The organism is Brenneria uluponensis, assembly GCF_032395385.1.
Lineage (GTDB): Bacteria > Pseudomonadota > Gammaproteobacteria > Enterobacterales > Enterobacteriaceae > Prodigiosinella > Prodigiosinella aquatilis.
In genome coordinates, this window is record NZ_CP135917.1 from 2,071,799 (window position 1) to 2,302,484 (window position 230,686).

The 230,686-nt window shown below is 49.2% G+C and carries 188 protein-coding genes, 2 tRNA genes, 1 other RNA gene and 6 pseudogenes (2 of these 197 cut by a window edge); 121 read left to right on the plus strand and 76 right to left on the minus strand.

Annotated features, from left to right (window positions below; all coding sequences use genetic code 11):
* Positions 1 to 2,112: the 5' portion of a transcription-repair coupling factor gene (gene mfd / locus RS889_RS09510; RefSeq protein WP_315710432.1), read on the minus strand. Its footprint begins 1,338 nt before the window's first position; only the first 2,112 of its 3,450 coding nucleotides appear in the window; its start codon is at positions 2,110 to 2,112; its stop codon lies off the left edge, out of view.
* A gap of 137 nt (positions 2,113 to 2,249) precedes the next feature.
* Between mfd and lolC the strand changes: the two genes are divergently transcribed.
* From lolC to RS889_RS09585, 15 genes are all read left to right on the plus strand, one after another.
* Positions 2,250 to 3,452 (plus strand): lipoprotein-releasing ABC transporter permease subunit LolC, encoded by a 1,203-nt coding sequence (lolC, locus tag RS889_RS09515; protein ID WP_315710434.1) that lies wholly within the window; start codon positions 2,250 to 2,252, stop codon positions 3,450 to 3,452.
* Positions 3,445 to 4,140, plus strand: a complete 696-nt coding sequence (gene lolD / locus RS889_RS09520) for a lipoprotein-releasing ABC transporter ATP-binding protein LolD (RefSeq protein WP_021016353.1) — start codon at positions 3,445 to 3,447, stop codon at positions 4,138 to 4,140. Before lolC ends, lolD begins: the two co-directional genes overlap by 8 nt.
* Complete coding sequence (lolE, locus tag RS889_RS09525; protein ID WP_021016352.1) at positions 4,137 to 5,384, plus strand: lipoprotein-releasing ABC transporter permease subunit LolE; 1,248 nt, start codon at positions 4,137 to 4,139, stop codon at positions 5,382 to 5,384. Before lolD ends, lolE begins: the two co-directional genes overlap by 4 nt.
* Positions 5,385 to 5,424: 40 nt before the next feature.
* Positions 5,425 to 6,339: an N-acetylglucosamine kinase gene (nagK, locus tag RS889_RS09530; RefSeq protein WP_315710436.1), complete on the plus strand. Its 915-nt coding sequence runs from the start codon at positions 5,425 to 5,427 to the stop codon at positions 6,337 to 6,339.
* A 13-nt stretch (positions 6,340 to 6,352) separates the two neighbouring features.
* Positions 6,353 to 7,183: a Sir2 family NAD+-dependent deacetylase gene (gene cobB / locus RS889_RS09535; protein WP_315710438.1), complete on the plus strand. Its 831-nt coding sequence runs from the start codon at positions 6,353 to 6,355 to the stop codon at positions 7,181 to 7,183.
* Positions 7,184 to 7,773: 590 nt separating this feature from the next.
* Entirely contained in the window at positions 7,774 to 8,775 is a 1,002-nt protein-coding gene (btuC, locus tag RS889_RS09540; protein ID WP_021016348.1) for a vitamin B12 ABC transporter permease BtuC, read from the plus strand.
* Between the two features lie 88 nt (positions 8,776 to 8,863).
* Positions 8,864 to 9,415: a glutathione peroxidase gene (locus RS889_RS09545; protein ID WP_315710439.1), complete on the plus strand. Its 552-nt coding sequence runs from the start codon at positions 8,864 to 8,866 to the stop codon at positions 9,413 to 9,415.
* A 2-nt stretch (positions 9,416 to 9,417) separates the two neighbouring features.
* A complete protein-coding gene (gene btuD / locus RS889_RS09550) occupies positions 9,418 to 10,188 on the plus strand; it encodes a vitamin B12 ABC transporter ATP-binding protein BtuD (protein ID WP_315710440.1) in 771 nt (256 codons plus the stop codon).
* Between the two features lie 165 nt (positions 10,189 to 10,353).
* A complete protein-coding gene (locus tag RS889_RS09555) occupies positions 10,354 to 10,827 on the plus strand; it encodes an NlpC/P60 family protein (RefSeq protein WP_021016345.1) in 474 nt (157 codons plus the stop codon).
* Between the two features lie 39 nt (positions 10,828 to 10,866).
* Complete coding sequence (gene lplA, locus RS889_RS09560) at positions 10,867 to 11,883, plus strand: lipoate--protein ligase (RefSeq protein WP_315710441.1); 1,017 nt, start codon at positions 10,867 to 10,869, stop codon at positions 11,881 to 11,883.
* Positions 11,884 to 12,193: 310 nt separating this feature from the next.
* Positions 12,194 to 12,928, plus strand: coding sequence for an EAL domain-containing protein (locus RS889_RS09565; protein WP_315710443.1), 735 nt, complete (start codon positions 12,194 to 12,196; stop codon positions 12,926 to 12,928).
* A gap of 236 nt (positions 12,929 to 13,164) precedes the next feature.
* Complete coding sequence (locus RS889_RS09570) at positions 13,165 to 14,616, plus strand: protein adenylyltransferase SelO (protein ID WP_315710445.1); 1,452 nt, start codon at positions 13,165 to 13,167, stop codon at positions 14,614 to 14,616.
* A 437-nt stretch (positions 14,617 to 15,053) separates the two neighbouring features.
* Positions 15,054 to 16,754 (plus strand): L,D-transpeptidase, encoded by a 1,701-nt coding sequence (gene ldtD / locus RS889_RS09575; protein WP_315710446.1) that lies wholly within the window; start codon positions 15,054 to 15,056, stop codon positions 16,752 to 16,754.
* Positions 16,755 to 16,946: 192 nt separating this feature from the next.
* Positions 16,947 to 17,495 carry a peptidoglycan L,D-endopeptidase MepK gene (mepK, locus tag RS889_RS09580; protein ID WP_315710447.1) on the plus strand — a complete coding sequence of 183 codons (549 nt, stop codon included), beginning with the start codon at positions 16,947 to 16,949 and terminating at the stop codon, positions 17,493 to 17,495.
* A gap of 68 nt (positions 17,496 to 17,563) precedes the next feature.
* A complete protein-coding gene (locus tag RS889_RS09585; RefSeq protein ID WP_021016338.1) occupies positions 17,564 to 18,211 on the plus strand; it encodes an MBL fold metallo-hydrolase in 648 nt (215 codons plus the stop codon).
* Positions 18,212 to 18,409: 198 nt separating this feature from the next.
* Here RS889_RS09585 and RS889_RS09590 read toward each other — a convergent pair whose 3' ends face one another.
* From RS889_RS09590 to pncB, 5 genes are all read right to left on the minus strand, one after another.
* A complete protein-coding gene (locus RS889_RS09590) occupies positions 18,410 to 19,600 on the minus strand; it encodes an amino acid aminotransferase (protein WP_315710450.1) in 1,191 nt (396 codons plus the stop codon).
* A 222-nt stretch (positions 19,601 to 19,822) separates the two neighbouring features.
* A complete protein-coding gene (locus RS889_RS09595) occupies positions 19,823 to 20,902 on the minus strand; it encodes a porin (protein ID WP_315710452.1) in 1,080 nt (359 codons plus the stop codon).
* 763 nt (positions 20,903 to 21,665) lie between these two features.
* Positions 21,666 to 22,730: a porin gene (locus RS889_RS09600; RefSeq protein WP_315710454.1), complete on the minus strand. Its 1,065-nt coding sequence runs from the start codon at positions 22,728 to 22,730 to the stop codon at positions 21,666 to 21,668.
* A gap of 295 nt (positions 22,731 to 23,025) precedes the next feature.
* Entirely contained in the window at positions 23,026 to 24,426 is a 1,401-nt protein-coding gene (gene asnS / locus RS889_RS09605) for an asparagine--tRNA ligase (RefSeq protein WP_021016334.1), read from the minus strand.
* Positions 24,427 to 24,609: 183 nt separating this feature from the next.
* A complete protein-coding gene (gene pncB / locus RS889_RS09610) occupies positions 24,610 to 25,815 on the minus strand; it encodes a nicotinate phosphoribosyltransferase (protein ID WP_315710455.1) in 1,206 nt (401 codons plus the stop codon).
* 590 nt (positions 25,816 to 26,405) lie between these two features.
* Between pncB and pepN the strand changes: the two genes are divergently transcribed.
* Positions 26,406 to 29,021 (plus strand): aminopeptidase N, encoded by a 2,616-nt coding sequence (pepN, locus tag RS889_RS09615; protein WP_315710456.1) that lies wholly within the window; start codon positions 26,406 to 26,408, stop codon positions 29,019 to 29,021.
* Between the two features lie 79 nt (positions 29,022 to 29,100).
* Here the strand turns inward: pepN and RS889_RS09620 are convergent.
* Positions 29,101 to 29,387: pseudogene (locus RS889_RS09620) on the minus strand (ABC transporter permease subunit); the annotation flags it as partial.
* A gap of 279 nt (positions 29,388 to 29,666) precedes the next feature.
* On the opposite strand from RS889_RS09620, the gene pyrD reads away from it, so the two are divergent.
* Together pyrD and RS889_RS09630 are read left to right on the plus strand one after the other, a co-directional pair.
* A complete protein-coding gene (pyrD, locus tag RS889_RS09625; protein ID WP_315710458.1) occupies positions 29,667 to 30,674 on the plus strand; it encodes a quinone-dependent dihydroorotate dehydrogenase in 1,008 nt (335 codons plus the stop codon).
* Positions 30,675 to 30,835: 161 nt separating this feature from the next.
* A complete protein-coding gene (locus RS889_RS09630) occupies positions 30,836 to 31,399 on the plus strand; it encodes a cell division protein ZapC (RefSeq protein WP_315710459.1) in 564 nt (187 codons plus the stop codon).
* Here RS889_RS09630 and RS889_RS09635 read toward each other — a convergent pair.
* The gene (locus RS889_RS09635; RefSeq protein ID WP_315710461.1) at positions 31,396 to 32,505 is read right to left on the minus strand and encodes a YcbX family protein; all 1,110 of its coding nucleotides are present in this window, start codon (positions 32,503 to 32,505) and stop codon (positions 31,396 to 31,398) included. The two genes, RS889_RS09630 and RS889_RS09635, sit on opposite strands and share 4 nt — an antisense overlap.
* Positions 32,506 to 32,601: 96 nt before the next feature.
* On the opposite strand from RS889_RS09635, the gene rlmKL reads away from it, so the two are divergent.
* The 6 genes from rlmKL (at position 32,602) to rmf (ending at position 40,591) form a co-directional block, all read left to right on the plus strand.
* Positions 32,602 to 34,719, plus strand: coding sequence for a bifunctional 23S rRNA (guanine(2069)-N(7))-methyltransferase RlmK/23S rRNA (guanine(2445)-N(2))-methyltransferase RlmL (gene rlmKL, locus RS889_RS09640; protein ID WP_315710462.1), 2,118 nt, complete (start codon positions 32,602 to 32,604; stop codon positions 34,717 to 34,719).
* Between the two features lie 5 nt (positions 34,720 to 34,724).
* The gene (locus RS889_RS09645; RefSeq protein WP_315710463.1) at positions 34,725 to 36,644 is read left to right on the plus strand and encodes an ABC transporter ATP-binding protein; all 1,920 of its coding nucleotides are present in this window, start codon (positions 34,725 to 34,727) and stop codon (positions 36,642 to 36,644) included.
* 94 nt (positions 36,645 to 36,738) lie between these two features.
* A complete protein-coding gene (gene pqiA, locus RS889_RS09650; protein ID WP_315710968.1) occupies positions 36,739 to 37,974 on the plus strand; it encodes a membrane integrity-associated transporter subunit PqiA in 1,236 nt (411 codons plus the stop codon).
* Positions 37,961 to 39,607, plus strand: a complete 1,647-nt coding sequence (gene pqiB / locus RS889_RS09655) for an intermembrane transport protein PqiB (RefSeq protein ID WP_315710464.1) — start codon at positions 37,961 to 37,963, stop codon at positions 39,605 to 39,607. The genes pqiA and pqiB overlap by 14 nt, the downstream gene beginning before the upstream one ends.
* A complete protein-coding gene (pqiC, locus tag RS889_RS09660) occupies positions 39,604 to 40,167 on the plus strand; it encodes a membrane integrity-associated transporter subunit PqiC (protein WP_315710465.1) in 564 nt (187 codons plus the stop codon). The genes pqiB and pqiC overlap by 4 nt, the downstream gene beginning before the upstream one ends.
* Before the next feature lie 256 nt (positions 40,168 to 40,423).
* Positions 40,424 to 40,591, plus strand: a complete 168-nt coding sequence (rmf, locus tag RS889_RS09665; protein ID WP_021016323.1) for a ribosome modulation factor — start codon at positions 40,424 to 40,426, stop codon at positions 40,589 to 40,591.
* 96 nt (positions 40,592 to 40,687) lie between these two features.
* Here the strand turns inward: rmf and RS889_RS09670 are convergent, their stop codons facing one another.
* On the minus strand, positions 40,688 to 41,734 hold the full coding sequence (locus tag RS889_RS09670; RefSeq protein ID WP_315710467.1) for a 3-deoxy-7-phosphoheptulonate synthase: 1,047 nt from the start codon (positions 41,732 to 41,734) through the stop codon (positions 40,688 to 40,690).
* A 100-nt stretch (positions 41,735 to 41,834) separates the two neighbouring features.
* Complete coding sequence (ppsR, locus tag RS889_RS09675) at positions 41,835 to 42,656, minus strand: posphoenolpyruvate synthetase regulatory kinase/phosphorylase PpsR (RefSeq protein ID WP_021016321.1); 822 nt, start codon at positions 42,654 to 42,656, stop codon at positions 41,835 to 41,837.
* Between the two features lie 300 nt (positions 42,657 to 42,956).
* Between ppsR and ppsA the strand changes: the two genes are divergently transcribed.
* Positions 42,957 to 45,335: a phosphoenolpyruvate synthase gene (gene ppsA, locus RS889_RS09680; RefSeq protein ID WP_315710470.1), complete on the plus strand. Its 2,379-nt coding sequence runs from the start codon at positions 42,957 to 42,959 to the stop codon at positions 45,333 to 45,335.
* Between the two features lie 126 nt (positions 45,336 to 45,461).
* Here the strand turns inward: ppsA and rprA are convergent.
* Positions 45,462 to 45,566, minus strand: an RNA gene (rprA, locus tag RS889_RS09685) — antisense sRNA RprA.
* 265 nt (positions 45,567 to 45,831) lie between these two features.
* Positions 45,832 to 46,935: an AI-2E family transporter YdiK gene (gene ydiK, locus RS889_RS09690; protein ID WP_315710472.1), complete on the minus strand. Its 1,104-nt coding sequence runs from the start codon at positions 46,933 to 46,935 to the stop codon at positions 45,832 to 45,834.
* Between the two features lie 289 nt (positions 46,936 to 47,224).
* Here ydiK and ydiJ point away from each other — a divergent pair, with 289 nt between their 5' ends.
* The 9 genes from ydiJ (at position 47,225) to RS889_RS09735 (ending at position 58,488) form a co-directional block, all read left to right on the plus strand.
* Positions 47,225 to 50,278, plus strand: a complete 3,054-nt coding sequence (gene ydiJ / locus RS889_RS09695; RefSeq protein WP_315710474.1) for a D-2-hydroxyglutarate dehydrogenase YdiJ — start codon at positions 47,225 to 47,227, stop codon at positions 50,276 to 50,278.
* On the plus strand, positions 50,278 to 50,700 hold the full coding sequence (locus RS889_RS09700) for a hotdog fold thioesterase (protein ID WP_315710475.1): 423 nt from the start codon (positions 50,278 to 50,280) through the stop codon (positions 50,698 to 50,700). The genes ydiJ and RS889_RS09700 overlap by 1 nt, the downstream gene beginning before the upstream one ends.
* Before the next feature lie 734 nt (positions 50,701 to 51,434).
* On the plus strand, positions 51,435 to 51,809 hold the full coding sequence (gene sufA, locus RS889_RS09705) for a Fe-S cluster assembly scaffold SufA (protein WP_021016314.1): 375 nt from the start codon (positions 51,435 to 51,437) through the stop codon (positions 51,807 to 51,809).
* A 14-nt stretch (positions 51,810 to 51,823) separates the two neighbouring features.
* On the plus strand, positions 51,824 to 53,338 hold the full coding sequence (gene sufB / locus RS889_RS09710; protein ID WP_315710477.1) for a Fe-S cluster assembly protein SufB: 1,515 nt from the start codon (positions 51,824 to 51,826) through the stop codon (positions 53,336 to 53,338).
* Positions 53,339 to 53,429: 91 nt separating this feature from the next.
* On the plus strand, positions 53,430 to 54,176 hold the full coding sequence (sufC, locus tag RS889_RS09715) for a Fe-S cluster assembly ATPase SufC (protein ID WP_315710478.1): 747 nt from the start codon (positions 53,430 to 53,432) through the stop codon (positions 54,174 to 54,176).
* Positions 54,151 to 55,449 carry a Fe-S cluster assembly protein SufD gene (gene sufD / locus RS889_RS09720; RefSeq protein WP_315710480.1) on the plus strand — a complete coding sequence of 433 codons (1,299 nt, stop codon included), beginning with the start codon at positions 54,151 to 54,153 and terminating at the stop codon, positions 55,447 to 55,449. The genes sufC and sufD overlap by 26 nt, the downstream gene beginning before the upstream one ends.
* Positions 55,446 to 56,669, plus strand: a complete 1,224-nt coding sequence (gene sufS / locus RS889_RS09725; RefSeq protein WP_315710482.1) for a cysteine desulfurase SufS — start codon at positions 55,446 to 55,448, stop codon at positions 56,667 to 56,669. Before sufD ends, sufS begins: the two co-directional genes overlap by 4 nt.
* Before the next feature lie 24 nt (positions 56,670 to 56,693).
* The gene (sufE, locus tag RS889_RS09730; protein WP_021016309.1) at positions 56,694 to 57,110 is read left to right on the plus strand and encodes a cysteine desulfuration protein SufE; all 417 of its coding nucleotides are present in this window, start codon (positions 56,694 to 56,696) and stop codon (positions 57,108 to 57,110) included.
* Positions 57,111 to 57,489: 379 nt separating this feature from the next.
* Entirely contained in the window at positions 57,490 to 58,488 is a 999-nt protein-coding gene (locus tag RS889_RS09735; protein WP_021016307.1) for a L,D-transpeptidase family protein, read from the plus strand.
* Between the two features lie 56 nt (positions 58,489 to 58,544).
* Here the strand turns inward: RS889_RS09735 and RS889_RS09740 are convergent, their stop codons facing one another.
* Positions 58,545 to 58,781 (minus strand): major outer membrane lipoprotein, encoded by a 237-nt coding sequence (locus RS889_RS09740; protein ID WP_021016306.1) that lies wholly within the window; start codon positions 58,779 to 58,781, stop codon positions 58,545 to 58,547.
* Positions 58,782 to 59,100: 319 nt separating this feature from the next.
* Positions 59,101 to 60,513 carry a pyruvate kinase PykF gene (gene pykF / locus RS889_RS09745; RefSeq protein WP_021016305.1) on the minus strand — a complete coding sequence of 471 codons (1,413 nt, stop codon included), beginning with the start codon at positions 60,511 to 60,513 and terminating at the stop codon, positions 59,101 to 59,103.
* 624 nt (positions 60,514 to 61,137) lie between these two features.
* On the opposite strand from pykF, the gene licT reads away from it, so the two are divergent.
* The 5 genes from licT (at position 61,138) to RS889_RS09770 (ending at position 68,729) form a co-directional block, all read left to right on the plus strand.
* Entirely contained in the window at positions 61,138 to 61,983 is an 846-nt protein-coding gene (gene licT, locus RS889_RS09750) for a BglG family transcription antiterminator LicT (protein WP_021016304.1), read from the plus strand.
* A 278-nt stretch (positions 61,984 to 62,261) separates the two neighbouring features.
* Positions 62,262 to 64,211: a PTS beta-glucoside transporter subunit IIABC gene (gene bglF, locus RS889_RS09755; RefSeq protein ID WP_315710486.1), complete on the plus strand. Its 1,950-nt coding sequence runs from the start codon at positions 62,262 to 62,264 to the stop codon at positions 64,209 to 64,211.
* The gene (locus RS889_RS09760; protein ID WP_315710487.1) at positions 64,211 to 65,608 is read left to right on the plus strand and encodes a glycoside hydrolase family 1 protein; all 1,398 of its coding nucleotides are present in this window, start codon (positions 64,211 to 64,213) and stop codon (positions 65,606 to 65,608) included. Before bglF ends, RS889_RS09760 begins: the two co-directional genes overlap by 1 nt.
* A 143-nt stretch (positions 65,609 to 65,751) precedes the next feature.
* A complete protein-coding gene (locus RS889_RS09765; protein ID WP_315710488.1) occupies positions 65,752 to 67,359 on the plus strand; it encodes a carbohydrate porin in 1,608 nt (535 codons plus the stop codon).
* A 185-nt stretch (positions 67,360 to 67,544) separates the two neighbouring features.
* Positions 67,545 to 68,729: an alpha/beta hydrolase gene (locus RS889_RS09770; RefSeq protein WP_315710490.1), complete on the plus strand. Its 1,185-nt coding sequence runs from the start codon at positions 67,545 to 67,547 to the stop codon at positions 68,727 to 68,729.
* Positions 68,730 to 68,860: 131 nt separating this feature from the next.
* Here RS889_RS09770 and RS889_RS09775 read toward each other — a convergent pair.
* Positions 68,861 to 69,266, minus strand: a pseudogene (locus RS889_RS09775) (transposase); the annotation flags it as partial.
* Positions 69,267 to 69,584: 318 nt separating this feature from the next.
* Between RS889_RS09775 and RS889_RS09780 the strand changes: the two are divergent.
* The 5 genes and pseudogenes from RS889_RS09780 to RS889_RS09800 all read left to right on the plus strand — a co-directional run bounded on the left by RS889_RS09780 (position 69,585) and on the right by RS889_RS09800 (position 71,736).
* The gene (locus RS889_RS09780; protein ID WP_315710492.1) at positions 69,585 to 70,091 is read left to right on the plus strand and encodes a GNAT family N-acetyltransferase; all 507 of its coding nucleotides are present in this window, start codon (positions 69,585 to 69,587) and stop codon (positions 70,089 to 70,091) included.
* Positions 70,072 to 70,245 (plus strand): hypothetical protein, encoded by a 174-nt coding sequence (locus tag RS889_RS09785; RefSeq protein ID WP_315710494.1) that lies wholly within the window; start codon positions 70,072 to 70,074, stop codon positions 70,243 to 70,245. The genes RS889_RS09780 and RS889_RS09785 overlap by 20 nt, the downstream gene beginning before the upstream one ends.
* 44 nt (positions 70,246 to 70,289) lie before the next feature.
* Positions 70,290 to 70,880 (plus strand): annotated as a pseudogene (locus RS889_RS09790) (pyridoxal-phosphate dependent enzyme); the annotation flags it as partial.
* 132 nt (positions 70,881 to 71,012) lie between these two features.
* A pseudogene (locus RS889_RS09795) lies at positions 71,013 to 71,261 on the plus strand (IS5/IS1182 family transposase); the annotation flags it as partial.
* Positions 71,248 to 71,736 (plus strand): thioesterase II family protein, encoded by a 489-nt coding sequence (locus RS889_RS09800; protein WP_315710496.1) that lies wholly within the window; start codon positions 71,248 to 71,250, stop codon positions 71,734 to 71,736. The pseudogene RS889_RS09795 and the gene RS889_RS09800, both read left to right, overlap by 14 nt.
* A gap of 36 nt (positions 71,737 to 71,772) precedes the next feature.
* Here RS889_RS09800 and RS889_RS09805 read toward each other — a convergent pair.
* The 3 genes from RS889_RS09805 to RS889_RS09815 all read right to left on the minus strand — a co-directional run bounded on the left by RS889_RS09805 (position 71,773) and on the right by RS889_RS09815 (position 73,464).
* A tRNA-Val gene (locus tag RS889_RS09805) sits at positions 71,773 to 71,849 on the minus strand.
* Between the two features lie 10 nt (positions 71,850 to 71,859).
* A tRNA-Val gene (locus tag RS889_RS09810) sits at positions 71,860 to 71,936 on the minus strand.
* A gap of 154 nt (positions 71,937 to 72,090) precedes the next feature.
* Positions 72,091 to 73,464, minus strand: coding sequence for an MATE family efflux transporter (locus RS889_RS09815; protein WP_315710497.1), 1,374 nt, complete (start codon positions 73,462 to 73,464; stop codon positions 72,091 to 72,093).
* Positions 73,465 to 73,781: 317 nt separating this feature from the next.
* On the opposite strand from RS889_RS09815, the gene RS889_RS09820 reads away from it, so the two are divergent.
* A complete protein-coding gene (locus RS889_RS09820) occupies positions 73,782 to 74,429 on the plus strand; it encodes a riboflavin synthase subunit alpha (RefSeq protein ID WP_315710499.1) in 648 nt (215 codons plus the stop codon).
* Between the two features lie 44 nt (positions 74,430 to 74,473).
* Here RS889_RS09820 and cfa read toward each other — a convergent pair whose 3' ends face one another.
* The gene (gene cfa / locus RS889_RS09825; RefSeq protein ID WP_021016287.1) at positions 74,474 to 75,625 is read right to left on the minus strand and encodes a cyclopropane fatty acyl phospholipid synthase; all 1,152 of its coding nucleotides are present in this window, start codon (positions 75,623 to 75,625) and stop codon (positions 74,474 to 74,476) included.
* Positions 75,626 to 75,975: 350 nt separating this feature from the next.
* The gene (gene purR, locus RS889_RS09830) at positions 75,976 to 77,001 is read right to left on the minus strand and encodes an HTH-type transcriptional repressor PurR (protein WP_021016286.1); all 1,026 of its coding nucleotides are present in this window, start codon (positions 76,999 to 77,001) and stop codon (positions 75,976 to 75,978) included.
* Positions 77,002 to 77,383: 382 nt separating this feature from the next.
* On the opposite strand from purR, the gene cydH reads away from it, so the two are divergent.
* Positions 77,384 to 77,473 (plus strand): cytochrome bd-I oxidase subunit CydH, encoded by a 90-nt coding sequence (cydH, locus tag RS889_RS09835; RefSeq protein ID WP_157831371.1) that lies wholly within the window; start codon positions 77,384 to 77,386, stop codon positions 77,471 to 77,473.
* A 149-nt stretch (positions 77,474 to 77,622) separates the two neighbouring features.
* Here cydH and RS889_RS09840 read toward each other — a convergent pair whose 3' ends face one another.
* A complete protein-coding gene (locus RS889_RS09840; RefSeq protein WP_315710501.1) occupies positions 77,623 to 78,507 on the minus strand; it encodes a C40 family peptidase in 885 nt (294 codons plus the stop codon).
* A 342-nt stretch (positions 78,508 to 78,849) separates the two neighbouring features.
* Here RS889_RS09840 and RS889_RS09845 point away from each other — a divergent pair, with 342 nt between their 5' ends.
* Positions 78,850 to 79,203, plus strand: coding sequence for a Grx4 family monothiol glutaredoxin (locus RS889_RS09845; RefSeq protein ID WP_021016284.1), 354 nt, complete (start codon positions 78,850 to 78,852; stop codon positions 79,201 to 79,203).
* A 60-nt stretch (positions 79,204 to 79,263) separates the two neighbouring features.
* On the opposite strand, the gene rnt is transcribed toward RS889_RS09845, so the two are convergent.
* Positions 79,264 to 79,938: a ribonuclease T gene (rnt, locus tag RS889_RS09850; protein WP_037382065.1), complete on the minus strand. Its 675-nt coding sequence runs from the start codon at positions 79,936 to 79,938 to the stop codon at positions 79,264 to 79,266.
* A gap of 114 nt (positions 79,939 to 80,052) precedes the next feature.
* Positions 80,053 to 80,460: a lactoylglutathione lyase gene (gene gloA / locus RS889_RS09855; protein WP_021016282.1), complete on the minus strand. Its 408-nt coding sequence runs from the start codon at positions 80,458 to 80,460 to the stop codon at positions 80,053 to 80,055.
* Positions 80,461 to 80,781: 321 nt separating this feature from the next.
* Here gloA and RS889_RS09860 point away from each other — a divergent pair, with 321 nt between their 5' ends.
* Positions 80,782 to 81,021, plus strand: coding sequence for a DUF1289 domain-containing protein (locus RS889_RS09860; protein WP_021016280.1), 240 nt, complete (start codon positions 80,782 to 80,784; stop codon positions 81,019 to 81,021).
* 188 nt (positions 81,022 to 81,209) lie between these two features.
* Entirely contained in the window at positions 81,210 to 81,647 is a 438-nt protein-coding gene (gene slyA / locus RS889_RS09865) for a transcriptional regulator SlyA (RefSeq protein ID WP_021016279.1), read from the plus strand.
* 144 nt (positions 81,648 to 81,791) lie between these two features.
* Here the strand turns inward: slyA and RS889_RS09870 are convergent, their stop codons facing one another.
* The gene (locus RS889_RS09870) at positions 81,792 to 82,259 is read right to left on the minus strand and encodes an outer membrane lipoprotein (RefSeq protein ID WP_315710504.1); all 468 of its coding nucleotides are present in this window, start codon (positions 82,257 to 82,259) and stop codon (positions 81,792 to 81,794) included.
* A gap of 344 nt (positions 82,260 to 82,603) precedes the next feature.
* Between RS889_RS09870 and anmK the strand changes: the two genes are divergently transcribed.
* From anmK to pdxY, 5 genes are all read left to right on the plus strand, one after another.
* The gene (anmK, locus tag RS889_RS09875) at positions 82,604 to 83,716 is read left to right on the plus strand and encodes an anhydro-N-acetylmuramic acid kinase (protein ID WP_315710505.1); all 1,113 of its coding nucleotides are present in this window, start codon (positions 82,604 to 82,606) and stop codon (positions 83,714 to 83,716) included.
* A gap of 121 nt (positions 83,717 to 83,837) precedes the next feature.
* Positions 83,838 to 84,143, plus strand: coding sequence for an MliC family protein (locus tag RS889_RS09880; protein WP_315710507.1), 306 nt, complete (start codon positions 83,838 to 83,840; stop codon positions 84,141 to 84,143).
* Positions 84,144 to 84,246: 103 nt separating this feature from the next.
* On the plus strand, positions 84,247 to 84,939 hold the full coding sequence (gene pdxH, locus RS889_RS09885) for a pyridoxamine 5'-phosphate oxidase (RefSeq protein WP_315710973.1): 693 nt from the start codon (positions 84,247 to 84,249) through the stop codon (positions 84,937 to 84,939).
* A gap of 231 nt (positions 84,940 to 85,170) precedes the next feature.
* Positions 85,171 to 86,448 carry a tyrosine--tRNA ligase gene (tyrS, locus tag RS889_RS09890; protein ID WP_315710509.1) on the plus strand — a complete coding sequence of 426 codons (1,278 nt, stop codon included), beginning with the start codon at positions 85,171 to 85,173 and terminating at the stop codon, positions 86,446 to 86,448.
* 211 nt (positions 86,449 to 86,659) lie between these two features.
* Positions 86,660 to 87,523, plus strand: coding sequence for a pyridoxal kinase PdxY (pdxY, locus tag RS889_RS09895; protein ID WP_021016273.1), 864 nt, complete (start codon positions 86,660 to 86,662; stop codon positions 87,521 to 87,523).
* Positions 87,524 to 87,563: 40 nt separating this feature from the next.
* On the opposite strand, the gene gstA is transcribed toward pdxY, so the two are convergent.
* Positions 87,564 to 88,175 (minus strand): glutathione transferase GstA, encoded by a 612-nt coding sequence (gstA, locus tag RS889_RS09900; RefSeq protein ID WP_021016272.1) that lies wholly within the window; start codon positions 88,173 to 88,175, stop codon positions 87,564 to 87,566.
* A gap of 477 nt (positions 88,176 to 88,652) precedes the next feature.
* Between gstA and acnA the strand changes: the two genes are divergently transcribed.
* On the plus strand, positions 88,653 to 91,322 hold the full coding sequence (gene acnA, locus RS889_RS09905; RefSeq protein WP_315710510.1) for an aconitate hydratase AcnA: 2,670 nt from the start codon (positions 88,653 to 88,655) through the stop codon (positions 91,320 to 91,322).
* A gap of 137 nt (positions 91,323 to 91,459) precedes the next feature.
* Here the strand turns inward: acnA and ribA are convergent, their stop codons facing one another.
* Positions 91,460 to 92,053: a GTP cyclohydrolase II gene (gene ribA, locus RS889_RS09910; protein ID WP_021016270.1), complete on the minus strand. Its 594-nt coding sequence runs from the start codon at positions 92,051 to 92,053 to the stop codon at positions 91,460 to 91,462.
* 258 nt (positions 92,054 to 92,311) lie between these two features.
* Here ribA and pgpB point away from each other — a divergent pair, with 258 nt between their 5' ends.
* The 5 genes from pgpB (at position 92,312) to yciH (ending at position 96,179) form a co-directional block, all read left to right on the plus strand.
* A complete protein-coding gene (gene pgpB / locus RS889_RS09915) occupies positions 92,312 to 93,049 on the plus strand; it encodes a phosphatidylglycerophosphatase B (protein WP_315710975.1) in 738 nt (245 codons plus the stop codon).
* A gap of 380 nt (positions 93,050 to 93,429) precedes the next feature.
* Positions 93,430 to 93,738, plus strand: a complete 309-nt coding sequence (locus RS889_RS09920; RefSeq protein WP_290179246.1) for a LapA family protein — start codon at positions 93,430 to 93,432, stop codon at positions 93,736 to 93,738.
* Between the two features lie 13 nt (positions 93,739 to 93,751).
* Positions 93,752 to 94,921, plus strand: a complete 1,170-nt coding sequence (gene lapB, locus RS889_RS09925) for a lipopolysaccharide assembly protein LapB (protein ID WP_021016267.1) — start codon at positions 93,752 to 93,754, stop codon at positions 94,919 to 94,921.
* A gap of 194 nt (positions 94,922 to 95,115) precedes the next feature.
* Positions 95,116 to 95,850, plus strand: coding sequence for an orotidine-5'-phosphate decarboxylase (gene pyrF, locus RS889_RS09930; protein WP_315710512.1), 735 nt, complete (start codon positions 95,116 to 95,118; stop codon positions 95,848 to 95,850).
* A gap of 2 nt (positions 95,851 to 95,852) precedes the next feature.
* A complete protein-coding gene (gene yciH / locus RS889_RS09935) occupies positions 95,853 to 96,179 on the plus strand; it encodes a stress response translation initiation inhibitor YciH (RefSeq protein ID WP_315710977.1) in 327 nt (108 codons plus the stop codon).
* 70 nt (positions 96,180 to 96,249) lie between these two features.
* On the opposite strand, the gene osmB is transcribed toward yciH, so the two are convergent.
* Entirely contained in the window at positions 96,250 to 96,465 is a 216-nt protein-coding gene (gene osmB, locus RS889_RS09940; RefSeq protein ID WP_315710514.1) for an osmotically-inducible lipoprotein OsmB, read from the minus strand.
* Between the two features lie 352 nt (positions 96,466 to 96,817).
* On the opposite strand from osmB, the gene araD reads away from it, so the two are divergent.
* Complete coding sequence (gene araD, locus RS889_RS09945; protein WP_021016263.1) at positions 96,818 to 97,513, plus strand: L-ribulose-5-phosphate 4-epimerase; 696 nt, start codon at positions 96,818 to 96,820, stop codon at positions 97,511 to 97,513.
* Positions 97,514 to 97,649: 136 nt separating this feature from the next.
* Here araD and RS889_RS09950 read toward each other — a convergent pair whose 3' ends face one another.
* The 3 genes from RS889_RS09950 to RS889_RS09960 all read right to left on the minus strand — a co-directional run bounded on the left by RS889_RS09950 (position 97,650) and on the right by RS889_RS09960 (position 103,015).
* Positions 97,650 to 98,567: an aldo/keto reductase gene (locus tag RS889_RS09950; RefSeq protein WP_315710516.1), complete on the minus strand. Its 918-nt coding sequence runs from the start codon at positions 98,565 to 98,567 to the stop codon at positions 97,650 to 97,652.
* A 65-nt stretch (positions 98,568 to 98,632) separates the two neighbouring features.
* A complete protein-coding gene (locus tag RS889_RS09955) occupies positions 98,633 to 100,564 on the minus strand; it encodes an exoribonuclease II (RefSeq protein WP_315710518.1) in 1,932 nt (643 codons plus the stop codon).
* 144 nt (positions 100,565 to 100,708) lie between these two features.
* Complete coding sequence (locus tag RS889_RS09960) at positions 100,709 to 103,015, minus strand: FdhF/YdeP family oxidoreductase (protein ID WP_315710519.1); 2,307 nt, start codon at positions 103,013 to 103,015, stop codon at positions 100,709 to 100,711.
* A gap of 198 nt (positions 103,016 to 103,213) precedes the next feature.
* Between RS889_RS09960 and RS889_RS09965 the strand changes: the two genes are divergently transcribed.
* Entirely contained in the window at positions 103,214 to 104,119 is a 906-nt protein-coding gene (locus RS889_RS09965; protein WP_315710521.1) for a LysR family transcriptional regulator, read from the plus strand.
* Positions 104,120 to 104,367: 248 nt separating this feature from the next.
* On the opposite strand, the gene fabI is transcribed toward RS889_RS09965, so the two are convergent.
* From fabI to sapA, 6 genes are all read right to left on the minus strand, one after another.
* Complete coding sequence (gene fabI, locus RS889_RS09970; RefSeq protein ID WP_021016258.1) at positions 104,368 to 105,159, minus strand: enoyl-ACP reductase FabI; 792 nt, start codon at positions 105,157 to 105,159, stop codon at positions 104,368 to 104,370.
* A gap of 182 nt (positions 105,160 to 105,341) precedes the next feature.
* The gene (gene sapF / locus RS889_RS09975; RefSeq protein ID WP_290179238.1) at positions 105,342 to 106,157 is read right to left on the minus strand and encodes a putrescine export ABC transporter ATP-binding protein SapF; all 816 of its coding nucleotides are present in this window, start codon (positions 106,155 to 106,157) and stop codon (positions 105,342 to 105,344) included.
* A complete protein-coding gene (sapD, locus tag RS889_RS09980) occupies positions 106,157 to 107,149 on the minus strand; it encodes a putrescine export ABC transporter ATP-binding protein SapD (RefSeq protein ID WP_021016256.1) in 993 nt (330 codons plus the stop codon). Before sapD ends, sapF begins: the two co-directional genes overlap by 1 nt.
* 15 nt (positions 107,150 to 107,164) lie before the next feature.
* Positions 107,165 to 108,055, minus strand: coding sequence for a putrescine export ABC transporter permease SapC (gene sapC, locus RS889_RS09985; RefSeq protein WP_021016255.1), 891 nt, complete (start codon positions 108,053 to 108,055; stop codon positions 107,165 to 107,167).
* The gene (gene sapB / locus RS889_RS09990) at positions 108,042 to 109,007 is read right to left on the minus strand and encodes a putrescine export ABC transporter permease SapB (RefSeq protein ID WP_021016254.1); all 966 of its coding nucleotides are present in this window, start codon (positions 109,005 to 109,007) and stop codon (positions 108,042 to 108,044) included. Before sapB ends, sapC begins: the two co-directional genes overlap by 14 nt.
* Entirely contained in the window at positions 109,004 to 110,713 is a 1,710-nt protein-coding gene (sapA, locus tag RS889_RS09995) for an ABC transporter substrate-binding protein SapA (protein ID WP_315710523.1), read from the minus strand. Before sapA ends, sapB begins: the two co-directional genes overlap by 4 nt.
* Positions 110,714 to 111,066: 353 nt before the next feature.
* On the opposite strand from sapA, the gene zigA reads away from it, so the two are divergent.
* The gene (zigA, locus tag RS889_RS10000) at positions 111,067 to 112,257 is read left to right on the plus strand and encodes a zinc metallochaperone GTPase ZigA (RefSeq protein WP_315710525.1); all 1,191 of its coding nucleotides are present in this window, start codon (positions 111,067 to 111,069) and stop codon (positions 112,255 to 112,257) included.
* 17 nt (positions 112,258 to 112,274) lie between these two features.
* Here the strand turns inward: zigA and pspF are convergent, their stop codons facing one another.
* Positions 112,275 to 113,270: a phage shock protein operon transcriptional activator gene (pspF, locus tag RS889_RS10005; protein WP_315710526.1), complete on the minus strand. Its 996-nt coding sequence runs from the start codon at positions 113,268 to 113,270 to the stop codon at positions 112,275 to 112,277.
* 230 nt (positions 113,271 to 113,500) lie between these two features.
* On the opposite strand from pspF, the gene pspA reads away from it, so the two are divergent.
* The 7 genes from pspA (at position 113,501) to tyrR (ending at position 120,868) form a co-directional block, all read left to right on the plus strand.
* The gene (gene pspA / locus RS889_RS10010; RefSeq protein ID WP_021016250.1) at positions 113,501 to 114,166 is read left to right on the plus strand and encodes a phage shock protein PspA; all 666 of its coding nucleotides are present in this window, start codon (positions 113,501 to 113,503) and stop codon (positions 114,164 to 114,166) included.
* 66 nt (positions 114,167 to 114,232) lie between these two features.
* A complete protein-coding gene (gene pspB / locus RS889_RS10015; RefSeq protein WP_021016249.1) occupies positions 114,233 to 114,460 on the plus strand; it encodes an envelope stress response membrane protein PspB in 228 nt (75 codons plus the stop codon).
* Positions 114,460 to 114,819: an envelope stress response membrane protein PspC gene (gene pspC / locus RS889_RS10020; RefSeq protein WP_315710527.1), complete on the plus strand. Its 360-nt coding sequence runs from the start codon at positions 114,460 to 114,462 to the stop codon at positions 114,817 to 114,819. Before pspB ends, pspC begins: the two co-directional genes overlap by 1 nt.
* 124 nt (positions 114,820 to 114,943) lie before the next feature.
* Positions 114,944 to 116,353, plus strand: a complete 1,410-nt coding sequence (locus tag RS889_RS10025; RefSeq protein ID WP_315710529.1) for a YcjX family GTP-binding protein — start codon at positions 114,944 to 114,946, stop codon at positions 116,351 to 116,353.
* Positions 116,350 to 117,393 carry a TIGR01620 family protein gene (locus RS889_RS10030; RefSeq protein WP_315710530.1) on the plus strand — a complete coding sequence of 348 codons (1,044 nt, stop codon included), beginning with the start codon at positions 116,350 to 116,352 and terminating at the stop codon, positions 117,391 to 117,393. Before RS889_RS10025 ends, RS889_RS10030 begins: the two co-directional genes overlap by 4 nt.
* A gap of 188 nt (positions 117,394 to 117,581) precedes the next feature.
* Entirely contained in the window at positions 117,582 to 119,126 is a 1,545-nt protein-coding gene (locus RS889_RS10035) for a peptidase dimerization domain-containing protein (protein ID WP_315710531.1), read from the plus strand.
* Between the two features lie 173 nt (positions 119,127 to 119,299).
* Positions 119,300 to 120,868 (plus strand): transcriptional regulator TyrR, encoded by a 1,569-nt coding sequence (tyrR, locus tag RS889_RS10040; RefSeq protein ID WP_315710532.1) that lies wholly within the window; start codon positions 119,300 to 119,302, stop codon positions 120,866 to 120,868.
* Between the two features lie 13 nt (positions 120,869 to 120,881).
* Here tyrR and RS889_RS10045 read toward each other — a convergent pair whose 3' ends face one another.
* Positions 120,882 to 121,460 (minus strand): GNAT family N-acetyltransferase, encoded by a 579-nt coding sequence (locus RS889_RS10045; RefSeq protein WP_315710533.1) that lies wholly within the window; start codon positions 121,458 to 121,460, stop codon positions 120,882 to 120,884.
* A complete protein-coding gene (locus RS889_RS10050; protein ID WP_021016242.1) occupies positions 121,457 to 122,356 on the minus strand; it encodes a helix-turn-helix transcriptional regulator in 900 nt (299 codons plus the stop codon). Before RS889_RS10050 ends, RS889_RS10045 begins: the two co-directional genes overlap by 4 nt.
* A 118-nt stretch (positions 122,357 to 122,474) precedes the next feature.
* On the opposite strand from RS889_RS10050, the gene RS889_RS10055 reads away from it, so the two are divergent.
* Complete coding sequence (locus RS889_RS10055) at positions 122,475 to 123,944, plus strand: MFS transporter (RefSeq protein WP_084297640.1); 1,470 nt, start codon at positions 122,475 to 122,477, stop codon at positions 123,942 to 123,944.
* A 64-nt stretch (positions 123,945 to 124,008) separates the two neighbouring features.
* Here the strand turns inward: RS889_RS10055 and tpx are convergent, their stop codons facing one another.
* Together tpx and mpaA are read right to left on the minus strand one after the other, a co-directional pair.
* Positions 124,009 to 124,512 carry a thiol peroxidase gene (gene tpx, locus RS889_RS10060; protein WP_021016240.1) on the minus strand — a complete coding sequence of 168 codons (504 nt, stop codon included), beginning with the start codon at positions 124,510 to 124,512 and terminating at the stop codon, positions 124,009 to 124,011.
* 55 nt (positions 124,513 to 124,567) lie between these two features.
* Complete coding sequence (gene mpaA, locus RS889_RS10065; RefSeq protein ID WP_021016239.1) at positions 124,568 to 125,299, minus strand: murein tripeptide amidase MpaA; 732 nt, start codon at positions 125,297 to 125,299, stop codon at positions 124,568 to 124,570.
* 169 nt (positions 125,300 to 125,468) lie between these two features.
* On the opposite strand from mpaA, the gene RS889_RS10070 reads away from it, so the two are divergent.
* The 3 genes from RS889_RS10070 (at position 125,469) to zntB (ending at position 128,465) form a co-directional block, all read left to right on the plus strand.
* Positions 125,469 to 125,720, plus strand: a complete 252-nt coding sequence (locus RS889_RS10070; protein ID WP_315710537.1) for a hypothetical protein — start codon at positions 125,469 to 125,471, stop codon at positions 125,718 to 125,720.
* A 72-nt stretch (positions 125,721 to 125,792) separates the two neighbouring features.
* Entirely contained in the window at positions 125,793 to 127,409 is a 1,617-nt protein-coding gene (locus tag RS889_RS10075; RefSeq protein ID WP_425475122.1) for a peptide ABC transporter substrate-binding protein, read from the plus strand.
* 72 nt (positions 127,410 to 127,481) lie between these two features.
* Positions 127,482 to 128,465 carry a zinc transporter ZntB gene (gene zntB, locus RS889_RS10080; RefSeq protein WP_315710538.1) on the plus strand — a complete coding sequence of 328 codons (984 nt, stop codon included), beginning with the start codon at positions 127,482 to 127,484 and terminating at the stop codon, positions 128,463 to 128,465.
* A 330-nt stretch (positions 128,466 to 128,795) separates the two neighbouring features.
* Here the strand turns inward: zntB and ttcA are convergent, their stop codons facing one another.
* From ttcA to RS889_RS10095, 3 genes and pseudogenes are all read right to left on the minus strand, one after another.
* The gene (gene ttcA / locus RS889_RS10085) at positions 128,796 to 129,734 is read right to left on the minus strand and encodes a tRNA 2-thiocytidine(32) synthetase TtcA (RefSeq protein ID WP_315710540.1); all 939 of its coding nucleotides are present in this window, start codon (positions 129,732 to 129,734) and stop codon (positions 128,796 to 128,798) included.
* Positions 129,735 to 129,778: 44 nt separating this feature from the next.
* Positions 129,779 to 130,068: pseudogene (locus RS889_RS10090) on the minus strand (site-specific integrase); the annotation flags it as partial.
* A gap of 96 nt (positions 130,069 to 130,164) precedes the next feature.
* Positions 130,165 to 130,809: an NADPH-dependent F420 reductase gene (locus RS889_RS10095; RefSeq protein WP_315710981.1), complete on the minus strand. Its 645-nt coding sequence runs from the start codon at positions 130,807 to 130,809 to the stop codon at positions 130,165 to 130,167.
* Positions 130,810 to 130,914: 105 nt separating this feature from the next.
* Here RS889_RS10095 and RS889_RS10100 point away from each other — a divergent pair, with 105 nt between their 5' ends.
* Positions 130,915 to 131,811 (plus strand): LysR family transcriptional regulator, encoded by an 897-nt coding sequence (locus RS889_RS10100; protein WP_315710541.1) that lies wholly within the window; start codon positions 130,915 to 130,917, stop codon positions 131,809 to 131,811.
* A gap of 214 nt (positions 131,812 to 132,025) precedes the next feature.
* Positions 132,026 to 132,313 (plus strand): putative hemolysin, encoded by a 288-nt coding sequence (locus tag RS889_RS10105; protein ID WP_315710542.1) that lies wholly within the window; start codon positions 132,026 to 132,028, stop codon positions 132,311 to 132,313.
* 44 nt (positions 132,314 to 132,357) lie between these two features.
* On the opposite strand, the gene RS889_RS10110 is transcribed toward RS889_RS10105, so the two are convergent.
* The 3 genes from RS889_RS10110 to RS889_RS10120 all read right to left on the minus strand — a co-directional run bounded on the left by RS889_RS10110 (position 132,358) and on the right by RS889_RS10120 (position 136,996).
* Positions 132,358 to 133,350, minus strand: coding sequence for a 2-hydroxyacid dehydrogenase (locus RS889_RS10110; protein ID WP_315710543.1), 993 nt, complete (start codon positions 133,348 to 133,350; stop codon positions 132,358 to 132,360).
* Positions 133,351 to 133,476: 126 nt separating this feature from the next.
* The gene (locus RS889_RS10115; protein WP_315710545.1) at positions 133,477 to 135,030 is read right to left on the minus strand and encodes a methyl-accepting chemotaxis protein; all 1,554 of its coding nucleotides are present in this window, start codon (positions 135,028 to 135,030) and stop codon (positions 133,477 to 133,479) included.
* Positions 135,031 to 135,442: 412 nt separating this feature from the next.
* Positions 135,443 to 136,996 carry a methyl-accepting chemotaxis protein gene (locus RS889_RS10120; protein ID WP_021016229.1) on the minus strand — a complete coding sequence of 518 codons (1,554 nt, stop codon included), beginning with the start codon at positions 136,994 to 136,996 and terminating at the stop codon, positions 135,443 to 135,445.
* 337 nt (positions 136,997 to 137,333) lie between these two features.
* Between RS889_RS10120 and RS889_RS10125 the strand changes: the two genes are divergently transcribed.
* Positions 137,334 to 139,922 (plus strand): YdbH family protein, encoded by a 2,589-nt coding sequence (locus tag RS889_RS10125; RefSeq protein WP_315710548.1) that lies wholly within the window; start codon positions 137,334 to 137,336, stop codon positions 139,920 to 139,922.
* A gap of 18 nt (positions 139,923 to 139,940) precedes the next feature.
* Entirely contained in the window at positions 139,941 to 140,171 is a 231-nt protein-coding gene (locus RS889_RS10130; protein WP_315710549.1) for a YnbE family lipoprotein, read from the plus strand.
* Positions 140,172 to 140,216: 45 nt separating this feature from the next.
* On the opposite strand, the gene RS889_RS10135 is transcribed toward RS889_RS10130, so the two are convergent.
* Positions 140,217 to 140,822, minus strand: a complete 606-nt coding sequence (locus RS889_RS10135; RefSeq protein ID WP_021016226.1) for an FMN-dependent NADH-azoreductase — start codon at positions 140,820 to 140,822, stop codon at positions 140,217 to 140,219.
* A 230-nt stretch (positions 140,823 to 141,052) separates the two neighbouring features.
* On the opposite strand from RS889_RS10135, the gene hrpA reads away from it, so the two are divergent.
* A complete protein-coding gene (gene hrpA / locus RS889_RS10140) occupies positions 141,053 to 144,940 on the plus strand; it encodes an ATP-dependent RNA helicase HrpA (RefSeq protein WP_315710551.1) in 3,888 nt (1,295 codons plus the stop codon).
* Between the two features lie 127 nt (positions 144,941 to 145,067).
* On the opposite strand, the gene RS889_RS10145 is transcribed toward hrpA, so the two are convergent.
* From RS889_RS10145 to folM, 5 genes are all read right to left on the minus strand, one after another.
* Positions 145,068 to 145,886 carry a trypsin-like serine peptidase gene (locus RS889_RS10145; protein ID WP_315710552.1) on the minus strand — a complete coding sequence of 273 codons (819 nt, stop codon included), beginning with the start codon at positions 145,884 to 145,886 and terminating at the stop codon, positions 145,068 to 145,070.
* A 348-nt stretch (positions 145,887 to 146,234) separates the two neighbouring features.
* Positions 146,235 to 146,570 carry an acid resistance repetitive basic protein Asr gene (gene asr, locus RS889_RS10150; protein WP_425475123.1) on the minus strand — a complete coding sequence of 112 codons (336 nt, stop codon included), beginning with the start codon at positions 146,568 to 146,570 and terminating at the stop codon, positions 146,235 to 146,237.
* Between the two features lie 73 nt (positions 146,571 to 146,643).
* Positions 146,644 to 147,996, minus strand: coding sequence for a two-component system sensor histidine kinase RstB (rstB, locus tag RS889_RS10155; protein WP_315710554.1), 1,353 nt, complete (start codon positions 147,994 to 147,996; stop codon positions 146,644 to 146,646).
* On the minus strand, positions 147,993 to 148,724 hold the full coding sequence (rstA, locus tag RS889_RS10160; RefSeq protein WP_021016221.1) for a two-component system response regulator RstA: 732 nt from the start codon (positions 148,722 to 148,724) through the stop codon (positions 147,993 to 147,995). The genes rstB and rstA overlap by 4 nt, the downstream gene beginning before the upstream one ends.
* An 88-nt stretch (positions 148,725 to 148,812) precedes the next feature.
* Positions 148,813 to 149,535, minus strand: a complete 723-nt coding sequence (gene folM, locus RS889_RS10165) for a dihydromonapterin reductase (protein ID WP_315710555.1) — start codon at positions 149,533 to 149,535, stop codon at positions 148,813 to 148,815.
* 133 nt (positions 149,536 to 149,668) lie between these two features.
* On the opposite strand from folM, the gene RS889_RS10170 reads away from it, so the two are divergent.
* The gene (locus tag RS889_RS10170) at positions 149,669 to 150,097 is read left to right on the plus strand and encodes a hypothetical protein (protein WP_315710557.1); all 429 of its coding nucleotides are present in this window, start codon (positions 149,669 to 149,671) and stop codon (positions 150,095 to 150,097) included.
* Positions 150,098 to 150,132: 35 nt separating this feature from the next.
* Here the strand turns inward: RS889_RS10170 and dauA are convergent, their stop codons facing one another.
* Positions 150,133 to 151,848, minus strand: a complete 1,716-nt coding sequence (dauA, locus tag RS889_RS10175) for a C4-dicarboxylic acid transporter DauA (protein WP_315710558.1) — start codon at positions 151,846 to 151,848, stop codon at positions 150,133 to 150,135.
* Positions 151,849 to 152,448: 600 nt separating this feature from the next.
* Between dauA and RS889_RS10180 the strand changes: the two genes are divergently transcribed.
* Positions 152,449 to 153,111, plus strand: a complete 663-nt coding sequence (locus tag RS889_RS10180) for a gamma-glutamylcyclotransferase (RefSeq protein ID WP_021016217.1) — start codon at positions 152,449 to 152,451, stop codon at positions 153,109 to 153,111.
* Positions 153,112 to 153,269: 158 nt separating this feature from the next.
* Here RS889_RS10180 and RS889_RS10185 read toward each other — a convergent pair whose 3' ends face one another.
* From RS889_RS10185 to narX, 4 genes are all read right to left on the minus strand, one after another.
* The gene (locus RS889_RS10185; protein ID WP_315710560.1) at positions 153,270 to 154,319 is read right to left on the minus strand and encodes a DUF481 domain-containing protein; all 1,050 of its coding nucleotides are present in this window, start codon (positions 154,317 to 154,319) and stop codon (positions 153,270 to 153,272) included.
* Between the two features lie 234 nt (positions 154,320 to 154,553).
* Complete coding sequence (locus RS889_RS10190) at positions 154,554 to 155,831, minus strand: acyltransferase family protein (RefSeq protein WP_315710562.1); 1,278 nt, start codon at positions 155,829 to 155,831, stop codon at positions 154,554 to 154,556.
* 248 nt (positions 155,832 to 156,079) lie between these two features.
* Complete coding sequence (gene narL / locus RS889_RS10195; protein ID WP_315710564.1) at positions 156,080 to 156,730, minus strand: two-component system response regulator NarL; 651 nt, start codon at positions 156,728 to 156,730, stop codon at positions 156,080 to 156,082.
* Positions 156,723 to 158,531 (minus strand): nitrate/nitrite two-component system sensor histidine kinase NarX, encoded by a 1,809-nt coding sequence (gene narX / locus RS889_RS10200; protein ID WP_315710565.1) that lies wholly within the window; start codon positions 158,529 to 158,531, stop codon positions 156,723 to 156,725. Before narX ends, narL begins: the two co-directional genes overlap by 8 nt.
* Before the next feature lie 336 nt (positions 158,532 to 158,867).
* Between narX and RS889_RS10205 the strand changes: the two genes are divergently transcribed.
* The 13 genes from RS889_RS10205 to mdcH all read left to right on the plus strand — a co-directional run bounded on the left by RS889_RS10205 (position 158,868) and on the right by mdcH (position 175,134).
* The gene (locus RS889_RS10205; RefSeq protein WP_315710566.1) at positions 158,868 to 160,259 is read left to right on the plus strand and encodes a NarK family nitrate/nitrite MFS transporter; all 1,392 of its coding nucleotides are present in this window, start codon (positions 158,868 to 158,870) and stop codon (positions 160,257 to 160,259) included.
* Positions 160,260 to 160,870: 611 nt separating this feature from the next.
* Entirely contained in the window at positions 160,871 to 164,647 is a 3,777-nt protein-coding gene (locus RS889_RS10210; RefSeq protein WP_315710567.1) for a nitrate reductase subunit alpha, read from the plus strand.
* Positions 164,647 to 166,212 carry a nitrate reductase subunit beta gene (gene narH, locus RS889_RS10215; RefSeq protein ID WP_315710569.1) on the plus strand — a complete coding sequence of 522 codons (1,566 nt, stop codon included), beginning with the start codon at positions 164,647 to 164,649 and terminating at the stop codon, positions 166,210 to 166,212. Before RS889_RS10210 ends, narH begins: the two co-directional genes overlap by 1 nt.
* Positions 166,205 to 166,924: a nitrate reductase molybdenum cofactor assembly chaperone gene (gene narJ, locus RS889_RS10220; RefSeq protein WP_315710570.1), complete on the plus strand. Its 720-nt coding sequence runs from the start codon at positions 166,205 to 166,207 to the stop codon at positions 166,922 to 166,924. The genes narH and narJ overlap by 8 nt, the downstream gene beginning before the upstream one ends.
* A complete protein-coding gene (narI, locus tag RS889_RS10225; protein ID WP_315710571.1) occupies positions 166,924 to 167,601 on the plus strand; it encodes a respiratory nitrate reductase subunit gamma in 678 nt (225 codons plus the stop codon). Before narJ ends, narI begins: the two co-directional genes overlap by 1 nt.
* 366 nt (positions 167,602 to 167,967) lie before the next feature.
* Positions 167,968 to 169,629: a malonate decarboxylase subunit alpha gene (gene mdcA, locus RS889_RS10230; protein ID WP_021016207.1), complete on the plus strand. Its 1,662-nt coding sequence runs from the start codon at positions 167,968 to 167,970 to the stop codon at positions 169,627 to 169,629.
* Complete coding sequence (locus tag RS889_RS10235) at positions 169,623 to 170,495, plus strand: triphosphoribosyl-dephospho-CoA synthase (RefSeq protein WP_425475147.1); 873 nt, start codon at positions 169,623 to 169,625, stop codon at positions 170,493 to 170,495. The genes mdcA and RS889_RS10235 overlap by 7 nt, the downstream gene beginning before the upstream one ends.
* A 9-nt stretch (positions 170,496 to 170,504) precedes the next feature.
* The gene (locus tag RS889_RS10240) at positions 170,505 to 170,804 is read left to right on the plus strand and encodes a malonate decarboxylase subunit delta (RefSeq protein ID WP_021016205.1); all 300 of its coding nucleotides are present in this window, start codon (positions 170,505 to 170,507) and stop codon (positions 170,802 to 170,804) included.
* Positions 170,797 to 171,633, plus strand: coding sequence for a biotin-independent malonate decarboxylase subunit beta (locus RS889_RS10245; RefSeq protein ID WP_315710573.1), 837 nt, complete (start codon positions 170,797 to 170,799; stop codon positions 171,631 to 171,633). Before RS889_RS10240 ends, RS889_RS10245 begins: the two co-directional genes overlap by 8 nt.
* Positions 171,630 to 172,436: a biotin-independent malonate decarboxylase subunit gamma gene (gene mdcE / locus RS889_RS10250; RefSeq protein ID WP_315710575.1), complete on the plus strand. Its 807-nt coding sequence runs from the start codon at positions 171,630 to 171,632 to the stop codon at positions 172,434 to 172,436. Before RS889_RS10245 ends, mdcE begins: the two co-directional genes overlap by 4 nt.
* Before the next feature lie 166 nt (positions 172,437 to 172,602).
* On the plus strand, positions 172,603 to 173,562 hold the full coding sequence (locus RS889_RS10255; RefSeq protein ID WP_021016202.1) for an AEC family transporter: 960 nt from the start codon (positions 172,603 to 172,605) through the stop codon (positions 173,560 to 173,562).
* A 13-nt stretch (positions 173,563 to 173,575) separates the two neighbouring features.
* Positions 173,576 to 174,202, plus strand: coding sequence for a malonate decarboxylase holo-ACP synthase (locus tag RS889_RS10260; RefSeq protein ID WP_315710577.1), 627 nt, complete (start codon positions 173,576 to 173,578; stop codon positions 174,200 to 174,202).
* On the plus strand, positions 174,199 to 175,134 hold the full coding sequence (gene mdcH, locus RS889_RS10265) for a malonate decarboxylase subunit epsilon (RefSeq protein ID WP_315710579.1): 936 nt from the start codon (positions 174,199 to 174,201) through the stop codon (positions 175,132 to 175,134). The genes RS889_RS10260 and mdcH overlap by 4 nt, the downstream gene beginning before the upstream one ends.
* A gap of 3 nt (positions 175,135 to 175,137) precedes the next feature.
* Here mdcH and RS889_RS10270 read toward each other — a convergent pair whose 3' ends face one another.
* Positions 175,138 to 176,058 (minus strand): LysR family transcriptional regulator, encoded by a 921-nt coding sequence (locus RS889_RS10270; RefSeq protein ID WP_315710984.1) that lies wholly within the window; start codon positions 176,056 to 176,058, stop codon positions 175,138 to 175,140.
* Between the two features lie 275 nt (positions 176,059 to 176,333).
* Here RS889_RS10270 and RS889_RS10275 point away from each other — a divergent pair, with 275 nt between their 5' ends.
* Complete coding sequence (locus RS889_RS10275) at positions 176,334 to 176,582, plus strand: GlsB/YeaQ/YmgE family stress response membrane protein (protein WP_021016197.1); 249 nt, start codon at positions 176,334 to 176,336, stop codon at positions 176,580 to 176,582.
* A 365-nt stretch (positions 176,583 to 176,947) separates the two neighbouring features.
* On the opposite strand, the gene RS889_RS10280 is transcribed toward RS889_RS10275, so the two are convergent.
* Both RS889_RS10280 and pdxR read right to left on the minus strand, forming a co-directional pair.
* Complete coding sequence (locus tag RS889_RS10280; protein ID WP_315710582.1) at positions 176,948 to 178,042, minus strand: ABC transporter ATP-binding protein; 1,095 nt, start codon at positions 178,040 to 178,042, stop codon at positions 176,948 to 176,950.
* 275 nt (positions 178,043 to 178,317) lie between these two features.
* Complete coding sequence (gene pdxR, locus RS889_RS10285; protein ID WP_021016195.1) at positions 178,318 to 179,811, minus strand: MocR-like pyridoxine biosynthesis transcription factor PdxR; 1,494 nt, start codon at positions 179,809 to 179,811, stop codon at positions 178,318 to 178,320.
* A gap of 127 nt (positions 179,812 to 179,938) precedes the next feature.
* Here pdxR and RS889_RS10290 point away from each other — a divergent pair, with 127 nt between their 5' ends.
* The 5 genes from RS889_RS10290 (at position 179,939) to RS889_RS10310 (ending at position 186,139) form a co-directional block, all read left to right on the plus strand.
* Positions 179,939 to 181,204, plus strand: coding sequence for a 4-aminobutyrate--2-oxoglutarate transaminase (locus RS889_RS10290; RefSeq protein ID WP_021016194.1), 1,266 nt, complete (start codon positions 179,939 to 179,941; stop codon positions 181,202 to 181,204).
* A 10-nt stretch (positions 181,205 to 181,214) separates the two neighbouring features.
* Positions 181,215 to 182,675, plus strand: coding sequence for an NAD-dependent succinate-semialdehyde dehydrogenase (locus tag RS889_RS10295; RefSeq protein WP_315710584.1), 1,461 nt, complete (start codon positions 181,215 to 181,217; stop codon positions 182,673 to 182,675).
* A 292-nt stretch (positions 182,676 to 182,967) separates the two neighbouring features.
* Positions 182,968 to 183,996, plus strand: coding sequence for an ABC transporter substrate-binding protein (locus RS889_RS10300; protein ID WP_315710585.1), 1,029 nt, complete (start codon positions 182,968 to 182,970; stop codon positions 183,994 to 183,996).
* 37 nt (positions 183,997 to 184,033) lie between these two features.
* Positions 184,034 to 185,305: an ABC transporter permease gene (locus RS889_RS10305; protein WP_315710587.1), complete on the plus strand. Its 1,272-nt coding sequence runs from the start codon at positions 184,034 to 184,036 to the stop codon at positions 185,303 to 185,305.
* 15 nt (positions 185,306 to 185,320) lie between these two features.
* Positions 185,321 to 186,139: an ABC transporter permease gene (locus RS889_RS10310; RefSeq protein WP_315710588.1), complete on the plus strand. Its 819-nt coding sequence runs from the start codon at positions 185,321 to 185,323 to the stop codon at positions 186,137 to 186,139.
* A 322-nt stretch (positions 186,140 to 186,461) separates the two neighbouring features.
* On the opposite strand, the gene RS889_RS10315 is transcribed toward RS889_RS10310, so the two are convergent.
* The 3 genes from RS889_RS10315 to RS889_RS10325 form a co-directional block, all read right to left on the minus strand.
* On the minus strand, positions 186,462 to 186,848 hold the full coding sequence (locus RS889_RS10315) for a hypothetical protein (protein WP_315710589.1): 387 nt from the start codon (positions 186,846 to 186,848) through the stop codon (positions 186,462 to 186,464).
* 212 nt (positions 186,849 to 187,060) lie between these two features.
* The gene (locus RS889_RS10320) at positions 187,061 to 187,729 is read right to left on the minus strand and encodes a hypothetical protein (protein WP_315710591.1); all 669 of its coding nucleotides are present in this window, start codon (positions 187,727 to 187,729) and stop codon (positions 187,061 to 187,063) included.
* Between the two features lie 217 nt (positions 187,730 to 187,946).
* Positions 187,947 to 188,582, minus strand: a complete 636-nt coding sequence (locus RS889_RS10325) for a hypothetical protein (RefSeq protein WP_315710592.1) — start codon at positions 188,580 to 188,582, stop codon at positions 187,947 to 187,949.
* Between the two features lie 828 nt (positions 188,583 to 189,410).
* Between RS889_RS10325 and RS889_RS10330 the strand changes: the two are divergent.
* Positions 189,411 to 189,570: pseudogene (locus RS889_RS10330) on the plus strand (ABC transporter permease); the annotation flags it as partial.
* A gap of 455 nt (positions 189,571 to 190,025) precedes the next feature.
* Complete coding sequence (locus RS889_RS10335) at positions 190,026 to 191,105, plus strand: TQO small subunit DoxD (protein WP_315710594.1); 1,080 nt, start codon at positions 190,026 to 190,028, stop codon at positions 191,103 to 191,105.
* Between the two features lie 104 nt (positions 191,106 to 191,209).
* On the opposite strand, the gene sbmA is transcribed toward RS889_RS10335, so the two are convergent.
* The 12 genes from sbmA to sctW form a co-directional block, all read right to left on the minus strand.
* The gene (gene sbmA / locus RS889_RS10340; RefSeq protein ID WP_315710596.1) at positions 191,210 to 192,466 is read right to left on the minus strand and encodes a peptide antibiotic transporter SbmA; all 1,257 of its coding nucleotides are present in this window, start codon (positions 192,464 to 192,466) and stop codon (positions 191,210 to 191,212) included.
* Positions 192,467 to 192,804: 338 nt separating this feature from the next.
* The gene (gene sctU, locus RS889_RS10345; protein ID WP_315710598.1) at positions 192,805 to 193,887 is read right to left on the minus strand and encodes a type III secretion system export apparatus subunit SctU; all 1,083 of its coding nucleotides are present in this window, start codon (positions 193,885 to 193,887) and stop codon (positions 192,805 to 192,807) included.
* A 21-nt stretch (positions 193,888 to 193,908) separates the two neighbouring features.
* Positions 193,909 to 194,706, minus strand: a complete 798-nt coding sequence (gene sctT / locus RS889_RS10350; RefSeq protein ID WP_315710599.1) for a type III secretion system export apparatus subunit SctT — start codon at positions 194,704 to 194,706, stop codon at positions 193,909 to 193,911.
* 7 nt (positions 194,707 to 194,713) lie between these two features.
* On the minus strand, positions 194,714 to 194,974 hold the full coding sequence (gene sctS, locus RS889_RS10355; RefSeq protein ID WP_315710600.1) for a type III secretion system export apparatus subunit SctS: 261 nt from the start codon (positions 194,972 to 194,974) through the stop codon (positions 194,714 to 194,716).
* A 7-nt stretch (positions 194,975 to 194,981) separates the two neighbouring features.
* Complete coding sequence (gene sctR, locus RS889_RS10360; RefSeq protein WP_315710601.1) at positions 194,982 to 195,635, minus strand: type III secretion system export apparatus subunit SctR; 654 nt, start codon at positions 195,633 to 195,635, stop codon at positions 194,982 to 194,984.
* Positions 195,632 to 196,714 carry a FliM/FliN family flagellar motor switch protein gene (locus tag RS889_RS10365; RefSeq protein ID WP_315710603.1) on the minus strand — a complete coding sequence of 361 codons (1,083 nt, stop codon included), beginning with the start codon at positions 196,712 to 196,714 and terminating at the stop codon, positions 195,632 to 195,634. Before RS889_RS10365 ends, sctR begins: the two co-directional genes overlap by 4 nt.
* Positions 196,711 to 197,232 (minus strand): type III secretion system HrpP C-terminal domain-containing protein, encoded by a 522-nt coding sequence (locus RS889_RS10370; protein ID WP_315710605.1) that lies wholly within the window; start codon positions 197,230 to 197,232, stop codon positions 196,711 to 196,713. The genes RS889_RS10365 and RS889_RS10370 overlap by 4 nt, the downstream gene beginning before the upstream one ends.
* Entirely contained in the window at positions 197,229 to 197,690 is a 462-nt protein-coding gene (locus tag RS889_RS10375) for a type III secretion protein (RefSeq protein WP_315710607.1), read from the minus strand. The genes RS889_RS10370 and RS889_RS10375 overlap by 4 nt, the downstream gene beginning before the upstream one ends.
* Entirely contained in the window at positions 197,677 to 199,056 is a 1,380-nt protein-coding gene (sctN, locus tag RS889_RS10380; protein ID WP_315710986.1) for a type III secretion system ATPase SctN, read from the minus strand. Before sctN ends, RS889_RS10375 begins: the two co-directional genes overlap by 14 nt.
* A 3-nt stretch (positions 199,057 to 199,059) precedes the next feature.
* Positions 199,060 to 199,989 carry an FHA domain-containing protein gene (locus RS889_RS10385; RefSeq protein ID WP_315710609.1) on the minus strand — a complete coding sequence of 310 codons (930 nt, stop codon included), beginning with the start codon at positions 199,987 to 199,989 and terminating at the stop codon, positions 199,060 to 199,062.
* Between the two features lie 11 nt (positions 199,990 to 200,000).
* On the minus strand, positions 200,001 to 202,106 hold the full coding sequence (gene sctV, locus RS889_RS10390; RefSeq protein WP_315710611.1) for a type III secretion system export apparatus subunit SctV: 2,106 nt from the start codon (positions 202,104 to 202,106) through the stop codon (positions 200,001 to 200,003).
* A 9-nt stretch (positions 202,107 to 202,115) separates the two neighbouring features.
* A complete protein-coding gene (gene sctW / locus RS889_RS10395) occupies positions 202,116 to 203,258 on the minus strand; it encodes a type III secretion system gatekeeper subunit SctW (protein WP_315710612.1) in 1,143 nt (380 codons plus the stop codon).
* A gap of 325 nt (positions 203,259 to 203,583) precedes the next feature.
* Between sctW and RS889_RS10400 the strand changes: the two genes are divergently transcribed.
* From RS889_RS10400 to RS889_RS10490, 19 genes are all read left to right on the plus strand, one after another.
* Positions 203,584 to 204,129: an RNA polymerase sigma factor gene (locus RS889_RS10400; RefSeq protein WP_315710613.1), complete on the plus strand. Its 546-nt coding sequence runs from the start codon at positions 203,584 to 203,586 to the stop codon at positions 204,127 to 204,129.
* 165 nt (positions 204,130 to 204,294) lie between these two features.
* Positions 204,295 to 205,767 (plus strand): PAS domain-containing sensor histidine kinase, encoded by a 1,473-nt coding sequence (locus RS889_RS10405; RefSeq protein ID WP_315710614.1) that lies wholly within the window; start codon positions 204,295 to 204,297, stop codon positions 205,765 to 205,767.
* 35 nt (positions 205,768 to 205,802) lie between these two features.
* A complete protein-coding gene (locus tag RS889_RS10410; protein WP_315710616.1) occupies positions 205,803 to 206,444 on the plus strand; it encodes a response regulator in 642 nt (213 codons plus the stop codon).
* Positions 206,445 to 206,714: 270 nt separating this feature from the next.
* Positions 206,715 to 207,722: a sigma 54-interacting transcriptional regulator gene (locus RS889_RS10415; protein ID WP_315710617.1), complete on the plus strand. Its 1,008-nt coding sequence runs from the start codon at positions 206,715 to 206,717 to the stop codon at positions 207,720 to 207,722.
* 119 nt (positions 207,723 to 207,841) lie between these two features.
* A complete protein-coding gene (locus RS889_RS10420) occupies positions 207,842 to 208,048 on the plus strand; it encodes a type III secretion system major pilin HrpA (RefSeq protein WP_315710987.1) in 207 nt (68 codons plus the stop codon).
* Positions 208,049 to 208,127: 79 nt separating this feature from the next.
* Positions 208,128 to 208,493: an EscI/YscI/HrpB family type III secretion system inner rod protein gene (locus RS889_RS10425; protein WP_315710618.1), complete on the plus strand. Its 366-nt coding sequence runs from the start codon at positions 208,128 to 208,130 to the stop codon at positions 208,491 to 208,493.
* Between the two features lie 9 nt (positions 208,494 to 208,502).
* Positions 208,503 to 209,282: a type III secretion system inner membrane ring lipoprotein SctJ gene (gene sctJ, locus RS889_RS10430; protein ID WP_315710619.1), complete on the plus strand. Its 780-nt coding sequence runs from the start codon at positions 208,503 to 208,505 to the stop codon at positions 209,280 to 209,282.
* Positions 209,283 to 209,286: 4 nt separating this feature from the next.
* Entirely contained in the window at positions 209,287 to 209,898 is a 612-nt protein-coding gene (locus RS889_RS10435) for a serine kinase (protein ID WP_315710988.1), read from the plus strand.
* A gap of 67 nt (positions 209,899 to 209,965) precedes the next feature.
* A complete protein-coding gene (gene sctL / locus RS889_RS10440) occupies positions 209,966 to 210,571 on the plus strand; it encodes a type III secretion system stator protein SctL (protein WP_315710621.1) in 606 nt (201 codons plus the stop codon).
* Positions 210,572 to 210,803: 232 nt separating this feature from the next.
* Positions 210,804 to 211,031, plus strand: coding sequence for a type III secretion protein HrpF (locus tag RS889_RS10445; RefSeq protein WP_037382042.1), 228 nt, complete (start codon positions 210,804 to 210,806; stop codon positions 211,029 to 211,031).
* The gene (locus tag RS889_RS10450) at positions 211,018 to 211,455 is read left to right on the plus strand and encodes a type III secretion system chaperone (protein ID WP_315710623.1); all 438 of its coding nucleotides are present in this window, start codon (positions 211,018 to 211,020) and stop codon (positions 211,453 to 211,455) included. Before RS889_RS10445 ends, RS889_RS10450 begins: the two co-directional genes overlap by 14 nt.
* Positions 211,445 to 213,517 carry a type III secretion system outer membrane ring subunit SctC gene (sctC, locus tag RS889_RS10455; protein ID WP_315710625.1) on the plus strand — a complete coding sequence of 691 codons (2,073 nt, stop codon included), beginning with the start codon at positions 211,445 to 211,447 and terminating at the stop codon, positions 213,515 to 213,517. Before RS889_RS10450 ends, sctC begins: the two co-directional genes overlap by 11 nt.
* A gap of 19 nt (positions 213,518 to 213,536) precedes the next feature.
* Positions 213,537 to 213,725 carry an HrpT family type III secretion system protein gene (gene hrpT / locus RS889_RS10460; RefSeq protein ID WP_315710626.1) on the plus strand — a complete coding sequence of 63 codons (189 nt, stop codon included), beginning with the start codon at positions 213,537 to 213,539 and terminating at the stop codon, positions 213,723 to 213,725.
* Positions 213,722 to 214,072 (plus strand): HrpV family type III secretion system protein, encoded by a 351-nt coding sequence (hrpV, locus tag RS889_RS10465; protein ID WP_315710628.1) that lies wholly within the window; start codon positions 213,722 to 213,724, stop codon positions 214,070 to 214,072. The genes hrpT and hrpV overlap by 4 nt, the downstream gene beginning before the upstream one ends.
* A gap of 174 nt (positions 214,073 to 214,246) precedes the next feature.
* Complete coding sequence (locus RS889_RS10470) at positions 214,247 to 215,308, plus strand: type III secretion protein HrpN (protein ID WP_315710991.1); 1,062 nt, start codon at positions 214,247 to 214,249, stop codon at positions 215,306 to 215,308.
* Positions 215,309 to 215,577: 269 nt separating this feature from the next.
* A complete protein-coding gene (locus RS889_RS10475; protein WP_315710629.1) occupies positions 215,578 to 217,254 on the plus strand; it encodes a ShlB/FhaC/HecB family hemolysin secretion/activation protein in 1,677 nt (558 codons plus the stop codon).
* 35 nt (positions 217,255 to 217,289) lie between these two features.
* Positions 217,290 to 228,167: a hemagglutinin repeat-containing protein gene (locus RS889_RS10480; RefSeq protein ID WP_315710631.1), complete on the plus strand. Its 10,878-nt coding sequence runs from the start codon at positions 217,290 to 217,292 to the stop codon at positions 228,165 to 228,167.
* Between the two features lie 2 nt (positions 228,168 to 228,169).
* Positions 228,170 to 228,724, plus strand: coding sequence for an immunity 42 family protein (locus RS889_RS10485; protein ID WP_315710993.1), 555 nt, complete (start codon positions 228,170 to 228,172; stop codon positions 228,722 to 228,724).
* Positions 228,725 to 229,254: 530 nt separating this feature from the next.
* On the plus strand, positions 229,255 to 230,686 hold the 5' portion of the coding sequence (locus RS889_RS10490; RefSeq protein ID WP_315710633.1) for a VENN motif pre-toxin domain-containing protein. 134 nt of this gene lie beyond the right edge of the window; the window shows 1,432 of its 1,566 coding nt (coding positions 1–1,432); the start codon lies at positions 229,255 to 229,257; its stop codon lies beyond the right edge, outside the window.

The following is a 230,686-nucleotide window of genomic DNA, read 5'->3' on the forward strand; positions in this document are numbered from 1 at the left end:
AACTTTCCCGTCCAGTGTCTGTTCCAGTATCTTGGCTTGTTCACGTTGGCTGCGGAAACGTGAGAGCATCTCGATTTTTACCGGCCAGTTGGCAAAGCGATCGAGGAAATTATCATAGTGCTGCTGAGCCAGCAGTGTCGTAGGTACCAGCACCGCAACTTGTTTATGGTTTTCTATGGCCAGAAACGCGGCACGCATAGCCACTTCGGTTTTACCGAATCCCACATCACCGCACACTAGACGGTCCATCGCCAGTGGACGGCACATATCACTCAATACCGCGTTGATGGCTTGTTCCTGATCGGGTGTGGTTTCAAACGGAAATCCCTGACAGAACAACTGATACTGCTGTTTATCATGCTTAAAGGCAAAACCGCTCTTGGCGGCGCGCTGTGCATAGATATCCAGCAGCTCGGCCGCGACATCGCGTACTTTTTCTGCTGCTTTCTGTCGGGCGCGCACCCAGGCGTCGCCGCCCAGCTTGTGCAGTGGCGCACTGTCGTCGGCACCGCCAGCATAACGACTGATCAGATGCAGGGAGGATACCGGAACATAGAGTTTGTCCGCTCCGGCGTAATTCAGAATCAGATATTCAGCTTTGATGCCACCCGTTTCCAACGTAGTCAGACCAGCATAGCGTCCAACACCATGCTCCAGATGAACTACCGGCTGACCAGGACGTAACTCGGCCAGATTACGGATCAGTGTATCGGCATTGATGGTACGTCGATTATCTTGACGCCGACGGCTGACGCGTTCGCCCAGCATATCGCTTTCGCAGATCAGCGCTCGTTGACGTAGCGTGTCAATAAAACCGTGTTCGCTGGCTCCAATCAGTAGATAAGGGCCTTTGGTTTTAGCCTGTTCCAAACGGGTAATAGGAGAGGGTGCCAGCTTGATGCGGGACAGCAGTTCTTGCAAGGTTTCACGGCGGCCTTCGCTTTCTACGGAGAAGATAATCTGACCAGTAAACTGTTCCACAAAGCGGCGCAACGCATCCAGCGGGGCCTTGAGCTGATGCTGGACTGCGAGATCGGGCAGAGACTGGTAGCCCAGATTCACGTTAGCGGTTTTGTGTGGCAGTGTATCGGTACGCAGTTGTATGCGTGGCCAGTTTTTCAACTCCCCGAACAATGCGTCAACCGGTAGCCATAATACGTCGGGCGACAACAAAGGACGCATGGGGTCAATGCGGCGGTTTTCAAAGCGCTGCTGGATATCCAGCCAGAAACGTTCCGCACTTTGTTGGATATCGCCACTGTTTACGATCAGCGAGTTATTCGGAAGATAGCTGAACAACGAGGGTAAGGGCTGGTTGAAAAACAGGGGTTGCCAGTACTCAATGCCCGCCGGCCAGCTATTTTTACTGACTTGCTGGTAGATATGTTCTGCATCACGGCGGACATCAAACTGTTCACGCCACTGACTACGGAACAGCTCAATTGCTGTTTTGTCAGTCGGAAATTCATGTGCGGGCAGCAGGTTAATATGGTTGACTTCACTCAGTGTGCGCTGGGTATCGATATCAAACAGACGCAGACTATCGATTTCGTCGTCGAAAAAATCGATGCGGAAGGGTTCTTCACTTCCCATCGGAAACAAGTCCAGCAAGGCTCCCCGGGTGGCAAACTCACCATGTTCCATCACTTGGTCGACACTGCGATAACCCGCTTGCTCCAGTTGTGACCGTAACTTGTCCCGTGACAGGCGTTGTCCTTGTTTCAAGACCAGCGCATGACCATGCAGGAACGAATGTGGGCATACTTTCTGCATCAGGGTGTTGATCGGCAGAATCAGTACGCCGCGTTCCAATGTTGGTAACTGATACAGTGTGGATAAACGACTCGAGATAATTTCCTGATGAGGAGAGAAGCTATCGTAAGGAAGCGTTTCCCAGTCAGGCAGTGTGATGACCGGATGTTCGGTAAATTGCTGAACTTCATCCCGTAACCGCAAGGCATTTTGCATATCAGGGGCGATGAGCACGACCAACCCGGTATGGCGTTCAATGATTTCGGCACATTCTACGGCGCAGGCAGCGCCAGTCAGTTGTCCCAGCAGGCGTTGCTCACCCATTTTGCATGGCAACGTATAACGATATTGTTCAGGCATAATCTGATTATCAGGTCTCAGCCTCAGTATCCGTCAAGAAAAAGCCGGAGAGAGAGGTAGTTAGGGTTCCATAAAGCGGTGCTACCCTTTATTATCCTTGATCACTTTGCTTTAGCAACCTCATCCAGACGGATTTCATGTATCAACCTGTCGCTTTATTTATTGGCTTGCGCTACATGCGTGGGCGGGCCTCGGATCGTTTCGGGCGTTTTGTTTCCTGGCTGTCAGCTATTGGCATCACGCTGGGGGTAATGGCGTTAGTCACCGTGTTATCCGTTATGAACGGATTCGAGCGAGAGCTGGAGAACAATATCCTGGGGCTGATGCCGCAGGCGCTTATCACCACTCCCCAGGGGTCACTTGACCCGAAAACACTACCTGCTTCCTCGCTTGACAGTCTGAAGGGGATAAAACGTATTGCTCCTTTGACCACCGGTGAAGTGGTTTTGCAGAGTGCCCGCAGTGTGGCGGTCGGCGTGATGCTGGGTATTAATCCTGATGAACCGGACCCGTTGTCTTCTTATCTGGTTAATACCCGGCAGCAACAATTACAGCCAGGGAGTTATCAAGTGATTCTTGGCGAGAAGTTGGCGAGCCAACTAGGGGTGAAGCGAGGCGATCAACTGCGTCTGATGGTGACCAGTGCCAGCCAACTGACACCGATGGGGCGTATCCCGAGTCAGCGTTTGTTCACTGTCGCGGGTACCTTCGCCGCCAATAGTGAGGTAGACGGTTATGAACTGTTGGTTAATCAACAGGATGCTTCACGTCTGATGCTCTACCCGCTGGGCAATATTACCGGCTGGCGTCTGTGGCTTCAGCAACCATTGAGTGTCGATACGCTCAGTCGGCAGACACTGCCGCCTGGGACGGTGTGGAAAGATTGGCGGGAACGCAAGGGCGAATTATTTCAGGCGGTAGGAATGGAGAAAAACATGATGGGACTGTTGCTCAGCCTAATCATCGCCGTTGCCGCTTTTAATATCATTACTTCACTGGGGTTACTGGTGATGGAAAAACAGGGCGAGGTTGCCATCCTGCAAACGCAGGGGCTGACCCGAGGTCAGATTATGGCGGTATTTATGGTGCAGGGTGGTAGTGCCGGGATTATTGGCTCACTATTGGGGGCGTTGTTAGGCATGTTGCTGGCCAGCCAGCTTAATGCATTGATGCCAATGTTGGGGTTGTTGATTGATGGTGGTGCACTGCCGGTCATGATCATGCCGGAACAGGTGGCGGTTATTGCGTTGATCTCAATGCTGATTGCGCTGCTTTCCACGCTTTATCCTTCCTGGCGCGCGGCCGCCGTACCTCCTGCTGAGGCTTTACGTTATGAATAATTCATTTTTATTGCAGTGTAACCGCCTGTGCAAACGCTATCAGGATGGAAAACTGTCTACCGATGTGCTGCGCGATGTCTCTTTTGAGATGCGCGGCGGGGAAATGATGGCTATCGTCGGCAGTTCTGGTTCTGGTAAAAGTACGCTGCTGCATTTGCTGGGAGGATTGGATTCTCCCACTTCGGGAGACGTTATTTTCAAGGGTAAAGCACTGGATAAACTCTCTTCTGCCGCCAAAGCTGGGCTTCGTAACCGGGAATTGGGATTTATTTATCAGTTTCATCACCTGTTGCCGGATTTTTCTGCGCTGGAGAATGTTGCCATGCCGTTACTAATCGGCAAGGTTGCCCCTGGGGAGGCGAAAGAAAAGGCCCTTGAAATGTTGGCAGCGGTAGGTCTGGAAAAACGGAGTCAACATCGTTCTTCCGAGCTTTCCGGTGGCGAACGCCAGCGGGTTGCCATTGCTCGTGCACTGGTTAACAATCCGTCGTTAGTGCTGGCAGATGAACCGACCGGCAACCTTGATCAGCATACTGCGGATACCATTTTTGAGTTATTGGGTGAACTGAATGTGCGTCAGGGGACGGCATTCCTGGTCGTGACCCATGACTTGCATCTTGCCGGTCGTCTGGGCCGTCAACTGGAGATGCGTGATGGTCAGTTGCAGTTGATGGGAGCGCAACAATGACGTTTCCTCCGCTCTCCCTGCTGGTTGGTTTGCGCTTTAGTCGTGGCAGACGGCGTAGCGGCATGGTGTCACTGATTTCGGTGATTTCCACCATCGGTATTGCTCTGGGGGTCGCCGTCCTGATAGTGGGGCTGAGTGCGATGAATGGCTTTGAGCGCGAATTGAACAATCGCGTTCTGGCAGTGGTGCCTCATGGGGAGATTGAGCCAGTTAATCCACCTTTTCTCGGGTGGCAGGCACTATTGCCGAAAATTGAGCAGGTGCCGGGGATTGTAGCTGCGGCACCTTACATCAATTTTACCGGTTTGCTGGAAAATGGCGCTAATTTGCGGGCCATTCAGATGAAAGGCGTCGATCCCCAGCAGGAAAAACGTCTCAGTGCGTTGCCGAATTTTGTCTTGAATAACGCCTGGTCACGATTTCATTCCGGTGAACAGCAGGTCATCCTGGGTAAAGGCGTTGCTGATTCGCTACATGTTAAAGCGGGCGATTGGGTGACGGTCATGATTCCCAATAGCGATCCACAGATGAAGCTGCTGCAACCCAAACGTATTCGTTTACACGTCAGTGGTATCTTGCAATTGAGTGGGCAGTTGGATCACAGCCTGGCGCTGGTGCCACTGGCAGACGCGCAACAGTATCTGGAGATGGGGGATAATGTTACTGGTATTGCGATTAAGGTCAAAGATGTGTTTGCCGCTAACAAGCTGGTGCGGGATGCTGGTAAAGCCACCAATGATTACGTCTATATTCGCAGTTGGATCGGTACCTATGGCTATATGTACCGTGATATTCAGATGATCCGCACTATTATGTATCTGGCGATGGTGCTGGTGATCGGTGTGGCCTGCTTTAACATCGTTTCAACGCTGGTCATGGCCGTGAAGGATAAAAGTAGTGATATCGCGGTGTTGCGTACGTTGGGTGCCGGAGATGGACTGATTCGTGCCATTTTCGTCTGGTATGGTTTGCTGGCGGGATTGCTGGGCAGTGTTGTCGGTGCGGTTATCGGCGTTATCGTCACGTTGCGGCTAACCGCGATTATCCGCGGTATTGAAGCATTGATCGGGCATCGTTTTTTATCTGGTGATATCTATTTTATTGATTTCTTGCCGTCTGAACTGCACATGACTGATGTGGTGAGTGTGCTGGTAACCGCGCTGCTTTTGAGCCTGATCGCCAGTTGGTATCCGGCTCGCCGGGCCAGCCGTATTGATCCTGCCCGGGTATTAAGCGGACAATAATCATCGCAGCAGCAGGCAACCGTGTTGGAGGGGGGCAGTAATGTATTACGGTTTCGACATGGGTGGCACTAAAATAGAGATGGGCGTGTTTGATGCCAACTTGCAACGTCTATGGCAACGACGGGTGCCAACCCCGCGAGACAGTTATGAAGAACTGTTGCAGACGGTTATCACGCTGACGAAAGAAGCTGATGCTGAGATAGGCAGCCCCGGCAAGGTCGGCATCGGTGTGCCCGGTATTCAGGCTGGCGGAAACGGCGCGTTATTTACTGCCAATCTACCTGCCGCCATGGGGCGCCCGCTACAGGCTGACTTGAGTCAACGGTTGCAGCGTGATGTCAGAATCAGTAATGATGCCAACTGTTTTGTCCTCTCCGAAGCCTGGGATGAAGAGTTTCGGTGTTATCCGGTGGTGCTGGGTATTATTCTTGGCACGGGGATGGGGGGCGGACTGGTAATTAATGGCAGATTAGTTAATGGTTATAACGGTATCACGGGTGAGTTTGGCCATTTCCGCCTGCCATGTGATGCGCTGGATGTTCTTGGCGTTGACATCCCGCGTCAGCCCTGTGGTTGCGGACAGACCGGATGCGTAGAGAATTATATCTCTGGCCGCGGTTTTGAGTGGCTATACGCGCATTTTTACCGGCAACCGCTGTCAGCCCCGGTGATTATCCAGAATTATCGCAACGGTGAGACTCAGGCGATATCGCATGTGGCGCGCTTCATGAATCTACTGGCGGTTTGTCTGGGTAACCTATTGACTATCTTCGACCCACATCTACTGGTGTTGGGTGGCGGATTATCCAATTTTGAGGAGATTTACCGGCAATTGCCGGAGCAGCTTCCTTCCCACCTGATGCCGATAGCGCGTTTGCCACGGATTGAAAAGGCGCGCTACGGCGATGCTGGTGGGGTTCGCGGAGCAGCCTTGCTACACCTAGTGGGGGAATAATGAAGGAGCTTTTATGCATACGCGTAAGCGATTAAACCGTTTTCATCAAGGGAAACGTATGCGCCAACAGCGTTTGCGTGCCCGTATTTTCCATATTGATTATCTGGCGAGTAATGATGTGAAAAAACCACGCGTTGTCGTGCTCACCGGCGCCGGGATCTCTGCCGAGTCAGGTATTCGCACTTTTCGCGCGGTGGATGGCCTATGGGAGAACCACCGGGTTGAGGATGTGGCGACACCGGAAGGTTTTCAGCGTGATCCGCAACAGGTTCAGAATTTTTATAATGAACGCCGGCGTCAGTTACAACAGCCGGAGGTGATGCCTAACGCGGCCCATCTGGCGCTGGCTAATCTGGAAGCCATGCTGGGTGATAACTTCCTGTTGGTGACGCAGAATATTGATAACCTGCATGAACGCGCTGGTAGTAAGCGAGTGATCCATATGCATGGTGAATTGCTTAAGGTGCGTTGCAGTCAAAGTGGTCAGGTCTTCGACTGGACGGGTGATTTATCCGTCGAGGAGCGTTGCCACTGTTGTCAGTTTCCAGCACCACTACGTCCGCATGTGGTCTGGTTTGGCGAGATGCCGCTAGAAATGGACCATATCTATCACGCATTGGCGAAGGCTGACTATTTCGTCGCTATTGGCACGTCCGGACATGTTTATCCGGCAGCTGGCTTTGTGCATGAAGCCCACTCTCACGGTGCTTATACCATTGAAATGAATCTGGAACCCAGTCAGGTAGAAAGTCAGTTTGATGAGAAGATTTATGGTCCGGCCAGTCAGATAGTGCCGGAATTTGTCGGTGCCTGGCTCAGCCGGCGTAAGCGTATCGTATTCTGAGCTATCTCTATCTGTTCAAAATGGAACCCGAGGTTTAATGCTGGTCAGTGATGGCCTGTCGATAACCCGGGTTCCTTGTTTATATCCCGGTCCAGTAACAGAAAACAACATCGCGAGCCTTAACATCTCAGTGTTCGCTTTTGCCCGGTTGCTCAGGTAACTGCCGACATTCACAGGTCTGGTCAAAAGGAAGGTTACCCGCGTGATTGTAGAAGCAGAATTCGCATTCTCCACAGTCTGGCGTTTTCTTTACCATTGATGGCTTCGGCTCAGTTTTTCCCCGCAGGCGGCGGAAAGTTTGAATCAGAAATGTCAGCATAATGCGACCTCACTGACTTTAGTCATCATACCCGAATAAGAGATCCGTTGATGGAGTCTCTCCCATACCAATAAGGGTAGCCGATATTTCAGGATGCCTACTGCATCCGCTATCAAATCAGGACAACAAGCGCCATTTTGAGGGCTGAAAGGAAAAAACTTCGCCTAATTGATGATGCAATATAGATGAGTTGCATGCCATTATCTTGATTCATATGTAGATATACGCATGATTACGGTAATACTCCTAATTTTTAGGGCCATAATAAATTATGCACTCCGCTGGCAGGTGTTATACCCAACTGAAACAGCAGCAACAGATTCGTGCTCGTTGGCAGATAGCCGGGCTGTTGTTGTTCATGTTGGTTGTGTTGATGGTGAGTTTGTGTGCGGGTGACCGGTGGATCTGGCCATCGCACTGGCTTGATGATGGGCAATCATTGTTTGTCTGGCAACTGCGGTTACCCCGCACGCTGGCCGTGATGCTCGTGGGCGCTAGTCTGGCGATGAGCGGTACGGTGATGCAGGCCATTTTTGACAATCCACTGGCGGAGCCCGGATTACTGGGTGTTTCTAACGGTGCTGGCGTGGCGTTAGTGCTAGCTGTGTTACTGGGGCAAGGTCAGTTACCCGTCTGGATACTTAGTCTGTGTGCAATAGCCGGCGCACTGCTGGTGACGTTTTTGTTGCTGAATTTTGCCAGAAAGCGGGTATCCAACGCTCGTTTGCTGTTGATCGGGGTGGCGCTGGGGATCATTTGCAGCGCCATCATGACCTGGGCGGTTTATTTCAGTACCAGCCTGGATTTGCGCCAGCTCATGTATTGGATGATGGGAGGGTTCAGTGGCATTGACTGGCGTTATGGCTGGTTGATGCTGGTGCTGGTACCGCCGATCATCTGGCTGGCGAGGCGTGGGATGGTGCTGAATCAATTGGCATTGGGGGAGATTCAAGCCAGGCAGCTTGGTGTGTCTGTATATCGCTGGCGTAATGTTATGGTTCTGGTGATCGGTGCCCTGGTAGGACTCAGTGTCGCGTTGGCGGGGGTGATCGGGTTTATTGGTCTGGTGATTCCGCATATTTTGCGCTTGTGTGGTCTGACGGATCAGCGTTATTTATTGACCGGATGTGCATTGGCTGGTGGGAGTGTTCTGATGTTGTCGGACACGGTAGCCCGGGTTGTGCTCATCTCCGCTGAACTGCCCGTTGGGGTTGTGACGGCAACGCTCGGTGCACCGTGGTTTATCTGGTTGTTATTACGCAACAAGGCGTGATGGTTTTCAGCCCGTCAGTTAGAAACATTGGTTTAATAATACACCGGTATTAGCAATACACCGGTTCAACAATAAACAGGAATAGATAATGAGCAACGATTTATATTCGATTCCCCTGCGAACTATTGATGGTCGTGAGACGACGCTGGCAGATTGGCAAAACAGCGTGATTCTGGTGGTGAATGTGGCTTCCCAGTGTGGGTTGACGAAACAGTATGAAGGACTGGAAGCGTTGTATGAAACCTATAAAGCCCGCGGATTTGTGGTGCTAGGTTTCCCTTCCAATGAATTCGCCGGGCAGGAGCCAGGCAGCGACGAAGAGATTCAGACGTTCTGCCGTGGCACCTTCGGCGTGCAATTTCCGATGTTCAGCAAGATTGAAGTCAATGGCATGGGACGTCATCCGTTATACCGTTTACTGATTGAGGCTCAGCCACAGGCCCTCCGGCCAGATGGCAGTGAATTTTACGAACGACGTATAAGTCGGGGACAGGGGCCAGCGCATGCCGAGGATATTTTATGGAATTTCGAAAAATTTCTGATTAATCGACAAGGGCAGGTCATTCAGCGTTTTTCACCGGATATGACCCCGGATGATACCATGATCGTCAATGCCATCACTCGGGCGCTGGCAGAGTAACCATGTCAGTCACATCGTTGTTGCGGTTGGAACAAGCCGGTGTCAGGCAACGTTTGTTGCCGGTGGATGCAGAGTGCCACACAGGCGAATTGCTGCACATCATCGGCCCGAATGGCGCAGGGAAGAGTACCTTACTGGCGTTGATGGCCGGATTAATTGAAGGATGCGGCGAAGTGGTACTGGCAGACAAACCGCTGTCACACTGGTCTGGTCGCGATTTGGCACTGCTGCGTGCCTATTTGCCGCAACAGCATCCGCCAGTTGCGCTGATGCCGGTTTTTCAGTATCTCTGGCTGCATCAGCCGCCATTGAACAACATTGCCGGGATTGATGATGTGGTACAGATGCTGGCTGAACGATTGATGTTGGCAGATAAGCTACAGCGTTCACTAACACAGCTTTCCGGTGGTGAATGGCAGCGGGTGCGGCTGGCTGCGGTACTGTTGCAGGTTTGGCCGTCGGTTAATACCTCGGCGCGATTATTGCTGCTGGATGAACCAGACACCAGTCTGGATATCGCCCAGCGGGTTGTGTTGGATGAGCTTTTGTCTGAACTGTGTTGCGCCGGTATTGGTGTGGTAGTGTCTACCCATGATTTGAATCATAGCCTCCATCACGCTGATCGTATCTGGTTGATGGCTGATGGAAAGCTGGTCGCACAAGGGAAAACCGAAAAGGTCATGCAGCCGGAGACATTGTCACCGGTTTTTGGTGTCATCTTCCAACGACATAGTGTTGACGGACATCACTGGATGATTACCCGCAGTGCCTGACCCAGGAGGTCTTATGCGTATAAAGGCGATAAAAAAACATCTGTTTCTTTGCCATTACGAACGCTAATAAATTGATATAGTTGACTATGGTTATAGCAGGCGATTTGTTCTGGCACCTAGTGCAGGCAAACCTTACGACTATTCGACAGACATGAGAGTAGACGCATGATCCTGATCCGCTGGAGATATTGTCTATTATTGGCAAGTTTAGCGCTGGTGGGCTGTAGCAGCCATGTGCCGCAACAGAGCGCGCGTTTGAGTAATTCAGCGGAAGTCGTGATTCAACTGGATGATCAATTGTCGCAATGGCAGGGAACGCCTTACCGGTATGGCGGTCTGGATCACCGAGGTATTGATTGCTCTGGTTTTGTCTATCTGACATTTCGTGATCGTTTTGGCCTGATATTACCGCGTTCCACCGAGGGGCAAACCGAGATCGGTACGCCAGTTGATCGTGATGATCTGCTTCCCGGCGATCTGATTTTTTTCAAAACCGGCAGTAGCGGTAGCGGGCTGCATGTAGGAATTTATGACACTGATGCTCAATTTATTCACGCTTCTACCAGCAGAGGCGTAATACGTTCTTCTCTCGATAATGTGTACTGGCAACGGGCTTACTGGCAGGCACGTCGTATTTGATTGTGGTTATGGTCGGTTCTTTTTCTGCATGGAGTGGTTATGTCGTCGTTGCGTTTATTGCTCTCTACGTCGTTTGATCCCTGGTTTAATCTGGCGGTGGAAGAGTGTATTTTCAGGCAAATGCCATCAACGCAACGGGTCCTGTTTCTATGGCGTAACGCGGAAACGGTAGTGATTGGTCGGGCACAGAATCCGTGGAAAGAGTGCAATACCCGACGTATGGCAGAAGATGGGGTCAAACTGGCGCGGCGCAGCAGTGGTGGTGGGGCGGTTTTTCATGATTTAGGGAATACCTGTTTTACCTTTATGGCGGGCAAACCCGAATATGACAAGCGAGTGTCTACCCACATTATTTTGGATGCGCTGGTCATGCTGGGAATCGAAGCTACGGCGTCCGGGCGCAATGACCTGGTGGTGCCAACGGCTGAGGGGATTCGGAAAATTTCTGGTTCTGCTTATCGTGAAACTCGAGATCGGGGTTTTCATCATGGGACGCTATTGTTAAATGCCAATCTTTCCCGTCTGGCCGATTATCTCAATCCTGATGTAAAGAAACTGCAAGCAAAAGGTATTGCTTCTGTTCGTTCTCGCATTGTTAATTTGGTGAAATTGTTACCAGATATCACTCATGAAAATGTTTGTCAGGCAATTACAGAAGCCTTTTTCCGTTACCATCAAGTTCGTTGTGAGCCGGAGTTGATCTCCCCGGCGGCATTACCCGATCTCCCAGGGCTGGAGGCGCAATTCATAAAGCAAAGTCGCTGGGAATGGAATTTCGGTCAGGCACCAGATTTTACCCATTCTCTGGATACCCGTTTCTCGTGGGGCGGAGTGGAGCTGCATTTTGACATCGAGCGGGGTGTCATTAGCCGCTGTCAACTTTTTACCGACAGCCTTAATCCTGAACCACTGGAAACACTGGCCGGTAGATTAAAGGGGAAGGCATATCGTCCTGATGAACTAACGAAAATCGGTAAACAAATGGCGTTACAATACCCACAGCATCAGAGTGAAGTTGTGCAGTTAATTGACTGGCTAAGTGAAAGCATTCGGTAATAAATAGAAATAGTTATAGGTATTTTGTCAGATAAGCGAAAAAAAAATTGTGTTATTCTAAAATTGAACTATAAATTATTAGTGATTTTTTTCGTAAAATGGGTATTCGCCGAAAAAGGAGCAAGGTTATTAATAATGTCTTTTCGCCTTTAATACGGCAGACGATGGAACGACATCTTTTTCTAAAAGAATGATATGGTTAATAATCTTTAAATTTATATGGGAGTGGTTTTAGCGAATCGGACTAGGCTTAATATTAATTAAGTCTGCCTGTGTTGACAGGTTTCACTTAACTTTTGGCTATGACACTATGCGTATCCGGCTTGAGATTGATTATATCAGCAAGTATCTGTTTTCTCCTATTTATAGCTTAGCGTCAAAATTATACGCAGTAGAAATGATAGGTCGTTTTCATAGCGTATCAGGTAACCTGGCCATGCCACAGGAGATCCTGATGGGAATGCTGAACAGAAAACAGAAAGAAACACTGTTAACAGAACAGTTGTCGATTATTAAAAGTAAATCAGATTGGTTTAAGGATAATCAAATTCTTTTACTATTAAAAATAGACTACGGTCTGTCAGAGTTTCTGCTCGGAAATGAGCAGATCAGGAATGAATTACAAGCGCTTACATTTGTACAACTTGAGATTAATGAGACTTTCCCTAACTTATCTCAGGGTAAAGAGAGTCGGAGTATCTCGGAATTAAGCTCATCCTTTGATTTGTGGCTGGATAATTTTGGTTCAGGTCAAAGCAATTTGAAACCACTTTATGATGGGCTGGTGCATAATGTGAAGCTGAATCCTAATTTCGTCTGGAAATTATTATCCCGTCCGGTTTCTGTTTCTATGATGAGTCCTTTATTGCATGTTATGAAAAAACATTGCCACTCATTAACTGTGGTTGCCAAAGGCATTGATAATACAGATTATCTGGAAAAGGCTTACAGTCTGGATATTAATGCGGTACAGGGTAACCTGTGGCCTGCTGTACCATTGGAGCAACTAGAGAATCAGCTATTACCTTCCGTTTGCTATGGTTAGTCGCGGGTTGCCGTATTTCATTTGCACCATAGCATTTATGGCAATATCCCTATTGTTAATCAGTGTTAATTTCCCCCGCGTAGTTTTACACTCTCGGTAATAACCATATGGCTCAGTTGATGAACTGAGATACCTGGAGTGATCATGGTGTGAAGTATCTATGATGTAAGGAACACCTCACACTATGTTTCCCCTATCATCAACGTATGTGGACCGTTTTACGGTCAGGGGGAATTATGCCGAACCATCCTCAGTTCAATAACCATTACCACCGCCAATTACCCGGGTTTTATACTGAATTGACACCAACGCCTCTGCGGGGCGCTCGGTTGATTTATCACAGTGAAGCACTGGCCAATGAGCTTGGTTTGTCTCCCGAATGGTTCTGTGGAGAAAACAGTAAGATCTGGTGCGGAGAACATCAACTACCAGGAATGATGCCGTTGGCCCAGGTTTACAGTGGTCACCAGTTCGGTGCCTGGGCAGGGCAACTGGGTGATGGTCGCGGTATTTTACTTGGCGAACAACAGCTCGACGATGGCCGTTGCCTTGACTGGCATTTGAAAGGTGCTGGTCTGACACCTTATTCTCGTATGGGGGATGGTCGAGCAGTGTTGCGCTCGGTGGTACGGGAGTTTCTCGCCTCAGAGTCCTTGCATTATTTGGGAATACCCACAACGCGTGCATTGACGATTGCTACCAGTGATCAGCTTGTCCAGCGCGAACAGGAAGAACGAGGTGGAATGTTATTGCGGGTGGCAGAAAGCCACGTGCGTTTCGGCCATTTTGAACATTTCTACTATCAACGTGAGCCGGAAAAAGTACGGCAGTTGGTTGATTATGTGATAAGTCGCCACTGGCCACTGTGGCAACAGGAAAATGATCGTTACCAACTGTGGTTTACCGATGTGGTAGAACGTACGGCGCGGCTTATTGCTCAGTGGCAGACGGTGGGATTCACACATGGTGTTATGAATACCGATAATATGTCGATCCTCGGTATTACCATTGACTATGGGCCTTATGGGTTCATGGATGAGTATAACCCTGGTTATGTCTGTAATCATTCAGATTACCAAGGGCGTTATGCATTTGATAATCAACCGGCTGTTGCACTGTGGAATCTGCATCGTTTGGCTCAGTCACTATCAGAACTGATACCGGTTGAAACGCTACAGCGAGCTCTCGAACGTTATGAGCCCGTTTTAATGCAGGCTTTTGGGGAACGGATGCGGGCAAAGCTTGGCTTGTTCACCGTGCAGGCGGAAGATAATGACATTCTGGTAGGGTTATTGCGGTTAATGCAGCGGGAAAAAGCAGACTACACCCGAACATTCCGACTGTTATCGGCAACGGAACAGCAAAGTGTTCAATCTCCATTACGGGATGAATTTATCGACCGGCCTGTTTTTGATCAATGGTTTAATACATACCGAAGACGTCTGATGATAGAAGATTATGACGATAGCCACCGACAACAGGTAATGATGTCTGTTAATCCTAAGTATGTTCTGCGAAATTATCTGGCGCAGCAGGCGATTGAACGTGCGCAACAGGATGATGTCAGCGTTTTGGCACGATTACATCAGGCACTGAGTCACCCTTATCAGGAACAGCCGGAAATGAACGATCTGGCGGAGTTACCCCCGGAGTGGGGTAAACATCTTGCCATATCCTGCTCCAGCTAAAAGGTAGCTGGCTGTTACTCTTTTCCCTGGATGATAGAGAAGTTCCTGCATATCGCTAATGTTAAAAACACGCTATTGTGTGATGGCTATTTATGACACAAATGAATAGCCATCTATCAGGCTCGAAATTTATTTGTCTCCCGTTTCTCATGATGGCATCGTGAAACGCTATCGGATAATCAGTGAATATGGACTCAGTATTAAATAAGTCTGTCAACTATAAAGCAAAATACATTTTCTGTTTATATACTAGCGAGTAAGGCAGGGGTCGTTTCTTCAAATGCGTGGGTGACCAGCCATATCCGCTTTATGCGATGAAAATATTGTCACCATCAACGTGGACACTTTTTTGCGGTATTGGAAGTTGGTTATTTTATTTCTATGGGTAGCAAGGTTTGTCCTGGAAAGTATGGTGGGTAATGAACAGGGGATATGGGATGTTGTTGACGAGACAGAAAACGCAGAGACTGTTTTGTAGTGCTATTGGTGCGTTATTGTTGGGAAGTGTGTTTTATCCATTCATCGTTCAAGCGGCATCACCGACCATGACCATCGGGAGAACCGCGACACCAGTCGATATTTCTTCGCAGGCAAGGCGGATGGCGTTAATGTCAGCACTTCCGGCGAATATTTCACCTCACTATTTGTCTGAATTGACGACGCTTTATACCCGTCACGCTATGCAACCTATGTGGTCTGATCATCGCGCGGTTCGGGAGTTTCAGCAGCAATTGGCCGAAGTCGCTCTTTCCGGTGTACAACCGCAATTTACTACTTGGGTTAGATGGCTGACCGATGCCAGGCTCACCGGGTTTGCACGTGATGTTGTCCTTTCCGATGCCATGTTGGGATACATGCAGTTTGTGTCTGGCGTTGAAAAAAAAGGTAATGACTGGCTTTACAGTAAGGTTTCTTATCCGTTGGCAATGCCGCCGGCAGTAATGATAAATCAGTGGCAGCAGGCTATCTTGGCAGGCAGCGAGGCCGGTTATATTGCCACATTAATACCGCATCACTCGCAATACGCTAAAATGCATCAGGCATTGAAAAATATGTTATTGGATAATCGCCCGTGGCCGAAACTGGTCCTGTCGGGTACATTGCGACCTGGCGATTACAGTACTGATTTGCCCGCGCTGCGAGAAATATTACAGCGTACCGGGATGTTGACCTCTGTAACATCCTCAATATCGCACGACGAGTCCTCTTCCAACGTTCAGCCGTCCGTTAATGTTTATGATGGAGAATTGGTTGAGGCAGTGAAGCGTTTTCAGCAGTGGCAAGGGTTGCAAGAGGATGGTGTAATTGGTAGACGTACACGTGACTGGCTTAACGTTTCATCCCAGATGCGAGCAAGGCTGTTGGCACTGAATATTCAACGTTTGCGTCTGGTCCCGGATAATGTCAACACGGGTATCATGGTGAATATCCCCAATTATTCTCTCATCTATTATCATAATGGGGCTGAAGTTCTGTCGTCACGGGTGATTGTCGGGCAGCCGAAGCGGAAAACGCCGCAGATGAGCAGTTTGCTAAATGATGTGGTGATGAATCCGCCGTGGAATGTTCCGACAAAGCTAGTGCGCCAAGATATTATTCCCAAAGTGATTCAGGACCCGGGCTATCTGCAACGCCATGACTATGTCGTACTTTCTGACTGGGGACGAGACGCTCAGATCATCGATCCAAGCATGATCGACTGGCCGTTGGTGTCGGCAATGAATTTTCCCTATCGGCTGCGTCAATCCCCAGGGGCGAAGAATTCCCTGGGACGCTATAAGTTTAATATGCCGAATTCAGATGCGATTTATCTGCATGATACACCGAATCATAACCTGTTCCAGAAAGATATTCGGGCGTTGAGTTCAGGCTGTGTCCGGATCAATAAAGCCTCTGAACTGGCTGCCTTGCTATTACAGGATGCCGGTTGGAATAATGCCAGAATCTCCTCAACAATTGATCGGGGGAACACCATCTACGTCCCGATCCGTCAACGCATACCGGTTAATCTCTATTATTTGACCGCCTGGGTAGCCGATAATGGTAAGCCTCAATTTCGTACAGATATTTACAATTATGATGGCATGGTGAGAACCAATGCTCAGGCCTTGCCAAACGTCGGGTCATTCTTGCAATAACTAGCGGTAATATCAGATATTGCCCGTTTTTTACGGCTATGGCGGTGAGCGATGAATCATTAGGATCCTCGGCAACCTTTCATATAAAGCAGGTTGACTCACTTTTCATCGGCAGTTAAGGTTCGGATGGCGCATTTTTTGTACCATCACACCGATTTTTTTAGCCATTTTTAGCCAGGGTAATACTGCTTTATGGAACATATTGACAATCATCGTCGTAAATGGTTGGCACTCGGGAGTGCGGCGTTGGGGTTAGCCCTGCTTCCAGGTCGGTCTTTTGCCTCCTTTTCTACGTCCAGACCCCGCATTCTTATGTTGAATAACCTTCATACGGGTGAACATCTTAAAGTCGAGTTTTTTGACGGACACCGGTACAATAAAGAAGAGCTGTCACGCTTAAACCATTTCTTTCGCGACTATCGGGCGAATAAGGTGAAAACCATCGATCCCAACCTGTTCGATCAGCTATATCGGTTACAGGTCATGTTAGGTACCAACAAACCAGTACAGCTTATCTCCGGTTATCGTACTTATCGCACTAATGAGAATTTGCGATCTCACAGTCGAGGGGTTGCTAAGCACAGTTATCACACACAAGGTAAAGCGATGGATTTCCATATTGAAGGTGTGCAACTGGCTACTATTCATAAAGCCGCTCTGAAAATGCGTGCTGGCGGTGTAGGGTATTACCCGGAAAGTAATTTTGTACACATTGATACCGGAGCGGTTCGTACCTGGTAAAGCATAATAACTACATGACATGGGTGGATATAGCATGTCATGGGATAGTGGGGTAAAAACGGAACTGTATGAAATACCAGATTATTCCTGTTACGGCGTTCAGTCAGAATTGCACTTTATTGTGGTGTGAAGAAACCAAAGAAGCCGCTATTGTTGATCCCGGTGGTGAGAAGGAAAAAATCACGCAAGCCGTAACACGGGCTGGCGTTACCGTTAAGCAGATTCTCTTGACGCACGGGCATCTCGATCATGTTGGCGCGGCTGCATCATTGGCTGAGCATTATCAGGTACCTATTTTAGGCCCACAACGTGAAGACGCGTTCTGGCTGAATGGTTTGCCAGCGCAAAGCCGCATGTTTGGGCTGGAAGACTGTCCGGCGTTAACACCTTCCCGTTGGCTTGAAGAAGGCGATTCGGTGACAGTAGGGACAATTTTGTTATCGGTATTACATTGCCCCGGCCATACACCAGGGCATATCGTCTTTTTCGACGCAGCATCGCGTTTGGCATTAGTTGGTGATGTGATTTTCAGAGGCGGTGTCGGGCGTAGCGATTTTCCTCAAGGCGACCATGAGGTATTGATTGCCTCTATCCGGAATAAGCTTTTTCCATTGGGTGACGATGTCGCTTTTATCCCGGGACATGGCCCAATGTCGACGTTTGGTGAAGAGCGGAGAACTAACCCGTTTGTCCGTAATGATACTGCATTTGGTTAATCTGCAATTAACCGTTACCAAGATAGATCAGATAAGATCATTATTGCCAGAGTGACGATTAATCATCAAAACGATATGGTTATAACAGGATTTTTCCCCAAACGCTGAATACATTACTGCCTGTCTTATCAACAAATATCATCTATCTTTCGCAACAAACCCGCTAGTTGTCACGATAGCGGGTTTGTCGTGTTGATATCAGAGTACGGCGACAATGGCTTCACACAACGGAGACATATTCTCCGGTGTCATCCCAGCGACGTTGATACGGCCAGAATTCACGGCATATACGCCAAATTCACTGCGCAGACGTAGTACCTGGTCTTTATTAAGCCCACTGAAAGAGAACATCCCATTTTGCTTGATAATAAAGGAAAAGTCTTGTTGTGCGCCTTTTTCTTGCAGGGTGCTAACAAACAGCTGGCGCATCCGCTGAATGCGTTCTCGCATCGCGGTCAACTCCTGCTCCCAGATGGCGCGTAGCACGTCATTTGACAGGATGGTTGCTACGATTGCGGCACCATGAGCCGGCGGATTGGAATAGTTGGCGCGAATAGTGGCTTTTACTTGGCTGAACGCAGTGTCAGCCGTGGCAGAATCAGCAGCAACAAACGTACAGGCACCAACACGTTCATTATACAGGCCAAAATTCTTGGAGTATGAACTGGCAATAATCAGCTCCTGATGTTTGGCTGCAAAAGTGCGTAAACCTTGTGCATCCTCATTCAGACCTTTTGCAAAACCCTGATAGGCAAAATCAAACAGCGGTAACCAGCCTTTCTCTAATGCCAAATCGGCTAATTTAGTCCACTGTTCCGGGGTAGGGTCGATGCCGGTGGGATTATGGCAGCAGCCATGGAACAACACCACATCGCCAGCCTGAGCTGCATTCAGGCTGCTGAGCATGCCTTCAAAGTCAAGTGTGTGATGGGCCGCATCATAGTAGGTGTAATCACAGACCTCCAGACCTGCGGCTGAAAAGACATTTTTATGGTTAGGCCAGCTAGGATTACTTACCCAGATACGCTTGGCACTGGTTTTGTTGGCGATGAAGTCAGCGGCTACTCGTAAACCCCCCGTGCCACCTGGAGTTTGCGCGGTGCGTGCGCGTTTATTGGCTATAATGTCGCTCTGTTCACCGAATAACAATGCCTGCGTGCAACGGGCAAACTCAGGCAGGCCATCAATACCCAGATAGTTTTTGGTGGTTTCGTTTTCCAGTAAAAACTGTTCTGCTTTTTTAACACTGGTCAGAACCGGCGTTTTACCGGTTTCGTCTTTATAAACACCAATACCCAGATTGATTTTATGTGGACGCTCATCAGCGCGGAAAAGATCGGTCAAGCCAAGAATTGGGTCGGCGGGTGCAGCAGAGATATTCTCAAACATTGCGAGATAGTTCCATAACAGAATAAGGAAGAAATAGCAGGTTACCGCTAGCTTATGGCTTTGCCAACCGTTTGCATCAAAAGAAATGGAAATAATCACCATGGCAGGGAAGGCAAAATAAAAGCCTGAGCGAGAGGAAAAGATCAGCAGCTAAAAAACAATAAAGACAAGGCGGTTAGGCCTTGTCTTTGTTTGAGATGATTTTACAGAAGTGAAATCAACTTAGAACTGATAAACCATACCAACAGCTACAGTGTCATCGGTACCTTTACCATACTTATCGTCAGCAGTTTTAATCAAGTTGATGTCATATTCAGTATAGACAGACATGTTCTTGTTAAAGGCGTAAGTAGCACCCAGGCTGACATATTTGGTGATATAAGCGCTGGTTTTGGTTGCGCTGGTGTCATTATCAGCTTTGGCAGAAACATAACCCAGAGACGGTGTTAAACCGAAGTCAAAGTTATACTGAGCAACCGCTTCAAATACTTTGGTTTTGTCAGCATAAGCAGTGCCTGTTGACGTTGAACCAATATAAGTCAGGTTATGGTATTCACCGTAAGTAGCCGCTAAATAAATACTATTTGCATCATATTTCAGACCAGTCGCCCATGCATCGGCCTTGGCACCTTCGCCGCCAGCTTTCTGAGCACTGGTACGATCATAAGCGGCATAAGAACCGATTACAGCAATTCCAATTGGCGAAGTGTAAGACGTTGAAAAACCATAACCATCGCCATTTTGTTTTTTGAGCTCACGAGAGCCTTCGTTTTTACCCAGGTACTGCATACCGAAGTCCCAGCCATCAACCAGGCCGAAGAAGTTCTTGTTACGGTAGGTTGCAACACCGCTGGTACGATTGGTCAGATTATCGGTGTAGGCGGAGTCGCCACCGAATTCAGGCAGAACGTCAGTATAAGAGATACCGTCGTGAGCGATGCCTCGGTTACGACCGTAGTCGAAAGAGCCAAAATCAGCAAATTTCAAACCGGCATAAGCATAACGGGTTTTACCAGCACTACCGTTGGTCGTTTCTGGATTGCTGGCATCGAACTGATATTCGAAGCGGCCATAACCAGTCAGTTGATCATTAATCTGCGTTTCGCCTTTAAAACCCAGACGAGCGTAGCTGTGGTCACCGTCAGCGTTCTGACTATTATTTTTTGCAAAATAATGCAAGCCATCGAGTTTGCCATACAGGTCCAACTTGTTGCCGTCTTTATTATAGATCTCAGCAGCGTGTGCTGTGCTTGCCATCAGTAATGCCGGGATGATTACGGCCAGAATATTACGCTTCATCATTATCAATATCCTCATTGTGTTATATGGCACCTGTTCGTTTACAGATAATGCCTAAGGAACTTCTGCAAGACGCCGGTGTCGTTCTGTGTTCGCAGGCAGTGTTCCATCCACAATGCGGCGGGATCTACAATTAAAATGATACTAAATGATTGTTATTGAAACTAATTGTATTTATATGTTTCTAAATATTTTACATTTCTTTATTTTTACCGGTTTATGAATTTTTTAATAAACTATTTGTTATTTTTTATATATTTTTCATGAAATAAAGCGGTATTTTTGATACTTAAAATAGTTTAATGTTTTATGAAAATCCATAATATTCATGATATTGAAATGTGTTTCCACTATTTCTGTCACAAATAATGTGTAAGATTGTCGAAAGCAATAAAAGTGTGACTTTCCTTGTTCTTTTACATTGTGCGTAAACTTTAAGACCGAGACCGAGACCGAGACCGAGACCGAGACCGAGACCGAGACCGAGACCGAGACCGAGATGTACTAGCTGTGCTTTGTTAACGCGGCTATGACAAGGTTTTAGTCAGGTCAGGTCAGGTCAGGTCAGGTATTTTGGGTACTGAAGAACTAAAGATGTGTGTTGAAGACGTGCGGAGCAAGGAGCAAGGAGCAAGGAGTAGAACAGGCATTGGATGCAAGATGGGGGTCAAGGGAAATGGGCAAAAAATAGAAAACGCCAGTCAGCAAGGCTAACTGGCGTTAAAATTACCCAATCAGACTGATATTATCATCAGCTGACAGATAATTAGAACTGATAAACCACACCAACAGCTACACGGTCATCGTTAGCTAAGCCATACTGGTTGTTGCTATCCAGTAAGTTGATGTCATATTCAGTATAGACAGACATGTTCTTATTGAAGGCATAGTTCGCGCCAACACTCACGTATTTAGTGATGTAGTCGCTAGTTTTGACTGCGGCAGTATCATCGTCAGCTTTGGCAGAGACATAAGCCAGAGACGGCGTTAAACCAAAATCAAAGTTGTATTGAGCAACAGCTTCAAATACTTTGGTCTTATCTAAAGCGAAAGTAGATGTCGAGCCAAGGTAGCTCAGGTTATGATACTCACCATAAGTAGCCGCCAGATAGATGCTGTTGGCATCATATTTCAGACCAGTCGCCCAAGCATCCGCTTTATCACCACGGCCATCAGCTTGCTGTTGACTTGTACGATCAGCTGATTCATAAGAAGCTATGAGACTAACACCAATCGGAGTGGTATAGGAGGAGGAAATACCCCAACCGTCACCAGTCTGTTTTCTCAGCTGGTTTGAGCCTTCATGTTTGCCTTGATACTGTAAACCAAAGTCCCAACCATCAACCAAGCCAAAGAAGTTCTTGTTACGATAAGTAGCGACGCCGGAAGTACGACCAGTAATGTTGTCAGTGTAGCTCTGATCGCCGCCCCATTCAGGCAGGACGTCGGTATAAGAAATACCATCATAGGCAATGCCCTTTTTACGACCATAGTCAAAAGAGCCAAAATCACCGAACTTCAAACCAGCATAACCTAAACGGGTATGTCCGCCACTACCGTTAGTATCTTCACCATCTTGGGCATCGAACTGATATTCGAAATGACCATAACCAGTCAACTGGTCATTAATCTGAGTTTCACCGTTAAAACCCAAACGAGCATAACTCTGGTCACCATCGTTGTTCGCATCATTAGAGAAATAATGCAAGCCGTCTAATTTGCCGTACAGGTCCAACTTGTTACCGTCTTTGTTATATACTTCAGCTGCATTTGCTGCGCCAGCAGCTAACAGAGCCGGGATTACCACTGCAAGAATATTGCGCTTCATCATTATTACCCTCATTGGTGTTATACAGACACCTATTGCAACCATTGAAAATTCCTTGTGGAACTTTTTCCAGAAGCTTGGTGTCTTCCTGTGTCTGCACGCAGTTTTCCATTCACCAGTCCGTTAATCTACCGCGAAAATGATACTAACTGCCTAACTGAGTAACAAATAGAAACTATGTGTTTCAAAATGTAAAAATCACGGAACTTTTGTCGACTACGTCACAAATAAAAACGGAGGTTCGGATTTACCGACCCTCCATTTTCTAGTTATTTGTTTTGCTTATAGTAATTTTTACTTAGAAGCTGGCATTGCGTGGTGAGCGTGGGAAAGGGATAACATCGCGTATGTTTTGCACACCGGTAACATAAGCGATCAGTCGTTCAAAACCGAGGCCAAACCCTGAATGAGGAACGGTACCGTAACGACGCAGATCGCGATACCACCAATAGTCTTCTTTTTTGAGTCCCATCGCTTCCAATCGGATATCCAGTTGTTCCAGTCGTTCTTCACGTTGGGATCCACCGATAATTTCGCCAATGCCGGGGGCCAGAACGTCCATGGCAGCAACAGTTTTACCGTCGTTGTTCATCCGCATATAGAAGGCTTTGATGTCTTTTGGATAATTTTTTACGACGACGGGCGCTTTGAAATGTTTTTCCGCCAGAAAACGTTCATGCTCAGACGAAAGGTCAACGCCCCAGTAAACTGGGTTCTCAAACGTCTGACCACAGTTTTGTAGAATAGTGACGGCATCAGTGTAATCCACCTGAGCAAAATCCGAATGGACAAAACCTTCAAGCCGACTGATGGCCTCTTTGTCGACACGTTCGGCAAAGAACTTCATATCATCAGCACGTTCTTCCAGCACTGCGTTGAAGACGTACTTAAGCAGATCCTCCGCCAGTTTGGCGATATCGTCCAGTGTCGCAAAGGCCACTTCTGGTTCAATCATCCAGAATTCAGCCAGATGACGACTGGTATTGGAGTTTTCCGCCCGGAAAGTGGGGCCGAAAGTGTAGACTTTGGATAGGGCACACGCGTACGTTTCGCCGTTGAGTTGGCCGGATACCGTGAGGAATGCTTCCTTACCGAAGAAGTCTTCGCTGAAATCCACTTTGCCCTGTTCAGTCCGCGGCAGATTTTCCAGGTCAAGCGTGGATACCCGGAACATCTCACCGGCGCCCTCGGTATCAGAAGCAGTAATCAACGGTGTTGATACCCAGTAATAACCGTTTTCGTGAAAGAACCGGTGAATAGCCTGGGCCAGTGTGTGCCGTACACGAGCGACAGCGCCAATCAGATTGGTACGTGGGCGTAAATGCGCGACCTCACGCAAGTATTCAATGCTGTGGCGCTTGGCCGCCATTGGATAGGTGTCCGGGTCATCAACCCAGCCGATCACATTGATATTTGTGGTCTGCAATTCAAAGCTCTGCCCTTCACCCGGTGAAGCAACTACGCGACCAGTCACTTCCACGGAGCAACCGGTGGTCAGGCGTAGGACGTCGCTCTGGTAATTCGGGAGATTATTATTGACAACAGCCTGTAGTGAATCAAAGCAGGAACCGTCATAGACGGCAACAAAGGAAATACCGGCTTTAGAGTCTCTCCGGGTACGTACCCAGCCGCGCACGGTGACTTCGTTGTCAACGGCGACACGGCCTTGCAGTACGTCGACTACAGGCACTACGCTCATAACATTCTCTCTTTAATTAAAATTTGTTTGGAAACAGTGAGTGACCCAGATAAAAGGGCGCTTCGCTATGTTACTTGTCGCCTGTCAGGACACAAGCAGAAATCACCGGAATGCAATAAGTTTTGTGCAATTCCGGCGCTGCTGGATTAAACATTAGTCAATACGATGACAGACCAACAAATTTCAGGAAGCTTTTTTGACCAATGGCAAGTCAAATGCTTTACGTAGAGCGCTGACAAACGCTGGATCCCGACAGATGGTTTTACCAGGACTGTCAGACAGTTTGGCGACGGGTTTACCGTTACACTCCACCAGTTTAATCACAATATTCAGCGGAGTTACGCCGGGAATATCACAGGTGAGGTGGGTTCCGATACCAAAAATCAGATTGATGCGCTGCCAGAAGTGGCAGTAAATTTTCAGCGCTTTATCAAGATTAAGACTATCAGAAAACACCAGTGTTTTAGTTAGTGGGTCGATACCCAATCTTTGATAATGGGCAATCGCTTTTTCTCCCCAGGCGATTGGATCACCAGAATCATGACGCAATCCCTGATAACGTTGGGCAAAGGGGCCATCAAAATCTCGCAGGAATGCATCCATAGTAATGCAATCGGTCAGCGCAATGCCTAGCTGGTTGGGGTATTCCTGAAGCCAGGCTTGCAGTGCTGCACGCTGACTATTTTCCAGCGTTGGGCTAATTTGCTGATGTGCCTGGAACCATTCATGGGCTTGTGTGCCGACGGGGTTCAGTGCTAGCCGTCGTGCCAAATCATAATTGCTGGTACCAATCAAATAAGGAAATTCTGCCTGTAGAGTAGTTACTATCTGTTGCTGTATCTTGCGGGAGAAGCGACGACGGGTACCGAAGTCCATCAGTTTGAAATGGCTAAGATCGATATCTTTACTGCTAGCACGAAAATGCGCCAGGGTATGATGTAACTGCTTGAGTGCGGCATCGACAGTAACAGCCGGTGAACGGATACGGTGAACCACTTCACTGATCACTGCCAACAGCGGCACTTCCCAGAGAATCACTTCACGCCAGGGGCCAGTAATACGGATATCTAATTTGCCGTGATGGTTTTTTACACGGATCTGTTGCGGGTTAAAACGAAAGGTTTTCAGCCAATTTAGGTAGTCGGATTTGAAAAATGGCAGAGAGGAAAGATAGTTGAATTCTTCCTCGCTTAGCGCCAGCTGGCTCATCAACTCAACTTGAGCGATGATTTCATCTGCATAGACCCCCAGTAACTCATCGCCACGACAGCGAAATTCAGCCGTCACATCCACATCAAAATAGTGGTGATATACCGCCTGCTGCATATGTAGTTTATAAGCATCGGTATCAAGCAATGAGGTCAATATCGGGGAAGTGTGTAAAGTCATAATGCGTTACAGCATCCTCGTTAGACGCGTATTTACCGTCATGATAATCATCAGCTCCAGAAAGACCTTGATCATCCATTTACTATTTAATGGCGCTATCACATCATAATGGGGACTTTAACGCGAGATTCAAATGTGCGATTGTGACAAAAAAGTGTCTGATTTTATGTTATATTTAACATTAGTGATTGAAATTAAATGTTTTTTATACTAAACAAAAAACTAAGAAAAGTTCGCCGAATACGATGAACACACTCGAGCATCATGTTGGATTATATTCTGACAGAGACTTTCCGTTAACAAGGCGAAGCCGTGTTTGAGTATCGGAATTGCACATAAAACAGATGGATAGTGAAAGTATATGGGGCAGATAAAGCATCACACTATACAATAATCTATTGCGCCTGCTGCTCCGGTATTTGTTTACTGTTGTTTACCCCGGTTTACTGAATCGGTCCTGGCACAGGCATTGATGCCTTGCCACCGGATATCAGCACATGGCGGTTGATGATGAACGCATCTGATGTCTCAAGCAGGTCAGAAACCGAACATACCCGTCATTATTACTGCATGTCATAAGGTAAAGATTTATGAGCCAACAACCACAAGTAAAACACCGGCATGATTATCGTGCGCCGGATTATACCATCACTGATATCGCACTGGATTTCGATCTGCATCCGGAAAAGACACGGGTGATTGCTGTCAGTCAGGTGGTGTTACAGGGTAAAAAAGGGGTGCCATTAACACTGGATGGTGAAGGGTTGCAACTGATTAGTGTCCATGTCAATGATCAGCCGTGGTCTGATTACCGTTTGCTGGATAACGGCCTGGAACTGAGCCAGCTACCAGAAAGTTTCACCCTGCGGATTGAAACTGAAATTGCCCCTGCAGCCAACAGTGCGCTGGAAGGGTTGTATCAGTCCGGGGAGGCATTGTGTACACAGTGCGAAGCGGAAGGTTTCCGTCATATCACTTACTATCTCGATCGTCCGGATGTGCTGGCTCGCTTTACTACCCGCATCAGTGCTGATAAGACGCGCTATCCTTATTTGCTCTCTAATGGTAACCGTATCGCACAGGGTGATCTGGATAATGGTCGTCACTGGATCAAGTGGCAGGATCCGTTCCCGAAACCGTGCTACCTGTTTGCCCTGGTCGCTGGTGACTTCGATGTCCTACAGGATCGCTTCATTACTCGTTCAGGAAAATCAGTGGCGCTGGAACTGTATGTTGATCGCGGCAACCTTGATCGTGCTGGTTGGGCCATGACCTCACTGCAAAATGCCATGAAATGGGATGAAACCCGGTTCGGTCTGGAGTATGACCTCGATATTTATATGATTGTGGCGGTAGATTTCTTCAATATGGGCGCGATGGAGAATAAAGGACTTAACATCTTCAACTCCAAATATGTATTGGCAAAGGCGGAAACGGCTACCGACAAGGATTATCTCAATATTGAAGCGGTGATTGGCCATGAATATTTCCATAACTGGACGGGTAACCGCGTTACCTGTAGGGACTGGTTCCAGCTCAGTCTGAAAGAAGGGCTGACGGTGTTTCGCGATCAGGAGTTCAGTTCCGATCGGGGTTCACGCGCGACCAACCGTATTGATAATGTACGGGTGATGCGAGGTGCTCAGTTTGCCGAAGACGCCAGCCCAATGTCCCATCCAATTCGTCCGGACCAGGTGATTGAAATGAATAATTTCTATACCCTGACTGTGTATGAAAAAGGGGCTGAAGTGATCCGAATGATGCATACATTGCTCGGTGAGGCGAATTTTCAGGCTGGTATGCAACTTTACTTTGAGCGGCACGATGGTAGCGCAGCGACCTGTGATGATTTTGTACAGGCGATGGAAGATGCTTCGAATGTTGATCTTTCCCAGTTCCGTCGTTGGTACAGTCAGTCGGGAACGCCGATTCTGACTATTCGGGATGAATACGATGCTGGCAGTGAAAAATATCAGTTGCATGTCAGCCAGATGACGCCAGTCGGTGTGGATAAACAGCCAAAGCTGCCGTTGCATATTCCGTTGGATATTGAGCTGTACGGCCCGGCAGGGCAGATTATTCCCCTATTGCAAAACGGACAGCCAGTGGCTTCGGTGCTGAACGTAACACAGGCGGAGCAGACATTTGTCTTTGATGGTGTGTCCAGTCAGCCGTTCCCCTCTTTATTAAGAGAGTTTTCGGCACCGGTCAAACTGAACTATGCCTGGCGTGATGAACAACTGACATTCTTGATGCGTCACGCCAACAATGCATTTTCCCGCTGGGATGCGGCACAAAGTCTGCTGACCAACTACATTCGCCTGAATGTGGCTCGCTATCAGCAACATCAGGCGCTTTCCCTGCCGATGCATGTGGTTGACGCTTTCCGGGGGGTTTTGCTGGATGACAAACTGGATCCGATGTTGGCATCGCAGATCCTGACTCTGCCCAGCGAAAATGAAATGGCTGAGTTGTTTGACATTATTGATCCAGAAGCGATTGCCGCCGTTCGTCATGCCATGATTCAGGCGCTGGCGCAGGAAATGGCAGATGAGTGCCTGGCAGTGTACCGGGCTAACAATATGCCAGAATACCGTGTAGAACAGGCGGATATGGGCAAACGGGCATTGCGTAATGTGTGTCTGCACTATCTGGCGTTTACGGATCGAGCACAAGCAGATCACCTGGTTACGGCTCAATTTGAGCAGGCGGATAATATGACAGACTCGTTGGCGGCGTTGTCTGCGGCGGTAACCGCTCAATTGCCGGGGCAAGGGGCGTTGCTGGCGGCGTTTGATGAACGTTGGCACCAGGATGGTCTGGTGATGGATAAGTGGTTCACACTGCAAGCAACCAGTCCGGATGCAGATGTTTTGAGTCGAGTGCGTGAATTACTCAATCATCGTTCATTCAGCTTGAATAACCCGAATCGGTTACGTGCTCTGGTCGGCTCCTTCTGTTCCGGCAATCCATCGGCTTTTCATGCGGCTGATGGTAGTGGTTATCGTTTCCTGACGGAGATGGTGTCTGATCTCAATACCCGTAACCCACAAGTGGCGTCGCGCTTAATCGAGCCATTAATCCGGTTGAAACGTTATGACGTTTCTCGTCAGGCATTGATGCGTCAGGCACTGGAAGAGTTGAAAGCGCTGAAGAATCTGTCTGGGGATTTGTTCGAGAAAATTAACAAGGCACTGGAAGCGTAAGCATTATCTTACATGACCGAAATAGTGTGTAGAACCACTGCCGATGGCAGTGGTTCTTTGCTTTGGGTGGCATGAGTAATGTTTGCAGAAATTCACGGGTACTCATTGCCAGATAGCTGATGCTGGAACTAGCCAAAATGGTTTCTGCTACGATCAATGTCAGCCACATCAACCCAAGTACAACGCGAACGCCTGTCATGATTGATAGCAGGGCTCCGGGAAGAACCATCTGTCAGAAAAAGGCTGAACCCGGATCGTCTGTAACTATGAGCCATGTTAAGCGATCCACGCTCCAGATCACGGGGATACGATACTAAGATTCAAATAGATCGGAAACAGGGTGCCCAGAGCAACCAGAAAAACCCGCTAATGCCAAACCCTAGGATCTCCTGTGGGATCCTGGTCCGGCATGTTATGCGACATCGGTATTGTGGTAACAATGTATTTGTTGTTAGAGAGTGGCTTATTTTTAAAATGATCTATTATGGAATTTAAAGTCAAAAATAGCATAAGGAAGGGGATGTCCTCCTGGAAAAGGAAAACGGTTGCGTTGTTTCGATCCTTTTTGCCTCAGGTCAATTCCCTTTCCGAATTGGATAGCTGATAATCTGCCCCCGGTTTGCTACTGGGAATTCAGGAGAGTTCATGTACCCCCTCATTCGTAATGTGTTATTTCAGTTCGATCCAGAACGAGTTCATGAGTTTACCATCCAACTATTGCATCGTATCGCCCACACGCCACTGGAGCTTTTAGTCCGTCAGTCTGTTCCCACCAAACCCGTTACCTGTATGGGATTGTCTTTTAAGAATCCGCTGGGACTGGCTGCCGGTCTGGATAAGGATGGTGAGTGTATTGATACACTCGGTGCTATGGGGTTTGGTCATATCGAAGTGGGTACCGTGACACCACGCCCGCAGCCGGGCAATGATAAGCCTCGTCTGTTTCGGGTAGTGGAAGCGGAAGGCTTAATCAACCGTATGGGGTTTAATAATCGTGGCGTTGATTACCTGGTCGAGAACGTAAAAAAAGCTCGTTTTGGTGGCGTATTAGGCATCAATATCGGAAAGAATAAAGATACGCCGGTAGAGCAAGGGAAAGAAGATTATTTGATCTGCATGGATAAGGTTTATTCTCATGCCGGTTATATTGCTATCAATATTTCTTCTCCCAATACACCGGGATTACGAACGCTGCAATACGGCGATGCATTGGATGATCTGTTACAGTCTGTAAAAAATAAGCAGTCGGAATTAGAACAACGTCATCAAAAATATGTTCCTGTGGCGGTAAAAATTGCGCCGGATCTTTCTGATGATGAATTGATCCAGATTGCAGACAGTTTGGTTCGGCATAATATAGATGGCGTAATTGCGACGAATACGACATTGGATCGTCAATTGATCCAGGGGCTGAATCATTGTGGTCAGACGGGAGGATTAAGCGGTCTCCCCCTTCAGTCTCGCAGTACGGAAGTTATCCGACGTTTGTCGCTGGAATTAAATGGACGATTACCAATAATCGGTGTGGGAGGAATTGATTCATTGATTTCAGCCCGTGAAAAAATGGTGGCGGGCGCGACACTGATTCAGATCTATAGTGGTTTTATTTTTCACGGACCACGTTTGATTAAAGATATCGTTACTTATATCTGATTTTTATCCTTTCATTATTGCCGGGGGGGTTTATTTATTCTCCCGGCTAGTCTATATTTTATTTGCTTGTATAAAAATACGTCAGAACCTTGCCTGATTGATTATTCTGGAAGCAGTAATTATTCAGCAGATAGTGGTGAGGATAAATTAAAGGTAATCCGATGAAATTAACACCTGACGATAATTGGCGCTGGTATTTTGATACTGAACATGAGCGGTTAATGCTTGATCTTGCCAATGGCATAATATTCCGCTCTCGTTTTCCAGCCAGCATGCTGACACCTGATGCGTTTAATGAAAGCGCTTTTTGTGTGGATGATGCGGCATTATTTTTTACTTATCACGAAAAGTGCCAGTGTATGAATATCAGCCACGAAGCAAAAGCCGAACTGGTATTGAACGCGCTGGTGGCAAACCGTTTCCTGAAGCCACTGATGCCAAAAAGCTGGTACTTTGCCCAACAGGAGATGAAGAGCTATTGTCCACAAACGGGCGATCTGGTTCAGGTTGTGCTTAATGACAATCACGAACAGGCCAGTTTTATGATCGTTGAGGCAGGAGATAAAGCCAGCTTGTGCCTGCTGGTACAAGCACAGATCGCGTTAAGTGGCAAAACCATGATGATGGGAGATGCAATAAAAATCATGCATGACCGGTTGTCACCAGTAGATGAGGAAACCGTGGCTATGTCATCCCCATCAACGGGTTATGCTCGTGCTGTTTAGAATTCTCCCAACTGGATATTGCTTTGCGGAATACAACTGCAGGACAGGATGGTTCCATCAGGTCCGATAGCGCTATCTTTCAGCGCTGAAACTTCACCATTCTGTAAGGTGAGACGACAACACCCACACAACCCGGCACGGCAGGAGTAAGGAACACGAATTCCATGTTGCTCCAACTGATCCAGTAGAATTTGCTGGTTGTTTCCTTGAAATTTTTGTCCTTGATAATCAATGATTATTGTCTGTGTATTTTGTTGAGGTATCGACAAATGCGCTGCGATGTCCCCGGCCCCATAGGGTTTTGGTGGTCTGGTTGCCAGTACTTCTATTTCATCACCTGCACGAATAATGCCATGGGAACGGGCAATCAGATTCTGACCGAAGTCGACATCGCCATTTTCGGCGGTACGATATTTTTGCAGTGTGGCGAGCGGTTCACCCGCCGGGTGTTTACGTCCGCGCTCTATACTAACGGTAGTGAGTACGCAGCGGCTACAGGGCTTTACGACATCGAAAATAACGTCACCAATGCGGAGGGTTTGCCAACTGTCTTCAGCAAAAGGTGCCGCGCCGGTAACAACTAAGTTGGGACGAAACTGCTCAATTTTAATACCTGCCGGACAACGCTGGCGCAAATCGTCAAAAGAGGCTTCATTGATTAAAAGAAACGGGTAGCCGTCGGCAAATGTCAGTGGAATTTCCGGATGACGTTTCACTCGTCGGGAGAGATCGCGCCCCAACCAGCGTAGTTGCACTGGGCGTTGCAGATACGCGCTGAGCCACTGATTAACGTGTTCGGGTGCAATGAGCGCCTGAAAATGGTTACCCCATACTTCGGTGGGGTGCGGGGCATGGGTGAAATCATAAAACCGGATATCGATACTCTGTCCATCTGTTGCGGCAATGACGATGCCATCCTGCATCAGTGCCGGAGTAAACAATACCAGTTGAGGAAACTGGCGGGCGGTAATAAATGTTCCATCGGTTTCTGTGATCATGAAAATGCGGTCGTACGCCAGGCCGCTGTCAGAAACCATACTGTGCGAAAGCTGGATGCCCCGCATGGACTTTACCGGGTGAATAAAGAGCCGAGTTAAATTGATCACGGAATATTCCTTGCCGAGATAAAGCGGCAACTTTATGACAACCCGCGGGGATTAGCTATAATGCGCCTCAATTTTCTTTAAAGTGATAGCGTCGATATGAACTCTCTGTTTGCCAGCACTGCGCGTGGGCTGGAAGAATTGTTAAAAAGCGAACTTGAGGCGCTGGGCGCCCAGGCCTGTAGTGTGGTGCAAGGAGGAGTGCATTTTCAAGGTGACGATCACCTGCTTTACCAAAGCTTGATGTGGAGCCGTCTGGCATCGCGCATTCTGCTGCCGCTGAATGAATTTAAGGTTTACAGCGATCTTGATCTCTATTTGGGCGTTCAGGCGGTGGACTGGTCATCCATTTTCAGTGTCGATAAAACCTTTGCAGTGCATTTTACCGGCACTAATGATGAGATTCGTAATAGCCAATACGGTGCGTTAAAAGTCAAAGACGCCATCGTTGATAGTTTTACTCGTAAGAGTGGGCTACGTCCGGATGTGGCCAGGCAGCAACCGGATATTCGTATTAACGTCTTTCTGCAGCGTGAAACGGCTAACGTGGCTTTGGATTTAAGCGGTGATGGTCTGCATATGCGCGGCTATCGTGAAATGGCCGGGCAGGCTCCGCTGAAAGAAAATCTGGCGGCGGCAATTGTGCTGCGTTCCGGTTGGGAACAGGGTATGCCGATGGTGGATCCTCTGTGCGGATCCGGCACTTTGTTGATTGAGGCTGCCATGATGGCGGCGGATCGTGCACCGGGTTTGCACCGTCAACACTGGGGCTTTTTGGCCTGGCAGAAACACGATGCCTTATTGTGGAAGGATGTGACGACGGCCGCACAAAATCGTGCCCGGCAAGGGCTACAAGCCACTACTTCCCGGTTTTTTGGCTCGGATAGTGATCGCCGGGTGATTGAGATAGCGCGAGCGAATGCTCGGCGGGCTGGCGTCAGCGAATTGATCACTTTTGAGGTGAAAGACGCGGCACAGTTACAAAATCCGTTGCCGCAGGGGCCGAAAGGTGTAGTGCTCAGTAATCCGCCATACGGTGAACGTTTAGACAGTGAACCGGCACTGATTGCCCTGCATAATATGCTGGGCCGTAAGATGAAAAGTGAATTTGGTGGTTGGCAGCTTTCCTTATTCAGTGCATCGCCGGAGTTATTGAGCTGTCTGCAACTGCGGGCCGACCGCCAGTTTAAGGCTAAAAACGGTCCGCTGGATTGTGTGCAGAAAAACTATCAGTTGGCCGAAAGTTCAGGCGTTTCTGTTGCGACGATGGCGGAGGATTTTGCCAACCGGCTGAAAAAAAATCTGCGCAAACTGGATAAGTGGGTAAAACAGCAAGGTATCGAATGTTATCGCATTTATGATGCCGATCTGCCGGAGTACAATGTGGCGGTGGATCGCTATGGCAGTTGGGTAGTCGTACAGGAATATGCACCACCCAAAAGCATTGATGCACAAAAAGCCCGTCAACGTCTTTTTGATGTGATAAATGCGACCCTGAGTGTGCTGGATGTGCCTGCCAATCAGTTGGTGCTGAAAACCCGTGAGCGCCAAAAAGGTAAAAACCAGTATGGCAAACTGGCGCAGAAAGGAGAATTCTTGCTGGTACAGGAGTACAACGCCAAGCTGTGGGTGAACCTGACGGATTATCTGGATACCGGCCTGTTTCTCGATCATCGTATCGCCCGCAAGATGCTGGGTGAGATGAGCAAAGACAAGGATTTTTTAAATCTGTTTGCCTATACCGGCAGTGCCAGCGTGCATGCCGGGCTGGGTGGCGCACGCACCACCACTACGGTGGATATGTCTCGAACCTATCTGGAATGGGCAGAGAAGAATCTGCGTGCCAATGGCTTGACCGGACGTCAGCACCGTTTGGTACACGCAGATTGTCTGACATGGCTGCACCAAAGCCACGAACAGTTTGACGTGATATTTATTGATCCACCTACATTCTCTAATTCTAAACGTATGGAAGATACATTTGACGTACAACGTGACCACCTGGTGCTGATGCGGGATTTGAAACGTCTGCTGCGCCGTGGTGGCACGATCATGTTTTCTAACAATAAGCGTGGTTTTCAGATGGATGTGGCGGGGCTGGCCGCCGCGGGATTGGTCGCAAAAGAGATTACTGATCGCACGTTATCACAGGATTTTGCTCGTAATCGTCAGATTCACAACTGCTGGCTGCTACAACATGCCGGAGAGGAAAAGTAACCACAATGTCATTAATCAGTTTATCGGGCGCATGGCTGTCGTTCAGTGATGCCCCGTTGTTGGATAACACCGAACTTCATATTGAAGAAAATGAGCGTGTTTGCCTGGTCGGGCGTAATGGTGCCGGTAAATCGACACTGTTGAAGATTTTAGCCAAGGAAGTTCCGCTGGATGATGGCCGTCTGGTGTATGAGCAGGATGTGATTGTGGCGCGTCTACAACAAGACCCACCGCGCGATGTGGAGGGTACTGTGTTTGATTTCGTGGCGGAAGGCGTCGCAGAGCAGGCCGGATACCTGAAAGAGTATCACACCGTTTTACGATTGATCAGTACCGATCCCAGTGAAAAGAATCTCAACCAGTTGGCGAAAATTCAGGATGTACTGGAACATCAAGGGTTGTGGCAGCTGGAAGATCGCATCAACGAAATTTTGGAGCAACTGGGGCTGTCGGCAGATATGCCGTTGTCGGCACTATCCGGCGGCTGGCTGCGTAAAGCCGCATTAGGACGGGCATTGGTTAGCTCACCGAAAGTGCTGTTATTGGATGAACCCACTAACCATTTGGATATTGAAACCATTGACTGGTTGGAAAGTTTCCTCAAGACATTTCAGGGCAGCATCGTGTTCATTTCACATGACCGATCTTTTATTCGCAACATGGCGACCCGGATTGTTGACCTGGATCGCGGCAAGCTGGTGTCCTGGCCAGGAGACTATGATAAGTATCTGCTGGGCAAAGAAGAAGCGTTGCGGGTTGAAGATCTGCAGAATGCGGAGTTTGACCGTAAGTTAGCTCAGGAAGAAGTCTGGATTCGTCAAGGCATCAAAGCGCGGCGTACTCGTAATGAAGGTCGGGTTAGAGCATTGAAAACGATGCGTCAAGAGCGGGCCGGGCGTCGTGAAGTGATGGGCTCTGCTAAAATGCAGGTTGAAGAGGCGGCCCGTTCCGGCAAAATTGTGATTGAGCTGGAAAATGTGCACTATCAGGTAGACGGGAAGGTACTGGTAACCGATTTTTCGGCGCAGGTACAGCGTGGTGATAAGATCGCGTTGGTGGGGCCAAACGGCTGTGGCAAAACTACGCTGTTGAAACTGATGCTGGGCCAGTTACAGGCCACTCGCGGACGAATTCATTGCGGTACCAAGCTGGAAGTCGCCTATTTCGACCAGCATCGTGCGGAATTAGACCCGGAACGTACGGTAATGGACAATCTGGCGGAAGGTAAGCAGGAAGTGATGGTTAATGGCCGCTCACGTCACGTATTAGGCTATTTGCAGGACTTCCTGTTCCATCCTAAACGTGCTATGACTCCAGTGAAAGCGTTATCTGGCGGAGAACGCAACCGACTGCTGTTAGCCCGCCTGTTTTTAAAACCCAGCAACCTGTTGATTCTAGATGAACCGACCAACGATCTGGATGTGGAAACGCTGGAATTGTTGGAAGAGCTGATTGAAGGCTATCAGGGTACAGTCTTGCTGGTTAGCCATGATCGACAGTTTGTGGATAATTCGGTGACCGAATGCTGGATCTTTGAAGGTAACGGCGTTATAGGTCGTTATGTCGGTGGTTACTATGATGCACAACAGCAGCGTGCTGAAACTACACCGCTACGTAACCCGGCTATTGTGCCTGCTGCCGCTGCCTCGGTAAGTGACGCGCCAACTAGCGCCGCACAACCCGCCAAACGGTATTCTGGTAAATTGAGTTATAACCAACAGCGCGAGTTAGCGCTGTTGCCGCAGCAGATTGAGGAACTTGAGCAGGAAATCAGTTCATTACAGCGACAAATGAGTGATTCTGGCTTCTTCAGTCGTTCGTATGACGAAACCCAGCAGGTTCTGCAAGCGCTGGCGAAGGCAGAGCAGAGCCTTGAAACCTGCTTTGAACGCTGGGAATCACTTGAAGCGCAAAAGAACGGCTAATCTTTAGCAGCAGATGGCCTGACGTCGCCTCTGTGTCAGGTCTATCCGAAGGAGGCTGTTAATGTGTACCCAGGTTCACGATAGTGATCGTCACATGCTATGCCCACATTGTGATCTGTTAGTTGATCTCCCGCTGGTACACGACGGTCAGCGTGCGGTGTGTCCCCGCTGCAAAACGGTATTAATCAGTCGTTGTTCCGAGCCGCGCCGGCGTCCTGCCAGCTATGCTTTCAGTGCAGTGATGATGTTGGTGTTGTCTACCTTGTTTCCCTTTGTCTCAATGCAGATAGCTGGTATTACCAACGAAATTACCTTGTTGGAAATTCCCCAAGTGATGGTGGATGACGATTATGCCAGTGTCGCAACCTTGTTTATGTGTTTTGTTCAACTGGTTCCGGCATTTTGCATGGTGGCCATTGTCTTACTGTGCATACGTGCGCCTTTGCCTTATGACCTGAAGCGAAACATAACCAAAATTCTGTTTCGATTGAAAAGCTGGGGAATGGCAGAAATTTTTCTGGCCGGCGTACTGGTCAGTTTTGTCAAGCTGATGGCTTATGGCGATATCGGTATTGGTGCCAGTTTTATTCCTTACGTCTTATTTTGTCTGCTGCAATTACTGGCGTTTCAGAATCTGGATCGCCGCTGGTTGTGGGATGATGTAGCGGCTCCACCAAGTCTGCCTGTCGACTTACAGGTGGGTCGTAGTGGTTTGCTGCAAGGGGTCCGCTCGTGTTCTTGCTGCACGGCGATTCTGTCAGCCGGTCAACAGATTTGTCCACGTTGTCACACGCATGGACATGCTCGGCGTAGACATAGCCTGCAATGGACGCTAGCGTTGCTGATCACGTCGGCGCTGCTTTATATTCCGGCTAATATCATGCCGATTATGGTGACGGAATCGTTGGGTAATCGCACAACATCCACCATTATGTCGGGAGTTGCCCTGCTGTGGGATATGGGATCGTATCCCGTGGCATTGGTGATTTTTGTTGCCAGTATCATGGTGCCAACGCTGAAGATGCTGGCGATGTGCTGGCTGTGTTGGAATGCTCAAGAGAACGGCCATCATGATAGTGAGCGAGTGCATCTAGTGTATGAAATTGTTGAATTTGTTGGCCGTTGGTCAATGATTGATATTTTTGTTATTGCAGTGTTATCGACAATGGTCCGTATCGGCAGGTTGATGAATGTTTACCCGGAGATCGGGGCCGTACTTTTCGCCTTGGTGGTGATCCTGACAATGATTGCCGCAATGACGTTTGATCCCCGTCTGTTATGGGACCGACATAACTATGAGTTAGAGGAGCTTCCCGTTGACGAAAAGTAATCACAGCGTAGCGGAGATTGAAACGATTAAACGCTGGTCGCCAGTATGGATTGTCCCAATCGTCACGGTGTTAATTGGTGCCTGGATTCTGTTTTATCATTTCAGCCATCAGGGGCCGGAAATTACGCTTATCACCAGTAATGCAGAAGGTATTGAAGCGGGTAAAACAACGATTAAAAGCCTCAATGTCAATGTGGGGATAGTGGAAAGTGTTGTATTGAGTAAAGACCTGCACCAGGTGGAAATCAAGGCGCGTTTGAACCATGGAATGAGCAAGTTACTGAGCCGCGATTCTGTTTTTTGGGTAGTCAAACCCCAGATAGGCCGGGAAGGTGTTTCGGGATTAGGGACGTTGTTGTCTGGGGCATTCATACAGTTACAACCGGGATCCAGTGAAGATGAAAGCAAGTCATTCAAGCTGTTGGATACGCCGCCATTGGCGCCACCGAATTCAAAAGGGATTCGTATCATCCTCAATAGCGAACAGTCTGGGCAACTGAACCCAGGTGATCCGGTGTTATTCCGTGGTTATCGTGTGGGATCGGTAGAAGCCAGCCAGTTCGATCCCAAGGCTAGAATGATGCACTACCAGCTGTTTATCTCCGCCCCATACAATAGCCTGGTGACAAGCAATGTTCGTTTTTGGAAAGACAGTGGCGTGTCATTGAATCTTTCCGCGCAAGGGATGCGCGTGGAGATGGGTTCCCTGAGCACACTGATCAGCGGCGGTGTCAGTTTTGATGTGCCTGCTGGCTGGGAGCCAGGGAAGGTCGCTCGTGATCGTGCTGAATATAAATTATTTGATAATCAGAACAGCATTCAGGATTCTCTTTATACCGAATACAAAGAATATCTGATGTTTTTTGATGAATCGATTCGCGGGTTACAACCGGGGGCACCGGTGGAATTCCGGGGCATACGGATGGGCACAGTGACACAGGTACCGTACTTTCCGAAAGAGATGCTGCAACGTATTGATAGTGACTACCGTATTCCGGTGTTGATTCGTATTGAGCAGGATCGTCTGGATAAAAATATTCGGGAGAGATTGAACCTGAACCAGGAACTGCACAACGCCTGGTCAAAGGGATTGAGGGCCTCGTTAAAAACGGCGAATATCCTGACCGGTGCATTGTATATCGATATGGATTTCTATCCAAAACAGAAAGGTCAGCGTAGTAAGCCATCGACAGTGGATGGCTACCCGGTTTTCCCTACGGTTAATAGCGGCTTATCGGAGATACAGCAGAAACTGATATCAATATTAGATAAGGTTAATAATCTGCCATTGACCCCGATGGTAGAACAGGCAACCAAAACATTAGCAGAGGGTCAGTCAACCCTGCGAGAAATGCAAAAAACACTGGTAACTCTGAATCGGATTACTGGTAGTGAAGCCATGCAGAGTTTACCGCAGGATATGCAACACACGCTTCGTGAGTTGAATCGAAGTCTGCAGGGCTTTCAGCAGGGCTCTCCGGCTTACAATAAAATGGTGGCAAATATGCAGCATTTTGATCAGGTGATACGGGAGTTGCAGCCACTATTACGCACTTTGAATGAAAAGAGTAATGCTCTGGTGTTTGACGCCCCGGGTGCCAAGGATCCTCAACCGAAGAAGGCTAAACCATGATGAAAGGATGGTCACTGGCGCTGATACTATTGCTGAGTGCTTGTAGCAGCGCCCCACAGAAAGTGTATTACCAGATTCCGGTTGACGTGAAGGATTCAGCGGTCTCTATTACTCCGGCATCTGGTCATTATTTAGAAATCAGGACTGTCAATCTGGCTGATTACCTGTCCAATTCGGGGATTGTGTTTCAGACATCAGATGTGCGTTATACCATTGCCAGCAATAACCTGTGGGCCAGTCCACTCGATCAGCAATTGCGGCAGGCGCTGATGGTTACTTTACATGACGGACTGCCGGGATGGCGAATCACCTCCCAGGACATAGGAGGCAATCCGGCAATGCTTGATGTAAACGTCACTGCGTTTCAAGGGCGTTACGATGGTAAAGCGGTGATTAACGGAGAATGGATTCTCCGCTATCAGGATAAAGTGGCCACTCATCCGTTTCATATAGAGATACCACAAACGGCAGATGGATACGACGCTCTGGTCAAAGCCTTGTCCCAAGGCTGGCTACAGGTTGGTCACTCTATTGTTCAGCAGATGGCTTCATTCCCCTAAAGCATATCTAATACCTTTGAACGTTATTTTTAATCTAAAAAAAATACGTTCAGAGGTTTTGTTTTGACCTCAATTCGTTAGCCATGATTTATGGCTGCCGCTAGTCGAAAACTTTCAATATAGTTCACAAATATGACATTGGCGTGAATTTTGCGCCTTGATCTTCCATGAAATACTCGCTATTCATAACGTGTGATTGACTGAAAAGTAATCACTGTTTTCTTTCCACCAGATATGAAAGTGAGGGAGATAAGGCATGAAGAGACAGAAACGAGATCGCCTGGAAAGGGCTCATTCACGAGGGTATCAAGCAGGTATTTCTGGTCGACCAAGGGAGTTATGCCCTTATCAATCGATCAATGCCCGGTCTCACTGGTTGGGAGGTTGGCGACAGGCCATGGAGGATAAGGTAGTGACTGCCTAGCACACCTTATCAATTGAAAAAGGAACAACCTCCGCCTGGGCGGAGGTTTTCGTTAGTGAGCCAGCGTAAACGGTTCAGACTGCGAAGGCAGACAACTCAAAAGCGGACGTCCACCGCCTCGGCTAATTGCGATAATATCAGTTCACTGTCTTTCCAGCCGAGACAAGGATCAGTAATCGATTGACCGTAAGTCAGTGTTTTCGGATTACGTGAGGGCTGATTACCTTCAACCAAAAAGCTTTCTATCATTACGCCGGTAATGGCCTGTGAGCCTTGGCGGATTTGTTGGCAGATATCCTGGGCAACATCCAACTGGCGGTGATATTGTTTCTGACAGTTACCATGACTGAAATCGACAACCAGATATTCTGGCAGGGAATATTCACATAAATCAGCACAGGTGATGGCGATGTCTTTGGCATGGTAGTTGGGGGTTTTGCCTCCACGCATGATGATGTGTCCAAAAGGGTTGCCAGTAGTTTGATAGACGGTCATCTTTCCCTGTTTGTCCGGGGATAAAAACATATGTGATGCGCGGGCCGCACGGATAGCATCAATCGCGATGCGCGTGTTACCGTCAGTGCCGTTTTTGAACCCTACGGGACAGGACAGCGCCGACGCCATTTCACGATGGATCTGACTCTCGGTGGTACGGGCACCGATGGCACCCCAACTGATCAGGTCGGCAATGTACTGGCCGGTGACAATGTCCAGAAATTCGGTCGCAGTAGGTAGACCTAGCGCATTGATGTTCAGTAAAAGCTGACGGGCCAGCGCCAACCCTTCATTGACCCTAAAGGTGCCATTGAGATCCGGATCGGAAATTAATCCTTTCCAGCCCACCACGGTGCGCGGTTTTTCAAAGTAAGTGCGCATGACGATTTCCAGTCGGTCTTGATAACGATCGCGTAGTTCAGCCAAGCGTTGGGCGTAATCAAGGGCACTTTCAGGATGATGAATAGAGCAGGGACCGATGACGACCAGTAATCGGCGATCCTGACCAGTAAGGATATTTTCTATTTTTAAGCGTGACGTAGTCACTATTTCTGTCACCGCAGGCGTTACCGGTAGCTTGGTTATCAATGTATCAGGTGTAACCAGACTAGTGATGCGCGCACTACGCAGCTCATCTGTTTGTTGCATGTAGAATCTCTGAAATTTTTTAAAGGTCAGTCCATCCGGTTTGTTTCACTTATTGCTTTCAAATCAAGTAAACCGCGATTCTCGCACACTATACCATGTACTAGTACATGCGGCGACTCATACCTAAAATATCAATGATCTTGGCGGAAATTTCTTCCACCGAATAATTAGTGGTATTGATGTATTTGATCTGGTGCTGGCGGAACAATGCTTCCACTTCACTCAGTTCTATCCGGCATTGCCGTAACGAGGCATAGCGGCTGTTACCTCGTCGCTCTTCGCGAATAGCAGACAGTCTCTCGGCATCAATAGTCAGGCCAAACAGCTTTTGCTGATAGGGTTTTAAGGCCTCCGGCAGGCGCAGGTTGTCCATATCGTCATCAATGAATGGATAATTGGCGGCACGGATTCCAAACTGCATAGCCAAATAAAGGCTGGTAGGCGTTTTGCCGCAGCGCGAAACACCCAACAAAATGACTTGGGCCTGATCAAGATTACGTAAAGAGATGCCATCGTCATGGGCCAACGTATAGTCAATTGCCGCGATGCGGGCGTCATATTTATTTAGATTACTGGCTGTCAGGCCGTGAGTCCGATTGGCGATCGGCATTGGAGCGATATTCAGCTCCTGTTGCAGTGGTGCCACCAGAGCCTGAACAATGTCCTGACAAAACCCTTCACTGTTGACAATAATGTCCCGTACCGTGGGAGTCACTATGGAGTAGAATACCAGCGGACGGATACCGCTTTGATGATAGATGGCATTAATCTGTTCACAGACTGCGCTGGCACGTGTTTCGCTTTCAACAAAAGGCAAGGTATAGCTAACCGCGTTGATCGGAAATTGTGAGAGCACGGCATGACCAATTGCTTCGGCAGTGATTGCCGTGCCATCTGATATATAAAAAACACTTCTTTCCACAATCGCTCCTTACGCTTTTGTCTGGATACTAAAAAATCTTCTGTGCTGTAAATTGAGTTTTCCGTCATGATTTTATTGAAACGGCATTTTATTATCTTCATGATTAGAATGCTATTCTTTTACAATATTCAGGTTTTCTCCTAATTAAGCAAAGAAAACCTGCCAGTACAGTTTTTTTTCATAGGTTGATCGATTCACCTTTCCCGCATTTTTAAAACGCTATGCTACCCTAAAAGCGCTGATATCGATTCTCAGCGAACTCTTCCATACCCCAATTGTATGCAGAAAGGATTATTTTCGATGTCCAATAACGGCCCTGATATGCGTAATGTCCTCTGGTATAACCAACTTGGTATGCACGATGTTGAGCGGGTGGGAGGCAAAAATGCTTCTCTGGGTGAAATGATTACCAACCTGTCTGAACTGGGCGTTGCTGTCCCCAATGGTTTCGCGACTACCGCCCAGGCGTTTAATGATTTTCTTAATCAAAGTGGGATTAACCAGCGTATTTATGAATTGCTGGATGGCACAGATGTAGATGACATTAGCCAACTGGCGAAAGCCGGGGCACAAATTCGTCAGTGGATTATTGATACGCCATTTCAGTCCGAGTTGGAACTGGCTATCGGTGAGGCTTATCAGCAACTGTCTGAGGGAGAAGACGACGCGTCCTTCGCCGTGCGCTCTTCAGCAACCGCAGAAGATATGCCAGATGCCTCTTTTGCCGGTCAGCAGGAAACTTTCCTTAATGTGCAAGGAATTGATGCCGTCATGACGGCGGTGAAACATGTATTCGCTTCCTTGTTTAACGATCGTGCCATTTCTTACCGTGTACACCAGGGATATGACCATCGTGGTGTGGCATTATCTGCGGGTGTTCAACGTATGGTCCGCTCTGATCTGGCGGCATCCGGCGTGATGTTCACCATTGATACGGAATCCGGTTTTGACCAGGTCGTATTCATTACCGCTGCCTGGGGTCTGGGAGAGATGGTGGTGCAGGGAGCGGTTAATCCTGATGAATTTTACGTTCATAAACCCACTTTGCTGAAGGGTAAACCCGCTATTGTTCGTCGCACGATGGGCTCGAAAAAAATCCGTATGGTTTACGCTTCCAGCCAGGAACATGGTAAACAAGTCCGTATTGAAGATGTGCCAGAACAGCTCTCAGGACGTTTCTGCCTGAGTGATGAAGAGGTTCAGTCACTGGCGCACCAGGCATTGCTGATTGAGAAACACTATGGACGCCCGATGGATATCGAATGGGCGAAAGATGGTCATAGCAGCAAGCTGTATATCGTTCAGGCTCGTCCGGAGACCGTGCGTTCAAACGGGCAGGTGATGGAGCGTTACAATATGCCAGAAGGTGGTGACATTCTGGTAGAAGGCCGAGCGATTGGTCACCGTATTGGTGCCGGCGAGGTCAAGATTGTCCACGATATCAGTGAAATGCACCGTATCAATGCCGGTGATGTCCTGGTGACGGATATGACCGACCCGGATTGGGAGCCGATCATGAAGAAAGCGGCTGCCATTGTCACCAATCGTGGTGGGCGTACCTGCCATGCGGCGATCATTGCTCGCGAGTTGGGTATTCCGGCCGTGGTGGGATGTGGCGACGCCACCGAACGTTTGCATAATGGACAAAAAGTCACGGTGTCTTGTGCGGAAGGTGATACTGGCTATGTTTACAAGGATGTACTGGATTTCACGGTGAAAAGTTCTCAAGTGGATGAAATGCCCACGTTGCCCTTGAAAATCATGATGAACGTGGGTAACCCGGATCGGGCTTTTGACTTTGCCTGCCTGCCGAATGAAGGTGTAGGTCTGGCTCGTCTGGAATTTATCATCAATCGCATGATCGGTGTTCATCCTCGCGCGTTACTGGAATTTGACCAGCAGACTCCTGAATTACAGCGTGAAATCAAAGCGTTGATGCAGGGTTATAATGATCCTGTTGAGTTCTATGTCGAACGTTTGAAAGAGGGCATTGCTACGTTGGCGGCGGCTTTCTGGCCAAAACGTGTCATCGTGCGTCTATCCGACTTTAAATCTAATGAATATGCCAATCTGCTTGGTGGCGAGCGTTATGAGCCGGAAGAAGAAAACCCAATGCTGGGTTTCCGTGGTGCCGGGCGCTATGTGTCACCCGATTTCAAAGCGTGCTTTGCGCTGGAATGCGAAGCCGTCAAACGGGTACGCAATCTGATGGGGTTAACCAACGTTGAAGTGATGATCCCGTTTGTCCGGACTGTCGCTCAGGCTAAGGCTGTGGTTGAGGGCTTGGCGCATCAGGGTCTGCGCCGTGGTGAGGATGGGTTGAAGATTATCATGATGTGTGAGATCCCCTCCAATGCACTGTTGGCGGAGGAGTTCTTGCAGTATTTTGATGGGTTCTCTATTGGTTCCAATGACATGACCCAGCTCGCTCTTGGCTTGGATCGTGATTCTGGCGTGGTGTCCGAGTTATTTGATGAACGTAATGACGCAGTAAAAGCCTTGTTGTCGATGGCCATTAAAGCGGCAAAAAAACAGGGTAAATACGTAGGGATCTGTGGTCAGGGACCTTCTGATCATGAAGATTTTGCTGCCTGGTTAATGGAACAAGGTATCGACAGTTTGTCTCTGAACCCAGATACGGTGGTGCAAACCTGGTTAAACCTGGCTGAAACTCTCTAGTCCAGTTCACGTATAGAAACTAAAACCGCTCGTCAGCTATACGGCTACGGGCGGTTTTCTTTTGATAGGTTAGCTGAATCTTCGATTTTTAACGGCTGACATGGCTCACAAGCCATCTTCTTATGGATAAAAAAAGGCCCATCTCAGGGGATGGGCAAAGACTACACACAGCAATTCGTTACTGACTTTGACTAGGAGAAACCTTATTTGCAAACATTACGTTAACAATAGCGCCGGTAACTATAGTATGAATTCCAACCTGTAGAGTCATTAAGAATCATCCCAATGGTTAATGTTTTTTTAATAATTATTTTAGTACCTGCGAGGTATGTTCAAGATATTTAGCATAAAAGAAAATAAATGGATCTAAAAAACGAACAATCATTGGGAATAATCTTATATTGATTAGATTAATTTATCATTTGTGAGATTATCGGGGGAGTGACCCCCGAAATATAAAATGAGGCGCATTTAATTTCTTGTAGGCAAAATGTTGCTATTTTTTGCCTGTATTTTTAACACTCGTTAAACTCGGCGGTTCAGGAACTTCCTGCATCCATGCGGACAGGAGACGATAAGAAACTGCCAATACTACCGGGCCGATGAATATGCCTATCATGCCAAAAGCCAGCAAACCACCGATAACGCCCGATAAGATCAGTAACATTGGTAAATCAGCCCCCATGCGAATCAATAGCGGACGGATGACATTATCCAGCGTACCGACGATACAGCTCCAGACCAACAGCACCGTGCCCCAGGTGGTATCACCACTCCAATACAACCAGATAATCGCCGGGATTAGTACCAACAGCGGTCCAAGTTGCGCAACACAGCACAGGAACATCAGAACAGTTAACAGTGTGGTATAGGGAATGCCCGATAGTGAGAGGCCTATACCGCCAAGCAGAGACTGTACGATTGCGGTCACTACTACGCCGAGAGCAACGGCTCGAATGGCTTGCGCGGCAAGGATCACCGCAGTGTCGCCGCGCTGTTTACCCAGACGGATCGCAAAGCGTCGCACGCCTAACGCTACCTGATCGCCCTTGATATAGAGCAAGACGCTGAATATGACCATTAAGGCGCAGTGCATCAGAAAACGGCCAATGTGCGCGGCTTGCTCTACTATCCAGGTGGCTGTTCTGCCGATGTAAGGCTGAACCTTTGCCATTAACGCACTGCCACCACTGTGTACCAGCGTCTGCCAACTGCTGTAAAGTTTATCGCCAATCAGTGGGATGGATTCCAGCCATTGCAGTGATGGCGGTGTCATCTTCTGTTGACTGGATGCCCATTTGATCAATGCCGCGCTATTATCAATTATGCTACTCACCAGAATGGAGGTCGGGATGACAAACAGCAGAATCAACAACAGCGCCATCACGATAACGGCCAGGGGACGGTATCCCCACAATATATGTTGAAGGCGAATTAACAGTGGCCAGGTCGCAATTACCACCATGCTGGCCCAGGCAAACCCTAGAATGAACGGTTGCACCACCCAGAAACAGGCAATAATCATAATAGCGATGAACAGCAGGCTGAATAATATTCGGGTGATATCAAAGTGCTGAGGTTGAGGCTGAGACTGTTTCATCAATGAATGTTACCTCTGTAGGCCGGTACGATGCCTGATATTATCTCGTGCCGGCAAAACGATGAAAAATGAGAATAATTTATCATGCGTGATTTCCCGCAGTTTGGACAGGACGTTCACGTATTTACAAGTAGCGATGGCTAAACACTAGTATAAGTTTTTGCGCATACATTGGCGCATATCGCAGTGAAATATGATAAAACAAATTGAGTTCGGTCATGATGTAAACGCATCAGCCCGACAATGATTGTATTGGCAAACACCTCTCGCACGGACAGAGTCAAAAATAATGATCCCACAGATCACCCAAGCACCCGGACTTGTTCAACCGGTGCTTAACTTTTTGGAAGCATTGAAGCAAAACGGGTTTACGGGCGATATCGCCACTGACTATGCTGATCGCCTGACGATGGCGACAGATAACAGTATTTACCAGTTATTGCCGGACGCGGTGGTTTTTCCCCGTTCGACGGCAGATGTGGCGTTGTTAGCCCGGCTGGCTGGCGACCCGCATTTCCTGGAATTAACGTTCACACCTCGTGGCGGCGGTACTGGCACCAATGGTCAGGCGCTGAATCAGGGGGTTGTGGTGGACATGTCCCGCTATATGAACCGAATTCTGGAAATCAATCCTGAGCAAGGTTGGGTACGCGTAGAAGCTGGGGTTATCAAAGATCAGCTAAATCAGTATCTCAAACCATTCGGTTATTTCTTTGCACCGGAACTCTCCACCAGCAATCGCGCTACGCTGGGCGGCATGATTAATACCGATGCCTCCGGACAGGGGTCGTTGGCCTACGGCAAAACGTCTGATCATGTTCTTGGGTTGCGGGCCATATTGCTTGGCGGCGACATGCTCGATACGCAGGCCATGCCGGTAGCGTTGGCCGAACAACTGGCGAGAGAAAATTCTCCGCTCGGTCGGATTTATCATACCGTATTGCATCGTTGTCGCGAGCAACGGCAATTTATCGTAGAAAAATTCCCCAAGCTCAATAGATTCCTGACGGGTTACGATTTGCGTCATGTTTTCAGCGATGACATGCAAACGTTTGACCTCACCCGTATTCTGACTGGGGCCGAAGGTACACTGGCGTTTATCACTGAGGCAAAACTGGATATCACCCGTCTACCCAAAATACGGCGGTTGGTGAATGTAAAATATGACTCTTTCGATTCCGCCTTGCGTAGTGCGCCCTTTATGGTAGAGGCGCAGGCGTTGTCGGTGGAAACGGTCGATTCCAAAGTGTTGAATCTGGCACGGGAAGACATTGTGTGGCATTCGGTCAGTGAATTGATTGCCGATATCCCCGGTCAGGAGATGCTTGGCCTGAATATTGTGGAATTTGCTGGTGATGACGAAGCATTGATTGATACTCAGGTCAATGGGCTGTGCCAGCGTTTGGATACACTATTGCATCACCGTGAGGCGGGCATTATTGGTTATCAGGTCTGCCACGATCTCGTGGGTATTGAACGTATTTACGCGATGCGTAAAAAAGCCGTTGGTCTGCTGGGGAATAGCAAAGGGTTGGCAAAGCCAATTCCGTTTGCGGAAGATACCTGTGTTCCACCGCAGCATCTGGCGGATTATATTGCGGAATTCCGTGCTTTGCTGGACAGCCATAACCTGACTTATGGCATGTTTGGCCATGTTGATGCTGGCGTGTTACATGTTCGTCCCGCATTGGATATGTGCGATCCGCAGCAGGAGATCCTGATGAAGCAGCTTTCTGACCAGATTGTCGAACTGACGGCAAAATATGGCGGTTTGTTGTGGGGGGAACATGGCAAAGGGTTCCGTGCCGAATACAGTCCGGCGTTCTTTGGCCCGGAATTGTATGATGAGTTACGCCGAATAAAAGCCGCATTTGATCCGGATAACCGGTTAAATCCCGGGAAAATCTGTGCGCCCCTGGGTGTTGACGCGCCGATGATGAAAGTGGATGCGGTTAAACGTGGGACTTATGACCGGCGTATTCCACTGGCGGTGCGTAGTGCGTTTCGTGGGGCCATGGAATGTAATGGCAATGGGCTTTGTTTCAATTTCGACGCCCGTAGCCCAATGTGTCCATCAATGAAAATTACCGGTAACCGTATTCACTCACCGAAAGGTCGGGCCTCGTTGGTACGGGAATGGTTGCGCCTGCTGACTGAGCAGGGCGTTGACCCTTTGACCCTGGAACAGCAGTTATCGCAGCAGCGGATGAGCCTGCGGAGCTTGATTCATAAAACCCGTAACACTTGGTATGCCCGTCAGGGAAATTATGATTTCTCCCATGAGGTAAAAGAGGCGATGTCGGGATGCCTGGCCTGTAAGGCCTGCTCGACCCAATGCCCGATCAAGATTGACGTTCCCAGTTTTCGGGCACGTTTTCTACAGCTTTACCATACTCGCTATCTGCGTCCGGCCAGAGATTATCTGGTTGCGGGTGTGGAAAGTTATGCGCCATTAATGGCCCGTAGTCCCAAGACATTTAATTTTTTCCTGAAACAGCCGTGGCTTAGTGCCTTAAGCCGTAAGTATATCGGAATGGTCGATTTACCACTGCTTTCGTCGCCCTCATTGCATCAGGTATTTGCCGGGCACCAGGCAATGGCAACCACGCTGGAACAACTAGAACAGATGTCGCCGCAGATGCGAGCCGACTATGTGCTGATTGTACAGGATCCCTTCACCAGTTATTACGATGCGCAGGTAGTGGCAGATTTTGTCCGTCTGGTGGAAAAACTGAATCTGAAGCCGGTCTTGCTGCCGTTTTCCCCGAACGGTAAAGCACAGCATATCAAAGGGTTCTTGCAGCGTTTTGCTAAAACAGTCACGAAAACCGCAGAGTTTCTTAATCGGGTTGCCCGCCTGGATTTGCCTATGGTTGGTGTCGATCCGGCGCTGGTTCTATGTTACCGGGATGAATATCGGGAAGTGTTAGGAGATAAACGCGGTGATTTTCAGGTGTTGCTGGTTCATGAATGGTTAACGGATGTTCTGGCTGATAAAGCGCCCCAACCCTTGAACGGTGATCCTTGGTATCTGTTTGGTCACTGTACGGAAACAACGGCGTTGCCTGTTAGTTCACAGCAATGGTCGGCTATTTTCGCCCGCTTTGGCGCGACGTTGGAGAATGTAAGTGTCGGGTGTTGTGGCATGGCGGGAACCTATGGTCATGAGAGCAAAAATCTGGTCAATTCTCAGGGAATTTATAGCTTGTCATGGCAACCGGCTTTGCAACGACTACCTCAGCAGCGTTGTCTTACCACAGGATACTCCTGTCGCAGTCAAGTGAAACGGATGGAGGGCAGCGGTTTGCGGCATCCTTTACAAGCATTGTTGGAGTTAGTGTGATGCTGTGGAAAAGAGATATCGATCTGGTGCAGTTTAACCAGCAAAGTATGAGTTGCATGTTGGGACACCTGGGGATCCGTCTGACACATATTACGGATGATACGCTGGAGGGCATTATGCCGGTGGATAACCGAACCCAACAGCCATTCGGTCTGTTGCATGGTGGAGCGTCAGTAACACTGGCAGAATCACTGGGATCGATAGCGGGTTATCTATGCACGGAAGGCGTTCAACAGGTGGTGGGCGTTGAGATTAACGCCAATCATCTGCGCGCGGTTAGTGAGGGAGAAGTGCGCGGCGTTTGCCGTGCGTTGCACGTGGGCAGAAGACATCAGGTCTGGCAGATAGATATCTTCGACCCAGTAGGTCGACTGTGTTGTTCGTCACGCCTTACCACGGCGGTGCTTACACCGGACGAATAAGCCCTCCACCTGGCCCATTACAGTTTAGGTAAACGCACGAAAATACCGGGATGCCTACGGAATGGGCGCTCTCCAGGTAATTATTATCGTGTTTCTAGCATCATCGGTCTCTTTAACCAACCGATGATGTATTTTTATCAATCCCCGCAAGTGATGGCAGTTATCGCCATATTTATGACTTGATTTCACCATTTTCATACCAGTCAGATGATAATGTTTGGGCTGATCAATACTGCTGTTAGATCGATTTAACAGTAATTCAGCCATATCGAACTCCAACATGGTATTACGGCGTTTTCATCCATGTTCATCAATATGCTCGCTGCCAGGGGTTAAAACTGATCATTCGAGTGATCTCTTCCGAGTCTGTTTTCTCTATTCCTCCTCTTATCATGTTTCACGGACATAATATCATCGGTGGCCGGTATTATTTTTCCCTGTTTATAAAATAGATATTGCCTATGAATACTGTGATTTTTACATGGAAATTCGAACTATTAAAGTGAGTCATATTCATGATTTTTATAATTTTTTATTAGTAATCAATGAATTATTTATCATGGTGTCAGAAGTCAATGGCTTGTCATGTTGGCAGAAGACTTTCCCATAATCGGGATAACACTGTAGCTGGATCAAAGCCCCAAAGATCACGTGGTTGAAGCAATAATCATTATCACTAATGATTAGGGTAGTACGGCGTGAAATGGGAAACAGAGATGAATGAGGTAATCCCAATGCAAGCGGACGATAAAGTAGAAATGTTTTCACTGGCGGAGAATACTTGGCAAGGATTGACCCTGACGGAAAGTGCGGCGTCCCATATTCTGAAACTGATGCGGCAGGGACATGAGGTACAGGGTATACGACTTGGCGTTAAGCCATCGGGATGTGCCGGTTTTGGTTATGTTCTGGATCTGATTAATCAACCCAACGCAGGCGACCTGGTGTATGAGCGTGATGGTGCGCGGTTGTATGTTCCGTTGGACGCGATGCCTTTTATCGACGGTACTGAAGTGGATTTTGTCCATGAAGGTCTGAATCAGGTATTTAAATTCACCAATCCAAAAGCTCAACATGCCTGCGGGTGTGGAGAAAGTTTTGGCCTCTAAGCGGTGATGCGATCATGGCACGTAGTAACGTAGAAGTATCCGATGATGTCCAGACAAGGATCGAGGACGGACGCTACAAAGAAGGTTTTTTCACCGAACTGGCCACGGATGAACTGGCTCGCGGTATTAACGAACATGTGGTACGGGCTATTTCTGCCAAGCGTAATGAACCTGAATGGATGTTGGCGTTTCGGCTTAATGCTTACCACGCCTGGCTGGAGATGGAAGAACCCCACTGGTTGAAAGCGCACTACGATAAGCTTGATTATCAGGATTATAGCTATTACTCGGCACCGTCCTGTGGCGATTGTGACGATAATTGCAGCGCTCAACCGGGCGCCATTCAGCACTCCGGGACTGACGAGACCAGCCTACCGTCGGACCAGAAAAATTACCTCACTACCGAGGTGGAAAAGGCGTTCGAGCAACTGGGTATTCCGGTGCGGGAAGGCAAGGATGTCGCGGTAGACGCGATATTTGACTCGGTATCTGTTGCCACCACTTACCGGCATGAACTGGCGAAACAAGGCATTATTTTCTGCTCATTCAGTGAAGCAATTCAGGAACATCCGGATTTGGTACGTCAGTATCTGGGTAGCGTAGTACCGTCCAACGACAACTTTTTTGCCGCCCTGAATGCGGCGGTGGCTTCAGACGGAACCTTTGTGTATGTGCCGAAAGGTGTCCGTTGCCCAATGGAACTTTCTACCTATTTCCGCATTAACGCCGCAAAAACCGGCCAGTTTGAGCGGACGATTTTGATTGCTGATGATGACAGTTATGTCAGTTATATCGAAGGATGTTCCGCACCGGTTCGTGATAGTTATCAACTGCATGCGGCGGTAGTGGAAGTGATTGTCAATAAAAATGCCGAAGTGAAATATTCCACGGTACAGAACTGGTTTGCTGGTAAGGACAGTAAGGGCGGGATCCTTAACTTCGTGACCAAGCGAGCACTGTGTGGTGGAGAAAATTCAAAGATGTCCTGGACGCAGTCAGAAACCGGGTCGGCGATCACCTGGAAATATCCAAGTGTGATTCTGCGTGGTGATAATTCGGTTGGTGAGTTTTTCTCCGTGGCATTAACCAGTGGTCATCAACAGGCGGACACTGGGACCAAAATGATCCATATCGGTAAAAACACCCATTCAACCATTATCTCAAAAGGAATTTCGGCCGGGCATAGCCAGAATACCTATCGTGGCTTGGTGAAAATTATGCCAAGTGCGACCAATGCCCGCAATTTTACCCAGTGTGACTCGATGCTGATAGGTAGTGATTGTGGTGCACACACCTTTCCGTATGTGGAAGTGAGAAACAATACGGCCCAACTGGAACACGAAGCAACGACATCCAGAATTGGTGAAGATCAACTGTTCTATTGCCTGCAACGTGGCATCAATGAAGATGATGCTATCTCCATGATTGTAAATGGCTTCTGTAAAGATGTGTTTTCTGCGTTGCCGCTGGAGTTTGCAGTGGAAGCACAGAAACTCCTGGCGATCAGCCTTGAACATAGCGTGGGCTAATGCATTAGTGGCTCCGTCACGACAACGGAAATGGTACTCCGGTGCACATAATGATGAGCGTCAGCAATCAAAAGACGCCAGAAGGATAAATATGTTAAGTATCAAAAAGTTGAGAGTCAGTGTCGAAGAGAAAGAAATCATCAGAGGGCTGAGTCTGCATGTTAAACCAGGAGAGGTCCATGCCATCATGGGACCAAATGGTTCAGGGAAAAGCACCTTGTCTGCAACGTTGGCTGGACGAGAAGATTATGAAGTGACTGCTGGTTCACTGCATTTCAAAGGCAAGGATCTGTTGACATTGGCACCGGAAGATCGTGCCGGAGAAGGCATTTTCATGGCTTTCCAATATCCGGTGGAAATTCCTGGCGTTAGTAATCAGTTTTTCCTGCAAACGGCAGTCAACGCCGTGCGCAAATATCGTCAGCAGGAACCGCTGGACCGTTTTGATTTTGCTGATTTCATTGAAGATAAAATCCAGCTGTTGAAGATGCCAGCAGACCTGCTGACACGTTCAGTGAACGTGGGGTTTTCCGGCGGTGAGAAGAAACGGAATGATATTTTGCAAATGGCGGCACTGGAGCCGGATTTATGTATTCTGGATGAAACAGATTCCGGTCTGGATATTGATGCGTTGAAGATTGTCGCTAATGGTGTGAATACACTACGTAATACTCAGCGTTCATTCATTATTGTTACCCACTATCAACGCATTCTGGATTACGTCAAACCTGATTATGTGCATGTGTTGTCTCAGGGAAATATTGTTAAATCCGGCGATTTCTCATTGGTTAAACAGTTGGAGGAACAAGGCTATGGCTGGCTTACCGACCAACAGTAGTAGCAAACAGCAGCACGTTGTGCAGCAGTGGCAGCAATTATTCAACACGGCTGCGCCGCGATCTCCCGAGGCCGAACAACACTGGCAACAGGTACTGCGGTTAGGGCTGCCACATCGTAAGCTCGAACACTGGAAATACACGCCGTTGGATAACTTATTGTCTCACGTATTTACTGTGCCGACGGCTCGCTTCATCAGTCCAGAGTTGCGAAACATGCTGGCTCTGCCTGTCGACAGTTGGCGTCTGGTATTTGTTGACGGGGTGTTTAATGCGATGTTGAGTGACGTGGCGTGGGGGCCTTACCAGATAGATGTAAAGCCAGCTGGATCGCCCTTGTCATTATCTGTCGCTATTCAGCCAGAGGTCTTCCTGCATCTGACAGAAAGCCTGGCAATGTCAACTACGCTTATCCATCTGCCTGCTGGCGTGCAGGCAGATAAACCGCTCTATCTGTTACACATCAACAGCAGCGGTTCTACCCCGGCTTTGAATACGGTTCATTATCGACATCACCTAAGTGTCGGCCAGGGAGCCAGTGCACAGATTATCGAACATTATGTCAGTCTGGATGAAGGGGCGCATTTCTGTGGCGCGCGTTTAACTATTGATGCAGGAGAAAACAGTCAGGTAACGCATTACAAGCTGGGATTTGAGTCGCCAGCCAGTTATCACTTTTCTCATAACGATCTGTTACTAGCACGTGCGGCGCAGGTGAGCAGCCATGGTTTTCTATTAGGTGCCGGGCTGACGCGTCATCACACCAGCGCCCAGATTAACGGTGAAGGCGTTAATCTGGTGATGAATAGTCTGGTCTTGCCGGGTGGTAATGAAGTCTGTGACACTCGCACTTATCTTGAACATAACAAAGGCCATGGCGAAAGCCGCCAGTTACACAAAACCATCGTGCGTGATCGTGCCCGTGCCGTATTCAATGGCACGATTAAGGTGGCGCCTCAGGCGCTGAAAACCGATGGAAAAATGACTAACAATAATTTGTTGCTGGGTCGTCTGGCCGAAGTTGATACCAAGCCACAATTGGAAATCTATGCTGATGATGTGAAATGCAGTCATGGGGCTACGGTGGGGAGAATCGACGAGGAACAGCAATTTTATCTGCGTTCACGTGGTATTAGCGAGCGAGACGCACAACAGATGATTATTTTCGCTTTTGCTGCGGAATTGACGGAAGCGATTACGGATGAAGTATTGCGTGATGTGGTAGTCAGTCGCATTGCGCTTCGGTTGGAAAATACAATGGGAGGTGCTGCATGAGTTACCCCATTGAGCGAGTGAAAGCTGATTTCCCTGCGCTACAGCAGGAAATCAATGGTCAGCCTCTGGTCTATCTGGATAGTGCCGCCAGTGCTCAGAAACCGTTGATCGTTATCGAACGGGAACGGGATTTTTATCTGCATGAGTATGCGGCAGTACATCGCGGCATACATACGTTAAGCGCGCATGCTACCAGCGCGATGGAAGGTGTCAGAGCACAGGTGGCTGCGTTTATTAACGCGGAGTCCGCCGAGGAGATTGTATTCGTCCGCGGCACGACTGAAGCGATTAATCTGGTGGCAAATAGTTATGGCCGCACCTTTTTCCAACCCGGTGATAACCTGATCGTGACCGAGATGGAGCACCATGCCAACATTGTACCTTGGCAAATGCTGGCAGCGTCTCACCAACTGGAGATTCGTGTCTTGCCGCTAACCGTCGAGGGTACGCTCAACATGGCGAAATTGCCTCTGTTATTGGATGAACGCACATGCCTGGTAGCGGTGACACAGGTTTCCAACGTGCTGGGGACGGTAAATCCGGTCAGTGAGATTATCCGGCAGGCCAAAGCAGCGGGTGCGAAAGTGCTCGTCGATGGGGCTCAGGCGGTGATGCATCAAGCGGTAGATGTTCAGGCGATGGATTGTGATTTTTACGCTTTCTCTGGTCATAAAATTTATGGACCAACGGGGATCGGCGTGTTGTATGCCAAAAAACAACTGTTGCAAGATATGCCACCATGGGAAGGCGGCGGGGCGATGATCAGGCAGGTCAGCCTATATTATGGTACCACCTATGTTGATGCGCCCTGGCGGTTTGAAGCTGGATCACCAAATACGGCGGGCATTATGGGGCTGGGGGCGGCGTTGCACTATGTCACGACCTTGGGGCGTGAAGCTGTCCACGTCTATGAAACCGAACTGATGCAGTATGCGTTGAAAGCGTTAGAGCAAGTAGCGGATTTTACGCTCTATGGCCCGCATCAGCGCCAGGGTGTGATAGCCTTTAACCTCGGGAAACACCATGCCTATGATGTAGGTAGCTTTCTGGATCAGTATGGAATAGCAATCCGTACCGGGCATCACTGTGCCATGCCATTAATGGAGCATTATGGTGTCCCCAGTATGTGCCGAGCCTCGCTGGCGCTCTATACTCAACGGGAAGACATTGACCGGCTGGTGGCTGGATTACAGCGTATTCGCCGATTATTGAGCCGCTGAGCCGGTAAACGTCTGGAGATATTTATGACAATGCTGCCTGAACCACAAAAACTGATGCGCAACTTCCTGCGCTGTCATAACTGGGAAGAAAGGTATCTTTATATTATTGAGTTGGGGGTAGGCCTGAAACCGTTACCTGAGGCGTGGCGTCAGGATGAAAATGTCGTATCCGGTTGCCAAAGTCAGGTATGGATTGTAGTGCGACAGGATGAACAGGGGCGCATTATTCTTCATGGTGATAGTGATGCGGCTATTGTCAAAGGGCTTATCGCCGTGGTGTTCAGTCTCTATCAAGGGTTGAGCGCACAGGAGATCGTTGCGTTGGACGTCCGTCCATTTTTTCAGGAACTGGCGTTGAGTGAGCACCTTACGCCTTCTCGCTCTCAGGGGCTGGAAGCAATATTACGCGCTATACGAAGCCGGATTTTACCATTAATCTGAACACTTACTCTGGCCGAATGATATTAATCACGTCAATGTAAAATATGAACATACGTGGGGATGAGGTTTCTGATGGTGCCATTCCTCGCGCCAAACTTTCGTATCTTGATCCTTTGGCGGATGGGGGTATCTAATATCAAGTTAACCTTAATTGCGTGAATTCATATTTCAGATTTCATCCCGTAGATCTTCTTCGGGACAGCTTTTATCCTTGAGTACGAGATTTTTTACAGTATTGAATTATAATATATTGATTCAAATAAACAAAACCTACCCTTGTTATATTAATTCCGAAAAAGTGAGCCATGAAAATAATCGCTTAGTGGGTTAACTACCATTTTTTATATCTATCTTTGAGCAGTGGAACAGGAAATTAACAATGAAACACGCTTTTAAATTATTAACTCTATTCTTTGTGTCGTCCCTGGTGGGTATCTCAGTGGCCTGGGCGACAGAGTATCCACTTCCACCACCAGGAAGCCGTTTGATTGGCGAAAATATTATTTATACCGTACCCAACGATGGCCGCCCTCTGGAAGCAATTGCTGCTGATTATAAGATTGGGTTGCTTGGGATGTTGGAGGCGAATCCGGGAACGGACCCTTATTTGCCGAAGGCGGGAACCACATTGATAATTCCGACACAGATGCTGCTGCCGGACGCTCCGCGTGAAGGTATCATTATCAATCTGGCTGAGTTGCGCTTGTACTATTATCCCAAGGGCAAGGATACGGTAATTGTTTATCCTATCGGCATTGGTCAGTTAGGGCGCAGTACCCCAGTTATGGTCACCCGGATCAGAGAAAAACATGAGAATCCTACCTGGACACCAACGCCGAACATTCGTAAGCGCTATAAAGAAGATGGCATCATTTTACCGGCAGTAGTCCCAGCTGGTCCGGACAATCCGATGGGATTATTTGCCTTACGGTTGGCTAAAAGTGGCGGGGTTTATCTTATCCATGGAACCAATGCCAATTTTGGCATTGGTATGCGTGTCAGTTCTGGTTGTATCCGTTTACGTCCTGATGATATCAAGGCATTGTTTAATGCTGTACCAGTAGGAACTCAGGTGCGGGTTATCAACGAACCTATCAAGGTGGCGGTAGAACCGGATGGTAAGCGCTATATGGAGGTACATCAGCCACTGTCCAGATCGGATAAAGATGACCCACAAACCATGCCGATTGCTCTTAGCAAGGACGTGAAGACGTTTATTCGCAACAAGGATACCGATGCAGGCAGTGTCTCTGCCACGATTGCTCGTCGTTCTGGTATGCCCGTATTGGTTAATGTTGGACAGCAGATTCACGACTTTCAGTTACCGCAGACGACAGGCGCTGCTGCACCTATTTCTGCCATCAGTCCATCACGGTAAAATTAAGGTAAAAAAATGGCGCACAATGTGCGCCATTTTTTACTCAACCAATTCGATTACTTTTTGTAAGTACGAACTTGGTTGTCCAGACGCTGGTTAGCACGAGCTGCGTCATCTTTAGCAGCCTGTACGTCAGAGCGGATTGCATTCACATCAGTAGCCAGTTGATCAACTTTGCTGTTCAGAGTCTGAACATCAGTAGACAGTTGATCGATTTTAGCATTGGTAGAGCAACCAGCCAGCAGAGTAGAACCCAGAATTACCGCGCCCAGTACCAGTTTAGTACGATTCATTATTAATACCCTCTAAATTGAGTTAATCTCCATGTAGCGTTATAAGTATTACACAAACTTTTTTCTAATGAGAATAAATTTTTGATGGGAAGATGCTTAATTTTGACTGTTCGCTCAAAGAATCAGCGAGTTTCACTGGCAGATTAAAAAAAGTAAATAAAACAGCAGTGTTATATCAGATAACTCTGAAGTAGAGCCACTCCAATATATCAATTAAGTATAACTAAAATGGCAATGAGTTAGCTGGCTTGTGTAATTGGAAAATAAAAAAGCGTCCCGAAGGACGCTTTTTCGTATAGGTTTTCATTACCGGCTTATTTTACAGACGCTGCACAGATGCGGTATTGGTGGTGCCACTGGGGACCAATGCTCCAGAAACCATCACGACAACGTCGCCTGGTTGTGCAAAGCCGCTGCTCAGAGCCGCTTCTTTCCCAATGCGATAGAAATCATCAGTCGAGGCAATTTCTTTCACCAGCATAGTTTCGATGCCTTTACTCAGCAATAATTGGCGGGCGGTGATTCCATTGGTTGTCAGCGCTAGAATGCGGGCGTTAGGAAAGTATTTACGCACGGATTTAGCTGATTTACCACCGTTGGTGGCAACGACGATCAATGGCGCTTCCAGTTTTTCGGCGGTTTCCACTGCACCACGACATACCGCTTCCGTAATGCGCAATTTGCCCTCGTTGTGCAATTTTTCCAGACGGGGCTTCATCACTCTATCGGTACGTTCACAGATGGTTGCCATGATAGTCACTGATTCCAGAGGGTATTTACCCTTGGCGCTTTCTCCAGACAGCATCACGGCATCTGTACCATCAATAATCGCATTAGCAACATCGCCAGCTTCAGCACGGGTTGGGCGTGGATTCTTGATCATGGAATCCAACATTTGTGTTGCTGTGATAACCACTTTACGGGTTTCGTTACATTTTTCGATCATCATTTTTTGCGCGAAAATCACTTCTTCTACCGGGATTTCCACACCGAGATCACCACGTGCAACCATGATACCGTCGGACGCTTCCAAAATTTCATCAAAGTTGTTCAGGCCTTCCTGATTTTCGATTTTAGAAATGATCTGGATATGTTCCCCACCATGTTGTTTCAGGTGGGCTCGGATCTCTTCTACATCAGAACGTTTACGGATAAACGATGCGGCAACGAAATCAACGCCTTGTTCGCAGCCAAAAATCAGGTCGCGTTTGTCCTTTTCTGCCAATGCGGGTAACTGAATAGATACACCTGGCAGGTTGACGCCTTTGTTTTCCCCCAGATCACCATTGTTCAGTACTTTACAGATAACTTCATTACCCTTGATATCGAGCACTTCCATACCGATAAGCCCGTCATCAACCAGTACGGTATTACCTGTTTTCAGGTCTTCGGTAAATCCGGCATAGGTCACGGCAACACGGTCTTTGTTGCCAATAACACTCTGCTCGGTGGTGAACGTGAAAATCTGGCCGGCAGTCAGAGAGACGTCGGCACCATTTTCCAGCTTCATGGTTCGGATTTCTGGACCTTTGGTATCCAGTAGAATGGCGGCTTTGTTACCGGTTTTTTCCGTGATGGCCCGTAGGTTCTTAATACGCTGGCCATGTTCAGCATAATCACCATGCGAAAAATTGAGGCGCATTACATTCATGCCGGCATTGAGCAGCTTGCCCAGCATTTCCTCTGATTCGGTTTTGGGGCCAATGGTACAAACGATTTTGGTCTTTTTCATAATGGTTAGTTTCTACAAGTTGTGATGGATAAAAAATATGTGAGCCGGTGGCTGATAGTGCTAATCCCCCGGGATAGATACGGTTGGCGGTGATTCTGAAAGCTAAGTATAGGTGGTGACAGCAATGAGAGAATAAACGAGTATGTGACAGGATATTGCCCGGTCATGTGAAGTGATTTTATTGATGATAGTGGCACGTTAATTAGCTGAAACCATTCAATGAAACGACGTTCCGTATTATAGTTGTTAGATGGGGAGAAACAAGCCAGATGAAGTGATGATAACGCATATTTTAGTGCGTTTACGCAAAAAAATGTGCGATTTGTCATTTTTACACAGACTTGTTGCGCAACTGCCTGAGAAAAACTTATTGTGGTGCAAACGAACCAATCGCCGGTTTGGCTAATTGTGTGAAACAGGTCAACCGGATAGATAAAAATGAGAACAGATGTGAAATGCTTGTATTTGTGTCGATCTCTATCACGTTTCTGTGTGTTGGATATTGAGACTACGATGGCAAATGGTAGTTTATGTACATACAGGATTGTTACTGCACTCGGCAGGCAAGACCAGATGTTCGCTTCATAGCGGGTATCTGGTTTTTTTGTTTTCAGAGCGTGAAAAATGAAGATAGCCAAAATACTTAACAATAATGTCGTCACCGTTATAGATGAACATCATAGTGAGCAGGTGGTGATGGGGCGAGGGCTAGGTTTCAAAAAACAGATTGGGGATGATGTAGATAACACACTGGTTGAAAAGGTATTTGAACTTCGTAGTAGTGAGTTGACCTCCCGTCTCAGTGAACTGCTGGCTGGCATTCCGCTGGAAGTCATCACGACAGCTGACAAAATCATCACTCTGGCCAAGACGCGATTGTCGGGACAGTTACAAAACAGCATCTATATTTCACTGACTGATCACTGTAATTTTGCCATCGAGCGACATAAGCAGGGCGTTGATATACGTAATGTTCTGCTGTGGGAAATCAAGCGGGTTTATCAGAAAGAGTTCGCGGTAGGCTTGGAAGCATTGGATATTATTGAACAACGTCTTGGTATCCGTCTGCCAGAGGATGAGGCGGGGTTTATTGCTTTGCATCTGGTCAATGCTCAACTGGATAGCCATATGCCTGAAGTTATTCAGATTACCAAAATCATGCAGGAGATTCTTAATATTGTTAAATACCAATTGAATATTGACTATAACGAACAGGCTTTCAGTTACCATCGATTCGTTACCCATTTAAAGTTTTTTGCGCAGAGATTAATGGGACACAATACGGTATTCAGCAATGATGAGTCTTTGCATGATGTGGTAAAAGAGAAATACTCACAGGCATATCACTGTGCCGAGAAAATCCAGAGTCATATTATCCAGCAGTATTGTTACACTCTGACTAAAGAAGAGTTAATGTTTTTGACAATTCATATTGAAAGAGTCAGATCTGAATTATTGGAAAGCCAATAGACATAGTGGAAATGTATGCTGTAAATCACAAATCAGTGATTATTGATGAGAATAGACTTGCTGTTGAAGTAAAAATAAGTAGTCTATATTGGAAGCGTAAAAACTGGATTGCTACTGTATTCACCACTTGAAGAATACAGGCAAAACCTAAACCACCTTTCTTAGTGCTGATAGCATTCAAAAAGATGGTTTAGGTTTTTTTTTGTCTCAAAAACAGTGTCGGATATCTGATGCTATCCGGTTTTACCTGTGAAGTTACTGAGTATTAAGGATTGTCAATGAAATATAAAACGTTAGCCAATGAGATAATTGAAGGTGTCGGAGGGCTCAGTAATATCAATAGCGTATTACATTGCGCTACACGCCTGCGTTTTAAGTTAAAAGATAATAATAAGGCGAATGCTACTGCACTGAAGAATAACCCCGGTATCATTATGGTCGTGGAAAGCGGCGGTCAATTTCAGGTAGTGATCGGGAATCATGTCAATGAGGTGTATCAGGATTTGATCGAAATGTCCGGCATTCAGAATTTATCTGATACAAGTCGTGATAGCAGTGGCGATGACACGACAAAGGAGAATATCCTTTCCCGGTTGATTGATGTCATTTCTGGTATTTTTACCCCATTTATTGGCGTAATGGCAGCCTCAGGGATTTTAAAAGGATTTTTAGCACTCAGTCTAGCATTGGGATGGATGTCAGATAAGAGTGGTACGTATAAAATATTATTTGCTTCCAGTGATGCCTTATTCTATTTTTTCCCCATTATTTTGGGATATACGGCCGGTAAGAAATTTGGTGGTAATCCATTTGTCTCCATGGTAATTGGCGGAACATTGGTACATCCTTCAATGATCGCTGCCTTTAATGCTATGCAAACAGCAGGATATCAATCACTTCATTTTTTGGGGATACCAATCACCTTCATTAATTACAGTTCATCAGTTATTCCAATTATTTTTGCCAGCTGGGTTTCCTGTAAACTGGAAAAACCACTTAATGCATTTCTACATGTCAATATTCGTAATTTTTTCACACCGTTGCTTTGTGTAATGATTACTGTCCCTTTAACATTTTTATTGATTGGGCCTACGGCAACCTGGTTGAGTCAAATGCTGGCTAGTGGCTATCAGTTACTTTATGGCTTTAACTCATTATTGGCTGGGGTATTCATGGGGGCTATCTGGCAGGTATGTGTAATCTTCGGGCTGCACTGGGGGTTTATCCCCATTATGCTAAATAACCTCAGTGTAATGGGACATGATACATTATTACCATTACTTACCCCGGCAGTATTAGGCCAGGCAGGCGCAACATTAGGGGTATTACTACGCACCCGCGATATGAAACTAAAAGGCATTTCGGGATCGGCACTTTCTGCGGCTATTTTTGGTATCACTGAACCTGCGATTTATGGTGTCACATTGCCATTACGTCGCCCTTTCATCTTCGGGTGTATTGGAGGAGCCATCGGCGCAGGAATTATGGGTTATTTCCATTCCACTATTTATTCCTTTGGATTCCCTAGCATCTTTACTTTTACCCAAATTATCCCGCCATCAGGGATTGATAGTAGCGTATGGGCCGCCATTATTGGTACAGCAATCGCTTTTGTGTTCGCCGCTCTTGCGACCTGGTTATTTGGCATAAAAACAGCACAACCTGAAACGGCGACTACCGCTATTGAATCTGTTCAATCATCTTCAGCGTCATTTGTGACAGGCGATGGACGCAGGCAAACGATCATGAGTCCGATACAAGGTAAGGTGCTGCCGCTGGATCAACTCAGTGATCGTACTTTTGCCAGCGGTCTGATGGGAAAGGGCATTGCCATTAAACCAACGGAAGGGCAATTGTTTTCGCCAGTGAATGGCACTGTTGCATCATTTTTTAAAACCCATCATGCCATTGGCTTGTCCACCGATGAGGGTGCAGAGGTTTTAATTCATGTTGGTGTGGATACGGTGAAGCTGGACGGAAAATATTTTACGCCGCATGTCAGTATTGGTGACGTAGTAAAACAGGGGGATCTGTTGCTGGAATTTGACTGCCTGGCTATTGAACAGGCTGGTTATGACACCACAACGCCCATTATTATTACCAATAGCGATGATTATATTGACGTCTTGCCCGTCGCTAGCGGTGACATTACCGCGAAAATACCATTATTAGTATTGGTTCGCCAAGAAAACGATATTCAGATCAGTCCAAGGGAGGAACAGAAATAATGAGCCATCATTTTCCAGAAACATTTTTGTGGGGCGGAGCCGTTGCTGCCAATCAGGTTGAAGGTGCATATTTAATCGACGGAAAAGGGTTGTCGACATCTGATGTACAGCCTCAGGGTATATTTGGCGAAATCATTGAGCGCCAGCTTGGGGACAGTGGAATAAAAGATGTCGCTATTGATTTTTATCACCGCTATCCGGAAGATATTGCGTTATTTGCCGAAATGGGATTTAAATGTTTGCGCACATCGATTGCCTGGACGCGTATTTTTCCTCAGGGAGATGAAGAAACACCCAATGAAGCTGGCCTGGCATTTTATGATCGATTATTCGATGAAATGGCTAAATATGATATTCAGCCTTTAGTGACATTATCTCATTATGAGATGCCATATGGTTTGGTCAAAAATTATGGTGGTTGGGGTAATCGTAAAACAATTTCCTTTTTTGAACGTTATGCCAGAACGGTATTTTCACGCTATAAAGATAAAGTGAAATTCTGGCTTACGTTTAATGAAATCAACGTGGCGCTGCATGCACCCTTTACCGGTGTTGGCTTGCCTCCAGAGAGTAGTAAACCAGATATTTATCAGGCAATTCATCATCAATTGGTTGCCAGTGCAAAAGCAGTTAAGGCCTGCCATGAAATTATTCCGGATGCCAAAATCGGTAATATGTTACTCGGGGCCATGCTTTACCCTTTGACCTGTAAGCCAGCAGATGTAATGGAAAGTCTGCAACAAAACCGAGAATGGTTATTTTTTGGTGATGTACAGGCACGAGGTGCCTACCCGGCGTATATGACTCGATTCTTTAGACAAGCTGGTATTACGTTGAATATAACGCAAGAAGATCGGCAAGCATTAAAAGAAACAGTCGATTTTATTTCTTTTAGTTATTATATGACCGGCTGTGTCACGACCGATAAAGATTATCGTCAAAAAGCACGTGGCAATATATTGAATATGGTGCCAAATCCACATTTGAAAAGTTCAGAATGGGGGTGGCAAATTGATCCGGAAGGATTACGATACCTATTAAATTTCCTTTATGACCGATATCAGAAACCATTGTTTATTGTTGAAAATGGGCTGGGAGCTAAAGATAAACAAGAAAATGATGGTTCGATTAACGATGATTATCGCATTCAGTATTTGAATGATCATTTGGTCCAGGTCGGTGAGGCGATTGATGATGGTGTCGAGGTATTAGGTTATACCTGCTGGGGACCTATTGACTTGGTCAGTGCATCAAAAGCAGAGATGTCAAAACGATATGGATTTATTTATGTGGATCGAGATGATGTAGGTAATGGAAGTCTAACGCGATATAGAAAGAAAAGTTTCTTCTGGTACAAATCGATTATCGCCAGTAATGGTAGTGCATTAATCCGTTAACTTAATCTTTTCCTGCGGATATAACTTATCCGCAGAATTTTATTTTATCTGGCATATTTAGGCTAGAGGGCTAAATATGCTTGTAGCATACAACTTTTCTATTTTTTGATTTTCTTCATCGAACACTTTACAGGGATAATTATATGAAATTAAAAACCAGTTGTTTTGTTATTATGTGCGTATTATATCCAGTGGCATTTCCTACTATCGGAGCTCAACTTACCATTGAACAACGATTGGCTGCATTGGAGAAAGATTTGCAGGAAACAAAACTGGAATTACAACATTATAAAGATCAAGAGAAGGGAAATAACAATATTGTGTTAGTTAAGGAAAATAAGAAACCCAACAGTAAAAAGAAGAATGTCACTAATTCAACCTCTGCGTTGACAACTAAAGCGGGTGATACGCTATCTGCGTCTATGTCATCGGTTGTTTCTGCAAAAGAGACCACAACAGCCATGACACTGCATGAGTTAAGTCAGTATGTCAAAGACGATATCGGATTCACCTACTCAGGCTATTTCCGTTCAGGATGGTCCACTGGATCACAAGGCTCACCGAAATCCTGGGCAATAGGATCGCTTGGTAGGTTTGGTAACGAAAATACCAGTTGGTATGATTTGATATTAAACCAGCGAGTGTTTAATAAAGATGGGAAAACGGCACATGCAGTGATCAAGCTGGATGGTAACGTCGATGAGCAATATTCAAGTGGATGGTTTGGTGATAGCAGTACGAATAGTAATAGACTTCAATTTTCGGATATTTATTTAACAACTAAAGGTTTTTTGCCTTTTGCACCGGAAGCTGATTTTTGGGTAGGTAAACATGCCTTGCCAGTTTATGAAATTCAGATGCTTGACTGGAAAAGTAATAGAACCGACTCTTCTGCCGGCGTGGGGATAGAGAATATTAAGGCAGGTGTAGGTTCATTTGATATCGCACTAACGCGTGAGGATGTTAATGTTTACAATCAAAGTCTTACTGCATATCAACAACTGAATACCAATATGGTGGAAATGCGTTACAAAGATATTCCGTTATGGGATGGTGCGAAGCTGATGGTATTAGGAAAATATGCCATGGCGAATAAAAATGACAGTCAGAAAAGCAGTGAAGAAAATGGCACTTATTACTCATTAAAAAATGCGTGGCTGGGAGGAGCTATATTACGACAAACCCTTACACATAAAGGATTTAACGAGTTTACCGCCCAGATGGCCAATAATTCTATTGCCAGTAGTTTAGCGCGTTATGCTGGTTCCAGCCCCTTTGTCGCGGTAAATGGAAACTATTATGGTGAGCATACTGGTGGCACGGCGGTACGGTTGATTTCTCAGGGAGAAATGTACTTGCGTGATAATGTTATTATGGCTAATGCATTGGTTTATACTAATGGTAATGATGTTTATAGCTATGACACTGGGGCACACACAGATTTTGAAAGCATTCGTGCAGTATTAAGACCTGCTTATATTTGGGATGATTATAATCAGACCGGTGTGGAGGCTGGTTATTTTACCCAGACCAATAAAAATCAAACTGGCACAAAATTCACTGAATCTGGTTATAAAGCTACCTTGTTTCACACAATTAAAGTCGATACCAGCATGCTTAGTTCACGACCAGAAATCCGTTTCTATGGCACGTATTTAAGAGTGCTGGATAATGAACTGGATGCATTTACATTTCCAGATACAAAAAAAGACCAATTTACTGTAGGTATTCAAGCGGAAGTGTGGTGGTAGTCGCTGTTTAATTAATAGTATTTGCTACTTATGTATATCAGTTATTTTTCAAGTTGCAGATACATTGCCTTCGTTTACTCCATTGAATCACTTATCTGGGTAAATTTATTGTAATTATTATGTTTTCTGCTTTCTGCGACTCGAAATCTGTTGGGCATGGTATGAAAAATATGAGGGTTGATTTAATGAAAATGACAAAAAATAGTGTGTATCTGCTGATATCCAGCTTGTGTCTGTTTTCTCCATTGAGTGCCAACGCGTTTCCAAAGGGGATACCTGCGTTCCCGCGCTCTGATGTGGTTTCGACGCGCTATCTGTCACAAGTAAATGCGGATAAAAGCATCACATTCCGGCTATTTGCACCTACGGCGAAAACGGTCAGCGTAATTACCGGCGCTACACCAGAATCCTGGGCAATTCATCCCATGGTCAAGGATGAATTGGGTGTGTGGTCTTTCCGTACGGCACCACAGTCCCCTGATTTGTACGAATATTTTTTTAATGTTGATGGTTTCCGTAGTATTGACACCGGGTCGTCCACACCCAAACCACAGCGACAGGTGAATACCAGCATGATTCTGGTTCCTGGCAGTATATTGGATACCCGGCAGGTACCTCATGGTGATTTGCGAATCATTACCTATCATTCATCGGCGTTGAAATCAGAACGTCAGATGTATGTCTGGACGCCACCAGGATATAGCGATTCAGGTAAACCACTGCCGGTACTCTATTTTTATCACGGCTTTGGTGATACCGGAGATTCGGCGGTTGCCCAGGGGCGTGTCCCCCAAATTATGGATAACTTGCTGGCAGAGAAAAAAATAGTGCCAATGCTGGTTGTGATTCCGGATACTGAAACGGATGCAGCCAACGCAATACCAGAAGATTTTGTGCCGCAGGACAGACGAAAGGTTTTCTATCCTCGCAATGCAGCAGCTGCGGACAATGAACTGATGCATGACATTATTCCCCTGATCAGCCAACGGTTTAATGTTCGTCATGATGCCGATGGTCGAGCGTTGGCAGGTTTATCTCAAGGGGGATATCAGACGCTGGTATCTGGCATGAGCCACATTGATTATTTTGGCTGGCTGGCTACCTTCAGTGGGGTAAGCACAACCACCGTTCCTAATGCTAAAGTCTCTGCACAACTGGCGAAAGCGCAGCAAGTTAATCAGCAATTACGTAATTTCACTGTGGTGGTGGGTAGTAAGGATAGTGTCACCGGGAAGGATATCGCTGGTTTGAAAAAGGAATTGGAGCAGAAAGGGGGGAAGTTTGATTACACCGTTTATCCCAATCTGGGGCATGAAATGGATGTCTGGCGACCGGCTTATATAACATTTGTTCAGAAAATATTTAAATAATATTTGATACCAACACATAATTAATGCGGCCCCAATAAGTGAACAGCGAGATTCATAATGAATAATGGAATCACTATGGGTTTACGTTATGCAATAGCCGATATTTTATTAATGGCTGTCACTTTCGGGGCCGCGATGGTAACAATGAAAATTAGAGTAGATGACACATCGGTGTCGTACATCTCTTTGAACGTGGGGATAATCTCACTCGTGATCATGCTTTTGGCATACAGAGACAAAACCTGGCTGTTCATTTCTGTGATACGTATTTGATTTTTCTTTATCAGTTGCGGTTCAGTGGTGTCTTCACAGCCACGGGGCTCTGCTGAGTATAGTGTTAGACGAGTAACCGTTATGCGTATTTTGAGCCTTTTTTCGAGGCATTTCTCTTATGCCTGCCATGGTTGGTAGGCGTGAAAACTGGTTGAGGTCGTCTTCTGTTTTAATGTCTTTGACCCGTTCGGCGGTGAGCGCCTTGAGTTTCTTTCGTTCATAGTGTGACTGTCTTCGTTTCCAGGATAAATATAATGAAAACAAACAATTATACAGTTTAAATTACAGTTTTTAACGTTAACAAAAAAACACATTTTATCTATAATTTTTTCTTACTTGATGGGTGTTGATATAAAAAATCATTTTTTTATTTATTTTTAGCTAAATACTCTGATTTTTTTTTGCTCTCCATTCTTGTAGAAATTAAATATTATTATTGATTTGTTTTATGAAATTTTATGTTTTCAGTGGAAATGAATATAGAATAAATGCTTTAGACCTGCTAATGTTTTTGTGCATGCAGCGCATTTGATTTTACCGGGAAAGTAGTAGTTATCCTTGAACTCAGGAAGAGGTGGCAGTATGTCAATTCTGACAGAATGCACTGGAAATGATATTGGTGCTTATTGTAATATCTTCGTTGAAGAATATGAGAATGATTTAATCAAAAATCATCATCTCAGCCAGTCTGAAGCACATAAAAAAGCTATTGATGTATTTAATTCTTCGTTTCCTGATAATCGAGCTGAGAAAAACAACTCTCTTTTACGCATTAACAAAATGCTAAATGATAAATCCTATCATGTTGGTTATATATGGCTTCTTTATTTCCCAAAAGAACAGTCAGTATTTATTATGGATTTCTATATTCTTCATGAATATCGTAATAAAAAAATCGGCTATGAAGCCATGAATGATTTGATATCAATGATCGGACGTTCCAATGTGACGATGATAAAACTACGTGTTGAGCCTGAAAATCAGGCAGCAATTGGTTTATACAAAAAAATAGGTTTTGATATTACCGGCATAAATATGGTCCGCAGGATAACCTTAAAGGTTGGAGAGAATGATATATCAAACAAGTGAGAGTATTAATAATGGAAATATTTTTTTAAAATTTAATGATTTCATAAAAAACAATAGCGTCTATATAAAAATAGAAAATATGAATCAGGGTGGTTCAATAAAAATAAAAACTGCTATAGCTTTAGTCGATGCAGCAGAAAAAATGCTGGATTAAAAGAGAAAAAATATGTTATTGAATCTAGCTCAGGAAATCTGGGAATCACATTAAGCATCATCTGTGCAGCAAGAAAATATAAATTCACGTGTGTTGCTGATAAAAATACGTTGCCTCATACTATCAAGGTCATGAAGGCATATGGTGCTGAAGTGATTGTCATCGAAAAACCTGATCCAGAAAAAGGCTATCTCGGTAGTCGACTCAACTATATCAGGAAAACATTGATGTCAGATAATAATTTGGTGTGGACTAATCAATATGAATGTCCCGATAATAGCGAAGCCCATGCAAGATTGACGGCCAGAGAATTACTGATTGAATTTCCTGTTATTGACTACCTTTTTGTCGCAGCAGGAACGACGGGTACATTGATGGGATGTGTCCAAACTATTACTGAAGAATCACCAGCAACAAAAATTATTGCTGTTGATACTGAAGGGTCGGTCATTTTTGGTACGCCGCCAGCACCGCGCTATATTCCCGGTATGGGAGCCAGTGTCCCTCCGCCATTATTTGACAGTAAGAATCTGTTCGACATGGTACAAGTGTCAGAAATGGATACGGTGCAGACCTGCCGGATGGTCGCACAGCGCTACGGTTTTCTTGCCGGTGGTTCAACAGGAACTGTGCTGACTGCCATTCAGCACTATAGTCATAAAATTCCCACCGGTTCAGTGGTCGCCATGATTAGCCCGGATGGCGGAGAACGCTATATCGATACCATCTATTCCGACGAGTGGTGTCGACAAAAAGGCTTATTGCGACTTTTTGGCGACTGGAACACGATTTACCGTCGTTTTAATCTTTGGTCGAAAAAAGGTGTTCTTCTTCAATTATTCACGGCATTGAAGCAATCACCTGATTTTGAATGGGCATTTATTGACGGCAGCATTGTCAGCGCTCATCAGCACGCCACTGGGGCATCCACAGATGAGAGTGAATCGATTGGTAAAAGCCGTGGTGGAAATACAACAAAAATCCATTTAGCCGTGGACAGTTATGGTTTACCTATTTTTCGGGCACAGTAACGGAGGGTTAATCGCCTATGAGCTGGCGCGGAAATTACAGTCCGCAAGCGGGTATTCACTGTCTCATTTGTTTCTTTCTGCCAGCTGCTCAGCGGCTGATCGCAAAGTGACAGCGAGGCGTTCAGCGCTGAATGACGACGCGTTAATCAGCGAATTAGTCAGCCTTAATGGTACGCCACCAGCACTGCTGGCGAACAAAGAGATGATGGAACTTTATCTCCCTATTCTGCGCGCCGATTTTGCTATTTCTGACAGCTATCGCTATTGTTCTACGCCACGCCTTAAGAGCGCGACAACAGTCTTTTACGGATTACAGGATGACAGTATGTCGTTGAATGAGATAAACGGCTGGCAGAAAATTATTCATGGAAACGTCGATTTTGTTCCCATTAATGGCGGGCATTTTTTTATTCATGAAAGGCTGGCGCAGGTTATTTCACACATCAAACGCTATCTATGATCTACAGACGCCAGCGAAAATCTGTGAAATAAGAATTGGTACGACCGAGTGGACTCGAACCACCGACCCCCACCATGTCAAGGTGGTGCTCTAACCAACTGAGCTACGATCGTATACCAAGAATGGTGCGTTCTAATGGACTCGAACCATCGACCCCCACCATGTCAAGGTGGTGCTCTAACCAACTGAGCTAAGAACGCATTTTCAAAACATTGCCGCCAGAGTAGCGGCGGGGACGAATATTAACGGGCTATATCGCCGCTGGCAAGGAGAAAAACATAAAAATTGTCTGCTTACCAGTCTGATTGTCGAGCTTATATGCAGTACGCCGTTTTTTTCGTCACACCCTCTGTTTTATCGAGATGCGCGAGTTAGGATCAGGGATGCAGGCTGTCGTTGTAACCAACGGATGCGCGTTACCATCATGATGGCTGAGGATGTCAGCCCGATAATGAAGCCGCACCAAAAGCCGGCAGGTCCCATTCGGGGAACAATTAGGTCGGTCAGTGCCAATGCATACCCGCTGGGTAATCCTAATATCCAGTAGGAAACAAAGGTAATGAAGAAAATAGAGCGGGTGTCTTTATAGCCACGCAGGACACCGCTACCAATGGTTTGAACGGCATCAGAAATCTGATACACCGCTGCCAGCAACATTAAGTGTGATGCCACCGCAACGACATCCGGATTTTTGTTATAGAGCATGGCAATGGGTTCACGCAGTGTGATAGTAAAAATAGCGGTGCAAATTGCCAGCACAATTCCAGATGCAATACTGGTATGGGCCGCGACACGAGCATCGGCTACAGAGCCTTCTCCCAGTCGATGTCCGACACGGATGGTAGCCGCAACACCAACGGAAAGCGGCAGTACAAACATTAGCGAACTGAAGTTGAGGGCGATCTGATGACCAGCGACATTCACCACACCCAGTGGGAGTACCAGCAAGGCAACAATGGCGAACTGCGTGACTTCGAACAGAATTGCCAAGGCAATAGGTAAGCCGAGTCCCCACAGTCGCTTTAACGCCTGCCAGTCTGGCCTGAGTGACGAATGATGTTGGCGGATATCCCGCAGCCAGCGGGCCTGGCGAGTATAAGCGGCCAATAAAAGCATCATAATCCAGTATACGGAGGATGTCGCCACACCACAGCCTACGCCACCCATTTCAGGCATACCCAATTTACCGTGAATAAAGACATAGTTAATCGGGATGTTAACCAATAACCCGATGAAACCAATAGCCATTCCCGGTTTCGTTTTTGACAACCCCTCACACTGACCGCGTAAAACCTGATAAAACAGATATCCTGGCACACCCCACGCAAGAGCATGAAGGTAATCAATTGCCTTCTCGGCCAGTTCCGGCGGGCCATTGTGCATCAAGTGGATTACGTACTGCCCCTGATACAGAACTATCATGGTGACAACAGAAATGGCACTCGCCAGTAAAAAAGATTGCTGTACTTGATGAGCAATGCGATTTCGCCGTCCAGAGCCGTTCATTTGCGCAACGACAGGCGTTAGCGCCATCAGTAAGCCATGGCCGAATAAAATGGCTGGTAACCAGATGGACGTTCCTACCGCTACTGCGGCCATGTCGGTTGCGCTATAAGAACCCGCCATAATCGTATCGACTACGCCCATTGAGGTCTGGGAAACTTGCGCAATGATGACAGGAATCGCCAGCGTTAATAATTGACGCGCCTCCGACAGATACTTCTGCACGAACACACCTTCCTAATAGGATCGATAGATATCTCAACCAGAGAGAAAGACAATCATCCTTTTTTACATGAAAAGAGCGGGCATTGTAACGATTTATCAGCAGTAAACCAATGAATTACCATTTCTCTCTGTTCTATTGAGATTATGTTGCAATGCTGAAAAATTCGCTGATTCAATAGCGCTTTTACTCGGTAATCAAGTTTGGTTTTCTTTTTAATATCGTGCAAACTGCCTGGATAATGTTGAAATCAAGTCGGTATCAATGGATATGGTCCGTTGACACTGCATTTTTTAAACGAATTTAAGAGGCACTCCGCATGTTTACCGGTATTGTTCAGGGCACGGCTCCTGTTGTGTCCATTGATGAAAAAACCAATTTTCGCACGCACATTGTTCAATTTCCGCCTGAAATGTTATCAGGGTTGGTGCCAGGCGCATCTGTTGCTCATAACGGTTGCTGCTTGACCGTGAGCGCGATTGAAGGGGCGCGAGTCAGTTTTGATTTGATGAAAGAGACACTGCGTTTGACCAATCTCGGTAACTTGAACGTAGGTGATTCAGTTAATTTAGAGCGTGCTGCCAGGTTCGGTGATGAAGTCGGTGGGCATGTTATGTCGGGCCACATCATCTGTACGGCAGACATCGTTAAAATTCTGACTTCGGAAAATAATCACCAGATCTGGTTCCGAATGTCGGATGATGCCTTGATGAAATATGTACTACACAAAGGGTTCATTGGTATTGACGGTATCAGCTTGACTATTGGTGAAGTTACTCGCAGTCGTTTCTGCGTGCATCTTATCCCTGAAACGTTAAACCGGACTACGCTGGGGCAGAAACGATTGGGTGATCGTGTGAATATTGAGATTGACCCACAGACACAGGCGATCGTGGATACGGTTGAGCGTGTATTGTTGAATCAATCTCACCGTCAACAAGATCCGGCCACAGAAGCAACAGAATAAAATAGTGTAGCCGTCAGCATAAAGCTGGCGGCCAAGTCAATCCGTCAGTGGGGGACGCGTATCCCACCTTCAACGCCGTCAACACTGAATAGCACCTGCCACAGTTGAATATCCCGTGCGCGAAAGGCGCCAGCACAGGCGTTCAGATAGTAACTGAACATGCGGTGGAATTTTTCAGGGTAATTCGCTGACAGTTCGGACCAATGTTGCTGGAAACGTGCATGCCAAGTCATCAGCGTTCGATCATAGTCAGCCCCAAAGTTGTGCCAGTCTTCCATGACCAGATAAGGTTCACTGGATTGGGCAATATGTCGGACCGACGGTAGGCAACCATTAGGGAAAATATATTTGTTGATCCAGGGGTCGACTTCAAGATTCGTTTTGTTGGCACCGATAGTATGTAGCAGAAAGAGGCCGTTGGGCTTCAGGGTTTTACGTACCAGTTGGAAATAAGTATCGTAATTTTTGGGGCCGACGTGTTCAAACATACCAACAGAAACGATGCGGTCGAACTGGAGATTCAGATCGCGATAATCCTGTAATAAAATCGTGACATCCAGTTCCTGGCATCGCTGCTGAGCCAGTTTCTGCTGCTCACGAGAAATAGTGACACCTGTGACCGATACACCGTAGTGACGGGCTGCAAATGCCGCTAGTCCGCCCCAACCACAGCCAATATCCAGCAGTGTCATGCCGCGACGCAGCTGTAACTTTTCGCAAATCATACGAAGTTTGTCTTCCTGAGCTTGTTCCAGGGTGTCTGCCTGTTTCCAGTAACCACAGGAATATTGCATGTATGGATCAAGCATCAGTGAGAAAAGATCATTGCCGAGGTCGTAATGCTCTTTCCCTACAATCCAGGATCGTCTCTTTGATTGAAGATTGATGACTCGTGCAAGTAGAATCCGTATCAAATCGCGCCAGCGCTGCGGTATTTTTTCTTCCAATCCGGCTCGCAGTACCCGATGGAAAAACATATCCAGACGTTCACACTCCCACCAGCCGTCCATGTAACTCTCACCAAGACCTAAAGAGCCTTCACGCAGAATGCGTTTATAAAAATCGGTATTCTTGACAGTGATATCAAAAGGTCGCGAACCATTAATAGTGATGTCAGCCATTGACAGCATTTCATGCACAATCTGGAACCAGGACGTATTATGCCTACCCAGCTCCTCTATATAAGACGAACTCATAATCTCTCCCTACCTTGCCATTTGAATTACAGCAAGGAACAACATAGACAATTTTCACCTGTAATAAGAATCGGTGGATGCTTATCCATCGTTTACCCTCTGAACTATTTCAGAGAAATAAATAAGAGAAACGTTGGTATGGAAAGCACCTATCCAAATTAGACGACGAAGGCGTTCGGCAGTCTGAGTATAAGGATAGTAAAACTATTCAGTATGTCTTGTTTGCCTGTTATGTTCACATAAGGCAATAGCAAGTCTATGACTGCTTCAGCCTGTGGACAAGCATAAATAGTCTGAAGCAGTGGTTAAAAATTTAATGAAATAAGGCAGCAATAAGTAAATTGTCTGAATTAACGGCGATAATCACGGAACGGACCATCTGCGACAGAGCGTCGTTCAATCAAGGTAGGGTGGACTTCAATGACCTGTGCTTCTTCACGTTTGCTGACAATGCGATCCAGTAGCATAGATAATGCGGACTGTCCCAAACGCTCTTTGGGTTGATGCACCGTTGTCAGCGCTGGTGTGAAATAGCGAGAGTGCCGTACATTATCATACCCGATCACCGAAATATCCTGCGGTACACGTAAGCCGAGTTCGTCAGCTGCACAGATTGCCCCCATGGCCATGATGTCACCACCACAGAAGACGGCTGTTGGGTGATGCTTTTGTGCCAGTATCTGATGCATGGCTTTATAGCCGGATTCCGGTTCAAAATCGCCTTGAACAATCCACTCTTCATGTATTGTGATATGCGCTTCTTTCAGGGCCTTAAGAAAACCCAAGTAACGCCCGCTACCCGTATTCCGCTCTTGCAGACCGGGAATGGCGCCGATGTCGCGGTGACCACGCTCAATCAGGTAACGACCTGCCATATAGCCACCTTCAAAAGCGTTATCAATAATGGTATCGGTAAAATCACTGTGCCCCTTGCCCCAATCCATCACGACCATAGGAATGTTACGGTAATCTTCCAGCATGGAAAGCAGTGCTGGTGGATATTCAGCGCACATTATCAGTAATCCATCTACTCGTTTTTGTGCCAGCATAGAAAGATAAGCACGTTGCTTATCCAGATTGTTGTGGGAGTTACACAGAATTAGTGTGTATCCTTTTGCGTAGCAACTATTCTCAACAGATTCGATAATTTCTGCAAAGTAGGGTGCCTCACTTGAGGTCGCAAGCAGTCCAATGGATTTTGTATGATTAACTTTCAAGCTGCGGGCAACGGCACTTGGCGAATAATGTAATTCTTTGATGGCTGCCCTTACGGCGGCTTTAGTATCTTCGGCGACGAAACGTGTTTTATTGATCACGTGTGATACGGTTGTGGTAGAAACACCTGCGCGCTTTGCCACATCTTTAATCGTTGCCATGTAAAATGACTCCTGAACTCACCTGATTACAGCAGTAAGTAAATGGTTAATCGTTTGCCTGCGCGAATAGTTCTCTTTCTGACCACGAAAGCAGAACTTCAGAAGGAGAGAGTCGGCGGTTTAGACCTGAAGGGCAAGGTTGACGCTTTCGACCAACGCAGGATGTGTACAGTAAACTGCAAATTCTGTCCGATTTAATGCAAAAGTGGAAGTGCTAATTCATATTATGTCTGCGATATTCGGAGAGGATTTCTCGATCAAATTAAGAGAAAGTTTCCATATACCCACTACTATTGGTAGTATTTATTGCCTGGCTTGGGGTAATAAACCCATTCTGATTACAATAACGGATGTCAATACTGAGTCTGCAAAGGAGGTATTTATGGATACGGCTCTAAAAATGTCGTTGTTAACCACAGTGTGTGCATTGGCCATTATCATGGCGTTCAGTTTTACAGCCGTGCTGAACTGATAAGCTTTAGTGACGGTGTAAAGCCACTAAATTAGTCATTTTTGGCATGACAAAACAGAAAGACAACGGGACCGGAAGGTCCCGTTGTCAGTTGGAGTATCCCTCGGTGCGGTATACCCAGGTATCTTGAGCTTAACGAGAATGTTACATCAGCGAACAGTCTTTGGCGTGACGACACGGCGTGCGCCGACATAGTGTTCTTGCCAATAATTGCCGCTCAATTTGCTGATCTTGATATCGGAACCTGTCCGCGGGGACTGAATAAAACGTCCATTACCAAGGTAAACCCCGACATGGTCGGCCGCGCCGCGATTACTAATGTGGAAGAACACTAGATCACCTCTTTCCAGCTCACTCTTTTTGATCGGTGCTGCATCACGCAGGTGGAACATTTCATTAGCTGTGCGTGGGATCGGTATTTTTACTACGTCCTTGTAGGCGTAATAGATCAATCCGCTGCAATCAAATCCGGCAGCAGGTGAAGCGCCTCCCCAGTGATAGGGTTTCCCAATCTGTTTTAGCAGCTTATTCATGGCAGTCAATTTGACGTGTTGGTAATGCTTTCTGCGCATAACACTAAGGGGTAGTGCTTTCTTGTGCTTGCTTTCTCTGCTTTTGGTTCGTGCCGCTATTTTTCTATCTTGCGTTCTGTGATGTGTGGGCTCATGTCTTTTCGATGCCACATGCTTGATTTCTGTTGCTTTAGTCTCATGGTTTTTTGTGCGATGTTTGGTCGAGGGTCTAGTCAGATGTTTGGGATGAGCGGCTGAGTTTCGTGTGGCTTTGCTGTGGGAATGTGCTGTTTTAGTCGTTTTTAGCGAGTATCCCTTACTGCCCCTCTCTTTTTTATCGTGTGTCGGTACTGTGGCTTTTTTGGTGTTTTTGGACGGTTTGTTTTTTCTTGTATCAACCGTGTCAGTTACGCCCACATTGAGCTTATGCAGGGAAACCGCCACGGCGTGTGGTGCGGCTTGTGCCAAATTAAAAAACAGGTTGCTAAAAAATAACAAGAAAAAGGTAACAAATAACCGCATAATTATTATGACTGAATGTCGTCCTCAATCGCTCGATTTCCACAGTATTCCTGAAAATGGGACGATAAAAAAGTGAGAATAGCCGTTTTATTACAACAAAATAGTGAAAAATCGTTAACGAGTGTAATTATGGTGTGATTATCATCAGTTTCTGCATCAGATTTCACCAATCATTATCTAATAATAGCCCTAGTTTAAAACCCTACAAAAGATAACGTTTTTTTGTGACTGCCGCTATCGTTACAATACAAAAGAGTCAATGTGATATTGGCAATATTTATAACTGATGCTGATGGCGGCGGATCAACCGTATAGCCATCACGTGCTTGAGGAAGCAATAGAATGACGACAACGACAATTGAAAAAATTCAGCTCCAGATCGCTGAAAACCCTATCCTGCTATATATGAAAGGTTCTCCAAAACTGCCAAGCTGTGGCTTTTCTGCTCAGGCGGTACAGGCGTTGTCAGCATGCGGCGAGCGTTTTGCTTATGTTGATATTTTGCAGAATCCAGAAATTCGTACAGAATTGCCCAAATACGCCAATTGGCCCACTTTCCCTCAGTTATGGGTAGACGGTGAACTGGTCGGTGGATGCGATATCATCATTGAAATGTATCAGCGTGGTGAGTTACAGCAACTTATCAAGGATACTGCAGAAAAATACTCGTCCCAGAAAGATGGTCAGCAACAATAAATCAACACTATGTTATTTTATACGCGATGATTTTCAGGCGGTAACCACCGCCTGAAAATCTCAATCTTCGCTATGGGCAGGTGAAGGTTCTGCCTCGGGTTGCGTGGCTGTTGGCCATCCCCCCATTCGTTTCCAGCGATTTACCAACTCACAGAATAGCATTGAGGTCTGTTGGGTATCATACAAGGCAGAGTGAGCCTGACTAGGATCAAATGGGACACCGGCAGTAATACAGGCTTTAGCCAGGACTGTCTGTCCTACTACCAATCCACTGAGCGCTGCGGTATCAAAGGTGGCAAAAGGATGAAAAGGATTGCGTTTCAGTCCACAACGCTCTGCAGCGGACATGAGAAATCCATGATCGAAAGTAGCATTGTGTGCGACAACAATCGCCCGATTGCATCCCTGATCTTTAACCCCTTTACGCACGACTTTGAAGATTTCATGTACCGCTTCATATTCACTGACGGCACCACGTAAAGGATTGGTCGGGTCTATGCCGTTAAACGCCAGTGCTTCTGGCTGCAAAATTGAGCCTTCGAACGGTTCAACGTGAAAATGCAATGTCTGATCCGGCAGTAACCAACCATTGTCATCCATTTTGAGTGTCACTGCGGCAATTTCCAGTAGTGCATCCGTTTTAGCGTTAAATCCTGCGGTTTCCACATCAATTACGACCGGATAGAATCCGCGAAAACGGGCACTCAGGACATTAAGGTTATTTTTGTCAGCCATCATCTCTTATTGGTCTTCAGCAAATGCAGTGCGCATTATGGCAAATTTTAGTGGCGGATGCAGTAACGTCAGATCTAACAGGCACCGATCTGGCACCTGTCAATGCAGGGAATATCAGTTTCCCAGACCCAGATCGGCCTGTGAACGTTCAATTAACTCAATTTTATAGCCATCAGGATCTTCGACGAAGGCAATGATCGTGGTCCCGCCTTTTACCGGGCCTGCTTCACGGGTGACATTACCGCCAGCTTTGCGGATACGCTCACAGGTAGCTGCAACATTATCCACCCCGAGTGCAATATGCCCGAAGGCGTTGCCGAGATCGTAGCTGTCTACTCCCCAGTTATAAGTCAGCTCTATCACTGCACCTTCACTCTCTTCGGTATAACCGACAAACGCCAGTGAATATTTGTATTCTGTGTTTTCACTGGTGCGCAGTAGCTGCATACCCAAAATATGGGTATAAAAATCAATGGAACGTGATAAATCGCCAACACGCAGCATGGTGTGAAGTAAACGCATAATTTCCTCTATTGGCTTCAGTGGTTAATGGTAATTTGCAGGTAAAATCAATGAGAGAAGTATAGCGGTGCATATAGCTTGAGTCCAAGCCATGGGTCACAGAAGCCTCCTGGCTGTCGACTCTTGGTGGGAGGTAATGTTGTCTTGCCTGAAGCATTTTTCTCATTGCTTGCCTCTTTTTTACTAAAAAAACGCAGTTTCGACAAAAACTGACTGGTATTTCCATAGTGACGAAACTATTTTTATTGTTATTGTTAATCAATGCTTGCCAGCCGGGACGATCAACGCTTCAATAAAAAGGTTCGAGGAGGAGGAGGTCCCGTGGCTGAGCAACTTGAGCTTTTTCCTGTACCCAATCCCTGTCGTGGTATCTGTCAGGCTGATGAGCGGGGTTTTTGCCGAGGGTGTTTTCGCAGTCGGTCGGAACGTTTTAGTTGGGGACAAATGAGCGATGTTCAGAAACAGGATGTCTTACGTCTTTGTCGGCAAAGGATGAAACGATTGCAGCGTGTTGAGAAAATTTCAATACCGCCAGAACCAGAGCAATCTAGTTTGTTTTAAGATAGGTCGTGATATTTTGTGTAATAAATTAAGTTTAAGATCATTTTTAGATAACTATTATTTGGTAGAATACTTATTGTATTTACGATAAATATATATTTTTCGTTTTGTCTTATTTTCATTTTTATAAATCAGAGTTGATTGCAATCCAGGGATATAACTTAGCATGCTAATTATAAGGAGTAGTGATGGAATTGCCATTAGGATCTGATTTAGCCCGGTTAGTACGTGTTTGGCGCGCCTTGATAGACCACCGTTTGAAGCCGTTAGAACTTACACAGACGCACTGGGTGACGCTGCATAATATTCATGAACTGCCCCCAGGGCAGTCCCAAATTCAGTTGGCGAAGGCGATTGGTATTGAACAACCGTCATTGGTCCGCACTTTGGATCAGCTTGAAGATAAGGGATTGATTACCAGACATATATGTGTACATGATCGCCGAGCTAAGCGCATTATGCTGACAGATATGGCTGACCCGATCATTCAGGCGGTTAATGATGTTATCGATCAAACGCGCAGTGAAATATTAAATGGAATCACACCTGAAGAGGTTAGTGAATTAGCGACCATAATTTCTAGGTTGGAAAGCAATATTTTATCGTTATATGAAATGCAGTCTTAATTTGTATGGCACTTGAAAAATCTTGGTTTTAAAAATTAAATTCTGCTGATTGTTAATTAAATTGCCATTAACAGAGTGTTTTGCTGAAATTTAATTTTGCCGATTAATCACCCCTCGTTAGAGTGGTGATTAATCGATTTGCAATTAGCGAGGAGAAACGGTTACTGAACGGCCATCACTGACCATTGCGATTCTCTGACCAGCATAGAATTTGGTAGTACCTTGTTTTTGTACCACCATAATGGTATTACCGTCATCTTTACGGATTTCCAGCTGAACACCTTGAACACGGTTTATCGCTCCCTCAACACTTTGCCCAGCGACACCACCTGCGACAGCACCAGCGGCGGTGGCCAGGCTACGTCCGGTTCCTCCACCAACAGTATTGCCCAGGAAGCCTCCCAAGACTGCCCCGCCAAGAGCGCCAATAATGTTATTCTCTTCGCCAGCCTGTATTTGTACTGGCCGTGTAGAAATAATTGTGCCGTAAGTTACGGTTTGGACCTGTTTGGCATCAGATGCGCTGTAAACGTCTCCAGATAATGTACTGGTATTTGCACAGCCAACCAAAGTGATACTTGCTAAAGTAATCACAAGAAAATGCTTCATCATATAAGGCTCCTGTAATGGCAATGTCGGACTGGCGCTGCCCTTGTACCGACTAAATTATTTACATGCAGAGTATGACGTGGACTAAAGCACCATTCCACTTTTTTACCTGATCACCAGGATAAGATAATGCACTTAACTTTATAATAAACCGACTATAAAGTTCACTTTAAAGCTCCATTTTTGTGAAAAGACATGTCAAATGGTTATTTTTTACAAAAATTGGCGACAACATAGAAAAAATGACAAAAGTCCACTAAGAATGTCGGTGAAATGCTATTTTTATCGGGTACATTTCTCACCTGCCATTACTGTGTGATCCACATGGAAAGTAAAAGGTTAATCAGATGAAGTCAGGCAGATATATTGGCGTGATGTCGGGAACCAGTCTTGATGGTGTTGATGTGGTGCTGGCCGCGATTGATGAATACACCGTAGCGCAGCAAGCCAGCTATTGCCATCCGATCCCACAGTCTATCAGGCTGGCTATTCTCAGCATGTGCCAGGGGCAACCGGTGACATTGTCGGCACTTGGGCATTTAGATACCCAGCTCGGTATTCTGTTTGCTGAAGCTGTGCTGGCGTTGTTGAAACAGTCGGGAATCAGCGCTGCGGATATCACCGCTATCGGTTGTCATGGGCAAACAGTATGGCATGAACCCGGTGGTGATGCTCCTTGCACTATGCAGATTGGTGATAACAACCGTATTGTGGCGATGACTGGCATCACCACTGTGGGTGATTTTCGCCGCCGGGATATGGCTTTTGGTGGTCAGGGTGCGCCGTTGGTGCCGGGGTTTCATCATGCGTTGTTATTTCATCCGGCTGAGCGGCGTATTGTGTTGAATATCGGTGGGATAGCCAATATTTCCTTGTTGGCGCCAGGGGTACCAGTCAGAGGTTATGATACAGGTCCGGGTAATATGTTGTTGGATGCATGGATTTGGCGTCATTGTACACAGCCTTATGACAGGAACGCTGCATGGGCGTCAACCGGGCTGGTGCATACTGACTTGTTGCATCATCTGCTGGCTGATCCCTATTTTTCGTTGCCCGCACCGAAAAGCACTGGGCGGGAATACTTCAATCTTGGTTGGCTGGAAAGGCAGCTCGCCGCTTTTCCGCTGATAAAACAGGAAGATGTCCAGGCCACGCTGGTGGAGTTGACGGCGGTAAGTATTGCTGAGCAGGTGCTGTTGAGCGGTGGGTGCGAGCGTTTGCTGGTTTGTGGCGGAGGAGCGAGGAATCCGTTGATCATGTGTCGTCTTTCCGCGTTACTGTCGGGTATTGAAGTTAGCACAACCGATGAGTGTGGTGTCAGTGGTGATGATATGGAAGCCCTGGCGTTTGCCTGGCTGGCATTTCGTACATTATCAGGCCTTCCTGGCAATTTGCCCTCGGTAACCGGCGCCAGCCGGGAAACCATTCTAGGGGGAATTTATCCCGCCATGCACGACTAATCAGACTTCGCTGAGATTTCTGATATTAACTGGTTGTTAGACTGTTATTGAGTTGCGTGTTGGTCTGGTTGGTAATGCAGTCAGAATGCAGTATGCCAGGAAAAATAACAGGAGAAGACTAATGAAACACTTGCTGACAGGCGGAGCCCTGTTGCTTTTAAGCGGATGTAGCCAATGGATAGGGGAACAGGAACACACACTACATTATCAATGTGGCACTATGCCGTTGACGGTAACGATGATTGAGCAATCACGGCAATCCCACGTCACTTTTCTGCTGGATGGTGAACTCCATACCTTGCAACAGACACCATCGGCTTCAGGCGTTCGTTACAGTGATGGGAAATATACGTTCTGGAGCAAGGGAAATCACGCCTTTATCCAGCGGGGGAGCAACATTATCGTTAACGATTGCATCTTGAAATGATCGGGTTCCCGGTCTATGTCAACCGTTGAGATTTTACCTGTACGGGCGCAGAATGATCGCACTTTTTTCTGGCCCGGTTTAGCGATGGCAGGACTCAATGATGATGGAAAATGAAAATTCGCGCAATACGATAACCGCAGTGCCGGTAACAGAAAGCACGACAGATATTGCGGACTTACGTCGTGAATATACTCGCAGTGGCCTTCGGCGCCATGATTTGACGGAAAACCCACTTGACCTGTTTGAACGGTGGCTAAAACAAGCGTGTGAAGCTCGGCTTGCTGACCCCACTGCAATGTGTGTGGCGACAGTAGACGAGCAGGGGCAACCTTATCAACGGATTGTGCTACTAAAGCACTATGATGAAAAAGGGATGGTGTTCTACACCAATATGGGGAGCAGAAAAGCCCAGCAACTGATGAACAACTCCCATATCAGTCTGTTATTTCCCTGGCATATGTTGGACCGGCAGGTCATTGTTCTGGGGCGAGCCGAGAAACTGCCGGCACTGGATGTGCTAAAGTACTTCCACAGTCGGCCTAAAGACAGTCAGATTGGTGCCTGGGTATCAAAACAATCCAGTCGAATTTCTACCCGTGGAATTCTGGAAAGTAAGTTTCTGGAGCTTAAACAAAAATTTCAAAATGGCGAAGTTCCTTTACCCAGCTTCTGGGGCGGATTTCGTGTCAACATTGATAGCATGGAGTTCTGGCAAGGCGGAGTTCATCGCCTGCATGATCGTTTTTTCTATCAACGTCAGGAAAATGGTTGGCAAGTAGACCGTTTGGCGCCTTAAGTGTGAAATATCCCTATTAACCCACTGGCGCTCCCGTCGGGAGCGCTTTATTCTATGAAGCTTCGTGTTGCTGGCGCTTTAAAGGCAACATAGGCCACAAACTGACGCATCAGAAACAGATATCGTCTTTTTTCCTCATTTATCCTGGGGATAATTAAACCTGTCATGTTCGATGATAGTCATTCTGCTGAACATGCGACATGATTTTTTTGCATAAAAATGGAGTTATCGATGGCGAGTAGTAACCTGATTAAACAATTGCAAGAGCGAGGCCTGGTAGCTCAGGTAACGGATGAGGATGCGTTAGCAGAGCGACTGGCGCAAGGGCCGATTGCTCTATATTGCGGTTTCGATCCGACGGCTGACAGCTTGCATTTGGGGCATCTGGTTCCTCTGCTGTGTCTGAAACGTTTCCAAATGGCGGGCCATAAACCAGTAGCATTAGTCGGTGGGGCAACGGGGCTGATTGGTGATCCCAGTTTTAAAGCGACCGAACGCAAGTTGAACACGGAAGAAACTGTTGGAGAATGGGTAGATAAAATCCGCCGTCAGGTCGCGCCATTCCTCGATTTTGACTGTGGTGAAAACAGTGCCATTGCCGTTAATAACTATGACTGGTTTGGCAATATGAACGTGTTGACCTTCCTGCGCGATATCGGTAAGCATTTCTCTGTGAACCAGATGATTAACAAAGAAGCTGTGAAGCAGCGACTGAACCGTGATGATGTCGGCATCTCCTTTACTGAATTCTCTTACAATTTGTTGCAGGGCTATGATTTTGCTGCCTTGAATACCCAATTGAATGTCGAATTACAGATTGGCGGCTCGGACCAATGGGGCAATATCACGTCTGGGATCGATTTAACCCGACGTATGAATCAGAAGCAGACATTTGGCTTAACTGTCCCGCTGATTACCAAAGCTGACGGTACCAAATTCGGCAAGACCGAGGGGGGAGCCGTCTGGCTGGATGCCAGTAAGACCAGCCCTTATAAGTTTTATCAGTTCTGGATAAATACTGCTGACGCAGATGTTTATCGCTTCCTGAAATTCTTTACTTTCCTGAGCATGGAAGAGATCAATGCCTTGGAAGATGAAGATAAAAACAGTGGTAAAGCCCCGCGAGCCCAGTATGTACTGGCTGAAAAGGTGACCCGGATGGTACATGGCGAAGCCGGTCTTGCTGCTGCGCAGCGAATTACCCAGAGTCTCTTCTCGGGTTCATTGCAGGATATGACGATAGAGGATTTCGCCCAACTGGCGCAGGATGGGATGCCGACCATTTCGCTGGATCAGGGGGCTGATTTACAGCAAGCGCTGGTCAGTGCTGAACTGGTACCGTCTCGTGGTCAGGCCCGCACGATGATTTCTTCCAATGCGGTAACAGTGAATGGTGAAAAAATAGCCGACGCTGAATACACCTTCAAGGATACCGATCGTCTGTTTGGCCGTTATACGTTACTGCGTCGGGGTAAAAAACATTACTGCCTGATTTGCTGGCAGGTATAACGGCGATAATCAAAAAAGGACTTTCGGTTCCTGATGTTTATCATTTGAAGGCGATATCCGGGACGGCATGGGGATGAGGCTCTCGTAAGGGCTTATCCCTCTGGACTGAACCCGGTATAACCGCTCTTTTGATTGACCAGCACCTGGGTTTATCGTGTCCTTGTTTATCAAGAGTATGTATGAAAGGTGCAGGCAGGGATAACAACGATTTATGAAAAATATATTGTCAATTCAATCACATGTTGTTTTTGGTCATGCAGGGAATAGTGCAGCTGAATTTCCTATGCGCCGGATGGGTGTTAATGTGTGGCCACTGAATACCGTTCAGTTTTCCAATCACACACAATATGGGAAATGGACCGGGTGCGTTATGCCTGCCAGTCATTTGACTGATGTTATTCAAGGCATCAATGATATCGATCGCCTTAAAGATTGTGATGCGGTGTTGAGTGGCTATATCGGTTCGCCAGAGCAGGGCGGACATATTCTGGATATTGTCAGACAGGTGAAAGCGATCAATCCGCATGCCGTTTATTTTTGCGACCCGGTAATGGGGACGCCGGAAAAAGGATGCATTGTGGCGCCTGGAGTGACGGATTTCCATTGTAATCAGTCATTGCAGGCCAGTGATGCTATTGCACCAAACCTACCGGAACTGGAACTGCTAAGCGGTCGTGCTGTACAGAGTGTTGATGAAGCCGTACAGGCTTGTCGTGAATTGTGCCAGCGAGGACCAAAGTTGGTGTTGGTAAAACATCTCAGTCGGGCAGCGTACCGTAGTGACAGTTTTGAAATGCTGCTGGTTACGCCGACGGAAGCGTGGCATATCAGTCGTCCACTGGTGGATTTTGGTGAGCGTCAGCCAGTGGGTGTGGGTGATCTTACTAGCGGTTTACTCTTGGTTAATCTCCTTAAAGGCGTCGCGCTGGAAAAAGCGTTGGAACATACCACTGCTGCTGTTTATGAGGTGATGCTGATGACCAGAGAAATGAATCAGTATGAACTTCAGTTGGTTGCAGCCCAAGACGGCATCGCGAATCCTCGCCACCATTTTCAGGCGGTACGTCTTAACTGATGGCGTCAGCCTCCGCGAGAGCGGAGGCATTCCTCGTACTTTACAGCAACAATAATCCTTCTGCTGTTAACGCTTTTTCCACCGATGGGCGTACCTCAATCCTCTCCAGATAAGCCTTCAGTGCAGGGAAATGCGTAAGATCAAATTTAAGTGCCTGTGCCCAACGAGCAATCGTATACAAATAGGCATCGGCTACACCGAAACGATTACCGACCAGGCAGTCATGCTCACTTAACACTTCATTGATATAGCGAAAGCGCTGCTCCAGATAGCTGCGTAAAAGATCTTTATACGATTCAGGCGTTCCCGGGCGGAACAACGGCGAGAATGATTTATGTAATTCAGTAGCAATATAATTCAGCCATTCAATGGCGTGATAATGGTGAATAGTATTCGGAGGGGCAATAAGATTATATTGTGGCGCCTTATCCGCCAGATAAAGCGCAATAGCGACGGTCTCTGTTAAAATAGAGCCATCGTCCAGTTCAAGGGCCGGTACCAATCCTTTTCGGTTAATTAGCAAATAATCCCTATCCTGTTCGGTTTTTTTGGTGCGCAGGTCGACTTTTTCCAATGTGAACCGAGTCCTTGTTTCATGCAGGATGATGTGGGGAAACAAGGAGCAACTCCCCGGTTTGTAATAAAGTTTCATGTGCTATTCCTTCCTTAAGCGTCGAGAGAGTTTCTTGTTGCAAATTGATAATAATATGTATGATTTTATTAAAAAATAAGTAAGGTATTATTGCTATAAATTACATCCTCTCGCTGTGCGTTGTCTCTCAGATTATTTGATCTGAAAAATCAATGGCACGCTGATTATGTTGTCATGTCTCCTGCCAATTTAGCCTGTCTGACACAGAATAATGACTATTGTTGAAGCTCAGGGGCAAAGCTGAAAGAACGGTAAGTATTTTGATAGGTATAGGTGATTTCTATTATCAATTTTAATGTTAACAAAATGTTATTTTTAGTTTGTGTTATCTTTAAAGAAGATCATAAAATTCGGGCTGGATAGCATTCGTCGGAGCTGCAAACGAGAACACCAGCACGAAAAATCTATCCAAATGAAGAGGCGGGTTACCATAAATCATGCTTCTTCAGATAGATACTCAGTCACCCGGGAGGAAGTATGTCATCTCAACTTCGTGAAGCTTGTGTCGCTACACTCACCGTCCGAGAACAATCTTATAACTACTATAGTTTGTCTTTGGCTGCTCAGCGGTTGGGTAATATTGATAGGTTGCCTAAATCGCTCAAGGTTCTGCTGGAAAATCTGTTGCGCCATCAGGATGGCGATGCTGTGCAGGATGCCGATCTGGAAGCACTGGTTGCATGGCAAGATACCGGTCACGCCGAACGTGAGATTGCGTACCGTCCATCCCGTGTATTAATGCAGGATTTTACCGGCGTGCCGGCTGTCGTCGATCTGGCGGCGATGCGGGCAGCAGTGCAGCGGCTTGGAGGAGATGTCAATAAGGTCAACCCATTAACCCCAGTGGATTTGGTGATTGATCACTCCGTGACCGTCGATTATTTTGGCGACAATCAGGCTCTGGTGGAAAATACGCGTTTGGAAATGGTGCGTAATTATGAGCGTTATGCTTTTTTACGCTGGGGACAGAAAGCCTTCCACCATTTTAGAGTCGTGCCGCCAGGTACCGGGATTTGCCACCAGGTGAATCTGGAATATCTCGCAAAAGTTGTCTGGCATGAAAAGCAAAAGGAAGAATGTGTTGCTTACCCGGATACGTTGGTGGGGACGGATTCTCATACCACGATGATCAACGCTCTCGGCGTATTGGGCTGGGGGGTTGGTGGTATTGAAGCTGAAGCGGCGATGCTGGGACAGCCGGTTTCAATGTTGATTCCCGATGTCGTCGGTTTTCAGCTTACCGGTAGACTGCGAGAAGGTATTACGGCAACGGACTTGGTGCTGAATGTCACGCAGATACTGCGTAAACAGGGTGTCGTGGGTAAATTCGTTGAATTTTATGGTGACGGGCTTGATCACCTGGCACTGGCTGATCGTGCGACGATTGCCAATATGGCGCCGGAATATGGTGCAACCTGCGGCTTTTTCCCGGTCGACGATATTACGCTGGACTATTTGCGGTTGACGAATCGCAGTGACGATCAGATTGCACTGGTGGAAGCTTACTGCAAACAGCAGGGGTTGTGGCGATATGCTGGTGATGAACCCCGGTTTACCAGCCAATTGACGCTGGATATGAATAATGTAGAAACCAGTCTGGCGGGCCCTAAACGTCCACAAGATCGGGTAGCGCTGGTGGATGTTCCCAACGCTTTTCAGGCCACGCTTGAGCTGGATCTTGCAACCGCTCGTCAGCCGGATGACGACACCTCTTTACCGGAAGGGGAAGATTGTCGCCTCAGCCAAGGCGCGGTAGTCATTGCTGCAATTACGTCCTGTACCAATACATCTAACCCCAGCGTCATGATGGCAGCCGGATTGTTGGCCCAGAATGCGGTCAAGCGTGGGTTGAAGACGAAACCCTGGGTGAAAACCTCTCTGGCACCTGGTTCTCGGGTCGTAACGGATTATTTCGCCAAAGCAGGATTGACTGACTCCCTCGACCAGTTGGGTTTTAATCTGGTGGGATATGGGTGTACTACCTGCATTGGCAACTCGGGATTGTTACCCACAGCCATTGAGCACGCGATAAAAGAGAAGGATCTGACGGTTGGCGCCGTGCTGTCCGGTAATCGTAACTTTGAAGGTCGTATTCACCCGCTGGTGAAAACCAACTGGCTGGCTTCTCCACCGCTGGTAGTGGCTTATGCGTTGGCTGGCAATATGGACGTGAATTTGACGAGTGATCCGCTGGGTGAGGATGAACAGGGGAAGGCGGTTTATTTACGTGATATCTGGCCATCAGCGAAAGCGGTGGCGAACGCGGTATTGCAGGTCAATGCGGATATGTTTAGAAAAGAGTATGCGTCGGTGTTCACCGGAACGCAGGAGTGGCAGGATATTCTGGTAGAGGACAAGGCCACCTATGATTGGCCGGTAGATTCCACTTATATTCGTAAGATACCCTTTTTCGATGAGATGTCACCGGAACCTACACCAGTACAGGATATTAACGGTGCTCGTATTCTGGCGATACTGGGTGATTCCGTCACGACTGACCATATCTCTCCTGCGGGCAACATCAAAGAGGATAGCCCGGCCGGGCATTATCTGCTGGAACATGGGGTGGCAACCGAAGCGTTTAATTCTTATGGTTCACGACGTGGTAATCATGAAGTGATGATGCGTGGCACGTTTGCCAACATTCGCATCCGCAATGAGATGGTGCCTGGTAAAGAGGGTGGATACACCCGGAATATACCATCGCAGGATGAAATGACGATTTATGATGCTGCAATGCGTTATCAGGACGAGAATTTACCGCTGGCGTTGATCGCCGGTAAGGAATATGGGTCAGGTTCCAGCCGTGACTGGGCAGCGAAAGGCCCTCGTTTGCTCGGTGTGCGAGTTGTGATTGCCGAATCGTTTGAACGTATTCACCGCTCCAATCTGATCGGGATGGGTATTTTACCGTTATCATTTCCGGCAGGTGTAACGCGCAAAACATTACAGCTCACCGGTGATGAGCAAATTGATATTACTGGACTGACTACGCTTCACCCTGGTTGTACCGTAACCGTAAAGATCACCCGACAGGATGGTCAGCAACAGGTGATTGACACGCTGTGCCGTATTGATACACGCAACGAACTGATTTATTTCCAGAACGACGGTATCTTGCACTATGTCATTCGTGGAATGTTGTAATTTATCCGTTGGCGCAGATCGGGTTCTGTGCCAGCGCGGTCATATTGTTAATGCGTTTGCTGGATATTTACACCGTTACCTATTGGTTTTTCTGCCCCAGATGATGGATTTATCGTCTGGGGAAATTTTGACAGGTATTACTTTATATCCAGTAGATGGCCCATCTTGGCGGCTTTGGTGGCTAGATAACGTTCATTTTTCGGGTTACGACCGACGATCAACGGAACACGTTCCACTATATTAATACCTGCTTCGCTTAAGATTTTGACCTTTTGTGGATTATTGGTCAGCAGGCGTACGGCACCAACATGCAATAACTTGAACATATCGGCACAAAGGGTGAAATCACGTTCGTCGGCGGCAAAACCCAACTGATGATTAGCTTCAACAGTATCAGCTCCTTTGTCTTGTAACGCATAGGCCCGAATCTTGTTCAGCAAACCGATATTACGACCTTCCTGACGATGGTAAAGCAGTATTCCGCGGCCTTCTTCAGCAATATGGTTAAGCGCCGCTTCTAACTGAAAACCACAATCACAACGCAGACTGAATAGTGCATCTCCGGTCAGACATTCTGAATGCACTCTGGCTAAAACCGGCTCCGGACCGGAAATATCACCGTATACCAAGGCCAGATGATCCTGACCGGTCGCTATTTCTTCAAAACCGACCATCAGAAAATCACCCCAAGGTGTAGGCAATTTGGCTTCTGCCACCCGCTTTAGCTGCATGTTAATCTCCAAAACAAAAAATACTGATGCGCATCCTACCGTTGGATGGGAACCTTAATCAGCCCAAGATCTGACTCGAATCAGATCGATGTATGTGGTTGTCGGTGCTTGATCGATGACGAAATGGCTAACGTTGTAGCAGTGTCGTTGATAGAACCGGGAGGTATTTTACGCCATAGTGGCTGCTTATGTCCTGTTTTCTGGTAAAATTGTGAAAAATATGTTGCTTTATATCCCGCTGAAAAATAGGGAGAAATGATGTACGAACTCGCCAGACGAACTGTGCTGGGTGTAATAGTATTGCTGTTGATGCCGCTAATTATCTGGGTAACTGGCTGGCAATGGAGACCTGACGTCTCTGGCTGGTGGCTACTGGTATTATTTTGGATAACGGAAACGGTCTCTTCACCGTGGGGGGTATTAACCTGCGTGGGGTTGAGTCTTTGGTTTTCGTGGTGTCTACGTTTTCGATGGGCACCGGCATTAGCGTTGATAGCCATTATGGCTATGACCATTCTGCTGGGACAGGGCGTGAAATCTGTCATTAAAAACTGGGTCCAGGAACCGCGCCCTTTTGTTGTTTGGCTGGAAAAAAAACATCAGGTTGACAGTCACTATTTCTATTTCTCACTCGGTAATACCCACACTGGATTGGCAAAAGAACCGCGCAATGTGGAACAACCCCCCCTGTGGCTGCGCCATTACTGGCAGGGTGAACATGGGTTTGCTTTTCCTTCCGGACATACGCTGTTTGCGGCCACTTGGGCATTGATGGGGGTCGGGTTGTTATGGACACGACGTCATTATGTAACGGTAACGCTATTGATGATATGGGCCATCGGGGTGATGGGCAGTCGGTTGGCATTGGGGATGCATTGGCCACAGGATCTGATAATGGCAACGGTGATCAGTGGAATATTGGCTATGGTCGCGACATGGTTGAGCCAGTACTGTGGTTGTTTGCCAGTGCCGCCCAAGGATACAGAAAACAGGTAAGGCAAGTATTTGCGGATCGCTCGGATTAACGTCTTTCTCTCTTACGACGAAAATTGATTCAGGATAACGCGCTTAATGGAATAAGCGCGTTATCCTTTATGATGTTGTGGTGATTTTCATATCAGAAACCATTAAAGCGTCAGTGTTGTGTTTTTAACCCTGTGATAAGTGAAATGTGGGAATCAGCCAGCTAATGGGGTTTTCCCTCGGTACATATCTCTGTTTCTGCAGCAGTTGAACTGATATCTGAACGCCAGTTGTATCTCGTATCTCAACCAGACAGCATTTCCCACCGCGGAGCAGAAATGCTAATTTAGTGGGGTTTACCGCCGAAATTTGGCATAATTCATGCGGTTAACGCGATATCACAGGAACAAAACGTGAAATACATGCTAATTTTTCTCCTCGTGCTGGCGATATTCATTATTTCTGTCACACTGGGCGCGCATAACGATCAGGTTATTACCTTTAATTATCTGGTTGCACAGGGCGAATATCAGCTTTCAACGTTGTTGGCGACACTGTTTGCGGTCGGGTTCATTTTGGGATGGGTGATCTGCGGTCTGTTTTATCTGCGGGTACGCATTGCGCTAGGGCGTGAACAACGTAAAGTCAAACGCCTTGAGCAGCAATTACCCATCACTGATGAAGTCAACGTGACACCACCTGAGCAAACAACGACCCACTAAGGAATCACTCCCTATGTTAGAACTGCTGTTTCTGTTGCTGCCAGTTGCCGCTGCGTATGGCTGGTATATGGGTCGCAGAAGCGCACAGCAGGATAAACAGGATGAAGCTAACCGTCTGTCGCGGGATTATGTGACAGGTGTCAACTTTCTGTTATCCAATCAGCAGGATAAAGCGGTTGAGCTATTCCTTGATATGCTTAAGGACGATACCAACACCTTTGAGGCTCACCTTACACTGGGAAATCTGTTTCGCTCACGTGGTGAGGTTGACCGCGCCATCCGTATCCACCAGGCATTGACGGAAAGTACCGCGTTGACGTTTGAACAACGTTTGCTGGCCGTACAGCAACTGGGGCGCGATTATATGACGGCAGGGCTGTATGACCGTGCCGAAAAAATATTCAAACAATTGGTGGATGAAGAAGATTTTCGCCTCAGTGCGTTACAGCAATTACTGCAGATTTATCAGGCGACCAGTGACTGGCAGACCGCTATTGATACGGCGGAAAAACTGGTCAAATTGGGCACCGACCGATTGCGGGTAGAGATCGCCCACTTTTACTGTGAACTGGCACTGCAATTCATGGGTAATGATGATTTGAACAAAGCCATGGCGTTGTTGAAGAAAGCCATAGCATCGGATAATCAGTGTGCTCGCGCTTCTATCATGATAGGGCGTATTTATATGGCCCAGCAGCAGTTTTCCCCAGCGATCGCGGCGTTGCAACAAGTGTTGGAGCAGGATAGGGATTTTGTCAGTGAAACGTTGCCGATGCTGGAGGAGTGCTATCAGCATTTACATCAACCTCAGGATTGGTCTGCGTTTTTGAAACGGTGCGTGGAGGAAAACACTGGCGCCACCGCAGAACTGATGCTGGCGGATATTATTGAACGAGAAGACGGTACCGAAGTCGCTCAGATCTATATCAACCGCCAGATTCAGCGACACCCTACCATGCGAGGATTTCACCGGCTGATGGACTTTCATTTGCGAGAGGCAGAGGACGGAAGAGCCAAAGAGAGCCTGGTTGTATTGCGTAAGATGGTCGGTGAGCAAGTCCAGACAAAACCCCGCTATAGTTGTAATAAATGTGGATTTACATCACAGTCACTATACTGGCATTGTCCTTCCTGTCGGACGTGGGCCAGTATCAAGCCCATTCGCGGCCTTGATGGTGAATAGCCGTGGAAAATGTTTTATTTATCTGATTTTAGTTACAACATACTAATAGTGCATTTACTCTTCTGGTGCTGACCATCAGGCAATAGACTGGTAATGCTTTCCAGGCGGCTGGGATTTGCTGGTCTGGACATGTAGAATGCGCGGCGGGAAAGTAGGGCTTTACTTATCAGCATGTGTAATTGAGGGAAATACTCGTGAATGTCGAAACTGTAGGGCAGAAAAAAGCATCAACCACATCACCGATTATCGTTGCGCTCGATTACGCCGATCAGCGTGCTGCCTATGATTTTGTTGATCACATCGATCCGCAAGATTGCCGCCTGAAGGTAGGCAAGGAGATGTTTACACTGTTTGGTCCACGGTTGGTCAAGGATTTGCAACAGCGTGGTTTTGATGTTTTTCTCGACCTGAAATTTCACGATATTCCCAATACCACGGCGCGTGCCGTGGCCGCTGCTGCCGAATTGGGCGTGTGGATGGTGAATGTTCACGCCAGCGGTGGTGCTCGCATGATGGTGGCGGCTAAAGAGGCGTTGCATCCGTTTGGTAGTGAAGCACCTCGGTTAATTGCCGTGACGGTACTAACCAGTATGGACGCCGATGATTTACGTGGTCTTGGTATTACATCGTCGCCGGCAGAACAAGCTGAACGACTGGCTATGCTGACTCAACAGTGTGGATTAGATGGGGTAGTGTGTTCTGCGCATGAAGCTGAGCATTTGAAACAGGTATGTGGCGCCGGGTTTTCGCTGGTGACGCCGGGTATCCGTCCGGCTGGCAGCCAGGCGGGCGATCAGCGGCGTATTATGACACCGGAACAGGCGCTGCAGGCTGGTGTTGATTATATGGTTATTGGTCGCCCTATTACTCAGTCTGCGGATCCGGCTCAGGCATTGAAAGATATCCTGCTGTCACTGCAAGGGAAATAATGATGAATGATGATAACAGCCGTCTGGTGTATACAACGGAAAGCGGCCGCATTAAACCGGAAGACGCGTCAGTATCACGCCCCCAGGGTGATGGTATTGTCCGTATTCAGCGTCAGACCAGTGGACGTAAAGGTAAAGGTGTCTGTGTTATCACCGGTGTCGATCTTGATGATGCCGCACTGGAAAAACTGGCCGGTGAACTAAAAAAACGATGTGGTTGTGGTGGTTCGGTAAAAGACGGTGTGATTGAGGTTCAGGGTGATAAACGCGATCTGCTGAAACAGTTGTTGGAAGCCAAAGGGATGAAGGTAAAACTGGCGGGAGGCTAACGGTGACTGCAAAAAACCATCGATGACGCAATGATAATGCAGGCTCGGAAAATAGAGCCTGCACAGGAAATCACTTAGTGACTTCATGACCGACAATACCACCTACAGCCGCGCCTCCCACTGTTCCCAATACACTACCGTGGGTCAGAACTGAACCGCCGATCGCACCAGCGCCAGCACCAATAGCCGTATTTCGATCACGTTTGGACATATTGGAGCAACCGCTCAACCCGATGGTTAGTGCTATTGCCATGGCGGCTATGACTAAACGTTGGTTTACTTTCATGGTTTTCTCCCGTTGGATCCGCTTTACGTTTTAAACAAGATTATTGCTGGCCTGAAATGAGGAAAATATTGTTGTTCGTGCTTTTCCTGAAATAAAACATAAATTCTTTGCCTTACATCACCCAGGCGTCAGTATAATCATCGATATTAGCGGTAACAGGTAAAAACTCTTAATTCTGTTCATAGTACAGTCCTCATTGCCGTTGTTGTCAACGCGAGATCTGTCAGACTTGCCAGTCTGGTTATACTTCTGCTGGTGCAGCAGAACGCTGACAGATCTTTAGCTATTTAGCCCATACCGGGAGTGACGTGTCACCGAGAGAATAGAATGAAATGGCTAAAGGGAGTGGATAATGTTAGATGAAATTAAAAATCAGGTACTTGAAGCTAATTTGGCCTTACCTCGGCATCACTTGGTGACATTTACCTGGGGTAATGTCAGCGCGGTAGATCGTCAGCAAGGATTAATGGTGATTAAGCCTTCAGGCGTAGAATACGATGTGATGACAGTAAACGATATGGTGGTAGTAGAGCTGGAGACAGGTCGTGTAGTTGAAGGCTCAAAGAAACCGTCATCAGATACCGATACTCACCGGGTGCTTTATCTGGCCTTTGATTCGATCGGTGGAATTGTCCATACACATTCTCGCCATGCCACTATTTGGGCCCAGTCAGGACACGATCTACCGGCATGGGGAACCACGCATGCCGATTACTTCTATGGCGCCATTCCCTGTACCCGATTAATGACCGATGACGAGATTAACGGCCACTATGAGCGGGAAACCGGCCAGGTTATCGTTGAAACCTTTCACCAGCGACATCTTTCTCCCACCGATATTCCTGCTGTGTTGGTAAATTCGCACGGTCCTTTTGCCTGGGGAAGTGATGCTCATAATGCGGTGCATAATGCCGTTGTTCTGGAGGAAATTGCCTATATGGGGATATTTTCACGTCAACTGACGCCGACCCTGGAACCGATGCAGCAAACCTTGCTGGATAAACACTACTTGCGTAAGCACGGTAAGAACGCTTACTACGGACAATAATCTATTTTGCCTGATGTCACGAATTTACTTCACTGGAGACGTGAATATTCAAGCAATAATAAAGTGTTATAACGGATTACTCAGAAGTTAAACAAGAAAGAACGAGTCTGGCGGTCATTGCCGGACTCGTTTTGCGTTATGGCAGTATATTTCCGGCGGCACGATAGATTTCGTACCACTCTTCACGTGTTAAGCGCAGTTCCGACGCCAGGGCAATATCTTGCAGGCGCTGGGGGTCCATGCTACCCACAATCACCTGCATGTTGGCCGGATGGCGCAGGATCCAGGCCACGGCGATAGCGGTATTTTTCACACCATATTGCTCGGCAATGCGGTCAATGGTGGCATTGAGCTGCGGGAATTTCTCATTGTCCAGAAATACGCCAGTAAAAAATCCATACTGAAAAGGTGACCAGGCTTGAATGGTCATATCATGAAGGCGGCTGTATTCCAGCACGGCACCATCATGATTCACGGATGCCGGGTTGGTCATATTGACATTGAGGCCAGCATCAATCATCGGCGTATGCATGATACTGAATTGCAACTGGTTGGCAATCAGTGGTTGGCGTATCGATTTTTTCAGTAGTTCAATTTGTAACGGATGCTGGTTGCTGACGCCGAAATAGCGCACCTTGCCAGTGGTTTCCAGTTCGTCGAAAGCAGCAGCCACTTCATCCGGCTCGAATAACGTATCGGGGCGGTGTAGTAACAGGGTATCCAGATAGTCGGTGTGCAGCCGACGCAAGCTGGCGTCTACCGAAGCGACAATATGTGCTTTGGAGAAATCGAAACAGCCTTTACGAATCCCGCACTTGCTTTGGATAAATAGTGCGTCGCGTGGCATGGCCGATTTCTGCATGGCGGCGGCAAAAATTTCCTCGGATTTTCCAGCCCCATAGATGTCGGCGTGATCAAATAAATCGATCCCAATATCCCGTGCGGTGTTGAGGATAGTAACTGCCTCATCGACACTTTTACTGGCCAGGCGCATACAACCCAACGAAATGTTGGCAGTCAGTAACGTTGAATTCCCGATAGCAATTTTTTTCATTGGTGCTCCAGTGATAAATCCAGCGAGAATTGTGCCATCAGGAGAACCCTGATGGCGCGATGAGCTTAAGCTGCTGGTTTGGCGATAATGTTGCGAGTATCCAGACGAACTTCAGCAATGGTCACTTCCAGCGTATCACTTTGACGATATACCGCTTCACCTTTCACCGTCACGGTACCGGTTTCCTGGCTGCATGCCAGTTCATCACGTACTGCATGAATAAATGATGCAGGAATAAATGCCGAGGCACCGTTATCCAGTAAACGAACACGCAGACCGCCGCGAGTCACGTCCATGATTTCTGCCAGAAAACGTGCGTCAGTGCCTGCTTTTTCTTTTAGAAAACGGGCATACAGCCAGTCACTGACATCACGTTCAGCCATACGATTCAAACGACGGCGTTCTGACAACTTCACAGTAACGTCATCCTGTGGTTTTTCTGTCGGCTGACCACTAATAATTGCTTTCAGCAGGCGATGATTCACCATATCTCCGTACTTACGGATTGGCGAAGTCCAGGTGGCATAAGCTTCCAGACCAAGGCCAAAATGCGGCCCAGGCGTGGTGCTGACTTCCGCAAATGACTGAAAACGACGGATACGACTGTCAAGGAATTGTGTTGGCTGAGTATCCAGTTCACGGCGCAACGCACAAAAACCCTCTAATGTCAGCAGATGTTGCGCATCGGCATGAATACCATTATTTCCCAGCACGGTGACCGCTTGTTCCACCTTGGACGGGTCAAAGCCGTTATGTACGTTGTAAATGCCAAAACCAAGCTTGTCACGTAGAACCTGCGCCGCACAAACGTTAGCGGCAATCATCGCTTCTTCCACAATACGGTTGGCAATGCGACGGTGCTCTACCACGATATCCAGCACTTCACCTTTGTCTCCCAATAAGAAACGGTAATCTGGGTGATCTTTGAATACCAGAGCATGTGTCGTGCGCCAGTGACTGCGGGCCAGGCATACGCGTTGTAGCAGACGGAGCTGATGGGTAATTGCCTCGCTGGCAGGTTGCCAGTCACCTTGTTGTTCCAGCCAATCAGAAACACTGTCATAGGCCAGCTTGGCTTTGGACTCAATCCAGGCGGCGAAGAAGTGCATGTCATCCAGCGTTCCGTCGTCGGCGATAGTCATGCGACATGCCAGTACTGGGCGACGTTCTCCTGGCCGTAGTGAGCAGATATCATCCGATAAATGGCGCGGGAGCATCGGGATATTGAAACCAGGCAAATAATTGGTAAACGCGCGATGACGCGCAATAGCATCCAGTTCACTGCCAGCAGGGACATACGCGGTAGGGTCGGCAATGGCCACCGTCAGTTGCAGTGAACCATCATCGTTATCCTGTACGAACAAGGCATCGTCCATATCTTCCGTACTGGCACTGTCGATAGTGACAAAATCTAGCGCGGTTAAGTCTTCTCGCTGCAAATCTCCGTCATCCAGTGCGGCAGTATCGGCTTCGGGGGCAGTGCGCTCCAGATCGTGACGTGACAATGTCACCCACCATGGGACCAGAGGATCCTCACTGTTAGTAATGTACTGCGTTAGTTCAGCGTGGAAGTTGCGATCACCTTTCAGCGGGTGCCGGCGCATTTCCGCTACAGCCCAGTCGCCCTCCTGAAAGTCATGCGCCAACTCGTGTGCGGTGTGGCAAGAGATGGATTCTTTCAGTAGCGGATGATCAGGAATAATAGCCAGACGATCGTCTTTCTTCTGAACACGCCCGACAAAGCGGGTCAGGAACGGCTCAACTAACGATTCTGGTTCGACGCTTTCTCGCTCTTTTTCCGTATGCACTGTGGCGACAATACGGTCACCGTGCATGACTTTCTTCATTTGCGGTGGCGGAATGAAGTAACTCTTTTGAGCGTCGGCTTCAAGAAAGCCGAATCCCTTATCGGTAGCTTTAACGACGCCTTCTACCCGTGGCGTTTGGGAATGGAGTTGCTGTTTAAGCTGAGCAAGCAGCGGATTATCTTGAAACATAGCGTCCAGGAATGCGGTTATAAGTGGCTTTAGCGGCGAATAGTTTTACGCGAATCAGTCGCTGGCGGCAAGCGCTGATCAGGTAATGCAGGGAATATCCGGCTCGGGCCTTGTGCAATCTGAGTATCCCCCATTCGAGTGCGGTTAGGCAATCCGGGATTCAGACTGTTCCACGCTGGGCGTAATCCGTACTGGAATTGACTTGGATGTCGGCGTAAAGGTTTCGTCACCATAACTGGAAAGCGGCACCAGTGGATTGGTTTCTGGATAGTAAGCCGCCAGGTTGCCGGGGGGAATATCATAACCCACTAGCCGGAATCCAGTTATTTTGCGTAAGATACCATCATGCCATAAGGTTTCAATATCCACCCGGTCACCATCCTCCAGCCCCAATCCGGCAATATCTTCCGGGTGCATAAATAGCACCTCGCGTTGGCCGTATACTCCGCGGTAGCGATCATCCAGTCCGTAGATAGTGGTGTTGTACTGATCATGCGAACGAAGTGTCTGCAACGTGAACGGTGCGGGATCATCGCCTTTGGGAACCACACTGACTGGTAGCGGGGCACTACTGAAGCGGGCTTTACCGGTTGGCGTGTGAAAATGGTATTCAGCTGCCGCATTGCCCAGCCAAAATCCCCCAGGTTCGGCACAACGTTGATTGAAGTCGTTGAATCCTGGTAACGTTGCAGCTATATAATCGCGTATTAGCCCATAGTCTGCCGCCAGCGCCAGCCAATCAACGTGATCGTTGCCTAATGTCGCTTGGGCAATACCGGCTACGATAGCGATTTCGGAACGTTGCTCCGGCGACAATGGCTGGCCGACGCCTTCAGAAGCGTGCACCATACTGAAAGAGTCTTCCACCGTGATGAATTGTGATCCGCTGGCCTGTATGTCCTGATCGGTACGACCCAGTGTGGGCAGGATTAATGTATCTTCTTGCGCGGTGATCAGATGACTGCGGTTAAGTTTGGTACTGATATGAACCGTGAGATGACAGCGGCTGATGGCGTCAGCTGTACGTTCGGTATCTGGTGCAGCGGCGGCCAGATTGCCTCCCAGGGTGATTAGCACTTTGACTTCATCACGCAGCATGGCCTCGATGGCTTGTACCGTATTGTGGCCGTGACCACGCGGTGGGGTGAAGTGAAAATGATCGGACAGACTATCGAGCAAAGCAGTGGACGGTTTCTCGTCAATACCCATAGTGCGATTGCCTTGTACGTTGCTGTGACCACGCACTGGACATAGCCCCGCGCCCGGTTTTCCTAATTGCCCAAACAGTAGTTGCAGATTAACGATTTCCCGAACTGTCGCCACTGAATGTTTATGCTGAGTAATACCCATTGCCCAGGTACAAATCACCCGTTTTGATCGCTGATAAATAGCGGCAACATAGCGGATCTGTGTTTCACTCAATCCTGATTGCTGTTCGATTTGTGGCCAGCTGGTGGCATCCACCATTGTCAACCAGGCGTCGACCCCGTCGGTGTGCTGGTCGATAAATACCTGATCAAACAATCCTGTTTCACCGATGGTCAGACGTTGGCGATGTGTTTCCAGCAACGCCTTCGCCATGCCTCGCACCGCAGCCATGTCGCCGCCAAGATTGGGTTGCAGATAGGTTTCGCTGATGGTGCCGGACAACGGTGTTAGCAATTCCAGCGGATTTTGTGGATTGGCGAAGCGTTCCAGACCGCGCTCACGCAAGGTGTTGAACGCCACAATATGGGCACCGCGGTTGGCGGCATGCCGCAGGCTGTGCAACATCCGTGGATGGTTGGTGCCGGGGTTTTGCCCGAACACAAAAATGGCATCGGCGAGTTCAAAGTCCTGCAAGCGGACGGTGCCTTTACCTACGCCAATACTCTGTTTTAGCCCGGTGCCACTGGCTTCATGACACATGTTGGAACAGTCCGGAAAATTGTTGGTGCCTACCATGCGGCCGAATAATTGATAGAGGAACGAAGCCTCATTGCTGGCACGACCCGACGTATACAGTTCGAGTTGATCTGGATGCGCCATCTCATGGATGTGGCGGGAAATAATGGCAAACGCATCGTCCCAACTGATCGGCACATAGTGATCATGCTGACGGTCATAGCGCATCGGATGTGTCAGTCGTCCCTGATACTCGAGAAAATAGTCACTCTGGCGGCGTAGAGCACTGACACTGTGGGCGGCAAAAAAATCTGGTCCGACAGCTTTGCGAGTGGCTTCCCAACTAACGGCTTTGGCCCCATTTTCGCAAAAGCTAAACGTACTGCTGTTATCGTCACCCCAGGCGCAGCCAGGGCAGTCAAATCCTTTGCTTTTATTGACTCGCATCAAATGACGGATATTTTTCAGCGCTTGCTTGCTATCCAGTACAAAACGGGTAGTGGCTTCTAGAGAGCCCCAGCCGCCCGCAGCAGCGTGGTATGGCTTGATAGATGATTTAAATTTCATGATTTTCTATGCAGGTGATGATGTTTCGGATATGTAGCGTTTTCTTTAATACTTTGTTTGCTAACTAAGAAGTTTAGGGGCTGCACAAGATGCTGTCTAATCGAAGGAGATAATAGCGGGATAGATAAAGCTTATCGTCGCCAAAGGGTGCCATCTGACGTGATATAGTAGTTTTTCCATGCGGAAAAGAGCAATGCTATGGATATCAAGCAACTGATTTATCTGTGTAATCTGGAAAAAGAACGTCATTTTGGTCGTGCTGCCGAAGCCAGTTTTGTCAGTCAGCCGACACTGTCGATGCGATTGAAAAATCTGGAGCAGGAACTGGGACTGGCGCTTATCAACCGAGGTAATAATTTTGAAGGTTTTACCGCAGAAGGTGAACGGGTATTGGCCTGGGCTCGGGAGATGGTGTCAGTATATCAGGGACTTAAGTTGGAAGTAGGATCACTGAAACGTGGGACTAGCGGTCTGTTGCGTATCGGAGTGGTGCCGCAATGCAGCTTGGCGTTGCCTGAATTGCTAGCTGCCGTCAGTGCCGATTACCCACATATGGATTATCAGGTTTCGTTGTTCAGTGCTGACCCATTGCTGGAGGCGCTTAATGCACATGCTGTGGATGTCGGTATCGGCTTTTTTGAGCCGACTGTATTGCGAGAGCTGAATTTTCAAACCGCCTCTTTGACCGAACAGCGAGTGGCATTGTTGTATCATCCACAGCATTTCCCACAGCTTGTAAGTGACGGTGTAACTGAATTGACGGAGATTGCCGAGTTGCCGCTTTGCCTGGCAGAACCTAGCCGCTATTTCCGGCGCTATCTGGATAACCAATTCCGCGAAGCCGGTATTACGCCGCGGGTACGAATGGAGAGTTCATCTGTGCTGCAACTGATCCAGGGTGTGTTTGTCGGGCTGGGTTGTGGCATTGTTCCTGCCGGTAGTTTGATCCCGGCGATGATGCCCGAACTGATGTGGCGTGAATTGGCGTTGCCGTCGATGCCACGTCATGGCGCGGTAGTGATGGCTGCAAGCGGGCGGGCGACAATGCTGGCTCAGCATTTCTTTGATGTGGCGCGAGATTGGTTGTTAAACAGGGATCGGTAAATAGAATGAAAAGCAGAGGAAGGATATCAAGTTCAAACTGATAAGTGAGTTTGATGGCGGAGTCTATATAGCGGCGATAATGAGAAGATCGTAAAGGCGCTGCAAGTCCCTCCCTGTAAGCTCAAGCCGCGCTATCCCTGGCGCGGATGCTTTACTCTTCTTCCTCATCATCACCGTTTTGATGCTACACGTAGGTTTGCCAACGGTCTGAAGTGAGCCTTGTGGCTCGCTTATTACCAAATACCGGATTAATTATCCAGTTCCAGCTCATTCATGGAAGCGATATTGAAACCGCCATCAACGTGCAGTATTTCACCGGAGATACCGGCCGCCAGGTCAGAACACATGAAAGCAGCCGCGTTGCCTACATCTTCAATAGTGACTACCCGGCGAATAGGCGTAACGGCTTCGCAGTGTGACAGCATTTTTTTGAAGTTTTTGATGCCGGAAGCAGCCAGTGTGCGGATCGGACCAGCGGAAATAGCATTGACGCGCACGCCTTGTGCACCCATGGCATTCGCCATATAGCGGACGTTAGCTTCCAGGGAAGCTTTGGCCAGCCCCATCACGTTATAGTTCGGGATGGCGCGTTCTGCCCCCAGGTAGGAAAGTGTAATCAGTGCAGCGTGCGGGTTCAGCATGTTGCGGCAGGCTTTCGCCATGGCAACAAAACTGTAGGAACTGATGTCATGCGCGATAGAGAAACCTTCGCGGGTAACGGCGTTAACATAGTCTCCGTCCAGTTGGTCGCCTGGGGCATAACCAATAGAATGAACGAAACCATCGAAATTTGGCCATACTTTTGCCAGTTCAACGAACAGTGCTTCAATGCTGGCATCTTCCGCAACATCACATGGCAGAATGATGCTGGAACCCAGTTCATGGGCAAACTCTTCTACACGAGATTTCAGCCTGTCGTTCTGATAAGTGAACGCCAGTTCTGCTCCTTCTCGGTGCATCGCCTGTGCGATACCGAATGCAATGGAGCGGTTACTGGCAACACCAGTTACCAGAATGCGCTTGCCGTTAAGAAAACCCATAGCAGTATCCTTGTGATCATTGTTGCTGCGGTCATCACCAATAAAAATAGTTAGTTATTGATGGTCGCGGTGAATAAACCGGATGATTCTATCATGTATGACACACAGAGGGGTACTCCGAGGAGTCATGCGGTTGGTCACCCGTGGAGAGTATTTCTCTGTTGGTTATCGCGTCGATTGAATCAAAAGTTTCCGTTGTCGCGTCGCCAGGCATCAGCGCTCAGTGCCTCACCAAAATGGCTGGCTATCAGCCGTTTGGTCAAATCATGCAGTGGGGCTGCCAATACGTCGGCGGTACTGCCGCGTTCAACCACTTCTCCGTCGTGCATTACCAGCATTTGGTCACTGATATGTTTCATCATGCCCAGATGCTGGGTAACATAAATATAGGACAGTCCGTGTTTTTCCTGAAGCTCCAGCATCAGATTGATAATCTGTGATCGCATGGACATATCCAGAGAGGCCAAAGCTTCATCGGCCACAATCACCTTGGGCTGCAAAATCAACGCCCGAGCCAGTCCGACGCGCTGTTTCTGCCCCGGAGCTAACGCGTGCGGATAGTAGTAGGCATGGTCTGGCCGTAGCCCGACTTGCCGTAACGCCACATTGATGGCTTTTTCCCGATCTTCAGCACTTAAACTGGTATTCAGACGTAAAGGGAGATCCAGCAATTGGCCAATACGCTGGCGTGGATTCAGTGCATTGGCTGCATCCTGGAAAATCATGCGAATACGTTGGCTGCGGTAGCGATAATCACCATAATGAAGTTGATGATCGTCGATCAGCAGTTGTCCGGAAGTGGGGGCTATCACCCCAGCCAACATTTTTGCCAGCGTCGACTTGCCTGAGCCATTTTCACCAATGATGGCCAATGTCTGCCGCTCTTTCAGCGTAAAACTCACCGATTTCACTGCTTCTATGTGATGGCGTTGGAACAAGCCAGTACGATAGCGAAATGTTTTGGTCAGGTTTCGGGCTTCCAGCAATGTTTCTACCATCAGGATTCCTCCATATTGAGCGGGAAGTGGCAGGCATACAGATGGTTTTTCATTGACACCAACGGTGGGGTTGTCATGCATTGTTTCTGCGAATAAGGGCAGCGAGGGCCGAGTCGACAGCCCACAGGTAAATGCTCCAGCGATGGGATAGCCCCTGGCAGTGCATTTAACCGGCTCTTATGCGGCAGAGAACGGCCAAAATCAGGCATGGCGCGAATCAGTGCCTGGGTATAAGGATGATGTGGTGTAGTGATCAAATCTTCACCGGTGGCGCTTTCTACGGTTTGGCCGCAATACAGCACATTAATGCGGTCTGCCCATTTACTCATGGTTTGCAGATCATGACTGATAAGCAGGATCGTCGTATTGTTATTTTTATTTAGCCGGGACAATAAACGGAAAATTTGTGCCTGAGTGGTGGCTTCCATCGCATTGGTGGGTTCATCAGCGATTAACAAACGAGGCTGGTTAGCCAGTGCAATAGCGATCATTACTTTCTGGCACTCTCCATCCGTTAGCTCATAAGGATAGCTGCGCATAATGTCTTTATGGTCTTTGAAACCGACCCGATGAAGCAATTCTATGGCGCGACGTTTGCGCCAGTTAATGCGCTGCCACCAGCGGCCTTTGTAAGTCCAGCCGGGAATGACCTGCATTAGTTGGCGGCCAATACTGGCGGAAGGATCGAGACAGGATTGTGGCTCCTGAAAGATCATGGAAACGTTGTGTCCGACCAGTTTGCGCCGCTGCCGCGTGGATAACTGTAACAGGTCGATATCGTCAAAACGAAAACGGTCGGCGCTGATGCGCCAGTTATCTTTGCTGATGCCGCAAATTGCTTTGGCGATCAGACTTTTTCCTGAGCCGGATTCTCCTACCAACCCACGCACTTCGCCTTCACTCAGGCTAATGCTCACTCGGTCTACTGCTTTGACCGGGCCTTCGGCGGTGAGTAATTCAATGGTCAGATTACGAATATCCAGTAATGGCATAACCTTTCTTCACCCTTACTCAGTTTGAGTCATCAGAGCACGGCGTACACCGTCGCCCAGCAGATTGACAATCAGTACGCTGAAGGTAATCGCGGTACCGGGCAGCATGACTGTCCAGGGCGCAACATAGACTAGTTCTAGCGAGTTCCCCAGCAAGGTACCCCATTCTGTCGTAGGGAGTTGGGCTCCCAGATTCAGGAAGCCTAGGGCGGCAATATCCAGAATGGCGACAGAGAGGGCGCGGGTAAACTCTGTTACCAGCAGCGCCAGAATATTGGGCAGTATCGCATACCAGATGATGTAAATTATTGAGGCACCATCCAAACGGGCGGCCACAATATACTCTTTTTCCAGTTCTTCATGCACAGCCGTGTATATGGTGCGCACCATTCGCGGCAGCAGTGCCAGACCTATCGCCAGCATGGCGTGTCCCAATTGTGGCCCAATGAAAGCGATCACAACAATGGCCAGCAACAGAGAAGGGATAGAGAGCAGGGCATCGAGAATATGGTTCAGTACGGCGGAGCGTAACCCGTGGGTAACGCCTGCCAATACCCCTATCAGTACGCCACACAGTGCAGCGGTAACGGTAACCACCAATGCGGAACCAAAGGTTGGTGCGGTACCGCTCATCAAACGGCTCAACAGGTCGCGGCCCAGATCGTCGGTGCCGAGGAAAAAGGAAACTTCACCATAACGTGACCAGGAAGGGGGCAGTAGCTGGTAGCCCAAAAATTGCTGATCGACGGCATAAGGTGCCAGTGCGTTACCAAATAAGCATAAGGCGATCAAAAACAGGAAGCCATAAAGGCCCAACATGCCCAAGATATCCTGATAAAACGCTTGCCAGGTATCACGCCAACGGCTGGGTAGATTCTTTTCACTATAGACATTATCGAAGGGCATACCATTCCTTATGTTTCAACGGGTTTGCCATTGCACCCCAGATGTCAGATAACACATTAATAGAAATGACCACCGTGCCGATGACCATGACCCCTGCCGAGATTGCCGAGTAATCCTGTTGGCGGATAGCGTTCACCAGCCAGCGCCCCAGACCTGGCCAGCTGAATACCACTTCAGTGATCATCGCCAGCGTTAACATGGTGGAAAACTGTAATCCCAGTTTGGGAATAATCGGTGGAAGGGCGTTATGCAGTAGGTGACGGCGGATTACGGTTGAGCGTGACAGCCCTCGGGTTAAGGCGGCTTTGATGTAGTTCTTGCTGCCAATCTCGGCCGTACTGAGGCGCAATAGTCGGATAACTTCGGTCGTTGGTCCAACCGAGAGCACAATGACGGGCAAAATCAGATGACGGATGGCACTGAGTAACATTTCATCCCGGTACGGTGAGTCTGACAGCCAGGCATCAATTAAGGCGAATCCGGTGACGGGGGGAACCTGATACAACAGATCAAAACGTCCAGATACTGGCAACCAACCGAGATGGAGTGAAAAAAACAGCGTCATCAACAGAGCCAGCCAGAATACCGGTAGCGAGAAACCGAGCAAGGCCAATCCACTGATAAATTTATCCATCCCTTTGTTTTGCATCACACCGGCGGTAATCCCCAACGGAATCCCTACCAACAATGATAATGAGAACGACAGGACACATAATTCAATCGTGGCAGGGAATACTTCCCTCAGTTGTTCGTTGATGGGTTGACCGTTAATACTGGAAAGTCCGAAATCACCCTGTAACAGGCTGACAAAATAGAAATGATAGGCATCGAACAGTGCTGCACCACTCAGCGGAGCATGGGGGGTAAAATAAACCAGGCTAAAGCTGATCAGCGAAAGCAAAAACAGTGTCACCAACAGCAGTAGCAAACGGCGCAACGCATAGATGATCATGGTTTTTCCTCTTTAGCTGGCATCGGTGAAGAAGGATCCACGGATGTTGCATCCGGTTTTTCCTGATGTCCGTCGTCCCGGTAAACCCCTGCGAATGAAGAGTTGCCAAATGGGCTGAGTATTAACCCTTTCATATCAGCGCGGTAAGCCTGCATGCGGAGCGATGATGCTAACGGCAACACAGGTAACTGTTCGGAAAGAATGTGCTGAGCTTGCTGGTAGTACTCAATGCGTCGGGATAACTGTTGTGAAGAGCGTGCATCCTGCAACAATGTATCGAAATCCTGATCACACCAGTGAGCATAATTGGTCTGTGAAGGAATGGCGGCGCAACTTAGCAAGGGACGGAACACGCTGTCTGGGTCATTGCTGTCGGTGGCCCAACCCGCCAGTGTCAAATCATGGTCCATCTCCATCAGGCGGGCTTCCTGAAAACGACCTTCAACGGGAACTATCGTGACTTTAATTCCCACTTGCGCCAGATCGGCCTGAATCAACTCGGCGGTTTTTATCGGGCTGGGGTTATAGGACTGAGAGGCCATGGGTACCCATAAGCGCAGACTTAGATTGGTAATCCCTAGTTTCTTCAACAACTGACGGGATTTTACAGGATTATATTCTGTCACCTGCGATGAGTTATCGTAGGCCCATGACGCTCGAGGCAGGATAGAAGCGGCAGTTTCCGCCGTGCCGTAGTAAATGGATTGCATCAGCCGGTCATTATTAATCGCCAGGGCAATGGCATGCCGGACATCAACATTATCCAGTGGTGGTTTCCGCACATTAAACGCCAGATAGGCGACATTCATGCCGGGTCGCAGAGACAGACGTAAGCGGGGGTCGTTACGCAGGATGGATAATTGGCTGGCCGCCGGATAAGCTAATACATCGCATTCACCGGTCAGCAGTTTTGATAGCCGTCCGGTGCCGCCGGAACCGAGATCAATGACCACCTGAGCCATACGTGGTTTCCCACGCCAGTATTCATCGTTACGTTTCAGGCGGATATATTGACCGTAACGGTATTCGTCCAGCATATAAGGCCCAGTGCCTACCGGTAGACGATCGATCTGCTCTTTTTTGTCTTGCTGCGCCAGTTTCTGCGCATACTCAGCCGAAAGCACTGGCGCATAATGTGTCGCCAGATGCCATAGGAACGATGAGTCTGGATGATTTAGCCGGAACTCTACGCTGTATTCACCCAATTTTCGGATGCTCTGTACCATGCTGGAAAACTGCAAACTATCGAAATAGGGATATTCACCGCCATTGATGTCATGAAACGGGTTATTTTTATCCAGCATGCGTTGAAAGCTGAACATCACATCATCTGCATTCATCATGCGTGTTGGGGTAAACCAACGGGTTTTCTGAAACGGAACATCCCGCCGCAGCCAAAACCGGTAGGTTGCGCCATTATCTGATACTTCCCAGCGTTGGGCCAATTCAGGCATCAAGCGATAGGTATAGGGATCGACCCCCAGCAGACGATCATACAGCTGGGCTGCCAGGGTATCGACCATTAATCCACTGCGCGCCATTTGTGGGTTAAAGGTGTTTAGAACATCATTGACGCAATAAACAAACCCACTGTGTCGGATATCTTCCAATGGTGTCGTTGGACCAACTGGGGGTGGTAACGGTACGGCCAGCGCGGGCAACGACAGACAGAACAGCACCAATACGAGAGTTATTTTTCCGGACATACAGGCATTTTCACACATTATGTAATACACAGAGTGTATCGCACTCTGCGCCTCCTCCCAATCTGTTGTGCTTATCTGGCCTTTTTTCCATCAGAATTGCTGCATAACTCATCATTAAGTACGACAATTTGGCAGTATGCGTAACACGATGATTAACCCGCCGCATCCAGCCATTGTTGGTTTTTATCGTTCCTGCCGGTTTAGTATGTTCTGTCACGTACCGTCGATTTTTTATCAAACGTTATGTTATAACATTCTATTATTGTGCTAATGTAATTCCCGGTTATCACGTGAATTTGACGCATAACCGTTAGTCAGCCATTGCGCAACACATTTCAGGCAGGAGAAAAGTAATGCAGCCACTACCCGTCACTGTATTGTCCGGTTTTCTGGGGGCAGGAAAAACCACTGTACTAAACCATGTATTAAATAATCGTCAGGGAAGGCGTGTCGCGGTAATTGTCAATGACATGAGCGAAGTGAATATTGATGCCGATCTGGTGAATAATGAAGTTACGCTGGATCATCGTCAGGAAAAGTTGGTCTCCATGAGTAACGGCTGTATCTGCTGTACCCTACGTGAAGATTTGTTGATTGCTGTGCGGGAATTGGCGCAGGCCGGATGTTATGACTACCTGCTGATTGAATCCAGTGGCATTTCCGAACCGTTACCTGTAGCGGAAACCTTCACGTTTGAAGATGAGAATGGACAGTGTCTGTCTGATTTCGCCCGGCTGGATACGCTGGTCACCGTGGTGGATGGAGTGAATTTCCTGCAACAGTATCAGGCGGCTGAGAGTTTGTATGACGTTGGGCAAAGCCTGGACGAAGAAGATATGCGCAGCGTGACGGATCTGCTGATTGAGCAGATTGAATTCTGCGATGTGATGCTGATCAGTAAAACCGATCAAATGACCGCCGAGGCGCGGCAAGAGATCATTACCGTGCTGCAAACCCTCAACCCGACCGCGCATATTGTGCCTATCGAGCAGGGACAGGTTCCACTGGAAGAGATACTGAATACCGAGCGCTTTAATTTTGACAAGGCGGCGCAAGCACCCGGCTGGTTGCAGGAACTGCGAGGGACACATACGCCGGAGACAGAGAACTACGGCATCAGTAATTTTGTCTATCGGGCTCGGCGGCCCTTTGATACCCGCAAGTTTCATGATTTTTTGCAACAAGATAACTGGGGCGGCGGACTTTTGTTGCGTTCAAAAGGATTTTTCTGGCTGGCAACCCGGCCCTTTGACGCCGGATTATGGAATCAGGCAGGTGGTATACTGCGCTATGGATTGGCTGGCAAGTTCTGGAAGGCCATACCGGTCGATCAATGGCCACAAGATACAGAAACACAACAGATGATTACTGAGAAATGGCAGGAGCCGTTTGGGGATATGCGCCAGGAAATGGTTTTCATCGGCCAAAATATTGACCCAGCCTGGATTACTCATCAACTCAATGCCTGCCTGATTAATGACAGCCAGTTGGCCGCTGGCGTAGATCATTGGATGGAAATGGAAGATCCTTTTCCTGAGTGGTAAGGCGTGTCTAATTCCAGCTATTCATTACTCACGGATAATTCATGTTTTTTCAACAAACCGCGGAACTGATGGTAGGTCAATCCCAGGAGTTCCGCGGCTTTGCGCTGATTGAAACGTGCCTGCGTCAGTGATTGCTCCAGCAGATGTTTTTCCTGATCCCGCTGCCAGCGACGCATATCCAGCGGTAAATCGGGAAGGGCATCGCTGGGGGTGGCGATAAGGTCCGGTAGTATTGGAGCATCTTTTTGGAATGGATCAATAATAATATTATCCAGCGCTGTCGCGCTGCTGGCGTGGCGATACACCGACCGTTCTACCACATTCTTCAATTCCCGGATATTCCCAGGCCAGGCGTAGTGCAACAAGGTATGTTCAGCATGCGGTGTGAACCCCGGGAACAACGATTGGCCCAACTCACGGCACATCTGCACGGCAAAATGCTGAGCCAGCAACATGATATCCTGCTGGCGTTGGCGCAGTGGGGGGAGATACACCACGTCAAATGCCAGACGATCCAGCAGATCAGCACGGAATTTTCCTTGCTCAGCCAGTGCCGGCAGATTGTCGTTAGTAGCACAGACCAGCCGGACATCCACCTGTAATGGCTGGCCACCACCAACGCGTTCCAGTACACCGTATTCGATAACCCGTAACAGTTTTTCCTGCACCAGCATAGGGGCAGTCGCCAGTTCATCAAGGAATAACGTTCCACCATCGGCACGCTCGAAACGCCCGAGATGGCGCTTTTGCGCGCCAGTAAAGGCCCCCGCTTCGTGTCCGAACAGTTCAGAGTCGAGTAGGTTCTCATTTAATGCCGCACAGTTAAGGGAAATGAATGGCCCTTGCCAGCGAGGAGACAAATAGTGCAGTCGGCTGGCGATCAGCTCTTTACCGGTACCGCGTTCGCCAATTACCAGTACTGGTTTATTAAGCTGCGCCAGTTGCGACACCTGCTCCAGCATTTCAAGAAAATTGTTGGCTTCACCCAATAGAGATTCTTTTTCATGATCCATAACACTCGCCTTGTCATTTTCACCAACTATTGGCTTATTTGACCATGATAATGTGTGGTGTAAAAAACAGCAATAAAATAAATCATTATATTTCAGTTGGTTAAATAAATATAAAACTTGGCATGAAGCTTGATTAGGTTATATCGACACGCAAAGGTGCTATCCGCAGTGGCTGATAACACCACTGAATCAGGCGTATGCACGCCGAAAATCATCAGGAGAATTATGTTATGGGTATTTTTTCTCGTTTTGCCGATATCGTGAATGCCAACATCAATACGTTACTGGATAAAGCGGAGGATCCGCAAAAACTGGTAAGGCTGATGATTCAGGAAATGGAAGATACGCTGGTGGAAGTTCGTTCGACCTCCGCGCGTGCACTGGCAGAGAAAAAACAGCTAACGCGCCGTATTGAACAAGCTCACAGACAGCAGTCTCAGTGGCAGGAAAAAGCAGAGCTGGCCTTACGTAAAGATAAGGACGATCTGGCCCGGGCGGCGTTGATTGAAAAGCAGAAATTGACGGACCTGATGGCGGTATTAGAACAGGAAGCCAGCAATGTGGATGAAACGCTGGAGCGTATGAAGCGGGAAATTGGTGAGCTGGAAAACAAATTGACCGAAACTCGTGCTCGTCAGCAGGCGCTGACGTTGCGTCATCAGGCCGCCTCGTCTTCCCGCGATGTTCGTCGTCAACTGGATAGTGGTAAGCTGGATGAAGCTATGGCGCGTTTTGAACAGTTTGAGCGCCGGATAGATACGCTGGAATCTGAAGGGGAGAGTATGGGGCTGGGTAAACAGAAATCGCTGGATCAGCAGTTTGCCGAATTGAAAGTTAACGATGAAATTGACGCGCAACTGGCGGCGTTGAAAGCTAAAGTTAAACCCATGGAGTAATGGCGACGGTAGTCGTTAAATTTGGCGGCTGCCATGATTGACCATCATAATAATTAAGGAGAAAAAATGGGTGCCTTGTTTCTGACTATGATACCGCTAACCATATTTATGCTGTTTGTGGCACCGATATGGCTCTGGCTTCATTACAGCCAGCGCAAAAACAATGCTCAACTCAGTCAAGATGACATACAGCATTTGGTCAGATTGACAGAAGATGCAAACCGTATGCGAGAACGTATTGCGGCGCTGGAAGAGATTCTGGACGCGGAACATCCGAGCTGGAGACAATCCTGATGAACAGTACCTTGACAGGTAAAAAACTCTACCTTCTACCGGAAGAAGGCATGATCAAGGGGGTCTGTGCTGGTCTGGCCCGCTATTTTGACGTTCCTGTGAAGTTGGTGCGAGTTATCGCGATATTATCGGTGTTTTTTGGGCTATTTCTGATCACCGCTGTGGCCTATATCATTCTGAGCCTGGTGTTGGATCCGGCCCCTGCATCGTTTTACCGGGAAACCCCGACGCAGACACCACGTCAATTGCTGGATGATGCCGATGCGACACTCCGCGCCAGCGAGCAGCGTTTGCGGCATATTGAACGCTACATTACTTCCGATACTTTCGGGGTACAAAGCCGATTCCGTCAGCTGTAACCGTACTGGTACATGATGCCGCGCTGCTTCGGCAAGCGGGCGTCGTGTCGTATTTTTTGGTGTTGAACGCGGTAAAATGATAACGCACCGAGTGTCCGAAAGCGTTACAAGGAACAGGAGTGCCATGTCTCATCCTCTTAATCGACTGCAAAACGAGTTAGGCTCGTTGGTAAACCGTGGTGTCGACCGTCATTTACGATTGGCGGTGACCGGGTTGAGCCGCAGTGGTAAAACGGCGTTTATCACGGCGTTTGTCAATCAGTTACTTCATCTACATAGCGGCGCCAGATTGCCGCTTTTTTCTGCCGTCAGGGAAGGGCGGCTACTGGGGGCAAAACGCATTCCTCAGCGCGACCTGGGTGTCCCGCGATTTGCTTACGATGAAGGCATCGCCGCACTGTATGGTTCTCCGCCCGCTTGGCCGACACCGACCCGTGGCGTCAGTGAGATCCGACTGGCGCTGCGTTATCGCTCTCATGATTCTCTGCTACGGCATTTTAAAGACACGTCGACTCTGTATCTGGAAATTGTCGATTATCCTGGCGAATGGTTGTTGGATCTGCCGTTGCTGGAACAGCGTTATCTTGACTGGTCACGGCAGATGACCGGATTGTTGCAAGGGGATCGCATCGCCTGGGCGCAGCCTTGGCTGACGCTGTGTGAAAAACTGGATCCTCTGGCTCCGGCGGATGAAAACCAACTGGCGGCTATCGCTCAGGCCTATACGGATTATCTGCTGAAATGTAAGCAGGAAGGTTTCCATTTCATTCAGCCCGGGCGGTTTGTGTTACCTGGTGATCTGGCGGGCGCGCCGGTACTGCAATTTTTTCCCTGGCCCCGGTTGGATGTGCAGGGGGAGTCCCGACTGGCTCAAGCGGATGTTCGTACCAACATCGGCATGCTGCGCCAGCGTTTTGACTACTATTGTCAGTCCATTGTTAAAGATTTTTATAAACGCCACTTTGTACGCTTCGACCGTCAGATAGTACTGGTGGATTGCCTGCAACCACTGAATAGTGGTGTCAATGCGTTCAACGATATGCGTCTTGCCCTGACGCAACTGATGCAAAGTTTTCATTATGGTAAACGTACGCTGTTGCACCGTCTGTTTTCCCCCCGCATCGATGAGCTGATGTTCGCTGCCACAAAATCGGACCATATTACCGCCGACCAGCACACCAATCTGGTGTCGCTATTGCAGCAATTGGTGCAGGAAGCCAGACAGAATGCTGCCTTTGAAGGTATCAGCATCGATTGTGCCGGTATCGCTGCCATTCAATCGACACAAGGTGGCATCGTGGAACATCAGGGACAGAAAATCCCGGCCTTGAAGGGGCACCGGCTCAGCGATGGACAACTACTGACACTCTATCCTGGCGACGTACCGGCTCACCTTCCAGGCGCGACATTCTGGCGTGAGCAGGGGTTCCATTTTGATCAATTCCGCCCGCAGGAAATGAGTGTGGATACGCCGTTGCCGCATATCCGGCTGGATACGGTGATGGAGTTTTTATTGGGAGATAAATTGCGATGAATGAACCGCTGAAGCCGCGCATTACTTTTGAGCAGAACGAGCCAGAAGAGCCGCAGCCGACATTGCGTGCGAATCAGACTTTTGATGAGCAAGACGCACAACGGTTTACCCCACAGGATCCCGCCAGTGAACTGCCGGAAGACGGGATGGCGGAAGCGGTTATCAATGATGTTTTGCACCCTAAACGTAGTCTATGGAGACGCATGGTGATGGCGGGGATCACGCTGTTTGGCATCAGTGCGCTGGCGCAGGGAGGGCAATCTCTGTATCACGCCTGGCTGGCACAAGACTGGATTGCGTTGGGCGGTATTGCCGCTGGCAGTTTGATCGTCGGCGCGGGTGTTGGTTCGCTGGTGATAGAGTGGCGCCGGCTTTATCGCCTGCGCTTGCGGGCGGAAGAGCGCGATATTGCGCGTGATCTGTTGCACAGTCACAGCATTGGCGCCGGACGGGGATTTTGTGAAAAACTGGCCCGACAGGCAGGGTTGGATCAAGGACATCCGGCGATGCAACGTTGGCAGGCGTCGCTGCATGATACCCATAACGACAGGGAGGTTGTCGAACTGTATGCCCGGTTGGTACAGCCTGTGCTGGATAACCACGCCCGACGGGAGATTAGCAGCTCTGCTGCCGAGTCAGCATTGATGATTGCTGTCAGCCCACTGGCACTGGTGGATATGGCGTTTATTGCCTGGCGTAACCTGCGGTTGATTAACCGTATCGCAACGCTTTATGGCATTGAACTGGGGTATTTCAGCCGCCTACGACTGTTCCGTCTGGTTCTGCTGAACATCGCTTTTGCTGGCGCATCTGAGCTGGTGAGAGAAATTGGCATGGACTGGATGTCGCAGGATCTGGCCGCCAGAGTGTCGGCTCGTGCCGCACAGGGGATTGGCGCCGGTCTGTTGACCGCTCGTTTAGGCATCAAAGCAATGGAGCTGTGTCGTCCTTTGCCCTGGCTGGATGATAAACCACGGTTGGGTGATTTTCGTCGTGAGCTTATCGGACGGGTTAAGGCCATCATGCATAAAACATCCTGACAGTTTCAGCACGATAGGATGATATCTGGCGTTTCTCCTGAAATTTCTTACTATTAGTCAAGAAAACGTTCATGTTTTGGTGCATTCATCAGTACCGTTGTGATAAGCATAGTCATGTATACCGAGTACGGGTTTCATGCAAATACCGATATGTATATGCTTCTCTTCCATTGACGGGATGTTTGCTTATGCACCACTGTAAAAAAGTCGTTATTACCGGACTACTCTGTTCTGTGTTGCTCTCTTTATCTGCCCAGGCACAACTGGTGCTGGCACCCGCCGATGCTCAACGTTATGCACAAGGCAGTTTCCCCGAATACCTGGACTGGTTGACACTGCCTGATAGTACTGAGTCCTCGTCCGATATTCAGCACAATGCCGCATGGCTTATCAACGCGCTCAAGAAGCGCGGATTCATTACTCAACAATTGAAGAATGATTTACGTCCCATGGTTTACGCCGAATGGGGGAAACCACAGCCGAACCGCAAAACCATCCTGTTTTATATGCACTTCGATGGGCAACCTATCACTGCAACCGAGTGGAAAACCGATCCCTGGAAACCGATACTGAAAGTTAATGATGGAAAAGGGGGATGGCAGGTACAGCCTGACAACCATCTGTTAACCACGTCCACACTCGACCCAGAGTGGCGTATCTTTGCTCATTCTGCCGCTGATGGTAAAGGGACCATTGGCATATTTCTGGCGGCGATAGATGCACTGAAAGGATCGAATACACCAGCGACGGTAAACATCAAAGTGTTGCTGGACTCAGAAGAACGACGGGGATCACCACATCTTATTCGAGTGGTGGCACAGAATGCGGCGCAGCTTAAAAACGACGGTATCGTCATTTTCAATGGTGCCATGTCCGATAATGATAAGCCGATGATCACCTTTGGTTATCGGGGTAGCATCCAGGTGGATATGACCGCTTTTGGTCCTATCGTCGGTGCGCACAGTGGGGCTTACGGCAACATTATCTCTAATCCGGCCATGCAGCTGGCAGCGTTGCTGGGCAGTATGAAAGAAGCGAATGGTCGGGTGACGATCCCTGGTTTTTATGATCGGGTAAAAATCAGCGACAGCGATCGTAAACAGATGGCCGAATCTGCTCCATCGCCTGGAACGATAGAAAACCGCTATGGTGTGAATCAGTTGGATAAGATTGCGGACAATCCTATTGAGGCGCTGCAATACCCTTCGTTGGATATTATCGGTCTCAATGCCGGGGATACCGGTCGACGGGCTATGACGGTCATACCGGCGACGGCTACCGCCAGTATTAACCTCCGAACGGTACCGGAAACTCCGCCGGAGTATCTCTACGATTTGCTGAAAACGTATGTGGTATCCAAAGGTTTTCATATCATCCGCTCTGACTCACCTTCGTTACAGGAGCGGAATCATTATCCTCGTCTGATTTCCATGACGATGCTGGCCTCACCTGGCAGTGCCGTCGCGGTCAGAACACCGATGGATTCCCCGTTTGCGATATGGGCGGTAAAGGGAATAACCGCCCCCAGGGGGATTGCAGCGGAAAAAAATCGTATGGTGGGTATTTCACCGCCAATTAATGGCCCGGTTCGTCTATTAAAAAGCAGCTATGTGTTCGTGCCGTTATTGAATGCAGACGACAATCAGAACAATCAGGACGAAAATCTGCGCGTTGGTAACTATATCGAGGGTGTAAGAGCGATCGTGTCCATGGTGACTACGCCATTCCCGTAAATTTAATCGCTGCTACTGGAATAGCGGTTTGCCGTGCTGAAGCGGGTATTGCGCCGTGTTTGAATTATTCGGTGACTGTCAACTTTTGCTGACACTTTACTTCATCCTGTGACAGTGAAAGGGTATCATCAGGTTTTATCCTCTGCCGCACCTGATTAAGAAGGCTGTCGTTGATGCGTCTGGAAGTTTTTTGTGAAGACCGTATTGGTCTAACCCGCGAACTGTTGGATTTGCTGGTACTCCGTCATATTGATTTACGCGGGATTGAAATTGATCCCGCTGGCCGAATTTATCTCAACTTCGCGAGCCTGAGTTTTGATGACTTCCGGGGATTGATGGCAGAAATTCGCCGTATTGATGGTATCAGCGATGTCCGGACCGTCGCCTTTATGCCTTCCGAACGTGAGCATCGAGCGTTGAACGCCTTGTTGGAATCAATGCCGGAACCGGTGTTGTCCCTCGACCTGAGAGGGAAAGTGGAATTGATCAATGCGGCAGCGTTGAGGCTGTTTGGTTTGCCGGTGGAGAAGGCCCGTAACCTCACCCTTGGCCAATTGATCCACGGATATAATTTTACCCATTGGCTGGAACTGGGTAGTGTGCCAGAAACCGAGCGAGTGGTGATCCAGAGTCAGGATTTTCTGCTGGAAATAACACCGGTATATCTGGACGACGATACCGCTAAACCGACGATTGTCGGTGCGCTGATAATGTTGAAATCTGCGGCGCGTATGGGACGCCAGTTGCAGGCGATCGGCATTAATGATGACAGCGAATTTGATCATCTGGTCGCTATCAGCCCTAAGATGCGGCAGGTGATCGATCAGGCCAGAAAATTGGCGATGCTGGATGCGCCGCTGTTGATAGTGGGTGAAACGGGCACAGGTAAAGATATGCTGGCGCGGGCGTGCCATCTGCGCAGTACCCGTGGAAAAGAACCGTTCCTGGCACTGAATTGCGCTGCTTTGCCGGATGACGTCATGGAAAGTGAACTTTACGGTTATGCGCCGGGCGCTTATCCCAATGCACTGGAAGGTAAAAAGGGATTTTTTGAACAGGCTAATGGGGGGTCGGTATTGCTGGATGAGGTGGGAGAAATGTCACCTCAGATGCAGACTAAACTGCTGCGTTTTCTCAATGATGGTACGTTCCGTCGGGTAGGGGAAGAGCATGAAGTTCATGTGGACGTGCGGGTTATTTGCGCCACTCAGAAAAATCTGCTGGAACTGGTACAGCACGGTCAGTTTCGTGAAGATCTCTATTACCGCCTCAATGTGTTGACGCTGACGTTGCCGCCGTTGCGTGATCGCCCGGCGGATATCATGCCATTGACCGAACTGTTTGTGGCACGTTTTGCTGATGAGCAAGGCATACCAAGACCAAAATTGGTGCCGGAACTGCGTAATCTGCTGCCGCAATATGGCTGGCCCGGCAATGTGCGTCAGTTGAAAAACACCATCTATCGCGCACTCGCTCAACTGAATGGCAATGAATTGCGTTTGCAGGATATCGATCTGCCCGCTTTCGTGGCTGAGTTGCCACAGAGTGATGAACCACTGGAGGGGTCGCTAGACGATATCAGTAAACGTTTCGAACGCTCGGTACTGACTCGTCTCTACCAGACCTATCCCAGTACTCGCAAGCTGGCGAAACGGCTTGGCGTTTCTCATACGGCGATAGCCAATAAACTGCGGGAGTACGGGCTTAGCAATCGTAAAGTCAGTGAGGAAGAAGACGAGTAAGCACTGTGCCTCTTTAACGGGCATGAAGGCTATTTGCGGGAACCAGTGAATATAGGGCAGCATCGATCGGCTGCTGCCGGATGATGATCCGGTTTCTGGCGATACCTTCATAGTGCGCTCCCGCTTTCTCTGCCACCCGGCGACTGGCCCCGTTTTCTTCGCCCGCCACAATTTCCAGCCTGGTTAGTTTTAGCTGACTGAATCCGTATACGGCTATTGAGTTAACGGCTTCAAGTGCGATACCTTTTCCTTGCATGGATTGCCGTACCCAGTAACCAATATTGCCCATTTGGCGAATCGGCTGAATTTCATTAATAGAGATACCACCTAAAAATCTTTCGGATGTCCGGTCAAAAATACCAAGATCAACCGCGGTATGTGCCTGCCTGCACTGGTCACAGAAGGCGAACCAGTCTGTGGCTTCTGTAGTGCTGTAAGTGGATGTACACCAGGGTAGCCAGCGCCCGACAGTGTTGACAGACTCCAACACCGCCTCGACAAACTGGGGAATATCATCATTGGCGAAGGGGCGAATCACTAGTCTGGATGTCAGTAAAGGGAACATAAACTCACCTGAATGCGTATCGGTCATTTGGATTCATTTGGCGCCGGAAACGTGGCGAGAGTATCCAGTAATAGCTGATCTTGTTCTTCCGCAGGCATATAGACCAGCATGCGGTCGCCATTACGTGATGCTGTCCACCAGTTGATCTGTCGCAGTGAAATGATGCCGAGATTCGGGTGGTAAAAACGTTTTACTCGATCATCAACGCCCTGAATTTCGTAGTGTTGCTGCCATAACTGACGAAATTCCTCTGATACGGCAAGATAGCGCTGCAATTGTGATTCCCATCGCCGGTCGCCAGCATGTTCCGCCATCTGTGCGCGAAACATAGCCACAATATTGGGCAGAAATTCATGAAGATCGACCAGGTGCTCTCGCCAGCCCTGATGGGTTAACGCCAGGTAGATGCAGTTGCGATCTTCTGGTGGAATCTGGCGCAGATCGATATTTAACAGACGGCACCAAGACTGGTTAAATCCAAGAATAGTAAAACGGGCATTGACAATAACGGCGGGAAAGGGGTTGAGTTGGTCAAGGATCCGCTGACTGGCAGCACTAATTTTTTCGCAGCTTGCCTGCACTGATGGTGAGAATGGTAAACCTGCCAGCATAAACAGATGCCGGGTTTCCACCTCATTGAACTGCAATGCATCGGCGATAGCCGTTAGCGTTTTGACTGAAGTACGAATAGGTCGCCCTTGCTCTAGCCAGGTGTACCAGGTAATGCCAACATCGGCCAATAGCGCCACATCCTCTCGTCTCAATCCGGGAGTTCGTCGCTTGCGGGGCACAGCTAATCCCAGACGCCGTGGGTCGAGACTTTCACGGCGCGAACGCAGAAACGTACCCAATACTTTACGGTTGTTCTGTATGGTTGGCGGAGCTTTAGCTTCTGACTGCGGATTAACATTCATTATCGCCATTACGCGTCTTCTTCTATTCTGACAGGTAGTGTTTATACCAGGATAATCAAGAACTGGTACCCGTTTAATTTACAGGTGATGCTAGCTCCGGTTGGTTCTTAACGCAATGGGTACAATTATGAAACATGCTTCATCCACCCTGGGGTTAAGCAGTATCGGTCTGGTGATTTTATTAACCGGACAACTGCTGCCGATGATTGATTTTTCGATAGTCAACGTGGCACTGGAGTCTATTGCCCATTCCCTGTCGGCCAGTCCTGCTGAGCTGGAGCTGGTGGTTTCTGTTTATGGCGTAGCTTTTGCCGTTTCTCTGGCGATGGGAGGGCGGCTGGGCGATAACTATGGCCGTCGCCAGGTCTTTATGATGGGGGTCTTTTTATTTGGGCTGGCCTCTCTGCTGTGTGGTATTGCGCAAACGGTATGGTTGTTACTGGTGGCTCGGGCATTGCAAGGTGTGGGTGCGGCGTTGATTGTGCCGCAGATTCTCGCCACGCTGCATGTCTGTCTGCGTGGTAGAGAGCATGCGCATGCCATCGGTTTGTACAGTGCCATTGGCGGGTTGGCGTTTATTGTCGGACAAGTATTGGGTGGGTTACTGATTCAACTGGATATCGGTGGTTACGGCTGGCGTAGTGTATTCCTTATTAACCTGCCTTTTTGTCTATTGGTGTTGACCTGTGCTCCGCGATGGGTACCGGATACCCGTGGTGAGAAAAAGGTGGCGCTCGATCTTCTTGGCATTGTGGCATTGTCGCTGGCGATTATCTGTCTATTGTTTCCACTGGCACTTGGCCCGATATGGCACTGGCCGTGGCAGTGTCTGGCGGCGCTGGCTGCCACGCTGGTGCTATTCCCTCTGCTGTTGTGGATTGAACGTTACCAGGAACGACAACAGCGAGCACCGTTATTGCCCCCAGCTTTATTGCGTCTACCCAGCGTCCGGTTGGGATTAGTGATTGCCGTGCTGTTTTTTTCCAGTTGGAGCGGATTCATGTTCGCCGTGGCTTACACATTGCAATCTGGTGCGGGGTTTACGCCGTTACAATCAGGGAACAGTTTTATTGGTCTGGGGTTGGCTTATTTTATTGCTTCACTATTCAGCAGTCGAATAACGGGACGGGTTGGCAAAACGCGTGCTCTGTTGATTGGGTGCACCATCCAGATGATCGGATTGTTGCTATTGATAGCAACGCTGGTATGGGTGTGGCCCGTGTCGGAAGGGGTGTATTTATTACCCGCAACGTCGGTAATTGGGTTCGGCCAGGCATTTATTGTCAGCAGCTTTTTCCGTATCGGGCTGTCTGATGTCCCTATGGTGCATGCGGGTTCTGGTAGCGCACTGCTTTCCACGGTGCAACAAGCATCGTTGGGGTTGGGGCCTATTTTACTGGGAACGGTGTTGGTTCAGACGCTGCATTTTACACAAGGACGATTTTTGACCGCGCTGATCGTTACGTTATGTGCTGAATGGGGATTGATGCTGATATTAGTACTGCGTACAGGCCTGGTGTTGCGTAAGGAAAACCACGAGCCGCAACAGGTCACTATTACATCTTGTGTGGCGGTGGACATTCAGAAAAACAATTAATTGATAATGAAAAAATGCCAGTCAGTAAAATGCTGACTGGCATGATGAACGCCGATGACGGGGATTATTTCAGTACTGCCAGTGCGGCATCATAATTCGGTTCGGTGGTGATTTCGTTCACCAACTCGCTGTGCAATACGATATCGTTTTCATCCAGTACCACAACCGCACGAGCAGTCAGGCCTTTCAATGGACCATCAACAATGGCGACACCATAGTTTTCTTTGAATTCAGCGCCACGCAATGTAGAAAGCACCACTACGTTATTCAGCCCTTCTGAACCACAAAAGCGTGACTGGGCGAATGGCAGATCAGCAGAAATACACAACACAACGGTGTTTTCCAGCTCGGAGCCCAATTGGTTGAATTTCCGCACGGATGTCGCGCAAACGCCAGTATCGATGCTGGGGAATATGTTCAGAATTTTACGTTTGCCTGCGTACTGGCTGAGAGCAACGTCAGAGAGATCTTTGGCAACCAATGAGAACGCGCCGGCTTTGCTACCCACTTTGGGAAAGACCCCGGCTACGGGTACTGGATTGCCTTGAAAATGTATGGTCTGTGACATGTCTGCGTCCTTAGTTACATGTGGTTAACATGTTGTTCAGTGTAGGGCAATACCCTCAAATTTGATATAAAAAATTATGCCCCAACAGGTTAACCATCGGGTCAAGATAACGCTCATTCGCCGTGTCTGCGGCAATGACGGGCAGCTCGGCAGTAATACATAGCAGCGCTCTGTCGGCACACCAACTGCCAAACGAGCCCGGTGTGCCATACCCTACATTGTCTACCTGCGGTAAGGAGAAATGGTAAGCCATCCATGTGCCTAGTACAGAACATTGTGGATCATCAATACAGGCCAATGGTTCATGAAATGACACGACCCACGGAGGGGAGAGTCGATCAATTAACTGGCACAATGCCTGGGTTTCCGGTTCGGACCCTGGCGCATCACCGGTCGATAGCGTGACATCCCGCGCCTTAGTGGCGTCACTCCAGCGATAAACGGTTTCACCTGGTTGCCAGTTACTGGCCGGAAAGTTGCGGTTGATATCGACGCCGTTGGCATTGGAACGTATCCCAAGCTGACAGCCATCCGGGTTTACCGCCAGAATGACATGATGATGACGGTGGCCTGGTGCCAGGCTGCGCATGGCGCAGGACAGCGCGATGGTAGAAGCGGTTTCATCTCCGTGGGTGCCTGCAATGATCAGCCCGCTACCGCTATGCTGAATTTCAGCAGGGAAATAAAGAAGTGGTGCGCCCAGTCTTGAGTGACCATAAGGCTCACTGGATGTGGAGAAAAAGCCACGTGATTGCCTGTCTCGATAGGGTAATGCATGTTGCGTCATTGCTGTATTCCTGCGTCATCATTGTCAGGTTCATCATAGCAAATAATACTTCTGTGATGCCGCCGGGAATAACACCCGTAATATAGTCATAATGGCTGGATGTAAAAGCGGATTTTTGACTATTATAACTCACGAGATAGTAACCATTTTTTATGCGGTAAGGTGAAATATGTGTATTTGTGATATCAGTGTCGAGGACGTCTATGTTCGTTTGCCCTTATCGGCTTCCGTCGCCTGGATGCTGGATCGGCAGGCGGAACGTAAGCTGGGGTGGAAACGTTTTTTAGCACCGAAGAAAAATGTCCGCCCAAGCTGGAAACTCAAACCGCTACAAGACAGTTATGAAGTTCGCTTTTATCCAAAAAGAACGCCAGAGCTATGGTTTTTCAGCGCGGGAAATGCTGCCAGAAAGCGTCTCTAGGCATAACAATGGTTCATGTTCCCCTGTTGCTGATATTCGAACAGGGTGGTTATCAGGTAAGGTCAATTCATCATGTTATTTCGTTATTCCATCCTGTGTGGCGGGTTATTTACCGCGTTAATGAGCAGCGTCAGTGCCGCACAAGTGCCTCCGGGAACCATACTGGCTGAAAAGCAGGAAATTGTTCGTCATATCAAGGACGAACCCGCCTCACTGGATCCGATAAAAGCAGTGGGATTGCCGGAAGCGCAGGTTATTCGTGACCTGTATGAAGGCCTGGTCAATCAGGATGCGTATGGCAATCTGATCCCCGGCGTGGCGCTACGTTGGCAAACCAACGATAACCGTACGTTTATTTTTACATTGCGTGACAATGCCCGTTGGTCCAATGGTGATCCGGTAACGGCCAACGACTTTGTGTACAGTTGGCGCCGTCTGGTTACACCGAAAAATGCTTCACCATTTGGTTGGTTTGCCCGTTTGGCTGGCATTCTCAATGCCGATGAGATTCTGGCGGGTAAACTACCGGCCGAGAAACTGGGCGTGATCGCAATGGATGACCACACTCTCAAAGTACAACTGAATAAACCCGTACCCTATTTTGTCAGCCTGGTAGCTAACTTCAGTCTTTATCCGGTACATCAGGCCACGTTGGAGAAATACGGTAACGACTGGACCAATCCCGGTAATTTAGTGGGCAATGGTGCGTTTAAACTGCAAGACAGGGTGGTGAATGAAAAGCTGGTGCTGGTGCCGAATGATGACTATTGGGATCATGCCCATACCTGTCTGACCAAAGTTACTTTCGTACCGATTAATAGTGAATCGAGCGCGACTAAACGCTATCTGGCTGGAGATATCGATATCACGGAGTCGTTCCCCAAGAACATGTACCGAAAGCTGATGAAAGAGTTACCAGGTCAGGTTTTTACGCCGGATCAACTGGGAACGTATTATTACGCCTTCAATACCCAGCGCGCTCCGACGAATGATCCGCGGGTACGCAAAGCGCTGTCGTATGCTATTGACCGGCAGGTTATTGCGGAAAAGGTTTTGGGAACCGGAGAAAAACCTGCTTATCACTTTACGCCGGATGTGACGGCAGGGTTCAAGCCTGCGCCCGTGGAATTGCAGCAATATTCACAAGAAGAGCTGGATGCTCAGGCCAAGGCACTGATGGCGATTGCCGGTTATGGTCCCGGAAAACCATTGAAGCTGTCGTTACTGTACAACACACAGGAAGTGCATAAGAAGATTGCTATCGCCATTGCCTCAATGTGGAAAAAGAAACTGGGTGTGAGTGTGAGGTTGGTTAATCAGGAGTGGCAGACTTACATCGATAGTCGTAATACAGGAAATTTTGATGTAGTACGGGCGTCTTGGGTCGGGGATTATAATGAACCTTCAACATTCTTGTCTCTGTTAACGTCGAATCACAGCGGTAATATCGCTCGTTTCAAAAATGCGGATTATGACCGGGTGCTTGAAGACGCCGCGGGACAGACCGATGCCAAGATGCTGAATGACGACTACAACAAAGCCGAACAGATACTGGCGGACCAGTCCCCGATTGCACCGATCTATCAATATACCAACGGACGGTTGATCAAACCGTGGGTAAAAGGGTACCCGATTACCAATCCGGAAGATGTGGCATACAGTCAAACACTCTATATTCTCAAACATTAGCCACTCACTTCCGAATGTCAGTACGGGGGCGTCCATCAGGGTGGGTTGGGTTTATAATACCGGAGGTAACGTGTGGTAGCCATTGAAGGAAAATCATTACAGCAAACAGGGGCCGTTCATGCTTACCAACTGGATGGTGACGGCGGCGTTATGCCGATTGGCGAGCATGGCACGCTTAGCAGCACCAAACCCTGCTGGCTGCACCTGGATTCTACCCAACCTGACAGCATCCGATGGCTGAGTGAAACGACGTTACTGCCTGACAGTATACGTAGTGCTCTGGCGGGAGAAAGTGCCCGTCCCCGGGTGAGTCGACTGGGTGAGGGGATCATGATCACGCTGCGGAGCATTAACTACAACGCCAATGCCAGACCGGATCAACTGGTGGCTATCCGGGTTTTTATTACCGACCAGTTGATCGTCTCTACCCGGCGACGTAAGGTCGCGGCGATTGATGAGGTTGTGGACGATCTTAAGAATGGTAATGGCCCTACTGATAGTGGCAGCTGGTTGGTCTCTATTGCGGAGGCGTTGACTGACGACACCAGTGAATTTATTGATGATCTGCATGAGCGGATTATCAATCTTGAAGATAGCCTTTTGGATGAGAATATTCCGCCACGCGGCCAACTGGCTCTTATCCGTAAGCAACTGATTGTGATGCGCCGCTATATGACGCCGCAACGTGATATTTTTTCCCGTTTGTCCAGTGAGCATCTTCCCTGGATTCAGGATGACGACCGTCATCGGATGAGAGAGATTGCGTCCCGGCTGGGGCGGGGACTGGATGATCTGGATGCCAGTATTGCGCGGACCGCTGTTATCGCTGATGAAATAACCGCACTTATGACCGATGCTTTAAATCGCAGAACTTACACCATGTCCCTGCTGGCGATGGTGTTTTTGCCGTCTACATTTCTTACGGGGTTATTTGGCGTTAATCTGGGTGGCATTCCCGGGGCCGGGAATCATTGGGGATTCGCCGCGTTTTGCCTGATGTTGGTCATGTTGGTATTTGGTGTTACCTGGTGGTTAAAACGCAGTAAATGGTTATGAAAAAACAATGATTCTTATTGCGCAAATAATCACACTCTATGAGCAGTAGACAGAAAATCACGGCAATATTGAGCTATATCAACATTTTTTACCCATTGGTACGGCACTATCACCCCCGCAGGTGAATGCAACGTCAAGCGATGGGCGTTGCGCTCCATATTGTCTTACTTCCTTTTTTTGAATTACTGCATAGCACAATTGATTCACACCATGCCGACTTTATGTCGGCATTTTTTTCGCCGGTAGTAAGGATAAAAAATGTCTTGGTTTGAGGCGTAACTCCTCTGCGGGCGCCCCCTCCATTACCTGGTTAAACGATTAGCGCTTGGATTATTTGATTTCCAGCACGTCCAGTCTTTCCGGTGAGTCAGTGACATCGTCATCATCATCTGGTCGCCAGCCTGACGGTTGCAGCGGTAATATTTCACGATCGAACGCCAGATCACCGCCATTTACCACCTCGCTATCGTGAGTAATGGATTTAAAATCAAACAGAGCGGTATCACACAGATGGGATGGCACTGCGTTCTGCATGGCACTGAACATGGTTTCTATCCGGCCTGGGTAGCGTTTATCCCAGTCACGCAGCATGTCCTTGATGACCTGACGTTGCAAGTTAGGTTGAGAACCGCACAAGTTGCACGGAATAATCGGGAACTGCCTGGCATCAGCAAAACGTTCGATATCTTTTTCGCGACAATAAGCCAATGGGCGAATCACCACATGCTTGCCATCGTCGCTCATCAGTTTGGGCGGCATGCCCTTTAACTTGCCACCGTAGAACATATTCAGAAACAGCGTTTGCAGAATGTCATCACGATGATGACCCAGGGCGATTTTGGTGGCGCCTAACTCAGTGGCGGTACGGTACAGAATGCCACGACGCAGACGCGAGCACAGCGAACAGGTGGTTTTCCCTTCTGGAATTTTTTCTTTCACGATGCCATAGGTATTTTCTTCCACGATATGGTACTCGATACCCAGGCTGTCCAGATACTGTGGCAGTATATGTTCAGGAAACCCCGGCTGTTTCTGGTCCAGATTAACCGCCACCAGCGAAAACGTGACGGGCGCACTGCGTTGCAGATTACGCAGAATTTCCAGCATGGTGTAACTGTCTTTGCCGCCGGACAGGCAGACCATAATGCGATCGCCGTCTTCAACCATATTGAAATCGGCAATAGCTTGTCCCACGTTACGGCGCAGGCGTTTTTGAAGTTTGTTCAGATTGTATTGTTGATTTGGTTTAACTATTGGGTTCTCTGTCATTTTTTAATCTGCTAAAAAGGATTGGCACCCGCTGACAGTAGTCAACATGCATCAGTATGATGTGTATGGTACGGATTGCAGCGACGAATGCCAGATCGTTTTACGGCGGCGTTCCATAATTCACCGGTTGAAGAACGCGAATAACTCGCTTTTTGCTCACCTTTTTGTTTTCGTGGCTGAAATACAAAGCGTAACCGCTGAGTTTCAGTGAGCCGGTACTCCCGATGAGGGTAGATGATTTTTCTCCGAGGTTTTTTCCCTGTGAGTTCCTTTACGCTTTTAATGCTTCAATCGCGGGAGTAAGACGGGACATCGTGCGGATACCTGCCGGTGTGTTTATTTATGTGAACGCCAGTCTGGGCAATTCAGCGCAGACTGGCGTTTGCTATGTGCAGACGATCAGATTTATTGGCAAAGCCTGTCAGTTGGATTAAACGACAGTGGGATCCAGGCGGCGAGCTTCGTCAAGTGAGATTGTCAGTTCATCCTTCGTCATACGTACGCAGTAGGAGGGCATCCCTCGCTCAAATCTCCAGCCTTCAGACAGTGCCCCTGCATCCACAGTGTCAAAACCGAACGCCTCGTAGAGTCCGGCTGCGATCCTTTTACCATCAATGTCATTTCCAGCGAGAGGTAGTGCCCGGCGTAAAGCATTGCCGGCGGGCAAACCATCACTTACAAGCTGGGTCATTGGAATGGCATTGAATGCCTTAGTGATCTTCGCGCTAGGCAGATGACTGGACAGAAGTTCACTTGTGGTCGTCGTCTGTTTATCTAGTTCAGCAATATGACCATCGCGTTCAGGATAGTAGTTGACTGCGTCAATGACCTGTTTCCCTGAAAGTTCTGAGACCGGTAGCTGCCCGATCGCGGTAAGGGGCACGGCAATCACGACGATGTCACCGAATAGAGTGGCCTCACTGGCGGTGCCTGTTTCGCAACCGATCATCGGGCGAAGACTGAATAGTGTCTGTGGCCCACGCGAGTTACTGAGCATTACATGATGCCCGGTCTTGATCGCAAGTTCAGCAATCGCCCGTCCCACAAAACCTGCGCCGATAATACCGATTTTCATCATTCTTTCCTTTCAAATATCTTCTGGAAGAGAAAGAATAATTAAATACCTGGTGTTGATAAATGATAAGTAATGACATAGATAAACAATATACAAGAGGGAATTATGGACCGACTGACCAGTATGAATGTCTTTGTCAAAGCGGCAGAGCTTGGCTCCTTCGCCGCAGTGGCAGAGGCTTTACGAATTTCGCCGCAGATGGTGGCGAAGCATGTGGCTCGGCTTGAGGCGCGATTGGGTACCACGCTTCTGAGCCGTACCACTCGCCGCCAGCACCTGACTGATATTGGTCGTAATTACTATGAACGCTGCAAGATTGTGCTTGCAGAGGCCGATGCCGCCGACGCCATCGCACTTGAGATGAAAGTTACACCTTCCGGCACGATCCGGGTGAATGCACCCGTGACCTTTGGTGCTGTCGCTCTTGCACCTTTCATTACACGCTATCTGGAACACTATCCCGATACTCAGGTCGAGCTAACGTTGAGCGACCGAGTTGTCGATCCGCTTGAGGAGGGGTATGAGGTTATTATCCGTATCGGCGAACTGACTGACAGTCCAATGATTGCCTATCCTTTGCGGCCTTATCGACTGATTGCCTGTGCCTCGCCTGATTATCTTGAGCAGAAAGGTGTGCCAGAAACGCCTGCTGATCTTGTGCACCATTCGTGTCTTATCTATGGAATCTGGTCTCCTTCCATGCCTTGCCGTTGGTTGTTTTACAAGGCGGGAAAAACCGAAGAAGTACGGCCTGAAGGCCGGTTTCGCTCAAATGACTGGCGGGCGCTCCTGTACGCCGCAATCAATGGTTATGGTGTGACGCTGGGTCCTGAAGATGTACTGAGGGAAGAAATCAGTGTGGGACGTCTGATACAGGTTCTGCCGAATTATGAAGGACCCGTTCGCCCGATGAATATGCTGATACCCGCCGGGTTGCGACAAACGGTAAAAATCAGAAGTTTTGTCAACGCGGTTAGCGAAGCTTTTGGCCAGCCGACATAAGTGTGATTCTAGATGATTCAGATGGGATTTAATGTAAAGGAGCGGGATTAATAGACACGGCTTGCCGCATACATCGCTTCAGTTATTGTTAATGATTGAAAGGCACATCCTCTCAAAACCGGAGGTAACTCGAGGTTTCTCTCTCCCCATGTTGTAAATTGTGGTAAATAGGATTATTACGAATAATAGAAAAACAGTTCAGGAACCAAAAAGAATGAAGTTGTCACAATGGTTTTTGGCAAGCACCGCATTGATCTTGGTGGCTTGCAGCAGCAATGAAAACATAGAAACCGCTTCAGAAAATTCACCGATGATGTCTGCTCAGGATATGGCCTCCTTGCAGAATGATGGCTCGTCAGTAGCCGTCATTTGTACGCTGGCTGGTGGGAAAATGGGCATATCACGGCAATTAAATGGTACCCGTATTGGAACCTGTTTGCTGACTAACGGTAAACGCTGTGATGAGCAGGAATTAATGAGCGGAATGTGTTCTGCTGGCTGAATTCGGCAATAGACGAAGGCTACCGCCGCTAATGTGTTGGATATTCAGGGGTTCAGTAGGTTAGGGCACTCTTCATTGCGATTGATTTGTTGCAGGTTTTGCAATGTGGTTTGTGAAATGCTGGTCAGTGCTTCTTCAGTTAAAAATGCCTGATGACCGGTAAACAGCACGTTATGACAGGCGGAAAGACGCTGGAAAATATCGTCCTGAATGACGTCATTTGATTTGTCGGTAAAAAACAGACCGCGTTCGTTTTCATAAACATCCATACCTAATGCGCCAATCTTCCGTTGTTTCAGCGCGCTGATGGCCGCCTGAGAGTCAATGAGCCTGCCACGGCTGGTATTTATAATCATCACGCCATCTTTCATTTGTGAAAATGCCGTTTTATTCAGCAGGTGATGATTTTCCGGTGTCAGTGGACAATGCAGAGAAATGACATCGGCATTGGCATACAGTGTTTTCAGGTCAACATATTTAGCACCCAGTTCCAGCGCCTGTGGGTTTGGATAAGGATCAACAGCCAACAGGTGCATACCAAATCCTTTCAGGATACGCATGGTGGCGATGCCAATTTTACCGGTGCCAATAATTCCGGCCGTACGCTGATGCATATTAAAACCAATCAGCCCTTCCAGTGAAAAATTGGCATCGCGGGTTCGCTGATAAGCACGGTGAATGCGGCGATTCAGGCACAGCATCAGACCAACAGCATGTTCAGCTACTGCCTCCGGCGAGTAGGCCGGGACACAAACCACTTTTATTCCCAGCTCAGAGGCAGCGGCCAGATCAACATTGTTAAATCCTGCGCAGCGTAGTGCCAGGGTTTTAACGCCTAACTCGGCTAATTCCGTCAATACTTCTCGTCCACCGTCATCATTGACAAAAATACATACGGCCTCACTGCCGGTAGCGGTTTTTGCGGTACGCGGGCTGAGCATGAAATCAAAAAATTCCAGTTCGTAACCAAAGTGCTGGTTAACCTGTTCCAGGTATTTACAGTCATATTGTTTGGCGCTGTAGATGGCCAGTTTCATGGCAACGGCTCCAGATTATCGGTTAGTTGTTTCTAAATAGTAAACTAACAGAAAACGATAAATAAAGAGACAAACCGTTACCTAATTAATGGTAACGGTTTGGAAATGATAAGAGAGAAAAATGGTTTAATGTGTGTTACTGAAGACTGAAACCGCTTCCGCCATGGTAGTGATCTGGCTTTGCAGACGTTCGATTTCAGTGCTGGCGTGGCTGGCAAGGGTGGTATTTTGTCGGGTAGCGTCGTCAATGTTGTTCACTGCATCATTGATCTGACTCATCCCGATAGATTGTTCCTGTGTCGCATGGGTGATCTGTTTCACTAATTCGTTTACTTGTTGCACTTGATGATGAATGTGACTCATGGACTTCGATGTATGTTCAACCATGTGGTCGCCGCTATTAATGTTATCAATGGTCAATTGAATGATGCTGGCAATATCTCGCGCTGATGAAGCACTGCGTTCTGCCAGCATGCGAACTTCCCCCGCCACAATAGCGAAGCTTTTACCCATTTCTCCGGCATGGGCAGCCTCTACCGCGGCGTTGAGCGCCAGAATATTGGTACGGAATGACAGATTATTCAGTACACCGATAATATTGTTGATTTCGTGACTGGAATGGATGAGGGTTTTCATCGTCTGGGCCACCTCCTGGACGGCTTCTTCTCCAGCACCTGCGGCCTGATTAGCCTCCTGAGCAAAGTTTTCCGCCAGTTGGGTGGCAGAGGCATTGCTTTTAATAGTGACAGTGATTTCTTCCATAGAAGACGCGGTATTTTGCAGATTTTCTGCGGTTTCCTGACAACGTTGGCTCAACATATTGTTGCCTTTGGCTATCTCGGCACAAGCGGTACGTAGCTCGGCCAGTTGTCCGCTAACATCATCGACAAAGGTACGAAAATTCATTCCGGACTGATTTACCGCACGTAACAACATTCCAACTTCATCAACGCGTTTAAGTTCAAATTTAAGATCGGCTTGTCCGGAAGCCGCTTTAATCGCTTGTTTTAGTATGCTCTCTAATGGTCTGGCCAAATGTTGTACCAATAATTCACTGGTAACCAAAGCTCCAATAAAAAGAAATAAAGCAAAAACTAGTGTTACGATGTTGGCAGGAAAGACGTAGATTAATAGGCCCAATGCTAATAGTAGAAAAATAATAAAGTAAACTCGGATACGCCAGCGCACGGGAATAATTTTAAACAAACTTAACAATTTTAATGAGCCTTTATAAATCAGCAGTCCCTGATATAACTCTCTGATTTTTAATTTTTCTTCATTTATGTTTTTATACAAACTTTCGGCTTCTTTTATTTCATGTGCCAACGGTGTTGTGCGTACCGACATATATCCCGCGATATTCCCATTTTTAATTAACGGTGTCGTGCTGGCTTTTACCCAGTAGTAATCACCGTTTTTACGACGGTTTTTCACTATTGCCGTCCAGATTTTTCCAGATTTGAGCGTAGACCACATGTCTGCAAATGCAGCGGGCGGCATGTCTGGATGACGCACAATATTATGTGGTTGATCGATGATCTCAGCAAAGTCATAACCACTAGCTTTAATAAAATCTCTATTGGCATAAGTGATATGACTGTCTGGTGTTGTCACCGACATCAGTTTTGTTTTTTCATCTAACACATACTGAATATCACTGACTGGAAAATTCTTACGCATCGTTCAATCCTTGTGCTTTGGGAAAGTGTTATTGCTAATATTCAAAAAGAAGCTAACAATTGAATTCATTAATGGCAAGGATAGATATTCATTAGACACGAAAGTAAAAAATGCTGACTAATAAATAGACATACACTGTTTAATTTTCATGTTTGTTATTCATTTTTCCCATTACTGTACTCAAATGATAATGTTTATTATTTTAATAAATCAGAAGTAATTAATATCCATAATAGATTATCTTGCTTAAATTTTTGCCAATAAAAATAATAGCAGCGTGAGTGATTTCGCTATTCCATCATTTATACCCCAAATCATTCGAGTTGCAAAATGGCGGTAGGTGAAATGGAAGGTAATGGGTTGAATGTGCCCCACTGATATGTACAGTTTATACCAGTGGGACAGTCGTATATTAATTAGAGGCACTAAACACTGACACCGCTTGCGCCATCGTGGAGATCTGTTGTTGCAAGTGACCGGTGGCGGAATTGGATTGACTGGCTAATGCCGTGTTCTGATGGGTTAGCGCATCAATCTTGTTTACTGCGTCGTTAATCAAGTTGAGTCCCTGTGATTGTTCCTTGGTGGCCATGCTGATCTCATTCATCAGACGGGTAACTTGTTGCACTTTCGTCAGAATATTGCTCATCGACTTATTGGTGTGAGCAACTTGCTGATCGCCGGTCCGGATACTGCTAAGTGTGTCGTCAATCAGTTCAGCAATATTTTTGGCTGAATTGGCGCTGCGTTGCGCCAGTGAACGAACCTCACTGGCAACCACGGCAAAACTTTTCCCCTGTTCGCCAGCATGTGCCGCCTCTACGGCGGCATTAACAGCCAATATATTGGTTTGAAAGGCAATATTATCCAGTACGCTGATAATATCGGTAATTCGCTCACTGGCTTGGGTAATGGTATCCATGGTACTGGCGACTTCAGAAACCGCTTTCTCACCAGCATTAACTACCTGATTAACGTCCTCGGCATATTCTGAGGCCCGGACTGACGCATCGGCATTGCTTTTGATAGTGGCAGTGAGCTGCTCGACGGACGCGGCGGTTTGTTGCAGGTTTTCCTCGGTTTTTTCACAACACTCCGCTAACGTGCTATTGCCCTGGGCTATCTCGCTACAGGCATTTTTCAACGCATTCAGGTTATTATTCACGTCATCCACAAAGGTGCGAAAGTTCATACCGGACTGATTTACCGCTCGCATCAACATACCGACTTCATCTGCACGATTGAGTTGCACCAGATTATCCGCCTGTCCGGCTGCTGACCTCATTGCCTGTTCCAGAATCCGTTCAATCGGTTTAGCAACATGCAGTACCAATAGCTCACAAAAAAGACCGCTACAGAGTATCAACAACGGAAACAGCATCCATACCAGGGGTGTATGGATCAACAGAGAAAATACCATTGCCAGTGGCAACAGGCCTAACAGGGCAAAATAGCTACGAATACGCCAGCGCAACGGCATGGTTTTGAACATGCTCAGCCATTTTAGTGGTCCGCGATAAACCAACAGGCCATAATGGAAAGTCCGGTGCCGAAGTTTGCCTTCGTTAACCATGGCGTAGAGTGTTTCCGATTGCTGGATCTCTTCCGATGATGCCGCTGTGCGTACTGACATGTAGCCGATCAGTTTCCCTTCTTTTTTCAGCGGAGTTGTACTGGATTTTACCCAGTAATGATCGCCGTTCTTACATCGATTTTTTACAATACCCGTCCAGATTTTCCCTGCTTTTAGCGTACTCCACATATCAGCAAAGGCTAAGGGTGGCATATCCGGATGGCGGATAATGTTATGCGGTTGATCCATTAACTCGTCGGACTGATAACCGCTGACCTTAATGAAATCTGCATTGGCATAGATGATATGGCTGTCAGGTGTGGTGACGGACATTAATTTGGTGCTGGCATCCAACGGATACTGATGTTGGCTGACAGGATAGTTTTTGCGCATTACTTAATCCCTTTCGTGCATATCCTGATGGTGATTCTGTTATTGAGGTGACAGATACCGTCCGGGTAACTACAACATTGATAGCCCCAATGAAAAGTGACGTACTATTGGCGTATTTATGTAACGACAAAAGTGAAATATAAGAACGACTCATTTCAATTGCTGTGTATATGTAAAAATTTTACCACCCGCGAGTGAGTTGGATGTATGTATTTTGCTGTGAAATGTGAGCTGAATGGTTAATGTAGAGGCAAGTTAATGGGTACTTCGTACCAAAGGGTAGACATGACGAGGATGAAACAGTGCCAAAAATAATAACCATGCGGAATAATTCCTGATGTTTAAGAAATTTTTACTGGCTATTGGCCTGTTAGCCAGCTTGGTCTTGCTACTGATTACCATGTGGTTATCGTTGCCGCACTGGATGCCACGGCTGCTGGCATTATGGTTGCCAACCGGCGCGTCAGTTACTATCGATTCACCTCCTCGCTGGCAGAAAGGCCTCTATCTACCGGGGTTTAGCGTCAATTTCCAGCAATGTCGGTTTCTGTCGGTGGAGAGCATCGGCTTGCATCGGCGGCAGGGTTTATGGGCATTGGCGATAGATCGTCTGCATGTCGATGCGACCTGTCTGCAATACTTGCCTGAGGCGGATCACCATACTCCTGCGTCGCTGGCGCAGTGGCAGCGGCGTCTGCCTTTAGCTGATGTCACCATCCATCATTTTTCACTCTCTCCCTGGATTAATGACAACGGCGCATTGCATCTAAAGAGTCGGGCTGAACAGCAGACGGTGGATTTTCAGGGAAAACGGCTGGGGTTATTGGCGGATATCAACGGGCAATCACTGACACTGCGTGAAGGTCGTATTGCTACTTATCAGGGACAACCGCCAGTGAAGCTTAGTGGCACCTTACAATTGGCTACGTTACTGAATCAGTTACCCGTTGAGGGGCATTTACAAGGAAGTATGGTTCCGCTGCAATTGTCAGAGCCGGTAACGGTGGCGTTACATTGGGAGAATAATCGCGGCGAATTGACGCTGGGAACGGTGGGCGAAAAGACACCGTTGCTGATTTTGCCCTGGAGTATGGATGCCGACAGAATTCAGGTCACCAATGGGCGTTGGCACTGGCCTTATGGCGTTCAGCCGGTGTCGGGAGGCGTTGCCATGACACTGACGGACTGGCAGCAAGGGATAAACCATACCCGCATTGAAGCGCGTATCAATATCCTTACCCAAGGACACAATGGTAAGGCCAATGCGGTACTGGTACTCGGCCCTGGCACGCTGGGGATGGTCGACAGTAATCTGCGTTTTCAACTCACCGGTCAGGCCAATTTAAAAGCCGTGTCTTTCTCGGCGTCGTTGCCAGGGATTCTGCGTGGTCCGGTGCTTAATCCAACGCTATCCATTCTTCCCGGTGCGTTGCTACGAGCCTGGGGAAAGTTAAAGCCAGATATGACGTTGGAAGAGGCCCGCTGGCCGCTGGCAGGTATAACAGTGAGTGAGGCTGGGGTCAGTGGCCGTCTGCAAGCGATTGTTCGGGTGCGAGATGCGTATTGGGGGCGATCCAGGCTCCACTTTGATGGCGTGGCGCACGATTTCTGGCCGGATAACGGCAATTGGCAATGGCGTTATTGGGGGCGGGGGGAATTGCTGCCGTTTCAGGGACACTGGGATATCGCGGGGCATGGTTACTGGAAAGACTCGTTGCTTGAAGTTAGTGCGCTGTCCTGCGGACTGGATCACATTCACTATGGCGCGATTACGGTTGTTAAACCGAGGCTGACGCTGGCGCAACCGTTGCGTTGGCAACGGGACAAAACTGCAAAGTCGTTACAAATGGCATTGCGACTGGTGGCCGAACAGGTGGACTTCGGTGGGGCGAGTTCATTGCCGCCAGCGACCTTGATGCTGAATATTAAAGGGCGTGAGCCGGATGATTTTCAATGGGAAGGTCGTTTACAGACAAATGACATAGGTCCAGTGACCTTGTCTGGCCGTTGGGATGGCAAGCGATTACGTGGTAGCGGTTGGTGGCCTGCACAACCACTGCGGGTGTTCCAGCCGCTATTACCCGCAGATTGGAAAATCACTCTTCGGTCCGGTGAATTTTATGCTCAGACGGCATTTTCTGCTGCCCGTGGACAAGGATTTAGTGCTGGCGGACACTGGGTAGTGAAAAATGCAGCGGCGTGGATATCGGACGGTGATGTCAGCGACGTGAATTTTATTCTGCCTTATCGGTTTCACGATCGCCGCTGGCAACTGGGGGTTAAACAACCCGTCACATTACGGATTGGTACCCTGAATAACCTGTTCCATATACAGAATATCCTGATGACGCTTTCTGGCTATTATCCCTACAGTGACCGATATCCGTTGACGTTGTCACAGGTGGATATGGATATACTGGGTGGGCATATCTCGCTCTCTCCGTTACGTATTCCACAACATGAAGCGGCTATCCTCCGGGCCGAACATATTGAAACGAGTGAGCTTTTTACCGTACTGAAAGTTAAAAAAGTCGCGATGTCTGGTCGTGTAAGTGGCATATTACCGCTTGATTTTACGTATCCAACAACCGTGGTCCAACATGGCTTTTTTACTAATGATGGTGCGTTGACGTTACGCTTGGATCAACAACTGGCCGATGAGCTTGCAAAAAAGAGTTTGACCGATGCTATGGCTGTAGAGTGGCTGCGCTATTTGGAAATTGATCGTTTCTCCGCCAGTATTGATGTGGATAAACAGGGTTGGTTGCTTCTGAAATCACATATTCGTGGTAAAAGTTCCCTGCGCAACGCCAGGCGGGAAGTGATACTGAACTACCATCATCAGGAGAATATTTTTCAATTATGGCGCAGTCTGCGCTTTGGGGATAATTTGCAGGATGCACTGGGACAGCAATTGACGGAATAATAACTAAGGAATCGTGCTATGAAAAAGGTCTGTGCTGCCTTATTACTGTCTATGGTGTGGCTTACCGGATGCATGCCCCGGATTGAGCTGGCGGCGTCCAAAGAGCCGATCACGATTAACATGAATGTCAAAATTGATCATGAAATACATATCGAGGTGGATAAGGACGCCGCCCAAATGTTGGAAAAATCAGACACCAAAGTCAGCGAAGTGGTAAAGAAAAGCGCGCCTGATAAAGGCGCGCAATAAATTACCAAAGTACCATAAAAAATGGGGGGTAATGAATGATGATGTTTACGCTGTTGCCAACTGGGACAACTGGTCTTTCGCGTCTTGCAGGGCCTTTTGCGCTACATCCGGACCATAGCCAAAACCTTCTGCAAATACGAATTCAATGTCAGTAATGCCAATAAAGCCAAGGAACAAACGCAGATACGGGGTTTGCAGGTCACTTGGCGCGTCTTTATGGATACCGCCGCGGCTGGTTAGTACCACCGCTCGTTTGCCTTTCACCAGACCTTCAACGCCATTTTCACTGTAGCGGAATGTCACACCAGCGCGGGCAATAAGATCAAAGTAATTCTTTAGCTGAGTGGGAATGTTGAAGTTATACATCGGTGCAGTCATAACAATGACATCATGAGCCTGTAGTTCGGTAATCAGCGCATCAGACAGCGTCAGGGCTTCCTGCTGACGTGGCGTCAACGGTTTATCGGAAGGACGCATGGCGCCAACCAGTTCTCCATCCAGTACCGGCACTGGCTCAGCAGCCAGATCGCGTTCGGTAATGGTATCACCGGGATGAGCCGCCAGCCATTGAGCAGTAAAGTGGTCAGCCATTTGGTTTGACTGAGAGAAGTCGGCCAGAATACTTGATTTCAGAACTAATACTTTACTCATTGCCAATTCCTTGTCTTGTTGAAGGTGACGGAGAACATGTTTTCGAATAGAGGCATAATAGGCAGGTTGCCGATGACGTGATAGCTGAATATTTCGAGGGCTTTGTTCGATTTTATTGAATGAGCATTTTCTCCCTGTGTTATAGCCCGTGGCACCAATGTGATACCATGCCCGCCGCATTACCGCCGTAACCGGCTCTGCGCCAGAGAAAAGTATTTAAGGAACGCACCGTGAAATCACCTCTCAATGCATTAAGCCTTCAGATCAATACGTTAATGCTACGCGATCAACCACGCTTGCGCCGCCGTGTGCAAGGCGCGATGAAAGTGGCAAAACCACAAGCTCAGGCGGCGATTGCTCAGGAGATTGAGGGAGAAATTCTTGTCGCCCGCCAGCGGGTGGAAAACCGACGCGCGTCTCTGCCTGTCATCACTTACCCCGAGGCTTTACCGGTCAGCCAGAAGAAAGAGGCTATTCTGGCAGCGATACGCGACCATCAGGTGGTGATTGTGGCGGGGGAAACCGGTTCGGGTAAAACCACCCAGCTACCTAAAATCTGTCTGGAACTGGGGCGAGGCATCGCGGGACTGATCGGTCATACTCAGCCACGTCGTCTGGCGGCACGAACGGTGGCGGATCGTATTGCCGCTGAGCTGGAAACGCCGTTGGGCGGAACGATAGGTTATAAGGTGCGTTTTCATGATCAGGTGAGTGATAACACGCTGGTCAAGTTGATGACTGACGGTATTTTGCTGGCGGAAATCCAGCAGGATCGGTTGTTGATGCAATACGACACGATCATCATCGATGAAGCGCATGAGCGCAGTTTGAATATCGACTTTATTCTGGGCTATCTGCGGCAGATTCTGCCCAAACGTCCGGACCTAAAAATCATCATCACTTCGGCCACTATCGATCCTCAGCGTTTTTCCCGTCATTTCGGACAGGCGCCAATTATTGAAGTTTCCGGACGTACCTATCCTGTGGATGTACGCTACCGCCCGGTGGTGGAGGATGCGGAAGACAGTGAGCGCGATCAACTGCAAGCGATTTTCGACGCGGTGGATGAGCTGGGACGCGAGGGGCCGGGTGATATCCTGATTTTCATGAGCGGTGAACGCGAAATCCGGGATACCGCCGATGCGCTGACCCGGCTGGATTTACCCCATACTGAAATTTTGCCTTTGTATGCGCGTCTATCCAATCAGGAGCAGAATCGTGTATTTCAGTCGCATCATGGTCGCCGCATTGTGCTTGCCACCAACGTGGCGGAAACCTCGCTTACGGTGCCGGGTATTCGGTATGTCATTGATCCCGGCACGGCACGTATTAGCCGTTACAGTTACCGCACCAAAGTGCAGCGCCTACCGATTGAACCCATTTCACAGGCATCGGCTAACCAGCGGAAGGGCCGCTGTGGTCGCGTAGCGGCTGGCATATGTATCCGGCTTTATGCGGAGCAGGATTTCCTTTCACGACCAGAATTTACCGATCCGGAAATTCTGCGTACCAATCTGGCGTCGGTCATTTTGCAGATGACGTCACTGGGGCTGGGCGATATTTCCGCTTTCCCATTTGTCGAGGCGCCGGATAAACGCAATATTCAAGATGGTATCCGTTTACTGGAAGAACTGGGCGCGATCCAAAGCGGAGAAAACGGGCATTACCATTTATCACAACAGGGGCAGCAACTGGCACAGTTGCCTATCGATCCACGGTTGGCGCGTATGGTGCTTGAAGCTCGCCAGATGGGGTGTGTCCGTGAAGTCATGATTATTACTGCTGCCTTGTCGATTCAGGATCCGCGTGAGCGCCCACTGGATAAGAAGCAGGTGTCAGATGAAAAACATCGACGCTTTACCGATAAGGAGTCTGATTTTCTGTCATTTGTGAAACTGTGGGATTATTTGCGCGAGCAGCAGAAAGCGTTGTCTGCCAGCCAATTCCGCAAGTTGTGCCGTACCGATTTCCTGAACTACTTGCGAGTGCGTGAGTGGCAGGATGTCTATACCCAGTTGCGTCAGGTCGTAAAAGAGCTGGGATTACCGGTTAACAGCGAACCTGCCGATTACTTCAGCATTCACTGTGCGTTACTTTCCGGGTTGCTTTCCCATATTGGACAGAAAGATGTGGAGAAGCCGGAGTTCAGCGGTGCACGCAATACCCGGTTTGTGATTTTCCCTGGCTCCGGTTTGTTTAAAAAGCCGCCCAAGTGGACCATGGTGGCCGAACTAGTGGAAACCAGCCGGCTCTGGGGGCGGATTGCCGCGCGTATTGAACCGGAATGGGTGGAACCGTTGGCCCAGCATCTGATTAAACGCAGTTACAGTGATCCACATTGGGAGAAAGCACAGGGTGCGGTCATCGCGCAGGAAAAGGTAACTCTGTTCGGTTTACCGGTCGTGGCGGCACGCAAGGTGAATTATGGCTCCATTGACCCGCAGCTATCCCGTGAGCTGTTTATCCGCCACGGGTTGGTTGAAGGTGACTGGCAGACACGGCATGTATTTTTCCGCGCCAATCTGAAGCTACTGGCTGAAGTAGAGGAGCTGGAAAACAAATCCCGCCGTCGCGACATTCTGGTGGATGATGAAACGTTGTTTGCGTTTTACGATCAACGGATTCCACATGATGTCATTTCCGCACGTCATTTTGACGCCTGGTGGAAGACCGCTAGCCAGACGGATGCTGATCTGCTGAATTTTGAAAAGAATATGCTGATCAAGGACGGTGCGGATAGCGTCAGTGCGCTGGATTACCCTAACTTCTGGCACCAGGATAATATTAAATTGCGGCTGAGCTATCAGTTTGAACCAGGGGCTGACGCCGATGGCGTTACGGTGCATATTCCATTACCGATTCTCAATCAGGTGAAAGAAGACGGCTTTGAATGGCAGATTCCCGGCGTGCGGCGTGAATTGGTGATTGCACTGATTAAATCGCTGCCAAAACCAACTCGACGCAACTTTGTGCCTGCACCTAACTACGCTGAGGCATTTTTGGCCCGGGTAACACCACTGGAAAAAGGGCTGTTGGACGCGCTGGAACGAGAACTACGTTTGATGACCGGCGTGACGGTTCCTCGTGAAGAGTGGCAGTGGGATCAGGTGCCCGATCATCTTAAAATGACCTTCCGCGTGCTAGATGAAAAGAATCGTACTCTGCGGGAAGGGAAAAGCTTGAGTAATCTGAAGGAACAGTTGAAAGACAAGGTACAGCAAACGTTATCAGCTGTGGCAGATGAGGGTATTGAGCAAAATGATCTGCATACCTGGAGTTTTGACCACCTGCCCGAGTGCTATGAGCAGAAACGCGGTGGTTATGCGGTGAAAGCCTATCCGGCGTTAGTGGATGAAAAGGACAGCGTGGCAATTCGCCTGTTTGATACACCACATCAGCAGCAACAAATGATGTCGCGAGGGTTGCGGCGATTGTTACTGCTGAATATTCCTTCCCCTATCAAGTATCTACATGAAAAGTTGCCCAATAAAGCCAAGCTGGGATTGTATTTTAATCCTTATGGCAAGGTGCTGGATCTGATTGATGACTGTATTGCCTGTGGTGTGGATATGCTCATAAGGGAGTTTGGCGGGCCGGTGTGGAAAGAAGAGGATTATCTGCGGTTGCATGACAAAGTCCGTGCCGAGCTAAATGACACGGTGGTGGATATTGCCAGGCAAGTAGAGCAGATCCTGACGACAGGTTTTGCCATCAACAAACGGTTGAAAGGGCGGGTAGACATTACCATGGCGCTGGCGCTGAGTGATATCAAAACCCAGCTTAATGGGTTAGTTTACCGCGGCTTTGTGACTGAAAATGGCTGGCAGCGTTTGCCGGATGTATTGCGTTATCTGCGGGCGATTGAACGGCGGCTGGAAAAACTGGCACAAGACATTAATCGTGATCGGGCGCAGATGCTGAAAATCGAACAGGTTCAGCGGGCCTGGCAGCAGTGGTTGCACAAATTGCCGCTGGAACGTCGGGATGATGAGGACGTAAAAGCGATTCGCTGGATGATTGAAGAACTGCGGGTCAGCTATTTTGCCCAGCAACTTGGTACGCCTTACCCTATTTCTGATAAACGCATCCTGCAAGCGATGGAGCAGCTTGACGCTTAAACCTGGTTTTTCCCCGGTTCCGGCCAGCTTCAGCACGCATCCCCGTTTATGCCATTGAGCGGGCAGATACGGTAACCATTTTTCGGAAGAAGGGCGTTTTCAGTTCAGAAAACGCCGATAAGCTGATTCAGTGGGATGCGCGTTCAGACAACGTTTCTAATTGTTGACGAATAGCGGTAACGGCCACGGCACGGTTGTCTGCCTGGTTTCGGGCACTGGCGTCCGGAGCGGAGCTTTGAATCCCCATCAACACCCAGCCATTAGGGGTTTTCAACATCAACGGCGAGCCACTGTCGCCCGGTAAAGTGTCGCACCGGTGTGACATCACGGCCTTGTGTACCCAACCCGTTATCAGACAATTCTGGTGCCGGTACAGTGTTTCCTGGTGATCTTCCGGATAACCTGCCTGAGTAACGTGCTGGTGTGCCTGCGCTAAGGCGATTTTCAATGCCTCCAGCGAGCCTGACCATAACGGTAATGGTTTGATATTGGGTGGCGTCTGTTTCAGGCGGATAATCGCGTAATCCCACGGTGCCGCAGCGGGGGGAACGATCCAATCGTCTCCATCGGCCTTCAGTCGTTTGGCCAGCCGTCTGTTGGTTAGCGCTACAATCTGGTGGGTCTCATAGCGCCAGCCGCCGTTGCCGGTAGGTAAAAAGCGTAAGGCAATGGGTTTGTCGGCGACACCTGGAGGCGCAAGTACGCAATGTCCTGCGGTAAGTGCCAGGTGTGGAGAAATCAGTGTTGCCGTGCAGAGATTACCGCTGGCGGTTTCTAACTGGCCGATGGCCTGCCAGGGCCATTGGGATACATCAGGAACTTTATCGCGATCATCATGGTTAAAAAACAGGATTTGCTTTTGCTGCTCAGCGCTGGGAACGGTATCTGCCCAAACCGTTGGAGCAAGAAGGGTGAATGAACATAACAAGCAGGCTGATATGCGCATAGAAGAGTTCGCCTTTGAGTAAAATTCAGCGTGTTAACAATGAGGTGAAATAGCTAATAGTATGAAATAACTATAGACGGATTTGCTGTTGGACGGTTCGGACACCATTGCTGTCATCCCATCGGTGATATGAAAATAAATTACAGGAAAAACAGTATAATAACCAACGCGCAAATAAGCAGAAAGGACAATACGATTTCAAATGAATAACGACGCAGCATCATCCTATCCCCATGAAATAAACACCCGGTCAAACCGGGTGTTTAAGGTCACTTATGTCATGTTGGAAGTTGAATAATGAGCGAATCACTTCCTGTATTCATGACTGTCGATAGACAGCACGCTTAATTAAGCTGCCGGGGTAGCAGTCTTCTTGGCCGGAGTGTGTTTTTTCACAACTTTTTTCTTGGCTGCCTGAGCTTTCTGGGCAGGGGTAACGTGTTTTTTCACAACTTTTTTCTTAGCGGCCTGTGCTTTTTGAGCAGGGGTTGCTGTTTGTTTTGCATGTTTCACATGCTTAACATGTCTTACGTGCTTAACATGTTTCTTAACATGAGCGGTTTTAGCCATAGTTGTTGGCGCGCTAGCGGTAGGCGCCGTTGTAGCAGCATCAGCTGCAAAGGCAACAGAGGACAGACCCAGAGCTACACCTGCGATCATTACTAATACTTTATTCATCATCATTTCCTCATTATCCAATTCGTATTTCGAACCCCTAATGTGGGCCGATGAAAGGAGAATAAGCGAATATAAGCTATCACTCTGTGAGTGATTGGTTTCCGCGTGTAACGAATTGTACAACCTTTGTCGGCAAACCACCGGAAGCCGATGTAGAGGTGATGACTGGCCAGCGAAAAATAAACCGTGCACCGCCCAGTGAACTGCTTTTCACACTGATGTCTCCACCATGAGCGCGGACGATGGCGTGAACAATCGCCAGTCCCAGTCCACAGCCGCCACTGCTGTTTTCAATACCAGAATCAAGCCGAATAAAAGGTTCAAAGATGGTTTCTCTATCTTGTGGGGCGATGCCGGGCCCATCATCTTCAACTTGCAGACAGGCTACGCCTTGATCCAGAGTGAGTCCTATCCGCAAGCGGTTTTTACAGAAACGCAGCGCATTAGTGACCAGATTATTTAAAACTCGCTCCATCAGCCGTAAATCGACATAGCCGAAATTAGCGGATTGATGAATATCCAGCTCAATTTTTTTATCCGCATGAACCAGTTGAAAATCCTGAACCCGCTTTTGTAACCAGTCTGATAAAGCAATGGCTTCCAGATGCAGTGTGACTTGTGGCCGATCAAGACGAGCGTAAGTGAGTAATTCATCAATTAATGCCTCCAGTTGACTGATGTCCCGGTTAATCGATTCTTGCTCCTTTTCGGTCAGATTGTCGCTGATTGCCAGGCGGTAGCGCAGGCGCACCAAGGGAGTTCGCAGTTCATGAGCGATGTTGTCAATGAGCTGTTTTTTACTGGCAATCAGTTGATTCAGATTGTTCGCCATACGATTAAAGGCCACCCCGAGACGGAAAAGACTAGAGGTGTTGTCAAAATGAGTACGTTCTTCTAGATGCCCGTCCCCCAGTCGTTGGGCCGCGCTTTCCAGTTGCAGCATCGCTTTCCAGTGTGGGCGCATCCACAAAAATACGGGTAGTGCCAGCGACAGGCCGATCAGCATCAGTACAAATAAATTAAGAAGCCGGATTTCATGCAGGAAAAACAGATAAGGAATCGGACCAACGGCCAAAACGTAATGGCTGCGGGGGATGCGTTGAATAAACGTGTATTCATCGTCCAGTGCGATGATCTCGCCCTGTACCAGGCGCTGATGTTCCCGGGTACTGAGCGTGTATTTACTGATGGGTTCGATGTGCAGTTTGAATGAGAGATTCAGGTCCATCTGATTAATGGTCTGATGCCATTCGCGTGGGGGAATAGCGCGCAGCTCATTGCGGATCAGATAAAGTGAGCTTTTCATCAAGTCATTCATGGACTGTCGACCCGCGCGTTCAGCAGTAACTTTATAAACCAGCCCGACCAGCAGGGTCATTACCAAAAAGCTGGCAAAAAGTAACAGAAAAAACTGAATAAACAGCTTTCTCATGATAAGCGTGTCTCCCAGGCGTTGGGGGCGAACAGATAGCCTTTGTTACGGATAGTTTTGATACGAACGGGTTCCAGCGCATTGTCGTACAATTTTTTGCGCAGACGGGAAATGGCGACGTCTATACTGCGATCCATTCCGTCATAACTGACACCTCGCAGGTTTTTGAGCAATGCTTCCCGGTCCATGATTTGCCCGGCATGAGTAGCCAGTTGCCACAGAAGATCAAAATCGGCGGTGGATAGTACGATGTTTTCATTATCCAGTGTCACTTCCCAATTGATAGGGTCGATGCACAATAGACCAAAGTTCAAGGGCTTATGCAGCTGCACTGACTGTGGTTTATCCAGCGGAGACGAAGGTGTCGCCGCGTATTGACGGAAATGCAGTCGTAGCCGCGCTAACAACACCGCTGGCGGTGTGGTTTTCAGAATGTAGTCATCAGCACCCATCTCCAACGCCAGAATATGGTTCATGTCGCTATCAAGAGAGGTTAGTAGAACGATAGGACCGGAAAATACCGGTCGCAGTTCACGGCAGAGCGTCATGCCGTCTTTGCCGGGCAACATAATATCCAGTAGTATCAGGTCAGGCTTTTGTTTTTCAATAAATGCCAGAGCCGTGTCCCCTCGGGGCTCTATCTGCACATCAATATCATGTTTGCCTAAATACGCTGCGATCAATTTGCCTATTTCAGCATCATCTTCAACAAAAACAATTTTATACATGTTTGTAAACTCACAACTTAAAGCATTCCAAAGCATAGGGTTACGTCACCCGCTGCGCTATTACTGCGGTGTAAACAAGCGTGTCGGGTTAGCGTAGCGGGCGACCACCGTCTAATCCCAGCGTCTTACCGGTCATGTAGTGACTACTCAACAGATAATGAACCAGCCGGACAACCTCTTCTTCGCCAGGTGCGGTTTCTATCAAGGATTTTTTCAGAGCTTTCTGACGATACCTGGTCGTATCGTCCGGGTGAAACATGATCAATGCCGGCGCAATGGCATTGACTTTGACATTGGGTGCCAGCTTCTTGGCAAAGGAGCGGGTCATATTGTCCAGCGCCGCTTTACTGGCGGCATAGGCGATGTGCTTCTCACTGCCTTTTTCCACGACATAATCGGTTAGATGAATGATATCGCTTCCTCCGACCCCCTGACCACACAGACAAGATTCCAGCAGCTGATTAAGTAGGTAAGGGGTATAAACGTGGATTTGCAACATTTCTGCCAGCGTTTGTTCCAGCGGCTCATCATGGTGTTCAGCCCGCCATGTGCTGGCGTTATGGATAATGGCCCGCAACTTCGGCGCCAGCGCCTTGACGCGTTTGGCAAAATCATAAACGTTTTCGGTAGTTGAAAAATCAGCTTGCAGGCAGATTGCACCCTGCTGTGACAATATTTCCAGCGACGGGTAGTATGTACGCCAACTGACAATCACTGGCACATTCTGTGCCAAAAAGGAGTGTGCCAACGCCAGACCAATGCGTTTCGCACCACCGGTAATCAGCACGGGTGCGGTAAAAGAAGTTGCCACAATAAAAGCTCCTGCTTTTGCGGAGTAACACTACAATTATTCAAGACACTATACCTTATTACGTCTTTTTTGCGTTGTAATGCGCGATGGTGAATGGCGGAATTGACCCACTGGTAACGGAGAGGAGAAACCGATGAAAAAGGTTCATCTTGTACCTATAAACTCCAGTGAAAGGATCTGCATTGATTACACCGCTTATCTTGGTGCGTTGTGCAACAAGCGCTGGCGCTTTATTGATGCAATCTATGGCGTGATGCCGATTTTCGGTATTGTCACGAAAATGCCGGAGAGGGAACCCGCTACTGAAAATGAGAAACTTGAGACGCTGGCGTTGCAAGTACTGTCAACACAGGTCAGCGATGAAACCAATATCGCTCGTTTGATTACCCTGGCGCAGCAGCAGGGACTGACGGATATTGATATCCGTCTGCCCTATGCCCTTTCAATGGAGCAACTACAGGCTATTGGCCAGGAATGCAATGACTGTTTGCCGGCATTGACGCAGTATGAGGAACATCTGTCTATCCACATTACCGTGCCTATGCCGGGAAATGCTCCGTGAATCCTGCCTGATATATGCAGGAGATCCTTTACACTTTATTCTGGTGGTGTGTCTTGCTGCGATGCTGTCGCCGCCAGTGCTTGTTCCAGCGTAGCGTAAAAGCTTAAACGGTTGGCGATGGGTATTACATTGGCCCGAGCCAGGGTTTTTAGTGGCTGGAACGGAATATCCGTAATGATCAGATGTTTGTCGGCAGGCAGCAGTTCACTGAAACGCATGAACGCACTCAAACCACCCGCATCCAATACCGGTACGGCATCCCACTGCAAAATAATGGTGTGATATCCTTCACTGCGCTCCAGCAGATCGTTAAAAATGCGTTCTGCGGCAGCGAAAAACAGTGGCCCATTCACGCGTAAAACCAGTCTCTCGTTCGGCAGCTTGCCCGCCAACTCGCTCAATCGGGTCATTTTGGCGATTCTGCGCATAAATAGCAGTGATGCCAGCACAATGCCCACGGTAATGGCAATAACCATATCAAACAGCACAGTCAATGACATACACAACACCATCACGATGATGTCGTCTCTGGGGGCCCGACGTAGTAGATCAATTACTTTGTGGGCTTCACTCATGTTCCAGGAAACAATAAGCAAAAGAGCAGCCATCGCTGCCATTGGCAGGTAAGAGAGTGACGGTGCCAGCACCAGCAAGGCCAGCAGTACCAGCAAAGCATGAATCACAGCAGAAACAGGTGATGTGGCACCGGCTCGCACGTTGGCGGCTGAACGGGCAATGGCGGCGGTGGCGGTAATGCCGCCGAAAAAAGGTGCAATGATGTTGCCGAAACCTTGTCCCACCAGCTCAGCGTTTGAGCGATGTTTCCGGCCAGTCATACCATCCAGCACCACAGCGCACAGCAGTGATTCAATAGCGCCAAGCATCGCCATGGAAAACGCCGCCGGGAGCAAGGCAGAAATACTCTGCCAACTGAGCGTCATGGTTTGTCCACTGGCTGAGGGAACATTCCAGGGAAGTACAAGTTGGGGAAGAATAGCCGGGATACCCTGACCCTGAGAGCCATCCGCCAGCAGATAGCTAAAGCGAGAGCCAATGGTCGCAACTTCTATATGCATCAATGACAGTATTCCCATGACAGCCGTACCTGCCAGCAATGCAGGCAAATGTCCGGGCACGCGAATATGCAATTTTGGCCAGATAAGCAAGACAAACAAGGTTGTACCGCCAATAAGCAAATCACCGATCTGTAGTGAAGGAAGCGCATGACCGATTGCTATTACTTTCCCGACGTAGTGTTCCGGCATTACCGGCATCGTCAGACCAAAGAAATCCTTGATTTGCATGGTCGCGATGGTAATACCGATCCCGGAGGTAAAACCGAGAGTGACAGACAAGGGAATATATTCGATCAGGCGACCAAGGCGGCACACCCCCATCAGCAATAAAAATACGCCAGAAAGTAATGTGGCCACTAATAACCCGGAGAGCCCAAATTGCTGGGATACCGGATAGAGAATGACCACGAATGCGGCAGTTGGACCGGATACGCTGTAGCGGGAGCCGCCACTGAGTGCAATCACCAGCCCGGCGACGGCGGAAGTATAAAGCCCGTATTGCGGTGGAACGCCACTGGCGATAGCCAATGCCATTGCCAGTGGTATGGCAATGATACCTACAGTGATACCGGCAATAACATCATGAGTGAAGCGCTGTAACGTATATTTTTCACGCCAGCATGCCTCTATCAGCGCGCTGAACGGTGTCGTGCCGTTAATTCGGTGTGAGTTCATCTAAGGCAAAAAACCAACAAAAAGAAAAGGGAATGACGAGTCGCCAGTCAGTGACCCGACGTAGATTGAAGCGCTACGATACGCTCTTTGTCTGATGGAGATCCAGAGGTATATCAAGAGAAAGGCGTTACCCCTGTTGAGGGAGTGAAATGTAGCCTATTATTGGGAAATTCAGTTCTATTACAGCACTATTATCCTAATATCAGTGGGAAATAGCGCCGGATATGGGTTGCCATTCACCACATTGATGCACCGATAAGGAAGAAGGATGTTATTACTTTCAGCGAATTTATTATTCTTAATGTGTAATAGATTATTTTTTGCAATTAATTTATGTGCACATAACAGACTGATTATTTATTATTCATAACCATGGTTTACATTTTTAATCTTATTGTTTTTATTGGCTACTGCGGCTTAGAAAAAATGAGCGGTATATAACGGCAATTGCACAGACTCAATAGAATGCAAAAACAGTAATGATTGGTTATCTTTTGCCGTAAAATAATCAAACTTACATTGATGATCCGGTTTATCATCGGTGGGAATATAGCGTGTCAGATGTATGGTAGAAAAGTTTCGGGGCGAGGGTGGTAAGCTGTGTTAACGCGTGATTTTTTGCAAAAAGCAGATTGTAGAACATCGTTTGGTTGTATTGAGGAAACTTTATTACTCACCCCACAGCAACGCGCTGATTCATTGGCGAAAACACTGGCATGTCGTCCTAATGACAGTCCGGTTTGGGTGTTTGGCTATGGTTCTTTGATGTGGAATCCGGTATTTGATGCTGAAGAGAAGAGCCTGGCGACGCTCAACGGCTGGCATCGGGCATTCTGCCTGCGCTTGACGGCTGGTCGTGGTACGGAAAGCCAGCCTGGTCGAATGCTCGGTCTGAAACCGGGTGGTAGTACTACCGGATTGGCCTATCGTTTGTCGGAAGCCACGCTACAGGAAGAGCTGGAATTACTCTGGAAGCGTGAAATGCTGACCGGTTGTTATCGTCCGTTATGGTGTGAGTTACTGCGGCATGGCGGCGAGCCTATTTCAGCATTGGTGTTTGTCACTAATCCTGATCACCCTCAAGTGGAAGCGGATACCTGTATTCAGCATGTGGCACCGTTGATCGCCCAGGCCAGCGGGCCGTTGGGTACTAATGCGCAATATCTGTTTGCACTGGAACAGGAGCTTTATCATTACGGTATGACAGATGACGATCTGACGGCGTTGGCCAGACAAGTATGGAAATTACAGAGCGGCTACTGAAACATTCATGAATAAACCGATTTCTGGGTAATCGGGGTGACAAATTTGCCGAGAGCAGATCCCCGCTTTCGCGGGGATAACCGGTTAAACAACAGCAACGCAACTGCTTGAACAGAGGGATGTTCTTGTGAGAGCGAAGCCGTTCCTTATCAACTTGATTACCAGCCTACGCCGAGTCCCAATGTATATAATGTGTCGTTGACATTACCCTGTACGCTTTCGGTACGGGCGCGTGTCACTTTCATGACCACAGAAGACCAATTGGTTACTTTGAAACGCAGCCCTGCGCCAGCCTTGAAATATAATGGTGTGGTGCCGTCAAAGGAGCGGCCGATTTCACCGTCGGTAAAGGCTTCAGTACGCTTACCGAACAGGAAGCGATCATAATTCCATTTAAGACCACTGGAGTAGAAGTTGTCCTTCTCGTCATTTTGGTAAATGAATTCCTGTGAGTTGATCAGCGTCGTTATAGAGAACGAGCCCAGGTCGTTGTCCCAGAACTGATAACCAGGACCAGTACCGAAAGAGCGGTTGATTTTGATATCTTCAACCCAGTCTCGTTTGTATTGATAACGGGTCTGCCAGAACCAATTCTCGTCGATGAATTTATCCAGGGCATATTCACCAGCCGCATTTTTGGTACTTTCCACTTCATCTTCTTTGGCCATATGGTAGCTGGCATCAATGTTGTGACGCCAGGTACCGTGGCGAAGTTTGGTGTTTAGCGTGACATCATGATTATCGGTTTCAGTAGAGCTTTTCTTGTGAGATAGGCTGACATCAATATTACCTTTCCAGGAGAAGTCCGCTATCAGCGGCTTAGGCTCGACCATAGTGGTAATGCTTGATAGTGGCAACGTTTCCTGCGCGCCACTGACCTGACCATCGTCGATAGCAGGTCGGGCGATGATCGCACGCGTTTCGGCCGGTTTTATCGATGGATAAAGCGTACCTTTTTCGTAGCGATGACCCTGAATGATCATTCCATGGTCGGTCTGGAAGGTTTTTACTTTATCCCAGGAGATAGAAACGGTGTCCGCATAGTCTGTTTTGATGAACAGTTTGCCGCTATCCAGTAGGGTGATTTGTCCGCTGAGCTTGTCGCCGTTGGCTAACCAGACCGTGTCTGCATAACTGCAAGAAATACCTGCGGCACTGAGACTGATAAACAGGCTCAGAGATGATATTGCATATTTGGAGTTTGTCATTTTGTCAGATAAACAGTAGTGACTCATAGTGAAAGACGTCATTGAGGACGTACGGCCGATAAAGAAAAAACCGGTTCTACCCGGCGGTGCAAACATTAACAGGAATCATGCTGAGGCTCTATGCATAACTGTCTTATTGATAGAATGTAAATTGTTATAAATAACGCTATTAATGAGGTTCCGCTATATATGACGCTAATCTTCTTGTTGTCACTGTTATAGCGGAATAGATAATTACACTGCGCGACTTGGTGGCCCAGCCTGAGGAGACAAAAAGCGCGCTGTCAGCGATTGACGTAGTTTGATGACTACCCGTTCCTGAAAGAGCAGGCAAAGGAGAATGGTGGAAAGCAGAAATATGCCGTAACCGACAAGTGACAATTGCACCTGACCGGCCGTGCTGATGCACTGTGACCAATTAGTAAAGCACTCAAGCGGATTACCACGTACCAGTTGTTCACCCGTGCGGAACAGATTAAACAGCGGAACATGCAACGCAAAAATAGATAATGAAGTCGCTCCCAGTCGAGTCGACCAGGTTTTTATCCAGGTGCGGTCAGGTTCTTTGGCTTGTGCACACAGGTATACCAGTGCAACCTGTGCGGGTAGCAGTAACCCGTTGTGCAGCAGAAAATACCAATAAGGTGCTCCGCTCCGGGTGAACAACCAGGTGGCAGCAATAAAGCTTAATCCGATAAAACATCCCAGCCCTCTGTTTTGCCAGGATGTCAGTGCCGGCAATTGGCCGTCACGGCATTTGCGAAAAATGGCATAGCCAAGCACACCGGCCAAAAACTCGGGTAGGCGAAGGAGCGGCGCACGTTGCAATAAGCCGGTATAAGGTATGCCGTACCATTGGTGCCAGACGGCCAATACAGCGGGCACCAGGTAGAATAGGCATATCATTGCCAGCCACAGGCGGGGATAACGACGGTTCACCAACCAGGGTGCCAGCAACGGAAATAACAGATAAAAGAAAAACAGGGTGGACAACGACCATAATGGCGCATTAAACGTCAGAAAATAAGGGTTCCATGCCTGAAGCATCAACAGTTGCAGCACGCTGTTAAACATCAACTGGCTGTTGGTCATGTAATGCCGCAACGTTTCAGGATTTACACTGGGATCATTGCTGTCATAGATAACAAAACGGGCACTGGCCGCCTGACCTTCAGGCGGAATGGCCAGCCAGTACATCAGGCTAACGGCCAGGATTGATGTTACTAAGCCGATAATATGTATTGGATACAGATTAAAGAAACGCTTGGCTAAAAATACCCGTGCCGGTTCTCGTAACTGGCCATTCCGAATGTAGACATGAGTCAACAAAAAACCTGACAGTACAAAAAAAGTACTGGTGGCAAAGAATCCCATACTGGTCAGTTCACTGAGGAAAGGGATGCTTTTACGTTGCGGGTAAAAATGGAATGTATGATAAATCATGACATAACAGCCCAACAGAAAGCGAAGCCATTCCAGTCCGATAAATCGCTCTTTACTACCAACTTGCATTATTTATCCTCCAGTGCCCGATAACAACGCAATGAAGCGCAGTAATAGCACTAGTCTAGTCAATAAATGTGGGGAAATATTTAGGAAAACGGCTATAAATTAAGAGAAGTCTTTTGAATGCCTCAATATACAAGTAATTATGAAAAGTAATGTATAGAACCGTATATCTGTGTATTTTATTATTGAATTAATAAACAAAGGGTTATATAAGAATTTATATATATTCCTTGTACTTCATGTCGGTTGCGTTAGAACACTTTTTCTTGTAATACCCATACAGCGGCTTCCACGCGGGATTTCAATTTCATTTTTTTCAATAGATGTTTTACGTGTACCTTTACCGTACTTTCAGTGATGGTGAGCTTGCGTGCGATGACTTTATTCGATAACCCTTGGGCGATCAGCTTAAGAATATCTTTTTCACGCGGTGTGAGTTGCTGAATATCTCGTTCGCTGTTATGGCGATTTTCCCGCAGATTGGCGGCCAGAATCGGTGTCAGCGTTTCGCTTAATACCATTTTCCCTGCCGCTGCCTGATGTAACGCGGCCAGTAGATCTTCAGGCTCCATGTCCTTGAGCAGATAACCATCGGCCCCATTTTTCAGCGCATTGATCACATCATCTTCATGATTAGAAACACTAAACACCACAATCCGGCCGGAAAGCGGCTTTTCCCGTAGCCGGTTCAGTGTCTCCAGACCGTTCATTCCCGGCATATTCAAATCCAACAAAATGAGATCCGGGTCGAGCTGCTCGGCCAATTCCACACCTTGTTCACCATGGCAGGCTTCTCCGGCGACGCGTAAGTCGGCATCCATGCTAATCAGCTGTTTTACGCCGTTGCGTAGCATGGGATGATCATCAATCAGTAAAAGAGTCGCTGCATCTTCGTTAGTCATTGTGTTCTCCCGTTAAAGATGATGGGTGATGATAGTCGGCAATGAAACTGACCTTGACTTCGGTTCCTCCCTCATCACAGCGCCGGATAGTGAAGTCGCCGTGCAAACTGCGAGCGCGATCGTGCATGATGATCAAACCATAGTGATTGATGCGACTGGCATCATCAGTGATACCGATTCCATTGTCACACACGCTGAGCACAATCCGGCCCTGATGCTGCAATAATCTAATGTCTACCTGGGTGGCCTTGGCATGTTTATAGATATTACTTAGTGCTTCGCGCACGATTTGCAGTAGGTGAATCCCCTGATGGGCAGACACCGCCTGTGGTGGAAGTTGGTAAAGTAGACTAATGGGATAACCTAGCCGCTTACCGAATTCCTCAGCCGTGGTGCGTAGCGCCGCCAGCAATCCAGGCTCGGACAGTTTAAGCCTGAAGGTGGTCAGCAATTCACGCAACTGGCGATAGGCGGTGTTAATTTCATCCCGCATCGCCGACAGTTGTTGTTGTGTTTCTGATGACAAGGTTTCGTTCTGCATTTGCAGGCAGCTTACCTGAATTTTCAAGCAGGAAAGTGATTGGGCGATCGAGTCATGCAGTTCGCGGGCAATCGTGGCCCGTTCTTCCATTAGCATCAGTTGCTGCTGATGGCTGGACTGACGTTCCAGCGCCAGCGTGCTGGTCAACTGTTCCAACAGTGTGTTAAGTAATTGATGTTGATCCTGGCTGAGCTGAGTATCGGTAGATAATCTGGCCAGCACGACGCCGTAGTGCCCCAGTTTGTCACTCAGATTCCAGTATAGCGGCTCCGTCGGCGTTTCCTGTGTCGGTGTTTGTATACAGCAATACTGGCAGCCGGCATCGGGGCATTGATCCTGATCGAGTGATGCGTTGTGGCTGAACTGATGAAATTGTTCCTGATTGTTATCTTCATACAACCGCAGCTGAATATCGCGTAACGGAGTGAGTTTACTCAGCTCATCCAATACTGGCATCAGTCGGCTACAAATTGGCATACTGGTATGCAAACGGCGGCTGGAGCGGTATAGAAAAGAGAGGGTGCTATTTTTCTGTTGCAAATCGGCGGTTTTTTCCGCTACTCGACGTTCCAGATCGCGATAGATAACAGCCAATTCATCGGACATGCTGTTTAGCACCTGTGCCAACGTCCCCATTTCGTCTTTTCCGCTGATCATCACCCGCTGTCCGAAATCACCACGGCCAATTGCCTGAGACATGGAAACCAACTGTTGCCAGGGGCGGAGTAGGCGGCGACGCAAATAGACGATAGTGCTTATCAGCAGTAGTAACATGGTGGCAATAAATATGCGCTGCACCTGTGCAACCAGCCGTAAACGCTCTTCAGTTTTATGGTCAATGGCGGAGACCAGCGCATCCAGTTGTGTGACATAACCGGCTACCTCGGCAGATGCATCGATTGGCCGGGTAGCCCGCTGTAAATGGGGTTTTAACGATACCATCCAGTATTGTCGCAACGTATCAAATTGTTGCCCCAATCCTTCACGCTGTACCGCCTGTTGCAAATCGCTGCTGGTTTCATCCCGTTCAAGAGCCTGAAGATAGACTTTATGATTGTCGGATAAAGGCACCATTGACAGTAGTCGATAGCTTTGCATACGTAGTGAACCGGCTTTATTGATAGCGTGCGCGTTTCCCTGAATGCTTTGTGCCATCCAACTGGAAACCGCCATGCCGGCAATACCGAGTATGCCCAGTAACAGCATCATTAGTGCTACCTGGTTAACCAGCGATAGCGGTAGCAGAAAGCGTTTGAACATGTAGAAACCGCCTATGACCAAGGAGTAGAAAATCCACATCGAAAGATGTCACCCTGTCGGTATTTTTCCCTATCTTCACGGATAACCCCATACCTATAACTGAGTACCACCAAATTTCCACCTACCATTATGCGTTAGAACAGCAATAATGGAATGAGATATAACAATATGAAATTACAGATTTAATTTTCTCCGTGATGTTACTCATTAAGGAGTGTGACGATTTGGGGGACGTTTTTTTACCTAACACCCGGTTGATTTATATCAACTTTGCCAGCTGTGTAATCCCTAATGTGGCGCGTAACCATACAGGTGTTTCTATTGACCGAGGTTTTTATGACGCAGCCAACAATGACTCAAATCACGCCACGTGAGACGGTGATCAGGGAATGGTCCCCGGAAGATCCGCAATTCTGGCAAACCCGTGGGCAGGGTATTGCCCAACGCAATTTATGGATATCTATTCCTTGTCTGTTACTGGCATTTTGTGTCTGGATGTTGTTCAGCACGGTAGCGGTTAATCTCAATAAAGTAGGCTTTCATTTCACCACTGAGCAACTATTTATGTTGACGGCGCTCCCGTCGGTTTCCGGTGCGTTGCTACGCATACCTTATTCGTTTGTTATTCCGCTGATGGGAGGACGTCGTTGGACTATCCTGAGTACCCTTGTTCTGGTGATCCCCTGTGTGTGGTTGGGGTTTGCCGTGCAGAACCTGCAAACCTCCTATCATGAATTTATGGTCATTTCGCTGCTGTGCGGTTTTGCGGGGGCGAATTTCGCGTCCAGCATGGCCAATATCAGCTTCTTTTTTCCGAAAGCCCGTCAGGGTGGGGCGCTGGGATTAAACGGCGGCTTCGGTAACCTGGGCGTCAGCGTGATGCAACTGCTGGTGCCGGTGGTGATTTTTCTACCGATATTGAGTTTTACCGGTAAAGGCGTTGCCCAACCGGACGGTAGTATCATTCAGTTACAGAATGCGCCGTGGGTGTGGGTGCCGTTTCTGCTGATTGCGGCTGGCGCCGCCTGGTTCGGTATGAACGACCTGAGCGCTGCCAAAGCTTCTCTGCGTCAACAGCTATCGGTGCTGAAGCGCTCACATCTGTGGATACTCAGTGTGTTGTACCTCGCCGCGTTCGGGTCGTTTATTGGATTTTCTGCAGGTTTTGCCATGCTATCCAAAACCCAGTTCCCGAATATCGTCATTCTGCATTACGCCTTCTTTGGGCCGTTGCTGGGGGCATTGGCACGTCCGGTGGGGGGGATGCTATCCGACCGCTTTGGTGGTGTTCGGGTGACATTGATTAACTTTATCCTGATGTCGATACTTTCCGCTCTGTTGTTCATTTCACTGCCAGGAACCGGCAATGAGGGTTCTTTCCCACTGTTCTTTGGTATTTTCATGTTGTTGTTCCTGACGGCGGGACTGGGAAGTGGTTCCACTTTCCAGATGATTGCCGTGATTTTCCGTGGATTGACGCTGACGCGGGTCAAGGCCAGTGGCGGAAGTAATGAAGACGCGCAGCGCAGTGCCGTTACCGATACGGCTGCCGCACTTGGGTTCATTTCCGCGATGGGCGCGATTGGCGGGTTCTTTATCCCGAAAGCGTTCGGGACTTCGCTGGAATTGACTGGATCGCCAGCTGGCGCGATGAAAATTTTCGTGGTGTTCTATGCGGTTTGTGTACTGATTACCTGGCTGTGCTATGGTCGCAAAAAAAGTCAGTGATTGACGAGTGAGTAGTCAGGGATGACTTCTCTGGAACCGGGCATGTTCTTACCGATATGCTCGGTATCCAATTTCTGCAATAAGCAAGCCAGTCAGTTGCTGTTGATTCCTGCCTTTTTTCTCTGCTTAATCGCCAGTCACATACTTTTTCACTATCCCAGGCAATGCGGAATTTATGTAAAACGAGATTTACGAGTTTCGCTGTGGTGTTAATTTAGTTACAACATTCTTAATGGAAAAATCAAATGGTGCCTCACCTTTAGATAAAGAGAAAATTCATTCTGGTAAGCATGTTTCTGCGGCTACCCCCAAATAGTTGCAGGTATAAATCCTGTGCCTGTCATTTATTTATCAGGTTAATAATCTATTTATTTATCAATGTGTTGATTTCAAAAAAGTATATCACCCTTTGGTGGTATTTTACCCGTCACCCGTTGATCCCGGCTCCATCTCTCTTGATCACCATCAATTTTGACTTATGACGCGCTGGCTAACCTAGCGGCAAATTGAGCGATGTGTCGTAAGCAAAGCCTACGCGTCTGCTACGGACATTTTATAACTACAAGTTTATAACTACAGGGGCCAGCAGGCTCCGCAGCAGGAGAGTCCGGATGAGCAAATTTCTTGACCGGTTACGCTACTTTAAACAACTAGCCGAGCCATTTTCTGATGGTCATGGTCAAACCCTTAATACCAATCGTGATTGGGAAGATGGTTACCGTAGCCGCTGGCAGTATGACAAAGTGGTACGGTCGACACATGGTGTCAACTGTACCGGATCGTGCAGTTGGAAAATCTACGTTAAAAACGGGCTGGTCACCTGGGAAACCCAGCAAACCGACTATCCACGTACCCGCCCGGATTTGCCAAATCATGAACCCCGTGGTTGCCCACGCGGTGCCAGTTACTCCTGGTATCTGTACAGTGCTAACCGTCTGAAATATCCGATGATGCGCAAACAACTGATCACATTGTGGCGCGAAGCCAAACAACATCATCGCGATCCCGTGGATGCCTGGGCATCAATTGTCGGTGATGTGGAAAAAGTTCGCAGCTACAAACAGGTACGTGGTCGCGGCGGCTTTGTGCGTTCTGACTGGAATGAAGCCAACGAACTGATTGCGGCGGCTAATGTTTATACCGCCAAAACCTTTGGTCCAGATCGTATCATCGGTTTCTCGCCGATTCCGGCCATGTCGATGGTGTCCTATGCTGCCGGTGCTCGCTATCTGTCGCTGCTGGGGGGGGTCTGCCTCAGTTTTTACGACTGGTACTGTGACTTGCCGCCCGCTTCACCGCAAACCTGGGGCGAGCAGACTGACGTACCGGAATCTGCCGACTGGTACAACTCGTCCTATATCATTGCCTGGGGTTCCAACGTGCCGCAAACGCGTACCCCGGATGCGCATTTCTTTAGTGAGGTCCGTTACAAAGGCACCAAAACGGTAGCGATTACGCCAGACTATGCGGAAATCGCCAAACTGTGTGATCTGTGGCTGAATCCGAAGCAGGGCACCGATAGCGCGATGGCGCTGGCAATGGGCCATGTGATCCTGAAAGAGTTTCATCTGGAACGTCCGAGCCACTATTTTATCGAATATGTTCGTCAGTACACCGATATGCCAATGCTGGTGCTGTTAGAACCCCGTAATGACGGTTATTACGCCGCTGGTCGGCTGCTGCGGGCGGCGGATCTGATCGATAATCTGGGGCAGGACAATAACCCGCAGTGGAAAACAGTTGCGATTGATGAGCACAGTGGCAATCTTACCGCCCCGCAGGGCTCCATCGGCTATCGCTGGGGGGAACAGGGCAAATGGAATCTGGAGCAGCGCGATGGAACCAGCCAGCAGGATGTTAGTCTGCGCCTTAGCTTGCTAGGGACCCATGATGATGTTGTACCGGTGGGATTCCCTTATTTCGGTGGTATCACCAGCGAACATTTCAACAGTGTCGGACTGGATGAAATCCTGTTGCATCAGCTGCCCGTCAAACGCCTGCAACTGGCGGATGGCAGCGATGCGCTGGTGGCCAGCGTGTATGATCTGACGCTGGCCAACTATGGTGTAGACCGCGGCCTACAGGATGACAACTGTGCCAAGGATTATGATCAGGTGAAGGCATACAGTCCGGCGTGGGCTGAGCAGATCACTGGCGTTTCCCGACAGAACATTATTCGTGTCGCCCGTGAATTTGCCGATAATGCGGATAAAACCCACGGCCGGTCAATGATTATCGTCGGTGCCGGAATGAACCATTGGTATCACCTGGACATGAACTACCGTGGGCTGATCAATATGCTGGTTTTCTGTGGTTGTGTCGGTCAGAGCGGCGGTGGCTGGGCGCATTACGTCGGACAGGAAAAGCTGCGCCCGCAAACCGGCTGGCTGCCGCTGGCGTTTGCTCTCGACTGGCAGCGTCCGCCACGCCACATGAACAGCACCTCGTTTTTCTACAACCACTCTAGCCAATGGCGTTATGAAACCGTAACGCCACAAGAACTCCTGTCGCCACTGGCGGATAAATCCCGCTTTACCGGCAGCATGATTGATTTCAACGTGCGCGCCGAACGCATGGGCTGGTTGCCGTCGGCGCCGCAACTGGACACTAACCCGCTGCATATCGCCGCCAAAGCGCAAGCCGCCGACATGACGCCGCAGGAGTACACGGTCGCTGCACTGAAATCCGGCGAGTTACGTTTTGCGGCCGAGCAACCGGATGACCCGCAGAACTTCCCACGGAACCTGTTTGTCTGGCGTTCCAACCTGCTGGGCTCGTCCGGTAAAGGCCATGAATACATGCTCAAATATCTGCTGGGTACAGAGCACGGTATTCAGGGACAAGATCTGGGCGTTCAGGGCGGAGTGAAACCGGAAGAAGTGGAATGGCAGGATCAGGGCGGTGAAGGGAAGCTGGATCTGGTGGTAACGCTCGATTTCCGCATGTCCAGTACCTGCCTCTATTCGGATATTGTGCTGCCCACCGCCACCTGGTACGAGAAAGACGATATGAATACGTCGGACATGCATCCGTTTATTCATCCGTTATCGGCGGCAGTCGATCCGGCCTGGGAATCCAAAAGTGACTGGGACATTTATAAAGGTCTCGCTAGTGTATTTTCCCGCGTGTGTCAGGGACATTTAGGTACTGAAACCGACGTGGTGACGTTGCCGATTCAGCATGATTCTGCCGCTGAACTGGCGCAGCCGTTGGGAGTACAGGATTGGAAAAAAGGCGAATGTGACCTGATTCCAGGGAAAACCGCGCCACATATTATGGTGGTGGAACGCGACTATCCGAATACTTATGCGCGCTTTACATCACTCGGTCCGTTGATGGATAAGCTGGGAAATGGCGGTAAAGGCATTAGCTGGAACACCCAGACGGAAATCGATTTTCTGAAAAAACTGAACTACACCAAGGCAGACGGTACTGCCGCCGGGCGACCGAAGATTGAAACTGCGATTGATACCGCCGAAGTGATTTTGTCGCTGGCACCGGAAACCAACGGCCAGGTGGCGGTTAAAGCCTGGGCCGCACTGAGCAAGGTGACGGGGCGCGACCACATTCATTTGGCGCAGTCGAAAAAGGATGAAAAAATTCGCTTTCGCGATCTTCAGGCTCAGCCGCGCAAGATTATCTCCAGCCCCACCTGGTCCGGTCTGGAAGATGAGCACGTGTCTTACAACGCCTGTTACACCAACGTTCACGAGTTAATTCCGTGGCGTACGCTATCGGGTCGCCAGCAGTTGTATCAGGATCACGAATGGATGCGCGCCTTTGGCGAGGGTCTGCTGGTCTACCGCCCGCCTGTGGATACCCGCACGACCACACTGTTGCTGAACAAAAAATCGAATGGTAATCCGGAAAAGGTGCTGAGCTTTCTGACGCCGCATCAGAAGTGGGGCATTCACTCCACCTACAGCGATAACCTGTTGATGCTAACGCTGGGACGCGGCGGTCCGATTGTCTGGCTGAGCGAAGACGATGCCCGCGATCTGGACATTGTGGATAATGACTGGATTGAAGCGTTTAACGTCAACGGTTCTCTGACGGCTCGCGCCGTGGTGAGCCAGCGTATTCCTGCCGGTATGACCATGATGTACCACGCACAGGAACGTATTTTGAATCTGCCCGGCTCGGAAATAACTGGACAGCGCGGTGGTATTCATAACTCTGTGACTCGCATCTGTCCGAAACCAACACACATGATTGGGGGATATGCGCAACTGGCCTATGGTTTCAACTACTACGGCACCGTGGGTTCCAACCGTGACGAGTTTGTGGTGGTTCGCAAAATGAAGCGTATTGACTGGCTGGATGACGAAGGCCAGGACGATATCCAGACCAACAGCACAGCAGCTAAACGCCGGCAGGAGAAAGCCTAATGAAAATTCGTTCACAAGTTGGCATGGTGCTGAACCTCGATAAATGCATTGGGTGTCATACCTGCTCGGTCACTTGCAAAAACGTCTGGACCAGCCGTGAAGGTATGGAGTACGCCTGGTTTAATAACGTCGAAACCAAACCTGGCGTTGGATATCCTCATGCCTGGGAAGATCAGGAGAAGTGGAAAGGTGGCTGGATCCGAAAAATCAACGGCAAGCTGGAACCCCGTATGGGCAGTCGTGTCGGTGTACTGGCAAAGATTTTTGCCAATCCGGATGTGCCGTCCATCGATGACTACTACGAGCCGTTTGATTATGACTACCAGCATCTGCAACAGGCCCCGGAAGGCAAGCATCAGCCGGTAGCGCGCCCACGCTCGCTGATTACCGGTCAGCGCATGAAGAAGATCGAAAACGGTCCGAACTGGGAAGACGATCTGGGGGGCGAATTCAGCAAACGTGCGTTGGATAAAAATTTCGACCAGATGCAGAGCGCGATGTACGGCCAGTTCGAAAATACCTTCATGATGTATTTACCACGGCTGTGTGAGCACTGCCTGAACCCGGCTTGTGTAGCGACCTGTCCGAGTGGTGCCATCTACAAACGCGCCGAAGACGGCATTGTACTGATCGACCAGGATAAATGCCGTGGCTGGCGTATGTGCCTGACCGGTTGCCCGTACAAAAAAATCTACTTCAACTGGAAAAGTGGCAAGTCGGAAAAATGTATTTTCTGTTATCCGCGCATTGAGTCCGGCATGCCAACGCTGTGCTCGGAAACCTGCGTGGGACGGATCCGCTATCTTGGGGTTTTACTGTATGACGCAGACTGCATTGAACAGGCAGCATCAGCGGATAACGAACAGAACCTGTATCAGCGACAATTGGATATTTTCCTCGACCCACATGACCCGGCAGTCATTGAGCAAGCGTTGAAAGATGGCATACCACTGAGCGTCATTGATGCCGCGCAGCAGTCACCGGTGTACAAAATGGCGGTGGACTGGAAGCTGGCGCTACCGCTGCACCCGGAATATCGCACGTTGCCAATGGTGTGGTATGTGCCGCCTCTGTCACCGATTCAGTCCGCTGCTGATGCCGGTAAACTGGCACATAGCGGCATCTTGCCGGATGTCGAAAGCCTGCGTATTCCGGTGCAATATCTGGCTAACCTGCTGACGGCAGGGGATACTCAACCGGTGTTGCTGGCGTTGAAACGTATGCTGGCCATGCGCCACTACAAGCGGGCTGAAACTGTAGATGGCATTACCGATACTCGTGCGTTGGAGCAGGTGGGCTTAACTGAAGCGCAGGCTCAGGAAATGTACCGCTATCTGGCAATTGCCAATTTTGAAGATCGCTTTGTGGTTCCCTCCAGCCATCGTGAAATAGCGCGGGAAGCCTTCCCGGAAAGCAAAAGTTGCGGGTTTAGCTTCGGTGACGGCTGTCACGGCAGCGATTCTCCGTTCAACCTGTTCAATAGCCGCCGTATTGATGCCATTGATGTCAGTAGCAAGACGCGGGATATGAACAGCAAAATCATGCGGGAGAACGGTCATGATTAGTCTTCAGGTGATTGCCCGTCTGCTGGACTACCCGGACTGCGAACTGTGGGAAAACCAATCGGCGCTACTGGAGGCAGTAGAGCAGACGGAGGAACTGTCATTGCGTCAGAGCGCTCAACTGATGCAGTTTATCGGTGATTTTTACCGATCAGACTTATTGGATAGACAGGCGCAATACTGTGAGCTGTTTGACCGTGGTCGTGCTACTTCACTGTTGCTGTTTGAGCACGTACACGGTGAATCGCGCGATCGTGGTCAGGCGATGGTGGATTTGATGGAACAGTATCGTCAGGCCGGCCTGATGCTGGACAGTAAAGAGCTGCCGGACTATTTGCCGCTGTATCTGGAGTATCTGGCGCAGCGAAAACCAGACCAGAGTCGTGCCGGATTAACGGATATCGCGACAATTCTGGCATTGCTGGGAGCCCGCTTGCAGCAACGTGACAGCCAGTATGCCGTGCTGTTTGATCTGTTGTTGTCGATTTCCGGTAGCGTACTTAGAAGTGACAATGTCACTAAAAGCATTGCCCACGAAGCCCGTGATGACACCCCGCAAGCGCTGGACGCCGTGTGGGAAGAGGAGCAGGTCAAATTCCTCGGTGAGCAGGGTTGCGCATCGGCGCAACAGACTCAACATCAGCGCCGCTTCACTGGCGCGGTGGTACCACAATACCTGAATCTTGATACCACGCCGGTAAAAGGAGGATGCTAATGTATTATATCAACCTGTTTTTTTTCGATATTTATCCTTATATTGCCGGTGCGGTGTTCCTGATCGGTAGCTGGTTGCGTTATGACTACGGGCAGTACAGCTGGCGTGCAGGCTCCAGCCAGATGCTGGATAAAAAAGGGATGCGACTGGCCTCCAATCTGTTCCACATCGGCATTCTCGGGGTACTGGGCGGCCATCTGTTCGGCATGTTGACGCCACACTGGGTGTACGAAGCATTTTTGCCGCTTGAGGTTAAGCAGAAAATGGCCATGTTCGGTGGCGGACTATGTGGCGTGCTGACGCTGGTAGGGGGTGGTTTACTGTTGAAGCGCCGCCTGACTAACCCGCGAGTGCGGGCTACGTCCACTACCGGCGATATTTTGATCATGACGCTGCTGGTCATTCAGGCGGTGCTAGGACTGTTGACTATCCCATTCTCTGCCCGACACATGGATGGCAGCGAAATGATGAAGTTGGTGGAATGGGCGCAGGCCGTGGTGGCGTTTCGTGGTGGCGCGTCTGGGCATCTGACCGATGTGGCGCTGATTTTCAAACTGCATCTGGTGCTGGGGATGACGCTGTTCCTGTTGTTCCCATTTTGCCGGCTGGTGCATATCTGGAGCGCGCCGGTGGAATATCTGACGCGCCGTTATCAACTGGTGAGGAACCGACATTAACTGATATTAATGCTGAACAGATAAGAAAATCGGTTTTTTTGGTTATACTGGTGCACTAACCACACCGGTTAAATAGGGCGGCGTAAAGCAAGATGGCTTTACGCCGCGTATCATTTCAATGTTTCAAATCCACTGTATTTCATCTCCACCACGTTTCAAACGGGCTGGATTTCAGACCAACTGTGACGCTGCCAATATATCGCACATCATAACTAATTGATTTTTAGAGTCTAAAATTTTCCATTACTCCCAGGCTAACGTTTGTAACAGGTGGTTAATTGATAGCCAGTCGCTGCCTTCCTATTCTATTGCTACGCAAAAACGCGACCCGCGTAATACGTAATAAATAACCGGGGAGGTTTATATATGTCGTTTCAACAGCAACCCACACGCGTTTGGGATACCCGTCGTCAGGAAAAGCGTCGGCGTATTGAGAGCGTACAGGGTTTGGTCTCAGGAAAAGTGATTCCCACCGATGACATCATCGCCGCACTGGAAAAGCTTATTGCGCCCGGCGATCGTGTCATTCTGGAAGGAAACAACCAGAAGCAGGCGGATTTTCTGTCTCGCCAATTAGCGGAGGTGAGCGCATCACATATTCATGATCTGCATATGATCATGCCTAGTGTCGGGCGACCGGAACATCTGGATATTTTTGAGAAAGGTATTGCCCGCAAGTTGGACTTCTCGTTTTCCGGCACTCAGAGCCTGCGTATTTCGCAGTTGCTGGAAGATGGTTTACTGGAAATTGGTGCTATTCACACCTATATCGAGCTTTATGCTCGACTGTATGTGGATTTAGTGCCGAATGTGGCCCTTATCGCTGGTTACAAAGCCGATCGCCACGGTAATTTGTACACCGGGCCGAGCACCGAGGATACCCCGGCATTGGTGGAAGCCGCCGCGTTTAAAGACGGCATTGTGATCGCTCAGGTGAATGAGTTGGTGGAAGATGAGTGCGATCTGCCACGTGTGGATATTCCCGGCTCATGGGTTGATTTCGTGGTGGTAGCCGACAAGCCATTCTTTATCGAACCGCTGTTTACCCGTGACCCTCGTCTGATCAAACCCGTGCATGTGCTGATGGCAATGATGGCCATCAAAGGCATTTATGCCAAACACCAGGTGCAGTCACTCAACCACGGTATTGGTTTTAACACTGCCGCCATCGAACTGCTATTGCCCACCTATGGTGAACAACTGGGATTGAAAGGGAAGATCTGCAAACACTGGACGCTGAATCCGCATCCGACCTTGATTCCAGCGATTGAAAGCGGATGGGTAGATACCGTTCATTGCTTTGGTGGCGAACTGGGCATGGAAGACTATATTGCCGCTCGCCCGGATGTTTTCTTTACCGGCAGAGACGGCTCGATGCGCTCCAATCGCGCATTCTGCCAGATGGCCGGGCAGTACGCCGTCGATATGTTCATTGGTTCAACTTTACAGGTTGATGGGCTGGCGCACTCGTCTACCGTTACCCGCGGGCGCTTGTCCGGCTTCGGCGGCGCACCCAACATGGGGCACGATCCGCATGGTCGTCGTCACGCTACCCCAGCCTGGCTGGACATGATTGAGGAACCCGATCCGCTTCAGCGTGGCCGCAAGCTGGTAGTACAGATGGTGGAAACCTTCCAGGCAGGCGCCAAACCCACATTCGTGGAAAAACTTGATGCTGTTGATGTCGCTAAAGAGACATCAATGCCATTAGCGCCGGTCATGATTTACGGTGATGACGTCACCCATGTTCTGACTGAGGAAGGGATCGCCTACCTGTACCGCGCCAAATCGCTGGAAGAACGGCGGGCAATGGTCGCCGCAGTGGCAGGCATTACTGATATCGGTTTGGGCGTAGATGCCAAACGCGTGGCAAGCCTGCGGCAGGAAGGCAAGGTGGTATTCCCGGAAGATATGGGGATTCGCCGTACCGATGCAAGTCGTTCACTGTTGGCGGCGGGCAGCATTTCCGATTTGGTTGAATGGTCCGGCGGATTGTATAACCCACCGGCTAAATTCCGGAGCTGGTAATGCTATCTCCTTCCTGCTTTTTCGATCGCGCTGCTGAGACCGGCGCCGCTTTTCTGGCAGAACAGGCGACTCATGCACTACTGGATGAGGTTCGCTTGTCGCCAAAACCGGGCCTGGTGGACAGCCGTGGCAACGGTGCTCATCAGGATCTGTCGCTGGCACTGATGGAGCGTTCCGCCTATAGCCTGCAACCGACATTTCATGCGCTGGCGCTGGCGGGTTGGCAACGCCGAGCCGATGTCGCGCTGCGCCGGGAGATCGGAGAAATAGGACGTGAGGGCGAAGTTGTCATGATGCAGGCCACCGCTGGCGTCAATACTCATCGCGGCGCCATTTGGGCACTGGGGCTATTGGTAACGGCCTCTGGCATGCTCGGTGGCCGAGGCGCACCTGAACAGGTGGCGCAACAGGCGGCACAACTGGCACAACTGTCTGACTCTGCCAGTCCTAAACGCTTCAGTAAGGGGTTGATCGCCACCCGCCGCTATCACGTTCCCGGTGCACGGGAAGAAGCGCAGCAAGGGTTTCCTCATGTGATACGGCTGGCATTACCGCAGCTATGGCGCAGCCGGGCGATGAACAGTGGTGAGCAGGCCGCCAGACTGGATGCGCTAATGGCAATCATGACTAGTCTGAGTGACACCTGCGTGTTGTCTCGTGGTGGGATGGCGGCGCTGGATGCGATGCAACAAGGTGCCAGACAGGTACTTACTGCCGGTGGTTTTTCCCATCCAGACGGGCGTCAGGCGCTGGCAACATTGGAAAAGCATCTGTTGCAGTACAACGCATCTCCCGGCGGCGCGGCAGATTTACTCGCCGCCGCATTGTTTCTCGATCGGGCCTCGGCCCGTGGAGTAACCAGATAAGAGGACGTTATGGAAAGTATTGAATTACGTTATCCGGCACAACAAAGCCTGCCGGGCAGAGCATTGGTGGGCGTGGTGGGCTCCGGTGATCTGGAAGCCTTGTATGAACCCGCCACGGATCAGACATTGACAATCAGGATTAAAACGTCCGTTGACGGCAGTCGGGTTCACTGGCAAATGCTGTTTGACCGGCTGAATACCTTGACGACGTTGCCCACTGGCCGTCTGGACATTAATGATTTTGGTGCCACGCCGGGTGTAGCGCGGTTACGCATCGAACAGGTTTTCGAGGAGGCCAGCCATGCGTGATGCCATCAGCTTTATTGAACTGAGTGCTCGCCAGCGGGCGCGTAACCTGCTGGATGACGGGACGTTCCACGAGCTACTGGGGCCGTTTGAACGCATCACGTCGCCGTGGCTGGAACCGCAGGGCATTGTGACGCAGGCGGATGACGGGATGGTGGTCGCCAAAGGCACTATCAACGGTAATTCGACGGTGGTGATTGCGGTAGAAGGGGCGTTTCAAGGCGGCAGCATGGGGGAAGTCTCTGGTGCCAAGATGGCGTCGGCACTGGAGTTGGCCGCAGAGGATAACCGCAAAGGTATTCCCACGCAGGCCGTGCTGCTGCTGGAAACCGGTGGTGTGCGTTTGCAGGAGGCCAATCTCGGATTGGCAGCGATAGCCGATATTCATGCCGCAATTGTCGATCTACGTCGTTATACCCCCGTTATCGGCATTGTTGCCGGGACGGTGGGGTGTTTTGGCGGTATGTCGATTGCTGCCGGATTGTGTAGTTACCTGATCGTTACCCGCGAAGCCCGGCTCGGCCTCAATGGTCCACAGGTCATCGAACAGGAAGCCGGAATTGATGAATATGACTCCCGTGATCGTCCGTTTATCTGGAGTATGACCGGTGGCTCAGTGCGTTATCGCAGTGGTTTTGTGGATCGGGAAGTGGCCGATTCACTTCCAGCGGTAAAAGCTGCCATGCAGGCATGTCTGGAACGTGGTGTACCGGAACAGCATCGCTCGGAACGGTTTGACTGGTTCTTGAACCGGTTGACGTCTTTTGATACCCGCCAGCAGGCTAGCGCCGCGCTGACCGAACAGTTATTTACCCGGGAGGAACGCGCATGAGTACTTTACCTTTAAGCCGCGGAGCGTATTGGTTTTCACTAATCACTGCGGGAGCCGTACCGGTAACGGGACTCTGTCCATCTGTCCGTGCCGCTGACGGTGACATTGACGGACAGGCCGCTCGTTTTATTGCTGTAGTACCGGATGCCAATAACCAGTATCCGCGGGCTGCTCACGGCGAAGTCGGGCTGCTGGAAGGCTGGACGCTAGCGAAAGTGGTCACGCAGGTGGTGGCGGAAGATCGTCAGCAAACACAAAAACGAGCCATCGTGGCTATCATCGACGTTGCCAGCCAGGCTTATGGTCGTCGGGAAGAAGCGTTCGGCATCCATCAGGCGCTGGCTGGCGCGGCTGGCGCTTATGCCAGTGCTCGACTGGCGGGGCATCCGGTGATTGGTCTCATCGTCGGCAAGGCGATGTCCGGCGCGTTTCTGGCGCATGGTTATCAGGCTAATCGGTTGATCGCTTTCAATGACGCAGGCGTGATGATCCATGCCATGGGTAAAGCCTCTGCGGCGCGTATTACACTGCGCTCGGTGGAAGCATTGGAAAAACTGGCCGCCACTATTCCGCCGATGGCTTATGACATTGAAAATTATCACTCATTGGGGCTGCTGGATCAGTTGCTGACCATCGTGGATCCGCTTAATGCCAGTGTTGATGAACAAACACAGGTATACACGGCGATTAGTGATGCGATTACCTCTGCCCGTCAACAAGGTACTGATCTGCGTAATCGGTTAGGTGCGAAAAACCGCCACAGTTCTCAACTGGTGCGGGAACGTATGCGCGCTGAATGGTAGTGCATGGCATGCGTTGCCTACCTTTCTAAAACGCGCTGTGCGCGCTGGTGTGTGCGGCAAAAAGTGCGCACCAGCACGTTGACACCTACCTGATAATCGCCACAACGTGCAGACATCAGGCTGAATGTACCATCAACAATTTTTTCTTATTGGTAACAGGTGATTTATGACCTACGTGATTATTCATGCCTTGGCCCCGATTTTTCTTATCATGTTGCTGGGTTTCTACGCAGGAAAGGCCAAAATGGTGGATAACCAGAATGTGTCTTTGCTGAATATTTTTGTTATGGATTTTGCCCTGCCGGCTGCGCTGTTCAGCGCAACAGTACAGACGCCCTGGCGCGGCATTGTCGACAAATCGCCACTGATTGTGGTGCTGGTTCTGGCGATGTGGATTACCTATGCGGCGATCTATTTTTTCTGTACGCGTGTGCTGCACAAATCACCACAGGATTCGGCGGTACTCACGTTGACAGTGGCGCTGCCCAACTATGCTGCTCTCGGCTTGCCAATCCTCGGTAGCGTACTGGGGGGATCCACTACCACGTCGCTGTCGGTGGCGGTATCCATTGCCTGCGGATCGGTACTGATGACGCCGTTCTGCCTGCTGATTCTGGAACGGGAGAAGGCGCTAGCCGCAGGTCAGGCGCAGGGTTCCACTCTCGCGATGCTACCGGTACTGATGTGGCGTTCGGTGAAAAAACCGATTGTCTGGGGACCGCTGCTGGGGGTGGTACTCTCAGCCGTAGGGATCCATATGCCGGAAATCGTACTGACATCGATTAAACCGCTAGGTTTGTCGGCAACAGCGTCGGCACTGTTCCTGACCGGTGTCATTTTGTCCGCCCGTAAGCTGAAGGTGAATGGTGCGGTAGTGATTGCCAGTATCACCAAACTGCTGGTGCAGCCACTACTGGCATGGGGACTCGTATTGGGACTGGGACTACATGGCGAAGTGGCGATTACTGCGATCCTGATGATTGCTCTGTCTGCCGGTTTCTTTGGCATCGTCTTTGGCAACCGTTTCGGCGTACAGTCGCCGGATGCTGAGGCTACACTGCTGATTAGCTCGATGCTGTGTATCATCACATTGCCGTTGTTTATCACCTTGACTGCCGGATTGTAACTGGAGTCTGTCGATGATTCGTCCGCATGATTTGATCTGGGTTGCTGACCTTGCTGCATTGGGCACCGAACAGGAACTGCCTGAATGGGTAAGTCGGCAATGGCATATCGGTCTACCACTGGTCGTCCGTCGGGACAGACACCATGCCGGACGAATTCCTGCGGGCATTCGTGGGACGCAACGTAGTCAGCGGGCTGCCGTCTGGGTAGACGCTGCGGCTGTGCATCGAATCACAACCCCCGAGTCACTGGTGACCGACGCCTTTGTTTTATTGCGTTCTCCATTCATTTCCCTGCCGCCAGTACAGGCGCTGATGAGTTTGCTGCGCCTGTTGAAAAACTGGCATTGGGGCGTGGCCGGCAGTTGTGGCTATGCGCTGGCAACCGGGCTTCCGGTGATGCATGACGACAGTGATCTGGATATCGTGGTGCGTTGTCCGCAGCCGGTTGAACGCACAACGTTGATTGAGCTGACACAGTGCCTGCAATTAATACCATGCCGCATGGATGTCCAGATTGAAACACCTCAAGGCGGCTTTGCCTTGCTGGAGTGGTTGCGTAGTGATCGGGTACTGATAAAAACCAATACTGGCCCACGGCTATCTGTTTCTCCGTGGGGCACCGATGAGATGACGCTATGAAAATTTTGTTTACGTTTCCCGGGCAGGGGGCGCAAGTCGCGGGTATGTTGCATCAGTTACCGGATAATATGGCCTCGCGACAACTGGTCGTGCAGGCCAGTGATGCGCTGAGTGAGAATGTGCTAACGCTGGATAGCGATTCTGCGCTGCATCACACCCGCGCAGTTCAACTGTGCCTGCTGATTGCCGGTGTGGCTTATGCCACCGAATTGGACATGTTGGACGTCACGCCGGACATCGTCAGTGGCTTGTCTATTGGCGCTTTCCCCGCCGCGGTGATTTCCGGAGCGCTGGATTTCAGCGATGCGGTACGCCTGGTGGCGTTGCGTGGAGAATTGATGGAATGCGCCTATCCGCAAGGTTATGGTTTGACAGCAATAAGCGGTTTGCTACAACCGCAGATGGAACGATTGCTGGCAGAAGAGTATAGCGTGGCATCACCAGTCTATCTGGCGAATATTAACGCTGAAGATCAGATGGTGATTGCCGGCAGTGATGCAGCGATGCAACGAGTGATACAACGGGCTCGTGACGCTGGCGCCCATAAAGCTCAGCGGTTGGCAGTCAGTGTCCCTTCGCATTGTGCTTTACTGGATGAGGCGGCACAGCAACTGTCCGATGCCTTACAGAAAGTCAAGGTGCAGCGTCCGCGAGTCGCTTACCTGAGTGGTAGCAATGGGCGGGTGTACTGGCAACCAGAGCAGATTTCACGGGATCTGGCATTGAATATGGCGTGTACTGTGCATTGGTATGACGCGATGATTGCGGCCAGCGAACGGGGTGTGCAACTGGCTATCGAAATGCCGCCCGGCGCGGTGCTTACCGGATTAACCCGACGAGCATTGGTGCAGGGTGAAGCTATTTCCCGTTGTCAATTGGGGGTGAAGGCAGTGACGGAAATTGTGGCCCGCTATCGCCGGTATGCCCGGTAAAACTCAAACGGTACCAACAGCACGAGCGTACATTCTGCCTTCTGCCGCCAGTGCCAAAACATTAGGATCCAGCTCGCGATTGCGGGCAAACACCAGCGCAATGGTTTGACGCATTGGGTAGTCATCACACAGTGGCATGAGATGTACGCCATTTTCATAGACTTTCTTCATCCGTCCGGGTAACAGGGTATAACCCACACCAGCCTGCACCAGACTGATCATTGAAAAAATATCGTTGACGCGGGTAACAATATCCGGCTCAAAACCAGCAATCTGAAAGGCTTCGCTGAATCCGTGGTAGGTGGCAAAACCTTCTGTCAGCGCAACGAATTTCTGGTCGCGAAAATCACGTAAGTCAGCCGGGCCGTCCACGATCAGAGGTGAGTCAGCCGGTGCCGCCAAAAAAATATCATCCTTAAACAGGGGGAGTATTTCGAAATGGCTGGCATCAACCTGACTATCAGAAACCGAAATCAGAATGGCATCCAACTGTTGATTTTCCAACTGAATGAGCAGGTCTCGGTTAGAGCCCATCGTCAGGTCAATTTCGATTTCCGGGCGGCGAACTTTTAACCCCATAATCAAACGGGGGACAGTTTCCAATGTCAGGGAATACATGGTGCCAATCTTCATGCGTTGCTGACCAAAACCTGCCACTTGCCGGGTTTGTTGAATACCTTTCTCTGTCAGCCCGACGATATCGCGGGCGAAATCCATAAGTGTGTGTGCGGAAGGTAAAGGGATCAGGCTGCGACCACGATGAATAAACAACGGGCAACGAAAACCCTCCTCCAGTGTGTGTAATGCGCGATGTACGCTGACACTGCTCAGGTTCAACTGTTCTGCGGCCCGGCCTATATGTTCTGTGTCCATATATGCCAGAAAAATTTCTAGCTTTTTAAGCGTAATATCACTGTCGATCATCATAACCGTCTGTGGTGCGGAGTCAGGCCCGTACCTTATCAAATTTGAGCATAGTGTTTTTATCGATTGCGGAGATAACGATGGATTTATCTGCTTTTTTTGATCTCAGCCGGATTTTACTCGCACCGGAGCGTTGTGTGTTCAGAAAAAGAATTGTCTGTTTTATGGATTTACCGGTTTGATTTTTTGTAAGTTTGCGCATTTGGTGCAATGCTTAAGTCGCTAAGCAGATGGCCTGAGGTTACAGGCGTAGAAACTAAGAGGATAAGGTATTTATGGGCATTATTTCATGGATTATCTTTGGTTTGATCGCCGGCATTCTTGCTAAATGGATTATACCTGGACAGGATGGCAGCGGCTTTGTTATGACCGTTTTGTTGGGGATTATCGGTGCTGTGGTGGGGGGGTATATCAGTACGTTCTTTGGTTTTGGCCGGGTCAATGGTTTCAATATTGGTAGTTTTGCTGTAGCGGTTATTGGCGCGGTGGTCGTATTATTGATTTACCGTAATATTCGCAGCTAGTCAGCATTCATTATCCGCGTCCTTGGGGATGCGGATCTCTTCAACATCTGCTGTTGTTTTAAACTCTCCCAGGGTATTTACCTCTCTCTTTCTCCAAACGCCAGATGGTTACCCATGTGACTCGGGCTTAATCCGAAGCAGGCAATACACGAGGAAATCGTGGCTACTTTTGCCCAGCGATGTAAATCGAAATGGTTTCCGGAAGGGACTTCAACCGGTTAAAGGTAGACGTAAACTACAATACGCTTCACTTAATCCTGTTGTTGAAGTAGCCACTACGTTTGGTTCCAGAAGGGATGCCGAACGTGGTGGCTACTTCGCCTGACTGACATGCATCACAATGCCAGCAAATACACACATCCGTCTTAGTGCGTCGTGACGACATCCAACGCTCGCAGGTTTTCCGGCATCCAGGACAGCTTTACTTCCGAACCGATTTTCCAGGCCGGATTCACCTCGTTAGCGGACATTTTTATCATAAACTGTGGCTGTCCGGCGACTTCAGTTATTAAACGGACGTGGTCGCCCAGATAGATAAACTGCTGAATACGGGCATTTATCTGCTGTGCGCTAGTGGGTAAATGCTCGTCATTAACTTTTACCCGTTCGGGCCGGATGCACAACGTAATCTTTTTACCCGGTGAACTTGGCCGGACTTTCAGTGCTTTCAGCGTGGTACCGTCATCCAGACTCACATGGTAATAATCGCCATCGGTACCTGTTTGCGTGCCGATCAGTGTGTTGTTTTCACCAATAAACTGGGCAACAAATGCGTTCTGTGGACGCTCATAAATATCGTTGGGGTAATCCATCTGCTGAATGATGCCATCGTTAAATACCGCCACCCGATCAGACATAGTCATCGCTTCACTCTGATCGTGAGTAACATAGACTACCGTCAGCTCCAGTGCCTGATGTAGTGCCTTGATTTCCAACTGCATGTGTTCGCGTAACTGTTTATCCAATGCACCCAGCGGTTCATCCATTAATACCAGACGGGGTTCAAACACCAGAGCTCTGGCTAGCGCTACACGCTGTTGTTGGCCGCCGGACATCTGTGCCGGATAGCGATCCGCCAGATTTGTCAATTTCACCCGATCCAATACCCGATCCACTTTTTCTTTGATATCGCTGCGATTCATGCGGCGGATCGACAGGGGGAATGCCAGATTCTCTGCCACGGTCATATGCGGGAAAAGCGCATAGTTTTGGAAGACCATCCCAATACCGCGTTGATGCGGTGGCAGATGATGTAATGGTGTGTCGCGCAACAGGATTTCTCCTTGCGTCGGAGTTTCAAACCCGGCCAGCATCATCAGACTGGTGGTTTTGCCAGAACCAGATGGCCCCAGCATGGTCAGAAATTCGCCTTCCTGAATATCCAGATTAAGATTCTTTACCACCAATCGATCGCCATCGTAGGTTTTCTGAATGTTCTTGAAGCTGACATAGGTTTTCATTATTTCATTCTCTCACTGTGTCTGGAACAGCAAGTTATATGCATAAACCATGCCTACTAATGAAATAGGCGCACGACGAGCAGGGGTGTCAGGATAAACCGGCACGCTGAACGCATGAGCCACACGTTCTACCTACGGTGACGCATAAAATCTTAAAACTGGGCATATTGACCATATTTTCTTACTGCCCGCGTGATCAGACTTATTGCCTATGCCTCAAAATAGTGATCTATTGTTAATTTAATGCACTAAATAAGTGCATTTTTTCCTTGCGATTACCCAACATCAGGTAACGCTTTCAGCTCATTCAGACTGGTGACAATCACGCCAAATGCTCGCACCATTTCATCTTCATCCACACTGGCGTAACCCAGTAACAGACCTCGTTGATGCGTGGGGTGCAGATAGTAGCTGGAGAGCGGTTTTACCATCACACCGCGTTGAAGAATGCGAGCGCTGAGTACCACATCATCCACTGTATCGGGCAACCGCATAATCAGGTGCAACCCGGCGTTACTGTTGTATCCCAGATAGTCTTCACCCAGATGCTGTACGATCAATTCGCTTAGCAGGGTGCGACGGCGGGCATACAGCAGACGCATACGGCGGATATGTGCGGCGTAATGTCCTTCACTGATAAACTGGCTCAGTGTTAGCTGAGTCAGTAAATGTCCACCACGGTACAGCTCGGCATGGGCAATTTTCAGTTCCTGGGCCAGATGAGGGGGCAGCACCATATAACTCACTCGCAAACCGGGATACAGCGTTTTGCTAAAAGTCCCGATGTAAATCACCGGCGGCTGGTTTTTTAACCCTTGTAACGCTGGAATTGGGCTACCGGAGAAACGGAATTCACTGTCATAGTCATCTTCAATCACCCAGCTTCCGTGCTCTTGGGCCAGCGCCAACAACCGTTGACGACGCGCCAGGCTCATTACTGACCCCAGAGGGTACTGGTGGGATGGTGTAACGCAAATCAGTCGTGGCACCCATTGAGGGGAAACCTTATCCGGCGGCACCATACCTTGCTCATCCACTTCTATCGGGGCGACCCGTAGGCCATTGATAGTCAGTACGTTACGCATCCCCCAGTAGCATGGGTCTTCAAGCCAGGCCAGATCGCCAGGATTGCACAGCATTTTTGCCAGCAAATCCATTGCCTGATGCGTCCCTTCGGTAATCAGAATCTGATCCGGCGTGCATTCTACTGAGCGTGCGATCCGCAGGTAGTCCACCAGCGAGCGCTGTAGTTCCGGGCATCCGCCGATTGGTGAATAGGAGAGCTGTTCCGGTTTGAGTCGACGAGCGAGACGAGTTTGCAGCCGTCGCCACAGATCATGTGGGAAGCTGGTGATGTCAGGAATGCCCGGCATAAAAGCCCCCCATTGTTTTGCCGATGCTCCGGCATAACCCAGCAAATGCAAGCCCCGGCGGGAAAACTCCTGTACCACTGGACTGGGGGCGGGTTCAGTATCGTCACGCAAGTTCGGAATTGCCGTGTCCGGCAGCTGTTCTGTTACATAAGTACCGCTCCCGGTACGGGTTTCGATGTATCCTTCGGCGAGCAACTGTTCATAGGCGGCGATCACCGTGTTGCGTGACAACGAAAGCTGCTGCGCCAGATCCCGCGAAGAGGGCAAGCGCCGCCCAGCTGTAATGGCACCCTCCAGAATGGCCAGCCGGATAGTATCGTAAAGACGTTTGTTTAATGTGCCTTCCTGTTGGCTTTCCAGCCCCTGCAATAGCAAGTCAGTCAGTAGTGAGCGCAAAGTGGACCCCTCAAATATTAAAAACTGGCTCTGGATTATAGGGCCATAGCGCGCATAAATAGCAACACTAAGGCATAAAATTGTCAGTCATAACCTATTGGGTGTGTTCATCGAATCGGAGCAGAAAATGAATAATAGCGAATTAAATCAACGCCGTTTGGCCGCCACGCCGCGTGGTGTAGGGGTAATGTGTGATTTCTTTGCTGCCAAGGCGGAGAATGCTACGCTGTGGGATGTAGAAGGCCATGAATATATTGATTTTTCTGCTGGGATTGCAGTGCTGAACACTGGTCATCGCCATCCGAAAATTCTGGCTGCAGTGCGTGAACAGCTGGAGTGTTTTACTCACACCGCTTATCAGGTTGTGCCTTATGGCAGCTATATCACGCTGGCCGAACGTATCAATGCGATAGCGCCTATCCACGGGCCGGCAAAAACCACTTTCTTTACGACGGGTGCTGAAGCTGTTGAAAATGCAGTGAAAATTGCTCGTGCTTATACCAAACGCCCTGGTGTGATTGCCTTTAACGCTGCTTTCCATGGCCGTACATTGCTGACCATGACATTGACTGGCAAAGTGGCACCTTATTCCACTGGTTTTGGCCCATTCCCAGGGTCCATTTTTCACGCGGTATATCCTAGCGAGCATAATGGCGTCACGGTAGAACAGTCGCTGGAAAATATCGATCGTTTGCTGCATACCGATATTGCTGCTGATCAGGTGGCGGCTATTCTGCTGGAACCTGTACAGGGTGAAGGCGGTTTTAATGTGGCGCCACCGGAATTCATCAGCGCACTGCGTAAACTGTGTGATGAGCACGGCATACTGTTGATTGCCGATGAAGTACAAAGCGGTTTTGCCCGTACTGGCAAAGTGTTTGCGATGGAGTATTACGAAGAAAAAGCGGATCTGATCACCATGGCGAAAAGCCTGGGGGGCGGTTTCCCGATTTCCGGCGTGGTTGGTCGCGCTGACGTGATGGATGCCCCAGGACCGGGTGGACTGGGTGGCACCTATGCCGGTAACCCCCTGGCGGTGGCGTCAGCTCTGGCGGTACTGGATGTGATTGAAGACGAAAAACTGTGCCAGCGTGCGCAGCAACTGGGAGCCACACTGGTAGAGACGCTGAGAAGTCTGAAAGCGAAGTGCCCGGCGATCGTCGATATTCGTGCCCGTGGCTCAATGGTGGCGGTAGAATTCAATGATCCGCAAACGGGTAAACCTAGTGCGGAGATTACCAAGACATTCCAAAAAGAGGCGCTGAATCAGGGGCTGCTGCTGCTGACATGTGGTGTGCATGGCAACGTGATCCGTTTCCTGTACCCGCTGACCATTCCTGATGCTCAGTTCAGTAAAGCATTGGACATCCTGACCCGCGTCCTGACTCAGTAAAAGGATAGCTATGCAACTGAAAAATAATATTTTATTCCGCCAGCAATGCCTGATTGGCGGTGAGTGGCTGGATAGCCAGAGCGGTGAAAATCTGGTTGTGAACAATCCGGCGACGGGTGAAACGTTGGGAACTGTACCGCTGGTGACTGCCGATCAAACCCGTCAGGCGATTGACGCGGCGGAGCAGGCGCTGACTACGTGGCGTTTGCGTACTGGAAAAGAACGTGCGGCGCTGTTACAGGCATGGGCACGGCTGATTCGTGAAAATCAGGATGATTTAGCTGCGTTACTTACTGCTGAACAGGGAAAACCGTTGCCTGAAGCGTTGGGGGAAATCGGTTATGCCACGTCGTTTATCGATTGGTTTGCCGAAGAAGCCAAACGAGTTGAAGGCAGTGTGTTGCAGTCACCACAGGCCACCCAGCGTCTGTTGGTAATTAAACAGGCGATCGGGGTGTGCGCGGCGATTACGCCGTGGAACTTCCCGGCCGCGATGATTACCCGCAAGGTTGCGCCAGCACTGGCGGCAGGCTGCACCATGATTGTTAAACCGGCAGAGCAGACACCGTTTACGGCACTGGCGTTGGCGGAATTGGCGCAACAGGCTGGCATTCCTGCCGGAGTATTGCAGGTGGTGACCGGTGACGCGCCTTCGGTAGGGAAAATCCTGTGCGATAGCCCGGTGGTTCGCAAGTTGAGTTTCACCGGTTCAACCGAGGTCGGGCGTATTCTGATGGCGCAAAGCGCACCAACAGTGAAAAAATTATCACTGGAACTGGGCGGTAATGCGCCGTTTATCGTGTTCGACGATGCGGATCTGGAACTGGCGGTGAAAGGTATTTTGGCGTCCAAGTTTCGTAACAGCGGTCAAACGTGTGTTTGTGCCAACCGGATTTATGTCCAGCGCGGTATTTACCCGGCACTGGCGGCACGGCTGGTAGAGGAAGTGAAGAAGCTTAAGGTGGGAGAAGGTACTCAACCCGGTGTTACACAAGGCCCGTTGATTGATGACGATGCGGTCAGCAAGGTGCAGCAACACATTGATGACGCGCTGTCGCAAGGGGCAACCTTGTTGGTGGGGGGAGAACCTCATGCGCTGGGCGGTACGTTCTTCTCTCCAACGGTGATTGGCGATGTAACGCGCACTATGCGTTTTGCCCGCGAAGAAACCTTTGGCCCGGTCGCGCCGCTGTTTCCGTTCAGTGAAGAGGCTGAAGTTGTCGCCATGGCCAATGATACGGAGTTCGGTCTGGCTGCCTATGTTTATACCCGGGATGCCATTCGTCAATGGCGAGTACCCGAAGCGCTTGATTACGGCATGGTAGGTATCAACACTGGCCTGATTTCGAACGAAGTGGCTCCATTTGGCGGTGTGAAACAGTCAGGTTTGGGCCGTGAAGGTTCACGGTTCGGTATCGAGGATTATCTGGAGATGAAATATCTCTGTGTAGACCTCACTCCTTCAGTTTGACGCAAGGAAAGACAGGGACGTCTCGCTTTGCCGTTGTTCTATTATGGTGCATCTGTCTTTCCTGGAAGCACCATAACAAAGCAGTAAACTCTCAATAACAATAGTTCTAAAAACAGGGCGCTTTGCCTATCTTCTGGCGTCACGCTTTTCTGCCCCATCGCGTTAACCCTACCGACATTTATCAGATATTGGCACGAAATATGCTTTATATGATGGTACATGATGCATCGGAAACGATTTTACGATGTTGCCGTTTTGGCATTGCGTTGACTAACTCTCCAGGAGCCAGACTATGTTAAAAAAATTTGCCGTATCTGCACTTTTCATTGCCATGGCCGCTCAGGCACATGCGGAAACGTTAACCGTCATCTCTTTTGGCGGTACTAACAAAGATGCGCAGGAAAAAGCGTTCTACAAACCTTTTATGGCCGCGAATAAAGACACTATTGAAGCCGGGGAATACAACGGTGAAATGGCACGTATTCGTGCCATGGTGGAAACCAAGCAGGTTGGCTGGGATGTGGTAGAAGTCGAAGGGCCGGAGCTGATGCGCGGTTGCAACGAAGGACTGTTCGAGCCACTGGATTGGAAAAAACTGGGCGACCCGTCTCAGTACGTCAATGGCGCGGTTACTGAATGTGGCGCTGGCATCTTTGTGTGGTCAACGGTACTGACCTACAACGCGAACAAACTGAAACAGGCACCTAAAAGCTGGGCTGATTTCTGGGATGTGAAAAAATTCCCCGGCAAACGAGCACTGCGTAAGAGCGCCAAATTCACACTGGAAATTGCGTTGTTGGCGGATGGTGTGAAACGCGAGGATCTGTACAAGGTATTGGCAACTCCGGCAGGCGTTGATCGTGCCTTTAAAAAGCTTGATCAGATCAAATCCAATATCCAGTGGTGGGAATCTGGCGCACAGCCGCTGCAATGGCTGGTTTCCGGTGATGTGGTGATGACTTCCGCCTATAACGGCCGTGTTGCTGTGGCGCAGAAAGAAAAACCCGGTATTCATATCGTATGGAAGGACGGCATCTACGATCTGGATAACTGGGCTATTGTGAAGGGGTCTAAACATAAAGCGCTGGCGGAGAAATTCATCGCTTTCGCTAATCAGCCAGAAAATCAGAAAGTATTCGCTGAAAATATTGCCTATGGTCCAACCAATGTGAAGGCGACCAGTCTGCTGCCACCTGCCGTCGTCGCCGATCTGCCTACGGCTCCGGAAAACCTGTCGCAAGAGTTGCAAGTTAACAACGAGTTCTGGGTCGATCACGGTGAGGAACTGGAACAACGCTTTAATGCCTGGGCTGCTCGTTAAGAACGAACCGGTCTAACATAACAAGGAGATATAGCTTATGCCCCAGAACGATACGTTGGCTGTTGAGCCGCTATCAGGCAATAAAAAAGCAACAACCAGTTTGAAACAGCAATTACGTGTGGCACAAGCCCGCTATAAAAGACGGTCGCTACTGCTGATTGCGCCATTGTTCTTGTTTATCCTGGTGAGCTTTCTTTTCCCTATTACCTCGATTCTGGGCAAAAGCGTGTCAAACCCCGATCTCCGTGTCAGTATGCCTTCCACCATTGCCGCAATGCGGCAATGGTCAGGCAAGAGCGTGCCGGACGAGGCGGTGTTCAAGGCCCTGGTGACGGATTTACGCAACGCGCGCAGCACCGGGCAGGTGTCTACCATCACCAAACGGTTGGGGTATGAAGACTCGATGTACCGCACGTTGATTAGCCGGACGCTGCGTAAGCTACCGCAGGAAGATACTCCTGATATACGTGGCCAGCTAATTGCCAACCAGCCCCTGTGGGGCGAAGTGACCACCTGGAAGACCATTGCCCGGGCATCAAGGCCGTTCACCAGCTATTACCTACTGGCGGTATTCGACCATAAAGTCGATCCGCAAACGCAGAAAATCGTGCAGCAACCCGCCGATCAGGCGCTTTATGTAACTGTCTTGTTCCGCACTTTGCTGATGGCTGGCGTAGTAACGCTATTGTGTGTTGGCCTGGGTTACCCGCTGGCATACTGGTTGGCGAAACAACCTACTAACCGGGCCAATCTGTTGATGATTCTGGTTCTGTTGCCGTTTTGGACCTCATTGATTGTTCGGACGGCTAGCTGGATTGTGTTACTGCAATCCGGCGGTCTGATTAACCATGCGCTGCTTGGACTTGGCATTATTGAGCACCCGTTGGTGTTGGTCTTCAACCGGGTAGGGGTGTATATCTCCATGACTCACATTTTGATGCCATTTTTCGTGTTACCGCTGTATGCCGTAATGAAAGGCATTTCTCCCAACTATGTGCGAGCCGCGATTTCACTGGGGGCGCATCCATTTATCGCTTTCTGGCGCGTATACATACCTCAGACCTATGCAGGTGTCACGGCGGGGGCGTTGCTGGTATTCATGATGGCGATTGGTTACTACATCACGCCAGCATTGCTGGGTGGACCAGGTGATCAAATGCTGAGTTATTTCGTGGCGTTTTTCACCAATACCACCATGAACTGGGGAATGGCGGCCGCATTAGGCACACAGTTGCTGGTTATTGTCACGTTGTTGTATGTGGTTTATATGCGTGTTACCCGTACCAATGCAGAAGCGGCTGCGCATTAACAGGAGGATAGGGAAATGAGACAACAGGGTGCGCTGGTTATCCGTTTGTGGAATACCTTTTTTAACTTCTATGGCGCTGCGATGTTGCTGTTTTTGGTGGTGCCGGTACTGGTGATTGTTCCACTATCATTCAATGCCGGTTCATTCCTCAGCTACCCGCTGGCGGGATTCTCCTTACGCTGGTATCACGAATTTTTCAATTCCAGTGAGTGGTTGAATGCGCTGGGAAACAGTCTGCTGATTGCCCCATTTGCGACATTGCTGGCAACCGCACTGGGCGTTCTGGCTGCGGTAGGGCTGGTGCGTGGCGAGTTTCGTGGTAAATCGTTGGTGATGGCAGTATTGATATCACCGATGATTGCACCAGTGGTCATCGTGGCGGTAGGCATGTTTTTCTTCTTCGCCAAACTGTCTTTACTTAACAGTTATGTTGGGTTGGTGCTGGCTCATGCGGTGCTGGGTGTGCCTTTTGTGGTGATCACCGTGATGGCAGTGTTGAAGAATTACGATCAGAATCTGACGCGGGCGGCTGTCAGTCTTGGCGCATCGCCATTGACTGCGTTTCGTAAGGTGACATTTCCGCTGATTGCCCCAGGGGTGTTCTCCGGTGCACTGTTTGCATTTGCCACTTCATTTGATGAGGTTGTTGTCACGCTGTTTTTAGCCAGTCCACGCCAGCGAACGCTTCCGTTGCAAATGTTTGCCGGCATTCGTGAGAATCTGGATCCCACTATTGCCGCCGCCGCTTCGCTGATGGTGGCGGCGGCACTGATTCTGTTGGTGGTGATGGAGCTTCTGCGTCGCCGGACGGAGCGGTTGCGTGGTGGTCACTGAAAACTGAAAACCGTGTCATGGGGGAATCACCATGACACGTGGTTATTGTCAGAAAACAAAGATAGCAATACAAACTGCATCAGCGGTTATCCCTGTGTTTCCACCCGTTTTGTAGAAGGTACAAAACAAAACCTTTGCTCGAAAAGGGCTTCATGTTATTGACATAATTGAAGACACTCACGTCATAAAAAAATTTAATCCTCTACTTCCATTTATGATCTTACTTTCAATAGCATCGGTTTTCGCGTGATGGCACCTCAAACTTTGCAAAATCTCATTTGAGCAGATACGTGCCAGAATGTACTCTGGTCCGCCCATAGGTCTACTGGCAGTTTGGCGCTGCAGCGGTGTTTGTGTTGGCGACCGCGTTTATATTCATAAAAGCAGCAGGGTTGTTGGAAGCCTGGAAGCAATAACTGTCGTTGCCTTGCACCGCGTAGAAACACGATGAGACGTTCGCTGGGATAGTGATGTTATTGAGTCCACCGATCCTGAAGATTGTCGCCGTTGCAGCCCGGGTCGCGGGGCTATTGGGGTTTTTCCGGAATGTGATGCCGGTGTTGGGTGCCCCGACCTGAATGGCTGCATAATTGGTACAGTTGGCACTGAACGGCAGGTCGACAGCAAAAGCGGGGGCAGACAAGGCGGTGAACGCACCCAAGATCATGCCCGTCGTCAGGTAGTGGTAAAAATATTTTATATTCATCATATTAGTGTCCTTTTTTTCGTGTATGAAAATCTGTAAAAACAAGCGAAGACGTTCGTTGCAACATTTCAGCTTCTTTTGCCTTTGCCACCGATTGGTGACGAGTGTGTCGTAAAGATTTTTGAACTATCATCATTTACGGTCATTATCCGATAGACGCGAATGTCTCCATGACACCCTTCTTTAAAAATCAACCGATGATCGATGTACGTAAGTCAGGTTTGGCAGAAAGTCAAAGTACCGTCCAAAATATATGTCAAGTCCATTGCCCCGGATCCGAATGCAATCTTAGTCGGCGTACTCAAGCTGGACTTTGACTGTATAATTGAGCTTTCATCGAGTTGCGTATTTAGCTTTGGCAGCATAACGCCTTGTTTAAGGTCGGTTACTGTTAGATAGTATGAAATTTGTGCAATATCGAAATAATAGCGGGTATTTGGAGCACCTTGCATGACTAATGCCGGGTACTGGGCAACATATAATGCAACGCTCATTGTCAATGAAGCGGAAACGGTAAAGCTGGCATCTGTCGTGATTTCTAACTTGTTGTGAATATTTGGGTTTAAATAAGGAGTACCAGAAAAAAAACCGTTATTATTGTGTTGAACAGGAAGTGCATTATTGCTATTTGCGGTGGTTGGAGAGACGGGTGTTGGGGATTGTCCTGAGGTGAATAGAACACCGATATCAACGGGTTGAGACGTATTCCCCCAGCCTAATCCAAAATCAGTTTGATCCCACTTGAACGAGTAATTCCCACCATTATTAATCGTCGTCACTAACCAAACGAGCGAAAATTCATTAATGTCTGAAGCATCAGCCAGAAATATGGCCACATTCTGTGGTGCACCACTGCTATTAGTTACGTTCACGGAATAAGTCATGATCGACGCTTCCTTCTCAACAGCAAGCATGGACGGCAGTATTTGCTGGATAACGTGATGACCCATGAATGGGATCAAATAATGAAAATCAATTTCTTCTTGATAAGGGCTGAAGAGAACTCCTCAACGCTCAATACTATATTTCGAAAAACCAATCTGTAGAAAACAACAGATTGGTTTTCTTAAACGACGGCTGAGAACAAAATGCTACTGATCCTTAAGACGTCAGCAAAACAAATTGTAAAGTATCAGTGAGTTTGAATTTCAACGAAGTTACGCCTTCGGTGAAGGAGAACTGTGTTGGACTACTGACAAATGTTCCCGAAACAGCAACACCTTGTTTTGAGTCTGTGGTGCAAATCCAATAGGTTGGGTGTGTATCAAATAAAAAATTCCCATTTGGTTTGCCTTGCATGGCAAATGCTGGCAAAGAATTCATGTAAACAGCAAGGCTCATCGCCAGTGATTGTGAAACAGTAAATGATGCGTCGGTTTTCACTAACATGCTGCCGCTAGGCACCTCCGGATCATAGAACGCTGTGGGTGACGTTTGAAACTGACCACTAGAGTAAGTCACACCCATCTCGTTGTTTCCTCCGGCAGCAGTAGGATTCATGTTCTGGAGGGGGCCACCGGAACTCCATAAAACGCCAGGTGCCAATGGCTGTTCAGTGGTACCCCAGTTGAGAGCCCAATCTATTGACCAATTGTAGCTATTTGTATTCCCATTGTTGACCGTTTGCAGGAGCCATACCAAGGGCAAGCCTGTTTTGAGGTTAGGGTAAGTTTGATAGATGGCAACATTCGCGGGAGCGCCGCTGGAATTTAATACAGAGATAGAATAGGAAGACATAATTTATATTCCTTTCAGTATGTATGAACTAAATAAGCGTTATTTTGAGCCAATTGGCTACGGCATTTCGTTCCGGAATAACGTAATTATTGTCTGTTTTTTTTATTGTGCAAGTATATTTTTTTATTTATAAATTTCGTGTTTGTTGTTGTTTAAAAAAGAAATAATCATATTTATTTTTTTATTTAAAATATTTTTTATACAAAAATGCAATGTATTCAATGTGCTGGTGATTTATTTGAATTTATAAAAACAGATGCGTAGCAGTGTCATCATTTTAAAATAATTTACCCAATATTTTTGGTTTTTCTTATATTTATGATTTTATTATAAATAAAAACCTAAATTGTTGTTTTCAAAATTATTTGCCTTCTAATTAAGTTGATTATTATTGCTATGTATAATCATATCTTATTGGGTTTTGTTAGTAAGTAAAAGTGGGCTGGAGTAATAAAGGTTACTCTTTAACTCATTACGTCAGTAATTATTTAACTGAGAAATAATATAAGCATTTTAGATACTATCAACATAACAATACAGACAAAAAACTTTTATTCTGCTAATTGAATTAATGATTCTTCATCTCTTTAAAATATTACAGTATGCAGTAGTCAATAGAAATTGATTACGCTTTAGCGTTTTTCCAATGTAATCATTATGATTCATTTGATGTTAATTCATCGTTATATGGGGGACTGAGCTGACTATAATAACCGATGGTATAATTCGTTATTGATCTATTCGCATCACTAAAATTACTGTATCCACTGTTTGATACCCGTGTGCTGCTCAACGGTTATTGCAGAACTGCATCGAGCGAGTCTTATCATCATTACGATTGTTCCACTATCGTTCAATGCCGGTTCGTTCCTCAGCTACCTGCTGGCGAGGTTCTCTTTACGCTGGTATCACGAATTTTTCAATTTCAGTGAGTGGTAATGTGCCAGGAAACAGCCTGCTGATTGCTCCATTGGCGACAGCATGGGCGTTCTGGTCGCGGTAGGGCTGGTGTGTGGTGGTCACTGAAAACTGAAAACCGTGTCATGGGGGAATCACCATGACACGTGGTTATTGTCAGAAAACAAAAATAGCAATACAAACTGCTGCATCAGTAGCAGTCACATACCATAAAAACATATTTTGTTACCTAAAAAGATGAGTAATCAAATAATTTGTTAACAATACATCTCTGTACATAATATGTTACTTAATTAGTATGTTAATGGCCTGTTTCATGATTTCTGTCAAAATAAAGTGATATGATTAAGTGTTTTATATTAATTACGATTTAACCACACCCGTCATACTTCAAGTTGCAGGTGCGTTGGCTTTCCTCGCCCACTCCAGGCACCTGTTTGAGTCAGCGCTAAGGGTTCGCTGTGTTGCTGTCTTTCTGCAACTTGCCGTTATTTAGGGTTAAACCTTTCAATCAGCAGGTACTCAATGAATAAAATTAACACGATGGAGCCGGTTACAGACCAATCGCTTTCGCTTTCGCCTTTGTTCTGGCAGCTTGTGGGCGTGATGGCGCTCGCCGTTCGTTTGGTTTCCGGCTGGACTTACTGGGGCGGCGCGAGTCGCAGGTTGATTTATGACCTGGCTAAGTTGGATCCAACATCACCCGCTTATCTTGCTAACAAGCTGGTACATGCTGCACCGGGCATGGCATTTGATCTCTCTGGTGTAATGCATTGGTTGCTGGCCCATCCAATGCTGCTGCACATTGCAATAGTCTTTTTCACGCTGGTTGAACTGGTGGTGGGCGTGGGATTGATCGTCGGCTTTGCCACTCGGTTTATGTCCTTTATCGGGTTGGGTCTGTCGGTGACCTTAATGATCATTTTTGGCTGGATGGGAACCACCTGCCTGGATGAGTGGACCATGGCGGCCTGTGGGTTTGCCATGTCGGCTGTCGTTCTGGTCACTGGCGGTGGCAAGTGCGCGGTGGATCAACTGTTGCTGCCGATGATTGAGAGAAGCGGTGCTCGTTGGTTGGTATGGTTAACCAGTGGGCCATTGCCACTAACAACCAGGCAGGTGATGAAATTCGCTTCGACAATGGCAGTCATCTCTATCGTGTTTGCTGTTGGGTTTTACGGTTACAATTATGGAGCACTTATCACGCCGCTCGGTCACCGTGTGGATAATGCGCACCCAACAGTTACATTATCCAATGTCACCCTGATGGATCATCACTTGCAGGTCGCTACTTACATAAAAACGGGTCCAGATACGCAAGGGGCCTATGTGACAAAGGTTTCGTTAATCCAACAGGAACAAACGCTGATAAGCTACCAGGCCGCGGATTTAAAAGACCCAGCCAAAGTGACATTGAAAAATCAATTTGCACCATGGTCAACCTGTAAAGCAATGGCTTATGCAGTACGTTGCCAGCTAGGATCCAAAGCCAATTGGTCACTTACACTGCCAGCAGATTTAACCATGGATGACCATAAACCACTCACGGTTGAATTTACCGATGTGGAAGGGAAAAACTACACTGCACTGGTTGAGCTTCACTAAGATGATCTCGTACCAGATGGCGTTGTAATAGATATGAGGTTACGCGACGGTCATTGACACGTGGAAACCGCGTCATGGGCAACCCCCACGACGCGGGGTCATGGTCAGGATGCTCCGACGTTGTCAGCAATCTGATGTGATGGCGTATCTTTGGGATCCTGAACGAAATCATCGCTATCTGTAATTGTTGCCTCAAAACTGCGCAGACGCTTATAGATTGACAGTAGTTCGACAATGGTGGTCCAGGAGTTGATCAGATACTGGAATGAACTGCGTACTTGATCAAACACATTGGTAATCTGTGTCATCAGCCCGAGCGTCAGACTTCCGGCAACGATGGATGGCAACAGGACTACCAGACCAAATATATTATCGGTTTGCAGATACAATACCCGCGCAATATTGAAATAGGTGTAGTGGAAATAGAGACGAAAATAGTTTTTACGTACGTGAGTAAATAATTCCCGCACAGTAACCGGGGCTGCCCGCTCCTCATTATCTTCTCCATACACCAGTTCTTTACGATAGGCGGCCTCTACTCGCTGATTATTGAACTCCAGTCCTGGCAGTTTGATCCCGATTATCGCCAGTAACCCGGTTCCCATCAGCGACCAGATAATGGCAGCAATCAGTAGTGCATAGGGAATATGGCCGATGATGGGTAATTCAGTTACATGGGATGACAATGAAATCAATATGGGTAAAAACGCAATCAATGTCATGATTGACTGAACCAGATTGACACCCAACCCCTCCACCGTTGAGGCGAAGCGCATACTGTCTTCCTGAATACGCTGTGCTGCGCCCTCGATGTGACGTAGACGTGGCCAATGAGAGATGTAGTAGTCATTCATTGCCATACGCCAGCGAAAGACATAATGGCTGACGAAAAACATATTCATAACACCCACTGTCACGGCGATTAATGCAATGCCGAGAAATATTCCCAGTTCATGATAGAAACTGCCAATAGCTACCGCATGAGGTGTCGACAAGGCTTTCTGAATCAAATTATAAAAAGGGACGTACCAGGCGTTTATCGCGACGCCAACTTCAACAGAGAAGTAGGTGGCAAAGATGATCAGCGCGGAACCGAGGATTGACCAACGCTGCCAGCGGTGAGGCGAAAAAACAAACCAGCCGGTGGCAAAAATACCGACACTGAGCAGATAATAACCATAAAACCATAAAAAAGGCGGTGACCAGAAGCGTGTTGCACTGTTGGGTAATGGTTGCGTGATATGCAACAGGCTATTGCCTAATGGTTTTCCCCATGTATACCAGAGTACAACAGACAGCAATGTCCAAAATAAAGCGGAAGAAAAAAACAGTTTTGGATGTGGAAAAAAAGATTTAAACATAACGCGCTTTTGCCTGTTAGAAATATCTGTTTCATTAATTTGTTTTCATTACCAGATATCTGATTCACATGCAGGTTTTTTATTGCAACGATATTTGACGGTGCCATCATTTCTTTACAGACCGTGGATGATAAATTAAGCAACAATCAGGCGGGTGATACTGACAACCGCAGCCGACGTAATTTATTTTTCGTATATACCCGTCATACTTCAAGTTGCAGGTGTGTTGGCTGCGTTCATTCACCCGAATCACTTATCTGAGTAAGCTCATCGGGATTCACTCTCTCGCCGCTGTCCTGCAACTCGAATTATTTGGGGTATCGATATTTACCTGTGCTTTACTCGATTTCAATAATCTCTTTTTCCCTTTTCTGCTCCTGTTCCAACTGACGTAATACCCGGTAAACCTGTGCGACTGCCTGTAAAGTATCGCGGGGAATGTAGTTACCGGCCGGAATATGGTAAAGCGTCCGGGCCAGCCATACAAAACGGATCACCGGAATATCGGCTTGATGGGCGCGGGTGATCAATTCTTTCGCCTGATTATCTTTCCCTTTACATAGAATGCGAGGCAACGGTGTTTTTCCCGGCCGATAAAACAGCGCCACCGCATAATGCGTAGGGTTGACCAGCAGCAAGTCCGCATCTTCAACTTTGCCTTTGGGGCGCTGGGTGGCCGGTTTATTCAATATCTCATTCGCTAGTGACTTACGATGTCCTTTCATGTGCGGATCACCTTCGGAATCTTTATGTTCACTACGGAGATCTTCATGACTCATACGTTGTTGTTTCATAAAAAAATATTTTTGCAGGCCAAAATCCAGGGCGGACAATACCAGCAGAGCTGTCAGGGTGGTGCGTGCACTGTGGTGTAATATTTTCGCCACACCGTGCCAGAACCCGTCCAGGTCACCGTAAGACAGCTCCGCCAGTGACTCCAGATCGGGGATAATGACCAGATAAAATATCGTGCCGATGGTGCTCGCTTTTAGAATGTTGGTTAGCATCTCCGTCAGTTTTCGCATGGAGAACATCTGTTTGAACTGGTTGATGGGATTCAGTCGACTAAGGTCAATTCGCAGTGCTTCCGGCGCAAACAGCGGGCCATACTGGAGCCACCCGCCGACCAGACGTAACAGCACTGCTACGCTGATGGTAAGCAGGCAAAACGTAGCAAGCAGGGATAACGCTTCACTGAAAATTTCTTCTGCCGCATGGCCGAATGGGTCACTCAGACGTGCCAGAGGGAGTTGCATCAATGACTGCAATTTTCCCATGCTGTGGTCTGCCAGCGCCAGAATAGTTTCCAGTAGACCGATGCAAATCAGTAATTTTGGTACATCCTGGCTTTGGCCAACTTCCCCTTTGCGCCGCGCATCCTGTAATTTTTTGGTCGTGGGTTTTTCGGTTTTTTCGCTCACACTGACTCCTTGCCACTCTGTTCAGGGGTGAACGGAAAAAAACAGCGGCAACAGATATTTCAGGTCGGGCAAGGCCATAATTCGACCCTCTGCAAGAAATTGCACTACTGGCAGATAGACAATAAAGAATGACATACCGGCCAGGCATTTTGCCGGTACCGATAGCACGTAAACCTGTAGTTGCGGGCTATAGAGACTGAGCATGGCGATGCTGAATTCCAGTAACAACAACAGTGCCACCAGTGGACCGGAATACACCACCATGTGGCTGAAGGTTTCTTTTAACAGATCCAGATAGGTGTGAAATCCTTGCTCAGACAATGGTGGAAGCCATTGCAGGGGTGGCCAGATCTGATAACTGTCCCAGATAACTTGCATTGGGCCGGAGATGCCGATGGTTAATATCAGCAGCAGAATAAACGTCTCTTTCAGCAGATGACCGAGCGGCGTGACATCCCGGCCCAGCGCCGGGTTCAGTTGCCCGCCGATCAATGCTCCGCGCTGGTTGTCAAACAGTGCGCCCACGGATTCAAACATCCAAAACGGCATGGATAGCAGTGACCCCAACAATAACCCAACAACCATTTCCTTTAGCAGCAACCCTATCAATATCAACCAACTAAGGTCAGTTACCATGAGTTGTTGTTGAATGGCGGTGGCGGGTACCAGTGCCAGTGTTATTACGACAATATTGCGTAACATCCCTTTGACCACCGTGAAGGAAAATATCGGTATTAGAAATAGACAAGGGTAGAGGCGGGCGACGCCCAGCGTGATGGCGAACAGAAAGTGGTAGATGCTTTCAATCGTGGAGATCATAACAACCTCATACGTGGGTGTGTTCAATCATGCTGAAAGCCATGACGGCCAGTTGAATCAGCTCACTGCTAATCCAACGTCCGGTCATCGCCAATACCAACCCGACAGAAACCAGTTTGACGGCAAAGGGTAGCGTCTGATCCTGAAGCTGCATGACAGCCTGTATCAGCGATACCAGTACCCCGACCATTACCGCGGCCAGCAAGGGGGGGGCCGAGAGTATCACCACCAGAATCATGGCCTGTTTGAACAGATTGAGTGTTTCCACGGCAGACTCACAAATAGCTGTAGAACAGACCGTCCAACAGACGTGTCCAGCCGTTCACCAATACGAAAAGTAATAACTTGAGTGGCAGTGAAAGGGTGGTGGGTGCCACCATCTGCATCCCAAGCGCCAGCAACACGTTAGAAACGATCAGATCAATAACGATGAAAGGGATATAAACCAGAAACCCTATTTTGAATCCGGCCTGCAATTCCGAGAGTACAAACGCCGGGATCACCAGCAGCATATTTTGGGTATTCACTTTCTCCGACATGTTTGCCGGCCACATACGGATGCTGTTTTCATGCAGATGGACAAGGATGTCCGGGTCACTGTTGCGTGACATGAATTTTTGTAGCGGTGTGATCCCGCTGCCGAGCGTCGTTTCCAGTGTTTCAATGCTGCTTAAATCCAGCGGCGTGTCCTGAAATTGTTGCTGGATATCGTTGAATACCGGCGCCATGATAAACAGTGTGGACGCCAGAGCGATACCATACAGCGCCATATTGGGAGGCACTTGCTGCACGCCAATGGCATTACGGGTAATGATCAACACCATGGCGATTTTAAGAAAGCAGGTACAGACGATCATCATCATCGGAATCAGTGAAAGCGCGCCGAGGAACAGGGCAAGCATCACTGGATCGAACTGACCGGAGATCATGATGCCAGCTCCTGTACAACCGGTGTGTCAGGGATGCCCATCAAGCGTTCAATTTTCAGTCCCAGTCGTCCTTCCACATCCACCAGTTCACCACAGGCCAGTGGTTGTTCTCCGTGATACAGCATGGCTTCACCGGGAATAGCGTGTTGCAGCGTCAGGATGGCCCCACGGTCAAGTCGCTGTAATTCCCGTAAGGTCATGGTCAGGTGTCCACAGCGGACGGTTAGAGTAAGAGATAATGGTGGAAGTGGGACAGCATCCAGGTTATTCGGCATGTTGTCAGATACACCATCTTCCATGGGGGTTTCAGGATTCTCATCGTCATTAAAAGGGGAAGTCATGGGGTAATCCTCACGTTCAGTCACGATAAAATGATAAGACGCGCCACCATCCATCTGGAGTTGCCCGGATAAACGCCAGCCAGCCAATAACACAGAACCCTGGCCCTCCGGCGAAAAGTATTGTGTGGGTGGCAAAATCAGATCACCTGGTTCCATATGCAGAATGTCATCGTAGGGCAACGTCACTTCTGCCAGTATCAATGGATGGTGAAGACACAGTGCTGTCGGCAGTGGATGGTGCTGAGGCACCCAGCCGGGCTGCGCCAGCAGCCGCAGTAATGAAGATGAAGCCATCCATAATCGGCTACGCACCTGGTGTGGTCCCAGGTTGACGCCGAGCCAGAGCGTGATATCTGGCTGGGCAGCGGGCAAAGAGGTTGGCTGCAACTCACCTAACAGTTGGCGCAGCGCCGGGCTCAAATAGTGATTGTAAAGTGTCCAGTACCACTCCCGCGTATCCTTCTCGGCATCGGCTGTAGTGGAATATCCCGGCAGTAGCGCTGGGCAGGACGAAAACAGAGACAGTACGGTGTCGGCGCTGTCCAGCAGTAATCGACCGTGGTCACAATGCCAGCTGGTTTCCGTTCCGCAGAGATTCGCTGTCTCTGCGAGATTTAGCCATAGCTCACCGGGCTGACCGTCAAGCGTAAACGCAAAACGATAACCGGCTGCTAACCGGCGATAAACCCGCGCTTGCTGATAGCGTACTGGCGGCAAGTTAAGTGGTTGGCAGTTCATATCCCGTCCCCCTGCGTTTCAAACTGTAGGTGGATTGGGCAGGCGAGTGCTTCTGACAATGAACGGCGGCAAGACTCCCGACGGGTCTTCAACTGTTCATAAGTGTCTTTGTTAAAGCGTAATGAAACGTCCCAGCCGTTAGGTCGCAGTGATGCCATCCGCACGTCAATATCGCCGAGCTGTGGTAATTGCAGGCTAAATGCTAACGGTTCGCCGGGCAGGTTTCTCAGTGATGAAGTCAGTTCGGTTTCCAACGATTGCCAAAGTGACGATGTCACAGAATGTGTGGCGTCAGCGGCACCGTTGCCTTCTGTGTCCATCGAGGATACGGGCAGGTTTTCGGTGACCAACAGCGCCGGTTGGGCAATCAGTTGCTCAAAGCTCGGGGGTGAGGTGAGCGGTTCCCAAAACGCCATATCCGCATGATTTTTGTTGGCTGGCGAAGATTTATCCGGCTGACGGGGTGGTGGCATACGTCCCGGCGGTGCCTCATTTGAGGATGACAATCGGTGATTCATAAGCGCTCCTGATTGAGTGTTAACAAAAATTCCAGTTTTTCCACGGCTTTCTGATTCAGTCGAGTGCCTTCTCGTGCATCGCTAACCCGCTGCTGTTGAGCCAGATAGTTTTTCTGCCAGTCAGTACACAGCAAAATTTGTGCATGGACCTGGCGGATGTGTTTTTGTTCTTCTTCCAACTGATTTTTGAGTGATTCCAGCGTCTGGGTTTTGCCTACCGCTTGTTGCCGGAAGGTTTCACGGTGCTGTTGGTAGCTATCCTGTTGTTGCGCGAGGCGTTGCTGATGTTTCCGCAGGGCGTGTTCAATGCGCTGCAGTTCCTGTTCTTCCTGACGCAACTGCCGCTCTGCCCGGCTGAGACGCTGACGACGGATCGGCATCAACTGGTTAAGGGTGGCATTCAGCGCCTGTGCGGCGCTATCTACTGCTTCTTCTTCGATAACACTAGACGGTGGCATGGGTACTGAGCTCCGCTAACTGGGCCTGAATATCTTCAAATGACAATGGTTCGCGCATGGACTGCTGCAAAAAATGGTTAATCTCATCATTAACGTTCACGGCGGCATCGGTAAAAGCATCGTGTCCTGGCTGGTATTCTCCCAGCCTGATCAGCATTTCTACCTGTTTATAGGCCGCCATCAACCGCCGCACGGTACTGGCGTCACGGCTATGTGTTTTTTCGACGATATTACTCATGATGCGGCTCAGGCTCATCAGCACGTCGATGGCCGGATAGTGATTACGTTCCGCCAGACGGCGTGACAGTACGATGTGGCCATCAATCAGTGATCGTACTTCGTCCGCCACCGGGTCGTTCATCGAATCCTGTTCAATCAGTACTGAGTAGAGCGCGGTAATAGCGCCCTGGCGAGTTTGCCCGGCGCGTTCCACCAGCCGTGGCAACAGGGTATACACCGACGGTGGCAATCCGCCGCGACCTTGCGGTTCACCTAACGCCAGGCCGATTTCACGCTGAGCACGGGCGAAACGGGTGAGTGAATCAAGGATCAGTAACACCTGTTTTCCCTCGCTGCGGAAGGCTTCCGCGATAGCCGTGGCGGTAAAGGCTGCCCGGGCGCGTTCCATACTGCTGCGATCTGAGGTGGCGCAGATCAGGACGGTACGGCGGCGCAGTTCCTCATCCAGTTCGTGATCAAGAAATTCACGTAATTCACGGCCACGTTCCCCAATCAAACCGAACACAATGGCGTCACAGGGGGTATTACGCGCCAGCTCGGCCAGCAGCGTGGTTTTACCACAGCCCGCCCCGGCAAATATGCCGACACGCTGGCCGCGACCGATGGTCAGTAAACCATCGATGGCCCGTATTCCGGTGGGCAGCGGTTGACTGATCCGCGGGCGTTCTGTAGGGGGCGGAGCATCGCCCAGCACTGGCGTGGAATGAACCGAGATATCACCGGGGTCGACAAACGCACTGGCGCCGCCTTCTTCCAGCGGGCGACCAAATCCATCCAGCACGCTGCCAAACAACGCATCGGAGATATGTACGCAATGTGGTTGGTACAACGGCGTAATCACGGCGCCCTGAGCGATACCATCCAGCGCGCCCAGCGCGGAGAGAAAGGTGTTTTCCGCGCTGAAACCAACGATTTCCGCCAGGATCTGCGTTGCGTCATTGCGTTTCACCAGGCACAGATCACCTATGCGGGCGTGGGGTAGACTGGACTCCAGCAAAATGCCACTGATGCCAACGATCCGCCCCTGAAGATTGACCGGGGAATACAGCGCCAACTGCTGTCGTTGATGGCTTAGCCAGCTATCCAGTAACGGATAGTGGAGATGTCGCACGGTTTCCTGACTCATCATTTACCAGTTCACCTTAATTTGCTGCCGGCCACGAAATTCAATCAGGTGGTCGTCAATACTGACCAGACGAAGATTGTTCACCTCATCACCGACAAAGATTCGTCTGCCATCCGATGTCACGATATTGGCCTGTGGGCCTCTGGTGACCTGGATGATGCGGAAGGGCAATTTCTCAAGCTTCACCGTGGTGTGATCATCAATTTGCAAGGTGGTGTTATAGCGTTGGTGGAATTGCATCAACATTCGTTCCAGGCGTTTCTGCATTGCAGGACGGATATTGCCGCTCAGCACCACATGATTATTTTCCTGATGGGTATCAATTTCTGATAACAGATCCCGCTCACTGAGCATGGTCTTCAGCGTGCTGTTAAGCTGCGGCAGTGTACCGATAGGCATCCGGGTATCCTGTGGTGGCGGTGCTGAAGGCATGGCGGCACTTTCCTGCAACATCCAGCTTCCCACCATCAGGAACAGCAGTACGCCCAGCAGCAGATAGCTGCACTTGGCCCACCAGGGTAACGCTGCTTTTTTCGTGGCTTTTGGCCCAGACAGGGTAGGAACCGGATCATGGTGTGACGTTTCCGGTGGTGGCAGGACATCTTCATCCGGCAGTTCAGACGGCGTTCCTTCCTGCCAGGGCAGGGCAGCGTCTACGACGCACAGCCAGATGTGACCCAGGGCAAACGGTGTTCCCGCTTGCAGCGCCAGTTGATGTTCAATCTGGTGACCTTCACTGTTACTCAGTGGGCCTTCATCGGCATACAGCGTCCACCCCGAATCCTGCCTTTCCAATAGGCAATGTTTAGCGCTGATGCCGGGATCGTACAGCACCATATCAGACTCGTCGGAGGAACCGATACGCCATGAAGCGCCGCTCAGCGGCAGCGCGGCTCCACGATGTAATCCGGTCAGAACACGTAGCTCAAACATTTTTCCTCTTCCTATGCACTAAAAGGTTCGACTGTTTCTTGCAGATCGATACGTCCGATGACGTTAATCGACAGATGTGATTCCAGCTCAGTAAATGACAGCACCGGCACATGATGAAACTCATCTTGCAATAGTGCTCTAAGCGGGCTGCGTAAATCCTGTGCTACCAGAATCACGGCAGACAGCGGCGCCATCGGCGGAAACGCCTGACGCAGTTGCATCAGTAGCGTGGCGGCATACTCTTGCGCCAGGGCAAAGAATGTCTCGTTCTGTGTCTGGCGCAGAGCATCACGTAACAGTTCTTCGGTTTCCGGTGTTAGCAGCCAGACAAACAGGTTGTCGTCCTGACTATACTGGTGGCAAATCTGGGACTTCAGTTCCAGACGGACGTAATCGGCGAGGGCGTTGGTATCCCGCTCATGCTGACCGATTTCGATCAGTGCCTCCGCGATGGGCCGTACCGAGCGTAGTGGTACGCGCTCTGATGCCAATCGTTGCAACACGCTGGCAAAGCGCGACAGCGGCATAATGCGTTGTAGTTCCTGCGCCAGTTCGGGTTGTTCGCCTTCCAGCCAGGCCAGAATGGATTTGGTTTCCTGTAGCCCGATAAACTGTGAACCACTGCGATGGATGGCGTTTTCCATCCGTTTCAGAATCAAGGATTTGGTGTCCCAGTGCGGTAGAGGGTCCTGTCGCAGCAAGTCATGCTCGGGGGCCAGCCATAGCCAGTGGTGCTCATCGCGCGCGTTAATGCCGGGATGCATGGTGTCGTCCTGCTGCGCTTCCGGTATCAGTCGTTTTTCTACCGCGACGTGCCGGGAGCCGAAGGTCGCGCGTAGCAGCGGGATTTCGTACACACAGAACTGGAATTCATCCTCTGGCACCGTGGGATTGAAATCGATATCAAATGACGGCAGGGTAAAGCCAAAGTGATAGACCAGTCGGTTTCTCAAACGGCGGATCTCTTGTACCAGCAATGCGGCCGCCTGCGCGTGCTGGAACACTGGATTAAATTGCAGCAGATAAGCACGGGTTGGGTTAAAACGGCGTAAATCCTGATAGCCATTCTGTTCGGCGGGCAGGTTATCTGCCGCGAGCAGGCTGTCAGCCTGCAACCCGCTTTGCTTGATCCGCCACAGTTGAAATAGCCCGCTGCCGAGGGAAACCAGACTGATAACTGCGAACACCATCGTTGGCATCCCTGGCAACAGTGCGAAACCAAACATGCCGATCGAAGAAATAATCCAGGCTTTGGGCTGACTGGTCAGTTGTTCGGCAATTTCTCGGCCAATGTTGTTATCTACTTTCTGCCCATCGGCAGAAACGCGGGTGATAATCATCCCGGCGGTCAGTGAGATCAGCAATGCCGGTATTTGGGCGATCAATCCGTCGCCAATGGTCAGTACCGAGTAGATATGCATCGCATCACCGGCGGCCATGCCGTTTTGCAGCACGCCAATAGCAAAACCACCGAGCATGTTAATAAACACAATCACCAGGCTGGCGATGGCATCCCCTTTAACGAACTTCATGGCGCCGTCCATCGCCCCAAACAACTGGCTCTCTTTGGCCAGATTTTCGCGGCGTTGCCGGGCCTGATGGGCTTCAATCAGGCCGGCGCGCAGGTCGCTATCAATCGACATCTGCTTACCGGGCATGGCGTCGAGGGTAAAACGAGCGGCCACTTCAGCGACTCGCTCTGACCCTTTGGTGATCACCATAAAATTTACGACGGTCAGGATCAGAAAGATAACCAGCCCTACCGTCAGATTACCGCCCACCACGAAGTTACCGAATGCTTCCACCACATGCCCAGCATCTTGTTGTAGCAAGATCTGTCGAGTAGTAGAGATGGAGAGAGCCAGTCGAAACATGGTGGTCAGTAGCAATACCGCCGGGAACGTAGAAAATGCCAGTGGTTTGGGTAGATACATCGCCAAAACAATCAGCAGGGAAGACATACAGATGTTTAAGGCGATCAGCACGTCAATCAGTCCGGTTGGTAACGGGATGATCATCATGAAAACAATCGACATCACAATGACGGCGCCAACGATCTCGGAACGTTGCATGGCGCTAATGGCGATGCGGTTAAGCCAGGAGATCAGTAGGCTCATGCATCCTCCTTATTTCGCTGCCCGGTCATTCATCTGTTTTTCATACTGCGCAAAATCCCCAATTAAGCCCTTAATCAATTGCAGCGCGGTCTGGCGATTTTTGCTGTCGCGCCACAACGGATGCGGTAGTTCGCTGATCAGCGGCAGTAGTGCATTGAAAAACAGAACCTGTCGGTGCGGGTCCTGACCGGCGATTTCCCGCCCCAGATTATGCAAGTCACGCACGTAAGCCCCGTTGGCACTTAACCCAATCAACCGCCGGGTTAATTCCACCGCGTTGAGGGTGCAATCCGGCAACTTGGCCGCCAGGCGTGATAGCAGACTCTGGCTGGATGACAACGTATGACTCAGGTGACGCGAGTCATTCAGATTGCCCAGCATTTTGCTCAGTATCGATTTGGAAATGGACGGTGCCAGCGAGGCGATATCGGCTGCCAGCGCCCGTTGTAAGGTGCGCAGTCCAGCGGCGAAATGCTGAGAATCAAAGCGCTCTAACAGAGCATCCAACAGTGAACTGGTGGATTGCTGATGAACAATTTTCTGGTAGTAGAGTTCGCGTAGTGCCTGTTTATGGTTCGGATCGGTGCTGAACAGAGAAATCGACGCGGCGGTGTTCAAACCAGCGCGGACTTCCGGACCTTTTTCCTGATGTAGTTGTGTCAGACTGTGGGTCGCGGTTTCCGAAAGTGTGGCATCTTGTGTCTGCGTCTGATTAATCACATGGCGCAACACGATATCAGCGCGGGCGGCATCGCCTCCGGCTGTCGCGATGATAGCCTCTACCGTAGGGGGTTCAGACTGGTTGAGTAGTGCCTTCATCTGAAGGATTTGTTGATCCAGTGTCGGCTGTTTTGGGTTCTCCAATAGATGGAACAATTCCGTCAATTTTTCGATGCGCTCAACATTGGCGGCAAGTCGGCTTTCGGGTTGTGTGATTTGTCGGCGGTTTAAGGCTTTGCTTTTTCTTTCTACCTGTTCGCCAAAGGTCATGGATACCTCTTCCATTGAATCATGTAGGGAAGACGCGGCGTGAGTGACATGAGGCGCGCTGGTTTTTTCTGGTGTAGTGACGGATTCCTGGTTATCCACATCATGAGTAATTGGCGTGGAACCCGTGTTGAGTGCGGAAGAAATGCTGGGGATCGTGATCATTTTCCTGTCCTGCCTGAATCAGACTGTACTGCAACGATGTGCTGTTATGTGGTGGGCAGGAAAATGTGGTTCCCGTTAAAAATAGTTGCATCGCAAATAATAAATCACGGCCAGTAACATAGTGATCATGCTAATACTTTCTAATTTACGGCACTGCAAACTCTTGCAATATCGTCTTTTTTTACTGGCTGAAATTTGCATTAAAATGTAAAAACTAAAATATAAATTTGTTTTAAAACAATTAGTTAATTTGAATTAAGAGCGTGGCATACGCTTTGCTATCTCGCTCATGCCAATGAGGTCATAACGAGGGAGAGTTAGCAAAATGGAAACCACCACACTGAAACAAATTGAGCCGTGTCAGATATATACCCCTATTAAGAATGTGGATTGGGAACAGGTATTTCGACAGCACGGTAAGCGACTGCATAATTTCATTCGTAAGCGTGTGTCTAACCGTGAGGATGTAGAAGATTTACAGCAAATGACCTATCTGGAAGTGTTAAAAAACAGCGAGAAGTTCGCTGGTGCCTCACGTCCTGAAACCTGGGTATTTGGTATTGCTCTCAACCTGGTGCGTAATCATTTCAAGCAAGCCCGTACCCGTGCCAATGAGGTGGGTGATGAAATACTGGAGTTTCTGTCCAACGATATTGATCCGAGTCGTATTGTCGAATGCGATTATTCGTTGGACAGGGCTGTTGCGGCAACGGCTCAACTGCCGGAAGAAACCCGTAAAATGTTACTGATGCTGATAAATTCTGATGTCAGTTATCAGGATATCGCCAACATGTTGAATATCCCGATTGGCACTGTACGTTCGCGACTATCCCGCGCCAGACATTTTCTCCGTCAAGCGGTAGATGCCTAACTTCATTCCTGACACAAAAAAGGAGTTGAAGGAAACCTGTCAGTCAGTTTTATCACACGGTCGCAGGTAATCTTCTTAATGGGGGATCCTGTGGTTTTCCTGTTCTGCCTGTACCGATAGCAATTCTCTGATACAGGCAGACTCAGCGATAGCAAGGAGATGGCTATGTTATATACACCGACCTCTCAGCAAACACCAACCCCGGACGGTGTTCCCCAGCTTGAACTGGTGGATTTTGCTTTCAGCCGTATCAAAGATGCCATTTATATCGTCAATGAGCTGGAACAGTTTTGTTATACCAATGATGAGGCCTGCCGCATCCTGGGTTATAGCCGTAATGAATTTCATCATATGTGTGTTCAGGATATCGACCCGAGCTGGAACAACGAGTTGGCACACCGTAGTTGGAGTGATCCCAGAACCTGGCAACGGGGTTTATCCTTTGAGACCCAGCATAAAACCCGTTATGGGATGATTATTCCAGTTGAAGTCAGCATCAATCATTTCAGACATAAAGGCCGAAAATACAGTATGTGTGTCGTCAGGGATATCCGTGAGCGTAAACATATCGAGCAGTTGGCCTATGCACGGGAACAGGAATTTCGGGCGCTGGTTGAAAACAGCCCGGATGTCATTATTCGTTTTGATCCGCAGTTGAACTGTCAATATGCCAATCCTGCCGCGCTGATCCATCTGGGATTTGCGGCAGAGCAGTTGTATGGCCGTCAGATGACGGAACTGCTACCCAACGCCAAATGTGCGCTACGGATTACTCAACTGGTGCAACTGGTGGTGGAAACAAAAAGTAGTGCTGGAGGGGAATTGACGGAGGACATTGGGAATATCGATGAAAAACATCATGTTATTTATCATATTAGCTGCGTGCCGGAATTTAACCCAGACGGACGTCTGGTCTCGATCCTCTCTGTCGGCCGGGATATTACCGCCATTCGCTATGCCGAAAAGAAGCTAGAGGACTCACACATGCAACTGCGGTTGCTGGCGCGACAGCGCGAGATTTCCCGCGAAGATGAACGTAAGCATATTGCCCGGGAAATCCATGATGAACTGGGGCAGCACCTGACTTCCATGCGGATGGGGTTGTCATTAATGCGAATGCAGTTTGCAAAAGATAATCCACATCTACTCACACAATTACAAAATCTGATGACATTGTCGGATAAGACCATTCAGGTGGTCAGGAATGTTGTCACCCGCCTGCGACCCAACGTACTGGATATGGGGTTGACGCCGGCGCTGGAATGGCTACGGGATGATTTTATCCGTCAATATGGCTGTAACTGCCAACTTCAGGCACCGGAACCGGAAGTGGTGCTGAACGATGAATGCGCCACGGCGGCATTTCGAGTTGTGCAGGAATCTCTAACCAATATCGCCCGTTATGCCAAGGCGAGTCAGGTGAAAATTACGCTGGAAAATCGTGAAGGTCTGATTGTGCTGAGTGTGCAGGATAATGGCGACGGGTTTGACACCTCGGTCAGAAAGCCGCACGCATTTGGTCTGATGGGGATGAGAGAACGTGGGCGAATGCTGGGTGGCGAAGTGGTGATTGAAAGCGGCGTTGATAAGGGAACATTGGTTCGCCTGACTTTCCCGCAGAGTGCGGGCTTGCGTTAAGTGTAGCGGCATTGAGGTTTGGAGATGATTATATAATGTGCAAACAAATTCGATTAATGATTGCCGATGATCACGCCATTATGCGTGAAGGACTGAAACAAATTTTCGCGTTGGATCACTTGCTTGAAGTGGTTGCCGAAGCGGGAACCGGGTCACAGGTGTTGATGAAGCTGCGTAGCAGCGAAATAGATTTATTGTTGTTGGATATGAGTATGCCGGGTATTTGTGGTGAAGAGCTGATTATTCGGATCGCGGCGCAGTATCCGCGGCTGCCGATACTGGTGCTGAGTATGTATAGCGAACCTCAAATTGCCCTTCGAGTGCTGAAAAGTGGAGCCCAGGGTTACATTACGAAAGATAGGGACCCGGAAACCCTACTGTCCGCTATCCGACGAGTGGCCCAGGGTTCGCGTTATATCGATCACACCATTGCTGAGCAGATCGTGTTTTCAGACACAAATACCCGTGATGGTGGCCGGGATGAAAGACTGACGCCCCGAGAGCACCAGATTATGATCATGCTGGCGCAGGGAATGGGGATTAATGCGATTGCTGAAGCATTAACTATCAGCAATAAAACCGTGAGTACCCATAAGTCGCGTTTAATGGAAAAAATGTGTTTTATCACCAATGCCGATATTGTGAAATACGCACTGAGTAGGCGTTTGGTCCCTTGAGCGCCGCGCAATCATGATGACTCCTGTTCACGGTGTAAGGATTTCCCTACCGTCCATATCCGAAATTCCTACTGTAACTTCAGCCGTTGGCTGATGGTTCGTCACGGCAATGACGGTAATGCTTTATTAGTTTCATTAACTTTTAGTAAGAAATGTATGTATATCGTAAATTACCGTTAAATAATGCTAATGGCCATAATGATGTAACACGATGATTAATTAGTAAAAAAAGATCTGTTAAGGATAACCCGAAAGGGTACAGGAGTTGTCATGAATGTCAGAAATTACAGTGAACCGAAGCCGCAGATTCACTGTTTACCCCATGAGCCTTTTTTTGAATACCCACGAGAGGATATCCACGGCACATTGTTATCCCTTATCAATGATATCGCCCCGCTAAATGTTGACATCGTCCTGGAGGGGGAAACCGGTACCGGCAAAGATACCTTGGCGCGTCGCATTCATAAGTTGTCTGGTTGTAGTGGCCCGCTGGTGGCAGTGAATTGTGCCGCCATTCCGGAAAGTCTGGCGGAAAGTGAATTGTTTGGTGTGGTTTCCGGTGCTTATACCGGCGCCAACCGTTCCCGGGCCGGTTATCTGGAAACGGCTGACAAAGGTATTCTTTTTTTGGACGAAATAGACAGTATGCCATTGACACTACAGGCAAAAATGTTGCGTGTTTTGGAGAATCGGGGGATTGAACGTCTGGGTAGCACCCAGTTTAAAGCCGTGGATATGCGGGTTATTGTCGCCACCCAGACACCTTTGTCAAAGCTGGTGGAGGAGGGCCGCTTTCGTCGTGATCTTTATTTCCGGCTGGATACCGTCAAAATTCAGCTTCCAACGCTACGTTCGCGTATCGACATCATCCTGCCGATGTTTCAACGCTTCACTCGAGAAGCCTCTGCCCGCCTGAAACGGTCTTCTCCACCGATACCCGTTTCCGTCCATGAACGCCTGCTGACGCATAGTTGGCAAGGCAACATCCGTGAGCTTAAGGCTGCGGCAGAGCGTTGGGTGCTGGGCCTGCCGCCGTTGCCGATGGTCATGGAAACCTCAGCACAACATCACCCTTTGCTGAAAGAGCGCTTGCGCCGCATCGAGAAATTTCTGATCCAGGACGCTCTGATGCGTAATGGTCATTGTATTGATGATGTGGTGACAGAACTGGGCATCCCGAAAAGAACGCTCTATCACCGGATCAAACTGTTGAATGTGCGATCTGCCAACGGTTGCACGCCATGCAGGACCATTCTGACCGGCAACGAAAAAAACTGACAATAGGTCGGAACCGTGACGTGGTATCTCCTACTTAATGGATGAACACGATAACGATGTAAGTCGATAAGTGTTCAACCAACGTAGTTAACATAACCAATTGATATCTGGAGATACATATTATGATGGGACTTTCTAATGCAGCTTCAATGGCTTCCATGGCGACCCTGGACAAAACCATGGCGGAAACCACCGCAATGACCACGGCTGCTCAATCACAGAAAATGAAAACCGACGCCATCAGCTCTATTACCGATGGCCAGATGGACTCTGCCAGCAAAGCGATGAACTCAGGACAGAAAGCGTCGAAAGCCATTCAGTTCTGATGTGCTACAGGTAGTCGACTACCGGGGGGATTCCCCCGGTTATTACAAAGGTAAACTTCCATCGGCAAGGGATAGATCCATGATGAAAATCACACATGTCAATGCATTCAAGGGAGTGATAAATGACGGTGAACCACGCAGTCTGGATGTTCCGGCATCGGCTGATGTGAATTGGTTCAGTGCGGCATTGAACCCGATATCAAACGTTATGCCATCTGCTGCTGATAAATCCTGGGTAAACACGCTGGTCGAAAAATCCAATAATCTGGATAACTTGCTGGAACACGCCGAGCGTCAGGTCGGAAAGAGTGTCAGTACCAACAATCCGAAAGATGTTATGGATGCCACCCGGACGCTGTCCTCTTTCTATCTGGAAAGTCTGATGAACGCGAAGGTGGTGGCGAAAAGCGTGCAGAGTCTGGAAAAACTGACCAACTTACAATAGTGGCCTCCCATGAGTAAATCCGTTCTGAATCGATGCCTTATCCTGCTGCTGGCCCTACTACTGGTTGGCTGTGGTGACCAGGTGGAACTACACCGCGGCCTGTCTGAAAATGATGCCAATGAAGTGATTGCCACGCTGGGGGGTTATCACATTGAGGCAGAAAAACGCCTGGATAAAACCGGCGTCACCATTCTTATTGATAGAAAAGACATTGATCGGGCAGTAAATATCCTGAGTGCCGCCGGATTACCTCGTCAGGCCAGAACCAATCTGGGGGAAGTGTTCCAGAAAAGTGGGGTGATTTCGACGCCATTGGAAGAACGCGCCCGTTATATCTATGCATTGTCTCAGGAGGTGGAATCCACACTGACACAGATTGACGGCGTTCTCGTCGCTCGTGTGCATGTGGTACTTCCAGAGCGTATTGCACCGGGAGAGCCTATCCAACCGGCGTCCGCCGCCGTGTTTATCAAATATCGTCCTGAGCTGGAGCCCGACAGCATTGAGCCGCGTATTCGTCGGATGGTGGCCAGCAGTATCCCGGGCTTGTCCGGAAAAAGTGATAAGGATTTAGCCATCGTGTTCGTTCCTGCCGAGCCGTACATTGATCATATTCCTATGATATCTCTCGGCCCATTTCAGTTTACCCCGCAAGAGATGGCGCAATTGCAGTGGGTGGTCACCCTGTTGATCCTGACAGTCATTGGCGCATTGGGCTGGTTGATTGGTAAACCCTGGTGGATTCAGCATCAGGAACAGAAAAAATCGACCCCACCACAGGGAGTGTAACGTGATGAATCCAGATACCCACGAGATAACACCGCAAGACCGTCTGGCATGGGTGCAGTGGTGGGCCTACGGCTGTGGATTACAGGCGGATAACAGTTGGCATGCCGCGGGAGCGAGTGCCGGAGAAGCCGCTTTGCTGACGTCTGTTGCGCCGGTCTATCACCATCTTCTGCGCTCGCGACGGACGGTGCCTGACGATTTTCCGACATGGCCGGAACAGAAGTTGTTACACCTGGCCGCACTGCATCCTGTACAGCGCCAATGGGTGCTGATCCTGATTGCCACTGTATGCCGTGAACAGCCGCAGAACCGGTTGTCTGAATCCGTATCGGTGTGGTGTCGGAGGTTGGCGAAAGCGCTGCGACCAGGATTATGGCTACCGGATACCTTACTGTTTAACACCCGGCGGGATAGCGATGCACTTTGCATCCTGCGTAGTCACTATCCGGCGGCATGCTGGTCCCGGTTGCGGTTGCTGTTTCCACGAATCGTAAGTGAGCAGGCCGAACAGCATGAAATTGGCGTTTTACCCGCCGCGCGGATAACGACGTTGTGTGAGGCCATTATTTGGAAAGTCAGCGATAGCGCGGCATTTATCACGCCATCGCCGATGTAGTAAACCTGCCGGGACGGATACCGGGAAACATTGCCTACAACGGAATAAGCCGGGGAGAGGAATTATCATGCTTACCAGAAGAAAACTGACGTTGGTTGCCGGAATGGATGCCGAGGACGTCGGGTTAATCAAAGCTGAACGACTGCAACAACATTGGCTCGGTCTGGATGTGCTGGCGCAAGCGCGTCAGCAATCGACAGAGCTGATTGAGGATGCCCGCCAACAAGCGCAGGACGTGATCTTGCGCACGACCGAACAGGCGGAGCAACAATTCTGGCGGCAGGCGGATGACATCCTGCGCGGCTGGCAACAGGAACGGGATGAGATGGAAGCGTACCTGGCCTCTCAGGCCGGGCAAATTCTGGCTGACGCCATGACGCAATTGTTGACAGATGTGCCGGATCCCCAGCGCCATCAGGCATTATTGCGCCAGTTACTCCGGACTCAAGGCGGCGAAGGTCGTGGGATGCTGTACTGTCATCCTCATCGTAAAGCCGACGTTACCGCGTGGTTGGATGAGCATGCCCATCTGGGCTGGAAGCTCAACGGTGATGATACGTTGGCGGAAGATGCCTTAAAGTTGGTCACGCCACAGGGCGTGATGACACTGAGCTGGCAACAGGCCGTAGATCAATTATTGCCCAAGGCTGATGTTATTCCACTGCATGAATAATGGCCCGGACAGTGAGGTAATGGGCAGTCGAACCACTGCCCGACGGACAACGATCCAGGACGGTTCCTTATGGGACGTCGCGTTTTTTGCCAGCTTGACTATCGGGTTTGTGGCCCGATAACGGTCGATTTATTCCCACTTATCCATTGCCACAAAAACGACACTTCTCCATTGGAACTCCCATTTCACACCGACCACACAACTACAGGTCAACAATACGGGAGTAATAATGATGTCTTCACCTACCGCGCTGCAACGTCGACTCGACTCGGCTTTTTCTGATGCGCAGTCACGGCTTGATGATCTGGCCATGAATGTCGCTGATGAAGGCGCCAGCCTGTCAGACACTTATGCCTTTTATGAAGCCAGTATGGATTACTCGAACGCCAACTGGGCGGCCGGGCAAATGCTGAGTGTCAAACATGGCTTGGCTAAGGCCATCATCAATGACTTCAACTGAGTTAGTCACCGTTATTGGGCGTTGGCTGGATAGTACGGCGGCGCAGTTCACGTTGCATATTGATGGTAGCCCGGTGGTACTGAGTCGCTATCGTTGCGGTGTAGGTTGTGCGGCGGTACTGGCGTTGCCAGTCAGTATTGATGATCAGTTACTTCAGGTCGCATTGCAGTTTTCCTCTCCGGCACTACATCGTTTTGGTACCCAGGCGGCGGCGTTGGCGTATTCGCCTGTGGACGAACAACTGTGGTTGTTGACACGACATGAGCCAGATAACCCCATACAACTGTGTCGCACACTGGAAACACTGGTTAACCAACGAGATGTATGGCAAAGCCTGTTAGCGCCTGCTGTCAAGCCGGTATCCCACTCCGCGCTGAATTTGAAAACGCTGGCATTTTTGCAAGGAGATCAGCATGCGTCGTAACACGTTGTATACCATTCTGTTTACCCTTTACCGCTGGTTTTGCTGGTCATTGGTTTTTTTGGGTATGGTTCCTATGGCGCACTCATCCACACCGACTGAATGGCGCAAGGGGGCTTATGCCTATTCCGCAGAACAGACGCCGTTATCGGAAGTATTGCAGGATTTTGCTAATAGCCATGGCGTTGATCTGGTGCTGGGCCATATTTCGGACGTGAGTGTGGACGCTAAAATCAGAGCCGATAGTCCGGTTGCTTTTCTTGACCGACTGGCGCTGGAGTACCGTTTCCAATGGTTTGTGTATAACGCGATCCTTTATGTGAGCGCGAAGGATGAACAAACCTCGGTACGGCTGGAAATTTCCCCCGAAGCGGCACCCGATCTGAAGCAGGCGCTGACCGGAATCGGTTTGCTGGATTCTCGTTTTGGCTGGGGTGAGTTGCCGGATGATGGCGTAGTGCTGGTTACCGGCCCGGCAGAGTACGTAAACTTGATCCGCCGTTTTAGCCAACAGCGGGAAACCAAGGATGACCGCCGCAAAGTCATGCTCTTTCCCCTGCGTTACGCTTCCGTTTCAGACCGGACTATCCAGTATCGAGGTCAGAACCTGATTATCCCCGGAGTGGCCACCATTTTAAGCGAACTGATGGATGGCAACCGAAATCTTCCAGCAGGGGCGGCGGCGAGCAGCAATGGCAACGCCGAAAACGCAGCCGGTGGGCAGATGGCAATAGCGGACAGCGGAATGCGGGCGATACAGAACAGCGCCAGCTCAATGCTGGTGCGTCTGGCGACCCGCAGTAGTGCTGGCCGGGAGGTCGGGAGCCGTCAGCGTGACGCACAACTTAGTGGCAAAGTATCGGCAGATGTGCGGAATAATGCGTTGTTAATTCGTGACGATGAAAAACGGCGTGATGAATATCAGCAGCTTATCGACAAGATCGATGTTCCGCAGAAGTTGGTCAATATTGACGCCGTTATTCTGGATATTGACCGCACGGCCCTGTCGCGGCTGGAAGCCAACTGGCAGGGGAAATTGGGTGCGGTAACTGGCGGTGTCAGCATGATGTCAGGGTCCAGTACCTTATTTATCAGCGATTTTAAACGTTTCTTTGCTGATATCCAGGCGCTGGAGGGCGAGGGTACGGCCTCTATTGTGGCGAATCCTTCCGTGTTAACGCTGGAGAATCAGCCTGCGGTTATTGATTTCAGTCGGACGGCATTTATTACCGCGACTGGTGAGCGGGTCGCCAATATTCAACCGATTACTGCCGGAACCAGCCTACAGGTAACGCCACGTGTGGTGGGACAAGGCCGCCAGAGTAGTATCCAATTGGTGATTGATATTGAAGATGGGCAAGTCGAAACCAATACCGACGGCAATGCCTCCGGTGTTAAGCGCGACACGGTGAGTACACAAGCGTTGATTGGTGAAAACCGCTCGCTGGTATTGGGTGGCTTTCATGTAGAGGAGAGTGGTGATCGTGACAAACGGATCCCGTTACTGGGCGATATTCCCTGGATCGGTAAACTGTTCACTTCCCGGCAGCATGAAATTTCCCGACGTGAACGATTGTTCATCCTGACACCCCATCTTATTGGTGATCAAACTGACCCCTCCCGCTATGTTTCGGCGGATAACCGACGTCAATTGAATGACATGATAGGACGGGTATCGCAGCGTAACAGCAAAACCGATTTCTACAACGTGGTTGAAAATGCATTGCGCGATCTGGCCAATGGGCAAACACCCGCCGGTTTTACCACCGAACACACTGGCACCCGATTGAGTGAAATCTGTCGCCCGAATATGTCGCTGTTGTATGAAGGGAGTCGTAATCAATGGTACAGCACGTCTGCGGTCAACCTCACTGTGGGCGTTGTGAAGAACACCGGCAATCGCCCTCAACGCTTTGATGAAGCCAGTTGTTCCGGCAATCGCACGTTGGCGGTAGCCGCCTGGCCTAAAACCATGTTGGCTCCCGGTGAATCCACCGAGGTATATTTGGCGTTGCAACCGTCGCGTAACGTGCAACCTTCCCGAACCTCGTTAATCAAACCATAAGCCTTTAAGGAGGCGTGCATTGATTCATCAACGAATTTTATTATTGAGTGGTGCGCTGTTGTTAAGTGCCTGTAGCAGCGTTACGCCACAAGAAAGCTGTACTTCAGTCGCCTGCCGGCCACAGCCGCAAGCACGGCAGTTGGTTATCTGGTGGCAACCTGATTTGCGTATCGGCGCGTCGGATTTCACACAGGTTAGTGTTCAATGACAACTTCATTACCGCTCTTCGAGCGTCACGCCGACTTTGTCGCGGCCATGAATCGTCATCAGGCCGCTCGATGGATCCCTCACTCTGGCGTCGAACTGGTTTTTCAGTACGGTGAATCAGGAAAAGAACTGATGATGCAGATCCAACCGGGGCAGCAGTATCCCGGTATGCTGCGCAATATCTTGAGCCGGCGGTATACCGAGGCTGCGGATATAGAGAACTGCCATCTGGCACTGAATGGCGACAACGTATTGATTCTCTGGTGGTCACTGTTACAGCCACCGGTAGAGTATCCGGCGGTTATTCGACAATTATTTCATCTGGCGGGCCTGGAACTCCCGACCTGAATAAGACGGCGTAAGCATCATTTTTTGCCTGAAATCGTCACGGTCAGGAACTGTTCTACTTCTGTTATCACTCAATAGACAAGTATCCATAGCGATGCCGACATCGTGACAAGTGTAGGCATCACATACAGATACTCTCTTGTAAACACCTTTCATGAATGAGGAAACGATATGATGAATATCACTATCAAAGCCAGTATTGGCGGTGATGCAGGGTTATCAGGACTGGGTTCCGGAACGCAGGGGCTTAGAGGGCTTTCTTCCGGGACATCGCCTCTTGGTTCGAGCATTGACAGCCTCAATAGCACGGTTGGAAAACTGACCACTATACTGACCGCGATGATGTTTGCCAGTCTGCTGAGCAGAGGTATGGGGTCCGGAATGAATTCTGGTATGGGCTCCGGTATGAACACGGGTTCTGATATGGGGCTGGGTTCAGGGCTAAAGAATACGCAAAGCAACAGCCAGGACAACGCTATGGGATCGAGTAATTTGCTGTCGTCGCCCAAATCGGGAACGGATGCGTTGTCCCAGATGCTTGAAAAATCGTTGGACGATCTGTTAGGTCACGATACCGTTACCCGTCTTTCCAATCAGACTAACAGCCTTGCCAACAGCCTGCTAAATGCCAACCAGCAAACGGCAGACAATATGAATGCGTTTAGTGGCGGTATGGGCAACTCACTGTCTTCTATTATGGGCAATGGTTTGAGCCAGGCTTCCAGCGGCTTTTCTCCGATGTCATTAGGTAATGGTGGCCTACAAGGGTTGTCCAGCTCTTCTGACTTCGGCCAACTCGGAAGTGCGCTTGGTATGGGGGTAGGTCAAAATGCCGGGTTGCAGGCGTTGGGTAACATCAGTACCCATAAGGATGGGAATAACCGGCATTTTGTGGATAAAGAAGATCGCTCTGTTGCTAAAGAAGTGGGTCAGTTAATGGATCAATATCCGGAAATTTTTGGTAAACCTGAATACCAGAAAGATGGCTGGAGCTCAGCGAAGCAGGATGATAAATCCTGGGCTAAAGCCTTGAGTAAGCCAGATGATGATGGCATGACGGAGGCTAGCATGAACAAGTTCCGTCAAGCCGTTGGTGTGCTGAAAAGTGCGATAGCGGGTGATACTGGTAATTCAAACTTGAATCTGCGCGGCGCTGGCGGTGCTTCACTGGGGATTGATGCGGCTATGGTAGGTGACAAAATAACCAATATGGCATTGAACAAGCTGGCGGCCTGATTGTCAGGTCGGGCTGCATCATTGCAACCGTTAATAGCTTCACTGTGAATGTAAAGAGACGGAATAGCCGCCGTCTCTTTATTCCGACATCATGATCCCTAAAATCGGTATTTATCAGTAATAAAAAACTGATAATTTTATATATATTGATTTTTTGTATCGAGATAACAAAAAAAATTCACATATAACCTATATGTAAAGTTATGTATTGTGATTGAAAGGAATTGCCATTATTACATTAAGAAATTTTAAGCACATGGAAGTTGTCAATGTGTAGCAGAATGAAGCTACTGGGTGTATTACCTTTTTTTATTTTCATCCTCTACTCCTCCACTTTATTTTCTGCGGAATTAAATCCGGCAGATCGTAATGAAATACAGCAACGACAATCTGAAGTCATTGAGCAGTCGAAACGACAGCGCGATGCTCTGCAACAATTAAATGACATCGTGCAACCCTCTCTAAAAACCGATAATTCACCGGCTGGGCCTTGCTTTACTCTGCACGATATTGTTTTTCATCACAGTACCTTATTGACCGAGAAAGATAAGCTCCGTCTGAAACAGAATTATATCAATCGTTGCATTAATGTTAATGGAATAAATCAGCTAATTCATGATGTTAGTAACTGGTATATCAAGCGTGGATTTATTACCAGCCGGGCTTTTATCGGTGAGCAGAATCTGTCCAGTGGAGTATTGCAGATTGAAATCCTGGAAGGAAAACTGGAAAAAATAACCATTAACCATCAGCAAGAGCGTCAATCTGCATGGGCATTTCCCACACGAAAAGATGACATACTCAATCTGCGGGATATTGAGCAGGGCATGGAACAAATTAACCGCATGCCCACTCAACAAGTCACCATTGAAATATTACCGGGTAGCCGTCCAGGCTATTCTGTCGTTAATCTCACCCGTCAACCACATATTCCGTTCAGCGTCAATGTTAATATTGATAATAGCGGGCAGAAAAGTACCGGAGAATGGCAGCTGAATGGCGGAATAGGGCTGGATAATATTTTTGGTATTGCCGATCAATGGTCGCTGTATGGTGGGCATAGTAGCGAATTTTCCACCAGCCACAATGCGGAAAACTATCAGGCGAGCGTTTCCCTGCCTTACGGGTATTGGAACCTGAATTATACCTACGCCTGGAGCCGCTACCGCAATGCATTTCTCCATCAGGGGTTCCAGTGGCGGCCCACCGGGGAGAGTAAAACGCACCGTCTCTCCGTGTCACGGGTGGTATTCCGTAATGGGAATATGAAAACCGCTATTTCAGTTACCGCAACACACCGTATCGGTGACAACTACCTGAATGAGGTTTTGTTGCCTTCCAGCAGCCGCAAACTGAGCAGCGCGATCCTCGGTATCAGTCATAGCCAGAAGCTCTGGGGCGGGCTGGCAACCTTCAATCCTTCCTATAGCCGGGGAACCACCTGGTTTGGCGCGGAGGATGATCACGATAAATCCACCGATGCGCCCAAGGCGCAATTTAATAAGTGGGCGGCCTCGGCCAGTTACTATCATCCCATTACTGAAAACATCAGTTATTTAACCACCATCTATGGGCAATACTCCGCCCGAATTTTATATGGCAGTGAACAAGTGACCTTGGGCGGAGAAGCATCGGTCCGTGGCTTCAAAGAGCAATATCTTTCCGGTAATCGCGGCGGGTATTGGCGCAATGAAGTGAACTGGCGACCACTGCAACTACCGGTGCTGGGGACGTTGACTTTCACGGCGGCGCTGGATGGCGGTCGCCTTTATAACCATAAACAAGATACCGACACCGCAGGCACCTTGTGGGGTGCGGCGGTGGGTATCAGTACCGCTAACCGTTTTATGACACAACAGGTGACGCTCGGTTGGCCGTTGTCCTACCCCGCGGCACTGAAACCGGATATGGCGGTGGTGTACTACCGGATTGGCATATCACTTTAACGCGTTCAGACAGACATAACTATCGGAGTTCAGGGATGAAACCTGTTAAGACCACACAGCGTTTGTTGAGCTATGTGCTGATTTATCTGGTTGCCATGCAGCCACTGCTGCCAGCAATGGCCGCAGCAGTGAGCGTCGCCTCGGGCAATACTTCACTGGATAACGCTGGCAACGGTGTGCCGATTGTCAATATCGCCACGCCCAACGCAGCTGGCATATCGCATAACCAATATAACGATTTCAATGTCGGCAAATCGGGCCTGATCCTTAATAACGGTACGGCACGGTTGAATGCCACCCAACTGGGGGGATTGATTCAGAGCAACCCCAATCTGAATGGCAAAGCGGCTGACGCCATCATCAACGAAGTGGTCTCTTCAAACCGCAGCACACTCGCTGGTTATCTGGAAGTGGCTGGCAAGCAAGCCAATGTAATGGTCGCCAGCCCGTATGGCATTACCTGTAATGGCTGCGGATTTATCAATATCCCGCAGGTCACGCTGACCACCGGTAAACCGCAATTTGGTGCCAACGGGCAGTTACAGGCACTGGATGTGCGTGACGGCAATATCACTATTACCGGTCAGGGGCTGGATGCCAGCAACAGTGACTATTTCAGCCTGATCGCCCGTACCGCCACACTACAAGCTGGGTTGAATGCCAAAGATGCCCGCGTGATCCTGGGGGCGAACCGGGTAGGCAGTGATGGCAGTGTCACCGCACAGACGCCGGGCAGTGCCGCGCCCACACTGGCGCTGGATACCAGCGTGCTGGGTGGCATGTATGCCAACCGCATCCGTCTGGTGTCAACGGAAAACGGCGTCGGGGTGAATACCGGCAATCTTGGTGCGCGCAGCGGCGACATTACGCTGGCAGCCAACGGTGAACTGACGGTCGGGAATGTGGTTGCTCAGGGCAATATTCAATTGCAGGGCGGAAAACTGGCCGTACAAGGCAAACAACAGGCGGGCGGGCAGCTCGATTTACAGGGACAGCACGGCATCCGCCTGCAAGACAGCACGCTGCGATCAGCGCAGGACATTACTTTATCGTCCAACGGACAGATTCAGTCGACAGGCAGCACGATAAGCGCAGGAGTAAACCGTCAGGGAACAATCCAGGCAGGGAATCAACTGACGATAAAAGGTGACAATGTCACAATAAACCACAGTCAACTGGTGGCAGACCAGGTGGCGTTGACGGCAACCGGGCATCTGCAACAGGATGCGGCCGGGGTTATTCGTGCGGGGAAAACACTCCGTCTTGGTAGCGCCAGCGCCGAACTGAATGGTGAAGGTGGCGGTGAAACGCTTCGGCTGGAGAGCGGTGTGTTAACAGGTAGCGGTCGTTGGCAGGCAAGCGACGACCTGTCGCTGAGCGGCGTGACCCAGGGTGACTGGTCAGGCAGACTGCTGGCAGGCAATGTGCTGGATATCCGTGCGGGTGATCTGACCAACAGCGGCACGCTGTCGGGTGGGCAAGTCAGTTTGCACGCCGGGCGCTGGGATAACAGCGGAACGATCAGCGGTCGTCAACTGACGCTGACGGCGGATTCACTGATAAATCAGGGTACGCTGGGCGCAGAGAAAGGTGTCGACCTGCGAGTGAACGGTGACCTCGATAATCAGGGAACATTGCTGGCTGGTGATACGCTGCAACTGACGGCGGCGTCGCTGGATAATCACGGCGTGATCAATGCTAACCAACTGAGTCTTCATGCCAACCGCCTGATCAATGCTGGCACATTAGAGGCTCAGGGGGATGCCGATCTCACCATTGATGCCCTGTTTAGCCAGACGGCGGATGGCATGTTGCTGAGTGGCAATATGCTGACGCTGCAAAGCGGCGATCTAAAGACCGCAGGACATCTTCAGGCGCAACAGTTGACGCTTGACACACAGCGTTGGCTGAATACCGCCGGTGTCAATCTGGGCGGTGACGGAAGGGTCACACTGTCCGAACTGAATAACAGGGGCAGCCTGTTGGCGGGCCAGGCGCTGGACATCCGTGCGGGTGATATGACCAACAGCGGCACGCTATCGGGTGGACAAGTCAGTCTGCACGCCGGGCGCTGGGATAACAGCGGAACGATCAGCGGTCGTCAACTGGCGCTGACGGCGGATTCACTGATAAATCAGGGTACGCTGGGCGCAGAGAAAGGTGTCGATCTGCTGGTGAACGGTGACCTCAATAATCAGGGAACATTGCTGGCTGGTGATACGCTGCAACTGACGGCGGCGTCGCTGGATAATCACGGCGTGATCAATGCTAACCAGCTGAATTTCCATGCCAACAGCCTGATCAACGCCGGGACGCTACAGGCTCAGGGGGATGCCGACCTCACCACTGACACCCTGTTCAGCCAAACGGCGGATGGCATGTTGCTGAGTGGCAATATGCTGACCTTGCAAAGCGGCAGTATGGCAACCGGAGGTCGGTTGCAGGCGGGGCAGTTACAACTGGATACCGGCCGTTGGTTGAACACGGCAGAAGTCAGTTTGGGAGATAATGGACGTGTAACGCTGGCCGAGTTGGATAACCGAGGCAGCATGCTGTCGAAAGGTGGCTGGCAACTCACCGGTGAGCGGCTGAATAATCAAGGCAGTCTGCAAGGCGACACTCTGCGTCTGAACGCCACCGATATCCTGAACAGCGGGCACATACAGGCAGCACAGGCGTTGACGCTGAATGCCCGCCACTCCGTTACCAACGATGGTGACGGGGTGAGCGGTGCGACACTGACCCTGACCGCTCCCTCGCTGGATAACGGCGGAATGTTGCAGGCTCGGCAACTGGTGCTCAGTGGCCAGCAGCTGGTTAACCGGGGACAGTTGACTGGTATCGACCAGCTAGACATGACGCTCAGCGGTGCGCTGGACAATCAGGGGATGCTGGGCAGTAACGCACTGATGTTATCGGCGGACCATCTCACCAACGCAGGGACGATGACCGGCATCGATCGGTTGAACCTCAGTTTGAACGACGATCTGACGAACGATGGCAATATCAACAGTAACCAATTGACGGTGACGGGTGGATCGCTCAGCAACAGTGGCTCCCTGTTGGGCGTGAATGGCGCTGACGTGCGTCTGACCGGTAATCTCGATAACCAGGGGATGATTGGCAGCTCGGCGGCTCTGGCGGTGCAGGCGGCGGCGGTAACTCAAGGCGGGCGGATGGAGGGGCAGACGCTCGACGTTCGGGCTGACTCTCTGGATAACAGCGGTACGCTATTGGGGCTGGATGCACTGACGCTGGCGATACGCGACAGCGCCCGCAACACCGGAAAGTGGCTGAGTCAGGGCGATAGTCGCCTGCGTACGACGCAACTGAATAACCGTGGGCAATGGCAAGCCGATACCATGACGGCGAATGCGAACACCGTCACTAATGCCGGACAGATGCTAGGGATTAAGGCACTGACGCTGACGGTAACAGACAGCCTCAGTAACCAGACGGCGGGCAAACTGCTGACGCAAGGTGCGGCGGTACTAACGGCCAATCGTCTGAGCAATGATGGAGAATGGCAAGCTGGTAATTTGACACTGCAGGCTGGGCAGTTCACCAACACCGGACGGGTACAGAGCAATGGCGCATTGGACGTGACATTGTCACCATATACTGCGCCGGAATCGGTAACATCGAGTCTGTCAGGCACATCGCTGTTGGCACAAAACAGCTTGAGTAGTACGGCCCCGAGCGGCCTGTTCAGCAACAGCGGCACCGTGGTGGCGGGTGGTGACAGCCAGTTCCGGGTCAGTCAATTGGATAATCTGGGCACGCTGGCGGGTGGCGGCGACATGAACGTTCGCGCTGGCCAACTGGATAATGGCGGAAACTGGCTGACGCAGGGCAGTTTGTTACTGGACGGTAACTATCAGGGAGGCGGTTTACTACAGGCGGGCGACACGCTGTCATTACGTGGTGACCAACTCAGTAACAGCGGTCGTTGGGATAGCGCCACGCTGGTGCTGAACGGGGGCACCTTTGACAATCAGGGAATTGTACAGGCGGAAAGCGGCGGCACACTGAATCTGACCAGGGCATTGAGCACTGGGGTGGACAGCCATCTGCTGAGCAACGGTCTGCTAACGGTACAGGCAGGGACGTTCAGCCAGGCGGGAGAAACCGGCGCGGGCCAGTTGCAGGTTACCACCGGTTCGTTGGATAACCGCGGGCGGTTGGTGGGGCTGACCGACCTGGCCCTGAACAGTTCGAGCACGCTGACCAACTACCGTGGTGGTGAGATACTGGGTAACGGCACCAGCGCGCTCAGTGCCGTCACGCTTGGCAATGAGGGAACGATTAATGCTGCGGATGTCAGGTTACGAGGCACGGACATCACTAATCAGGGGAATATACAGGGGAGCACGGCGCTACAACTGCGGGCCGATAATAGCCTGATTAACCAGACCAACGGACAGATCTTATCTGGCGGCAATACCGGGCTGAACGCCAACCAGGTAGACAACAGTGGCTGGCTGCAAGGGAACGATCTGACGTTGAATGCCCAGCAGTTGACCAACGGCGGCACTCTGAAGGTACAAAATGCACTGACGCTCACCGTGCCACAGTGGGTGAACAGTGGCACGCTGCAAGTCGGACAGGCGGACATCACCGCCGACACCATCGACAATCGGGGCGCATTGCTGGGGCTGACGCGGCTGGCGTTACAGGCAAATCGCATCACCAATGTCGCCGGGGCGAAACTCTACAGCGCCGGGGATATGTCGCTGAAAACCGGGACGCTGGAACAGAGTGGTCAACTGGTGGCGCTGGGCAACCTGCAAGCCGACATATTGAACCCGATGAGGTTCGCCAGCACGCTGGCGGCTGGTGGGCAACTGACGCTGAACGTTACCGGGGATCTGGTACAAGCCGGGACGTTGCAGGGCAATGGCGTGACGGTGACCAGCAGCGGAAATCTGACCAATCAGGGCAAAATTGTGGCGGGCAGCGGTAATTCTACGCTGAGTGCCGCTAATATTACCCAGACGGCAAGTGGCAGCATACAAACCGGGAATAGCCTGTCACTGCTGAGTAGCGGAGGGGTCAGTAATCAGGGCTTTATCGGTACAGCAGGGGATTTATTACTGCGTGCCGGTGGGCTGGTCAATAATACCAGTTTGGTGTACGCTGGAAATAATCTGCGGCTGTTCTCGGATTCGTTAATTAATCGCTTCGGCAATATTTTGGTGGGCAATAATCTGTGGTTGCAGCGGGATGAAAACGGCACGGCTAACAGCCGCATTTTAAACAGCTCCGGTACTATCGAAACCCAGCGCGGCGATATCAACATTAATACCGGTAATTTAACCAACCAGCGAGAAGGGCTGGTGGTGACAGAGAGTAATAGCAGCACGGCAGATATGCCATCCTGGGCCGGGGGGACGACAGCAAGTATTCCCATAAGTTGGTTTAAAAATGGGGAGCTAGGAGTTTATTCAGATACATTTGAGATGGGTGGTGGTGGACATGGTGCTCCCACTAGATCTCAATACTACGTATATGTGCCCTATGAAAACGCAGAGATTCAAAAAGTGGCTATCACTAGCAAATTAACTGCGGTGAATGTGGAGGGTAGTGTCGGTATCATTGGTTCAGGAAATAATCTTTCAATACATACTGGTGAATTGATAAATCAGGCATCATCACTATTGGCGGCCAATAATGTGAGTCTGTATGGTGAAAGGTTAAATAATCAATCATATCAATCAGGTAATTTAACTAAATATTTAATTTATACTTATAAGAAACCTAGAGTTGAAACAGACCGACCGATAATCCCTTACCATATCGGCGATACTATACATAAGAATGCAGACCAATATATTTATTACACATTATCCAGCTCCCCTGTCTATGAAAAAACCATTGGCCAAAACTATAACGCCACTATTCAGGCTGGTGGATCTATCACCGCCAGTTTCACCAGCAACATCAGCAATACCAATTTACAGCCGGGCAGTGGCAGTTTTATTCCAGCCACCGCAACCCCTGTGCTGGCTCGAGTCTCTTCGCTGGGGGGATTGACTCAACCGGGTGACCACAGCCTGAGCACCGGCAACAACGACCTGTCCTTGTCTCACAGCAGCACGCCGACACTCGAATTGCAGCCGGGCGTACAGGCAGCGGCGATTAACGTTGATCCGGCCCATCCCTTCAGCAATCTCTCTGCGTCGGATCTGATAACGTCGATCAATCAGGGTTTACAACAACTGGACCAGCAGACGCTAACGGACTACCCGTTGCCATCCGGCAATAACGGGCTGTTTGTCGTAGACCCGAACAGTGACAGTCACTATTTGATCCACAGTAATCCGAAGCTGGATCAACTGGGTCAGGTAGACAACCGTCTGTTCAGTGAATTACAAGGCATGCTGAATCAGACACCCGCCACGCAGGCGAAGGTGGAAACCCGTTCTCAACTGACGCAGGCGAATCAGTTCCTTGGTTCCAGCTATCTGCTGGGCAAACTGAATCTGGATGCGGATCATGACTATCGTTTCCTTGGTGATGCCACTTTTGACACCCGTTATATCAGCAATGCGCTACTTGATCAGACTGGCCAGCGTTATCTGAATGGCCTGGGATCTGATCTGGCGCAGATGCAGTATTTGTTGGATAACGCTGCACAGGCGCAAAAAAGTCTCAACCTGCAACTGGGGGTCAGTCTTACCCCTGATCAGGTGGCGGGGCTGAGTCACAGCATCGTCTGGTGGGAGAACATTACCGTCAACGGCCAGACAGTATTGGCGCCGAAGCTCTATCTGGCGCAGGCCGACCAAAGCAACCTGCAAGGCAGTAGCATTGTAGCCAACAGCGTCAGCCTCAGCGCGGGCGGTGCGGTCACCAATAGCGGCAGTACGGTGAAAGCGGTTGAGGCGCTGGCCATTGCCAGCGGCGATAAAATTGAGAATAGCGAAGGCGGACTGCTGAAATCGAATGGCAGCCTTAATCTGGTATCGCTGGGCAATTTGACGAACAGCAGCGCCACCATTCAAGGGAATAATGTCACGCTGGCCAGCATCAATGGCGACATTATTAACACCACTACGGTAAATCAGTGGCAGACAGCGGCGAAAGACGGTCGGGGTAGCGGTTCGCTGACACGCACCGATCTGGGTAAAACCGGCAGTATTGTGGCGGATAATGCCCTGACATTACAGGCTGGGCATGATATCCAACTGAATGCCGGACAACTAAGCGCTGGCCAGAGCATGGCGCTTGGCGCTGCCAATGATATTACGTTGAATGCGACACACACGCTGAAGGAGACGGTCGACACTCGCGGCGGAGGCACCAGCCAGAATCGTACCCAGGGGCTGGTGAGCAGCCAACTGACCAGCGGAGGCGATCTCAGCCTGAGCGCCGGGCGTGACCTGACCACCGAGGCCGCCGGACTGAATGCGACGGGCGATATGGCGCTATCCGCCGGGCGGGATCTGAACCTGCTGTCGGCCACGCAGGAACAATACAGCGGTCACTGGTGGGATCGTCACGCTGACTGGCGTCAGACAGTCAGTCAGCAAGGTACGACACTGAACGCCGGTCGCGGATTGAGTCTGGATGCGGGCAATGACATCAACCTACAGGCTGCTCAGGCGGAGACAAACGGCGCACTGACGGCAAAGGCCGGCAACGATATCAACCTGCTGTCGGCTACTGAAAGTCAGCATGATTTCTTTGAAGAAACCAAGGTTAAAAAGGGACTGTTCTCAAGGAGCGTAACTCATAATTTACAGGACACGCTGCAAACCACCGAGAAAGGGACACTGCTCTCGAGCAACAGTGTGGCATTGACATCCGGACATGATATTAACGTGCAGGGCTCATCAGTGGCGGCCGAAGACGATGTGGCGTTGACGGCGAAAAACAATGTCAACACCGCTGCCAGTGTGGAGAACTACCAGAACTACGAAGAACACAGCAAGAAGACCAGTGGGTTGTTCAGTGGCGGGGGTATCGGCTTTACTATCGGCTCCACGTCGGTCAGCCAGAAGCTGAGAGATAAGGCGGCGACCGAGAGCCAGAGCGTCAGCACGCTGGGCAGTACCGGTGGATCGGTGCGCATTAATGCCGGTCAGGATGTCAAATTGGCGGGAACGGATGTTATTGCGGCCCGTGATGTCCAGTTGACGGGCAACAATGTCACTGTCGATCCGGGTTACGATAAACGCCAGCAGGAACAAAAATCCGAGCAAAAAACCGCCGGATTGACGGTGGCGCTCTCCGGCGTAGTGGGATCCGCGCTCAACAGCGCGGTGCAAAGCATTCAGGCTGTGCGTAAAGCGAGCGATGGTCGGTTGGCTGCGTTACAGGGCATGAAAGCCGTTTTGTCCGGTTATCAGGCGTATCAGGGAACGCAGCAGGACACCAACAATAAAGGAACATCGTCATTTGTTGGCATCAGTGTATCGGTAGGCGCACAGCATTCTAGCAGCAGTCAACACAGTGAACAGACACAAAGCTTTGCCTCTACACTGAATGCCGGCAATGACATCAGCATTACAGCGCGCCGTGGTGATATCACTGCGGTTGGCAGTCAGTTGAAGGCAGCCAACAATGTAGAACTGAACGCGGCACAGGCCATCAACTTGCTGTCGGCGCGTAACAGTGAGGAACTTAGTGGTAAGAACAGTAGCAGCGGCGGCAATATCGGCGTTAGTGTCGGGTTGAGTAATGGGGGAGCCGGGTTCAGTGTTTCTGCCAATGTTAATGCAGCCAAAGGTCGGGAACTGGGCAGCGGTAACAGCTGGTCAGAAACCACGGTGGATGCAGGTCAGCGCGTCGGCCTGACCAGCGGTGGAGACACCAACCTGATTGGTGCGCAGGTCAGTGGTGAGCAGATCAGCGCCAATGTCGGCGGCGACCTGTTAGTGCAAAGTCAACAGGACAGTAATCAGTACGACTCGAAGCAGACTAATGTCGCGGCAGGCGGTAGCTTTACCATCGGCTCAATGACCGGTAGTGGTTACCTGAGTGTGAGCCAGGACAAGATGCACAGCAATTTTGATAGCGTGCAGCAACAGAGCGGGTTATTTGCGGGCAGCGGTGGCTATGACATTGATGTCGGCAACCACACGCAGTTAGACGGGGCGGTGATCGGCTCGACGGCCAGTGCGGACAAAAACCGGCTGGATACCGGCACGCTGGGCTGGAGCGATATCGGCAATAAAGCCAGGTTCTCGGTATCACACACGGGTATCGGACTCAGCGCCAGCCCGTCGCTGAGCGGCACGGATATGCTGAAATCGGCGGCGTTGACGGCGCCGTCGGCGCTGATGGCGATGGGCAGTGGCGGCAACGCCAGCAGCAGCACCTATGCAGCGGTCAGCGACGGTACGCTGACAGTCCGTAATCAGGCGCAGCAGACGCAGGATGTGACGATGCTCAGCCACGACGTCGAACATGCCAACAACGCGCTGAGCCCCATCTTCGACAAGGAGAAGGAACAAAAACGGCTGCAAACGGCGCAACTGATAGGGGAAATAGGTGGGCAAGCCATCGACATCGTTCGGACGCAGGGGGCTATCAAGGCGGAGAAAGCGGCGGAAGCGAGCGGCGAGTCGAAAGTAAACCGCCCGGCGGATGATGCGCCGGAAAAAGACTGGGAAGATTACAAAAAGGCGCTGACGGAGACTCCGTCCTATAAGGCGGCGATGAAGGATTATGGCACGGGGGGCGATTTCCAGCGGGCGGCTCAGGCAGCAACGGCGGCGCTGACGGCGCTGGCGGGCGGGGATATCCAGAAAGCGCTGGCGGGGGCGTCGGCACCGTATCTGGCGCAACTGGTGAAAGCGGCCACGATGCCGCAGGATGGTAGCAAAGCGACGGCATCGGATATCGCGGCGAACGCGATGGGCCACGCGGTGGTGGGGGCGGTGGTAGCCGAACTTTCCGGTCAGAATGTAGCCGGCGGTGCAGTGGGCGCCGCTGGTGGCGAGCTGGCGGCGCGAAGCATCATGGCGTATCTGTATCCGGGCAAGGAAACGAAAGACCTGACGGAAGCGGAGAAACAGTCGGTAAGCGCGCTGGCGACAGTAGCCTCAGGGCTGGCCTCCGGGCTGGTAACGGGAGATACTACCGGCGCGGCCAGCGGTGCACAGGCCGGGAAGAATGCGGTGGAGAATAATGCGCTGAGTGTGCCGGAAAACCAAGACCGAGCCAAAGAAATGACTCAGTGTCAGGGAGATGAGGCTTGCACCGCCGTAGTTGAGAAATACAGGAAGATTAACGCCGAACAGCATGAAAGTGTTGTGAACTGTACCGGTGCTCAAGACTGTGTTGATAAGGCTAATGAAGTCGGCAAGTTACAGGCAGATTACGCTAATCGTACCAACGAGTTGATGGAAAAAGCGCGTGCTAACGGTAGTTTAATCCCGGAAGAACAGAACGAATTATCTATTCTTCAGGTGACTTCTATCCAGCTTGAAGCGGACAGAAACGCAGCTATTCACAACGCACTGATGTCTGGTGATTCGTCTGAAGCCAAACAGCTTGCGATAAACTCACTGGCACAGGTAGCAGGAACCAGTGCGGCGGGAATTGCTGCCGGGATCGGGAAGTCTGGCTCAGGAAAAGGTAGTGCACTACCAACGTCGACGGCAACTACAGCTCAAAACGGTTTGAATTATCAATCAAATCCTAAGCATACTCCTGGACAACAGGGCTATAGTTATAAAGCCGGTACGGAACCAAATAACTCCATAGATTTATTTAGTACATCTGTCACAAGTGGTAAGAAACGATATGCTAAGGATGCAGAGGGGAATGTTCATCAGTTTACGAATACAAATGATGGAACATGGCATTGGTCTGGAAGTACTGGGGACAAATCAGCACCGCTGAATAAAAACATGATCCCTTCGGATGTTAAAAAACAATTAAACTTACCTAAGAAGGGCTGGTGATTATGATCTTCGGAGACCCAAATGAATTTGCAATATTAATGGATGTTGTGCCTGCTTGGACTTCGGGCGATAGTTATAAAAATGGACTATTCCATTTTATTATTGACGGTAGGTTTTTGCCTGACTCTGTAGGGGTCGCTACTTTGAGTGGGGATATAAGCTGCTTATCAGACGATAATGCTTTGCTCTCACCACCGGAAGATAATGCTTTATTTAATATGGATAAATTTAAAGCTTTTTCGACTATGCTAAAAGTTATGCTACCAACTATGCTTGAACCTGAGGAAGATGTACCTGATGATTTTGAAACGAGCTATAAATATCAAGCATCCACATACAATTTAGAGGATGGTTCTTGTTATGTACTAGCTGTTAGCTCAGGAGACAAAGTAAGGATATTGGGTGCTAAAACTAGCTACTTATCAGGGAATAATATAGATGGCTATGAATGGAAGAATTATGATCATCTAAATATCTATGAAGTCATATTGTCGAAAGAAAGAATACGTAAAATAGTCAATGATGTTAAGAATCAATATACTTTGATAGGTAAATAAGTTAATCCCGCCCTCAGTGGCGAGGTTTTTGCTTCTACGACTTAAATCCGTCCACCTCCCGCCGCTGCAACCAAATAGCATTGGTCGCGGCAGCGGATTACCGTTGTTCCGCAGAGTGAAGGTGGTTCGACTTGTCTCTTAACCGCCCAACGTCCGAACGTGAACCGTTAATCAGACCCAACTGAGGGACAGGAAATGTTTTGTGGCCACCGCCCGCTGGCCGTAATCCCCAAAACCATCCGGTCAGGGCCATGCTCCGACACCCCCGCGCTAAAACAAAAACCCCCGGTATGACCGGGGGTGAGGGTGTTATTACTCGGCAAACGTCAGCCCGCCGGGGTAATGCTTGATCCAGTTGGCTGCCGCGCCCGGGTCAAAGGGTTCAATGCTGAGTCCTTCCAGACAGTGCGGACAAAAACCGCCTGGATACCGGCACGCTGGGCTGGAGCGATATCGGCAATAAAGCCAGGTTCTCGGTATCACACACGGGTATCGGACTCAGCGCCAGCCCGTCGCTGAGCGGCACGGATATGCTGAAATCGGCGGCGTTGACGGCGCCGTCGGCACTGATGGCGATGGGCAGTGGCGGCAACGCCAGCAGCAGCACCTATGCAGCGGTCAGCGACGGTACGCTGACAGTCCGTAATCAGGCGCAGCAGACGCAGGATGTGACGATGCTCAGCCACGACGTCGAACATGCCAACAACGCGCTGAGCCCCATCTTCGACAAGGAGAAGGAACAAAAACGGCTGCAAACGGCGCAACTGATAGGGGAAATAGGTGGGCAAGCCATCGACATCGTTCGGACGCAGGGGGCTATCAAGGCGGAGAAAGCGGCGGAAGCGAGCGGCGAGTCGAAAGTAAACCGCCCGGCGGATGATGCGCCGGAAAAAGACTGGGAAGATTACAAAAAGGCGCTGACGGAGACCCCGGCCTATAAGGCGGCGATGAAGGATTATGGCACGGGGGGCGATTTCCAGCGGGCGGCTCAGGCAGCAACGGCGGCGCTGACGGCGCTGGCGGGCGGGGATATCCAGAAAGCGCTGGCGGGGGCGTCGGCACCGTATCTGGCGCAACTGGTGAAAGCGGCCACGATGCCGCAGGATGGCAGTAAACCGACGGCATCGGATATCGCGGCGAACGCGATGGGCCACGCGGTGGTGGGGGCGGTGGTAGCCGAACTTTCCGGTCAGAATGTAGCCGGCGGTGCAGTGGGCGCCGCTGGTGGCGAGCTGGCGGCGCGAAGCATCATGGCGTATCTGTATCCGGGCAAGGAAACGAAAGACCTGACGGAAGCGGAGAAACAGTCGGTAAGCGCGCTGGCGACGGTGGCCTCGGGACTGGCCTCCGGGCTGGTAACGGGAGATACTACCGGCGCGGCCAGCGGCGCCCAGGCGGGCCGTAATGCGGCGGAGAATAACTTCTTCGCACCACCGATGCCGGTGGTTGTGGGGGGTGAAGCGGCTGCAATGGCGGGAGCGGTGGGACAAGGCGTTCGTCAGGGCGGTGGGAACGCTGATGACGAAGATATGGGTGGCAGTTGTGAAGGCACCCGTGAGCAGTGTGCGGTACGTGATGGCACCCGTGGGCCGGGGCATACGGAATTACCGATAGCAGATAACGATCCGACCGGCGGTAAGCTGGAAAATCCGGCCCCGACGGAGAACACGGCCACCACGCTGACGACGCCGGATCAGTCTGGCATGAATAATCCTCTTATTACAATTTCTCCTGAATCTCAGCCAGGGAAAAATGACGGAATATTCATTAACCCTAGACCTGTAGAAAATACAGGTACTAGCTATATTTCTGAATCATCTGATAAGAGAAGTTCTATTAGCGCAGGTGATTTCTTTAAGGGAACGGCATATACAGATAAAGTTAAAAATCAAGCATCTTCTGGCGACTATCACTCATTCCCAGAATCTGTCGATGCCCATGCTGGCCAGGGAACAGTATCAG

Bases quoted from the DNA above. Each gene is read 5' to 3' on its own strand.
- lolC (WP_315710434.1), top strand. From the start codon at position 2,250: ATGTATCAACCTGTCGCTTTATTTATTGGCTTGCGCTACATGCGTGGG.
- lolD (WP_021016353.1), top strand. From the start codon at position 3,445: ATGAATAATTCATTTTTATTGCAGTGTAACCGCCTGTGCAAACGCTAT.
- lolE (WP_021016352.1), top strand. From the start codon at position 4,137: ATGACGTTTCCTCCGCTCTCCCTGCTGGTTGGTTTGCGCTTTAGTCGT.
- nagK (WP_315710436.1), top strand. From the start codon at position 5,425: ATGTATTACGGTTTCGACATGGGTGGCACTAAAATAGAGATGGGCGTG.
- cobB (WP_315710438.1), top strand. From the start codon at position 6,353: ATGCATACGCGTAAGCGATTAAACCGTTTTCATCAAGGGAAACGTATG.
- btuC (WP_021016348.1), top strand. From the start codon at position 7,774: ATGCACTCCGCTGGCAGGTGTTATACCCAACTGAAACAGCAGCAACAG.
- RS889_RS09545 (WP_315710439.1), top strand. From the start codon at position 8,864: ATGAGCAACGATTTATATTCGATTCCCCTGCGAACTATTGATGGTCGT.
- btuD (WP_315710440.1), top strand. From the start codon at position 9,418: ATGTCAGTCACATCGTTGTTGCGGTTGGAACAAGCCGGTGTCAGGCAA.
- RS889_RS09555 (WP_021016345.1), top strand. From the start codon at position 10,354: ATGATCCTGATCCGCTGGAGATATTGTCTATTATTGGCAAGTTTAGCG.
- lplA (WP_315710441.1), top strand. From the start codon at position 10,867: ATGTCGTCGTTGCGTTTATTGCTCTCTACGTCGTTTGATCCCTGGTTT.
- RS889_RS09565 (WP_315710443.1), top strand. From the start codon at position 12,194: ATGCGTATCCGGCTTGAGATTGATTATATCAGCAAGTATCTGTTTTCT.
- RS889_RS09570 (WP_315710445.1), top strand. From the start codon at position 13,165: ATGCCGAACCATCCTCAGTTCAATAACCATTACCACCGCCAATTACCC.
- ldtD (WP_315710446.1), top strand. From the start codon at position 15,054: ATGTTGTTGACGAGACAGAAAACGCAGAGACTGTTTTGTAGTGCTATT.
- mepK (WP_315710447.1), top strand. From the start codon at position 16,947: ATGGAACATATTGACAATCATCGTCGTAAATGGTTGGCACTCGGGAGT.
- RS889_RS09585 (WP_021016338.1), top strand. From the start codon at position 17,564: ATGAAATACCAGATTATTCCTGTTACGGCGTTCAGTCAGAATTGCACT.
- RS889_RS09590 (WP_315710450.1), bottom strand. From the start codon at position 19,600: ATGTTTGAGAATATCTCTGCTGCACCCGCCGACCCAATTCTTGGCTTG.
- RS889_RS09595 (WP_315710452.1), bottom strand. From the start codon at position 20,902: ATGATGAAGCGTAATATTCTGGCCGTAATCATCCCGGCATTACTGATG.
- RS889_RS09600 (WP_315710454.1), bottom strand. From the start codon at position 22,730: ATGATGAAGCGCAATATTCTTGCAGTGGTAATCCCGGCTCTGTTAGCT.
- asnS (WP_021016334.1), bottom strand. From the start codon at position 24,426: ATGAGCGTAGTGCCTGTAGTCGACGTACTGCAAGGCCGTGTCGCCGTT.
- pncB (WP_315710455.1), bottom strand. From the start codon at position 25,815: ATGACTTTACACACTTCCCCGATATTGACCTCATTGCTTGATACCGAT.
- pepN (WP_315710456.1), top strand. From the start codon at position 26,406: ATGAGCCAACAACCACAAGTAAAACACCGGCATGATTATCGTGCGCCG.
- pyrD (WP_315710458.1), top strand. From the start codon at position 29,667: ATGTACCCCCTCATTCGTAATGTGTTATTTCAGTTCGATCCAGAACGA.
- RS889_RS09630 (WP_315710459.1), top strand. From the start codon at position 30,836: ATGAAATTAACACCTGACGATAATTGGCGCTGGTATTTTGATACTGAA.
- rlmKL (WP_315710462.1), top strand. From the start codon at position 32,602: ATGAACTCTCTGTTTGCCAGCACTGCGCGTGGGCTGGAAGAATTGTTA.
- RS889_RS09645 (WP_315710463.1), top strand. From the start codon at position 34,725: ATGTCATTAATCAGTTTATCGGGCGCATGGCTGTCGTTCAGTGATGCC.
- pqiA (WP_315710968.1), top strand. From the start codon at position 36,739: ATGCTATGCCCACATTGTGATCTGTTAGTTGATCTCCCGCTGGTACAC.
- pqiC (WP_315710465.1), top strand. From the start codon at position 39,604: ATGATGAAAGGATGGTCACTGGCGCTGATACTATTGCTGAGTGCTTGT.
- rmf (WP_021016323.1), top strand. From the start codon at position 40,424: ATGAAGAGACAGAAACGAGATCGCCTGGAAAGGGCTCATTCACGAGGG.
- RS889_RS09670 (WP_315710467.1), bottom strand. From the start codon at position 41,734: ATGCAACAAACAGATGAGCTGCGTAGTGCGCGCATCACTAGTCTGGTT.
- ppsA (WP_315710470.1), top strand. From the start codon at position 42,957: ATGTCCAATAACGGCCCTGATATGCGTAATGTCCTCTGGTATAACCAA.
- ydiK (WP_315710472.1), bottom strand. From the start codon at position 46,935: ATGAAACAGTCTCAGCCTCAACCTCAGCACTTTGATATCACCCGAATA.
- ydiJ (WP_315710474.1), top strand. From the start codon at position 47,225: ATGATCCCACAGATCACCCAAGCACCCGGACTTGTTCAACCGGTGCTT.
- RS889_RS09700 (WP_315710475.1), top strand. From the start codon at position 50,278: ATGCTGTGGAAAAGAGATATCGATCTGGTGCAGTTTAACCAGCAAAGT.
- sufA (WP_021016314.1), top strand. From the start codon at position 51,435: ATGCAAGCGGACGATAAAGTAGAAATGTTTTCACTGGCGGAGAATACT.
- sufB (WP_315710477.1), top strand. From the start codon at position 51,824: ATGGCACGTAGTAACGTAGAAGTATCCGATGATGTCCAGACAAGGATC.
- sufC (WP_315710478.1), top strand. From the start codon at position 53,430: ATGTTAAGTATCAAAAAGTTGAGAGTCAGTGTCGAAGAGAAAGAAATC.
- sufD (WP_315710480.1), top strand. From the start codon at position 54,151: ATGGCTGGCTTACCGACCAACAGTAGTAGCAAACAGCAGCACGTTGTG.
- sufS (WP_315710482.1), top strand. From the start codon at position 55,446: ATGAGTTACCCCATTGAGCGAGTGAAAGCTGATTTCCCTGCGCTACAG.
- sufE (WP_021016309.1), top strand. From the start codon at position 56,694: ATGACAATGCTGCCTGAACCACAAAAACTGATGCGCAACTTCCTGCGC.
- RS889_RS09735 (WP_021016307.1), top strand. From the start codon at position 57,490: ATGAAACACGCTTTTAAATTATTAACTCTATTCTTTGTGTCGTCCCTG.
- RS889_RS09740 (WP_021016306.1), bottom strand. From the start codon at position 58,781: ATGAATCGTACTAAACTGGTACTGGGCGCGGTAATTCTGGGTTCTACT.
- pykF (WP_021016305.1), bottom strand. From the start codon at position 60,513: ATGAAAAAGACCAAAATCGTTTGTACCATTGGCCCCAAAACCGAATCA.
- licT (WP_021016304.1), top strand. From the start codon at position 61,138: ATGAAGATAGCCAAAATACTTAACAATAATGTCGTCACCGTTATAGAT.
- bglF (WP_315710486.1), top strand. From the start codon at position 62,262: ATGAAATATAAAACGTTAGCCAATGAGATAATTGAAGGTGTCGGAGGG.
- RS889_RS09760 (WP_315710487.1), top strand. From the start codon at position 64,211: ATGAGCCATCATTTTCCAGAAACATTTTTGTGGGGCGGAGCCGTTGCT.
- RS889_RS09765 (WP_315710488.1), top strand. From the start codon at position 65,752: ATGAAATTAAAAACCAGTTGTTTTGTTATTATGTGCGTATTATATCCA.
- RS889_RS09770 (WP_315710490.1), top strand. From the start codon at position 67,545: ATGAAAATGACAAAAAATAGTGTGTATCTGCTGATATCCAGCTTGTGT.
- RS889_RS09780 (WP_315710492.1), top strand. From the start codon at position 69,585: ATGTCAATTCTGACAGAATGCACTGGAAATGATATTGGTGCTTATTGT.
- RS889_RS09785 (WP_315710494.1), top strand. From the start codon at position 70,072: ATGATATATCAAACAAGTGAGAGTATTAATAATGGAAATATTTTTTTA.
- RS889_RS09800 (WP_315710496.1), top strand. From the start codon at position 71,248: ATGGTTTACCTATTTTTCGGGCACAGTAACGGAGGGTTAATCGCCTAT.
- RS889_RS09820 (WP_315710499.1), top strand. From the start codon at position 73,782: ATGTTTACCGGTATTGTTCAGGGCACGGCTCCTGTTGTGTCCATTGAT.
- cfa (WP_021016287.1), bottom strand. From the start codon at position 75,625: ATGAGTTCGTCTTATATAGAGGAGCTGGGTAGGCATAATACGTCCTGG.
- purR (WP_021016286.1), bottom strand. From the start codon at position 77,001: ATGGCAACGATTAAAGATGTGGCAAAGCGCGCAGGTGTTTCTACCACA.
- cydH (WP_157831371.1), top strand. From the start codon at position 77,384: ATGGATACGGCTCTAAAAATGTCGTTGTTAACCACAGTGTGTGCATTG.
- RS889_RS09840 (WP_315710501.1), bottom strand. From the start codon at position 78,507: ATGCGGTTATTTGTTACCTTTTTCTTGTTATTTTTTAGCAACCTGTTT.
- RS889_RS09845 (WP_021016284.1), top strand. From the start codon at position 78,850: ATGACGACAACGACAATTGAAAAAATTCAGCTCCAGATCGCTGAAAAC.
- rnt (WP_037382065.1), bottom strand. From the start codon at position 79,938: ATGGCTGACAAAAATAACCTTAATGTCCTGAGTGCCCGTTTTCGCGGA.
- gloA (WP_021016282.1), bottom strand. From the start codon at position 80,460: ATGCGTTTACTTCACACCATGCTGCGTGTTGGCGATTTATCACGTTCC.
- slyA (WP_021016279.1), top strand. From the start codon at position 81,210: ATGGAATTGCCATTAGGATCTGATTTAGCCCGGTTAGTACGTGTTTGG.
- RS889_RS09870 (WP_315710504.1), bottom strand. From the start codon at position 82,259: ATGATGAAGCATTTTCTTGTGATTACTTTAGCAAGTATCACTTTGGTT.
- anmK (WP_315710505.1), top strand. From the start codon at position 82,604: ATGAAGTCAGGCAGATATATTGGCGTGATGTCGGGAACCAGTCTTGAT.
- RS889_RS09880 (WP_315710507.1), top strand. From the start codon at position 83,838: ATGAAACACTTGCTGACAGGCGGAGCCCTGTTGCTTTTAAGCGGATGT.
- pdxH (WP_315710973.1), top strand. From the start codon at position 84,247: ATGGAAAATGAAAATTCGCGCAATACGATAACCGCAGTGCCGGTAACA.
- tyrS (WP_315710509.1), top strand. From the start codon at position 85,171: ATGGCGAGTAGTAACCTGATTAAACAATTGCAAGAGCGAGGCCTGGTA.
- pdxY (WP_021016273.1), top strand. From the start codon at position 86,660: ATGAAAAATATATTGTCAATTCAATCACATGTTGTTTTTGGTCATGCA.
- gstA (WP_021016272.1), bottom strand. From the start codon at position 88,175: ATGAAACTTTATTACAAACCGGGGAGTTGCTCCTTGTTTCCCCACATC.
- acnA (WP_315710510.1), top strand. From the start codon at position 88,653: ATGTCATCTCAACTTCGTGAAGCTTGTGTCGCTACACTCACCGTCCGA.
- ribA (WP_021016270.1), bottom strand. From the start codon at position 92,053: ATGCAGCTAAAGCGGGTGGCAGAAGCCAAATTGCCTACACCTTGGGGT.
- pgpB (WP_315710975.1), top strand. From the start codon at position 92,312: ATGTACGAACTCGCCAGACGAACTGTGCTGGGTGTAATAGTATTGCTG.
- lapB (WP_021016267.1), top strand. From the start codon at position 93,752: ATGTTAGAACTGCTGTTTCTGTTGCTGCCAGTTGCCGCTGCGTATGGC.
- yciH (WP_315710977.1), top strand. From the start codon at position 95,853: ATGAATGATGATAACAGCCGTCTGGTGTATACAACGGAAAGCGGCCGC.
- osmB (WP_315710514.1), bottom strand. From the start codon at position 96,465: ATGAAAGTAAACCAACGTTTAGTCATAGCCGCCATGGCAATAGCACTA.
- araD (WP_021016263.1), top strand. From the start codon at position 96,818: ATGTTAGATGAAATTAAAAATCAGGTACTTGAAGCTAATTTGGCCTTA.
- RS889_RS09950 (WP_315710516.1), bottom strand. From the start codon at position 98,567: ATGAAAAAAATTGCTATCGGGAATTCAACGTTACTGACTGCCAACATT.
- RS889_RS09955 (WP_315710518.1), bottom strand. From the start codon at position 100,564: ATGTTTCAAGATAATCCGCTGCTTGCTCAGCTTAAACAGCAACTCCAT.
- RS889_RS09960 (WP_315710519.1), bottom strand. From the start codon at position 103,015: ATGAAATTTAAATCATCTATCAAGCCATACCACGCTGCTGCGGGCGGC.
- RS889_RS09965 (WP_315710521.1), top strand. From the start codon at position 103,214: ATGGATATCAAGCAACTGATTTATCTGTGTAATCTGGAAAAAGAACGT.
- fabI (WP_021016258.1), bottom strand. From the start codon at position 105,159: ATGGGTTTTCTTAACGGCAAGCGCATTCTGGTAACTGGTGTTGCCAGT.
- sapF (WP_290179238.1), bottom strand. From the start codon at position 106,157: ATGGTAGAAACATTGCTGGAAGCCCGAAACCTGACCAAAACATTTCGC.
- sapD (WP_021016256.1), bottom strand. From the start codon at position 107,149: ATGCCATTACTGGATATTCGTAATCTGACCATTGAATTACTCACCGCC.
- sapC (WP_021016255.1), bottom strand. From the start codon at position 108,055: ATGCCCTTCGATAATGTCTATAGTGAAAAGAATCTACCCAGCCGTTGG.
- sapB (WP_021016254.1), bottom strand. From the start codon at position 109,007: ATGATCATCTATGCGTTGCGCCGTTTGCTACTGCTGTTGGTGACACTG.
- sapA (WP_315710523.1), bottom strand. From the start codon at position 110,713: ATGTCCGGAAAAATAACTCTCGTATTGGTGCTGTTCTGTCTGTCGTTG.
- zigA (WP_315710525.1), top strand. From the start codon at position 111,067: ATGCAGCCACTACCCGTCACTGTATTGTCCGGTTTTCTGGGGGCAGGA.
- pspF (WP_315710526.1), bottom strand. From the start codon at position 113,270: ATGGATCATGAAAAAGAATCTCTATTGGGTGAAGCCAACAATTTTCTT.
- pspA (WP_021016250.1), top strand. From the start codon at position 113,501: ATGGGTATTTTTTCTCGTTTTGCCGATATCGTGAATGCCAACATCAAT.
- pspB (WP_021016249.1), top strand. From the start codon at position 114,233: ATGGGTGCCTTGTTTCTGACTATGATACCGCTAACCATATTTATGCTG.
- pspC (WP_315710527.1), top strand. From the start codon at position 114,460: ATGAACAGTACCTTGACAGGTAAAAAACTCTACCTTCTACCGGAAGAA.
- RS889_RS10025 (WP_315710529.1), top strand. From the start codon at position 114,944: ATGTCTCATCCTCTTAATCGACTGCAAAACGAGTTAGGCTCGTTGGTA.
- RS889_RS10030 (WP_315710530.1), top strand. From the start codon at position 116,350: ATGAATGAACCGCTGAAGCCGCGCATTACTTTTGAGCAGAACGAGCCA.
- RS889_RS10035 (WP_315710531.1), top strand. From the start codon at position 117,582: ATGCACCACTGTAAAAAAGTCGTTATTACCGGACTACTCTGTTCTGTG.
- tyrR (WP_315710532.1), top strand. From the start codon at position 119,300: ATGCGTCTGGAAGTTTTTTGTGAAGACCGTATTGGTCTAACCCGCGAA.
- RS889_RS10045 (WP_315710533.1), bottom strand. From the start codon at position 121,460: ATGACCGATACGCATTCAGGTGAGTTTATGTTCCCTTTACTGACATCC.
- RS889_RS10050 (WP_021016242.1), bottom strand. From the start codon at position 122,356: ATGGCGATAATGAATGTTAATCCGCAGTCAGAAGCTAAAGCTCCGCCA.
- RS889_RS10055 (WP_084297640.1), top strand. From the start codon at position 122,475: ATGAAACATGCTTCATCCACCCTGGGGTTAAGCAGTATCGGTCTGGTG.
- tpx (WP_021016240.1), bottom strand. From the start codon at position 124,512: ATGTCACAGACCATACATTTTCAAGGCAATCCAGTACCCGTAGCCGGG.
- mpaA (WP_021016239.1), bottom strand. From the start codon at position 125,299: ATGACGCAACATGCATTACCCTATCGAGACAGGCAATCACGTGGCTTT.
- RS889_RS10070 (WP_315710537.1), top strand. From the start codon at position 125,469: ATGTGTATTTGTGATATCAGTGTCGAGGACGTCTATGTTCGTTTGCCC.
- RS889_RS10075 (WP_425475122.1), top strand. From the start codon at position 125,793: ATGTTATTTCGTTATTCCATCCTGTGTGGCGGGTTATTTACCGCGTTA.
- ttcA (WP_315710540.1), bottom strand. From the start codon at position 129,734: ATGACAGAGAACCCAATAGTTAAACCAAATCAACAATACAATCTGAAC.
- RS889_RS10095 (WP_315710981.1), bottom strand. From the start codon at position 130,809: ATGAAAATCGGTATTATCGGCGCAGGTTTTGTGGGACGGGCGATTGCT.
- RS889_RS10100 (WP_315710541.1), top strand. From the start codon at position 130,915: ATGGACCGACTGACCAGTATGAATGTCTTTGTCAAAGCGGCAGAGCTT.
- RS889_RS10105 (WP_315710542.1), top strand. From the start codon at position 132,026: ATGAAGTTGTCACAATGGTTTTTGGCAAGCACCGCATTGATCTTGGTG.
- RS889_RS10110 (WP_315710543.1), bottom strand. From the start codon at position 133,350: ATGAAACTGGCCATCTACAGCGCCAAACAATATGACTGTAAATACCTG.
- RS889_RS10115 (WP_315710545.1), bottom strand. From the start codon at position 135,030: ATGCGTAAGAATTTTCCAGTCAGTGATATTCAGTATGTGTTAGATGAA.
- RS889_RS10120 (WP_021016229.1), bottom strand. From the start codon at position 136,996: ATGCGCAAAAACTATCCTGTCAGCCAACATCAGTATCCGTTGGATGCC.
- RS889_RS10125 (WP_315710548.1), top strand. From the start codon at position 137,334: ATGTTTAAGAAATTTTTACTGGCTATTGGCCTGTTAGCCAGCTTGGTC.
- RS889_RS10130 (WP_315710549.1), top strand. From the start codon at position 139,941: ATGAAAAAGGTCTGTGCTGCCTTATTACTGTCTATGGTGTGGCTTACC.
- RS889_RS10135 (WP_021016226.1), bottom strand. From the start codon at position 140,822: ATGAGTAAAGTATTAGTTCTGAAATCAAGTATTCTGGCCGACTTCTCT.
- RS889_RS10145 (WP_315710552.1), bottom strand. From the start codon at position 145,886: ATGCGCATATCAGCCTGCTTGTTATGTTCATTCACCCTTCTTGCTCCA.
- asr (WP_425475123.1), bottom strand. From the start codon at position 146,570: ATGATGATGAATAAAGTATTAGTAATGATCGCAGGTGTAGCTCTGGGT.
- rstB (WP_315710554.1), bottom strand. From the start codon at position 147,996: ATGAGAAAGCTGTTTATTCAGTTTTTTCTGTTACTTTTTGCCAGCTTT.
- rstA (WP_021016221.1), bottom strand. From the start codon at position 148,724: ATGTATAAAATTGTTTTTGTTGAAGATGATGCTGAAATAGGCAAATTG.
- RS889_RS10170 (WP_315710557.1), top strand. From the start codon at position 149,669: ATGAAAAAGGTTCATCTTGTACCTATAAACTCCAGTGAAAGGATCTGC.
- dauA (WP_315710558.1), bottom strand. From the start codon at position 151,848: ATGAACTCACACCGAATTAACGGCACGACACCGTTCAGCGCGCTGATA.
- RS889_RS10185 (WP_315710560.1), bottom strand. From the start codon at position 154,319: ATGACAAACTCCAAATATGCAATATCATCTCTGAGCCTGTTTATCAGT.
- RS889_RS10190 (WP_315710562.1), bottom strand. From the start codon at position 155,831: ATGCAAGTTGGTAGTAAAGAGCGATTTATCGGACTGGAATGGCTTCGC.
- narL (WP_315710564.1), bottom strand. From the start codon at position 156,730: ATGACTAACGAAGATGCAGCGACTCTTTTACTGATTGATGATCATCCC.
- narX (WP_315710565.1), bottom strand. From the start codon at position 158,531: ATGTTCAAACGCTTTCTGCTACCGCTATCGCTGGTTAACCAGGTAGCA.
- RS889_RS10205 (WP_315710566.1), top strand. From the start codon at position 158,868: ATGACGCAGCCAACAATGACTCAAATCACGCCACGTGAGACGGTGATC.
- RS889_RS10210 (WP_315710567.1), top strand. From the start codon at position 160,871: ATGAGCAAATTTCTTGACCGGTTACGCTACTTTAAACAACTAGCCGAG.
- narH (WP_315710569.1), top strand. From the start codon at position 164,647: ATGAAAATTCGTTCACAAGTTGGCATGGTGCTGAACCTCGATAAATGC.
- narJ (WP_315710570.1), top strand. From the start codon at position 166,205: ATGATTAGTCTTCAGGTGATTGCCCGTCTGCTGGACTACCCGGACTGC.
- narI (WP_315710571.1), top strand. From the start codon at position 166,924: ATGTATTATATCAACCTGTTTTTTTTCGATATTTATCCTTATATTGCC.
- mdcA (WP_021016207.1), top strand. From the start codon at position 167,968: ATGTCGTTTCAACAGCAACCCACACGCGTTTGGGATACCCGTCGTCAG.
- RS889_RS10240 (WP_021016205.1), top strand. From the start codon at position 170,505: ATGGAAAGTATTGAATTACGTTATCCGGCACAACAAAGCCTGCCGGGC.
- RS889_RS10245 (WP_315710573.1), top strand. From the start codon at position 170,797: ATGCGTGATGCCATCAGCTTTATTGAACTGAGTGCTCGCCAGCGGGCG.
- mdcE (WP_315710575.1), top strand. From the start codon at position 171,630: ATGAGTACTTTACCTTTAAGCCGCGGAGCGTATTGGTTTTCACTAATC.
- RS889_RS10255 (WP_021016202.1), top strand. From the start codon at position 172,603: ATGACCTACGTGATTATTCATGCCTTGGCCCCGATTTTTCTTATCATG.
- RS889_RS10260 (WP_315710577.1), top strand. From the start codon at position 173,576: ATGATTCGTCCGCATGATTTGATCTGGGTTGCTGACCTTGCTGCATTG.
- mdcH (WP_315710579.1), top strand. From the start codon at position 174,199: ATGAAAATTTTGTTTACGTTTCCCGGGCAGGGGGCGCAAGTCGCGGGT.
- RS889_RS10270 (WP_315710984.1), bottom strand. From the start codon at position 176,058: ATGATCGACAGTGATATTACGCTTAAAAAGCTAGAAATTTTTCTGGCA.
- RS889_RS10275 (WP_021016197.1), top strand. From the start codon at position 176,334: ATGGGCATTATTTCATGGATTATCTTTGGTTTGATCGCCGGCATTCTT.
- RS889_RS10280 (WP_315710582.1), bottom strand. From the start codon at position 178,042: ATGAAAACCTATGTCAGCTTCAAGAACATTCAGAAAACCTACGATGGC.
- RS889_RS10290 (WP_021016194.1), top strand. From the start codon at position 179,939: ATGAATAATAGCGAATTAAATCAACGCCGTTTGGCCGCCACGCCGCGT.
- RS889_RS10295 (WP_315710584.1), top strand. From the start codon at position 181,215: ATGCAACTGAAAAATAATATTTTATTCCGCCAGCAATGCCTGATTGGC.
- RS889_RS10300 (WP_315710585.1), top strand. From the start codon at position 182,968: ATGTTAAAAAAATTTGCCGTATCTGCACTTTTCATTGCCATGGCCGCT.
- RS889_RS10305 (WP_315710587.1), top strand. From the start codon at position 184,034: ATGCCCCAGAACGATACGTTGGCTGTTGAGCCGCTATCAGGCAATAAA.
- RS889_RS10310 (WP_315710588.1), top strand. From the start codon at position 185,321: ATGAGACAACAGGGTGCGCTGGTTATCCGTTTGTGGAATACCTTTTTT.
- RS889_RS10315 (WP_315710589.1), bottom strand. From the start codon at position 186,848: ATGATGAATATAAAATATTTTTACCACTACCTGACGACGGGCATGATC.
- RS889_RS10320 (WP_315710591.1), bottom strand. From the start codon at position 187,729: ATGACTTATTCCGTGAACGTAACTAATAGCAGTGGTGCACCACAGAAT.
- RS889_RS10325 (WP_315710592.1), bottom strand. From the start codon at position 188,582: ATGTCTTCCTATTCTATCTCTGTATTAAATTCCAGCGGCGCTCCCGCG.
- RS889_RS10335 (WP_315710594.1), top strand. From the start codon at position 190,026: ATGAATAAAATTAACACGATGGAGCCGGTTACAGACCAATCGCTTTCG.
- sbmA (WP_315710596.1), bottom strand. From the start codon at position 192,466: ATGTTTAAATCTTTTTTTCCACATCCAAAACTGTTTTTTTCTTCCGCT.
- sctT (WP_315710599.1), bottom strand. From the start codon at position 194,706: ATGATCTCCACGATTGAAAGCATCTACCACTTTCTGTTCGCCATCACG.
- sctR (WP_315710601.1), bottom strand. From the start codon at position 195,635: ATGATCTCCGGTCAGTTCGATCCAGTGATGCTTGCCCTGTTCCTCGGC.
- RS889_RS10365 (WP_315710603.1), bottom strand. From the start codon at position 196,714: ATGAACTGCCAACCACTTAACTTGCCGCCAGTACGCTATCAGCAAGCG.
- RS889_RS10370 (WP_315710605.1), bottom strand. From the start codon at position 197,232: ATGAATCACCGATTGTCATCCTCAAATGAGGCACCGCCGGGACGTATG.
- RS889_RS10375 (WP_315710607.1), bottom strand. From the start codon at position 197,690: ATGCCACCGTCTAGTGTTATCGAAGAAGAAGCAGTAGATAGCGCCGCA.
- sctN (WP_315710986.1), bottom strand. From the start codon at position 199,056: ATGAGTCAGGAAACCGTGCGACATCTCCACTATCCGTTACTGGATAGC.
- RS889_RS10385 (WP_315710609.1), bottom strand. From the start codon at position 199,989: ATGTTTGAGCTACGTGTTCTGACCGGATTACATCGTGGAGCCGCGCTG.
- sctV (WP_315710611.1), bottom strand. From the start codon at position 202,106: ATGAGCCTACTGATCTCCTGGCTTAACCGCATCGCCATTAGCGCCATG.
- sctW (WP_315710612.1), bottom strand. From the start codon at position 203,258: ATGATCACGATCCCCAGCATTTCTTCCGCACTCAACACGGGTTCCACG.
- RS889_RS10400 (WP_315710613.1), top strand. From the start codon at position 203,584: ATGGAAACCACCACACTGAAACAAATTGAGCCGTGTCAGATATATACC.
- RS889_RS10405 (WP_315710614.1), top strand. From the start codon at position 204,295: ATGTTATATACACCGACCTCTCAGCAAACACCAACCCCGGACGGTGTT.
- RS889_RS10410 (WP_315710616.1), top strand. From the start codon at position 205,803: ATGTGCAAACAAATTCGATTAATGATTGCCGATGATCACGCCATTATG.
- RS889_RS10415 (WP_315710617.1), top strand. From the start codon at position 206,715: ATGAATGTCAGAAATTACAGTGAACCGAAGCCGCAGATTCACTGTTTA.
- RS889_RS10425 (WP_315710618.1), top strand. From the start codon at position 208,128: ATGATGAAAATCACACATGTCAATGCATTCAAGGGAGTGATAAATGAC.
- sctJ (WP_315710619.1), top strand. From the start codon at position 208,503: ATGAGTAAATCCGTTCTGAATCGATGCCTTATCCTGCTGCTGGCCCTA.
- RS889_RS10435 (WP_315710988.1), top strand. From the start codon at position 209,287: ATGAATCCAGATACCCACGAGATAACACCGCAAGACCGTCTGGCATGG.
- sctL (WP_315710621.1), top strand. From the start codon at position 209,966: ATGCTTACCAGAAGAAAACTGACGTTGGTTGCCGGAATGGATGCCGAG.
- RS889_RS10445 (WP_037382042.1), top strand. From the start codon at position 210,804: ATGTCTTCACCTACCGCGCTGCAACGTCGACTCGACTCGGCTTTTTCT.
- RS889_RS10450 (WP_315710623.1), top strand. From the start codon at position 211,018: ATGACTTCAACTGAGTTAGTCACCGTTATTGGGCGTTGGCTGGATAGT.
- sctC (WP_315710625.1), top strand. From the start codon at position 211,445: ATGCGTCGTAACACGTTGTATACCATTCTGTTTACCCTTTACCGCTGG.
- hrpV (WP_315710628.1), top strand. From the start codon at position 213,722: ATGACAACTTCATTACCGCTCTTCGAGCGTCACGCCGACTTTGTCGCG.
- RS889_RS10470 (WP_315710991.1), top strand. From the start codon at position 214,247: ATGAATATCACTATCAAAGCCAGTATTGGCGGTGATGCAGGGTTATCA.
- RS889_RS10475 (WP_315710629.1), top strand. From the start codon at position 215,578: ATGTGTAGCAGAATGAAGCTACTGGGTGTATTACCTTTTTTTATTTTC.
- RS889_RS10480 (WP_315710631.1), top strand. From the start codon at position 217,290: ATGAAACCTGTTAAGACCACACAGCGTTTGTTGAGCTATGTGCTGATT.
- RS889_RS10485 (WP_315710993.1), top strand. From the start codon at position 228,170: ATGATCTTCGGAGACCCAAATGAATTTGCAATATTAATGGATGTTGTG.